Origin of the sequence: Streptomyces sp. NPDC020845 (assembly GCF_044334165.1) — a bacterium.
Taxonomy (GTDB): Bacteria; Actinomycetota; Actinomycetes; order Streptomycetales; family Streptomycetaceae; genus Streptomyces.
Genome location: NZ_JBIRSJ010000007.1, coordinates 168,312 through 398,997 on the forward strand (window position 1 = coordinate 168,312; position 230,686 = coordinate 398,997).

A 230,686-nucleotide genomic window follows, 5' to 3' on the forward strand; every position below is an offset into this window, starting at 1 on the left:
TCGTACAGCCGCAGCGTGTCGGCCCCGTACTCGGCGCAGATCTCGTCCGGGGTGACGGCGTTCTTCAGGGACTTGCCCATCTTGCCCAGCAGACGGGTGACCTTCTCGCCCTGGTAGTAGTACGCGCCGTCCCGCTCCTCGACCTCCGCCGCCGGGACCGCGATACCGCGGCTGTCCCGGTAGACAAAGGCCTGGATCATGCCCTGGTTGTACAGCTTGTGGAACGGCTCGGCCGACGAGATGTGGCCCAGGTCGTACAGCACCTTGGACCAGAAGCGCGCGTACAGCAGATGCAGCACGGCGTGCTCGGCGCCGCCGACGTACAGGTCGACGCCGCCGGTCGGCTGCCCCTCGCGCGGCCCCATCCAGTACTGCTCGATGTCCGGGTCGACCAGCCGCTCGGCGTTGTGCGGGTCCAGGTAGCGCAGCTCGTACCAGCAGGAGCCGGCCCAGTTGGGCATGGTGTTGGTCTCGCGGCGGTACCGCTTGGCACCGGCGCCGTCGCCCAGGTCCAGCTCCACATGGACCCAGTCCTCGTTCCGGGACAGCGGGGTCTCCGGGGAGGTGTCGGCGTCGTCGGGGTCGAAGGTGCGCGGCGAGTAGTCCTCGACCTCCGGCAGCTCCAGCGGCAGCATCGACTCGGGCAGCGGGTGGGCCACGCCGTCCTCGTCGTAGACGATCGGGAAGGGCTCGCCCCAGTAGCGCTGGCGGCTGAACAGCCAGTCGCGCAGCCGGAAGTTGACGGTGCCCTCGCCGATGCCGCGGGCGGTCAGCCACTCGGCCATCCGGGCCTTGGCCTCGACGACGTCCAGGCCGTCCAGGGAGATGTCGTCGTTGGACGAGTTGATGATCTTCGCGTCATATGACCCGAAGGCGTCCACCCACGTCGCGGTGTCGGTGCCCCGGCCGTCGGTCGGCTCGACGATGCAGTGGATCGGCAGCTCGAAGGCGCGCGCGAACTCGAAGTCGCGCTGGTCGCCCGCGGGGACGGCCATGATCGCGCCGGTGCCGTAGCCCATCAGCACATAGTCGGCGATGAAGACCGGCACCCGGTCGCCGTTGACCGGGTTGATCGCGAAGGCGCCCGTGAAGACGCCGGTCTTGTCCTTGACCTCGGCCTGGCGCTCGACGTCGGACTTGGCGGCGGCCTGCTTGCGGTACGCGGCGACGGCCTCGGCCGGGGTGCTGTGGCCGCCGGTCCACACGTCGTGCGTGCCCTCGGGCCAGGCGGCCGGGACGATGGCGTCCACCAGGCCGTGCTCGGGGGCCAGCACCATATAGGTCGCGCCGAACAGGGTGTCCTGGCGGGTGGTGAAGATCGTGATCTTGGCGTCGGGGTGGTCCGCCACCGGGAAGTCCACCCGGGCGCCCTCGCTCCGCCCGATCCAGTTGCGCTGCTGCAGCTTGATGGCCTCGGGCCAGTCCAGCGCCTCCAGGTCATCCAGCAGCCGGTCCGCGTAGGCGGTGATCCGCATGTTCCACTGGCGCAGGTTGGCCTTGAAGACCGGGAAGTTGCCGCGCTCGGAGCGGCCCTCGGCGGTGACCTCCTCGTTGGCCAGCACGGTGCCCAGGCCCGGGCACCAGTTGACGGGCGCGTCGGAGGCGTACGCCAGGCGGTAGCCGCTCAGCACGTCAGCGCGCTCGACGGCGGTCAGCTCCGCCCAGGGGCGCCCGTCCGGGGTCGCCCGCTCACCGGAGACGAACTGCTCGACCAGGGTGGCGATCGGGCGCGCCTTGTCGGCCTCCTGGTCGTACCAGGAGTTGAAGATCTGCAGGAAGATCCACTGGGTCCACTTGTAGTAGTCCGGGTCGATCGTCGCGAAGGAGCGGCGCGGGTCGTGGCCCAGGCCCAGGCGGCGCAGCTGGCGCCGCATGTTCTCGATGTTGGCCTCGGTGCTCACCCGGGGGTGGGTGCCGGTCTGCACGGCGTACTGCTCGGCGGGCAGGCCGAAGGCGTCGAAGCCCAGGGTGTGCAGGACGTTGTGGCCCGTCATGCGGTGGTAGCGGGCGTAGACGTCGGTGGCGATATAGCCCAGGGGGTGGCCGACGTGCAGGCCCGCGCCCGAGGGGTACGGGAACATGTCCATGATGAACTTCTTGGGCCGCGCCACGGCCTCCGGGTCCCCGGCCAGCTCGCCGCTCGGGTTGGCGGCGTCGTACGTGCCCTGCGCGTCCCAGAAGTCCTGCCAGCGGGCCTCGATGTCGGCGGCCAGCGCGGCGGTGTAGCGGTGCGGCGCGGCCGCCTCGGCGGCATTGGTCTCGCTCATGGTCCTCAAAGCTCCATCGGGTCGTCTCTGCCTGCGGTACCGGGCGACTCTCCGTCGCAGTCGCATCCGAGCAGTCGCGTCTGAAACAAAAAGACCCCTCGCACAGGAGGGGACGCCGCGCCGATTCCGACCCGGGTGGATCACCGGTCGGGACTGATCAGCGCGGCCCGCTAAGCAGAAGGCGTACGGCACGCATGGGGTCAGGTTACCGCAGGGCACCAATGGCGCGCACAGAGGTTGCCGCCGGACCGGACTCGTCGCCCACGCCCCGGACCTACGACAATGGGCGGGCCGTCCTCGCCGGACGGCCCGCCCATTCACTCACACTGTGGAGCTAAGGAGAATTGAACTCCTGACCTCCTGCATGCCATGCAGGCGCTCTACCAACTGAGCTATAGCCCCAGGTCCTGCTCCGCCCGGTACCCCCGGCGGCATCGCCTACATTACACGGACCCCACGGCCGTCTGCCAAATCGGTTTCCTTATGCCGTCGCGAACGAGTAGAAGCGCTTCAGGGTGCAGTGCTCGTCGAGGAGCCGTCCGTAGATCGGCTCCCCTTCGAGCTCCCTGTACGTCTCGATCGGGTCGCCCTTGATGATGAGCGCCCGGGCGCACTCCACACACCAGTACTGGTAGTCGGGGTTGAGCGGTTCCATGTCGCGCACGATCGGCGTCCCGCTGCCACACCAGTCGCACTTCCGGCTGTGTGCTCCCAATCTCACTCAGCTCCAGCTGTGGCCGCAGGCCGTACACACGTAGGAAACACCGCCGTTGTCACCAAGACCTTGGGATCCCCCTCCGGCCGCCGATTCTGCCATGGGAGGGCGCCCAGGTCAGCGGAGATACCTCACACGTATCACCAGACCAACAATCGCTCCGCACAGCGCCGCGCCCGCCAGCGCCAGACAGCTCATCCACAGGGCGTCCGCGGAGGCGTCCACGCCCGACCCGTGGCCCAGGAAGACCGCGCCGAAAACGGCGACGCCGCTCAGCAGACCGAGTTGAGCGGATGTCACCAGCACCCCGCTGGCGTCCGCCGCGTCCTGCGGCCGAACGGTCGCCAACGTCCGGGTCAGCACGGGGCTGTAGGCGAAGGCGAGCCCCATCCCGACGCCCACCAGGGCGACGAACAGCCAGGCGCCGCCGTCGGACCCGTCGCGCAGCGCCAGACCGACGCCGACGAACGAGACGGCCGCCAGCACGAATCCGGCCGGTACGGTGACGGGCTGCCAGCGCGACGGAAGACGCTGCCAGTTGAGGCCGACGAGGCCGAACGCCACAGCGGTGGGGGCGAAGGTACAGCCGGCCCGCAGGGCGCTGTAGCCGAGCCCACCCTGCACATGCAGCGTCATCACGAACAGAAAGCCCCCGTTGGCCGCCATTCCCAGCACGATCCGCACGATCGCAAGCGGCATGCCCGGCGCCCCCGCCACCCGCGGCGAGATCAGCGGCGCCCCGCCACGGCCGGCCAGCCGGGCCTCGTACGCCGCGAAGGCCGCCGCCAGGACCGCGCTCAGGCCCAGCATGACCCAGCCCCACAGCGGCCAGCCACGCTCCTGGCCGAGCACCAACGGCACGGTGAACAGCAGCACCGCCGCCGCGAGCAGCAGCAGACCGGTCAGGTCCAGGGCCCCGGACCGCCCCGCCGCGCCACCGCCCGCGCCCGCCGCCGGGCTCTCCTCGGCGCCGCGCAGCCAGCGCGGTCCCAGGACCAGCAGCGCAAGGCCGATCGGCACATTCACCAGGAAGACCGGGCGCCAGCCGGTCCCGAACAGATCCGCCTGCACCAGCGCCCCGCCCAGGACCTGCCCGACGGCCGCGCCGGAGGCCAGCACCGCCGAATAGGCGCCGAGCGCACGGGCCCGCGAAGCGCCCGTGAAGGTGCGCTGGATGAGGCTGAGCACCTGCGGCAGCATCACCGCCGCGCCCGCACCCTGGATGAACCGGAAGGCGATCAGCGCCCCCGTGCCGGGGGCCAGCCCGCAGGCCAGCGAGGCGGCGGTGAAGACCGTGAGCCCGGCGAGGAACGCCTGCCGGTGGCCGATCAGGGCACCCAGCCGCGCGCCGGTGATCAGCAGCACGGCGTACGAGATCGTGTAGCCCGCGACGACCAGTTGCAGCCCGGCGCCCGAGGCGTGCAGATCGGTGCTGAGGGCCGGTGCGGCGACGTTGACGATGAAGACGTCGAGGACCGCCATGAGCTGCCCGACCAGGACGATCGTGAGCAGCCGGCCGGGGCCCGGCGCCCGGCGCCGGGACCGGTTGTCAGTGGCATCGCTTTTACTGGATCCACCGGTGTCGTCGAGCGCGCCGGGCGGCACCGAGGTGGTCGGGGTGGTGTGTGTCATGGATCGAGCCTGGAGGCGGGCCGGTACGGGTAACGAGAGCCCGCCGATGCTGGTACTGGCAGCACCTGGCAGCCACCCGCCACGGCGGGGACCATGGCACGATGACAGTGAACACCCGCCGCCGGCGGCCGGAGCTGGCCGCCTTCCTGCGCATACGCCGCGCCCGGGTGACGCCCGCCGACGTGGGCATGGCCCCGGGTCTGCGCCGCCGCACGCCGGGGCTGCGCCGGGAGGAGGTCGCCCAGCTCTCCGGGGTCGGCGTGACCTGGTACACCTGGCTGGAGCAGGGCCGCCCGATCAACGCCAGTGCGCAGGTGCTGGACGCGGTGGCCCGCACCCTGCGCCTGGACCAGGCCGAGCGCGAGCACCTGTACCACCTCGCCGAGGTGCCGTACGTCCCCGACCTGGCGGACGAGGTGCAGACGGTCCGCCCTGAGGTGCAGGGCATCATCGACGCGATCGACCCGCTCCCGGCGGTGGTCTACAACGCCCGGTACGACCTGCTGGCGCTGAACGACACATACAAGACCCTCTTCCCGTCGCTCGCGATAGCCCCCCGCACCGAGCGGAACGCGCTGTGGCAGCTGTTCTCCCACCCCGGCTGCTGCTCCATGTTCATCAACCGGGCCAATGAACTGCCGCTCATGGTGGCGACGCTGCGCGGCGCATACGGCCGCCATGTGGGCGAGCCCGCCTGGGAGGACTTCATCAACCGCCTGCTGGGCCTCAGCAAGGAATTCGCCCGGATGTGGCACAGCGGGGATGTCGCCCCGCCCGGCTCCCGGATCAAACTCGTACGGCACGCCTCGGTCGGCGATCTGCGGCTGATCTCGACCTCCCTGGTGATCCAGGGGGCTCCGGAGAGCCGCGTCGTGGTCTACACCCCGAGCGATGAGCAGAGCCGGGTATTGCTTGACCGGCTGCGCACGATGGACGACCTGCTCATCGGCTGCCCCCGGCACGCCCGGCACGTCTCCGAGATCCTGGCGGAGCGGGCGGCGGCAGCGGAGATGGAGGCGGAGATGGAGGCAGACGCGGAGGCGGAAACGAAAGATCCCGCCTCCCTGTGAGGGAAGCGGGATCGCCGTGGCCCAACTTCTGTGGAGCTAAGGAGAATTGAACTCCTGACCTCCTGCATGCCATGCAGGCGCTCTACCAACTGAGCTATAGCCCCGCTCTCCGTCGCGCCGGAGCGCTTCGAACGAGATGAAGCTTAGCCGGTGACCTGCCGGAAAAGGAAATCCGCCCAGTCGTCGGAAATCCGCTCAGTCGTCGTCGCCGAGCACCGGCTCCGGCAGCGACCCGGCGTTGTGCTCCAGGAGCCGCCAGCCGCGCGCGCCCTCGCCCAGTACCGACCAGGAGCAGTTGGACAGCCCGCCGAGCGCTTCCCAGGAATTCGGGTCGAGGCCGAGCAGCCGCCCGATGGTGGTGCGGATCGTGCCGCCATGGCTGACCACGACGAGCGTGCCGCCGTCCGGCAGCTTGTCGGCGGCCTCTGCCACGACCGGCGCGGCCCGGTCCGCCACCTCGGTCTCCAGCTCGCCGCCGCCGCGCCGCACCGGCTCGCCGCGCTTCCACGCCGCGTACTGCTCGCCGAACCGCGCGGTGATCTCCTCATGGGTGAGCCCCTGCCACTGCCCGGCGAAGCTCTCCCGCAGCCCCGCGTCGTAGTTGACCTCCAGGCCCGTGACGGTGGCCAGCTCGGCGGCCGTCGCCTTGGCGCGGCTGAGGTCGGAGGCGAGGATGGCGTGCGGCTTCAGGGCGGCCAGCAGGCGGGCCGAGCGGCGCGCCTGTACGACACCCGTCTCGGTCAGCTCGATGTCCGTGGTCCCCTGGAAGCGGCGCTCGAGATTCCAGGCCGTCTGGCCGTGGCGCCACAGGACTATGCGGCGGCCACGGCCGCCCTGCGAGCCGTTCAGCGCAGCTCACCGTCCAGTCCGCCGAGCCCGACGTCGGCGGACTGTGCCTTCGCGTACTCCTCCCCCTTGCCGCGGGTGGCCTTGGCGTCGGCGGGCAGCTCCAGCTGCGGGCAGTCCTTCCACAGCCGCTCCAGGGCGTAGAAGACGCGCTCCTCGCTGTGCTGGACGTGGACCACGATGTCCACATAGTCCAGCAGCACCCAGCGGGCCTCGCGGTCGCCCTCGCGGCGCACCGGCTTGGCGCCCAGCTCCTTGTTCAGCCGCTCCTCGATCTCGTCGACGATCGACTTGACCTGGCGGTCGTTGGGAGCCGAGGCGAGCAGGAAGGCGTCGGTGATCGAGAGCACATCGCTGACGTCGTACGCGATGATGTCGTGCGCGAGCTTGTCGGCGGCCGCCTGGGCGGCGGCGTTGATGAGCTCGATGGAGCGGTCAGTGGCGGTCACAGGCAAGGCTTTCAGTCGGTGGGACGTGATACCCCAAGCGTCTCACGCCCCACCGTCACCCCGTCCGGCCTTCTCGCCCCCGGTCAGCTCTTCGGCTTGTAGTCCGGGCCGAGGAGGACCGTGATGTCCGCGTTCGAGGCGACCTTGCCCTTCTTCGCGGCGGCGGCGGCAAGACCCAGCGTCTTGGCGACCTCCTTGGCCTGGGCGGCCTGCTTCGCGTCCGCGTACAGCACCTGCGAGGCCGCCTGCGGAGTGCCGCCCTGCTCGGTGGCGCCGACGACCGTAAAGCCGCCGTTGACCAGGGTGACCTGCGCCTCGTTGGCCGCGCCCTGCACCGAGCCCGCGTTCTTCACGCTGACCCGCGAGGCCGCCTCCTGGTCGGTGTTCTTGACCGCGCCGCCGAGGATGGTCTTGACCACCTTGTCGGTGGACTCCTCGCTGAGCGTGCCGTCCGGCTGGACCGGCAGCATGGTGGTGTCGTACGAACCGCCCTTGGCCTGCTCGGCCAGCCGGGCCAGCGACGCGCCGAGCGCCTTCTCGCTCAGCGACGGGTCCGGGATCTGGGCCAGCGACTCCACGGTGTTCGTGGCGCCGTCCGTATCGCTGGAGATCTTCTTCAGCGCCGCGTGCATGACCTGTCCGAAGCGCGCGAGCTGCTTGGTCTGCGTCTCGCCCTGTCCGCGGTAGGTGGCGTACGCGACGGCGGCCTCGCCGCCCAGATCGCGCTGTTTGCCCCGCTCGACCAGCGGGTCGTCGCCCTTCGCCGCCCCCGGGACGGTGGCGTCGGCGTCGAGGGTGATGCCGCCGACCAGCTCGACCAGGTTCTCCAGATACGGGGTGTCCAGCCGCCAGGTGCCCTGGATCCGCGAGCCGAGCAGCGTGCTCAGGGACTCACGGGTGGAGTCGGAGCCCTCGTCGACCACCGACTTGCCCAGGGTGGTCGCGCCACCGTCCTCGGTGGACAGGGCGAGCGCGTTCGGCAGCAGGACGGTGGTGCCCCGCTTGGTGGTCTCGTTGTCGACCAGCAGCGCGGTGGAGGTGCGCCCGCCCTTGGTCTCGCGCAGATTGACCACGATCACATCGCGCTTCTGCGGTCCCCCGGCGGCGGCCGTGCCCTGCTCGTCGTCGGACAGGCCCGGCAGCTTGCCCGCGTACCAGAGGTAACCGACCCCGCCCACCGCGGCCAGGACCATGACCACCACCAGCGCCACCACGCGGTTGCGGCCCTTGCGCTTGCGCTCGTCGCGCCGCTCGCTGCGGGTCTCGGCGAACTTGAGCCAGTCGATGACGTCTTCGGAGTCCTCGTCCGGCTCCTCGACGAAGGAGAACTGCTCGGTGCGGTACGCCTCGCCGTCCGACTGCTCGGCCGACTTCCCGCCGGACTGCTGCGCGGACCGCTTGCCGGGTTGCCCATCGGGCTGCCGGTCGGCCGGTCTGCTGGTACGGGCGTCAGCCCGGGAGGGAGCCTGCTCACGCTCGGCGGGGCCGGGCTCCTGGTACGCATCGCCCGGCGCCGGGGCCGGGGCCGGGGCCGCCGGGTCGCGCTGCGGGGGGACGTTCGGGCGCCCGCCGGGGGCGTAGGGCGTCTCGTAGGGGGCCGCGCCGTAGGAGGTGCCCTGCGCGCTGTCGTACGGGGTGTAGTCGTAACCCTGCTGCGGCTGCTGCGGCTGCTGTGGGTCGTGCTGGTGCGGGTACTGCTGCTGCCCGGCGTACAGGTCGTACTGTGGCTGCCCCTGCCCCTGCCCGTAAGGCTGCTGCGTCTGCTGCGCGTACGGGTCGTAGCCGTAACCTTCCTGCGGCGGCTGCTGCTGCGGCTGCCCCTGCGCATACGGGTCGTAGCCCTGCTGCGCGTCCTGCGGCTGGTACACCGGCCGGCCATAGGCGTCGTAGCCGTAGATCTGCGGGTCCTGGGGATAGGAATCCCGCGCGTACGGGTCGTACGGGTCCTGTCGGTCGTTCACCGGTGCCCCTTCAGCAGTCGTGCCGGTACAACTCGCGCTTGTCGATGTAGCGCACCACGCCGTCCGGCACCAGATACCAGACCGGCTCGCCGTGTGCGACCCGCGCGCGGCAGTCCGAGGAGGAGATCGCCAGCGCCGGCACCTCGACCAGCGACACCCCGCCCTCCGGCAGCCCCGGATCGGCCAGTATGTGGCCGGGTCTGGTCACCCCGATGAAGTGCGCGAGCGAGAACAGCTCCTCGGCGTCCCGCCAGGTGAGGATCTGGGCCAGCGCGTCCGCGCCGGTGATGAAGAACAAGTCCGCGTCACTGTTCAACGCGCGCAGATCGCGCAGCGTGTCCGTTGTGTACGTGGCGCCGCCCCGGTCGATGTCGATACGGCTGACCGAGAACTGGGGGTTCGAGGCCGTCGCGATCACCGTCATCAGATAGCGGTCCTCGGCCGGGGACACCTTCTTGTGGCTCTTCTGCCACGGCTCCCCGGTCGGTACGAACACCACTTCGTCGAGGTGGAACTGCGAAGCGACCTCGCTGGCGGCGACCAGGTGGCCGTGGTGGATGGGATCGAACGTCCCACCCATCACCCCGAGCCGCCGCTTGACGTGGCCCATCTGCTCTCCCATGCGAGCAGACCCTACTGGGCCCGGCCCGGCGCCGGGACCCATGGGGACTGTGACCTCGGTCAGCGGTCCCGGTTGAAGCGGGTGGTGACCCACAGCAGCAGGAGGAGGATCACCAGGGCCCCGCCGCCGGTCATGAAGGGGCTGATGCTCGGATGGTTGTCGACGTGCTCGCCCTCGGCGGCGAGGGTCGTCAGGGTGGCGTGCGCGGTGCTGAGAGCGGTCATCGCAGGCAGAACCTATCCGGATCGAGGCGGGCAAGTGCGTCCGCCACATCGTATGCGAGCCCGATCTCAGTCCTGCTTGTACCCGCGCAACAGGAACCAGGCCAGCAGCACGGCGCCCACGATGCCCACCACCAGGACGATGCGCAGCAGCGCGCCGGGCCCGCCGTCGTGCTTGGAGGTGGCGGCGAGCGCTTCTGTGAGACCAGTCATGTCGGGCATGCCTCCACGCTAACCCTCCCCCGGCCGAAGGCCGTCACCAGCCCGGGCAGTGTCGGGCCGGGCGGTGCCCGCCGCGGGCCGCGGCCGAGGGCCTAGGCTGGTTGGGGCACGGACCGAGCAGTCCAGCGAGGGGGCCAGATGAGCGACAGCGACACGCCTGGGGCCGGGCACGGCGCGGGCGGCGGGCAGGAGCGGGTGCCGGGGCGTGACCGGCGGCGGTTCCCGGGCATCTCCTCGCGTGCGTACGAGCATCCGGCGGACCGGTCCGCGCTGGTCGCGCTGCGCAAGCTGACCGGCTTCGACACGATCTTCAGGGCGCTGAGCGGGCTGCTGCCGGAGCGGAGCCTGCGGCTGCTGTATCTGTCCGATTCGGTGCGGGTGAGCGACCGGCAGTTCGCGCACCTGCACGACATGCTCCGGGACGCCTGCTACATCCTGGACCTGGACAAGGTCCCCGCGATGTACGTCACACAGGACCCTCGGCCGAACGCGATGTGCATCGGCATGGACGAGCCGATCATCGTGCTCACCACCGGCCTGGTCGAGCTGCTGGACGAGGAGGAGATGCGGGCGGTCGTCGGCCACGAGGTGGGCCACGCACTGTCCGGGCACTCCGTCTACCGCACGATCCTGCTGTTCCTGACCAATCTGGCGATGAAGGTCGCCTGGATCCCGCTCGGCAATGTCGCGGTGATGGCCGTGGTGACGGCGCTGCGCGAGTGGTTCCGCAAGTCGGAGCTGTCGGCGGACCGGGCCGGGCTGCTGGTGGGGCAGGACCTGAAGGCGTCGATGCGCGGGCTGATGAAGCTCGCGGGCGGCCACCATCTGCACGAGATGAATGTGGACGCCTTCCTGGAGCAGGCGGAGGAGTACGAGGCCGGCGGCGATCTGCGGGACTCCGTCCTCAAGATCCTGAACATGCTGCCGCGCAGCCATCCGTTCACCACCGTGCGCGCCGCCGAACTGAAGAAGTGGGCCGCCGGGCGCGACTACCAGCGGATCATGGACGGTCACTACGCGCGGCGCGACGAGGACAAGAACACCTCGGTCAGCGACTCCTTCAGGGAGTCGGCGAACCACTACGCGGAGTCGGTGCGCGGCAGCAAGGACCCGCTGATGGCGTTCGTACGGGATGTGGCGGGCGGCGCGGGGGACCTCGGCAGCAAGCTGCGCGAGAAGTTCGCCGGGGGCGCCTCGGCCGCCAAGGAGCCGCCCAAGGACGGCCCGGGCGGCTCGGGCGGCTCGGGTGGCTCGGGTGGCTCGGGTGGCTCGGGTGGCTCGGGTGGCGACACCCCGCCCAAGGACGGTCCCGAGCCGGACCTTCCGTAACCGCCAGCAACCGTCAGCAGGCGCCGGGAAGCGTCAGCGTCAGGAAGCGGAACCCGGCAGATGCGGCAGGGCTCCCGGGGACAGGACACCGCACAGGGACGCCGTGGAGCGGCCTGAGCTGTACGGGTCCGTACCGGGCGGTGCGTCGCCCTTGGCGCTCTGCCCGGCCAGCAGCGGCCGCAGATACCCGGCGGCGTTCGCGGCGCATGCCTGCGGGCCCGCCAGCACGGAGCTGACCACCACCTCCAGGTGGTGGTCGCGCAGATCGTCACGGTCGAAGCGGAACCGCGTCTCGCGCCGCACGGTGAACAGCGAGGCGTGGTCGGTGCCGCCCTCATGGGGGCGCTTGACGGCGTAGACGAAGGTGTGGTCGGCGGTGACCTCCAGCGTCGATGCGCTCCGCTCAGCGGCCGTCAGAGTGCCGTGCACCCGTACCGCCGGGGCGGCCAGCGCCGCCTCGGCCGGGTTGAAGCGGTTCAGCCAGCCGGTGGCCGCGTACCGTCCGTCGTCGGCCGGGTGCTCGAGGCTGCGGTCGAACTGGTCGAGCTGGTCCGGGTCGAGCAGCAGCCGTACGGACCGCGCCTCGCCGCCGGCGAGCACGGCCGGGTCGAGAGCCGACTTGACGATGTATTCCTTGGCCGTGGTGAGCGCGCCCATCACCTGGCTCTCGGAGAAGCTGTGGGTGCGTCGCGCACCGGGCAGGGTGACGCCCGCGGCGCCGGTGGCGAACGCGGCGGCCGGGCTGTTCTCGAACAGGGCCGCGGGCTCCCCGCCGGGCACCTGGCCGCGCGGCGCGAGCGGCACCACGGTGCTGCGCAGCGGCTCGACGGCCTGCGGCGGGGGGCTCTGGTAGGGGTGACGCACACCCAGATAGACGGCGGCGGCGAAGGCGAAGGCAATCAGCAGCACCAGAATGACGGCCTGGCGCGAGGCGCCCGCCCGCGCCCAGGCGTGCCGGCTGCGCACCGCCCTGGCGTGTTCACCCATGCGCTCCTGGGCCGAGAATTCCTGGAGCCGGGCAGCGCGAACGAACGACTCGTCGAAAACGACGGAGCGATACTCGTCGTCACCGCCTCCCGGGACGCCCTCGGGTGTCCCCTCAGGAGGGTTTCCACGCCCGGTCATATCTCAAGAGTAGGTCGCGAGGGGCGCCGGTAAACGCGGTGATACTCCACAACTTCCGCTTACGGCGAGCGCGGCACGGTCGTCGCGGCGCCGCTCGGCTCGTCCGTGGCGGCGGCCCCAGCGGACTCATAGGGCGAGGCCGGCTCCGACGGCTCCGAGGGCACGGAGCCCGGGCGGTCGGCGGGTGTGGCGTCGACGCCGCTTGTGGCGGGCGGCGGGGACGGGTCCTGGCGGTTTCCGGAGGCGCCGCGGTAGACGGCCGTGAAGGCCAGCGCGACGACCCCTATGCCCATCAGAATCGCCAGCAGCCAGGCCACCGGGCGGTGCCAGCGGGCGTGGCCGCGGTAGGGGCGCCCGGCGCTGCCGTATCGGCCGTACGGGCCATAGGGTCCGTAGCCATCCCGGCCGTGGCCGAATCCGTCGGCCTGGTCGATGTCGGTGTCGGCGGCCTCGTCGTCGTACAGGCCATATCCGAACTCGGCGTCGCCGTCGGGGCCGTAACCGTCCTCGTAGAGCTCGTCCTCGGGAGAGACGCCGGCCGAGCGGCGGCGGGACGCCTCGGCGTCGGCGCGGGCCTGGGCGGCGGCCAGCATCCGCTCGATGGCGGTGGGTTCGTGAATCGCGGCGGATCGTACGAAGTCCTCGTCGAAGACCACGGTGGCGAACTCGTCGTTCGCTTCCCCGTGGCTGCGGTCTTCGGGCTCGTCACCGTCCGGGAACGGCTTGCCTCCCACATCGTCCGGCACCCATTCAGAGTAGACCGGACGGGTCAATTTGGGCAGGGTGAAATGCTATTCGGGGGAACAGGCACCTGGAGTGGAGCGGCGGAAGTCCACCCGACGGGAGTACCCCCGAGTGCCCGCGGCGTCCCCCGAACGGGGGACGCCACATGGGGGATGCGACGCGGATGCCGCAGCAGGAAATCCCGCTCAGCGGGTGTGGCCGTCGCCGGTGACGATGTACTTGGTCGAGGTCAGCTCGGGCAGGCCCATCGGGCCGCGGGCGTGCAGCTTCTGCGTGGAGATGCCGATCTCGGCGCCGAAGCCGAACTGGCCGCCGTCCGTGAACCGGGTGGAGGCGTTCACCGCGACAGTCGTCGAGTCCACCAACTGGGTGAAGCGGCGGGCGGCCATCTGGGACGTGGTGACGATCGCCTCGGTGTGACCGGAGGACCACAGCCGGATGTGGGCCACCGCGGCGTCCAGGGAGTCCACGACCGCCGCCGCGATGTCGTACGAGAGGTACTCGGTCTCCCAGTCCTCCACCACCGCCGGGACGACCGTGGCCTTGGAACCCTCCAACCGCTCCGCGAGGGCCACCACCCGCTCGTCGCCGTGCACCGTCACCCCGGCCTCGGCCAGGGCGTCCAGCGCGCGCGGCAGGAACTCGGCCGCGATGTCCTGATGGACCAGCAGGGTTTCGGCGGCGTTGCACACACTGGGCCGCTGCGCCTTGGAGTTCACCAGGATCTCGACCGCCATGTCGAGATCGGCCTGCGCGTCCACGTACACATGGCAGTTGCCGGTGCCGGTCTCGATGACCGGGACCGTCGACTGCTCGACGACCGTACGGATCAGCGATGCGCCACCGCGCGGGATCAGCACGTCCACCAGACCGCGGGCGCGCATCAACTCGGCCACCGAATCCCGGCTCTCGCCCGGCACCAACTGCACGGCGTCCGCAGGCAGTCCGGCCCCGCCGACGGCGTCGCGCAGGACCTTCACCAGCGCGGTGTTGGAGTGGTACGCGGACGACGAGCCGCGCAGCAGCACGGCGTTGCCCGACTTCAGGCACAGCGCGGCCGCGTCCACCGTGACGTTGGGCCGGGCCTCGTAGATGATTCCGACGACGCCGAGCGGCACCCGCACCTGGCGCAGATCGATCCCGTTGGGCAGGGTCGAGCCGCGCACCACCTCGCCGACCGGGTCGGGCAGCGCGACCACGTCGCGCACGTCCGAGGCGATGGCCCGCACCCGCTCGGGGGTGAGGGTGAGCCGGTCGATGATCGCCTCGCTCGTGCCCGCCTCGCGCGCCCGCGCCACGTCCACCGCGTTGGCCTCGACGATCTCCTTGGTCCGCACCTCGAGCGCGTCGGCCATCGCGAGCAGCGCGTCGTCCTTGGCCGCGCGCGGCAGCGGGGCGAGGTCGGTGGCCGCGACCCGGGCCCGGTAGGCGGTCTGGAGGACCGGGGACTTCGGCCAGGGGTCGGTGAGGGGCGAGGTGGGTGCGCTGGTCATGGAGTGAAGCCTACTGAGCGCTCGGCCGTATGCCCTCCGCCGTTCCGCCTTTCGAGACGGAATTCTCACGATGGGAACGGCCGAGCCGTATCAGGACACATCGGGCCACATAGGCGCCCTATCGGTCCCGGTCAGCCCCTGTCGGTCCCGGTCAGTACGGGTGCACCCCTACCGGCGCGGCCGGCGGCGGACCGTACCCCTCCGCGATGCGCTGATGGTAGGTCTCGCGGTCGATGACCTCGAGGCCGACGATCTCCCAGGGCGGCAGCTTGGCCGTGGACCGGTGCTCGCCCCACAGCCGCAGGGCGACGGCCGCCGCGTCATGCAGGTCCCGGGCCTCTTCCCAGTAGCGGATCTCGGCGTGATCATTGGCATAGCGGCTGGTCAGCAGGAACGGATGGTCATGCGCCAGCCGCTCGAGCGCCTGCCGGACGTCCCGCAGCGGGGCCTCCGCGCCCGAGAGGCTGAGGGTGACGTGCCACATCCGGGTGGCCTCACTGGGCACGCCCGGCGCGTCCGCCACGCCCATCGCGTCGGGCGCCTCGCCCACCCCCGCGCCCACGGTCCCGACACTGGTCAGGGTGCGCCCCGCCGCTTCTTCGGGCAGCGCCCCCTCTTTGGGCAGCGCCCCCGAGCGCCCTCGTCTCACCGGCGGCCTCCTGTTGCTCGCTGCTCCGCTCACGCGCCGGCCGGAGCCGGTGCTGTGCTGCGGTTACCCACGGTTCGGTGTACGGACCCACTGCCGGTGCGGCCCCGTGCAACAAAGTTGACCAGTCCGCGGGAGGCCGCGTGGCGATTTTCCGGAAGCTCTCCGCTGAATGAACGGACTTGTCGGATTTTCTCTCCTCTGAGTGACGTCCGTCACGCGTGCATCATGTGTGCAGCACGACCAGGTCGTCCCGGTGCACGACCTCGCGCTCGTACGCGGGACCCAGCTCGCGGGCCAGCTCGCGCGTCGACCGCCCGATCAGCCGGGGGATCTCCTTGGCGTCGAAGTTGACCAGCCCACGGGCGACGGCCCGCCCCTCGGTGTCGCGCAGCTCGACCGGGTCACCCGCGGTGAACTCGCCCTCCACGGCGGCGATACCGGCCGGCAGCAGCGAGGTACGGCGCTCCACCACGGCCCGCACCGCCCCGTCGTCCAGGGTGAGCGCCCCGCGCGGGGCGGAGGCGTGCGCCAGCCACAGCAGCCGGTCGGCGGAGCGGCGGCCGGTGCGGTGGAAGAACGTGCCGGTGGGGCGGCCCAGCAGGGCGTCACCGGCCCGGCTGGCGGAGGTCAGCACCACCGGAACACCGGCCGCGGCCGCGATCCGGGCCGCCTCGACCTTGGTGACCATGCCGCCGGTGCCCACCCCGGAGCGGCCCGCGCTGCCGATCGAGACGCCGTCCAGGTCCTTGGGGCCGGTGACCTCGGCGATCCGGGAGGTGCCGGGGGTGCGGGGATCCCCGTCGTAGAGGCCGTCCACATCGGAGAGCAGCACCAGCAGATCGGCCCGCACCAGATGGGCGACCAGGGCCGCGAGCCGGTCGTTGTCGCCGAACCGGATCTCGTCCGTGGCCACTGTGTCGTTCTCGTTGACGATCGGCACGGCCCCCATGGCCAGCAGCTGGTCCAGGGTGCGGGTGGCGTTGCGGTAGTGGGCGCGGCGGCTGGTGTCGTCGGTGGTCAGCAGCACCTGGCCGACCCGGCGCCCGTAGCGCGCGAACGAGGCCGTGTAGCGGGCCACCAGCAGGCCCTGGCCGACGCTGGCGGCGGCCTGCTGGCGGGCCAGGTCGCGCGGGCGCCGCTCGAGCCCCAGCGGCGCCAGGCCCGCGGCGATGGCGCCGGAGGAGACCAGGACTATCTCCTTGCCCTCCGCGTCGCCGGGACCGCCTGGGCCGCCGGGACCGCCTGGGCCGTCCACGAATTTGGCGAGGACGTCCACCAGCGCGTCGACCCGGTCGGCGTCCAGACCTCCCGCCGCAGTGGTGAGGGAGGACGAACCGACCTTGACCACGATCCTGCGGGCCGCGGCCACCTCGTCCCGTACCGCCGCCGACCCGTCCTGCTCGCTCACACCGCTCCCCTGCTCGTCCCCTGGTCGTGCGCGCCCTGAAGAGCGCTTCTTTCTACACACTCATCATGACAAGCGCGCAATGTACGTCAGCCGGGCCGCCGGATGCCCGCGTATTTCAGCCCCTGGACGCGCCGCCCCGACGAACACCCGGCGAACTCCCCGACGGCCGTCCACGGGTCGCCTTCCGGCCGTCTGTGAGTTGCCCGGCGGTCGCCTCGAAGTCGTCCGGTGGTCGCCTGAGCGGCCTCGGGAGGCTCCTTTGGACCCGATTCGAGATGGTTGGCGCGGGCGCGGATTGTCACCGGGCCGGGCGGCGGCATACGGTCAGGGGTCCCCCCATAAAGTTCCCTCGTCCTCCTGCCAGGAGCTCAACCCGTGCCCTCTGCCGGAATCGCCCCCCGCCGGGCCGTACAGCTGGCTGCGCTGCTCGCGATGCTGGTGTTCTTCACCACACAGCTCGTCGGCGCCGTGCTCCCGAACGTGCCCCTTCTGATCGCCGCCTCGGCGGGTGGCCTCGCGCTCGATCTCTATCTGCAGCACAAGCAACCGGGACTGCTGTCGCTGCTGGGCAAGGTCCGCCTCGACGTCACGGTGCGCCAGCTGTTCCGGGACATGCTCATCCTGGTGGGACTGCTGCGCATAGACGGCATCGACCCGCTGCACGAGCAGGCGCCGCTGACGGCCGGGCTGCTGCTGTTCTATGTGACGCACTTCGCCTGCCAGGCCGTGGCCATATTGGTCCGCCGCACCCGCCAGCTGCCGTTCGTCACCCGCAACATCGACGCGTCGGCGCTGCGGCTGAGCGAAGCCCCGCCGCGGCTGTTCGCCCGCCAGCACGCCCGCCGGCTGGTGCGTCTGTCGATCCCGGTCACCGCGGGTCTGCTGGTCACCACGGGCACCAAGAACGCCGTGTGGGGCGGGATCGGCGTGGCCGTCGGCCTGCTGATCGCGCTCGCCGGCACCGTTCACCTGAGCACCTGGCTGCTGCCGCGCAAGCGCGTGGCCGGTGAGGCCAAGGCGCTGGAGTGGCTGGACAAGTGGCTGGCGGAGTACCAGCCGACGGTCGGCATGTACTTCTCCGGCGGCACCACCTCGGCGTACCAGGCGAACATGTGGCTCTCCACGCTCGCCGCGCTCGACGGCAACCCGATCATCGTGCTCCGCGAGCGCTTCATGGTGCAGAAGATCGACGCGACGGACGTGCCGATCGTGTGCCTGCCCAAGGTCGCGCACCTGATGCGGCTCGAGCACTCCACGCTCAAGGTGCTGCTCCACCCGGCGAACTCCGGCAAGACCTCGCAAGTCCTGCGCATCCCGTCGATCAAGCACGCCTTCATCAACCACGGCGAGAGCGACAAGCTCTCCAGCTGCAACCCGTACGCCAAGGCGTACGACGAGGTGTGGGTCGCGGGCCCGGCGGCGCGTGAGCGCTACCAGCTCGCCGACATCGGCGTCGAGGACAAGGACGTGGCCGAGGTCGGCCGCCCGCAGCTGGCCCCGATCCGCCCCTACGCGGCCGCGGCCACCGGCGCGCTCGGCGGCGCCGGCGGGGAGGACTTCACCACCGTGCTGTACGCGCCCACCTGGGAGGGCTGGGACGGCAACCCGGGCAACACCTCGGTCATCCTGGCGGGTGAGAACATCGTCCGCGAGCTGCTGGCCGACCCCAAGGTGCGCCTCCTGTACAAGCCGCACCCGATGACCGGTTCGGTCGACCCCCGCGCGGGCCGCGCCAACGAGCGCATCATGGCGATGATCGCCGAGGCGAACACCAAGCGGAGCGGCGACCGGCCCGGCCCGGAGGCCGCCGCCGAACTGGCCCGTCGCACCGACGAGCTCAACCGCCTCACCAGCACCTCCTTCCGCCCCAGCGCGGACGAGATCGAGCGCATGAAGCTCCAGGGCGCCCCGGACAAGGACCGCGCCGCGGTCGTCACGGCGGCCACCACGGCCTGGGAGAACGCCTACTGGGCGTCGATGCCGGTGTGGGAGCACCAGATCGTCACCGGCCCCCGGCCGGCCATCTTCGCCTGCTTCAACCAGTCGGACCTGCTGATCAGCGACGTCTCGAGCGTGGTCTCGGACTACCTGACGAGCGAGAAGCCGTACGCGGTGGCGAACACCAGCGGGCTGTCCGAGGCCGAGTTCAAGGCGGGCTTCCCGACAGTGCGCGCCGCGACCATCCTCACCCCGAAGGCGAAGGGTGTGACCACGCTCCTCGAATCGGTCCGCGACCCGGCGAAGGACACCAACGTGGCCGCGCGCGCGGAGCTGAAGGTGCATCTGCTGGGCCCGTCCGACCCGCCGTCGCTGGTGCGCTTCAACGCGGCCGCCCAGGCCCTGTGTGCCAAGGCCGACGCCCGCCGGGCCCGGATGGCCACCCGCCTGGCGGACGAGATCCCCGCGCAGCGGGAGGCCAGGGACGCCGCCGAGGAGGCGGAGCTGGAGCCGGGCTCGCCCGAGGCGGAGGAGACGGCGGCGGTCTGACCCCGCCACCGCACGCCGCCGGCCGCGTCGCAAAGGGCCCCGGGAGAACGCTCGGTTCTCCCGGGGCCCTTTGCCGTACGCGCCTTTGCCGTACGCACCGCCGTCCCTACGCGCCGCCGCAGCGGGGCCTGTCGTACGCACCGCCGTGGCGAGGCTTGCCGTACGCACCGCCGTAGCGGGCCCTCAGGCGCCGCTAGAAGGGCTCGAACGCGTCGTACTCGTGCTGGGCCTCGTCCCGCTCCGCATCGCGCTCACGGCGACGCTGGGCGGCCGGGCGCGGGGCCTCGAAGCGGTGGTCCTCGCCGCGGCGGCCGAGCATCTCCGCACCGGCCGTGAGGGTCGGCTCCCAGTCGAAGACGACGGCGTCGTCCGCGGCGCCGATGACGACCTCGTCGCCCGCCCGCGCCCCGGCCTTCACCAGCGCCTCCTCGACACCCAGCCGGGCCAGCCGGTCGGCGAGGTAGCCGACGGCCTCGTCGTTGTTGAAGTCGGTCTGGCGGACCCAGCGCTCGGGCTTGTCGCCCACCACCCGGTAGAAGCCGTCCTCGGCGACGACCTTGAAGCCCGCGTCGTCCACGGCCTTCGGGCGGATGACGATACGGGTCGCCTCCTCCTTGGGCTTGGCGGCCCGCGCATCCCCGACGATCTTCGCCAGGGCGAACGAGAGCTCCTTGAGGCCGTGCCGGGAGACCGCCGACACCTCGAAGACCTGGTAGCCGCGGGCCTCCAGGTCCGGCCGGATGATGTCGGCGAGGTCCTGGCCGTCGGGGACGTCGACCTTGTTGAGGGCGACCAGCCGCGGCCGGTTCTCGAGGCCGCCGTACTCCCTCAGCTCCGCCTCGATGACGTCGAGGTCGGTCAGCGGGTCGCGCTCGGACTCCAGCGCCGCCGTGTCCAGGACGTGGACGAGCACCGAGCAGCGCTCGACATGGCGCAGAAATTCCAGGCCCAGGCCCTTGCCCTGGCTGGCGCCCGGGATCAGGCCCGGCACATCGGCGATGGTGTAGACGGTCGAACCGGCCGTCACCACGCCGAGGTTGGGCACCAGGGTGGTGAAGGGATAGTCGGCGATCTTCGGCTTGGCGGCCGAGAGCACCGAGATCAGCGAGGACTTGCCGGCGCTCGGGTAGCCCACCAGGGCCACGTCCGCGACGGTCTTGAGCTCCAGGACCACATCCCCGGCGTGGCCCGGCTCGCCCAGCAGCGCGAAGCCGGGGGCCTTGCGGCGGGCCGAGGCCAGCGCCGCGTTGCCCAGGCCGCCGCGGCCGCCCTGGGCGGCGACGAAGGTGGTGCCCTGTCCGACCAGGTCGGCCAGCACATTGCCCTGCGTGTCGAGGACCACGGTGCCGTCCGGAACGGGCAGGACCAGGTCCGTACCGTCCTTGCCGGAGCGGTTGCCGCCCTCGCCCGGTTTGCCGTTGGTGGCCTTGCGGTGCGGGCTGTGGTGGTAGTCGAGCAGCGTGGTGACCGACTGGTCGACGACCAGGATCACATCGCCGCCACGGCCGCCGTTGCCGCCGTCCGGGCCGCCGAGCGGCTTGAACTTCTCGCGGTGCACGGAGGCGCAGCCGTGGCCTCCGTTACCCGCGGCGACGTGCAGCTCGACGCGGTCCACGAAGGTGGTCATGACGCTGTGCCTCCAAAGTTGCTACGTACGGTACGTCTTACGTACCGAATGTCTTAGGCGTAACGCACCGAGGGCGGACCCGCTTCCCCATCACGGGAAAGAGCGGTCCGCCCTCGGAAAGGTGTGTGGTGTCGCCCCGGGCTGATTACTCAGCGACCGGAACGATGTTCACGACCTTGCGGCCACGCGCGGTGCCGAACTGAACCGCACCGGCGGCCAGCGCGAACAGCGTGTCGTCGCCGCCACGGCCGACGCCCGTGCCCGGGTGGAAGTGCGTGCCGCGCTGGCGGACCAGGATCTCACCCGCGTTGACGACCTGGCCGCCGAAGCGCTTGACGCCGAGCCGCTGGGCATTGGAGTCGCGACCGTTCCGGGTGGACGATGCGCCCTTCTTGTGTGCCATCTCTCCTCAGTCCCTTACTTCGCAGCCGCGTCGATGCTGGTGATCTTCAGCGCGGTGTGCAGCTGACGGTGGCCGATCCGCTTGCGGTAGCCGGTCTTGTTCTTGTACTTCAGGATGTCGATCTTGGCGCCCTTGTGGTGGTCCACGACCTCGGCCTGAACCTTCACCCCGGCCAGCACCCACGGGTCGCTGGTCACGGCGTCGCCGTCGACAACGAGCAGAGTCGAGAGCTCGACGGTGTCGCCGACCTTGCTGCTGGACAGACGGTCGACCTCAATGACGTCGCCCACGGACACCTTCTGCTGGCGGCCGCCGGTGCGCACGATTGCGTACACGCGGTTCTCACTCTCTCGCTAGTAATCGGGACCTCTGATGCCAGCCGCTCCCCACCGACCCGTATGGTCCGTGGTTCACCGATCGCCTCGTGGCGCCACACAGGAATGCCCAGGCAACGGCGAGCGGCCTCTCCCGACAGAGCGGGAGGGATTTGCTCAGGGGTTTGGCGTACAAACGCCGACGGTCAAGGTTACGGGGCCGGGACCAGGGGGTCAAACCGGGGCCGGGGCGGGGGTGTACACCGTGTGTCGGTGCACACCCCGGGCGCCCCGGCCCCGGTCCGGCGTGCTCAGTCGTCGGTGGAGGCCGTGACCGAGGACGGCGTCTGCTGCTCCGCCGCCGCGGTCTTCTTGGCCGCCGCCTTCTTTGCCGTCGTCTTCTTCGCGGCGGTCTTCTTGGCGGCCGTCTTCTTCGCGGCCGTCTTCTTGGCCGCCGCCTTCTTCGCTGGTGCCTTCTTGGCGGCCTTGCGGGCCGTCTTCTTCGCCGGCGCCGGGGCTGCCGCCTCCTCCGGCTCCACCGCGGCCTCGGAAGCCGCCTCAGGAGCCTCGGACACCGTCTCGGGCTCGGGCTCGACCGCCACCGGCTCCGGTGCCGACTCCGGCGCCGAGTCCTGGGCGGCCGCGCTGACGACCACCACGGCCGCCTCCTCGGAGCCCGACGGCGAGCCCGCGGGAGCGGTCACCTTACGGGTCACCCGGCGGCGCGCACGAGGCGCGGACACCGGCTCCGGCGCCGCGACCGGCTCGGCCTTCGGCTCCTCCGCCGGGGCCGGGGCTTCCTTGGGCTCCTCGGCCGGCAGGACCACCACGGCCGCCTCCGGCCGCTCCGCGGCCTTCGGGGCGCCCGCGGGGGCCGTCACCTTCCGGGTCGCCCGGCGGCGCGTACGGCCACGCGTGGCGGCGGCCTCGGCCTCCGCGGCGCTGCTGTACAGCTCCTCGTCGGCGGCGAAGGTCACCGGCTCCGGCATGGTCTTGTGCTCGGCGGCCTCGTGGGCGGCCTCGGCCACCGTCTCCGGCTCGGCCTCGACCACGGCCGCCACGGCGGCCTCCACGACCTCGGCGGTCTCCGGGGCCTGCTCGGGCTCGGCCAGGTGGCCGGCGGCACCCTTCTTCTTCTTGCGCTTGCCGCCACCGCCGCCGACCGCCGTCGGCTGGTCCATGTGGACGATCAGACCACGGCCGTTGCAGTGCACACAGGGCTCGGAGAAGGACTCCAGCAGGCCCTGGCCGACCCGCTTACGGGTCATCTGGACCAGGCCCAGCGAGGTGACCTCCGCCACCTGGTGCTTCGTACGGTCCCGGCCCAGGCACTCCAGCAGGCGCCGCAGCACCAGGTCCCGGTTGGACTCCAGCACCATGTCGATGAAGTCGATCACGATGATGCCGCCGAGGTCGCGCAGCCGCAGCTGACGCACGATCTCCTCGGCCGCCTCCAGGTTGTTCCTGGTGACCGTCTCCTCCAGGTTGCCGCCCTGGCCGGTGAACTTGCCGGTGTTGACGTCGACCACGACCATCGCCTCGGTCCGGTCGATCACCAGGGAGCCGCCGCTGGGCAGCCAGACCTTGCGGTCCAGCGCCTTCATCAGCTGCTCGTCGATCCGGTAGGTGGCGAACACGTCGACGTCCGACGTCCACTTCTGGAGCCGGTCCGCGAGGTCCGGAGCGACATGCGAGACGTATCCGTGGATCGTGTCCCAGGCGCCGTCACCGCTCACGATGACCTTGGAGAAGTCCTCGTTGAAGATGTCGCGGACGACCCGGACGGTCATGTCCGGCTCGCCGTACAGCAGCGTGGGGGCGCCGCCGTTCTTCGCCTTCTTCTGGATCTCCTCCCACTGCGCCTGGAGCCGCTGGACGTCGCGGGACAGCTCGTCCTCGCTCGCGCCCTCGGCCGCGGTGCGGACGATGACGCCCGCGTCCTCGGGGACGATCTTCTTGAGGATCTGCTTCAGGCGCGCGCGCTCGGTGTCCGGCAGCTTGCGGCTGATGCCGGTCATCGAGCCCTCGGGCACGTACACCAGATAACGGCCGGGGAGGGAGACCTGGCTGGTCAGCCGGGCGCCCTTGTGGCCGATCGGGTCCTTGGTGACCTGCACCAGAACGGACTGGCCGGACTTGAGGGCGGTCTCGATACGGCGCGGGCCGTTGGCCAGCCCCAGCGCCTCGAAGTTGACCTCGCCCGCGTAGAGGACGGCGTTACGGCCCTTGCCGATGTCGACGAAGGCGGCCTCCATCGACGGCAGGACGTTCTGCACCTTGCCCAGGTAGACGTTGCCGACGTAGCTGTTCGACTGTTCCTTGTTGACGAAGTGCTCGACGAGGACGTTGTCCTCCAGCACGCCGATCTGGGTGCGCTCGCCGTTCTGCCGGACGACCATCACCCGCTCGACCGCCTCACGGCGGGCCAGGAACTCGGCCTCCGTGATGATCGGCACCCGGCGGCGGCCCTGCTCACGGCCCTCGCGGCGGCGCTGCTTCTTCGCCTCGAGCCGCGTCGACCCCTTGATCGACTGCACCTCGTCGGCGCCGGACTCGGTCTCCTTCGCGCGCCGCTCCCGCGGCTCGCGGATCTTGACGACCGTACGCTCCGGGTCGTCGCCCGACTCGACCTCGGCGGCGTCCCCGCTGCGCCGGCGGCGGCGCCGACGGCGACGGCTGCTGCTGGAACCCCCGGCGCCGACCGTCTCGTCGCCCTCGTCTGCCTCCTCGGCCTCGCCGGCGGCCTGCTCGTCCGCGCCCTCGCCCGGGTGCTCGTCCTCGTAGCGCTCGCCGGTCTCGCCCTCGGCGCTCTCGACGTCCGCGGCCTCGCCCCGGCGGCGCCGCCGACCGCCACGGCGACGGCGGCGGGACGGGCGCTCGCCCGACTCCTCGTCGCCGTGCTCGCCCTCCGCGAGCTCGGCCTCCTCGGCGGTCTCGGCCGTCTCCTCGGCCTCGGCCTGCGCGGCCTGGGCGGCCTGCGCGGCCTGGTCGTCAAACGCCTCGCCGCGGCGACGGCGACGGCGGCGCGCACCGCTGGTGGGCGCCGGCGGCTCGGCGATCCCGAACGCCCCCGCGTCCTCGGTCTCGCCCGTCTCATCCTCCTCGTCCGCCTCTTCGGCGGCCGCGGCGGCGGCCAGGGCCGCGCTCTCCGGCGTCTGGAACACCGGCTCGGTGAACACCGGCGCCTGGAACACGGCCGTCGGCGGCCGTACGGCCCGGCGCCGCCCCCTGGCCGGAGCCTCCGGCTCGGCCTCTTCGGCGGCCTGCGGAGCCTCGGCCTGCGGGGCTTCGGCCTGCTCGGCGGCGGTGGCAGCGGCCGCCGCGCGGGTCGCCCGGCGGCGGGTACGGGCGCGCGGCGCGGCCTCGGCGGGCTGCTCCGCGGCGGCGTCACCGGCGGCGCTCTGGTCGGTGGCGGTCTGGTCGGTGGCGGTCTGGTCGGTGGCGGTCTCGTCGGCCGGTGTGGCGGAGGTCTCGGCCACGGCGGTCACCTCCGGGGCCTCGGACTCGGGCGAGCCCGCAGCGGCGGTCGCCTTACGCGTCGCACGCCGGCGGGTACGCCGCGCGGGCGCGGCCTCTTCCGCCGCCTCGGCGGCGACGTCAGCGGTCTCGGGGATCTCGGTGGGCTGGGCGGCGGTCTCTTCCGCCGGGGCGGACGCCTTACGCGTCACCCGACGACGCCGACCGACCGGCGCCACAGCCTCGTCGGCCACGTCGGCCTCGGCGGCTTCAGCGCTCTCGTCGGCGGCCTCGGCGGCGACAACGGGCTCGGCCACCTCCGGCGCACCCGCCGGAGCGGACGCCTGGCGGGTCGCACGACGGCGCTTGCGTACCGGTGCCGCGGCCTCGGCGGTCTCATCAGACTCGGCAGGCTGCTCAACAGCCGCCTCGTCCGCCTCGTCCGACACGTCAGCGGCCTCGGCGGCGACAGCGGTCTCAGCGGCCTCCGGCGCACCCGCCGGAGCGGACGCCTGGCGGGTCGCACGGCGACGCTTGCGCGCCGGCGCGGCGGCCTCCTCCGCGACCTCGGCGTCAGCCACCTCGGCGTCCGCGGCGCCGTCCTCAGCAGCCTCCGCCGAGCCCGCCGGGGCGGTCGCCTTGCTCGTCGCACGACGGCGCGTACGCGGCGCGGGCACCGGCTCCTCGGCCGGTGTGGCGTCCTCGGCGGCGGAAGCCGACTCCGCGGCCGAAACCACCGTCTCGGCCGTCTCCGGCGAACCCGCCGGAGCAGTCGCCTTACGGGTCGCACGACGGCGCGTACGCGGCGCGGGCACCGGCTCCTCCGCCGAGGCCGACGCCGACGCGGCCTCGGCCGACACGCTCTCGAGGTCGGCGGACTGGGCGGCCGGTATGGCCGGAGTGGCGGTCTGGGCCGCCTCGTCGCTCAGCGTCCCCGCGGGCGGGCCGGCCGGCCGGGAGGCCGCGCGGCGGCGGCGCGGCGGCAGAGTGTCGCTGGGCGTGTTGTTCTCCGTGGTGTCCCTGGGCGCGACGGCACGCTGAGCGGGCTGTCCCAGAGGCTGGATAGGTTCGATCGGCTCAATAGGCTCGAGCATGCGGGCGTTTCTCCCGTCACGCTCCCGGGCGCCGCGTCTGCGTCCGGCCGCAATCCGCGCTGTGCGCGATTGCCGCCGCCCGCGGCGCGGGCGCCGCACGGGAGCTGTCGTCTCACTCGCCGGGACCGGAAATGCCGGGTCCGGCGAAAGTCTCCTGGTCAGTGCGCCTGCCGGACCCGGGTGGCTCCCTGGTGCATCGGCGGCGCGTCGACGGCGGTCCTACGCGGAACCTTCCGGCGCCATCGCGGCGGTCAGCCCGGCGGCCGTGGGTGGGGCGGCCAAGGCTGCCTCGCGATCGGGCGCGAGCGGGTCGGTCACCGTGCCGGACTCCTCATCGAGCAGCCCCTGCGCCAGCCTGGTCACCGCTGCGGGGACCGGCGGCGCCAGGTCGGCCGTAGCGCGGAGACCGGACAGGACGTCGTCGGGTCGCACGGCAGGTGTCAGATGCCGTACCACCAGCCGCAGTATCGCACAGGCAGGGTCCCCCGGCCTATCGACCGGGGCCGTAAGGGCCTCGAGCCGGGCCACCGCGCCACGCGCGTCGAAGGACCGCAACCCATTTTTCGTCATGCGCTCGACCTGGACCGTTTCGGCCACGAGGAAGGCGGCGACGGCGCGCTCGGCCTCATCCGGGTCGACTCCCTCGAGCCGGATCTCCCAGACGGAGGCCTGCAGCCGCTCGGCCAGATTCGACGTATGGGCCTCGACGGCGTCGATGACGTCGAGCCCGGGGGGCAGCGACTCATCGAGGAGCCCGCGCAGCCTTTCGGGGTCGCGCGCCTCGGTGAGCTGGATCTCCAGGTACTCGGCCTCACTGCCCGTGCCGGTGGGTGCGGCATTGGCGTACGACACCTTGGGGTGCGGGGTGAACCCCGCCGAGTACGCCATGGGCACCTCGGCGCGGCGCAGCGCCCGCTCGAAGGCGCGCTGGAAGTCGCGGTGGCTGGTGAACCGGAGGCGGCCGCGCTTGGTGTAGCACAAACGGATGCGCTGCACCGCGGGTGCGGGCGGCGGGCCTTCGGGCTGTCGCTTGCCCAGGGGTCCTTCTCCTTGCTGTCTGACGGCTGTGATGCGCCGGTGGGCGGGCCGCTCACCCGAGCGGGTGCCACGGCCCGTGCCTCTTCCAGCGTACTTGTCGGACCGTGGGTTACTTGACGACCGACAGCGGCAGCAGCTTCCTGCCGGTCGGTCCGATCTGGATCTGGGTGTCCATCTGCGGGCAGACGCCGCAGTCGAAGCACGGGGTCCAGCGGCAGTCGTCGACCTCGGTCTCGTCGAGCGCGTCCTGCCAGTCCTCCCAGAGCCAGTCCTTGTCGAGACCGGAGTCCAGGTGATCCCAGGGCAGGACCTCTTCATAGCCGCGCTCGCGGGTGGTGTACCAGTCGACGTCCACGCCGAACTCGGGCAGCGTCCGCTCGGCGCACTCCATCCAGCGGTCGTAGCTGAAGTGCTCGCGCCAGCCGTCGAAGCGGCCGCCGTCCTCGTAGACGGCGCGGATGACCGCGCCGATCCGGCGGTCGCCGCGGGAGAGCAGGCCCTCGACGATGCCCGGCTTGCCGTCGTGGTAGCGGAAGCCGATGGAGCGGCCGTACTTCTTGTCGCCGCGGATCTTCTCCCGCAGCTTCTCCAGGCGCGCGTCCGTCTCCTCGGCGCTGAGCTGCGGCGCCCACTGGAAGGGGGTGTGCGGCTTGGGGACGAAGCCGCCGATCGAGACGGTGCAGCGGATGTCGTTCTTACCGGAGACCTCGCGGCCCTTGGCGATGACCTTCGTCGCCATGTCGGCGATCTGCAGCACGTCCTCGTCGGTCTCGGTCGGCAGACCGCACATGAAGTAGAGCTTCACCTGCCGCCAGCCGTTGCCGTACGCGGTGGCGACGGTCCTGATCAGGTCGTCTTCGGAGACCATCTTGTTGATGACCTTGCGGATGCGCTCACTGCCGCCCTCGGGGGCGAAGGTGAGGCCGGAGCGGCGGCCGTTGCGGGTGAGCTCGTTGGCGAGGTCGATGTTGAAGGCGTCCACCCGGGTCGACGGGAGCGACAGGCCGATCTTGTCTTCCTGGTAGCGGTCGGCCAGGCCCTTGGCGATGTCGCCGATCTCGGTGTGGTCCGCCGAGGACAGGGACAGCAGGCCGACCTCCTCGAAGCCGGTGGCCTTGAGGCCGCGGTCCACCATCTCGCCGATGCCGGTGATGGACCGCTCGCGCACCGGGCGGGTGATCATGCCCGCCTGGCAGAAGCGGCAGCCGCGCGTGCAGCCGCGGAAGATCTCGACGGACATCCGCTCATGGACCGTCTCGGCGAGCGGCACCAGCGGCTGCTTGGGGTACGGCCACTCGTCCAGGTCCATCACGGTGTGCTTGGACACCCGCCACGGCACACCGGAGCGGTTCGGCACGACGCGGGAGATCCGGCCGTCGGGCAGGTACTCCACGTCGTAGAACCTGGGCACATAGACCCCGCCGGTACGGGCGAGGCGGAACAGCACCTCGTCCCGGCCACCGGGGCGGCCCTCGGCCTTCCAGGCGCGGACGATCTCGGTCATCTCCAGGACGGCCTGCTCGCCGTCGCCGATCACCGCGCAGTCGATGAAGTCCGCGATCGGCTCGGGGTTGAACGCGGCATGGCCACCCGCGACCACGATGGGGTGGTCGTCGCCGCGGTCCGCGGCGACGAGCGGGATCCCGGCCAGGTCGAGCGCGGTGAGCATGTTGGTGTAGCCGAGCTCGGTGGAGAAGGAGAGCCCGAAGAGGTCGAACGCCGCGACCGGGCGGTGCGAGTCGACGGTGAACTGCGGCACCTTCTGCTCGCGCATCAGCGCTTCCAGGTCCGGCCAGACGCTGTACGTGCGCTCCGCGAGCACGCCCTCGCGCTCATTCAGCACCTCGTAAAGGATCATGACGCCCTGGTTGGGCAGACCGACCTCGTACGCGTCCGGGTACATGAGCGCCCAGCGGACGTCGCAGCTGTCCCAGTCCTTGACGGTGGAGTTCAGCTCCCCGCCTACGTACTGGATCGGCTTCTGCACATGCGGGAGCAGGGCCTCGAGCTGCGGAAAGACCGACTCGACAGACATCCGGGAGACCTTCGTGAGCTGGCAAGGGTGACCCTCAAGCCTAACCCGCCCGGCGGACACCCTTAACGCCGCTCACAGCGGCCCCTTTCCGGCCCTTCCGGCCCTTCCGGCCCATTTCCGAGCCTTCCGGCCATACCCGCGTATCACGGCCGCAGCGCCGCCCGGTGCTCCTTGCGCGAGACCTCGGCCCACAGCGCGGGCAGCTCCGCCTCCCGCCGGGCGGCCAGCGCCTCCTCCCGCCCGTACATGACGCCGAAGGTGAAGTCCCGCTCCCCGGCGGCGTGCGCCTGCTCGGCCAGTTCGCGCAGGGCGTCGCGCGCGACGCAGCTGTCCTGGTGGTCGCCGAGCAGATCCTGGAGGTCGGTCATGAGGCCCGCGAACGCCTTCGCGGGCTTGCCGAGCGCGGGGCGGGCTGCCTCGGCGGCGTAGCGGGCGCGCTTGGCCTTCTTACGGGCGTCGTGCATGGTGATGTCCCGGTCGTGCCCGGGGGGAGCGGCGAGGGCGGTGGCGACGAGGGCGGCGAGCCGTTCGTAGTCGCGCAGCACGGCCGCGAGGATCACGTCCTCGGCCGGGCGGGCCGCAGCGGGCCGCAGCGGCGGGGTGGCGGACAGCGTGTCCAGGGTGGTGAGCAGGGCGAGGTGGCGCTCGCCGTCGAGCACGCCGATCAGCCGCTCGCGCGAGCCGCGGCGGCTCGTCTGCGACCAGGTGCTCAGCCGCTCGGACACCGGGCCGGTGCGCAGCTCGTCCGGGAGCTCGGCCAGCCGCTCCTCGAGCCGGGCGGTGAGCACTTCCCGGTCGCGGTCGATGCCGAGCTCGCAGGCCAGCCACTTCAGCTCGTCGCCGACAGGGTCCGTGACGGCCCGGTCCAGCACCTTGCGGTACGAGCGGAAGCAGCTGCGCAGCCGGCGGGTGGCGACGCGCATACGGTGCACGGAGTCGGGCACGTCAAGGCGTACGGCGGGGTCGAGCGAGACGATGGCGGCGATCTGGGCGCGGACGTAGTCGAGGATCACATCGCCCGCCGTGGGCTCGGCCACCTTCTTCCCCTTCTTACCCTTCTTACCCTCCTCACCCGCCTTGCCCGCCTTGCTGGCCACGCCCGTCTCGGCCAGCGCCCTGGCCAGCTTGGACGGGGCAGCCGACCGGCGCAGCCCCGCCTCCGTCAGATGCGACTCGAGCGCGTCGAGGAACGCCGGGTCGCCGCCCGGGGCGAGCTCCGTCTCGACCTCCGTCCACTCCACCGGATCGCCCGGCTCCGGGGTCAGCCGGCGCGCCGTGACGTGGTCGGCGGACAGCTCGGCGAGCAGGGCGCCATCGGCGTCCACGAGGTGTCTGACGTTCCGTTCGGACACCAGGCGGACCAGCGGTACGAGCGCCTGGTCGCGGACGCGGGAGCGGACGAGGGCCGCGAGCTCGGCGGGCAGCGTGTCCGACAGCGGGGCGCGGATCTCGTCGCGGGTGTCCGGTCCGGCCGGCAACTTGAGGTGCCACCCGGCGTCGCTGCCGCCGGTGCGGCGGCGCAGCGTGATGCCGTCCGCCGCGAGCCGCTGGTCGACGGTGTCGTAGTACGTGGCGTCCAAAGTGGCCACGCCCTTGTCCACGACCTCCGCGACGCCGACGGCCCCGGTCACATCGGGGAGCCGGCCGTCGTCGGGAGCCTCGTACTTACGCTCGATCTCACGCACCGTGTCCGCCATGACGTGAATGTACTGCCCTGTGGCGTTTGAGGGCAGCCCCCTGTGGCGGGCGAACCGTACGGCAGGCCGGCGACGGGGCGTCAGGCCGATACGGGGCGCTGCACCCGGATCGACTGCAGCAGACCGACCGCTATCCACACGGCGAACATCGACGACCCGCCGTACGAGACGAACGGCAGCGGCAGACCGGCCACCGGCATGATGCCCAGCGTCATGCCGATGTTCTCGAACGCCTGGAAGGCGAACCAGGCGATGATCCCGGCGGCGACGACCGTGCCGTACAGCTCGGAGGTGTCCCGCGCGATCCGGCAGGCGCGCCACAACACGACGCCCAGCAGCACGATGATCAGGCCCGCGCCGAGGAAGCCCAGCTCCTCCCCCGCGACCGTGAAGACGAAGTCGGTCTGCTGCTCGGGCACGAACTGGCCGGTGGTCTGGGTGCCGTGGAACAGGCCCTTGCCGGTGAGGCCGCCCGAGCCGATCGCGATCCGCGCCTGGTTGGTGTTGTAGCCGACGCCCGCCGGGTCGAGGGCCGGGTTGGCGAAGGCGGCGAAGCGGTCGATCTGGTACTGGTCGAGCACGCCGAGCTGCCAGATGAGGACCGCGCCGATGACGGCCGCGCCGATCAGCCCCACCACCCAGCGGTTGGAGGCGCCCGAGGAGAGCAGCACGGCGAGCACGATGACCGCCATCACCATCACCGAGCCGAGGTCCGGCATCAGCAGCACGATCGCGATGGGCAGCGCGGCGAGCCCGAGGGCCTGGACGACGGTGCGGTGGTCCGGGTGGACCCGGTCCCCCGCGTCCACGCGCGCGGCCAGCAGCATCGCCATCCCCAGAATGATGGTGATCTTGGCGAACTCGGACGGCTGGAGGGAGAAGCCGCCGCCGATCACGATCCAGGCGTGCGCGCCGTTGATCGTCGAGCCGAGCGGGGTGAGGACGGCGAGGACGAGCACCACGGACAGCGCGTACAGCACGGGCACGGCCCCGCGCAGCGTGCGGTGGCCGAGCCAGATCGTGGCGATCGCGAGGACCAGCCCGATGCCGGTGTTCATGGCGTGCCGGATCAGAAAGTAGTACGGGTCGCCCTGGTTGAGCTCGGTGCGGTTGCGGGTGGCGGAGTAGACGAGGACGGTGCCGATGGCGGACAGGGCGAGCGCGGCGAACAGCAGTACCCAGTCCAGCCGGCGCACGATCGAGTCGCGCGCCATGAGCTTGCCCCAAGTGCCGCGCTCAGGCGTGAACCGCCGCGTGGTGTACGTATGCGTGGACGCACTCATGACAGCTGCTCCCGCCTTCCGACCACCGCGATCGGCTTGCCCAGCGGCTGGGCCTGGATGGTGCCATCGGAGTCGATCTTGGGCAGGGTCGCCTGGGGGTGGGGCAGCAGCGCCTTCTTGTTGTCGATGCCGCCCTTGGCGTCGACCCCGTAGAGCGCGTTGTAGATGTTGCGCACGGCGGGGCCGGAGGCGCCGGAGCCGGTACCACCCTGGGAGATCGTCATGACGATCGAGTAGTCCTTGGTGTACGTCGCGAACCACGAGGTCGTCTGCTTGCCGTAGACCTCGGCCGTACCCGTCTTGGCGTGCATCGGGATCTTGTCCTGCGGCCAGCCGCCGAATCGCCAGGCGGCGGTGCCGCGGGTCGCGACTCCCGCGAGGGCCTTGTCTATCTTGTCGCGCGTGCCCTGGGTCATCGGCAGCTTGCCGTGCGACTTGGGCTTGATCTGCTGGACCTTCTTGCCGTCGGCGCTGACGATCGCCTTGCCGATGGTCGGGTCGTAGAGCGTGCCGCCGTTGCTGATCGCGGCGTAGATGGTGGCCATCTGGATCGGGGTGACGAGCGTGTCGCCCTGGCCGATGGAGTAGTTCACGGAGTCACCGGCGCGCATCTTCATGCCTTCGAGGCAGTTCTCGTAGGCGATCCGCTGGCCGTAGTTCCCGCTCTTCTTGCCGTACTTGCACCAGGCGTTCTTGTTGGCCTTCCAGTAGTCCTTCTTCCACTGGCGGTCCGGGATCCGGCCAGTGACCTCGTTGGGGAGGTCGATGCCGGTCTCCTTGCCGAGGCCGAACTGGTGGGCGGTCTTGTAGAACCAGTCCGCCGGGTGCTTCTTGGGCTTGTTGCCGCCGTCCTTCTGCCACTGCTTGTACGAGAGGTCGTAGAACACGGTGTCGCAGGACACCTCGAGCGCCCGGCCGAGGCTGATCGGCCCGTAGCCCTTCGACTCGAAGTTCTTGAAGACCTGGCCGCCGATGTTGAAGGAGCTGCTGCAGTTGTAGTTGCCGTCGAAGGGGTAGCCGGCGTTGACCGCCGCCGTGGTCGGGACCACCTTGAAGATCGAGCCGGGGGCCGACTGGCCCTGGATCGCCCGGTTCAGCAGCGGATAGTTGGAGCTCTTGCCGGTGAGCTTCTTGTAGTCCTTGCCGGAGATGCCGCCGACCCAGGCGTTGGGGTCGTACGTCGGGTTGGAGGCCATCGCGACCACCCGGCCCGTCTTCGCCTCCATGACCACGACCGCGCCCGCGTCCGCCTCGTACCTGCGGCCGGTGTTCCGGTCCATCTCCTTGCGGGCGTCCTTCATCGCCTGGGCCAGCTCCTTCTCGGCCACGGCCTGCACCCGGGCGTCGATGCTGGTGACGACGTTGGCGCCGGGCTGGGCCTTCTGGCTCTCGGCCTGGCCGATGACCCGGCCGAGGTTGTCGACCTCGTAGCGGGTCACCCCGGCCTTGCCGCGCAGCTCGTCGTCGTACTCGCGCTCCAGGCCGTTACGGCCGATCTGGTCGGAGCGGAGCAGCGGCGAATGGCTGTCCTCAGCCTTCTTGATCTCCTCGTCGGTGACCGGGGAGAGATAGCCGAGCACCTGGGCGGCGTTGGCGTCGCCGGGAGCGGCGTAGCGGCGCACGGCGGTGGGCTCCGCGCTTATCCCGGGGAAGTCCTCTTCGCGCTCGCGGATCTGCAGGGCCTGCTTGGGGCTGGCCTCGTCGGTGATGGGGATGGGCTGGTAGGGCGAACCGTTCCAGCAGGGCTGGGGCGTCTTGGCGTCGCACAGCCGGACCTTGTCCATCACGTCCTTGGGCTTCATGTCCAGGACACCCGCCAGGCGGGTGAGGACGGCCTTCCCGTCGTCCTTCATCTTCATCAGCTCGGTGCGGCTGGCGGAGACGACCAGACGGGTCTCGTTGTCGGCGAGCGGCACCCCGCGGGCGTCCAGTATCGAGCCGCGCACGGCGGGGTGGACGACCTGCTGGACGTGGTTGTTGGCGGCTTCGGCGGTGTATTCGTCGCCGTTGCGGATCTGGAGGTACCAGAGGCGGCCGCCGAGCGTGAGCAGCAGCGAGAAGACGAGGATCTGGATGGCGACGAGCCGGATGGTGACGCGCGGCGTCCGCCCGGTCTCGGGGATGTTACTCACAGCGGCCCCCACTGGTTGTTCGGCCGGGGGTACGGGGGTTGCCCCCGGAAGAACGCAGCCTCACAGCGGCCCCCACTGGTTGTTCAGCCGGGAGTACGGCCCGCGGCGCAGCCGCTGTCGGGCGCAGTGTCCCCCGGAAGAACGCAGCCTCACAGCGGCCCCCACTGGTTGTTCGGCCGGGGGTACGGGGGTTGCCCCCGGAAGAACGCAGCCTCACAGCGGCCCCCACTGGTTGTTCGGCCGAGGGTACGGCCCGCGGCGCAGCCGCTGTCGGGCGCAGTGTCCCCCGGAAGAACGCAGCCTCACAGCGGCCCCCCACGCAATGTCAGAACGCGGCCTCACAGGCGCTTGACCCCCTTGAGGCGTCCCGTCCCCCGGTTGGCGGCCTTCATCAGGAGGCCGCCGCGCTGGCTGCCGATGCGGGAGCCGCCGGAGTTGTCGGCCATCGGGTCGTTCTCGCTCTTTCTGGCCATCCCCATGATCAGTGGCACCGTGAACGGCGCCAGCAGCAGGTCGTACAGCGCCGCGGTGAACAGCAGCTTGCTCAGGCCCGCATGGCGGGCGGCGTCGTCGCTGACGAGCTGGCCGACGCCCGCGTACAGCAGCGTGCTGCCGATGGCCGCCGCGACGACCACCAGCATCGGCCCGGTGGCCGACCTCAGCTGGCCGGTCTCGGGCTTGGCGAGGCCCGCCAGATAGCCGATGACGCACAGCACCAGGGCGTAGCGCCCGGCCGCGTGGTCGGCGGGCGGGGCGAGGTCGGCGAGCAGGCCGGCGCCGAAGCCGATGAGCGCGCCGCCGGTGTGGCCGTAGACGAGCGCGAGGCCGAGGACGACGAGCAGCAGCAGATCGGGGACCGCGCCGGGCAGCTGGAGCCGGGCGAGTACGCAGACCTGGACGACGAGGGCGATGACCACGAGAAGGGTCGACAGCAGGACCCGGTTCAGACGCAGCATCGGTCAGCTCCTGTTGGCGGAGGCGCTCGGCGACGAGGACGGTTTGACCGTGACGGTGACCGTGGGCGCCGGCTTGGGCTTGGCGGGCTTGGGCGGCAGCACGGTGTCCCGCGGGTTCTCGCGCGGCGGTTCGACGACGACGCCCACGATGTCGAGCTTGGTGAAGCCCACGTACGGGCGCACCAGCAGGGTGCGGGTCAGATCGCCGCCCGAGGGGTCGACGCGGACCACCTCGCCGACCGGTACGCCGGGCACGAACGGCTTGTTGGCGCGGGAGCCGAAGGTGACGAGCCGGTCGCCCTTCTTGATCTTGGCCTTGCCGTTGAGGAGCTGGACGCGCAGCGAGCGGTCGCCCTGGCCGTTGGCGAAGCCGAGCTCGCCGGACTTCTCCATGCGGGTGCCGACGGTGAAGTCCGGGTCGATGGCCAGCACCACGGTGGCGGTCGACGGGCCGACGGTGGTGACCCGGCCGACCAGGCCGTCGCCGTTGATGACGGTCATATCGCGGCGGATGCCGTCCTTGCTGCCCACGTCGATGGTGACGGTCCAGGAGAAGCCCTGGGCCGCTCCTATGGCGATGACCTGGGCGCCCTTGACGCCGTACTGGCCGGCGCCCGCGGTCTTGCGCAGCTTGTCCAGCTCGACGACGCGGGCGCGGTTGCGGGCGTCGCTGCCGAGCCGCTGCTTGAGCTCGGCGTTCTCCCGCTCCAGTGCGCTGATCCGGTCGTGCCGCTCGTCGGAGTCCCGTACGGCCGACACGGCGTTGCCGATCGGGTCGACCGCGGAGGCGACCCCTTCCTCGACCGGCCCGAAGACGGACGCGGCGGCCTGGCGGGCGCCGTCGAGGGGCGAATCCTCGCCGCCGCGGATATCCACCGTGATCAGTGCGAACGCGATGGCGACCAGCAGCACCAGGAGCAGCCGGCTCTCTCGTGTGTCCCTCACGTGCGGCGACGTGCCTTCCTCGTCGGAGTCGGACCGGCTACGGCTTTGTTGTGTTTTCTCAACGGCTGCCGGTCATGGGGAGCCATATGCCTGTATATCAGTGAACCGCCGCTCCGCCGTACGGGAAGTCGGCCCCCCGTACGGCGGATTCACCGGATCGTCATCTGCGGGGCTGGGCGTCCAGCACCTGCTGCAGCGCCTCGAACTCCTCGACGCATTTGCCGGAGCCGAGCGCGACCGAGTCCAGCGGGTCCTCGGCGATGTGGATCGGCATACCGGTCTCCTGGCGCAGCCGCTGGTCGAGGCCGCGCAGCAGGGCGCCGCCGCCGGTGAGCACGATGCCGCGGTCCATGACGTCGCCCGACAGCTCGGGCGGGCACTTGTCGAGCGTGGTCTTGACCGCGTCGACGATCGCGTTGACCGGCTCCTCCATGGCCTTGCGGACCTCGGCGGCGGAGATCACAACGGTCTTGGGGAGGCCGCTGACCAGGTCACGGCCGCGGATCTCGGTGTGCTCCTCCTCCTTGCCCTCGAAGGCGGAGCCGATCGTGATCTTGATGTTCTCGGCGGTGCGTTCGCCGAGCAGAAGGCTGTACTCCTTCTTGATGTGCTGGATGATCGCGTTGTCCAGCTCGTCGCCCGCCACCCGGATGGACTGTGCGGTGACGATTCCGCCGAGCGAGATGACCGCGACCTCGGTGGTGCCGCCGCCGATGTCCACGACCATGTTGCCGGTGGCCTCGTGGACGGGGAGGCCGGAGCCGATGGCGGCGGCCATGGGCTCCTCGATGATGTGCACCTGGCGGGCGCCCGCCTGGGTGGATGCCTCGATGACGGCGCGGCGCTCGACGCCGGTGATACCGGAGGGCACGCAGACGACGACCCGGGGACGGGCGAGATAGCGGCGCTTGTGGATCTTCAGGATGAAGTAGCGCAGCATCCGCTCGGTGATCTCGAAGTCGGCGATCACGCCGTCCTTGAGCGGGCGCACGGCCACGATGTTGCCAGGGGTGCGGCCGATCATCTTCTTCGCCTCGGCGCCCACCGCGAGGATTCCGCCGGTGTTGGTGTTGATGGCGACGACGGACGGCTCGTTGAGGACGATCCCGCGGCCCCTGACGTACACCAGCGTGTTGGCGGTCCCGAGGTCGACAGCCATGTCACGGCCGATGAACGACATGTTGTTCCCCATGAGGATGCGTCAGGCCTTCCCACTTGAAGCGTTTGCTTTTTGAGGTCGGCAGGATGTGGTGCGCTGCGAGGCGCGGAAGCTCTCATCGTAGTCACGCCCGCTCGAACACGCTGCGGGGGTCCTCCGCCATTGTCAGCAGAACACGGGCCCGCCCCCTGCTAATGGTGACGTCGTGTCGCGGGGATGCGTTCCCCCGATCGGCCCGCATATGCCAAAGGGCGGCCGAACAATATCGGCCGCCCCAGGCCAGGAGGGGTGACGATGTGATGAACGGTCAGCGATGAAGGTCAGGCGAGCCCGGGGAAGAAAATCTTGATCTCCCGCAGGGCCGACTCTTCGGAGTCGGAGGCGTGGATCAGGTTCTCCCGCACGATCGTGCCGAAGTCGCCGCGGATGGAGCCCGGCGCCGCGGCGATCGGGTCGGTCGGCCCCGCCAGCGCCCGTACGCCCTCGATGACGCGCTCGCCCTCGACGACCAGCGCGACGACCGGGCCGGAGGCCATGAACTCCACCAGCGGCTCGTAGAACGGCTTGCCCACGTGCTCGGCGTAGTGCTGCTCCAGAACGTCGCGGCCGAGCTCACGCAGCTCCAGCGCGCTGATCGTCCAGCCCGCCTTCTTCTCGATGCGGCTCAGGACCTCGCCGATCAGTCCGCGTCGTACGGCGTCGGGCTTCAGAAGGACGAGCGTGCGCTGGGTCACTACGAGAACTCCTTTGGAACGTGGCATGCGGGTGATGCTGTGCCGCCGAGGCTACATGGGTGAACGACGGCCACGTTACGCAGTGTCAGCAGGGGCGGCGGCGAAGCGCGCCTTGGCCTCGTCGACCTTGCGGCCGAAGTGGACCGAGGCCCACCACAGCGCGGCGAAGGCCGCGCCCAGGATGTACATGGTGGTGACGATCGTGCCGCTCAGCACCAGGCCGATCTGCAGGGCCCAGCCGATGTGCACCGCGCCGGGGCGGCCGAGCATCCCGCACAGCAGGACGCACAGCGCCATGGCGATACCGCTGACCGTCCACACCGTGGTCGCGGACAGACCGGAGGTCTTCATGGCCACCAGCCCGGCGAAGCCGATCACAAAGAATTCACCGATCAAGGTGGACGCGCAGAGCGTTCGCATTTCAGCCCTTTCCCAGGAGCAGCCGGGCCTCGCCGACCGTGATCACCGACCCGGCCACCAGCACGCCCGCGCCGGAGTACTCGCCTTCTTCCTCGGCGAGCGTGATCGCCGCCTCCAGGGCGTCGTCCAGCCGCGGCTCGACCTGCACCCGGTCCACGCCGAAGACCTCCACGGCGATGGCGGCCAGCTCGTCCGCGTCCATCGCGCGCTGGGTGGAGTTGCGAGTGATCACCACCTCGGCGAAGATCGGCTCAAAGGCCTCCAGGAGGCCGCGGACATCCTTGTCGCCGCTCGCGCCGACCACACCGATCAGCCTGCTGAAGCCGAACGCCTCGGTGACCGCCTCGGCCGCCGCCCGCGCGCCGGCCGGGTTGTGCGCGGCGTCCAGGACCACGGTCGGGCTGCGGCGCACGACCTCGAGGCGGCCCGGGGAGGTGACGGAGGCGAAGGCGGTCCGGACGGTCTCGAGGTCGAGCGTGCGGGCGTGCTCCGAGCCGACGCCGAAGAACGCCTCCACGGCGGCCAGCGCCACCGCCGCGTTATGCGCCTGGTGGGCCCCGTACAGCGGGAGGAAGACCTCCGGATACTCACCGCCGAGGCCGCGCAGGGTCAGCAGCTGACCGCCGACCGCCACCTCGCGGGAGAGCACGCCGAACTCCATGCCCTCGCGGGCGACCGTGGCATCCACCTCGACCGCGCGCTTGAGGACCACCGACGCGGCCTCCAGCGGCTGCTGCGCCAGCACCACCGTGGAGTCCTGCTTGACTATCCCGGACTTCTCGGTGGCGATCTGCTCCGGTGTGGTGCCCAGCCGGTCGGTGTGGTCCAGCGAGATCGGCATGATCACCGCGACCCCGGCGTCGATCACATTGGTGGCGTCCCAGACTCCGCCCATGCCGACCTCGACCACCGCGATATCGACCGGCGCATCGGCGAACGCCGCGTACGCCATGGCGGTGAGCACCTCGAAGAACGAGAGCCGGTGCTCCTGCGAGGCGTCGACCATGTCGATGTACGGCTTGATGTCCCGGTACGTCTCGATGAACCGCTCGGCGGAGATCGGCGCCCCGTCCAGGCTGATCCGCTCGGTGATCGACTGGACGTGCGGGCTGGTGTAGCGGCCGGTGCGCAGCTCGAAGGCGCCCAGCAGCGACTCGATCATGCGGGCGGTGCTGGTCTTGCCGTTCGTCCCGGTGATGTGGATCGAGGGGTACGCGCGCTGCGGGGAGCCGAGGATGTCCATCAGCGCCTCGACGCGCACCAGCGAGGGGTCCAGCTTGGTCTCGGGCCAGCGCCCCGCGAGCTCCGTCTCCACCTCCCGCAGCGCCCGGTCCAGCTCCGGGTCGGCCGGGCGGGCGGGCACGCCGTCCCCCTGCGGCGGCCCCGACTGGGTCCGCAGCGTCCGGCTGCCGGCCTCGATCACGGCGAGATCGGGGTCGCGGTCGGTCTCGGCTCCGACGATCTCGTCGAATTCGTCCGGTTCGTTCTGGGGGCTCTCGCTCACGGTGACAGTCTACGAGGGGCCCCTGACAATCCCCGCGGCCCCGGCGGCCCAGGCCTCAGCCCAGCGCCGCCTTCATCACCGACTTGGCGATCGGCCCGGCCAGGCCGCCGCCGGAGATGTCGGCGCGGGCCGCGCCGCTGTCCTCGACCACCACCGCGACCGCGATCTGATGGCCTTGCCCGTCAGCCGCGTAACTCACGAACCACGCGTACGGGTTGGCGCTGTTGTGCTCGCCGTGCTGTGCGGTGCCGGTCTTGCCGCCGACCGTCACCCCTGGTATGCGCGCGCTGGTGCCGGTGCCCCGCTCCACCACCGTCTGCATCGCGGACCGCAGCTGCTCGGCCGTGGCGGGCGACATGGCCCGGCTGTACGCGGCGGGCTCGGTCTTGTCCAGGGTGCCCCCGCTTCCGTCGGTGGTGCGGTCGACCAGATACGGCTTCATCAGCGTGCCGCCGTCGGAGATGGCAGCGGAGACCATGGCCATCTGCAGCGGGGTCGCGGTGACGTCGAACTGGCCCATGCCGCTCAGGGCGGTCTGCGAGGCGTCCATGCCGCTGGGGTAGACGCTCTTGGCGGCGCGCACCGGGATGTCGAGCCCGGAGTCGTCGAACCCCAGCTTCTTCGCCTGGGCCGCCACCTTGGACTGCCCCAGGTCGACCGCCATCTTCGCGAACACCGTGTTGCACGAGTACTGCAGCGCGGTGCGTATCGTCGCGTTCTCACAAGGAGCCGACGCGCTCTCGTTGGTCATATCGGTGACCGTGCCGGGCAGCCGGTACGGATCGGGGCTCTTGGTCGGCTCGTCGACGGAGCCGTAGAGCCCGTCCTCCAGCGCCGCCGCGGCGACGACCAGCTTGAAGGCCGAGCCCGGCGGATAGGTCTGGCGCAGCGCGCGGTTGAGCATCGGCTGCTTGTCGTCCTTCTGCAGCGCGTCCCACGCCTTCTGGTCGGCGGCGGAGGAGCCCGCGAAGGTGCCGGGGTCATAGGAGGGGGTGCTGGCCAGGGCGAGGACCTTCCCCGTCTTCGGATCGAGGGCCACGACGGCGCCGGTCTTGCTGCCGAGCCCTTCGTACGCGGCCTTCTGCGCGGCGGGGTCGATGGTGGTGAGCACATCGCCCGCCGTGGCCCGCTGCCGGGTCAGCAGTTGGTCCGGGCCGGCCAGCCGGGAGTCCGAACCGTCAAGCACGCCCCGGTCCAGCGCCTCCAGCTGGGTGGTGCCGTACGTCTGCGAGGCGTAGCCGGTGACCGGCGCGTACAGCTCGCCGTCGGTGTAGGTCCGCTTGTACTTCAGGTCGCCGCTGGTGGCGGTGGAGCCGGTGACCGGCTTGCCGCCGACCAGGATGTCGCCGAGAGGCCTGGAGTACTCCTTGATGGCCGAGCGCACGTTGTGGGCGTTGTCGTCGAGGCTGCGCGCCCGGGCCACCTGGATCCAGGTGGCCCAGATGAGCAGGGCCAGCACGAGCAGCAGGCTGAACACGGAGGCGCGTCGCAGCGGCTTGTTCATGGTGACGGTGCTCCTTCCGGGACGTACGAGCGGATAACTCCCGGATCGGCGCTTTTGGTTCCCGGCTGTGACCCCGCACACGCGAAGCGCCCCCGCCGCCCTCGGCCTCTTCGGCTGAGGGGGGCGGGGGCGCTTGGCCGGTCGGCTGAGCGGTCAGCCCTGGGGCAGGGCCGCCAACTGGGCGGTGATCCGGGCGATATCGGCATCGGCCGTGGTCTGCCGCTGCCGGATCTTCTCCACGACGTGGTCGGGCGCCTTGGCCAGGAAGGCCTCGTTGTTCAGCTTGGCCGTGGTCTGCGCCTTGTCCTTCTCGGCCGCCGCGAGGTCCTTGGCCAGCCGCTTGCGCTCGGCCTCGACATCGATCGCGCCGGACAGGTCCAGGGCCACGGTCGCGCCCGCGACCGGCAGCGAGGCGGTGGCGGCGAAGCCCTCACCGGCAGGCTGAAGCCGCAGCAGCGAGCGCATGGCGTCCTCGTGGGCCGCCAGCGGGGTGCCGGACAGGTCGAGGCGCGCCGGGACCTTCTGGCCGGGCTGCAGGCCCTGGTCGGCCCGGAACCTGCGGACCTCGGTGACCACCTGCTGGAGCGTGGTGATCTCCTGCTCGGCGGCGGCGTCGCGGAAGCCGCTGTCGCGCGGCCAGTCGGCGATGACGACGGACTCCCGGCCGGTGAGCGCGGTCCACAGCTTCTCGGTGACGAACGGGACGACCGGGTGCAGCAGCCGCAGCATCACGTCCAGAACCTCGCCGAGCACCCGCCGGGACGCGTCGGCCGCCTCGCCGCCCTGGGCGAAGGTGGTCTTCGACAGCTCGACGTACCAGTCGAAGACCTCGTCCCACGCGAAGTGGTAGAGGACGTCCGACAACTTGGCGAACTGATAGTCCTCGTAGTACGCGTCGACCTCGGCGACCACCGTGTTCAGCCGGGACAGGATCCAGCGGTCGGCCGCCGACAGCCGCTCGGCGGCAGGCAGTTCGCCCTCGACCGTCGCGCCGTTCATCAGCGCGAAGCGCGTCGCGTTCCAGATCTTGTTGGCGAAGTTGCGGGACGCCTGGACCCAGTCCTCGCCGATCGGCACGTCCACACCGGGGTTGGCGCCCCGGGCGAGGGTGAAGCGGACCGCGTCCGAGCCGTACTGGTCCATCCAGTCCAGCGGGTTGACCGCGTTACCGAAGGATTTGGACATCTTCTTGCCGAACTGGTCGCGCACCATGCCGTGCAGGGCGATGGTGTGGAACGGCGGGGTGCCGTCCATCGCGTACAGGCCGAACATCATCATCCGGGCGACCCAGAAGAACAGGATGTCGTAGCCGGTGACCAGGACCGAGTTCGGATAGAACTTCCGCAGGCTGCCGGTGTCCTCCGGCCAGCCGAGCGTGGAGAACGGCCACAGGCCCGAGGAGAACCAGGTGTCCAGGACGTCGCTGTCCTGGTGCCAGCCCTCGCCGGACGGCGGCTGCTCGTCCGGTCCGACGCACACGACCTCGCCGTTCGGCCCGTACCAGACCGGGATCCGGTGGCCCCACCACAGCTGGCGGGAGATGCACCAGTCGTGGAGGTTGTCGACCCAGTCGAAGTAGCGCTTGGCCATGTCCTCCGGGTGGATCTTCACCCGGCCGTCGCGGACCGCGTCGCCCGCGGCCTTGGCCAGCGGGCCGACCTTGACCCACCACTGCATGGACAGCCGCGGCTCGATGGTCGTCTTGCAGCGCGAGCAGTGGCCGACGGAGTGGACGTACGGCCGCTTCTCGGCGACGATCCGGCCGTCGGCGCGCAGCGCGCCGACGATGGCGCTGCGGGCCTCCAGCCGGTCCAGGCCCTGGAAGGGGCCGTGGGCCGTGATGACCGCGTGCTCGTCCATGACGGTCAGGCTCGGCAGGCCGTGGCGCTGGCCGATCTCGAAGTCGTTCGGGTCGTGGGCCGGGGTGACCTTGACCGCGCCGGTGCCGAACTCCGGGTCGACGTGCTCATCGGCGACGACCGGGATGCGGCGGCCGGTGAGCGGCAGCTCGATCTCGGTGCCGATCAGGTGGCGGTAGCGCTCGTCGTCGGGGTGGACTGCGACCGCGGTGTCGCCGAGCATCGTCTCGGCGCGGGTCGTGGCCACGACGATCGACGCGTCGCCCTCCCCGTACCGGATCGAGACCAGCTCACCGTCGTCGTCCTGGTACTCCACCTCGATGTCGGAGATGGCCGTCAGACAGCGCGGGCACCAGTTGATGATCCGCTCGGCGCGGTAGATCAGCTCGTCGTCGTAGAGCTTCTTGAAGATGGTCTGGACGGCCTTGGACAGCCCCTCGTCCATCGTGAAGCGCTCGCGGTTCCAGGCGACACCGTCGCCCAGGCGCCTCATCTGGCCGGAGATCTGCCCGCCCGAGCTGGCCTTCCACTGCCACACCCGCTCGACGAACGCCTCGCGGCCCAGGTCGTGGCGGGAGACACCCTCCTTGGCGAGCTCGCGCTCCACGACGTTCTGCGTGGCGATACCGGCGTGGTCCATACCGGGCTGCCAGAGCGTCTCATAGCCCTGCATGCGCTTGCGTCGAGTGAGCGCATCGATGATGGTGTGCTCGAAGGCATGCCCGAGGTGCAGGGAGCCGGTGACGTTGGGCGGGGGGATGACGATGGTGTAGGGCTCTTTGCCGCTGTTCTCGTCCGCCTCGAAGTAACCGCGCTCTACCCAGCGCTCGTACAGCTGCCCCTCTACATCGGCCGGCGCGTACTGGGTCGGCAGTTCGGGGTGGCTGTTGGGCCCGCTGTCGGGGCGCTGCTGAGAGTTCTCGGTCACGAGCGCAGTCTAAAGGGCCGCGGCACTCCGTTACGAACAAGTTGTGGCCCCGCCGCAAAGGGAGGGCTTCCCGTCAGGAAGGATGTTGCGCACCTGTCATGCGCATCGAAGAGAGGGCACGATGAGCTACCACCAGCCGCCGCCGCAGCCCGGCCCCTACGGGGCGCAGCCGGGTCCGTACGGCGCCGGCCAGTCGCCCGTGCCCAATAATCCCTACACCCAGCAGCCCGGCTACGGCTATCCGCCCCAGGGCGGCCGGCCGGGCGGACAGCCCGGCGGGCAGTCGGGCGGCTACGGCGGCTCCGGTACGTACGGGGGCTACGGCCAGCCGAGCCCTTATGGCCAGCCGAATCCGTACGCCCAGCCACCACAGCAGCACATACCGCCGCAGCAGCAGATACCGGGCACCGGCTACGGCTATCCGCCGCCGCAGCCCCAGCCGCCCGTGCCGGGCCGCCGCCGGGGCAGAGCCGTGGGCATCGCGGTGGGCGTGGTGGTGGCCCTGGGGGCCGTGGCCGGCGGGGTCTACTACTTCGCGCTGGGCGGGGGCGATGACGGCCCGTTCAAGCTGACCACCCCGAAGACGGTCGCCGGCGACTACCAGCGCCAGGGGGCCGGCACGGACGAGAACGACCTGTCCGAGTCCGGCAAGAAGGACCTCCAGCAGGTGCCGGTCGTCAAGGATCCGCATCTGGTGGCGGCCGACTACCAGTCCTCCGGGAAGAACATGATGAAGTTCACCGGGGTCTGGGGCGATGTGACCGATCCGAAGCGGGGCGCGGACCTGTCCTTGGCGGTCATCGTCAAGGCGCTGCAGGACAACGGCACGGCGCAGGCCCAGGGCAGCGCCCAGGAGTTCTCCCCCGACGGCTTCGACGGGGACGTCCTGAAGTGCCAGACGTTGAAGTTCACCTCGGATCAGGGATCCGTCGAGGCACCCGCGTGCGTCTGGGGCGACAAGGACACCTTGGGCGTCACCGTGATGGTGGACCCGGCGGCCGCGGTCCTGGGCGGCGGGGGCATGTCACTGCGGGATGCCGCGGAGCTCACCGTCAAGGTACGCAAGGACGCGCGCGTGGAGATCGACGGCTAGATCAACAGCTAGCAACAACCGGCAACAAAGCGAAGGACAGACATGAGCTACAACCAGCCGGGCCCGTACGGCCAGCAGCCCCAGCAGCCGGGTCCCTACGGGCAGGGCGGCGCGGCCGGACAGCCCGGCTACGGCTACCCGCAGCAGCCACCGCAGCAGGCCGGCGGCTACGGTCAGCCGAACCCCTACGGCCAGCCCCAGCAGCCGCAGCAGCCCGGGTACGGCCAGCCGCCGCAGGCCCAGCCCGGGTACGGCTACCCGCAGCAGCCGGCCGACCCGTACGGCCAGCAGCAGTACGGGCAGCCGGGCATGCCCGGGCCCTACCAGCCGACGCCCCCGCCCGGCGGCGGCAACAAGAAGGGCCTGGCGATAGGCATCGGCGCGGTGGTCGTGGTGGCCGCGGTGGTCGGCGGGTTCCTGGTGTTCAACAACAAGGACGACGACAAGGGCGGCAGCGGCGGCAACGGAGGCGGTGGCGGCAAGAACGTCGTCGCCGACGACGGCAAGCGCTACAAGCTGATCACGCCCGCGACGGTCGCCGGCGAGTACACCAAGGACGCTTCCAAGGGCGGCGACTCGCTGACCTCGAGCGACAAGGCCGACTTCGAGAAGCTCGGCGTCTCCAACCCGCAGTCCACCGGCGCCAGCTACAAGGCCGGCGAGGGCATGAGCCAGAAGGTCCTGAGTTTCAACGGGCTGTGGGGCAAGATCGACAACCCCCAGGCCGTGGTGGACGGCGCCTTCGCGAAGATCTCCCAGGAGGCCGAGAAGGACTCCAGCGTCGGCGGGGGCGGCACCGCCAAGCTCGAGGGCAGCCCGCAGGCGGTCACCCCGGCCGGCCTCGACGACGCCGTGATGAAGTGCCAGAACGTGAAGTTCACCGGCGCCACCGCGGCCACCAAGAGCTTCACCATCCCGATCTGCATGTGGGGCGACAAGAGCACCATCGGCTATGTGGTGGTCTCCGACGTCTCGGCCGCGCTCTCCGGCGGGGGCACGTCGATCGACACCGCCGCCGAGATCACCGCGAAGGTCCGCAAGGACGTCCGCGTGGAGATCAAGTAGCCGCCCGCTCAGCGAAGTTCACAGGCCGCAGCCCGGAGGGGATACCCCACACGATGAGCTACAACCAGCCGCCGCCGCAGCCCGGCCCCTACGGCGGAGGCCAGCCGGGCCCCAACCCGTACGGGGGCGGTCAGCCCAATCCGTACGGCGGGGCGCAGCAACCGCCCTCGGAGCCCAATCCGTACGCGCAGCAGCAGCCGGGCTACGGCTACCCCCAACAGCCGTCACAGCAACAGGGCTACGGCTATCCCCAGCAGCCGAACCCCTACGGCCAGCAGCCCCAGCCCCCCTTCCCCGGGCCCGCCGCGCCCACCGGGGGCCGGAACAAGACCAAGATCATCGCGATCACGACGGCCGGGCTTGTGGTGGTCGGCGCGATCGTCACCGGCGCCGTGGTCCTCAACAAGGGCGACGACAAGCCCAAGGCGATGAAGCTGGTCACCCCCAAGACGCTGGACGACGGCACGTACACGCTGGACAAGGGCACCAAGGACCTGGAGAACGAGGGCACCAGCGTCCAGGACCGCATGCCCGAGGGTGCCACCTCGGTCCTGGCCCAGTACACCCGCGCCGAGGACTCCAACTCGGGGCTGGCCTTCTCCGGCGTGTACGGGGAGTTCAGCGACCCCGACAAGGTCCGCGACGAGATGTTCAAGAGCTTCACGGGCGGCGACGCCTCCCCGACCGTCGAGGAGAAGCGCAAGAAGTTCCAGCCCGAGGGCGCCGACGGGCCGAGCATCGAGTGCGAGGTCGTGAAGATGTACGACCGCATCTACGCTCCGGCCTGCGCCTGGGCGGAGAAGACGGACGCGGCGATGGTGCTGGATGTCAACGCGGAGAACACGACCGCGGACGACGCCGACATGGAGGCGTTCGCGAAGGTGACCGCGGGCATCTACAAGGCCACCCGCAAACCCGCCTGAGAGGCGCGCTGACGCCACAAGACGCGAGGAGGGCCCCGGGAGATCCCCCAGGGCCCTCCTCGCGTCTTGTGGCTGCCGCCATGCCGCGGGCCGAGGCGGCGGCGCTCGGACCTGTGCCCCCTGACCCCGCCCAACTTCCCTCTCCGGGGCTTCAGCAGGCAGTCCGCCCATGCGAGCGTGCTGTGCTGCGCGTCTACATGGACCCGCTGAAATACGGGGCAGCTCGCCGACTGATCGCTGCCGCTGCCGCCGGCAAACTCGGCTTCGCGATCTTCCCGCTGGCCACCGTGCTGCTCGGCCACGACTCCTCCGGGTCCTTCCTGGACGCCGGGGCCGTCGCCGGGGCGTGGAGCATGGGCGGCACCGTAACGGGTCCGCTGCGCGGACACCTGGTCGACCGCTACGGCCAGCGCGTGCCGCTGGCCGCATTGGCCCTGCTCACCGCCGTTGCCGCCACCGGCCTGGCCACTACCTCGGAGACCACGCAGCTGATCTGCTTCGGCGCGCTCGCCGGCGCCGCCGCCCCACCCATCGTGGCCGGCATCCGGCCCTTACGGACCCAGACGGTATCGCGGGACCGGGTGCACAGCGGCTACGCCCTGGACGCCGTCCTGACCGAAGTGACCAAGATCTGCGGACCGCTCCTCGCGGCTGCGGCGGCCGCATACTCCCCACAGCTGGGTGTGGTCACCGCCGGGGCCCTCCTGGTAGCCGGCACCTGCCTGGTGGTCCTCCACCCGCCCACCGATCGCCCTTCCGTCGCATCAGGTACCGGCCGCGGCGTCCTGGCCTCCCCCACGCTGCGGCTTCTGTGTGCCGCCAATGTCTGCGCGGGCCTGTGCCTCGGAGCACTGACGGTCGCCCTCCCCGCCCGGGCCGCCGAACACGGTTCAGCCGCGGACGCCGGGTGGATGTTCGTTCGCGCCCATGACGATCTGCCTGTTCGAGCTGCTGGACGCCCATGCCCCGCGACGCACGGCCGTCGCAGCCATGATGTGGCTGATCGCGGCGGAAGAGCTCGGAATCGCCGCCGGGACGGTGACCGCAGGGGCAACGGCTCAGCACGCTGGCGCCTGGTTGGCCCCCTTCACCGCGGCGGTCGGCGGTGGACTCGGTGCCCTTGTCGTCGTTACGTACAGGGCACGCCTGCAGCGAGAGAGGCGCGGCGGTTTGTGGTGAGTTTGAGACGGCGACACGCCGTCGCGCCGGTGTGTCGCCGTCTCAAACTCACCACAAAGTCAGGCTGCGATCCCGAAGGCGCCAGGGCCGCAGGTGTGCAGCACGCGTCCGGGTGCTCGGGCTCGGCCTCGGGCTGCGACCGCTGGACGGCATGGTCCGGTTGCCGAGAGCAGGTATCGTCTCGCGCCTTCGGCGCAAAGCGGCCAGCAGTGGGAAGGGGAGGGGGCGCCGGAGGCATCGTCGCCGTCCATCCCAACGGGCCCTCACCGGCCGCCGGACGGCGGAACGGCGGATGGTCACCCAGAGCGGTAGACGCCGGTCCGGTTGGGGCCTCCCTCCCACCCCTCTTAAAAAAGTACTTGCTCTACATCAAGTACTGCATCAAGCGATTATTTAAGAGGGGGTGGGAGGAGAGCCGACTGACCGGCTTGGCCACCGCGCGGCAGCAGCTGCGGCGGCGCGCAGCGGAGCCAGTCGTGAGCCCAGCCGCCCACCAGGCCAAAGAACCGGGACACCGGGCAAGCCGCCCCCCTTCCCTCCTCCTGCTGGCGCTTTGGACCCGGAGGGTCCGAGACGAAAGCCGCGCCTGCGTGAGCCGAATGCCGCGAGACGGCGCACAGGCACAAGCGCAGCTAACGCGCAGCGGAGCACTCAAGCCGCGATGTCGAACGCGTCCTGGTGTGGGGTGAGTTCGAACCACAGGAGCTTTCCGCTGGTGCCGGAATGGTGGTCGGTGAGCGGGTAGCCGCCCCAGTTGTCCGCGCACAGGCGGACGAGGAGGAGGCCGCGTCCGTGGGTGGCGTCGGCGGCGTCGGCCGCCTCGGTGAGTGCGCTGTGGTGGGTGAGCGGGCCGGGTGGGGTGTGGAAGGGGCTGGGGATGCGTGGATTGGAGTCCCAGACGCTGACCCGGAGGCGGTCCTCTTCCATGCTGCGGAGGCGGAGCTGTGCCGGGCCGTCGGAGTAGTGGAGGGCGTTAGTGACCATTTCGCTGGTCAGCAGCTCGGCGGTGTCGGCGAGTCCGGTCATGCCGTGGCTGTGGAGTACGACGCGGAGGGTGGCCCTGGCGACGCGGGCGGCCCGGGCGTCGTGGGGCAGGCGGAGCGAGTAGGTCCACGGTTGGCTGGATGGCTCCAGGCAGCGGGTCTGCGGCGATACGGTGGGCATGGAAGTCTCCTGGCGGGAGGTGGAATTGGCTGGCGCCGCGCGGTGTCGTTGCCGCCCTCTCGCTGCAGTCGGGCAGGCCGGTGCGCTTCCGCGTTGTGCGGCGGGCCAGTTGAGTGGCTTGCCTCACACCGTAGAGTGGCCGCATGAGTTATTAGCTACTCTCGCGCAAAGTCGTTAGAAACACGCTCGTGTGGGTGACAGGCGGGCGCCGTGGATGGACGAGGAGTACGGGACGATGACCGCCAGACCGGCGCCGACCGCGCGTCGGCTGCGCCTCGGGGCCGAACTGCGAAGACTTCGCGAGCACGCGGAAATGAGCTCAACCGACTCCGGACGCCTGCTCGGTACGAACCAGACTCAGATCAGCAACATCGAGTCGGCCCGGTTCGGCGTGAGCGCGGAACGCGTACGGGTAATGGCGCGCAACTACGACTGCTCGGACCACGAGCTGGTCGACGCCCTGGCGAAGATGGCAGGTGAACGGCACCGGGGCTGGTGGGAGGAGTACCGGGGCACATTGCCGTCCGGCCTGCTCGACCTCGCTGAACTGGAGCATCACGCGGTGCGGCTGCGCACGGCGTACACGGCCCACATCCCCGGCCTGTTGCAGACGACAGAGCATGCCCGCGAGGTCTTTACGCACGGGGTGACCAAGCTGTCGCCGCCGGAGATCGAGCACCGGGTGTCGTTCCGGGCGAAGCGGCAGGCAGTGCTCTACCGGGATGCCCCGGTGCCGTACCACGCGATCGTCCACGAGGCGGCGCTGCGCATGAAGTTCGGCGGCCCCAAGGTGGCTCGTCGGCAGCTCGAGTATTTGCTGGAGATGGGTGAGCGGGAGCATGTCACCGTTCTGGTGATCCCGTTCGACGCCGGAGCCTATCCAGGCTCCGGGCAGTCGATCTGCTACGCGGACGGGCCCGTCGCCCGGCTCGACACCGTGCAGTTGGACCAGTCCCATGGGCCGGTGATGGTGGATACCGAGGAGGAGCTGACCAAGTACCGGGGGCTCTTCGAACGGCTGGACGCCGTCGCTCTGAAGGAGCAGGATTCGCGGGACTTCATCTTCGGCATCGTGCAGAGCCTCTAGGGGAATGGAACATGCCTCAGCCTGACTGGCAGCGATCTTCGTTCTGCAGCGAGGGCAACGCCTGCGTCTACGTCGCCGCCGCGGGCAACGGCGCGGTCCTGCTCCGCGAGAGCGACGAGCCCGACGTCGTCCTGGTGACGACACGACGCACGCTGCGCGCGTTCATATCGAGGGTCAAGGCAGGCGCGCTCGACGACATGTCGTGACCCCCCTCGTGACCTCCCGGGCCTCAGCGCCGTCTGAGAGGCGCTGAGGCCCATAGGACGCGAGGAGGGTCCCAAGGTTTCCCCGGGACCCTCCTCGCGTCCTACAGCGCCTTGCGGCAGCCTTACGCGCTCTTCTCGTGGCGCTCGCCCGGCTCGCTGCCGCGGCTGCGCGGCACGAGGGTCGGGTTGACGTTGGAGTGGACGACGTCCTCGGTGATGACGACGCGGGCGACGTCCTTGCGGGACGGCACCTCGTACATCGCCGACATCAGGACCTCTTCGATGATGGCGCGCAGGCCGCGCGCGCCGGTGCCGCGCAGGATCGCCTGGTCGGCGATGGCCTCCAGGGCGGGGCGGTCGAAGTGGAGTTCCACGCCGTCGAGTTCGAAGAGCCGCTGGTACTGCTTGACCAGCGCGTTCCGCGGTTCGACGAGGATCTGCAGCAGTGCTTCGCGGTCCAGGTTGTGGACGGAGGTGATGACGGGGAGGCGGCCGATGAACTCCGGGATCATCCCGAACTTCACCAAGTCCTCCGGCATGACCTCCTGGAACTGGTCACTCGCCTCGATCTCGCGCTTGGAGCGGATCGTGGCGCCGAAGCCGATGCCCTTGGCGCCGGCCCGCGACTCGATGATCTTTTCCAGACCGGCGAAGGCACCGCCCACGATGAACAGCACATTCGTCGTGTCGATCTGGATGAACTCCTGGTGCGGGTGTTTGCGGCCGCCCTGCGGCGGCACCGAGGCGGTGGTGCCTTCCAGGATCTTCAGCAGCGCCTGCTGAACGCCCTCGCCGGAGACATCACGGGTGATCGAGGGGTTCTCGCTCTTGCGCGCCACCTTGTCGATCTCGTCGATGTAGATGATGCCCGTCTCGGCCTTCTTGACGTCGTAGTCGGAGGCCTGGATCAGCTTCAGGAGAATGTTCTCCACGTCCTCGCCGACATAGCCCGCCTCGGTGAGGGCGGTGGCGTCGGCGATGGCGAAGGGGACGTTCAGCATCCGGGCGAGGGTCTGCGCCAGCAGGGTCTTACCGGAGCCGGTCGGGCCGAGAAGCAGGATGTTGGACTTCGCCAACTCGATGCCGTCGTCCCGGTTGTGGGCGCTGTTCTCGCCCGCCTGAACCCGCTTGTAGTGGTTGTAGACGGCGACGGAAAGCGCCTTTTTCGCGGCCTCCTGGCCGACGACATAGCCCTCGAGGAACTCGTAGATCTCACGCGGCTTGGGAAGTTCCTCCCAGCGCACCTCGGAGGTCTCGGCGAGCTCTTCCTCGATGATCTCGTTGCAGAGATCGATGCACTCATCGCAGATGTACACACCCGGGCCCGCGATGAGCTTCTTCACCTGCTTCTGGCTCTTCCCGCAGAACGAGCACTTGAGCAGGTCGCCGCCGTCACCGATGCGTGCCACGAGGTGATTCCCCTTCGCCTTGGATCCGCTCAGTTTCGCGAATCCGGGTGCTTGCGCTGCGCTTTCTGCTTCTGTTACCGGGGGCCGACCCCAGCCCCCTATGACGGTACCTTGCCCAGGGCCCGGTTCGGGCCCCCCTTGGCCCTACTCGGTACAAGGGGGGCACCGATACCGGAGTTCAGCCCAGGCCCACCGAGGTCTTGCGGGTCGAGACGATCTGGTCGATCAGACCGTACGACAGCGATTCCTCGGCCGTGAGGATCTTGTCCCGCTCGATGTCGTCGCGGATCTTCTCGATCGGCGTCGTGGAGTGCTTGGCCAGCATTTCCTCGAGCTGCGAACGCATCCGCAGAATCTCGTTGGCCGCGATCTCCAGGTCGGAGACCTGACCGCGGCCGGTCTCGCTGTACGGCTGGTGGATCAGCACACGGGCGTTCGGCAGCGCCATCCGCTTGCCGGGCGTGCCGGCGGCGAGCAGCACGGCCGCGGCGGAGGCCGCCTGGCCCATGCAGACCGTCTGGATGTCGGGCTTCACGAACTGCATCGTGTCGTAAATGGCGGTCAGTGCGGTGAACGAGCCGCCGGGCGAGTTGATGTAGATCGAGATGTCACGGTCGGGGTCCATCGACTCCAGGCACAGCAGCTGCGCCATGACGTCGTTGGCGGAGGCGTCGTCGATCTGCACGCCGAGGAAGATCACGCGCTCTTCGAAGAGCTTCGCGTACGGGTCGTACTCCCGGATGCCCTGGGAGGTCCGCTCGACGAAGCGCGGGACGACATAGCGGGCCTCGGCCTGCGGGCCGGCGTAACGGGCGTACAGACCGCTGCCGGGGAAGTTCTGGGTGTTCACATGCACCGTCCTGGTGATGAGCAGTGGGCTGGGTCGGCTGGGAGCGGGCGGCTCAGGCCCCGGTGCCGCCGCCGCCCGGGATGTGTGCGGCGGAGGCGATGACCTCGTCGACCAGGCCGTACGCCTTGGCCTCCTCGGCCGAGAACCAGCGGTCGCGGTCCGAGTCGCGAGTGATCTGCTCAACGGTCTGGCCGGTGTGGAACGCGGTCAGGTCGGCCATCTTCCTCTTCGTGCGCAGCAGCTGCTCGGCGTGGATCTTGATGTCCGACGCGGAGCCCGCCAGGCCCGCGGACGGCTGGTGGATCAGGATCTCGGCGTTCGGCAGCGCGAAGCGCTTACCGGGGGTGCCCGCGCTCAGCAGGAACTGGCCCATCGAGGCGGCGAGGCCCATGGCGATGGTGATCACGTCGTTCTTGATGTACTGCATGGTGTCGTAGATCGCCATGCCGGCCGTGATCGAGCCGCCCGGAGAGTTGATGTAAAGGTTGATGTCCTTGTCCGGCTCCGCCGCGAGGAGCAGCAGCTGCGCGGTGATCTTGTTGGCGATGTCGTCGTCGACCGGCTGGCCGAGGAAGATGATCCGCTCACCGAGCAGCCGGTTGTAGACCTGGTCGCCGAGGCCTCCGAAGGTCGGCTCGCCGGCGGCGGAAGGCATCGTATTCGTCACGTATCCACCTGCTCGTCTCTGACGGCGACTGGCCGTCTCAGCGTCTTCTTCTGGGACGCGGGGGCGTAACCGCCGGTACGCTCCGGCGGGCTCGTGGGACTCCCCTGCCCTCGTATCTACGGACCCTAACGCGCTGGTCGGCGGCGGCCATCCCGCATCAGGAACTGTTCGCTCTGAGCGCAGGTTCCGGCCGGTGGCGGGGGTGCGCGGGGGCCGGGCGCGGGCTTACGAGGCGGGGGCCGCCAACGGGGCGCGGGGACCGGCCAGGGCGCCTCACAGGGGCCGCCAGGGGGCCCGTGGAACCACGAACGGGCCCGGACGCGCTCAGACGTTCGGACCCGTTCGTATGCGGGCTGCGGAGGGCGGCCGGGCGATCAGCCCTCGGCCTTGTCCCCACCCTTGTCGGCCGCCTCGGCGACCTCGGCGGCCTGCTCGGCCTCGTTGTCGGACTCCTCGGCGGCCGGCTCCTCGGAGGTGGCCTCGACGGTCTCGCCGGTCTCGGCGGCCTCGGCAGCCTCGTCGTCCTCGTCCAGGTCGACCGTCTCGCCCTTGTCGTCGACCACCTTGGCGGCCTCGACCACGACCGCGAGGGCCTTGCCCCGGGCGACCTCGCCCACGAGCATCGGCACCTGGCCGCCCTCGACGACGGCCTGGGCGAACTGGTCCGGGCTCATACCGGAGGACTGCGCACGGCGCATCAGGTGCTCGGTGAGCTCCTCCTGGCCGACGGACAGCTTCTCCTTGTTGACCAGCTCGTCGAGCACGAACTGGGTCTTGATGCCCTTCTCGGCCTGCTCCTTGAGCTCAGCCTCGAACTCCTCGGCGGTCTTCTCCTGCATCTCCAGGTAGGCGTCGAGGGTCAGACCCATCTGGCCGAGCTGGTGGTGCTCCAGGTTGTGCTTACGGGTCTGGATCTCGTCCTCGAGAAGCTTCTCGGGGATCGGGACCTCGACCAGCTCCAGCAGGGCGTCCAGCACCTTCTCCTGGGCCTGGGTGGCCTGGTCGAACTTCTTCGACCGCTCCAGGCGCGTACGGGTGTCGCCGCGCAGCTCCTCGAGGGTGTCGAACTCGCTGGCCAGCTGGGCGAAGTCGTCGTCCAGCTCGGGCAGCTCGCGGGCCTTGACCTCGGACACCTTGACCGAGACCTCGGCCTCCTTGCCCTTGGCGGAGCCGCCCTTGAGCTCGGAGGTGAAGGTGGCGGAGCCGCCGGCCTCCAGGCCGGTGACCGCCTCGTCGATGCCCTCGAGCAGCTCACCGGAGCCGATCGTGTAGTTGACGCCGTTGGCCACGCCGTCCTCGAGGACCTCGCCCTCGACCTTGGCCTCGAGGTCGACGACCACGATGTCGCCCTCGGCGGCGGCGCGCTCGACCGCGCTGGTGGTGGCGAAGCGGTCGCGCAGCTGCTCGACGGCCTTGTCGATGTCCTCGTCCGAGACCTCGACGGAGTCGACGGTGACCTCGATGCCGGAGTAGTCCGGGATCTCGACCGTCGGGCGTACGTCCACCTCGGCGGTGAAGGCCAGCAGCTCGTTGTCCTTGAGCTCGGTGATGTCGACCTCGGGCTGGCCGAGCGGGTTCAGCTCACCCTCGTTGACCGCCTCGGTGTAGAACTTCGGGAGCGCGTCGTTGACGGCCTCCTCCAGCACGGCGCCGCGGCCGAACCGCTGGTCGATGACACGGGCCGGGATCTTGCCCTTGCGGAAGCCGGGCACCGTGACCTGCTGGTTGATCTTCTTGTACGCCGCGTCGAGGCTGGGCTTGAGCTCCTCGAAGGGCACCTCGACAGTGAGCCGAACCCGGGTCGGGTTCAGGGTCTCCACGGCGCTCTTCACGGTTCGGTCTCCTTGGGGCTGACTTCTTGGTGTTCTGCTGCGTTGCTGTCGTGCGTTTCAGCGGATCGCGCCCGGCAGAGAAAGTCACAGACGCGCAGCTTGCATAGTAACCGCACGCATGACGCGGCCCACAATGCGATCTTGCGCTCATGGCAAACGTGGTGGTGGTCGGGGTGGCCGGATTCGAACCGACGACCTTCCGCTCCCAAAGCGGACGCGCTACCAAGCTGCGCCACACCCCGCCGGTGCGACACGTAGGGTACATGCCCGCGCGGGCCCCGGCTGCCGCTTTTTCGACTGGTGGGCAAGGGTGTGCGGGATGTGGTGCGGACCCGCTACGATGCTTCCCGTGCCGCGGGTCGAGCGATCACGCTCGGCGGCCGCGCCCGGGACTCCGGCGAGGCGGCGGCGCAGGCGGGCGTAGCTCAATGGTAGAGCCCCAGTCTTCCAAACTGGCTACGCGGGTTCGATTCCCGTCGCCCGCTCCATGCCTCATGGCCCGGTTGCTCGGGGTTTCTCCCGGCGCCGGGCCGTATGTGTTTCCCAGGGCCTGACCTTATGCGGGGTCCGGGACCCGTCTTACGAGCCCCGGGGGTTCTTCGGGTCAGATGTCGATTTCGCTGATCGAGTGCGTCACCGAGTCGAGGAAGTCCTGGATGTTCGGCGCCAGGTCGGACGATGCGAGCAAGAAGCCGAAGAGCGCCGCCACGAGAGCCGGCCCCCAGGTGATCTTGCCGTTGCGCACCATCAGCACAAGGATGATGCCCACCAGCACCACCAAAGACACAGATATGACCACGCCTGATCACACACCCTCGGTCGCTACGCATCTCACCGGCCCGGAAGCACGCGACCTCGCACACCCCCGCAACACCATCGTGCCATCAACTCCCGCCGCGCTGGAGCCGCGTGGCGGGAACCGCAGGCCCGTCGCCCCGCAGCTCATCTACCCACTGAGGGGCCCGTCGATGCGGCCCCGGACGAGCCCGGCACTCGTGACGCCGCCCACAATTCGAGGACCTGCCCGACGATCAGAATTGGACTTGATCACATAGTCCGGCGGGAAATTCCAAATGCGCGGCGAGTCCGTTTCCACGACCCGGCGCGTAACGACAAAGCGCCAATGAACCAGACATTCCGCCAGAGCCTCTTGCGGGTCATATGTCGCCATTTAAGCGGGATGAAACCCGACAGATCGGGCACCTTGGAGGTGCCATGCGGTCCGTTCGGATCGCTTTGTCGACTTAGCCTCCACAGATGTATGCGTCTGCCATGTATGTGATAGGCAACAAAGAACTGAACGAGGTTTTACGCAATAGAGGTTTCGGGGCTATCGTGCCTCAGATGTTCCACACTGCCATCACTCCCCGGCGCGCAGTGTGGTCCCGGGTTCTCTCCCCCAGTTCCTGGTGGGAGGGCCTGTGACCAACTCCCTGCGCCCGCACGGTTATCAGCGGGCCCCGCTCCCCCCGGCCCGGGAGGCGGAGCCCTCTCCCCCCACACCGCACCGCGACACAGCAGGGCATCAGACGGGTCCGCCGACCGCCCCGACCGGGTCCAAGCCCAAACAGCGGGACGCGTTCTTCGACAACGCCAAGTACCTCGCGATCGTCCTGGTCGCCATGGGCCATGCGTGGGAGCCGCTGACGGACTACAGCCGGACCGCCGAAGCGCTCTACATGACGCTCTACACGTTCCACATGCCGGCGTTCATCCTCATCTCCGGCTACTTCTCGCGCAGCTTCGACATGCGGCCCGACCGGCTCAAGCGGCTCATCACCGGTATCGCGGTGCCGTATCTGGTCTTCGAGATCGCGTACACCTTCTTCAAGCGCTGGGCGGACGACGACCCCACGTACGACTTCAGCCTGCTGGACCCGTGGTACCTCACCTGGTTCCTGATCGCGCTGTTCGTCTGGCGGATGACCACCCCGATCTGGAAGATCATCCGCTGGCCCGTCCCGCTCTCGCTGGCCATCGCGACGCTCGCCTCGGTCTCCCCCGACATCGGTGACGACCTCGATCTGCAGCGGGTGCTGCAGTTCCTGCCGTTCTTCGTGGTCGGGCTGCAGATGAAGCCGGAGCACTTCCAGAAGCTGCGCGGGCAGCGGATGCGGATCCTGGCCCTGCCGGTGTTCGCCTGCGCGTTCGTGTTCGCCTACTGGGCGGGCCCCCGGATGAACTCGGCGTGGTTCTACCGCCGCGACAGCGTTCAGGAGCTGGCCGCGGCGCCGTGGACCGGGCCGGTGATGACCCTCGCGCTCTTCGGCTGCTCGATGGTGCTGGTCGCCTGCTTCTTCGCCTGGGTGCCGCGGCGCCGGATGTGGTTCACCGCCCTGGGCGCCGGAACCCTGTACGGGTATCTGCTGCACGGCTTCCTCGCCAAGGGCTCCCGCTTCTGGGGCTGGTACGACGAGAACCCGTGGACGCATGAGCCGCTGGGCGAGATCGTCGTCACCATCATCGCCGCGACCGTGATCACGCTGCTGTGCACCCCACCCGTACAGCGCCTCTTCCGCTTCGCGATGGAGCCGAAGATGCCCTGGGCCTTCCGGAAGGACCCGGCCGAACAGGCCCGTAAGCGCACCACCACGGCGGCCTGACCGCCTCGTACCCGAGCGGCAACCGCCCGCCCGAACGGCACAAGGCCGCGCCAGGACCGTCGTACACGGCCCCGGCGCGGCCTTCGCCGTCTCCGGCCTTCGCCGTCTCCCATCTCAGCCGGCCCGGCCGCGGCGGAGCACCGCCCGGGCGGGCAGCCCCGTCGCGAGCAGGCCCAGCGCCACCGCGGCGCCCGCGAACCCGCCGTACGTCAGCGGCGGCAGATACGGGTCCTCGCCGGTCAGGCCGCGCACCATCGGGACGAGCGTCGCCAGCGCGATGGCCGTGCCGAGCACGACCCCCGCGACCACCACCAGCAGCGCCTCCCAGCGCACCATCCCCAGGACCTGCCGCCGCGTCGACCCGATCAGCCGCAGCATGCCCAGCTCCCGGCGGCGGTCCAGGACGGTCATCACCAGCGTGTTGGCGGCGGCGACGGCCGCGAAGCCGCCGAGGACCGCGGCCATGACGGTGTTGGCCCAGACGTTGAGCTCGTCCTCCTTGTCCCGGGCCGCCGCATAGCCGCCGGGTCCGGTGACCTCGCCGAGGGGGCGGAGCGCTGCCGCGACGGCCGCCGGGTCGGCGCCCTTGTCGTCCCGTACCAGCACATGGCTGTCGAAGGCCGAGGTCACATGGGCGGCCAGCGCCGCGCGGGGCAGTGTGACCGCCGCCAGGCCCAGCCCCCGCCCGTACGTCGCGACGACCTTCGGCGCGACGGCCGTGCCGTCCGGCAGGTGCAGCCGGAGCCGGTCGCCGACCTTCACATGCGCCGCGGACGCGAGGCTCGCGTCCACGGCCACCGTGCCGCGGCCCAGCCCGTCCAGGCTGCCCGTACGGACGTCGAGGTCCTGGACCGCCGCCAGGTCGCGGCCGGTTCCGGAGACGCCCTGCGCCGACGTGTTCTCCAGCCACGCACCGTCGCCCGAGCCCCTGGGCACCAGGACGCCGGTGCGCAGCACCCCGACCGCCGACGCCACTCCCCGGACGGAGCCGGCGCGGGCCACTGCGTCGGCGGGCAGGCCGCCGGGCGCGGAGAGGACGTGGTCGGCGACGACGCCCACGCGCCGCTGCCCGTCCGTCGCATGGGCCTCGCTGGTGTGCATGAACACCAGCGTCGAGGCGAAGGCCATGGCGAGCACGAGCGGGGTGATCGCCGAGGCCAGGCGGCGGGCGTTGGCCCAGGCGTTGGCGGCGGCCAGGGCGGCCGGGGCCCGGCCCGCCCGCAGCGGCAGGCCGACCAGCCAGGCGCAGCCGCGGGCGACGAACGGGCCGAGCAGCCCGACGGCCAGCATGAACAGCATCACCACGCCCAGCGCGGCGTTGGCCGCGTCGTCCCCCGACGCCGCGGCCGCCACGCCCGTCAGCACACCGCCGCCGGCCAGGGCCGCGACGCCCAGCAGCGTGCGGATCACCCCCGGGCGGAACGGCTCGGCCGCCGCCTCGCCGAGCGCCTGGCCCGGCTTGATCCGCGCCGGTCTGCGGGCGGCCGCCAAGCCCGCGAGCAGCGCGGCGAGCAGCCCCGCGCCGACCGCGCTGACCAGCGGGATCCAGGAGACCGCGAGCTCCACCCCGGCCGGGATCGCGCCCCGGTCCCGGAGTTCTCCGAACCACCAGTGCGCGAGCGCCATACCGGGCAGCGTGCCGAGCGCGCCCGCGAGCGGGGCGACCAGCAGCGCCTCGGTGGCGATGGACCGGCGGATCTGGCGCGGGGTGGCGCCGACGGCACGCAGCAGCGCGATCTCGCGGCCGCGCTGGCCGATGGAGAGCGCGGTGGTACCGGCGGTGGTGAAGATCGCGACCATGGTGGCGATCCCGCCGAAGGAGCCCCCGATCCCCTCCAGCAGTTCCTTGGCCCCGTCGAGACCGGGCTCCCGGGCGGCGCCGCGCCCGTCGCCGGTATGCACGCGGGCGGCGGGCACCGCCTTGAGGGCGCGTTCGAGGTCGGCCGCCAGGGCGCCGGGGGCGGTGCCGGGTCCGGGGCGGACGAGAACGGCATCGACGGTGGCGGGGTGGCCGGACAGAGCCCCCGCCTGGGGGTCGGTGAACCAGACGGCGGGACCGGAGTCCTGGGCGTCGCCCGTACGGGTGATGCCGGCGACCCGGAAGCGGTGGTCCCCGTCGGCCGCGGTCAGCGTGACGCTGCCGCCCACGCGTACGTGCGCCGCGCGGGCGGCGGCCGGGTCCAGTACGGCCTCGCCCTTCCGTGGGGCCGCGCCGGAGGCGAGCGCGACCCCGGTGAAGGGGGCCGAGCCCCAGCCATGGGCGGTCCAGGAGGCGCCGCCGCCCTGGACCGGGAAGCTCCAGTCGGGCGCGGCGGCGGCGACGCCCTGCGTGCGGGCGGCCGTGGCGACGAGCGAGGCGTCGAGCCGGACCCGGTCGGGGGCGGGTTCCGACTCCTCCCGGTCCCCCACGCGCTGCTCCGCGGCGACCACGACCGGGGCGCTCGCATAGCGCCCGGGCGGCACCGTGGCCCGCAGCCCGGACTCCAGCAGGATCCCGCAGGCCGACACGATCGCGGCGGCCAGCATCAGGGCGATGAACGTGCCCGCGAAGGCGGCGGGCTTGAAGCGGACGGCGGCACGGGCAAGACCGTTGCCCAGCAGCCTCATGGGACGATCTCCCCGTGCGAGGGCGCACCGGCCGGCACGCTCGCCCTGCGGATCGGCATACCAGGTGCGCCGACGGCCGTACGGGCCGTGAGCCGGGCCATCCGGGCGGCGACCTCCTGGGCGGGGGCGCGCGTCATGCTGTCGGCGAGGGAGCCGTCGGCGAGGAAGAGCACGCGGTCGGCGTAGCTCGCGGCCACCGGGTCGTGCGTGACCATGACGACGGTCGCGCCGAGCGCGTCCACGGCCTGCCGCAGCAGTCCGAGCACTTCGGCGGCGGTGCCGGTGTCGAGGGCGCCGGTCGGCTCGTCGGCGAAGACGACGTCGGGGCTGGTGACGAGCGCGCGGGCGATCGCCACCCGCTGCTGCTGCCCGCCGGAGAGCCGGCCCGGGAGGCGCCTGGCGTGCTCGTGCAGCCCCACCTGGGCGAGCACGGCCCGGGCCCGGGCGCGGTCGGGGCGCGCGCCCGCGAGCCGCATCGGCAGCACCACGTTCTGCTCGACGGTGAGCGAGGGCAGCAGGTTGAAGGACTGGAAGACGAAGCCGAGGCGGCTGCGGCGCAGCGCGGTGAGCTTGTTCTCGCTCATGCCGGTGATCTCCGTACCGCCGAGCCGGACCGAACCAGCGGTCGGCCGGTCGAGGCCGGCGGCGCACTGCAGGAACGTGGACTTGCCGGAGCCCGAGGGGCCCATCACGGCGGTGAAGCTCCCCCGGGGGAGGGCGAGGTCGATACCGCGCAGGGCGTGCACGGCGCGCGAGCCGCGCCCGTACTGGCGCCGCACACCACGCAGTTCGACGGCGGCGCCCTGCGCACCGCCGATCGCCTCCCGCCCCTCCTCCCGGCGCTCCGCGCGCCGTTCTTCGCGCCGCTTCCGCAGCCGCATGGTCTCCGCCCTTCCGAGGTCGTTGTCGATGCCTCGAACGTACGGATCAGCGGGGTGCCGGAGCCATGACGGCTGCCGCCGTTTCCGGGGTAGGGCTAGCCCCCGCCCATCCCCCGCCCCGGCGCCGCAGGGCAGGCCGGGAAAGGGCCCGTCGCGGCCCTGGGACGGCCCTGAGAGCCCCTGGCAGGGGCGGAAGGCACACCGGGCCCCGGAAGAGGTGGAAGCGCCGCGCTACTGGCGGCAGATCAGCAGCAGCGCCCGGTCGTCGTTGACGTCCTTGGCGACGGTCTCGATCAGATGCCATGCCGCGCCGTGGAAGTTGGACGCCACATAGCGGTCGGCCTCGCCGGTCAGGCGGTCTATGCCTTCGCTGATGTCGCGGTCGGCGGTCTCCACGAGGCCGTCGGTGAAGAGCATCAGAACGTCGCCGGGGCGCAGCGTGCCCTTCGTGGGGTCGAACTGGGCGCCGTCGTAGACGCCGAGCAGAGGGCCGTCAGCGGTCTTCTCCTCCCATTTGCCGGTGCCCGCGCTCAGCTGGAGCGCGGGCAGATGTCCGGCGGAAAAGAGCTCGAAATCGCCGCTGTCGAGGTCGAGTACGAGGTGGATGGACGTCGCGAAGCCCTCGTCCCAGTCCTGGCGCAGCAAATAGCCGTTGGCGGCCGGGAGGAAGCCATGGGGCGGCAGGGAGCCGAGGAGGCCGCCGAAGGCGCCGGACAGCAGAAGGGCGCGGGAGGCCGCGTCCATGCCCTTGCCGGAGACATCGGTGAGGACGACTTCGAGGGTGCGGCCGCCGTTCGTACGGGCCGCGACGACGAAGTCGCCCGAGAAGGACTGCCCGCCGGCCGGGCGCAGCGCCATCTCGCGGTGCCAGCCGCCGGGCAGACCGGGCAGCTTGCTCTGTACGCGGATGCGTTCGCGCAGGTCGAACAGCATGGTGCCGCCGCGCCGCCAGGGCACCCCGACACGGCTGCGGAACTGGGCGATGAGCAGGCCGAAGAAGCCGACGGCCGCGACGACCAGGATGGTGCCCGGGGTGACCCGGTCGGAGGTGTCCTGTTCGGTGTAGGGGCCGAGGATGGCGGATTCGATGATGAGGGCGGTGGCCGCCGCCCCGTAGAGCGCGAGGAGGCTGGCCGGGCGCAGCACCAGGCCGCCCGCGACGATGGGCAGCACGAGGGCGGCGGGGGCGCACCAGTCGGGCTGGGCGATGGTGCCGAAGGCGATGGTCGGGACGGAGAGCAACAGCATGGTGAGGGCGAGCCGATCCGAGCCGCCCCCGCGGAAGTAGTCGACTCCGGCTTTGCGCACGCCAGTGCGAGCCCGGTGCAGCGCCTTGCGCAGCCGGGCCGTTGGAGTGTCTACGCCGCCAGTCATTGCATCGGGACCCTACCCACCCGTTCGGACGCGCGTCGATTCGTGGCGCGTCGAACCACCCACCGGAGTGGGCAATCGTAAGCGAAATTCGTTCGCCTGTGCCGGAATCCGCTGCTAGGGATGGGAATATGACGATGGAGCTGCATGTGCTCGACCCGGCCCACTGGGACGATTGGTACAGGACGCTGATGCTCGCCTTCGGCGGGGTCCAGGAGTCGCCGGAGGAGCGCGTCCTGGACCGCGACTTGACCGAATGTGAGCGTTCGGTCGGGGCGTGGGACGGCGAGGAGATCGTCGGGACGGCGGGGCTGTTCAGCTTCCGGCTGTCGGTGCCGGGCGGCGCCGTGGTGCCGGCGGCCGGGGTCACGATGGTCGGCGTGCAGCCCACGCACCGCAGGCGCGGGGTGCTGCGCGCCATGATGCGCCGCCTGCTGGACGACGTACGCGCCGCGGGCGAGCCGCTGGCGGTGCTGACCGCGTCGGAGCCGCAGATCTACGGCCGGTTCGGCTTCGGCGAGGCCACCCGGGCCGCGCTCGCCGAGATCGACACCGCGCGGGTGGGCCTGACCGTCCCGGAGGGGGCCGACGAGGTGGCCCTGCGCGCCGTGGCGCCCGAGGCCGCGCTGGAGGCGTGTGAGGCGGTCTACGCCCGCCTGGTGACCGCCCGGCCGGGGATGCTGGAGCGGCGCCCGGGCTGGGAGCGCAAGCCGCTGCTCGACCCGCCGAGCGAGCGCGCGGGCGCCTCGCCGCTGCGGTGCGTACTGGCCGAGCGGGACGGTGAGGTCACCGGTTATGTGCGCTTCGCGGTCAACCCGGATTGGGACCTGGCCGTGCCGAAGGGCGTGGTGATCGTGCGCGATCTGGAGGCCCTGGACCCGGCGTCCCGCGGCGCACTGTGGCGCTTTCTCTTCGATATCGACCTGACCAGCAAGATTCGCATCGGTCGCCGACCGGTCGACGACCCCTGGCAGCACATGGTCTCCGATATCCGGCGCTGCCAGATCCTGCTGCGCGACGACCTGTATGTGCGTCCGGTGGACGTCGGCGCGGCCCTCGAGGCGCGGACGTACGCCCTGCCGGTGGATGTGGTCCTGGAGGTCACCGACGCCTTCTGCCCATGGAACGAGGGGCGATGGCGGCTGACCGGGGACGCCAAGGGCGCGAGCTGCGAGCGGACGTCGGATGAGCCGGGGCTGCGGCTGGACGTACGGGAGTTGGGCGCGGTGTACCTCGGCGGGACCTCGCTGTCCGCTCTGGCGGGCGCCGGCCGCGTCCAGGAGCTGCGCCAGGGCGCGCTGGCGGAGGCGTCGGCCGCCTTCCGCAGCGATGTCGCGCCCTGGCTCCCGCACAACTTCTGACCGCGCCCGCGGGGCTGACCGCGCCCGCGGGCCTGCGGGGCCCGCGGGGCCTAATGGCGCTGACAGTTCGGGCACCAGAACAGATTGCGGTTGGCGAGGTCCGCGATGCGCACCTCGCCGCCGCAGATATGGCAGGGCTGTCGGTCCCGGCGGTAGACGTAGACCTCGCCGCCGTGGTCGTCGACGCGCGGCGGGCGGCCCATCGCCTCGGGGGTGTGCTCGGGGCGGACCGTGTCGATGCGGTTGTTCCGTACGCCCTCGCGCATCAGCGTCACCAGATCCGCCCAGATCGCGTCCCATTCGGCGCGGCTCAGGTCGCGGCCCGCGCGGTACGGGTCGATGCCGTGCCGGAACAGGACCTCGGCGCGGTAGACGTTGCCGACCCCCGCGACCACCTTCTGGTCGAGCAGCAGCGCGGCCACGCTGGTGCGGCTGCGGGAGACCCGGGCCCAGGCGCGGTCCCCGTCGTCCGAGGGGCGCAGCGGGTCCGGGCCGAGCCGGTCGTGCACCGCCCGCTTCTCGTCGTCGGTGATCAGCGCGCAGGCGGTCGGGCCCCGCAGGTCCGCGTACGCCTCCTTGGTGGCCAGCCGCAGCCGCACGGTGTCGGTCGGCGGCGGGGCGGGGGCCGGGCCGAGGCCCACCTTGCCGAACAGGCCGAGGTGGACATGGACCCAGCCGCTCGCCGGGAAGCCCAGGAAGAGGTGCTTGCCGTGGGCCTCGGCGTGCTCCAGCACCTGCCCGTCGATCAGCGCCGCGCCGTCGGCGAACTTGCCCTGCGGACTGCTGGCGCGTACGGGCCGGCCGCCGAACAGCTCACTGTGGTCGGCGGCCAGCCGGTGGATGGTGTGCCCTTCGGGCATCAGGCCATCAGCCCTGCTGCGGGTGGTGGGCGGGGATCGGCGGCAGTTCGCCGGTGGCCTCGTAGGCCGAGAGCATCTCGATGCGCCGGGTGTGACGCTCCTCACCCGAGTACGGCGTGTTCAGGAAAATCTCGACAAACTTGGTCGCCTCGTCCTGGGTGTGCATCCGGGCGCCGACGCTGATCACATTGGCGTTGTTGTGCTCACGGCCGAGCTCGGCGGTCTGCTCGCTCCAGGCCAGCGCTGCGCGCACGCCCTTGACCTTGTTGGCGGCGATCTGCTCGCCGTTCCCGGAGCCGCCGATCACGATGCCAAGGCTGTCCGGGTCGGCCGCGGTCCGCTCGGCGGCCCGCAGACAGAACGGCGGGTAGTCGTCCTGGGCGTCGTAGATGTGGGGCCCGCAGTCGACGGGCTCATGGCCGGCCGCCCGAAGCCAGTCAACTAGGTGGTTCTTGAGTTCGAAACCGGCATGGTCGGAGCCGAGGTACACGCGCATGCCCCGAGTGTGACACGGCCGTGTGGTCGCCACCGCCCGGGGTACGAGTTGCGGAAGCCCTCAGTAGCACCAACGAAACCCAGAGAAACCTCGGGTAACAATCTGGAATCAAAGGTTCAGTTGATCGTGTCCCTGAGTTTCACTGGCGTCGCTCGTCACCCGAGAGCAAAGGACCGAGCATGAGCGCACAACCTGCGACCAATACGGCCAAGGCGACGGCCGGATCGTCCGACCCAGGTGCCCCGAACGACGGCCTCAAGGCCGGTCTCAAGAACCGCCATCTGTCGATGATCGCGATCGGCGGGGTGATCGGCGCCGGGCTGTTCGTCGGCTCCGGCGCCGGTATCGCCAAGGCCGGGCCCGGCATCCTCATCTCCTACGCGCTGGTCGGCCTGATGGTCGTCCTGGTGATGCGGATGCTCGGCGAGATGGCCGCCGCCAACCCCTCCTCGGGTTCCTTCTCCGCCTACGCCGACCGGGCGCTCGGCCGCTGGGCGGGATTCTCCATCGGCTGGCTCTATTGGTTCTTCTGGGTGGTGGTGCTGGCGGTCGAGGCGACCGCGGGCGCCGAGATCCTCGAGGGCTGGATGCCGGATGTGCCGCAGTGGGGCTGGGCGCTGATCGTGATGGTGGTGCTGACCGCGGCCAACCTGGTCTCGGTCTCCTCCTACGGCGAGTTCGAGTTCTGGTTCGCCGGGATCAAGGTCGTCGCGATCGCCGCGTTCATCGTGGTGGGCGGGCTGGCCGTGTTCGGAGTGCTGCCCGGCTCGGACAACGAGGGGGCGGGCTTCGCGCACCTCACCGACCACGGCGGGTTCCTGCCGCACGGCCCGGGGGCGATTCTCACCGGTGTGCTGCTGGTCGTCTTCTCCTTCATGGGCAGCGAGATCGTCACCCTCGCCGCCGGTGAGTCCGCCGACCCGCAGCGGGCGGTGACCAAGGCGACCAACAGCGTGATCTGGCGTGTCGCCGTCTTCTACCTGGGCTCCATCTTCGTCGTGGTGACCCTGCTGCCGTGGAACGACCCGGGGATCGCGGACAAGTCGAAGGGCAGCTATGTCGCCGCGCTCGACTCGATCGGCATCCCGCACGCGGGCCAGGTCATGAATGTGATCGTGCTGACCGCCGTGCTGTCCTGTCTGAACTCCGGCCTCTACACCGCCTCCCGGATGGCCTTCTCGCTCGGACAGCGCGGGGACGCGCCGGCCGCCTTCGCGAAGACCACCTCGCGCGGGGTGCCGCAGACCGCGATCCTCGGATCGGTCGTCTTCGGCTTCGTCGCGGTCTGGTTCAACTACCAGTGGCCGGACACGGTCTTCCAGTTCCTGCTGAACTCCTCGGGCGCGGTCGCGCTGTTCGTCTGGCTGGTGATCTGCTTCACCCAGCTGAGGATGCGCGGGATCATCCTGCGCGAGAACCCGGACAAGCTGATCGTCCGGATGTGGCTCTTCCCGTATCTGACCTGGGCGACGATCGCGATGATCTCGTTCGTGCTGGTCTACATGCTCACTGACAAGGACGGACGCGAGCAGGTGCTGCTGTCCGCGGCGGTGGCCGTGGTGGTCGTGGCCTTCTCGCTGATCCGCGACCGGCTCCCCGGGGCCCGGAGCGAAGGCGCCGACAGCAAGCCGAAGGAATCGGTGCTGCCGTAGGGGGACACCCATGACTCAGGCGCCGGACGAACCATCTCGTCCGGCGCCTGAGTGCGTACCTACGCCATCGAGCCGGGGGTGCCTCCCAGCGGTAGCTGGGGGCGAGCCGAAGGGGCGCGGCCGCCCGCGCCGGAGGCGCTGATGTCGCTGTGAAAGGGAGAGCGCGCGGAGGATCCGAGGACTGCGATCGATATGCGGCTCCGCCGCGCGGGGGGCCGAGGACTGCGATCGCCACGCGGCGGAGCCGCAGGTCGATCGCAGCCTCCGGCTACCGCCGCGTGGCCGTCGACAGGGGCCGTAGCGCCCCCCGGGGGCACCTCCCAGCGGTAGCTGGGGGAGAACCGAGCCCTAGAAAGAGGGGCCGCGGCGGCCGATCAGCTTCCAGACGGTGGGCAGCGCGCCCATGGCCAGTGCGGCCTTCAGGGCGTCGCCGATCAGGAACGGCGTGAGGCCCGCGGCGACCGCCTGGCTGAGGGAGATGTCCGCGGCCAGCGCGAGGTAGGGGACGCCGACGGCGTAGATGATCGCCGAGCCGACCGCCATGGTGCCCGCCGTGCGCAGCACCCCGCGGTCCCCGCCGCGCCGCGCCAGCGCGCCCACCGCGGCCGAGGCGAGCAGCATGCCCAGCACATAGCCGAAGGACGGCATCGCGGCGCCCGAGCTGCCCTCCGCGAACCACGGCAGGCCCGCCATGCCGAGGAGGGTGTACAGCGCGAGGGAGAGGAAGCCGCGCCGGGCACCGAGCGAGGTGCCGACCAGCAGCGCGGCGAAGGTCTGGCCGGTCACCGGGACCGGGGAGCCGGGGACGGGCACGGACAGCTGCGCGGCGAGGCCGGTGAGCGCGGCGCCGCCGACGACCAGGGCCGCGTCCCGGGCCAGGACCTGCCGGGAGGAAGGGGCGGACGAGGCGGCCGGCCGGGCCCGGCGGGCCGGGAAGATCACGTCCGCGAGGACCGTACCCGGGTGGACGGTGGCGGCAGAAGCGGTGCTCATCGACGGTTCTCCGAGGTGAGAGGCGGTGTGGGACACGGTGACGGTACCCGGGGGCAGGTCCGCGATCACGGTCGGCGGGCGACAAAGCCGCACCGGCCCGCTTGGAGACTTCCGGCAGCCGGCCACCGGGCGATGGAGTGGGTACGCAGCGTCACGCGAGGGTCCGATATTCAGACATCTTGGGGCCGAATGTTGTCCTGAGCGGACACCGCCCTCACACTGAGGGCGTTTTGCCCCCAGCAGCACCTCCCGTACCCGCACCCCTCATGTAATGGACACCACAGACCCATGAACCGGACACCCGCGTCCTCCGCGCAGGAGCGCGACGCCGAGGCGGTCGGCACCGGCCGGGCCGGCGGCGCGCCGCTGTCCCACGGCCTCAAGCAGCGCCATCTGTCGATGATCGCCCTCGGGGGCGTGATCGGCGCGGGCCTGTTCGTCAGCTCCGGCACCGGCATCGCGGCCGCCGGGCCGTCGATCGTGATCGCGTATGCGCTGTCCGGCCTGCTCGTGATGCTCGTGATGCGCATGCTCGGCGAGATGTCCGCGGCCAACCCGGCCTCCGGCTCCTTCTCCGTACACGCCGAGCGGGCGATCGGGCCGTGGGCCGGGTTCACCGTGGGGTGGACGTTCTGGGTGCTGTTGTGCGTGGGCATCGCGGCCGAGGCGATCGGCGCGGCGGGGATCATGGTGAAGTGGTTCCCCGGCACCGAGTCCTGGATGTGGGTCGCCCTGTTCATGGTGATCTTCTGCGGGACGAACCTCGCGGCCGTCGGCAACTTCGGCGAGTTCGAGTTCTGGTTCGCCGCGCTGAAGATCACCGCGATCTCGCTCTTCCTGGTCCTGGGCGTGCTGGCCATCCTCGGCGTACTCCCGGGCACCGACGCCCCGGGCGCCGCCAACCTCACCGGGACCCATGGCTTCCTGCCCAACGGCCTCGACGGCCTCGTCCTGGGCCTGCCGGCCACCGTGTTCGCCTACGGCGGTCTTGAGACGGTCACCATCGCGGCGGCCGAGTCCGAGCATCCGGTCCAGGGGGTCGCGAGCGCGGTGCGCACCGCGATGTGGCGGATCGCGGTGTTCTACGTGGGCTCGATGCTGGTCGTGGTCACCCTGATCCCGTGGAACGACCCGTCGGTCGTCACCGACGGCCCGTACGTGGCCGTGCTCAAGCACCTCGACATCCCGGCGGCCGGCCAGCTGATGAACGTCATCGTGCTGGTGGCCCTGCTCTCCGCGATGAACGCCAACATCTACGGCGCCTCCCGCATGGCGTACTCGCTCGCGGCGCGCGGCGAGGGGCCGTCCGTCCTCGGCGGGGTCAGCGGCGGGGTGCCCCGGGCGACCGTGGTCGCCTCCTCCACCTTCGGCTTCTTCGCGGTGCTGCTGAGCTACTGGTGGCCGGACACCATCTTCAAGTGGCTGCTCAACATGGTCGGCGCGGCCGTGCTGATCGTGTGGGGCTTCATCGCGGTCTCGCAGCTGAGGATGCGCAGGCGGCTGGAGCGCGAAACGCCCGACAAGCTCGTGGTGAAGATGTGGCTGTTCCCGTATCTGACGTGGGTGGCGCTGGCCGGGACGGTCGTCGTGCTGGCGCTGATGACCCGCGAGTCCGACACCCGCACCCAGCTGTACTTCTCGGCCGGGCTGACGGCGGCGCTCGCGGTGGTCGGATACGTACGGCAGCGGTTGGCGGCGGCGCGGAGCTGACCGCCCCGGCGTGACCCGAAGGCCCCCGCGCGACCGTGTCGCGCGGGGGCCTTCGCCTGTCCGCCGTATGCGCCAGGTGTGCCTCAGATGTGCCTCAGTCGAAGATCGGGCCCACCGTGCGGGTGCGCTTGATCTCGTAGAAGCCGGGGATCGAGGCGACCATCAGCGTGCCGTCCCACAGCTGGGCGGCGGCCTCGCCCTTGGGCGCGGGGGTCACGACCGGGCCGAAGAAGGCGATCTGCTCGCCGTCCGGGCCGGGGACCGCGATGACCGGGGTGCCCACGTCCTGGCCGACCAGGTCGATGCCCTCCTTGTGGGAGGCGCGCAGCTCGGTGTCGTATTCGTCGGAGTCGGCGGCGTCCGCGAGCTCGGCGGGCAGGCCGGCTTCCTCGAGGGCGGCGACGATCGTCTCGCGGCTCTTCTCCAGGCCCTGGTTGTGGAAGCGGGTGCCGAGGGCGGTGTAGAGCGGGCCGAGGACGTCGCTGCCGTGCTTCTGCTCGGCGGCGATGCAGACCCGGACCGGACCCCAGGCGGTCTTCATCAGCTCGCGGTACTCCTCGGGCAGTTCGTCGACCCGGGGCTCGTTGAGCACGGCCAGACTCATCACATGCCAGCGCACCTCGACCGGGCGGACCTTCTCCACCTCCAGCATCCAGCGGGAGGTCATCCAGGCCCACGGGCACAGCGGGTCGAACCAGAAGTCGGCAGGAGTCTTGGCGGTTTCGGTCACGATCTCTCCTCGAACGGACAGCTATGGAAAAGCGACAGGTGTTCCAGGAAACACGGCCGGGCGTGGCGGCCATTCCCCAATTCCCGTTGTCAGTGCCGCGTGACATGATTTCGCGTGTTCGAGTGTCCGATATTCGAGACGATGACGAGGGAGCCGCGTCTTGCCCGGCGAGAACCTGACCCGTGACGAAGCCCGAGAGCGCGCGCAGCTGCTGACCGTGGACGCGTACGACGTGGCGCTCGACCTGCGGTCCGCGGTCGGGGAGCGCGCGGGTAAGGGGCCGCGCACCTTCCGCTCGACGACCACGCTGCGCTTCCGCTGCGCCGAGCCGGGGGCGGCGTCGTTCGCCGATCTGATCGCGCCGCGGGTCACCGCCGTGCGGCTGAACGGACGGGAGCTCGACCCGAAGGCCGTCTTCGACGGCGCGCGGATCGCCCTCGACTCCCTCGCCGCGGAGAACGAGCTGGTGGTGGAGGCGCAGTGCGCCTACAGCAGGACCGGCGAGGGGCTGCACCGCTTTGTGGACCCCGAGGACGGCCAGGTCTATCTGTACACGCAGTACGAGCCGGCCGACTCCCGCCGCGTCTTCGCGAACTTCGAGCAGCCCGACCTCAAGGCCCGCTTCACCTTCTCGGTGACCGCCCCGCAGGACTGGACGGTGCTCAGCAACGGCGCGGTGGCGGCGCTCGAGCCGTGGGGAGCGGGTGACGGGTTCGCCACCACCCACTTCGCGCCGACCGAGCCGATCTCGACGTACATCACGGCGGTCGTGGCCGGCCCGTACCACTATGTACGGGACCATTACAGCCGCGCCCTGCCGGACGGCTCCGCCCTGGAGATCCCGCTGGGCGCGCTGTGCCGCGCCTCGCTCGCCAAGCACTTCGACGCGGACGACATCTTCACCGTCACCAAGCAGGGCCTGGACTTCTTCCACGACCACTTCGACTACCCGTACCCGTTCGGGAAGTACGACCAGGCGTTCGTGCCCGAGTACAACCTCGGCGCGATGGAGAACCCGGGCTGTGTGACCTTCCGTGAGGAGTTCGTCTTCCGCGGCAAGGTCACCCAGGCCTCGTACGAGCACCGGGCCAATGTGATCCTCCACGAGATGGCCCATATGTGGTTCGGCGACCTGGTCACCATGGAGTGGTGGGACGACCTGTGGCTCAAGGAGTCCTTCGCGGACTTCATGGGCGCCTTCTCACTCGTCGAGTCGACCCGCTTCACCGACGGCTGGATCACCTTCGCCAACCGCCGCAAGGCCTGGGCGTACCGCGCCGACCAGCTGCCGTCCACCCACCCGGTCACGGCCGATATCCGCGACCTGGAGGACGCCAAGCTCAACTTCGACGGGATCACCTACGCCAAGGGCGCCTCCGTCCTCAAGCAGCTGGTGGCCTACGCCGGGCGGGACGCCTTTCTGGAGGGCGCGCGCCGCTACTTCAAGCGCCATGCGTACGGCAATACGCGCCTGACCGATCTGCTGTCGGTGCTGACCGAGACCTCCGGCCGGGACATGGCCGCCTGGTCCCGGGCCTGGCTGGAGACGGCCGGGGTCAATGTGCTCACCCCGCAGGCCACCTATGACGCGGCCGGCCATATCACCGAGCTGTCGATCGTCCAGGAGGCCGCCTCCGCCGAGCACCCGACGCTGCGCCCGCACCGGGTCGCCGTCGGCCTCTACCGGTGGGCCGGCGCGGCGGCGGACGGGACCGGCGCGCTGGTGCGCTACGCGCGGGCCGAGGTCGACGTGGACGGCCCCCGTACGGTGGTGGCCGAGCTGACCGGGGCCGAGCGGCCCGAGCTGATCCTGGTCAACGACGACGACCTCACCTACTGCAAGGTCCGCTTCGACGAGGTCTCGCTGGACACCCTGCGCGCCCACCTGGGCGAGCTGACCGATCCCCTCGCGCGGGCGCTGTGCTGGTCCGCCCTGTGGAATCTGACGCGCGACGCGCTGATGCCCGCCCGCGACTTCCTGGACCTGGTGGAGCGCTTCGGCGGGGCGGAGACCGATATCGGCGTGCTCCAGATGGTCCAGGCGTGGGCCCAGTCCGCGCTCCAGCACTACGCGGCGCCCGACTGGCGCGAGGAGGGCGGCCTGCGGGTCGCCGAGGGCGCGCTGCGCGAGCTGCGGCTGGCCACACCGGGCAGCGGCCACCAGCTGGCCTGGGCGCGGTTCTTCGCCCAGACCGCCGCCACCGACCTGGACCAGCGTGTGCTGCTCGGGCTGCTGGACGGCACGGCCCGGATCGACGGGCTGGATGTCGACCAGGAGCTGCGCTGGACGTTCCTGGCCTCGCTGGCCGCCCAGGGCGCGGCCGACGAGTCGCTGATCGCGGCGGAGCTGGGCCGCGACGACACCGCCTCCGGCAAGCGCCACCAGGTGCGCTGCCTGGCCGCCCGGCCGTCGGCCGCGGTCAAGGCGGAGGCATGGGCAGCGGTCGTGGAGTCCGACGCGCTGTCCAACGCTCTGGTGGAGGCCACCATCGCGGGCTTCGCGCAGCCCTCCCAGGCGGACCTGCTCGCGCCGTACCAGGACCGGTACTTCGCCGTGATCGAGCGGGTGTGGCGGGAGCGGTCGATCGAGATCGCCATGTCGATCGTCCGCGGCCTGTTCCCCGCGCAGGGCGACGCCACAACCCTGGAGGCGGCCGACGCCTGGCTGACCCGCCATCCGAACGCGGCGCCGGCGCTGCGCCGACTGGTCCTGGAGGCGCGCGACGATCTCGCGCGGGCGCTGCGCGGACAGGAGTGCGACGCCCGCTCGGCCGTTTGACGGGTCTTTGTCGGCAGATCAGCTGTTTTCGGCAATCGAACGTCCGTACTTTAGGACGGGGTTGTCCGTATTTGTCGACGAGCGTGTAACAGCGGTTAGCGGGCCGGGCGGGCCCGGGAATGGCGGGGTCATGAACTCCGACACCCCGCTCTCGCCCCGCCCGCTGCACCACCTCCCGGACGGCGGCCGCAGCGTTTTGACGAGTCGTCAACTCCGTGAGCACGGCGTGACGGCGGCCGAGGCCACCGAGCGCTGCCGCCCCGGCGGACCCTGGCAGCGGATCCTGCCGGGCGTCCATCTGCTCCACCCCGGCCCCGCCACCGGCGAGGAGCGGCTGCACGCGGCGCTCCTGTACACCGCGAGCCGGGAGCGCCCGGGCCACCCGGAAGGCACCGTTCCGGCACCCGGGACGGGCGGCGGCCCGTACGGCGAGGCGATGATCACCGGACTGGCGGCGCTGGCCCTGCACCGCTTCTCCGCCGTCCCCTCGCTGCGCGCCCTGGACCGCGTCGATGTGCTCGTACCTCGTGCGCGGCGGCTGCGCGGGGCCGGCTATGTGCGCTTCGTCCGCGCCGCCGCCCTGCCCTGTCCCCGGGAGATCACCGGTCTGCCGACCGCCCCCGCCGCCCGCGCGCTGGCCGACGCGGTGGCCCAGCTGTCCGACGCCTCGGCCGTCCGCCGGCTGCTCATCGAGGCCGTGCGCCAGGGGCACTGCGAGGCGTCGTCCGTCGTACGGGAGCTGAGCCGGGCCCGGCTGCTGTCCCGGCCGCATGTCGTCGACGCCGTCGACGCGCTGCTGGCCGAGGGGCGGGCCATGGCCGAGGCCCAGCTCTACGACATGGTGCGCGGATACTCCCTGCCCGAGCCGCTGTGGAACGTCGAGCTGCGGCTGCCCGGCGGCCCCCTGCTGTCCGGGGTGGACGCGTACTGGCCGCTGCAGGCCGTGGCGCTGGAGATCGACGCGCGCGCCCCCCGCCAGGGCGGCGGGCACGATCCGCTGGGCCGCTTCACGCCCGCAGGCGAGCATATGGAGCGGCTGGGCATCACGGTCGTGCGCGTCACGCCCAAGAAGCTCCGCGAGAGCCTGGAGACGCAGGCCGCGGTCGTCCGCACCGCGCTGATCGCGTCGATCGACCGCGAGCCCACGCCCTACCTCGTGATCCGGCCCAGGTGAGCGGTCAGGTGAGCGGCGACCCCCGGGGGGCGCGAGCCGCCCGGCGTCACCGCTTGCGCAGCAGCAGCTCGGTGTTGCGGTCGTCCGCGTCGCCCGCCAGGGCCTGGCTGCGCCCCGGAGCGTTGTAGGACAGCTCGCGGTAGAGCGCGGCCAGGCCGGTCTGGGACAGATCGGCGTAGTCCGTGCGGTGCGGCGCGGCCGATTCGACGAGGGTGGTGAACAGCGACAGCGTGCCGTCGTGGTTGTCCACGACCTCGATCACCCGGGCCAGCTGGGGGAAGTCCACATGCGAGGCGGTGGTGATCTCCCAGAAGGTGGAGCGCGGGGTGATCTCGTTCTTGTGGCTGTGGCCGTTGATCCACGCCAGCACCTGGGGGTGGCGCTGGAAGAGCGCCACGACCTCGTCGCCGCCGTGCCGGGCCTCGCGCGGGCGGGCCGGGTCGCGGTTCAGGTTGTCCATGCTGCGGCTGTAGTGGTGGCTGAAGACCAGGATCCGGTCGTCCTTGTGGGCCTTCAGGGTCCGCTCCAGCCAGCGCAGCTGGGCGGTGCCCAGCGACCCGGTGTAGTGGCCGCCCGGGTCGGTGGTGTCCAGGCTGATGCCGAGGAGGCCGTCGGATATCCGGAACGAGTAGTAGCAGGTGCCCTCGTCGAGGTTGGCCTTGGTGTAGCCGTGGCCGACCGGGCCGGGCCCGGTGTGGGCCGGGTCGAGGTGCGCTGCGACGAAGTCCCGCTGGGAGAAGGGCGCGCGGCGCTCGTCGGGGGTGACGGTGCGCATGTCCTTCGCGTGCGCGCGCAGCAGCTCCTTCATGACCTTGCCCGTGGGGTCGCCGCCCTTGCGCTCGTCCTTGAAGCGCTCCTCGGCCTCGGCGGCCGGGATGATCTGGAGCTTGCGGCTGCCGGTGGCGAGGTCAGCGAAGTAGGAGCCGCCGAAGGAGTACACACCGCCGGACAGGTCGTCGTGGTTGCCGATGGTCGAGTACCACGGCAGCCGCAGCCCGGGGCTGTTGACGGTGCGCAGCGCGGCCGTAAGGAAGCCGTCGATACGCGGGAAACCGACCTGCTTGTCGGTGTCGCGCACCGCGCTCTCCGGGTGCCAGAACGCCTTGAGCCCGCTGTTCTGCACGCCCTCGTAGCGGCGCGGGTCGCCCGTGTTGGGGGTGATCCGGCCGCCGTTCATCACGCCCAGGAACCAGTCCAGCTCGATCCGCGCGTTGTTGTCGGTGTTGTCGCCGGTGGTCATGACGAAGGAGAGCGGGGAGCCGGTGGCCGGCCCGCCGCGCAGCCCGTTGACCCGCTCGATGAGGGACGCGGCGCCGACCACGGTCAGCGCCTCGTGGGGCCGCCAGGCGCCCGGGCGCCCGGCACGCAGGAACTCGTACCGCAGCGGGTGCTGCACATCGGTGAGGTGCATGTCCGTGAGCTGCACGAAGGAGGCGAGCGTGGTACGCCGGTCCTCCCGGCCGCCCTTGGCCCCGGCGAGTTCGGTGCGTACGGAACGGGCCCAGGCCGGTCCGTCGCCGAGCCTGCGGTAGGTGCCGCCGCCGCGCGGGGCGGAGAAGGTCTCCAGCGTCGTACCGGCCTTCGAGGGGAGCGCGGGGGCGCTGACGACTCTGCGGGCGGCGGCGCGCACCTGGGCCGGCTGCGAGGCGGTCGCCGAACCGCTGCCGGGCCCGAAGGCGAGCCCGAGGCCCGTTGCGGCACCTGCGGAGGCGGTGGCGACAAGGAGGGTGCGGCGGTCGAGGGCGGCGTGGGCGGCGGACCGTATGCGGGACATGCGGGATCTCCCCGAGTGGATGCGCGGCAGCGGTCGGGCAGCGGGCTGCCCTGTCACTCCGGATCGTTGGCAGCGGGGATGGCCTGCGAGTTAACGATGCGGCAACGCCCGCCGCCGAAATACGCACGTGGATCTTGGCGATAGCAAACGGTCATCCCGCACTCCGCAGCCGGAATCCCGCCGCTCACCCGGAGTTCACCGGACCTGGGAACGCCGACAGCACTCCGAAACGGGTTGCGCGCGGCGTACGCCCGGCGCGGGACCGGCGCATGCGTGTCCCGGGGACCGGACAATGGATTGGACAAGGTCGCCGGGGCCACCCGCATGATGGGAGGCACGCCAGGCACCCAGTAACAGGCACAGAACGTGGCCAGGCGCCCAGCAGCAGGCACAGATCGTGAAGGAGCGCGTCGTGAGGATCGGAATCGTCGGAGCCACCGGCCAGGTCGGCGGGGTCATGCGGAAGATCCTCGCGGAGCGGGACTTCCCGGTCGAGGAGCTGCGCCTGTTCGCCTCGGCCCGCTCCGCCGGGCGCACGCTCCCCTGGCGGGACACCGAGATCGCCGTCGAGGACGCGGCCACCGCCGACTACTCCCGGCTGGACATCGCGCTGTTCTCCGCGGGCGGGGCCACCTCCCGGGCGCTGGCGTCCAAGGTCGCCTCGGCCGGCGCCGTGGTGATCGACAACTCCTCCGCCTGGCGGATGGACCCCGAGGTGCCGCTGGTGGTCTCCGAGGTCAACCCGGACGCCGCGGCCCACCGCCCCAAGGGCATCATCGCCAACCCGAACTGCACCACCATGGCCGCCATGCCGGTGCTGCGCCCGCTGCACGCGGAGGCGGGCCTGACCGCCCTGGTCGCCACCACCTACCAGGCCGTGTCCGGCTCCGGTCTGTCCGGGGTGGAGGAGCTGGACGGCCAGGTCCGCAAGGCCATCGACGGCGCGACCGCGCTGACCCACGACGGGGCCGCCGTGGAGTTCCCCGAGCCCGCCGTCTACAAGCGCCCCATCGCCTTCAATGTGCTTCCCTTCGCGGGCAATCTCGTCGACGACGGCCGGTTTGAAACCGACGAGGAGCAGAAGCTCCGCAACGAGTCCCGCAAGATCCTCGGGATCCCCGAGCTCAAGGTCTCCGGCACCTGCGTCCGCGTCCCCGTCTTCACCGGCCACTCGCTGCAGCTCAACGCCCGCTTCGCCAATCCGCTGAGCGTGGAGCGCGCCTACGAGCTGCTGGGCAAGGCCCCCGGCGTCGAGGTCTCGGAGATCCCCACCCCGCTGCAGGCCGCGGGCAACGACCCCAGCTATGTGGGCCGTATCCGCGTGGACGAGACGGTCGACAACGGGCTGGCGCTCTTCGTGTCCAACGACAACCTCCGCAAGGGCGCGGCGCTCAACGCCGTCCAGATCGCGGAGCTGGTGGCGGCCGAGCTCAGCTGAGCTCTCAGCTGAGCTCTCAGCTGAGCCGAGGCTCCGGGCAGCCTCGTTCCCGGCACCTGACAGGCGCCCCGCGGCGCCGGGCGATTACCGCGGGCGGCGGACCGGCCTTGCGTGGAAGGATGGCCGAAACGTCGTATTCGAAGGAGATGCCCAGGTGCCTGGAACGAACCTGACCCGCGAAGAGGCGCAGCGGCGGGCGCGGCTGCTCAGCGTCGACTCGTACGAGATCGAGCTCGATCTCTCCGGCGCCCAGGAAGGCGGCACCTTCCGGTCGGTCACCTCGGTGCGCTTCGACGCGGCCGAGGCGGGCGACTCCTTCATCGACCTGGTCGCGCCCACCGTGCACCAGGTGGTGCTCAACGGATACGAACTGGACCCGGCCGACGTCTTCGCGGACTCCCGGATCGCGCTGGGCGGCCTCCAGCAGGGGCGCAACGAGCTGCGGGTCGTCGCGGACTGCGCGTACACCAACACCGGCGAGGGCCTGCACCGCTTTGTGGACCCGGTCGACCAGCAGGCCTACCTCTATACGCAGTTCGAGGTGCCGGACGCGCGCCGGGTGTTCGCGAGCTTCGAGCAGCCGGACCTGAAGGCCACGTTCCAGTTCACCGTGACGGCGCCCGAGGGCTGGACGGTGATCTCCAACTCGCCGACGCCCGAGCCCAAGGACAACGTCTGGCGCTTCGAGCCGACGCCGCGCATCTCGACGTACATCACCGCGCTGATCGTCGGGCCGTACCACAGCGTGCACAGCAGCTGGGAGGGCGAGGGACGGTCGGTGCCGCTGGGCATCTACTGCCGTCCCTCGCTCGCCGAGTTCCTGGACTCGGACGCGATCTTCGAGGTGACCCGGCAGGGCTTCGACTGGTTCGAGGAGAAGTTCGACTACGCCTACCCCTTCGCCAAGTACGACCAGCTGTTCGTACCGGAGTTCAACGCGGGCGCGATGGAGAACGCGGGCGCGGTCACCATCCGCGACCAGTACGTCTTCCGCTCCAAGGTCACGGACGCGGCCTATGAGACGCGGGCGGAGACCATCCTCCACGAGCTGGCCCACATGTGGTTCGGCGACCTGGTCACCATGGAGTGGTGGAACGACCTGTGGCTGAACGAGTCGTTCGCCACCTTCACCTCCATCGCCTGCCAGGCGTCCGCGCCCGGCAGCAGGTGGCCGCATGCCTGGACCACCTTCGCCAACTCGATGAAGACCTGGGCCTACCGGCAGGACCAGCTGCCGTCCACCCACCCGATCATGGCCGAGATCCGCGACCTCGACGACGTCATGGTCAACTTCGACGGCATCACCTACGCGAAGGGCGCCTCCGTCCTCAAGCAGCTGGTCGCCTACGTCGGCGAGGAAGAGTTCTTCAAGGGCGTACAGGCTTATTTCAAGCGCCACGCCTACAAGAACACCCGGCTGTCCGACCTGCTCGGCGCGCTCGAGGAGACCAGCGGCCGGGACCTGAAGACCTGGTCCAAGGCGTGGCTGGAGACCGCGGGGATCAACATCCTGCGCCCGGAGATCGAAACCGACGCCTCCGGCACCATCACCTCCTTCGCCGTCCGGCAGGAAGCCCCGGCCCTGCCGCCCGGCGCCAAGGGCGAGCCTTTGCTGCGCCCGCACCGCATCGCGATCGGCCTGTACGACATCGACGCCACCGGCAAGCTGGTGCGCGGCGAGCGGATCGAGGTCGATGTGGACGGCGAGCTGACCCCCGTGGCCGCCCTGGCCGGCCTCAAGCGCCCGGCCGTGATCCTGCTCAACGACGACGACCTGTCGTACGCCAAGGTGCGCCTGGACCCCGACTCGCTGGCCGTGGTCACCGAGCACCTGGGCGACTTCGAGGCATCCCTGCCGCGCGCCCTGTGCTGGGCCTCCGCCTGGGACATGACCCGCGACGGCGAACTGGCCACCCGCGACTACCTCTCCCTGGTGCTGTCCGGTATCGCCAAGGAGTCGGACATCGGCGTCGTCCAGTCGCTGCAGCGCCAGGTCAAGCTGGCCCTCGACCTGTACGCGGCCCCCGACTGGCGCCCGACGGGCCTGGCGCGGTGGACCGAGGCCACCGTGGACCACCTGCGGGCCGCCGCCCCCGGCAGCGACCACCAGCTGGCCTGGGCGCGGGCCTTCGCCGACACCGCCCGCACCGACGCACAGCTCGACCTGCTGGCCGGGCTGCTGGCGGGCACCGAGACCATCGAGGGCCTGGCCGTCGACACCGAGCTGCGCTGGGCGTTCCTGGAGCGGCTGGCCGCGACCGGCCGGTCCGACGGGGCCTCGGTCGACGCCGAGCTGGAGCGGGACCGCACCTCGGCGGGCGAGCGCCACGCGGCCACCGCGCGCGCCGCCCGGCCGACGCCGGAGGCGAAGGCCGAGGCGTGGGCGTCGATCGTGGAGTCCGACAAGCTGCCGAACGCGGTGCAGGAGTCGGTGATCCGCGGCTTCGTCCAGACCGACCAGCGCGAGCTGCTGGCCCCGTACGCCGAGAAGTACTTCGCAGCGGTCAAGGGCGTCTGGGACAGCCGCAGCCACGAGATGGCACAGCAGATCGCGATCGGCCTCTACCCGACCGTACAGATCTCGCAGGCCACGCTGGACGCGACCGACGCCTGGCTGGCCTCCGCCGAGCCCAGCGCGGCGCTGCGCCGCCTGGTCACCGAGTGCCGCGCGGGCGTCGAGCGGGCGCTCAGGGCCCAGGCCGCGGACGCGGCGGCAGCGGCGGGCTGACGGACGGTACGTATGCACGGATGAGGGCGTCCCGGACCGGGTTGGTCCGGGACGCCCTCGTGTCCGGTGCCTCGCGTCCGGTCTGGTGCCTCAGACCTGCGCGGCGATGCGGGCCGCGCGGCGGGCCAGCATCGCCTCGCGCCGCTCGTCGAACTTGGTGGCCTGAGCGTCCAGACCGCCCATGTAAAGACCCAGCTCCTCCTGCGCCTTCAGCCCCTCGCCCGAGAGCCCGGAGATCTCCAGGACCTTGAGGAAGCGCAGCACGGGCTGGAGGACGTCGTCGTGGTGGATGCGCAGGTTGTAGATGCCGCCGATGGCCATCTGCGCGGCGGCCCGCTCGAACCCGGGCATGCCGTGCCCCGGCATGCGGAAGCCGACCACCACATCGCGTACGGCGCACATGGTCTGGTCGGGCGCCAGTTCAAACGCCTTCGCCAGCAGATTCCGGTAGAAGACCATGTGCAGGTTCTCGTCGGTGGCGATACGGGCCAGCATCCGGTCGCAGACCGGGTCGCCGGAGTGGTGGCCGGTGTTGCGGTGCGATATACGGGTGGCGAGCTCCTGGAAGGCCACGTACGCGATGGAGTGCAGCATGCTGTGGCCGTTGTCGGATTCGAACCCCTCGGACATGTGGGCCATCCGGAACCGCTCCAGCTCGACCGGGTCGACCGCGCGGCTGGTGAGCAGGTAGTCACGCATGACGATGCCGTGCCGGCCCTCCTCCGCCGTCCACCGGTGCACCCAGGTGCCCCACGCGCCGTCGCGGCCGAAGCGCGTGGCGATCTCGTGGTGGTAGCTGGGCAGGTTGTCCTCGGTGAGCAGATTGACCACGAGCGCGATCCGGCCCACGTCGGTGACCTTGGACTGCTCGGGCGCCCACGCCTCGCCGCCCATCACGCCGTCGAAGTTGCGGCCGTCGCTCCACGGCACGTACTCGTGCGGCATCCACTCCTTGGCGGCCTTCAGATGCCGGTTGAGCTCCACCTCGACGACCTCTTCGAGCGCGAACAGCAGGCGGCTGTCGCTCCATACGGCCTGACCGTGACGGCTGGTTGGGGCGAGGGTCACAGTGGGCTCCTGGGGATGTCGTGCGGGGGCAAACCTACGGCGCCGTAGGTTTGACTTACGGCTCCGTAGGTTACGACACCGTAGGTTAAAGCGGAAATAAATGGCCGGGTGCGCACCGGGAAATCCCGTGCGAGCGGCGGCGGAGCGCGGAGAGAGCACCGCGGAAACGCGACGGCGTCAGGGAGACGCGACGGCGTCAGGGAAACGCGACGAGGGCGCCCACCGGCATCCAGCCGGGGGCGCCCTCGTGACGGCGTCCTCTGTGACAGCTTGTGTCAGTGCGTGTCAGTGCGTGTCAGTGCGTGTCAGTCACTGCGCTTGCGCGTCTTGTCGCCGAGCATCACCAGACCGGCGATCACGACGAAGAGCACGATGGGAGTGACGACATAGAGGCCCAGCGTCTCCGCGACGCTCAGGCCCGGACCCGGGTCGTCACCATCGTCGCGGAGCGCGAACGCGGGGGACGACACCATCAGCATCGCCGTCGTCGCGGCGATGACGGCACCGGCGCGAACGGCGTTCTTTTTGACCTTGTTGCTCACGGACTCACGGTATCGGACGCCCTCGCGCCCCGCGTGCGCGGGGTGGGCTTGCCCCGGGCACCGGCCGCGCCCCCGCCCCGCGCCATCCGCGCCACCTCGCCCATCAGGGCGTGCAGCCGTGGCGAGGCCACCAGATCCTCCAGCGATACCGGGCGGCCGCTCGCGTCCGCGATGGGCAGCCGCCAGTTCGGATACTGGTCCCAGGTCCCGGGGAGGTTCTGCGGGCGCCGGTCCCCCACCGTGTCCGGCAGCCACACGCCGACCAGTTTCGCCGGGGTGCGCAGCAGAAAGCGGTGGACGGCCTTCACGGCCGCCTCCTCGTCGCCCGGCCCCTCCGGCAGCATCCCCAGCCGCCCCAGCAGCCCCAGCCACTCCGCGAGCTCCACCGCCTCCTCGGCCCGCTCGCGCGCGAACGGGCGGGTGAGCAGGCCGAGCCGGTGCCGCAGCTCGACATGGCCGCCGGTGAGGCGGGCGGCGGTGCTCGGCAGATCGTGGGTGGTGACGGTGGCCAGACAGTCGGCGCGCCACTCCTCGGGCCTCAGCGGACGCGCACGGGCTGGCGCGGTGTCCCGGAGCTGCGCACTCGCGTCACCTCCGCTCGCCCCGTTGACCTCGCTGGTCTTGCCGGTCTCGCTGGTCTTGCCGGTCTCGCTGTCCCCGCCCTCCTCGCCGGTCGCGCTGGCGCCGCCGGTCCCGCTGTTCCCGCCGTCCTCGCCGCGCCCGCCACCCTCGCCGTTGTAGTTCCGCTCGAACCACAGCACCGACGTGCCCAGCACCCCCCGCCCCGCCAGCGCCTCCCGCACCCCCGGCTCCACCGTGCCCAGGTCCTCGCCGATGACCACCGCCCCCGCGCGATGCGCCTCCAGCGCGAGCACGCCGAGCATGGCCTCCGCGTCGTAGCGGACGTAACAGCCCTCGGTCGGCTCCCGCCCCTCCGGCACCCACCACAGCCGGAACAGGCCCATCACATGGTCGATGCGCAGCGCACCCGCGTGCCGCAGCAGCCCGCGCAGCAGATCGCGGTAGGCGGCGTAGCCCGTGGCGGCCAGGGCGTCCGGGCGCCACGGCGGCAGCCCCCAGTCCTGGCCGCGGGAGTTGAACGCGTCCGGCGGCGCGCCGATCGACATCCCGGACGCGAAGACGTCCCGCAGGGCCCAGGCGTCGGCGCCCGACGGATGCACCCCGACCGCCAGGTCGTGCACCAGGCCGATGGCCATCCCGGCGTCGAGCGCGGCGCGCTGGGCGGCGGCCAGCTGCCCGTCCGTCAGCCAGGCGAGCCAGCAGTGGAAGTCGGCCCGGTCCAGGTGCTCGCCCCGGGCACGGGCGACCGCGGCGGACCGGGGGTCGGCCAGGCCGTCCGGCCAGGCGCGCCAGGCGGGGCCGTGGAGCTCGGCGAGCGCGCTCCAGATCGCGTGATCTTCGAGGGCCTGGCCGCGCTCGGCCAGGAAGTCGCAGTAGGCGGCCCGGCGGCCGGGGCTGAGCGGTACGGTCCGCACCAGCTCCAGGGCCTCCCGCTTGAGCGCCCACACCGCGTCCCGGTCGATCAGCGCGCCCTCGTGGAGCACGTCCGTGCGCAGCACGGCGGCCCGCTCCAGCAACTGGTCGACGCGGTCGCGCGCGGGGCCGCGCAGCTGGGCGTACTCGGGCACGTCCTCGACCCGTAAGTGGACCGGGTCGGGGAAGCGGCGCGAGGAGGGCCGGTACGGCGAGGGGTCGGTGGGCTCGGCCGGTGTGCCGGGCACGGCCGCGTGCAGCGGGTTGAGCTGGACGAACCCGGCGCCCAGCGCCCGGCCCGACCAGGCGGCGAGGTCGGCCAGATCGCCGAGGTCGCCCATTCCCCAGGAGCGTGCGGACAGCAGCGAGTACAGCTGGACGAGGAAGCCGTGGCTGCGCGCCGGGGGCGCCGGCATCCGGTCGGGGGCGACGATCAGGGTGGCGGTGGCCGAGCGGCCGTCGGGGGCGTGGGCGTGCACGGTGTGGCGGCCCAGGGGGAGCGCGGAGGACGCCGGGCCGTCGACCTCCGGCCGCCAGTCGAGCGCCGCACCGTGCGCGCCGACCGCGCCGTCCTCGGGCGTCACCCGCAGCACGGTGCCCTCGGGCAGCCGCAGCCGCGGCGGCCGGCCGGGGCGCACCACCACGCAGGGCGGCAGCAGCCGGGCGCGCTCCTCGCGCTCGTGCCGCTCCAGGGCGGCCTGTACGGAGTGAGGGGTCGAGGCGTCCACGCCGAGCGCGGCGAGCACGGCGACGACGGTGTCGTCGGGCACCCGCACGGTACGGCCGGGGGCGGGCTCGTAGGAGGTGGCGACGCCGTGCAACTCGGCGAGGAGCGCTCTGCCCATCAGGACTCCATTCAGAACTCCATGGGCTCCATGCCCGCCCCGGCGCCGAACGCGGCAGTGGTCGGCTCGCTCGTCAGCGGCAGTTCGGCGGCGAGCGGAGGCTCGCTGGTCAGGGGGGCGATATCGGCGGGCGCGGGCTCACTGGTGAGCGGCGTCTCCGCATGCAGACCGGACCCGGACCCCTCCAGGCCGCACAGGCCGCAGTCGGGGTGGGTGACCCCGGCGAAGGGGTCGGGCTCCCCCGGTCCGGATGCGATGCCGGTCGCAGGTTCGGGCACAGGTTTGGAGAGAGCAGAGAGCAGAAGCTGAGCTGACGCGGCCACACGGGCCTCCGTGAGGGTGTCGGCAGTGGGACAGGGCAGCCCTACCCACTCGAGGCGGTCGCAGACGTAACCGGCCCCCTGACGTGCCTCAGCTCACATCCCCTGAAGCAGACGATTTGACGGCCGTAAGGGGTCCGGGGCACATAGCTTACTGACCAACCCGACATTCCGGCGTGAGACTTTCGGTGTCAAGGCGCACGCCCCGGCCACTACCGACCCGCCCCCGCCACAAGGCGCCCAGCGCCTTTGCCGCAGTGCTCATCTCGTCACACCACACACCATGGCATTACCGGCACTTCGGTCACCGCCGTTGACACCCTCACACGCGCGATGGTGGGCTCGCGCCTACCAGGGCTACACCTAGGCGAACCACCAGTCCGTATCGAGGAGAAGCCCGTGCAGTTGCGGGGAAACCGAGGACGAACATCGAGGGCGGCCGGAGCCACGGCCATGGCCGCCGCCGTCATCGGCGGACTGCTGGGCGGCGCGCCGGGGGCGGCCGCCGCACCCGGGGATCGCGGCGCCCCCGGCACCTCGACGACGGACCGCGAGAGCGACGGCGCCGTGCCGCCCGTATGGCCGCGCCCGCAGTCGCTGCGCGCCCAGGGATCCGGCGTGAGCGTGAGCAAGGAGGTCACGCTCATAGCCGACGCCGACTCCGACCCGTACGCACTGGACGCGCTGCGCGCCCTGCTGCACGACGCCGGGGCGCGCATCGTCAACGAGGCCACCGAGCCCATACCCAAGGGAATGCCGCTGGCGGACGGTCTTGTGGTGCGCGTCGGCGGGCGGGGCGCGCAGAGCGCGCTGCGCGCCCTGGGCGCGCCCGAGCGCGGCGATCTGCCCTCCGGCGGCTACCGGCTCGCGACCGGCCGGGCGGCCGGGGTGCCGACGGTCGCGCTGTCCGGCGTCGGCCCGGACGGCCTCTTCCACGCCGTCCAGACGCTGCGCCAGCTCCTGGTCCGGCCCGCACACGGCGCGGGTTCCTTCCCCGGGGTGACCGTGCGCGACTGGCCCGCCGCCACGGTGCGCGGCACCACCGAGGGCTTCTACGGCCAGCCCTGGTCCCACCAGGACCGGCTCGCCCAGCTCGACTTCATGGGCCGTACCAAGCAGAACCGCTACCTCTACGCGCCCGGCGACGACCCCTACCGCCAGGCCCGCTGGCGCGACCCGTACCCCGCCGAGCGGCGCGAGGAGTTCCGGGAGCTGGCCGACCAGGCCCGCCGCAACCACGTCACCCTCGGCTGGGCGGTCTCCCCCGGCCAGGAGCTGTGCTTCTCCTCCGCCGAGGACCGCAGGGCGCTGCTGCGCAAGGTGGACGCCATGTGGGCACTCGGGGTGCGCGCCTTCCAACTCCAGTTCCAGGACGTCAGCTACAGCGAGTGGCACTGCGGGGCGGACGCCGACACCTACGGCTCGGGCCCCGAAGCGGCGGCCAAGGCGCAGGCCGAGGTCGCCGGCGCGGTCGCCGCGCACCTGGCCGCGCGCCACCCCGACGCCGCCCCGCTCTCCTTGATGCCGACCGAGTACTACCAGGACGGCGCCACCGAATTCCGGCGCGCGCTGGCCGCCCAGGTCGACCCCGGTGTGGAGATCGCCTGGACCGGCGTCGGGGTGGTGCCCAAGACCATCACCGGCAGCGAACTGGCCGGCGCCCGGGCCGCGTTCGGCCATCCACTGCTCACCATGGACAACTACCCGGTCAACGACTACGCCCAGGACCGGGTCTTCCTCGGCCCGTACACCGGGCGCGACCCGGCTGTCGCCACTCAGTCCGCGGGGCTGCTCGCCAACGCCATGGAGCAGCCCACCGCCTCCCGTATCGCGCTGTTCACCGCCGCGGACTTCGCCTGGAACCCGCGCGGCTACCGCGCCCAGGAGTCCTGGCGAGCCGCCGTCGACGACCTCGCCGGGCCCGACCCCCGCGCCCGCGCGGCCCTGCGCGCGCTCGCCGGAAACGACGCGTCCTCGGTCCTCGGCGGTGAGGAGTCCGCGTATCTGCGCCCGCTGATCGAGGCATTCTGGAGGGCGCTCGCCGGAGGCGAGGGGCAGCGGCTCGACCAGGCGGCGGACCGGCTGCGCTCGGCCTTCACCACGATGCGGGACGCCCCCGACCGGCTCGATACGACCCTGGGCGGCGAACTGGGCCCCTGGCTCGACCAATTGGGGCGCTACGGCGACGCCGGAGCGCAGGCCGTGGACATGCTCACCGCCCAGGCGCGCGGCGACGGGGCGGCGAGCTGGTCGGCCCGGGCCGCGGTGCAGGAACTGAACGAGAAGATCACGAAGAGCCGGGTGACCGTGGGCAAGGGCGTCCTGGGCCCCTTCCTGAAGGAAGCCCTCACCCGCGCCGACGCCTGGACGGGCCTGGACGCCGCGGACCAGAAGTCGCTGCACACCTCCAAGGCCCAGCGCGCCGCCGCCGACGGCGACGCGGCGACCTCACTGGCCCCCACCGGCCCGGTCACCGTGCGCTTCGACCGCGCCCGCCCGCTCACCGCCGTCTCCGCGCTCACCGGGCGCGCGGCCGCCTCGCCCGGCACCGTCTGGGCCCATGTCCCCGACGAGGGCTGGCGGAAGCTCGGCGCGGTCTCCGGCAGCGGCTGGACCCAGCTCGCGGGCCGTGGCGTACGAGCCGACGCGGTACGGCTGGTCTGGGAGGCGGGCACGACACCGCCCGACGTACACGAGATCACCCCGTGGTTCGCCGACACCCCGGCCGCCGAGCTGCGGCTGTCCCGGGACGCGGTCGACGCCGAGACCGGCGGCCGCGCCGTCGTCGTCGAGGCCCACATCACCCCGCGCCGCCCCGAGGACATCCACGGCGAGCTGACCGTCCACGCGCCGCGCGGCGTCCGCGTCACGGCCGACAAGGCGGTGACCGCCCGGCGCGGATCCACCGCGACCGCCCGGATCGAGGTTTCGATCCCGGACGGAACCAAAGCGGGGACTTTCACCGTCCCGGTGCGCTTCGGCTCACAGGAGGCCTCGCTGACCGTACGGGCCTTCCCGCCCACCGGCGGCCCCGACCTGGCCCGCGCGGACGGCACGAAAGCGACGTCGTCGGCCGATGAGACCGCCGACTTCCCGGCCTCCGCCGCGGTCGACGGCGACCCCGCCACCCGCTGGTCCTCCCCCGCCGACGACGGCGCCTGGCTCCAGCTGGAGCTCGCCCGCCCGGCCCGGGTCGGCCGGCTCGATCTGCACTGGCAGGACGCCTACGCCAGCCGCTACCGCGTCCAGGTCTCGGCCGACGGCCGCACCTGGCGCACCGCGGCCACCGTCTCCGACGGCCGGGGCGGGCACGAAACCGTCCGGATGGACGCCCCCGGCACCCGCTTCATCCGCATCCAGGGCGCCGAGCGCGCCACCCGCTTCGGCTACTCCCTGTGGTCGGTGGCGGCGTACGCGGTGACGGCGGACTGACGAGCCCCCGCGGGCCGCGGGTCCGTACAGCGCGTGGCCCCCGCTCCGCCGCGGGGGCCACAGTCCACGGACTCGCTGCGCATACACCGCGCAGGCGCGCAGACATGACGATGGCCCGGTCTCAGGCAGATTTGCCGTCGATCCGGGCCATGGCGTCTTCCGCGCCGTACGGCTGCAGGTATGGCAGCCAGCGCGGGTCCCTATGCCCTGTGCCGATGATCCGCCAGGCGAGGCCCGACGGCGGCGCCGGCTGATGGCGCAGCCGCCAGCCGATCTCCGCGACATGGCGGTCGGCTTTGACATGATTGCAGCGACGACACGCGGCCACCACGTTCTCCCACGTGTGCTGGCCGCCGCGGCTGCGGGGGATCACATGGTCGACGCTGGTCGCCACGCCACCGCAGTACGCACATCGCCCGCCGTCGCGGGCGAACAGGGCACGGCGGGTGAGTGGCACGGGGCCCCGGTAGGGCATCCGGACGAATCGCTTCAAGCGGACCACGCTGGGTGCGGGTATGACACGGGTCGCGCTGTGCATCAGGGCGCCTGAGTCCTCAAGGCTGACGGCCTTGTCGTTGAGGACGAGTACGAGCGCGCGGCGGAGCGGTACGACGCCGAGCGGCTCGTACGACGCGTTGAGGACCAGGACATGCGGCACGGGTGCCTCCTTGTACGCCGGCGGCGCGTGGCTCGCGCCGGGACGATCTCCCCCAGTTTCCCCTGAACCCCGGCCGGAACGCCACCATCACCGGGTTAACGGTTGAGAGGCATTTCCGCGTACCGCCCGCATACCGCCGGAAGAGCGGAATTCGGCGGCCGTCCGGGCCCGCGAACACCCATCAGAGTGGCGAGAATCACGGGCTGCCCGGGGCCGCGGCGGAAATCGCCCGACTGACGCCCTCACCCCGCTCTTGTACGCCCCCTCGGCGCCCTCACGCGCTCTCGAACACAGGAACGGCACATTCCCGGGCCCGGCTACTGTGTGAGGGGTTGCCCGCCGGTCCTCCGTCCGGGCATGTCGCACATGAAGGGTCTCGCTGTGTTCTGGTCCGCTGCTCCGGCCGCAGACGCCACGCCTACTCCCACCAATCCCAGCACCCCCACCACGCTGAAGGACGCGCAGGAGAGCGCCACCAACGCCGCGGGCTGGGTGGAGGAGAACTGGTCCACCTGGCTCAGCATCGGGCTGCGCATCGCCCTGATCCTGGTGATCGCGTTCGTGCTGCGGACCGTGGTGCGGCGCGCGATCACCAAGCTGATAGAGCGCATGAACCGCACCGCCCAGGCCGTGGACGGCACGGCCCTGGCCGGTCTGCTGGTCAACGCGGAGCGGCGGCGCCAGCGGTCCGCGGCGATCGGCTCGGTGCTGCGCTCCGTCGCCTCGTTCCTGATCATGGGCACCGCGGCGCTGATGATCCTGTCGACGCTGCAGATCAATCTGGCACCGCTGCTGGCCAGCGCCGGTGTCGCGGGTGTGGCCATCGGTTTCGGCGCCCGCAACCTGGTCACCGACTTTCTGTCCGGCGTGTTCATGATCCTGGAGGACCAGTACGGGGTCGGCGACTCGATCGACGCCGGGGTGGCCTCCGGCGAGGTGATCGAGGTCGGGCTGCGCGTCACCAAGCTGCGCGGTGACAACGGCGAGATCTGGTACGTGCGCAACGGCGAGGTCAAGCGGATCGGCAACCTCAGCCAGGGCTGGGCCACGGCCGGCGTGGACGTCCAGATCCGCGCGGACGAGGACCTGGAGCAGGTCCGCGCGCTGATCACGCAGGTCGGCGTGGACATGGCCAAGGAAGAGCCCTGGAACGAGCGGCTGTGGGAGCCGATCGAGGTGCTCGGGCTGGACGCGGTCTACCTGGACTCCATGGTCGTGAAGGTGACGGCGCGCACCATGCCGGGCAAGGCGCTCGGCGTCGAGCGCGAGCTGCGCTGGCGGATCAAGAAGGCGCTGGACGAGGCGGGGATCCGCATCGTCGGCCGCCCCCTGGACCCGGATCTGCAGCCCGAGGACGCCGCCAACCCGGCCACGACGACGACCGTCGCGGCGCCGTCGGCCCTGTCCAACCCGGACTCCCCGCAGTCCCTGGCCACCACCCCGATCCCGCCGCCGGCCACGCCGCCCATCCAGAAGTAGCCGCGCCGTAGCCGAGGAGCAGGGCCGAGAAGCAGCGCCGAGAAGCAGGACCGGGAAACAGCCGTACGCACAGCCGCGGTGGTCGCGCGGCTGTGCGTACGGGGTCTCGCTGCGCTGGGTCTCAGGCCGTGACGGTCAGCGTGTTGCTCCAGACCAGACGGCCGTTCTCATAGCGCTCGTCGTGGGCGCTGAAGTGGACCTGCTCGCCCGGATACGCCCCGTAGAGATAGACGATCGGGTTGGGGCAGACCAGCAGCGGCGGCAGCGTGGCCTTGGGGTCCACCGGGACGGAGATGTTCCCGGAGGGGTCGGAGGTGGTCTGCAGCAGCGTGGGGCTGGTGCGGAGGTCGGAGAGGGTGACGGTGCCGCAGGTCGGCACCGAACCCGAGACGGCGGTCCTGACCCACACCCGGTGGCTGGGCAGAAAACCGCTGCCGGTGAGGGTCTTGGACTGGATGTCGTAGCTGATCAGCGTGGGCCCGGCGGCCACCCGCGCGACGGCCGCGGGCGCCGCCGCGGCCTGGGTGGCGGGGACGAGGAGGGTGGTGGAGACCGCCAGGGCCGTGCCCACCGCGAGCGCGGCGCGGACGGCGAGCGTCTTCAGGGTCCTGGGAGCGCGCATGATGGTTCCTCAATTCCGGTGTGGACGGCGTCGTGCCAGCCGTGGGTCAGCTGTCGGCGACCCGGTAGAAGAAGTCCCTGAACTCGGTGTTGATGTAGGGGCTCTGGAGCCAGCCGCTGGGCTGGTGGATGCTCGTCACGCCGTTGACGTGGCCGAGGGTGGTGTCGGGGTCGACGTCCATCAGCCAGCGGCCGCCCCGGGAGAGCCCGCCGTCCGACGGGGCGCAGGGCAGCTCGATGCCCCCGAAGGAGGCGGGGCGGGTGTAGCCGCCGCACCCGGAGGGGATCTGCCCGTTGACGGAGTATCCGTTGGCGCTCACGAACTCTTCCTTGGGCTGATTCCAGGCGAAGCCGTCGCCGCCGACCCTGTCGACGAGCCGTTGGCCGGACTCGTTGGGGTGGGTGGTCGCCAGCCCGAAGTCGTAGTTCATATTGCCGTCGTCGATCCACGCGTTGAACGTGTATCCCCAGTCGCCGACGAACTTGCCGTAGGGCGCGTTCCCCCTGAAGTAGCCGGGAATGAACACCCAGTTGTTCATCCAGGCGTGCGCGGCCCGGCTGTACACACAGCTCCCGGAGGTGACCACCAGTCGGCGCGAGCCGCTGTTCAGCGCGTTGCCGTCGCAGGCCTTGTCCTTGCCGTCGAACGGATCGACGTACAGGATCCGCCCGACGCGGATCGGGATCTCGTCGGCCGCGGTGGGCGCCCCCGGGATGCTCGCCGCCGCCGGGGGTACGGAGCCGGGCTCGTCGGCGGGGTTGGCTGGGTCCGCGAGCTGCCGCTGGGCGTGTTCGATGGCGCCCCGGGACGGACCGCTGCCCTGATACGCGGCGTGCCGCATCCGCTCCGGCGTCCAGTAGGCCCGGACCGCCTCGGCGGCCTCGGCCCGGGCGGCGTCCCGGCCGCCCCCGGCCTGTGTCAGCGCCGCCGAGGCCGCGCCCGCGCCGCTCGCCCCGCCCGCGCCATGCACCCCGGCCGGGCCGCTCGATCCGCCCTGGCCGTCCGACCCGCCCTGCCCGGCCGACCCGACTGGGCTGCCCTGGCCGCCCGACCCGTGCGGGCCGTCCGACGCGGCGCGCGCGCCGCCGGCCCCGGCGGCGACCGCGAGCAGCACTGCGATGAGCACCGCGAGCGGCCCTCGTGAGGTTGTTTTCATGCGCTCCCCGTTCCATCGATTGCCCGCGACCGTGGCAGGCACCGCTGGACCGCCGCTGGAGGAACCCTCGCCTCCGGCCCCGGCCCGCCCGGCCCACACCGCTCCCGCCGCCCCGGCCCGCACCGGCCGACGGCCATGCCCCCACTCACCCGGCCGCACCCATTGACGCCTCACCGCCCCGCGCCTTACCTTGCTGTTCATCAATAGGAAAGTTTCTTAACAGAGAACTCGAGCGATACGGGGGCACCCACCATGGCCGCATCAGGCACTCCGGGAACGCCGCGCGTGCTGCGCGCCATGAACGACCGGGCCGCGCTCGAACTGCTGGTCGCGCACGGGCCGCTGACCAGGACCCGGCTCGGCGAGCTGACCGGGCTCTCCAAGCCCACCGCCTCCCAGCTGCTGACCCGGCTGGAAGCCGCGGGACTGGTCCGGACGACCGGGAACGTCACCGGCCGCCCCGGGCCCAACGCCCAGCTGTACGAGATCAACCCGGCCGCCGCCCATGTCGCGGCGCTCGCCGTCGACCAGGAGGGCATCACCGCCGCCGTCGCCGACATCACCGGCCAGGTCCTCGGCGAGCACCGGGTGAACGCCGAGGCGACCGCCGAGTCGGTGCGCAACCGCACCGGCGAGCTCGTCGCCGAGGCTGTGGACGGCGCGCTGGCCGCCGCCGGGCTCGCCCGGGACGATCTGCGGCAGACGGTGATCGGCACCCCCGGCGCGCTCGACCCGCACACCGGGGTGCTGCGCTACGCACCCCACCTGCCGGGCTGGCAGTCCCGCACCATGCGGGACGAGCTGGCCGAGGTGCTGGGCACGCCCCTGGTGATCGAGAACGACGTCAATCTCGCGGCCGTCGCCGAGCAGCACCACGGCACCGCACAGGACTTCGACGACTTCGCGCTGGTCTGGGCCGACGAGGGCGTCGGCGCGGCCATCGTGCTCGGCGGCACCCTGTTGCGCGGGGCGACCGGCGGCGCCGGGGAGATCGGCTATATGCCGCTGCCGGGTGCCCCGCTCGCGCGTGGCGGGGACGACAGCGCCGCGCGGCCGGACGGGGGCGGGGGCTTCCAGAAGCTGGTCGGATCCCCCGCCGTGGTCGAACTGGCCCGGGAGCACGGTATCCAGGCGCCCACCGCCACCAAGGCACTCGCCTCCGCGCTGCGCACACCCGGCGCGGGCGACGCCGTCCTCACCGAGCTGGCCCGCCGCCTGGCCACCGGGCTCGCCTCGGTCGTCGCCGTGGTCGACCCGGAGTTGGTGGTGCTCTCCGGGCAGGTCGCCCAGGCCGGCGGGGAGCGGCTGCGGGAGCTGGTCGAGGCCGAGATGACCGGGCTCGCGCTGCCCCGGCCGCAGCTGCGGATCAGCGCCGTCGAGGGGGATCCGATTCTCATCGGCGCGCTGCAGACGGCGCTCGCCGATGCCCGTCACACCGTCTTCGACACCGCCTGACCCCGTCCCGCCCCATCCCTCTCCTACCGGTACACCGCCCAGGCCTTCCCGGTTCCGCCCGTCCCCGACAACACCTGGTCCCCAATCGCCGTACCCAACCCCCCCGCCCGGCGCCCCGCACCGCCGCTTCCCCTGCCGTTTCCCCCGTGCACAAGGAAGTCCGTCCATGCCACGACGATCATTGGCCCATCTCGGGTCAGCGCTCTGCGCCGCCGCCCTGCTGCTGGCGGGCTGCGCCAACCCGAGCACCGGCAGCGCCGAAGACGATCCGACCAAACCGGTCACGCTCAGGTTCTGGCACGGCTGGTCGGAGCAGAACGAAGTCAAGGCGATCAACGCGAGCATCGCCCGCTTCGAAAAGCTCCACCCCAATATCAAGGTGAAGTCCGTCGGCAATGTCACTGACGAGACCATCAACCAGGCGCTACGGGCCGGTGGCGGCGACGCCCCCGACGTCGTCACGTCCTTCACCACCAACAACGTGGGCCAGTACTGCTCGTCCGGTATGTGGGCCGATCTCGACCCGTTCATGAAGAAGACCGGCCTCGACAAGGAAAAGGTCTTCCCCAAGACGCTGCTGGACTACACCAGTTACGAGGGCAAGCAGTGCGCGCTGCCGCTGCTCGCCGACGCGTACGGCATGTATTACAACAAGGACGCCTTCAAGGAGGCGGGCATCGCGCGCCCCCCGCGCACCATGTCGGAGCTCAAGCGGGACGCCGCCAAGCTGACCAGGCGCACCAAGGGCGGCGGCTACGAGCGGGTCGGCTTCATGCCGAACTTCCGGCTCTATCAGAACAGTCCGGACCGGCTCTTCGCCCAGTGGGGTCCGACGTACTTCGACAAGGACGGAAAGTCGCGGCTGACGAAGGAAGGAAAGATCAAGGAGTTCTACGCCACCGTCCGGGACCTGATCCAAGAGCAGGGCGGATACGGCCCGCTGGAGACCTTCCGTACCTCCTTCGGCGATGAATTCTCCTCCCAGAACGCCTTTCTGACCGGCAAGCTGGCCATGCATCTGGACGGCGAATGGCGCGGCCTCTTCCTCAAGGACGCGAAGTTCAAATGGGGCACCGCCCCGCTGCCCGTGCCCGACGACCAGGCCGACACCTATGGCCGGGGCTATCTCACGGGCACCGTCACGGGCATCGCGCACAGCAGCAAGCACCAGAACGCCGCCTGGGAACTGGTGCGCTTTCTGACCGCCGACACCGATCAGGTGGTCACCTTCGCCAACGCCATTCACAATGTGCCGTCCACCAAGGCGGCGCTCGCCTCCCCCAAGCTGGACTCGGATCCGACCTTCCGCGCCTTCCTCGATATCGCGCAGAACAAGTACAGCAACGCCCTTCCGCCCTCGATCAACGGCGGCCAGTACGTGACCTCGCTGCAGGACTTCTCGTACAACGTGGAGGCGGGGAAGGTCCATGACCTGGACAAGGGGCTCAGGGAACTGGACGACCAGATAGACGCCGATATTCTCCAGGCGCAGGACTGACGGAGGGCGACATGGCCACGATGACAACAAACGCCCCCGCCCTGCGCCGTAAGCATCTGCGCAAGCGGCTCCGCACCCTCGGTTTTCTCTCTCCCTGGCTGGTCGGCTTCACCGTCTTCTTCGGCTATCCGCTGATCGCCACCATCTACTTCTCCTTTATGCACTACAACCAGATCAAGGCGCCGACCTTCGTGGGCCTGCGCAACTGGCGGTATGTGCTGGAGCAGATGCCGCTGTTCGGCCCGGCGCTGTGGAACACACTGTGGCTGGTCGTGGTGATGGTCGCGCTGCGCGTTGTGTTCGGTCTGGGTATCGGGCTGCTGGTGACCAAGATAAAGTCGGGCGTCGGTTTCTTCCGCACCGCCTTCTATCTCCCCTATCTCGCCCCTCCGGTGGCCGCGACCGTCGCGTTCGTCTTTCTTCTCAACCCCGGCACCGGCCCGGTGAACGACATTCTCGGCAAGATCGGGATTGACGCGCCGAACTGGTTCAACGACCCGGCCTGGGCCAAGCCCTCGCTGGTGCTGCTGTCCCTGTGGGGCATCGGCGATCTGATGGTCATCTTCATGGCCGCGCTGCTGGATGTGCCGAAGGAGCAGTACGAGGCGGCGGAGTTGGACGGCGCCGGGGCGTTCACCAGGTTCCGCTATGTCACCTGGCCGTCGATCACGCCTATCGTGATGTTCGCGGTGGTGACGGGTGTGGTGCAGACCATGCAGTACTACACCCAGGCCCTGGTCGCCGGGAAGCTGGCCTCGGGGGTCAGTATCGGCCCTGGCTCGGTCATCCAGCCCGGCTACCCCGACCACTCCACGCTCACGGTGCCACAGCTCGTGTATTCGCTCGGCTTCCAGAACTTCAACACCGGGGCCGCCTGTGTGCTCTCGCTCGTGCTCTTCGCGATCGCGATGGCCGTCACCACCCTGCTGATGCGCCGGCGAGCCGGCCTGCTGTCGGCGGACGACTGAGAAGGCTTGAGAGGACCAACCGATATGACCACCACGACCCTCTCGGCACCGTCCGCGCCGGTACGGCCCGCCGACCGCCCCTCCTCTGCCCCGGCCGCCCGCCGCAAGGCCGTACTGCACTGGATCGCCGTGCACGCGGTCGCCATCGCCGCCGCGCTGTTCTTCGTGCTGCCGTTCGTCTTCGTCTTTCTGACCTCGGTGATGAGTGACAGCCAGGCGATGAGCGGCGATCTGTGGCCCAACGCATGGCACTGGTCCAATTACACCGAGGTCTTCAACACCCCCGGTTTTCTGGACTGGTGGCGCAATTCCCTGATATACGCCGGACTCGGCACGGCGTTCACGCTGATCTCCTCGGTGCCGGTCGCCTACGCGCTCGCCAAATTCCGCTTCCGTGGCCGTCGCACCGCCATGATCCTGGTCATCTCCACGATGATGCTGCCGCCGCAGGTCGTGGTGGTGCCGATGTATCTGGTGTGGGCCCAGCAGTTCCATCTGTCGGGGTCGCTGTGGCCGCTGATCATTCCGATGGCGTTCGGTGACGCGTACTCCATCTTTCTGCTCCGGCAGTTCCTGCTGACGATCCCCGGGGAATACCTGGAATCCGCGAAGGTGGACGGCTGCGGGGAGCTGCGGACGCTGCTGCGGATCATCGTGCCCATGGCCAAGCCGGGCATCGCGGCCGTGGCGCTGTTCCAGTTCTTCTACTGCTGGAACGACTACTTCGGCCCGCAGATCTACGCCGCGCAGAATCCGGGCGCCTGGACGCTGTCGTACGGCCTGGAGAGTTTCAAGAGCGCGCACAGCGTCAACTGGAATCTGACGATGGCCGCGACACTGCTCGTCATGGCCCCCGTCATCATCGTCTTCTTCTTCGCTCAGAAAGCCTTCGTCGAAGGCGTCACACTGACAGGAGTCAAGGGTTGAAGCTCGCAGTGGTGGGTGGCGGATCCACCTACACCCCCGAACTCGTCGACGGATTCGCCCGCTTGCGGGATGTGCTGCCGATGGAGGAGCTGGTCCTGGTCGACCCGGCCGCCGACCGCCTCGAGCTGGTCGGCGGGCTGGCGCGGAGGATCTTCGCCAGGCAGGGCCACCCCGGCCGGATCTCCTGGACGGACGACCTGGACGCGGGCGTGGACGGCGCGGACGCGGTTCTGCTGCAGCTGCGCGTCGGCGGGCAGGCCGCCCGCGACCAGGACGAGACCTGGCCGCTGGAGTGCGGCTGCGTCGGGCAGGAGACCACCGGCGCGGGCGGGCTCGCCAAGGCGCTGCGCACGGTTCCGGTGGTGCTGGACATCGCCGAGCGGGTGCGCCGCCGCAATCCCGACGCGTGGATCGTGGACTTCACCAACCCGGTCGGCATCGTGACCCGCGCGCTGCTGACGGCGGGGCACCGGGCGGTCGGGCTGTGCAATGTCGCGATCGGCTTCCAGCGGAAGTTCGCGAAGCTGCTGGGCGTGGCCCCGGACGAGGTGTCGCTCGACCATGTGGGCCTCAACCACCTCACCTGGGAGCGCGCGGTGCGGCTGGGCGGCCCGGGCGGCGAGGATGTGCTGCCCAAGCTGCTGGCCGAGCACGGCGACGCGATCGCCGACGATCTGCGGATGCCGCGTGCGCTGATCGACCGTCTCGGCGTCGTCCCCTCGTACTATTTGCGCTACTTCTACCAGCACGACGCAGTCGTACGGGAGCTCAGGACGAAGCCGTCGCGGGCGGCCGAGGTCGCGGCGATCGAGCGGCGGCTGCTGGAGATGTACGCCGACCCGACGCTGGACGAGAAGCCCGAGCTGCTGGGCAAGCGCGGCGGCGCCTTCTACTCGGAGGCGGCGGTCGATCTGACCTCGTCCCTGCTGCGGGACACTGGCGAGGTGCGTATCGTCAACACCTTCAACCGGGGCACGCTGCCCTTCCTCCCGGACGACGCGGTGATCGAGGTCCCCGCGGCCGTGGACGCGCGCGGCGCGAGCCCGCTGCCCGTCAGCCCTCTGGAACCCCTTTACGCGGGGCTGGTCGCCCATGTCACCGCGTATGAGGACCTGGCGCTGGAGGCGGCGTTGAAGGGCGGTCGGGAGCGGGTCTTCGACGCCTTGCTGGCCCATCCTCTGATCGGCCAGATCGAGTACGCCGAGAAGCTGACCGACACTCTCATCGCACACAACCGGGAGCACTTGGCGTGGGCCTGAAGCAGTCCCAGAATGTGACCGCCCACCCGCCGCGCGCGTCCGTCCTGGCGGTCGACGCGGGCAACAGCAAGACCGATGTGGCGCTGGTCGGCCCGGACGGGGCGGTCCTCGGCACCGCGCGCGGCGGCGGCTTCCAGCCGCCCGTGGTGGGCGCCGAGGCCGCGGTGGCCTCGCTCGCCCCGCTGGTGGCGCGGGCGGCGCGGGCCGCCGGGTTCGACGGGCCGCCGTCCACCGAGCATGTCTCGGCCTGCCTGGCCAATGTGGATCTCCCGGCCGAGGAGGAGCAGGTGACGCCGCTGTTGGCGGCTCAGGGCTGGGGGTCGAGCGTCGCGGTCGCCAATGACACCTTCGCGCTGCTGCGGGCCGGGGTCGCGGACGACGGCGAGCCGACCGGCGTCGCCGTCGTGTGCGGCGCGGGCATCAACTGCGCGGGGCTTGGCCATGGCGGCCGCACCGCGCGGTTCCCCGCGATCGGCCGGATCTCCGGCGACTGGGGCGGCGGCAGTGATCTGTCGCTGGAGGCGATGTGGTGGGCGGCGCGCGCGGAGGACGGCCGCGGCGCGCCGACGGCCCTGGCCCGGGCCCTGCCCGAGCACTTCGGCCTGGCCACCATGTATGAGCTGATCGAGGCGCTTCATCTGGGGCGGATCGCCCCGGCGCGGCGCCATGAGCTGACGCCGGTGCTCTTCGCGGTGGCCGGGTCGGGCGACGAGATCGCGCGCGCGATCGTCGCCCGGCAGGCGGAGGAGGTGGTCACCATGGCCACGGTCGCCTTGGCCCGGCTCGAACTGCTCGGTGAGCAGACGCCGGTGGTGCTCGGCGGCGGGGTGCTCGCGGCGCGCCATCCGCTCCTGGACGGCCGGGTCCGCGAGTTGCTTGCCGAGCGCGCCCCGAAGGCGGAGCCGAGGGTGGTCACCGCGCCGCCGGTGCTCGGGGCCGCTCTGCTCGGTCTGGATCGCATGGGCGCGCCCGCGGCGGCGTACGCCGCGCTGCGCGCGCACTACGCCCGGGGCTGGTGATCCCTGCGCCCGGGGCCGAAGCCCCTTGAGCCCGGGGCTGAGGACCTCGATTTTCCAGGTCGGGGCGGGTAATTGGGAACCGATGCGCGCCGAGAAGCGTATGAGAAGTTGGGAGAAGGAGGACGACGCGGACACCCCCGGGGCCGGTGGCCCAGAGGCGAAGATCGCGATCGGGCCAAGATCCGGGCACGACCGGTGTGCTCGTCGGCGGCTGGCGTCCATACTGCTGCCCGGATACCTGTCCCCCGCCGCATCGGGCGACGGGCCGCCGACAGTGACTGAGGGGTCAGGACCGAGGGGGAGGTCAAGTGGCATACCCGCCGACCACCGGCGCGGCCGGAGCTGCCGCCGCGGGCGCGTTGTCGGGGCGGCGGCGGGCCGCGTGGCGGGAGGGCGTTGAGCGGGCCCGGGCCGCGGCGACGACGGAGCCGGGGCGGCTGCGGGTCATCGGGGCCGTGCTCGCGGCGCTGGTGGTGGCGTTCGGGGCGGTGACGGCCTGGCAGGTCTCCGACCGGCAGACCGCGGCGGACGCGGTGGTGGAGCACAGCCAGCCGCTGAGCGCCGACGCGGCGAGCATCTACCGCTCCTTGGCCGACGCGGACACGACCGCGGCGAGCGCCTTCCTGGCCGGCGGGCAGGAGCCGACGGAGGTGCGCAGGCGGTACGAGGCGGATGTCGACCGGGCCGCCAAGCTGCTGGTGCAGGCCGCGGCCAATACGGAGGGCTCGGCGACCGCTCGCGAGGAGATACGCCGGATCGGCGAGCTCCTGCCGGTCTATTCGGGCCTGGTCGAGTCCGCGCGGGCCAACAACCGCCAGGGGCTGCCGCTGGGCGGCGCCTATCTGCGGTATGCCAACGACATCATGCGGCAGCGGCTGCTGCCCGCCGCGGGTCGGCTGTACCAGGCCGAGACCGCGCGGCTGGGCGAGGACTACGAGGAGGCGACGTCCTGGCCGTGGGCGGCGATCGGCCTCGGCGTCGCCGCGCTGGCCGCCCTGGGCTTGGCCCAGCGGCGTGACTTTCTGCGCACCAACCGGGTGTTCAACCGCGGGCTGCTCGCTTCTGCCGCCGCCTCGGCGGTGGTGCTGGTGTGGCTGGCGGTCGGCCATGGCCTCGCCCGCTCCGCGCTGAACGACTCCAATGACCACGGGGCGAAGTCCCTGCATGTGCTCAACGAGGCCCGGATCGACTCGCTGCGCGCCCGCGGCGACGAGAACCTGACGCTGGTGGCGCGCGGCGCGGTCGTCGTCGAGGAGGGCAAGGACAAGGGCAAGGACGCCTACGAGGTGGGTTATGCCGAGCAGATGTCCGGCCTCATAGGCGACGACGGCACCGACGCCGGAAGCGTCGCGGGCGGCGACAAGGCCGGGGCCGCCCCCGGCAGCCTGCTGGCCCGGGCGCGCGGCCTCGCGGACGACGACGAGGGCCGCGCCCCGGTGGACGAGGCCACCACGCGCGTACGGGAGTGGCAGGTGCGCCACAAGGCCGCCCGTGCCGACGACGACGCGGGCAACTACAAGGACGCGCGGGAGAAGGTCATCGGCGGTGAGGGCAGCACGGGCGAGTCGTTCGACAAGGTCGACGAGTTGCTGGCCAAGGCCCTGGACCATGAGCAGCGGGAGTTCAAGCGGGCGGCGGACGACGGGCGGGGCGCGCTGACCGGGCTGGCGCTCGGCGCCGGGGTGCTGGCCGCGCTGGGCGCGGCGGCCGCGCTGCTGGGCATAGGCCGCCGGCTGTCGGAGTACCGGTGAGGGCGATGGGGGGCGTGAGGATGCGAGCGGGGCGAGCGGTGCGAGCGGGCGCCGCGGCGGCCGTCTGTGCCCTGGGCGTGGCTACGGCGATCTTCGTGCCCGCGGCGCTGGACGACCAGGGCGACGGGGGCGGGAGCGGGCGGGGCGAGGGAGGCGGGGTGCATCCGCGGGCCGCGCGGACCACGGCGGCGACCACTGCGGAGAAGTGTGTGCGGCCGGAGGCCAGTCTGCGGCCGTCGAGCGCGAGCGGCCCGGCCATACAGCGCATCAAGAACCGGAAGGTCGACGGCCACAGGCTGGGCAAGCTGATCGCCGGGGTGGACCAGAACAGCTACCGCTGGGGCTATCGTGACCCGGCCACCGGCGATCTCACGGGTTTCGACATCGAGCTGGTGCGCGCCATCGCCAAGGACATCTTCGGCGACCCTGACGCGGTCATCTACCGCGCCATCCCCACCAGTCAGCGGGTCAAGGCGCTGCAGCAGGGCAAGGTGGACATCGTCGTCCGTACCATGACCATCAACTGCGACCGTCTCAAGGACGTCGCTTTCTCCACCGCCTATTTCAAGGCCGGGCAGCAGGTGCTGGTCCCCAAGGGCTCCTCGGTGACCGGGTACAACACCTCGCTGCGCGGCAAGAGGGTCTGCACGGCGCAGGGTTCCACGGCCGAGGCCGAGCTGGACAAGGAGAAGGACGGCGCCGAGGACCTGGGCGCGATCAAGGTCGACCCGGTGCCCAATCAGCTGGACTGCCTGGTCAGATTGCAGCTCGGCCAGGTGGACGCCGTGATCACGGACAACGCGCTGGCGGCCGGGCAGGCGGCCCAGGACCCGTCCGTCAAGCTCGTCGGCAAGCCGTTCACCGAGGAGTTCTACGGCGTGGCGATGAACAAGAGCGATGTGGACCTGGTACGCCGGGTCAACAAGGTGCTGGAGGCGTACCGCTCCGGCGGTGACAACAGCCCCTGGATGCGGGCCTACCGTAAGTGGCTCGCCGAGGATCTCGGCAGAACGGAGGAGAATCCGGCGGCACCGGCTCCCGCGTACAAGGACTAGCAGCCGCCGAGGATTAGCGCGCGGCGAGCGCGCGTAGGGATGCACGCAGTAAGTGCACGCAGTAGGGATGTAGCGAATACGGATCCAGTAGGTCACAGGGCACGGACACAGAGAGGTGATCGATGGGGGGCACGGGACCCTTCCCCAGTTCCGCGGGGGAACCCGACAAGCCGGTCATGGGCCGCGAGGAGGTGGACCGCGTGCTGGCGAAGCTCGGAGCCGAACACGAGGCGATCGAGTCCTCGCTGCTCGCCCTCCAGGACCACGCGGGCCGCAGACTCCTGGAGGGCGCCGAGCTGACCGGCATCACCAAGGACCGGTGGGCCACCACCGAGCAGGCCATCTCCCTGCTGTGGACGTATTTCGACGCCTATACGGACGCGCTGCACTCCGCCCGTGAGGTGCGCTCCCGCCACCGCTGGTCCACGCCCGGCGAGTTGGCCGAGCTCACCGGACTGCTGCGCGGCCCGGGCATCACGCTGCCCAGCAGCGCCTCGCTCACCGGCTCGCCGCTGCTCAGCGAGCAGCTGACGCTGGACGCGCTGGTCGTCCGGATGAACCGGTGGTACGCCGAGGCCCTTGATGTCATCGTCACGGCCGACGCCGTCTGGTCCGCGCTGCCCGCTCGTATCGACATGCTCTCCGCCGAGTTGCGCCGCACCCGTTCTCTCGCCCATTCGGTCGGGGTGCGCCCGGGCGAGCACCCCTCGGGCGACGACCTGGAGCGGATCACGGCGGAGTTGACGTCGCTGCGCGCCGAGGTCGTCTCCGATCCGCTCGCCTTCTGGTCCGGCGCCTCGCCGAGCTCCGCGCCCGGCGGCGGCCGCCCCGACACCGCCCGCTACGACGCCGCGGCCCGCGCCCTGGAGGACGTACGGCGCGAGATCGAGGCGGTTCTCGATGTGCGGCAGGACGCGGAGCGGCGGCTTATGCGGCTGCGCGACGTCCTCTCCCGCGCGGACCGCACGCTCTCGGAGGCGCGGCAGGCGCGTGGTGAGGTGCTGGCCAAGATCGCGGCGTCCGAGGTGCCGGCGGTCAGCGGCCCGCCGACGGTGCTGCAGGAGCAGCTGGTGACGGCGGCCGAGTACCGCAGGCGCGCCCAGTGGCACCGGCTCTCCCCGCTGCTGGAGTCCTTGGAGGAGCGCGCCGACGACGAGTTGCTGCGGGCCCGGGAGTCGCTGACCGCGGTGACCGCGCCGCTGGCGGTGCGCGCCGAGCTGCGCGGCCGGCTGGACGCGTACAAGGCGAAGGTCACGCGTCATGGCATGGCCGAGGACCCGCTGCTGATCGAGCGGTACGACACGGCGCGCCGGATGCTGTGGAGCGCGCCCTGCGATCTGCGCGCCGCCGAAGCGGCGGTGCTGCGCTACCAGCATGCCGCGGCCGAGGCCCTGGTCCCGCGCCAGAAGGGGCTGCAGGACCGCAGAACGGGGGAGGCACTGTGAGCGTCGCACGCGCGGCCGCCGGGCCGCACACGACCGCGCTGGCCGCGCCTCTGCGCCGCGCGGGCGGCAGTGACATGAGCCGCTGCCGCGGCGGGGCGAACGGAGAAACGCCGTGAGCGTCGCAGGTATGGGCAGGTGTCAGCGGCGTGGGTGCGGTGGATCGTACGAGGATGTGGGCGGCGGTCAGCTGTACTGCGACACGTGCGGTATGGCCCCGGTCGTCTCGCGGGACGGAATGGTCGGTTCGTCGCCCACCGGTATCACCGGCGTGGGGCGCGGCGACCGGGGTAGCGGCTCGTCGGGCACCGGCTCCCGTTCCTCCTCGCGCCCGTCGTCGCGGTCCGCCTCGTCCCGGCGTTCGGTGTCCGGGCGGCTGTCCCGTTCGCTGGGGTCGGGGCGGTCGTCCTCGCGTTCGGTGTCGGTGCGCAGTTCCCGCTCCTCCGCCGTGGCCCGCTCCGGGCGCAGCCGCCTGGGCGCGGGCCTGGTCAGCGTGGACGAGGTACCGCGCACCGACCCGCGTATGGCGGTGCTGGCCAATCCGGAGGTGCCGGAGCGCAAGCGGTTCTGCAGCCGGAGCGACTGCGGGGCGCCGGTGGGGCGCGCCCGCGGCGATCGGCCGGGCCGCACCGAGGGGTTCTGCACCAAGTGCGGTCATCCGTATTCCTTCGTGCCCAAGCTGAGCCCTGGCGATATCGTGCACGGCCAGTACGAGGTGGCGGGCTGTCTGGCCCACGGCGGTCTCGGCTGGATCTATCTGGCCATCGACCGGGCGGTGTCCGACCGCTGGGTGGTCCTCAAGGGCCTGCTGGACACGGGGGACGAGGAGGCGCTGTCGGTCGCGGTGTCGGAGCGCCGGTTCCTCGCCGAGATCGAGCATTCCAACATCGTCCGCATCTACAACTTCGTCGAGCATCTCGATCAGCGCACCGGCAGCCTCGACGGCTACATCGTGATGGAGTACGTCGGCGGCAAGTCGCTGAAGGACATCGCCAACTCCCGCCGCGCGCCGGACGGCAGGCGCGATCCGCTGCCGGTCGAGCAGGCGTGTGCGTACGGTATCGAGGCCCTGGAGGCCCTGGGCCATCTGCACAGCCGCAATCTGCTCTACTGCGACTTCAAGGTCGACAACGCCATCCAGCAGCAGGACCAGCTGAAGCTCATCGACATGGGCGCGGTGCGGCGGATGGACGACGAGGACAGCCCGATCTACGGCACGGTCGGCTATCAGGCCCCCGAGGTTTCGGAGCTGGGCCCGACGGTCGCCTCGGATCTGTATACGGTGGCGCGCACGCTGGCCGTGCTGACCTTCGACTTCCAGGGTTATACGAATGTCTTCGCGGACAGCCTGCCCGACCCGGGGAACATCGAGGTCTTCCAGCGTTACGAGTCGTTCTACCGGCTGCTGGTGCGGGCCACCGACCCCGATCCGAACCGCCGGTTCGGTTCGGCGCAGGAGATGGCCGATCAGCTGACGGGTGTGTTGCGGGAGGTCGTGGCGCTGCAGACGGGGCGGCCCCGGCCGGCGCTGTCGACGCTGTTCGGGCCCGAGCCGCGGGTGGTGGACACCCAGTTGTTCGCCGAGCAGGGGCAGGACGCGTCGGCGCTCGGGGCCCGCGCCGGCCGGGGCCGGGCGGCCGCCGCTCCGCCCCGCCCTCAGGGCGTGCTCGCCCTGCCGCTGCCCGCGATCGCGCCGCTGGACGCCCGCGCCACCGCCCTGGCGCTGCCGGTGCCGCTGGTGGATCCGGACGACGCCAACGCCGGGTTTCTCGCCGGGCTGCTGGCCTCCGCCCCGACCGAGCTGCACGCGGCGCTGCGGGCGGCCCCCGCCGATTCGCTGGAGCTGCGGCTGCGCCGTATCCGCGCGCAGTTGGAGCTGGGCCACGCACGGGAGGCGGGGATCGCGCTGGACGGTCTGGAGGCCGGCCATCCCGACGACTGGCGGATCGTCTGGTACCGGGGCCTGCACGCGCTGGCGACCGGGGACAACGAGACCGCGGCCCTGTCCTTCGACGCCGTCTACGACGCGTTTCCCGGCGAGCCCGCGCCGAAGCTGGCGCTGGGTGTGTGCGCCGAAGTGCTCGGCCAGTTGGACAATGCGGCGGAGTACTACCGGCTGGTGTGGACGACCGATCCGAACCATGTGAGCGCCGCCTTCGGGCTCGCCCGGGTGCTGTTGTACGCCGGGGACCGTGCGGGGGCGGTGGCCGCTCTCGAGTCCGTACCGGAGTCGTCCATTCACTACACGGCGGCCCGGGTCGCGGCGGTGCGGGCCCGGCTGCGGCAGCGCGCCGCGCATGAGCCGCTGCTGGCCGATCTGACGGCCTCGGCCCAACAGGTCGAGCGGCTGGGCCACTTGGGCCTGGACGCGGTGCGGTACGAGCGGCTGTGCACGGAAGTACTGGGCAGCGCCCTGGATTGGGTACTGTCCGGCAGCAGCGGCGCGCCGCCGGGCGGCGCCCGGCCGTCCCTGCTCAGCAGCAGTCTGGACGAGCGGGGACTGCGCTTCGGCTTGGAACGCTCGTACCGGGTGCTCGCCAGGCTTGCGCAGCGCGGCGAGGAAAGGATCGAACTGGTGGAGCGGGCCAACCGTTTCCGCCCCAGGACGTGGGTGTGATCGATGTCGCAGATGCCGCGGCTGCCTGGAGTGGCAGCCTGCCCGACCTGTGAAGAGCCGCTGGAGTCGGGTGACAACTTCTGCGGCGTGTGCGGGGCCGATCTGGCGTCGGCCGCGCCGGATGCCGCCGTGGCCGCGGACCGCCCGGCGCCTCCGGTGAACGGAGCGGCGCGGGCCAGGCGGCAGGAGCCGGAGGACTATCCGCTCCCGGCCCCCGCCCCGGTGCCTCCGGCTGCCGCAGCGGCCCCGGCGGGCCCGGATGTCCCGGCGGCCTCGGATGTCCCGGTCGCCTGGGACGTACCGGCCGCGCCGGACGGGCCGACGGCCGACCCCAGGGCCACGGCTCCTGGGGAGCAACCAACCCCCGATACGCCTGCTGCACCGGGTACGCCGGGCACGCCGGGCATCGGAACGAACACTGACGCGAACAGCGGTCGCCGCCTGTGCGCCGCGTGCCGGGAGGGCACCATCGACCAGGACGGATACTGCGACTCCTGCGGCCACGCCCAGCCGCGGGAACGCGACCACATGGAGCGGGAGTTGGCGGGCGTCGCGGCGGCCAGCGACCGCGGCCTGCGCCACCATCGCAACGAGGACGCGTTCGCCGTGTCCTCCGCCGCGCTGCCCGACGGTTCACCGGCCGTGCTCGCGGTCGTCTGCGACGGGGTCTCCTCGGCGACCCGCCCCGACGACGCGTCCGCGGCCGCCGCCCGCGCCGCGGGCCAGTCGCTGCTCGCCGCGCTCCCCCGTGGCGCCCATCCCCAGACGGCCATGAACGAGGCGATCGTCGCCGCCTCCGAGGCCGTGAACTCCCTCGCGGCGGAGGCGGGCGGGGCGGGTGCGCACGACGAACCCCACCAGCGCCAGCAGAACGCGCCGGCCTGCACCATCGTCAGCGCGGTGGTCACCTCCGGCATTCTGACCGTCGGCTGGATCGGCGACAGCCGCGCCTACTGGGTGCCCGACGACCGTTCGGCGTCGCCCGCCCGGCTCACCGAGGACGACTCGTGGGCGGCCCAGATGGTGGCGGCCGGTCTGATGTCCGAGGCGGAGGCGTACGCGGACGAGCGGGCCCATGCCATCACCGGCTGGCTCGGCGCGGACGCCTATGAGCTGGAGCCGCACACCGCTTCCTACAAGCCGGACCAGCCGGGTGTGGTGGTGGTGTGCACCGACGGCCTGTGGAACTACGCGGAATCGGCGCAGGACATGGCCCGTGCGCTGCCGCAGGACGCCCGCGCCCGGCCGATGCACAGCGCGCGCGTTCTGGTCGGCCACGCCCTGGAGGGCGGGGGCCACGACAACGTAACAGTGGCCGTACTGCCGTTCCCCGCGGAGCCGGGCGGGGCAGGATCCGGCTGATCTCCGGACGGCCTGAGGAGCGGTCTGAGCCCAGGAGCGGTTGAAGCCCAAGGAGCGGATCTGATGGCCAACTTCGCCAAGTCCACCGTGCCGCGGTTCTCGGCCGAGGTCTACCAGAACGAGTACCTTCCCGAGGGCGGCCGCGAGGTGAACGCGATCGTCACGGTCACCTCCACCGGCGGCGGCACCACCGGGGGGATGCCCATCCCGGCGATCCCGGCGCCCGCCGAGCCCCGGGACCTGGGCGGCGCCCAGCCCCGGGACCAGAGCGGCGGCGCGGCCGTGGTCATCATGGTCGACTGCTCCGGCTCCATGGACTATCCGCCGGAGAAGATGCGCAACGCGCGGGACGCGACCGCCGCCGCGATCGACGCCATCCGCGACGGCGTCGCCTTCGCGGTGGTCGCCGGCACCCACAAAGCGGAGGAGATCTTCCCGGGCGGGGGCCGGCTGGCGACCGCCGACCCGGCCACCCGGGCCCGGGCGAAGGACGCGCTGCGCGGGCTGAGCGCCGACGGCGGCACGGCGATCGGCACCTGGCTGCGCCTCGCCGACCGGCTGCTGGCGTCGGCCGATGCGCCGATCCGGCACGGCATCCTGCTGACCGACGGCCGCAACGAGCACGAGGAGCCGGGGGAGCTGCGGGCCGCGCTGGATGCGTGCGCGGGCCGCTTCACCTGCGATGCGCGCGGGGTGGGCACGGACTGGGAGGTCAAGGAGGTCACGGGCATCGCCTCCGCGCTGCTCGGCACGGCCGATATCGTGGCAGACCCCTCCCATCTGGCCGCGGACTTCACGCGCATGATGGACGCCGCGATGGGCAAGGAGATCGCGGACGTGAGCCTGCGGGTGTGGACCCCGGTGGGCGCCGAGGTGGCGTTCGTCAAGCAGGTGGCGCCCGCGGTCGAGGACCTGACCGACCGGCGTACCGAGGCCGGAGCGCGGGCCGGCGACTATCCGACGGGCTCCTGGGGCGACGAGTCCCGCGACTACCACCTGTGTGTGCGGGTGCCCGCGGCCGACGTCGGGCAGGAGATGCTGGCCGCCCGCGTCTCCCTCGTACTGCCGCAACACGATCCGCGGCGCGATCCGCAGCACGCCGGGCTCCCGGCCACGCTCGCCCAGGGGTTGGTGCGGGCCGTGTGGACGGAGGACATGGCCGCCTCCACCGCAATAAATCCGCAGGTCGCGCACTATACGGGCCAGGCAGAACTGGCACAGGCCATCCAACAGGGCCTGGATGCCCGCAAAGCGGGCGATACGGACGGAGCAACGGCCAAGCTGGGGCGTGCCGTCCAGCTGGCGAACGCCTCGGGGAACGAGGACACGGCGAAACTGCTTGCGAAGGTGGTGGACGTCGTCGATGTGGCGACAGGTACTGTGCGACTGAAAGCGAAGGTCGCGGAGGCGGATGAGATGACTCTCGAAACGCGCTCCACCAAGACAGTTCGCGTCAAAAGGTAACAAGAAGTAACGCGACAAGCACGCAAAACGGCAGTAAGCGCCGAGAACGGCACAAGAGGGGGAACACCGACATGCCGACCTGCCCTAACGGCCACCAATCAGCGGCCGACGACTGGTGCGAGGTGTGTGGCCACCGGATGTCGGGGACACCCGTGCCCACGGGCGCCGTCCCCCCGCCTCCGCCACCGCCGATGCCCGGCCCGCCCGGGTTCCCGGGAAGCGCTCCGGGCCCCGCGGGCCCGGGAGGTCCCGGTGCCCCGGACGGCATGGGCTTCCCCGGCGGGTCGCCACCGCCGGGCGCCCCGGGGCCCCAGGGGCCGCCCGGGGGCTACGGCTATCCGGCGCCCGCCCCGCAGCCGCCGGACGCCCAGGGATTCCAGGGTCCGCCCGGGGGCTACGGCTACCCGGCGCCCGCCCCGCAGCCGCCGGACCCCACCTTCCAGGCGGAGCTGTGCCCTCAGTGCCGTACGCCCCGTGAGGCGCAGGCACCGTTCTGCGAGGAGTGCCGCTACAACTTCCTGACCCAGTCGCCCACCTCGTACGCCCCGCCGCCCCCGCCCGGGTCCGGCGGCTTCCAGCCGCCGCATCCTCCGCAGCCGCAGCCGTTCCCGCCGCAGGGGCCCCACGGGGGTCCGGGCCAGGGCGGCTACCCGGCGGGCCCGCCGCAGCCGGGCCACCCGGGCCCTGGCGAGCCGCTGCTGCCCTCGCCGCCGATGCAGCAGCCCCCGGGCCCGTCCTTCAGCGACGACGACTGGACGCTGCAGCCGCCGAACGCCGCGGGGCCCGCCGCGCCGCCGAACGCTCCCGCACCCCCGTCGCCGTACGGGCAGCCGCAACCGCCCCAGGCCCCGGCCCCGCCCGGGCCCGCCTTCGGCGGCGGCGACTACCCGGGCGCCCCGGCGCCCGGACCGCACCAGGGGCCACCCGCCCACTTCACCCAGGGCAGCCCTCCAGGTCCTCCCGGGCCCGCGGCCCCCGCGGGGTGGGTCGCGTTCGTCGGCCCGGACCGTGAGTACTTCATGGCGATGATGCACCGCAGCGGCCCGGAGGCGGCCGGTCTGAACCTCCCGGCCTACTCTCCCGAGCAGCAGCTCCCGCTCACCGGGCCGCAGATCACCATCGGCCGCCGCCGCCACAGCACCGGCGAGTCGCCCGATATCGACCTGGCGCGCCCGCCGGAGGACCCCGGGGTCTCCCACCAGCACGCGGTCCTCGTCCAGCAGCCGGACGGCGGCTGGGCGGTCGTCGACCAGGACTCGACGAACGGCACCACGATCAACGGCGGAGAGGACCCGATCCAGCCGTACGTCCCGATCCCCCTCCAGGACGGTGACCGCGTCCACGTCGGGGCCTGGACGACGATCACCGTACGCCGGGGATAGGCCCGACTGACGCGACACAGCCCGGTGGCGGGCGACCGGCCGACTTCTTCGGCCGACAGCCCGCCACCGGAGGCGCACCCTGCATAGATTCGGGGCGGAACATCCGCTCACATCTGCTGTCGGTCAATCTGGCGTTCCCGGCGGGCCCGGACGGCCGCTGGCTCACTGGCCAGGGCCTCCGGGCCTCGGGCGGCCTCAGCCAAGACCCCCATAGCCTTCGGCATGGGAGGTGCCCCCTGGGGTTGCTCGGAGCTTGTCCGGAATCCGGTGAGCAGAGGCCCGCGGTTCAGCGGGCTGCCGCAGGTGTTGTACCGGCGAGCCGGTGGTCAGCACCTCACGCGGTTGACTCACGCAGGCCGTCTTCTCGGCCATCGCCGACCGTACTAGCTCGCCGGGTCGGCGAATTGCGGAACACCTGGGAGCTCTTCAGCCGACCCGTTCAACAGGCCCGTTCAGTGAATCCGTTCGGCGTGGGCGGGCCCCAGCGGCCAGGCGTACGCGCCCTCCGGGTCGTCCAGCCACGCCCACTGCCGCTGCTCGCGCACCGTCACGCCGTAGCGCTCCCGCCCCGGCCGGCCCTCGTGCTCCCACAGTGCGAGGGCCTCCAGCGGGTCGAGCCACGCCGTGACCACGTTCAGCAGAAAGCGGAAGGAGTCTTCCAGCAGTGGCTCGGTCGGCAGTCCCTTCGTACGGACCGGGGGCCGGGGCTCGCTCCCGCGCAGCGGGACGAAGTACGCGGGGGTGGTCAGGAAGCGCCCCTCGCCGTGCTCGGCGTCGGCGACCCACAGCGCGATCAGCCCGGTGGCGAGCGGCGCCAGGATCAGCGCGCCGCACCGGCACTGGTCCAGCCAGGCGGGCGGCAGGGCGGTCACGGCGCAGGTGGCGATGATCCGGTCGAAGGGGGCGCGCGAGGGGCAGCCGAGCGCTCCGTCCCCGGTGACGACCGTCGGCTGGTATCCGGCCGCGGCCAGGTGGTCGCGGGCGGTGTCGGTGATGTCCGGGTCGATGTCGACGGTCGTGACCCGGTCCTCGCCGAGCCGGTGCGCGAGCAGCGCCGCGTTGTAGCCGGTGCCGGTGCCGATCTCCAGCACACTGTCCCCGTCCCGCACCGCCAGGGCCTCCAGCATCCGCGCCATCAGCGACGGCTGGCTGCTGGAGGAGACGAGCTCGCCGTCGCGCACCCGCGTCGCCAGGGGCGCGTCGGAGTACACCCCGGCCAGCCAGCGCGCCCGCCGCGCTGGGTCGGCGTCGTGCCGCCCCAGCCGCTCGTAGAGCGCCGTCCCGCCGGATGTGCTCGGCTCGCCCGCCTCGTAGTAACGGGGGACGAACACATGGCGCGGCACCTCCTCGAACGCCTCCCGCCACGCCGGGTCGGTCAGCCCACCGCCCTCGGCGATCTCCCGGACCAGGGCGGCACGCAGCGTCGCGGCCGTCGCGGCGTACGGATCGGACTTCCGGTCCGCGCCATCCGCGCCGCGCCTGCCCGTGCGCGTGCTGCCCATGACTCCACTGTCCTGCGCCCGCGCTCCCATCGCGACCTACGTCCGGAGTCCTCATTCCGACTGTCTGAGAGCATGGTGGGGTGACAGAGATTCCGCGCGGCACGCTTCAGGAACAGACGTTCTACGAACAGGTCGGCGGCGAGGAGACCTTCCGGCGCCTGGTGCACCGTTTCTACCAGGGCGTAGCCGAGGATCCGCTGCTGCGGCCCATGTACCCCGAGGAGGACCTGGGCCCGGCCGAGGAGCGGCTGCGGCTCTTCCTCATGCAGTACTGGGGCGGCCCGCGCACCTACAGCGAGAACCGCGGCCACCCGCGGCTGCGCATGCGCCATGCGCCCTTCACCGTGAACCGCGAGGCTCACGACGCCTGGCTGCGTCATATGCGCGACGCCGTGGACGAGCTGGAACTGGCACCCGAGCTCGAGCGGCAGCTGTGGGACTACCTCACCTACGCGGCCGCGTCCATGGTCAACACCGCAGGCTGACCCCGCCGCCCTCCCACAGCCGCCCCGCTCGGGCGGCTCGGACGGGGCCGGGCGGCGGTCAGGCGGGGCTCACCGACAGGCCCGAGAGCCCCGGCAGCCCCGTCTTGCGCACCGCTATCGAGCCGTACGGCGTGCGCAGCCGCAGCCAGCCGCCCGCGGCGAGCAGCGCAAGCTGCTCGGGCTCGGGGGTGAGCGCCGTCGCGCCGCCGCCCGGCGGGCCGGGCGCCACGGCCGCGGCGATCGGCTCCGGGGTGCGGGCCTGGCGCAGAAAACCCAGTGATTGCGCGGCGTGTACGGCGCGCAGTGGGAGGCCGGTCTCGCCGAGCGTCCGGGACCAGATCTCGCGGCCGATGCGGTCCCGCTCGGCGCGGGTGCGCCGCTCCTCGGGCAGCGCCGCGTCCCGGGCGCGGAACTCGGCGACGGCCGAGGCGACCGCCCCGCGCACCTCGGCCACGCCCGGCAGACCGGCCACCCGGCGCCAGCCGCCGCGCGGCGGCAGCAGCCCGGCCCATGGCGGGCCGGTGACCGGGTCGGGTACGGCCACGTCCAGGCCGGCCGGGCCGTCGGGCGCCGCGCCGGCGCCGTCCGCCTTACGCCGTGCCGCCGCGTCCAGCGCGTCCGCGAACTGCCCGGCCGAGACCGTCGTGTCCAGCACGGTGTCGGCCGCGAGCCGGGCGGTACGGATGGCGAGCACTTCGAAGGACGGCGGGCGGCCGAAGACGGCGAGCACTCCGCCGCCCGCCTGCAGCCGCACCGCCGCGGCCCGGTCGTAGTGGATCAGCCGGGCCAGGAAGGCGGCGAGGTCCGCCGCCTCCCCCGGGTCGGCGAAGCGCAGCTCCTCCCCCTGCACCGTCATACGGTCACGGCCCCCTCGGGCTGCTCGTCCCGCCCGGTCGCCACAGCGGCCTCGGGAGCCGCCTCGGCGGCGTCGTCCGCGCCGTCTTCCCGGTATTTCACCAGGAAGCCCTCCTCCTCGGAGGTGAGACGGCGCGGACGGCCGCGCTCCAGGTCATAGGGGACGATCATGGTCGAGGCCCGCGCGTACACGGTCTCCTCGTCCTTGACCTCGTACCCGAGCGTGATGAACGCGGCGCCGATCTCCTTCACCCACAGCTCGACGGTCACCGGGGCGTGCCGGTGGAAGAGCGGCCGGAGGTAACTGATCTCGTGCCGGGCGACCACCACGCCGCCGGTGAACGCGCCGCTGCCGTCCCCCGGCGCCAGCCGCCAGATGAAGTCGACGCGCGCCTCCTCCAGATAGCGGAGGTAGACCACGTTGTTGACGTGGCCGAACGCGTCCATGTCGGACCAGCGCAGGGGGCAGGAGTAGATATGGCGGGCCACACTCAGCCCCGGGTCAGCTTCTTGTAGGTGGCGCGGTGCGGACGGGCCGCGTCCGCACCGAGGCGGTCGACCTTGTTCTTCTCGTACGCCTCGAAGTTGCCCTCGAACCAGAACCACTTGGAATCGCCCTCGTACGCGAGGATGTGCGTCGCGACGCGGTCGAGGAACCAGCGGTCGTGGGAGACGACCACGGCGCAGCCGGGGAACTCCAGCAGCGCGTTCTCCAGCGAGGAGAGGGTCTCCACGTCGAGGTCGTTGGTCGGCTCGTCGAGGAGCAGCAGGTTGCCGCCCTGCTTGAGGGTCAGCGCGAGGTTCAGGCGGTTGCGCTCACCGCCGGAGAGCACCCCGGCCGGCTTCTGCTGGTCCGGGCCCTTGAAGCCGAACGCGGACACGTAGGCGCGGGAGGGCATCTCGACCTGGCCGACGTTGATGTAGTCCAGCTCATCCGAGACGACGGCCCACAGCGTCTTCTTGGGGTCGATGTTGGCGCGGGTCTGGTCGACGTAGGAGATCTTGACCGTCTCACCGACCTTGATGGTGCCCGCGTCCGGGATCTCGATGCCCTGGAGCATCTTGAACAGCGTGGTCTTGCCCGCGCCGTTGGGGCCGATGACACCGACGATGCCGTTGCGCGGCAAGGTGAAGGACAGGTCGTCGATCAGAACCTTCTCGCCGAACGCCTTGGAAAGGTTCTCCACCTCGACCACGACATTGCCCAGGCGCGGGCCCGGCGGGATCTGGATCTCCTCGAAGTCCAGCTTCCGGGTCTTCTCGGCCTCGGCGGCCATCTCCTCGTAACGGGCCAGTCGCGCCTTGGACTTGGCCTGGCGGCCCTTGGCGTTGGAGCGGACCCACTCCAGCTCTTCCTTCAGGCGCTTCTGCCGCTTGGCGTCCTTCTGGCCCTCGACCTTCAGCCGGGTCTGCTTGGTCTCCAGGTAGGTGGAGTAGTTGCCCTGGTAGCCGATGGCGCGGCCGCGGTCGAGCTCCAGGATCCACTCGGCGACGTTGTCCAGGAAGTACCGGTCGTGGGTGATGGCGACGACGGTGCCGGCGTACTGGGCGAGGTGCTGCTCCAGCCACTGCACGGACTCGGCGTCCAGGTGGTTGGTGGGCTCGTCGAGCAGCAGCAGGTCGGGCGCCTCGAGCAGCAGCTTGCACAGGGCGACGCGGCGCTTCTCACCACCGGAGAGGTTGGTGACCGGCCAGTCACCGGGCGGGCAGCCGAGGGCGTCCATCGCCTGCTCCAGCTGGGCGTCCAGGTCCCAGGCGTTGGCGTGGTCCAGCTCCTCCTGGAGCTTGCCCATCTCCTCCAGCAGCGCGTCGGAGTAGTCGGTCGCCATCTGCTCGGCGATCTCGTTGAAGCGGTCGAGCTTGCCCTTGATGACCGCCACGCCGTCCTGGACGTTCTCCAGCACGGTCTTGGTCTCGTCCAGCGGGGGCTCCTGGAGCAGGATGCCGACGCTGTACCCGGGCGAGAGGAAGGCGTCCCCGTTGGACGGCTGCTCCAGGCCGGCCATGATCTTCAGCACCGTCGACTTACCGGCGCCGTTGGGACCCACGACACCGATCTTGGCGCCGGGCAGGAAGCTCAGCGTGACATCGTCGAGGATCACCTTGTCGCCGTGAGCCTTGCGCGTCTTGCGCATGGTGTAGATGTACTCAGCCAAGAGAAACCGTCCGGCAATCGTAGGTATCGAAGTGCGGTCTTACCACGAGGTTCGCCGCCCGTGGATCGGCATGCGGCTGCGCCGCGTCGTCAGATACACCCCATCTTGCCGTACGCCAAGCTCGCGACGGAAACCCATTCCCCACCGCTTACGAGTCGCCCATCACAGTTCCCCATCCCAGTCGCCCAACCCATACGGAAGGGCCGGAGCCTCATCCGAGGCCCCGGCCCTTTCAGCGATTACTTCGGGTCAGCGATCACTCACCCGCCGGAGCCGCCTTCTTCTTGCGGACGAAGAAGACCGCGCCGCCACCGATCACGACGAGCGCCACGGCGACACCCGCGATGATCGGGGTGTTGCTGCTGCTGCCGGTCTCGGCGAGGTCGCCGCCGCTGCTGTCCGCGCTGCTGCCGCCGGCCGACGCCGGGCTCGGCTGCGAGGACGGGGTCTCGTCACCGCTGCCGCCGCCGGTGCTCGCGGTCTTGCAGTCCAGCACGCCGGAGAAGGTCTTCTCGAAGCCGTTCGGACCGGTGATCGTGAACTTGTAGGCCTGGTCCTCCTTCACCGGGGCGGTGACGGTCTCGGACTTGCCGGCCTCGATGGTGTGCTTCTCGCCGAGGAGCTCGAAGGTGAACGCCTCGTCGCCCTTGTTCGTCGCGGTGATGTCCACGCCGCCCTTGGCGCAGTTCTTCTCGGCGGACAGCGCCGGGATCGGGCCCTTCTTCGCCCAGTCCGCGGTGGCGGTGGCGGAGACGGTGGACTCGCTGGAGCCGGCCAGGATCTGGGTCTGGCTCTTGGTGGCGCTGGCGAACGCGCGGCCGACCGGGACCTTGGTGGCGGCCTGGGCGGTCAGCGTGGCGCTGCCGTCGGCGGCACCGGCCGGCACGTCGAAGTAGAGCTCGCTGCCGTCGGCGGCGCTGGTGACCGTCTTGCCGTCCTTGTCGACGACCTTGACACCAGAGGCGGCGGTGTCACCCGGGGTGACCGTGACGCTGTCCCCGTTGGTGTGGACCTTGATCGGGCCCAGGCGCTCACCGGACTTGCCGGAGACCGCGGGCGGGTCCAGGGTCAGCGACGCCTTGGGCTCCTCGAGGCTCTGCGCGCTCTTCTCGAGGTAGTCGGCCAGCTTCTCGGCCGCGGGGTCGACCGCGTCGACGTCAGCGCCGTCCGAGAAGCGCCAGATGGCGACCTGGGTGCCGGCGGCCGCGGTCTTCTCCGTCAGGGGGCCGGAGTCCGCCTTGGCAGCGAGCGCGGAGAGGTCATTGACCTGCGGGTAGGAGTTCTGCAGGATCCAGTTGATCTTGCCCGCGTTGGTGTTGTGCGCCAGCGATGTGGCGCTCCAGGACTTCTCCTCGTACTTCGCCTTGCTCTGCGTCGGGTTGTGGAGGTCGATGCAGTAGGTCTGGATGGTGCCGCCGTTGTCGACCGCCATCTCGAACAGGCCGGCGCCGACCTTCTGGTCCTTGCCCTTGTCGTGGATGACGGCCTGGTCAAAGGTCTTGAGACCGCTGAGCGTGGCGGTGGCGCCGCCCTGGCTCGGAGGCGCATCGTCCGCTGCGGCGGTGCCGGCCGTGACTATCGCACCCGCCGCGACCAGGCCCGAGGCCAGGACAGCGGCGGCAAGGCGAGCAACGCCCCGCCTCTTTACAGAAATCATGGTTTCCCCTTCGGGCGAGCGCCAGTCTGTGGGTGCGCCTCGCCAGCGAACTCAAAACTCAGAAGCCCCCGTTGGCACCAGGGATCCTAGGGAGAACCCTCGTCCCGTTCCCCAGGAATACCAAGGCCCAACCGATCCGAATCGAAATCGTTATCTCATCACACCATCGCCTCTGACCTGGCTTTATCGATAAATCCCCGAGAGTCACGGGGATGTTGTCCCGGTCGGTACGTTTAAAAGGGGTTTAGCCCGCGAGACCCGGCGAAACGCGGATGTACCCCGCACCAGATCGTGTCCGACCGCCACCGCGTCGATATCCGCGGTGATCCACCGCCTGGCCCCGCCGCCGTCCTCCCGCTGCCACTCCCCTGGTTGGTCCCTGGGCCGATCCCGCAGCTGATCCCCAGGTCGCTCCGCCCCCTGCCGATCAGCCCCCGGCTGCCCCGTCCCCGGTCGCTCCGCCCCGGGGCGCTCCGTCGGCCGCTCGCCCGGCCACCCGCCGCGCGGCTCTCCCCGCCGATCCCCCGGCCGGCCCCCCGGCCGATCCCCCTGCCGCTCTTCCGTCCGCTCCCGCACCCGTAACGTGCCGTGCACGACCAGCGGTTCGCCGAGCGAGACCGACGCCGCCACATTGACCGCGAGCCCCCGCCAGGCCCAGACCGTGTAGAAGCTCGTGTACGCGTCCATCCACGCTTCCCGCGCCCGGTCCCAGCGCCGCGCCGTCACCGCCAGCCGGAACCGGGCCACCGCGACACCGGCCGCCGTCTCCCAATAGTCCGGCCGCGTCGCGGTATTGCCCATCACCGTCAGCCAGGTCTCGTTCAACCGAGCCGCCTCCCCCGTCACTTCTCCACGCTCGCGTCCCCTTCCGCCTTCATGCTGCACGCGATCGCGCAAGCCCGCCGGGGCCTGTGGGCTACTCCCTGGTTGTGGACAACTCGGCCCCCCGGCCGGGTGAACCGAGCCCGCCCGCCACGGCCCCGCCCGCCGCGATCACGTACTGCTTCCGCACCTCCCGGTAGCGCGCCAGCTCCGCCGTCACCGGCTCCAGCACCTGCGTCCGCCCGCACTCGGCGGCCACCTCTCGAAGCCGCTGCTCCGCCGCCAGCCCGTAGCGCCGTGCGGGCCCCCGGGCCGCCAGCCCGCACCCCCAGGCCAGCGCCGGACCGCCGACCCCGGCCGCCGCGGCCGGCAGCGCCGGCAGCCACCACGCCACACCGCCGAACACCCCGGACACCACCGCCAGCAGACCCGCCACCCCCACCAACAACACCGCCGCCAGCGAGACTTGCGCCGCGGCCACCACCGACCACCACACGGGCCGGGACAGCCGACGCTCCGCCGTCGCGGCCACCGCCTCGTCCACCGCGTCCGGCAGCCCCTTGCCGCCCCATGCCGCCGCCTCCCGTACGGCCTGCGCCCAGGGCGCGGGCAGCCCCGCCGTCGCCTCGTCCGCCAAGGCCCGTACCGCCTCCTCCACCGCGGGCCGGGCGGTGACCGCGGCCACCGCCGCCGCCTTCGCCCTCGCCCCCGGGATCTCCAGCGCCGTCCCGGCCCGTCCCCCGGCCGCGCCACCGCTCTCCCCGCCCACACCTGTGCTCCCCCCGCCCACACCTCTGCTCCCCCCGCCCACACCTCTGTTCCCCCCGCCCACACCTCTGTTCCCCCCGCCCACCCCGTCTCGCTCCCACGACCACACGGCCCCCGCCCGCCTCCGCTGCCCCAGCCGCCCCCAGGGCGTTCCGCACGCCCACCGCGCGTCGCGCAGCCAGGCGCGCTCCGCCGCCTGACCGGCCGCCACCGCGCCCGCCGCGTCCGCCAGCCGCTCCTCGAACTCCGCCCGGGCCCGCGCGGAGAAGCCGACCGGCGCCCCGTCCGCCACGTACTGCGGGCGCAGCCGCTCCATCGCGCCGTCCACGTCCGCCGCCAGCCGCCGCTCCGCCGCCCCGCATTCGGCGGTGAGCCGGCCCAGGGCCTCCCGCAGCTCCCCGATGCCGGCGCCGGTCACCGCGGACAGCGCGAGGACGGTCGCCCCCGGCTCCCCGTGCTCGCCCAGCGCGAGCCCGTCCTCGTCCAGCAGTCGCCGCAGATCGTCCAGCACCTGGTCGGCGGCCTCGCCGGGCAGCCGGTCCACCTGGTTGAGCACGACGAAGGTCACCTCGGCGTATCCGGCCAGCGGGCGCAGATAGCGCTCGTGCAGCACCGCGTCCGCGTACTTCTCCGGATCCACCACCCACACCACCGCGTCGACCAGCCCGAGCAGCCGCTCCACCCGTTCGCGGTGCCCCGGGGCCGCCGAGTCGTGGTCGGGCAGATCGATCAGGACGAGCCCGCGCAGCGTCGGGTCGTACGGATAGGCGGGGCGGCGGCGGTCCCGGTGCGGGATGTCCAGCCGGTCGAGCAGGCCGTCGGCGTGGTCGGTCCAGGCGCAGGCGAGGGGGGTGGCGGTGGTGGGGCGGCGGATACCGGCCTCGGACACATACGCCCCGGCCAGGGCGTTGAAGAGGGTGGACTTGCCGCTTCCGGTGGCCCCGGCGAGGGCCACGACGGTATGTCCGAGCGGATGCCGCCCCCGCGCGACGGCCTCGTCGAGCACCCGCCCTGCCTCGCCGAGGGTGCGCCCGTCCAGCCGGGTGCGGGACAGCCCGACCAGCTCGCGCAGCGCGTCGAGGCGCGGCCGCAGGGCGCCGGTGACAAAGCCGCGGCCGCCGTGCTCGTACGCCGGCGTGTACGGCTCGCGCGCCGTGCCGCCGTGCGCCCCGGCGTACCCGCCGTCGCGCGCGCCGTCCCCCTCGCCATACCTCTCGCGGTACGAGTCGCCGTACGCCTGGCCGCCCCCTTCGCCGTACGCCCCGCCATACCCTCCGCCGTTCGTCCCTTCGCGCCCCTGGCCGTACCCCTCGCCGCGGTTCGTCTCCCCCGCCGGCCCACTCCCCCGCCCCTCCGCCACGACGGGCGGTCCGGGCCGCCGGCCCACCACCCGGCGCGCGATCAGGCCGTCGTCCCATGTCTGCCGGGACGGTGCGGGCTTGCGGGCGACGCTCTCCTGAGGGGGCGCGCTTTCCGGCTCGGACGTCGCAGTGGCCGTCACGACCGTCACCTCTCCTTCTGCAGTACGGACAGCGCGGCGATGAGCCGGACCTGGTGGTCCGGGGTGACGTCGAGGGCGTCGAGCGGGGCCAGCCGCCGGTCGCGCTCCGCCGCCAGGACCCGTCCGACGCAGTCGTCGAGCAGCCGCCGACCGCGGTCGCCCAGGCGCAGCGCCCCGTGCGCGCCCAGCGTCTCGGCCAGCCGCTCACCCGCCGTACGGGTGCGGCGCCCGCCGATCAGGGATGCCACCAGCAGCGCGGCGGCCTCGTCGGGGGCACAGCCGGCGCCGCCCTCGGCGGCCCGGGCGGCCACCTCCTCCTCGGCAAGCTCCTCGACACAGCGCCGCCAGCGCCTTACGGCCACGCCGATCCGCTCCCCGGCGCCACGCGCGTCGCACGGCGCGAGCCCGGCGCGCGCGGCGGGGTCGCGCCGCCCCGCCTCCGCGACCCGTTCGTCGGCGGCGGCGGTGACGCTGCGCAGCAGGGTGGCGAGGGAGTCGGCGAGGGCGGTGAGGAGTTCTTCGGGCGTGCTGTCGTACGGCCTGCCGTGCCAATGGGTGAGCGCGCCCCCCGCGAGCGCCGCCCCGCCGGCCAGTTCGCGCCGCATCCGCTCGGCCGCCTCCTCGTATGCGCCCGCCACGTGCTGCACCAGCCGCACCGCCGCCGCGTGCTGGGCGGCCGCCGCTCCGGCAAGGGCGGGCATCCGGGCGCGCAGCGAGGCGATCACCCCGGCGGCGGTCCGCTCGGCGGCGGCGTGGCGGGCGACCGGGTCCTGGGCGTGCCGGGTGAGCCAGTCGCGCAGTGCCGCGACGGCCGTGCCGGGCAGCAGCCCGCTGCCGCCGCCCGCGGACTCGGGGAGCTCGGGGATGGTGAACCGGGGCACGTCCCCCAGCCCGGCGGCCGTGAGCAGCGCCGCGTACTGGCGGGAGACCTCGGCGGCGACCTGGTGGGGCACCCGGTCCAGGACGGTGACGAGGGTGACGTCGTACTCCTTGGCGGTGCGCAGCAGATGCCAGGGCACGGCGTCGGCGTAGCGGGTGGCGGTGGTCACCAGCACCCAGATGTCGGCGGCGCAGATCAGCTCGGCGGCGAGGTCGCGATTGCGGGCGACGAGGGAGTCGATGTCCGGCGCGTCGAGGAGCGCGAGCCCGCGCGCGAGCCCGGGGTCGGTCTCGACGCGCAGCGCCCCGGCCGCCGACCGCGCCCCCTTGTCCGGCTCATCGCGCGCCGCGCCCGCGTATGCCGCACCGTCGTGCGCCCCCTGCTCGTACGCCCCCTGTTCGTATGCCGCCCCCTCGTACGCCGCCCCCTCGTACGCCTCGTCGTCGTACCCGCCCTCGGCCCGCTCGCCCTGCGCGGGCACCCACACCCGGGTCAGCTGCGGCAGCACCCGCTGTCCGGTGAACCACTGGCGGTCCTCCGGATGGCAGACGAGCACCGGCGTGCGCGTGGTCGGGCGCAGCACCCCGGCCTCGGTGACGCGGCGGCCGACGAGCGAGTTGACGAGCGTGGATTTCCCGGCGCCGGTGGATCCGCCGATGACCGCCAGCAAGGGCGCTTGGGGGGCACGCAGCCGGGGCACGAGGTAGTCATCCAGTTGGGCGAGCAGTTCGGCGCGGCCACGGCGAGCGCGGTCGGCGCCGGGAAGGGGGAGCGGAAACCGTGCGGCATCGACGCGATCGCGCAGTGCGGTCAGAGCGTCGAGCAGTCGGGGCCGTACGTCCAAGATCGCCACGGGTGAAGAATGCCCGCTTTTGAGGTCTTTTTGAAGCGTATGCCCGCTCGCGCGCGTCAAACAGACCCACCCGGATTACCCCAGATTGACCAAGGGGCGGGCGTGGCGACTGGGGCGCGGGCATAACGAGTAGACAACACCCGCCCTCTGAGGCGTGAAAAACGATGCGGGATTCGCACCTGCCTGCGATTATCAAACCGCTTCACCGAACCTCCACAACGTGCCACGGAGGTGAAGCAACCGGGGCGAGGCGCACGGAGCCCTATCCTTGTCCCCGGCAAGGTCACGGATCCGCCGAGCCCGGCCACCGGCACCACGGCCCCGCACCGTCGGAACCGCAGGCACCCGGGGGCTCAGCAGTTGCGTGATCCACCGTCCGGCCCCCGTAGCTCAGTGGATAGAGCAGGTGCCTTCTAAGCACTTGGCCGCAGGTTCGAGTCCTGCCGGGGGCGCTCTCCACCTCTCCCTCTACGCCCGTAGAGGCTCGGACGCCGGTGAAGTCGGCGGCCGTGGCGCCCGGCGCTCAGTCCGCCGAGCCGGAGGCCTCACGCTCGTAGGTCTCGATCGTCTGGACGAACACGGCACGCTGCTCGGGAGTGAGCGGGTCGAAGGCCGCGCGCCAGGCGTTCGCGCCATTGGCGAGCCAGGTGTCGATGGCCGAGCGGGTCTCCTCGTCCTCCGTGATGGCGACGATGGTGCGCCTGCGGTCGGCCGGGTCGGTGTGGCGCTCCAGGACGCCCTGGCGGCTGAGGTCGCTGACCATCAGGCTGACCGTCGTGGGGGCGACCTCCAGGCGGGCGGCGAGCTCGTTGACCGGCATCGGGCCGTCGAACAGCAGATAGGACAGCAGCGACAGATGCCTGGGGGCCAGGTTGAAGGAGCTCAGCCGCTCCGGGATCTTGGTGCGCTTGAGCCGGGCGGCGACGCGCGGCATCAGCAGCAGCATGGCCCGGATCGCCTGGTCCGAGCTCAGCGCGGACTCCGGACCGGACCGCGGCTCACGCTCCGCCGACATGCCTCGTACCCCCTCATAGCTTGCGCCGTCACCTTCCCGGCAAAGCTATCCCGGGGCGCGGGCCGCCGCTCACGGCAGGGTCGTTACGACGGGAGGGGCACCTCCAGGGCGGGCAGCAGATGCTGCTCCTCGTAGGCGAAGTGCTCCTCCAGGCCGGAGACCAACCGGTCCAGCTCGGCGCGGATCTTCTTCACATCGGCGGGGTCGGCGGGCAGTCCCCCGTGCAGCAGGGCCTCGAACTCCTTCAGGGCCCGCTCCACCACTTCGTGCTCCTGGCGCAGCCGCGTGAGGGCCGGGAGCAGGTGCGGGAACTGCTGCTCGAAGGCGGTGAACGTGCCGTTCTCCCGGATGTGGTGGGTCTGCAGGGCGTAGCAGAACATCAGGCAGTGGCGGCGCAGTTGGCCCACGAGGTCGGCCCCTGAACCGGCGTCGGCCCCCGAGCCGCCGTCGGCCTCCGCGGACTCCCCCGCCGGCGCCCGGTCGAACTCGGCGCGGACGCGGTGGAGCTCGGAGCGCAGATCGTTGTGGTGCTGGATCAGCTGTCGGCCGATCATCTGATTGCGCTCTTGATTGTTCGCGCCGAGGTCCAGGAGGTGGAGGGCAATGACCGGCATGGTCCGCTCGGTCTGCTCCGCGTACGTACGGAAGGCCGGTGAGCATGAGCACTGCAGCTCCCAGTAGCGATCGCGCTCCTCGCCCTCCAGCACCACCGCGCGCGCCGCGAACGGCTTGACGGCCCCCTCCTGGGTGCCGAGTTCCACCGTGAGATGTGGGTTGGCCAGCAGGTTGTGGTACCAGTGCGGGTGCTTGGGGCCGGGCCTCCCCGCCCGCCGGCCGACCGGGGCGTTGGAGCCGAAGACCAGATAGCGGTGCCCGTCGCGCAGATACACGGCGGGGGTCGTATGCGGCTTGCCGGTCCTGGCGCCGGCCGTGGTCAGCAGGATCAGCTGGGCGCCTTCGAACATGCCGCCCACTTGTCCGTTGTTCGCCCGGAATTCTTCGATGACGTTCTTATTGAGGTCCATAGGAGCCCTCCATCCTCAGCACCGCGACCCCCTGCACCCGGTCGGCCGCCAGGTCGTCCAGCGCGGCGTCCGCCCGCTCGAACGGATACGCCGTCACGGTGACCCGGAGCCGGTGGGCGGCCGCCGCGTTCAGGAACTCCCGGCCGTCCTCCCGGGTGTTGGCCGTGACGCTGCGCAGGGTGCGTTCGTGAAAGAGATGCCGCTCGTAGTCGAGGGGCGGGATGTCCGAGAGGTAGATCCCGGCGACGCTCAGGGTGCCGCCGCCGTCCAGCGCCTCCAGGGCCACCGGCACCAGGTCCCCCACCGGCGCGAAGAGGATCGCCGCGTCCAGCGGCTCCGGCGGCCGGTCGTACGCGTCGCGCGCGGAGGCCGCGCCGAGCTCCAGCGCGAGCGCGCGCGCCGCCGCCGAGCGGGTCAGGACGTGGACCACCGCGCCCCGGCCGATCGCGACCTGGGCGGTGAGATGCGCCGATCCGCCGAAGCCGTAGATGCCGAGCCGGCCGCCCGGCGGCAGCTCGGCGCGGCGCAGCGCGCGATAGCCGATGATTCCGGCGCACAGCAGCGGGGCGAGTTCCTCGTCGGCGTAGCCGCCGGGCAGTTCGTACGCATAGGCGGCGGGGACCGTGGCGTACTCGGCGTAGCCGCCGTCCGCGTCCCAGCCGGTGTACTCCGAGGACGGGCACAGGTTCTCCTGGCCCCTCAGGCAGTAGCGGCAGCGGCCGCAGGTCCGGCGCAGCCAGGGGATCCCCACCCGGGTGCCGACCGGTGGCCCCTCCGCCCCCGGGCCCGCCGCGACCACCTCCCCCACCGCCTCGTGGCCGGGGACGACGGGGGTCTTGTGCGGCGGCAGGTCGCCGTCGCGTACGTGCAGATCGGTACGGCACACCCCGCAGGCCCGGACCCGCACCAGCAGCTCGTCCGCCGCGGGCCGCGGAACCGGCAGCTCCACTTGGTCGATCCGGCCCGGGCGACCTGGGCTGCCCGGGGTTCGCACCACCCATGCCCGCATTTTCCCTGGGATATCTGGATTCGCCTGCGCCACCGGGGCAACGTACTGCCGCGGCGGTACGGGGATGCGGAGGCGCGCGTTCCGGGCGCGTCAGCGGGCTCCGGGGCAGCGCCCGTAGGCTAAGGCCCATGGGCAGCTCACGGTCTCCGCTGGCGGAGCAGGCCACCGACCCCGGCGCCACCGCGCCCGCCCACCGCGGCGCCTGGCGCGGACAGGGTCCGGTGGTCTGCGCGGTGGCGGTCGGCGGAGCGGCGGGGGCGGTCGCGCGATACGGGGCGGCGCTGCTGTGGCCGACCGCGGCGGGCACCTTCCCCTGGACGACGTTCGCGGTCAACGCCGTCGGCTGTGCGCTCATCGGCGTTCTCCTGGCGCTGATCACCGAGGTGTGGGCCGCGCACCGGCTGGTGCGGCCATTCTTCGGGACGGGCGTGCTGGGCGGATTCACCACCTTCTCGACGTACGCCGTGGACATCCAGCGCCTGGTCGACGGGGGCAGCCCGGCCACCGGGCTGATCTATCTGGCGGCCACCCCGCTGGCGGCGCTGACGGCGGTGTGGACCGCGGTGGCGGTGACGCGGCGCGCCATGGGGGTGTCCGGGGCGGGCCGCGCGAGCGGTGCGAGCAGTAGGGGCGGCGCGGATGGCGCGACCGGCGGGGGCGCGCGATGAGCAGCCTGCGGCTGACCGTCTTCGTCAGCGAGAACGACACCTGGCACCGCCGGCCCCTGTTCGCGGAGATCGTCCACCGCGCCCACCGCGCGGGGCTCGCGGGCGCGAGCGTCTTCCGCGGGGTCGAGGGGTTCGGCTCGACGTCGGTCGTCCACACCTCGCGGCTGTTGTCGCTGAGCGAGGATTTGCCCGTCGCGATTGTGATCGTGGATACGGAGGAGCGGGTACGGGCGTTCCTGCCCGAGCTGGAGGAGATCGTCGGCGAGGGCCTGGCCGTCCTCGATCCGGTCGAGGTGATCCGCTTCCCGAACCGCGACGACAAGGACTTGGGCAAGGGCGAGGAGGCCCGATGAACTGGCTGCTGGTGGTGGTCGGCGCCATGGTGGGCGCGCCGCTGCGCTATCTGACCGACCGGGCCGTGCAGACCAGGCACGATTCGGTGTTTCCCTGGGGCACCTTCACCGTCAATGTCGTGGGCTGTCTGGTGCTGGGCCTGACCGGCGCGGCCACCGCCGGGGCCGCCTCCTCGCAGCTCCAGCTGCTGCTGGGCACCGGTCTTTGCGGGGCGCTGACGACGTACTCGACGTTCTCGTACGAGACGCTGCGGCTGGCCGAGGACGGCGCCCGAATATTCGCGGTCGCGAATGTGGTGGTAAGTGTGGCGGCCGGCCTCGGCGCCGCCTTCGCCGGTGCGGCACTGGCCCGGGCCATCTGGGGCTGAGCGCTACCGGAGACCCACCGCTCACCCAGAACCAGGCCGCGACCCACCGCCCACCCAGAACCAGGCCTGAGACCCACCGCTCACCCAGAGCCAGAGTCGGGAACCGGCGGCAGCAGCCTCGTACCCGGCGTCAGTTCCTCCCCCGCCCTCGCCGACCGCAGATGTTCCCGCAGCACCCGGCTCAGCTCCCGCGCCGCCCGCGGCGGCGCGACGTCCTTGCGGTGCGCGAGGGAGATGGTGCGCTGCATGCCGTGGCCCGCGAAGGGCGTGGCCCGCAGCCCGGATCTGGCGGCCACCATCCCCGGGATCACGGCGATCCCGAGCCCCGCCCGTACGAAGCCGAGCACCGCGTCCATCTCCCCGCCCTCGACCGAGTACGAGGGCTCGAAGCCGGCCGCCCGGCAGGCCGAGGTGGTGAACTCCCGCAGGTCATAGCCGCGCCGGAACATGACAAGCGGCTGGTCCCGCAGATCTTCGACGCGGATGTGGCGGCGCCTGACGGGCGGCGGTGACGCGGGAGAGGAGGCCACGACCAGTTCCTCGCGCAGCAGCTCGGTGGTGGCCAGCGCCGGGGCCTGCCCGGCCAGTGGGGTGATGATCAGCGCGAGGTCCAGCTCGCCCGCGGCCAGGGTGCGCACCAGGTCCTGCGAGCCGCCCTCGTCCACGATCAGCTCGATACCGGGGAACTCGTCGTGGAAGCGGCGCAGCACATCCGGGACGAGGCTGGCGCACAGGCTCGGCGGGGCGCCGAGCCGCACCCGGCCGCGCCGTAGCTGGGCGACCTCCTGCACCTCGCGGCGCGCGGTCTCGGTGTCGGCGAGGATCTGCCGGGCCAGCGGGAGCAGGACCTCCCCCGCATCCGTGAGGGCGATGTTGCCGCGGGCGCGGTGGAACAGCTCGGCGCCCAGCTCCCGTTCCAGGGTGCGGATCTGCTGGGACAGCGACGGCTGGGCGACATGCAGGATCTCCGCCGCGCGCGTGAAATGGCGAGTATCGGCCACGGTGGCGAAATAGCGCAGCTGCTGCAGTCTCACCCAGGCATGATAGCTACCGTCTATGGAATCGAGCCATTCCATGTCTTGGACGAATTGCAAGGCGTTCCCTAGCGTTTTGTCACATGGCACTGGCGACGCGGACGGACCCTGAGGGGCCCGCCCAGAAGGGGCCGCGACAGCGGCCGGAACCGCCGCGGGAGCCCGCGCGGAGCCCGTCCCTCATCGGCTCCGTGTGGCGCTCGACCGTCGGCAAGAAAGCGGTGATGGCCGTCACCGGGCTGATCATGCTGGCCTATCTGGCGGTCCATATGCTCGGCAACCTCAAGATCTTCTTCGGGCCGGGGGACTTCAACGGCTATGCGCACTGGCTGCGCACCCTCGGCGAGCCCGCGCTGCACTACGAGTGGTTCCTGTGGCTGGTCCGGGTGGCGCTGGTGGCCTCGGTGGTGCTGCATGCCGTGGCCGCGTACCAGCTCAGCCGCCGCGATCTGGCCGCGCGGCCGCAGAAGTACGCGCACGGCAACGCGCGCCGCAGGCGGAAGGCGAGCTACGCCACCCGGACCATGCGCTGGGGCGGGGTGATCCTCGGCCTGTTCATCGTCTGGCACATCCTGGACCTGACCACGCTCACCGTGAACGAGCACGCCGAGCCCGGCCATCCGTACCAGAACGTGGTGGCGACCTTCTCCACCTGGTACGGCAACACCATCTACATCGTGGCGATGCTGGCCCTCGGCGCACACATCCGGCACGGCCTGTGGAGCGCCGCCCAGACCCTCGGCACGGGCCGCCCGCACCGCGACCGCGCCCTCAAGATCGTCTCGACGGCCGTGGCGGCCGTTCTGGCCGGCGGGTTCATCGCCGTGCCCATCGGGGTCATGACCGGAGTAGTGAGCTGATATGAGCACCTATGCGGAGTACACGACCGGCGAGCCGATCACCGACGCCAAGGCCCCGGACGGCCCCATCGAGGAGCGCTGGAACCGCCGCCGCTTCGAGGCGAAGCTGGTCAACCCCGCCAACCGCCGCAAGCACACCGTGATCGTGGTCGGCACCGGCCTCGCGGGCGGCGCGGCCGGGGCGACGCTGGCCGAACAGGGCTACCACGTGGTGCAGTTCTGCTACCAGGACTCCCCCCGCCGGGCCCATTCGATCGCGGCCCAGGGCGGCATCAACGCGGCCAAGAACTACCGCAACGACGGCGACTCCATCCGCCGGCTGTTCTACGACACCGTCAAGGGCGGCGACTTCCGCGCCCGCGAGTCCAATGTGCACCGCCTCGCCGAGGTCTCGGTGGAGATCATCGACCAGTGCGTGGCCCAGGGCGTGCCGTTCGCCCGCGAGTACGGCGGTCTGCTGGACACCCGCTCCTTCGGCGGCGTCCAGGTCTCCCGCACCTTCTACGCCCGCGGCCAGACCGGCCAGCAGCTGCTGCTCGGCGCGTACCAGGCGCTGACCCGGCAGATCGCCGCGGGCAACGTCGAGATGCATCCCCGTACCGAAATGCTCGACCTGATCGTCATCGACGGCCGGGCCCGTGGCATCGTGGCCCGCGATCTGATCAGCGGCGAGGTCTCCACATACTTCGCGGACGCCGTCGTCCTGGCCTCCGGCGGCTACGGCAACGTCTTCTATCTGTCGACGAACGCCAAGAACAGCAACGCCACGGCCATCTGGCGGGCGCACCGGCGCGGCGCGTACTTCGCCAACCCCTGCTTCACCCAGATCCACCCCACCTGCATCCCGCGCTCGGGCGACCACCAGTCCAAGCTGACCCTGATGAGCGAGTCGCTGCGCAACGACGGCCGTATCTGGGTGCCCAAGGCCAAGGGCGACACCCGCCCGCCCGCCGAGATACCCGAGGACGAGCGGGACTACTACCTGGAGCGGATCTACCCGTCGTTCGGCAATCTGGTGCCCCGGGACATCGCCTCCCGCGCCGCGAAGAACGTATGCGACGAGGGGCGCGGGGTGGGCCCGGGCGGCCAGGGCGTCTATCTGGACTTCGCCGACGCGATCGCTCGGATGGGCCGCAAGGCGGTGTCCGAGAAGTACGGCAACCTCTTCGAGATGTACGAGCGGATCACCGCCGAGGACCCGTACCAGGTGCCGATGCGCATCTACCCCGCCATCCACTACACGATGGGCGGCCTGTGGGTCGACTACGACCTGCAGACCACCGTGCCCGGCCTGTTCGCGATCGGCGAGGCCAACTTCTCCGACCACGGCGCCAACCGGCTCGGCGCCTCCGCACTGATGCAGGGCCTGGCCGACGGCTACTTCGTCCTCCCCTCCACCATCAACGACTACCTGGCCCGGCATCCGCACGGCGAGGTCGACCCCGGTCACCCGGCGGTCACCGAGGCGGTCTCCGAGGTGACGGACCGCCTGGCGCGGCTGCTGGCGAACGACGGCGACCGCACCCCCGACTCCTTCCACCGCGAGCTCGGCGAACTGCTGTGGGACGAATGCGGTATGGCGCGCACCGACAGCGGGCTGCGCAAGGCGCTCGACCGCATCCCGGCGCTCCGCGAGGAGTTCTGGCGGCGGATCAAGGTGCCGGGCACCGGCGAAGAGCTCAACCAGTCGCTGGAGAAGGCCAACCGCATCGTCGACTACCTGGAGCTCGCCGAGCTGATGTGCCTGGACGCGCTGCACCGCGCCGAGTCGTGCGGCGGCCACTTCCGCGAGGAGAGCCAGACGCCCGACGGCGAGGCGGCCCGCGACGACGAGTCCTTCTCGTACGCCGCGGCCTGGGAGTTCGCCGGCACCGGCAGCGCGCCCGTCCTGCACCGCGAAGACCTGGTCTTCGAGTACGTCCACCCCACGCAGCGGAGTTACGCATGAGGCTCACCCTGCGGATCTGGCGCCAGCACGGCCCGAAGGAGCCGGGCGCCATGACCGCGTACGAAGTCGACGGCATCTCGCCCGAGATGTCCTTCCTGGAGATGCTGGACACCCTCAACGAGGAGCTGATCCTGCGCGGCGAGGAGCCCGTGGCCTTCGACCACGACTGCCGCGAGGGCATCTGCGGGGCGTGCGGCATGGTCATCAACGGCCAGGCGCACGGCCCCGAGCGCACCACCACCTGCCAGCTGCATATGCGGCACTTCTCCGACGGTGACACGATCGACGTCGAGCCGTGGCGCGCCGCCGCCTTCCCCGTGGTCAAGGACCTGGTCGTGGACCGCTCGGCCTTCGACCGGATCATCGGCTCCGGCGGCTATATCTCCGCGCCGACCGGCAGCGCCCCGGACGCGCACGCCACGCCCGTGCCCAAGCCGGTCGCCGACACGGCCTTCGAGCACGCGGAATGCATCGGCTGCGGGGCCTGCGTGGCGGCCTGCCCCAACGGCTCGGCGATGCTCTTCACCTCGGCCAAGGTCGTCCATCTGAACGTGCTGCCGCAGGGTCAGCCCGAGCGCGAGTCGCGGGTGCTTGACATGGTCGGCGCCATGGACGAGGAGGGCTTCGGCGGCTGCACCAACACCGGGGAGTGCGCGGTGGCCTGCCCCAAGGGGATCCCGCTGCAGAGCATTTCCATGATGAACCGGGAATTCCTGCGGGCGAGCGTCAAGGGCGGCGGCAAGGGCGGCCGCAGCTGACGGGCCGCAGCTGACGGTACGAGAGGTCTCGTAAGACCGCTCGTACCGTCAGCGGGGCACGGTGGCGGCGGTTGCGGCGGTGCTCAGACCGCCGCCGTCACCGGGGTCTCGCGTCGCGCCTCGCGCCGACGCAGGGCGGCCGCCAGGCCGAGCGTGGCCAGCGCGACGAGCATCATCAGCGCGCTGGTCCACACCGGCGAGCGGAAGCCGAGGCCCGCGTCGATGGCGAGCCCGCCGAACCACGGGCCCGCCGTGTTGCCGACGTTGAACGCCGCCGTGGTGAACCCGCCCGCGAGGGTGGGCGCGCCGTCGGCCAGATAGAAGGTGCGCGAGGTCAGGACCGGCGCGATGCCGAACGCGAGCAGGCCCTGGACGAAGACCAGCACGAACACGGCCACCGCGACCCCGGCGCTCAGGGCCAGCACCGCCCAGCCGAGCGTCAGCGCGCTCATGCCGGTCAGCAGGATCAGATACGGCCGGGCGTCGGCGATCCGGCCCCCGACGGTGATGCCGACGAACGCGCCCACGCCGAACAGCACCAGCATCGCGGGCACCCACCCGGCGCCGTAGCCGCTGACCTCGGTCAGCAGCGGGGCGAGATAGGTGAAGGTGCAGAAGGTCGCGCCCTGGACCAGGGCGTTCATGGCGTAGGCGGTCAGCAGCTGTGCGCCGACCAGCGAGCGCAGCTCGGCGCGCAGCCCGGCCGCGGGCGCGTCGGGGCGACCGGCCGGGATCGAGGCCAGGACGGCGGCGACGCCGGCGACGGACAGCACGGCCACCGCCCAGAACGCCGACCGCCAGCCCCACAGCTGGCCCAGCATCGCCCCGCCGGGCACACCCGCCACACAGGCCAGCGTGACCCCGCCCATGACCACGGACATCGCGCGGGCCTTTTTGTCCGGTTCGACCATGCTGACCGCGGCCCCGGCGGCCACCGCCCAGAAACCGGCGTTGGCGAGCGCGCCGACGATCCGGGTCGCCAGCAGTACGGCGTAGTCGACCGTGACCGCCCCGACGACATGGGCGGCGGCGAACGCCACCAGGAACGCCACCAGCGCGGTCCGCCGTGGCCAGCGCAGCGTGAGCATCGCGAGCAGCGGCCCGCCGACGACCATTCCGATGGCGAACGCCGAGGTCAGAAAGCCGGCCTGGGGGATGGAGACCCCGAGGTCGGCGGCGATGTCCGGCACCAGACCGGACAGCATGAACTCGGAAGTGGCCTGGGCGAATACGGCCAGCCCGAGCATGTAGACGGCAAAGGGCATACGGGAACTCCCCGAGTGGAAGTGACGGAATCTGCGAACGGGCAGCGTTCGCCAACGGGAGAGTTCGCCGAGGTGCGCTCGCCAGGACGCGTCACCGCACGCGAAGAAGGCGTGCGTGACTGGCGGGAGCGCGAGGGAGATGAGTGGGAATCGACGTCCGGTCGGAGTCGTCCGCTGCCCGTGATGCGGAGATCCGGCCGCCGGGGCGGCGCCAAGGCTGCCGCACGGCCTCAAGAGGGCCGGTGTGCGCGGCTCATCGGCGGTTCTGCCACCGGACGCGGCCGGTGGCTAGGGTCTGTCGGACTCCGGGCTGCTCATGATTCCGCACCGTAGCAGCCCCGTCGATACCTGTGCCACGGATTTGCCGGTGTACGGGGGTGCTGGTGGGGGTGCTGGTGGGGCCGCCGCCGGGGAGGCCCCACCGGTCACCAAGTCTCCTTCGAGGATGCCCCAGGCTTCAGCCTGGGGAGGAATCGAATCCCTGCGGAGCAGGGCAAGAACGGTCTTTCACCGCAAGGGCGAAAGACCGCCCACATCGTCGGGTAGGCTGTGCCCCGTGCGTTGCGAGAACCAAGCGCGCACACCGTGTCGGTCGAGAACCAAGACGGCACAGCCGAGCTTTGCTCAACAGACCGGGCAGGTTCCGTCCCGGCTGGTGTTGAGGGAGTAAGACCTTTCAGGCCGCTGGTCTGCGGGGCTTCCTGAGCCAGGAATCCCACTGCTTCAGCTGGGGGAGGGTTCAATTCACAAGGAACTCGTCGAGGATCCCCGGAGCCGCCGCATCCGCGAATCCCGCCACCTCCCCGGCCGCCATGTCGGGGATGCGGTAGCCGTCCTCGCCCGCCGCGACGGCCGCCGTCACGGTCGTGACCCCGGCCCGGCGCGACATCGGGCTGTCGGTGAACGTCCAGGCCAGTACGGCCCGGCGGTCCAGGGCGACCGTGTCGCGGCTGAAGGTGCCGGAGCGGATGAGCAGATAGCCGTCGTGACCACCCGCCAGGCCGTGGCCGAGCGCGCGATACGCGTCGCGCGCCAGGGCGTACACAACGGGGGTCGCGAGGAGGAGGAACCCCCCGGCGCAGTACAGCAGTACGGGCGTCAGCAGCGCCCCGAGCACGGCGAGGGCGGCCGTCACCGGCGCCACGACCCACACCATGCCGCGCATGACCCGACGGCGGAGCGCGGCGCGCGGATGCCGGGTCAAATCGGGCCGGTCGAAGAGCGCTTCACCGATGGGCGCGGGGGCAGACCGGGTGGGCGAGGCAGATCGGGCGTGCCTGCCGCGTGGCGCGCCGGGGCGCGCGAGCATACCGGTCAGCACCCGCAGGGCCTCCGCGCGCGGGGCGGGCGGGAGCACCGCGCTGCGCGTACGGTTCTCCTCACGGTTGCCCAGGCCGCTCGCCACAACCCGTACGGCCGCGCCCCCGGCCGCGCGCAGCAGCATCGGTTCGCGCAGCACCGCGCCGCGCAGCCGGGTGCGTTCGATGGAGACCGAGCGGGTGGTGAGCAGCCCGCGCCGCACCTGGAGGGTGCCCGCGTCGGCCCACTCCAGGCGGTACCGCCACCAGTTCTCGGCGTAGACGGCGACCGCGCCGACGCCGCCCACGGCGGCCACGGCCAGCAGGGCGAGCGGGATGGTCACCCACAGCACGCTGTTGCCGAAGTCCTCGAAGGCGTGGCGGACCGGGCCGATGCGCCACGGCTCCACGCCAACGCCGTCCAGTACCCGCCACACCGCGCCCACGCCCGCGAACACCCCTCCGAAGACCCAGAACGTGAACGGGGCGTAGCGCAGCCAGCGCGGGTCCCCGGTGGACAGGACCGGCTCGGCGGCGGTGTCGCCGGTGCCCGCGCGGGCCAGCAGTTCGGCGCGCAGCCGCTCGGCGGCGGGGCGGGTGAGGGCTTCCAGGGTGAGCCCGTCGCGGCTGCCGTTCGCGCCGGTGGTGCCCGCGCGCAGCACGACGAGGCCGAAGAGCCGCTGTACGGGGTTGGCAGTCAGGTCGACGTTGCGCACGCGGTGCAGCGGGATGGCGCGCTGCCGGCGGGTGAACAGGCCGCTGCGCAGCTCGAAGGAGTCGGCGGTGACGCGGTAGCGGGTGCGGGACCAGCCGATCAGCCCGGCGATGGTGATGACGGCGAAGGAGGCCGCGACGACGGCGAGGGTGATCCAGGCCCGGTTGCCCAGGCGGCCTCCGGTGGCCAGCGCGGTGAGCGCGAGCGAGCCGAGCGGGGCCGCCATCCAGCTGCAGTGGACGGCGATGGTGCGGGGGTCGAGCGAACGCCACCCGGCCCCCGGCGAGTCGGCGGCCGGGTGGCCGGCGCCCATGAGGTGAGCGGTCACGCGGCATCACCCGGCACCAGCTGCGCCGCGTCGCCGATGCGCCGCGCCAGCTCCTCCGCGTCGGCGTCGGAGAGCCCGGCGATACGGACGTCGCCCGCCGTGGAGGCGGTGGTGACGGTGACGGTGGCCAGCCCGAAGGCCTGCTGGAGCGGGCCGCGCGCGGTGTCGACGGTCTGCACCCGCGACAGCGGGGCGATCCGCCGCTTGCGCCAGAGCCAGCCGCTCGCCGCGTAGACCGCGCGCTCCCCCAGCTCCCAGGCGTGTGTGCGGTACCGCCACCGCGGCATGGCCCAGACGTATCCGAGGGCGGGCAGCACCAGCGTGACCAGCAGCAGCGGGCCGAGCCAGGGCAGCGCGCCGGAGAAGAAGAGCAGCGAGAGGACGAGCAGGGTGACGGCGGTCAGCAGCATGGGCCCGCTGACGACGAGCAGCGCCTGCACGGTCCACCAGCGGCGGGCGCGCGGGTCGACGCCATGGAGCGGTGCCCTGAGCTGGGGCCTGAGTTGGGGCCTGGGGACGGGCATGGACATGGGAGATTCCCCCCGAGGGTTTTTCAAGTCAACTGTATTGGCACGCGTCCGCCACGGTATAGCAATACGATTGACTTGCAAAAGTGGGAAGGGAGAACGGCATGCCCAAACGGGTGGACCACGAGGAACGGCGCAGACAGATCGCCCAGGCGCTGTGGCGGATCGCCGCCGCGCGCGGCCTCGACGGCGCGAGCCTGCGCGATGTCGCCGCGGAGGCGGGTATCTCGCTCGGGCAGCTCCAGCACTACTTCACCAGCAAGGACGACATGATCGTCTTCGCGCTCGGCCATATCGAGCAGCTGGCCCAGCAGCGCATCCGGGCCCGCATCGAGGCGCTGCCGGGCGCCCCCACGCCCCGGGTCGTCCTCCGCGAGACGCTCGCCGAGATGCTGCCGCTGGACGAGGCGAGCCGCACCGGCTATCTGGTGCAGGTCTCCTACTTCATACGCGCCGTCAACGACGAGCGGCTGCGCACCCACGCCCAGGAGGGCATCGCGGCCCTACGGGCCTTCTTCGCCGACCAGTTGAAGACGGCCATCGCCCAGGGGGAGGTGTCCGCGGACCGGGATCCCGACCGCGAGGCGGCGCTGCTGATCGCGCTGACGGACGGGCTCTCCGCCGCCGTCCTGATGGAGTACGACACCGCACAGGGGGCCCTGGCCCTGGTCGATCTGCATCTCGCGCGCCTCTTCAGCGGCCCCGGAAGCGCCTGAGGCCGCGCCCGCCCTCCCCCCGCGCCGTCCTACGTGTGGCCACCCCGTCCGGGCTTGACCGCGAGCGCCTGCGGCAGGTCGTCCAGCGCCTCCACCAGCAGTTCGGCGCCGCGCACCGCCACCCCCGGCCGCTCCGCCTCCTCGTCCTGCCAGCGCTCCAGGGCCTCGTGCACCGGGCCCCAGTCGGGCGCCCGGCGCTCCCGTACGGCCGCCACCGCCCCCGGCAGTGCCCCCTGGAGCGCCGCCGCGAACTCCTCGGCCCCCTTGGACGGGGGCGCGTCCTGGGCGGGCAGATGCGCCTCGAGCAGCATGGTGACCCGTCCCATGGTGGACAGCGCCGTCTGCGCGGCGCGGGCCGCGCCGCGGGACAGCCCGCGGTGGCGCACCGGCTCATGGTGGGCCCGCGCCTCGCTCTGCTCCCAGGCCGACCGCGCGGCCCGCGCGTCCAGCAGCGCCTCCCGCACCTGGCGGGGGCGGCGGTCGGCCGGGCGGGCGTGCACATCGAAGACGGCGACGGCGTAACGGCCGTTGGTCTCCAGCCAGTCGGCCAGCCGGTCCCGTAGCAGCGGCGTCTCCCAGGCGGGGAAGACGACATACGCGGCCATCGCCAGCACCCCGCCCAGCAGGGTCAGCGCCACCCGCGCCGCCACCGTCTGCGACCAGCCCTCGCCCACGATGCCCAGCAGGAAGACGACATACCCGGTCACACAGGCGGAGGCGACGATGAAACCGGTGCGCATCAGGAGGTAGAGCGCGGCGGCGCAGACCACGGCCAGCGCCGCGCTCACATACGGACCGGGGTGGGCCAGCGCCATCACCGCACCGCCGAGCACCACGCCGCCCAGGGTGCCCATGAAGCGCGCGACGCCGCGCGAGAAGGTCTGGCCGAAGTCCGGCCGCATCACCATCACCGAGGTGAGCGGCGCCCAGTAGCCATGGCCCCACGGCAGCATGCTCCCCAGCAGATAGCCGCAGGAGGCGACCGCGGACACCCGCACCGCATGCCGCAGCACGGGCGAGGACCACCGGGCTTCGCGCCGCAGGGCGCGCAGGGCCACCGGCACCATGCCGGGGACGGTGGGCCGGGGCAGATACCGGCGGTCCTTGGCCCCTTCGGCCGTCACGGCCTCCACCGGTTCGTCCGAGGACTCCACCACATCGGCCACCAGTGCCATCAGCCGCAGCGCGGCCCGGCGGGCCGCGCCGCTGAGCATCGGCCCGGTCGGGGGCACCTCGAGCACCGCCATGGCGTCCGGCGGCAGCCGCACCGGTTTGCCCCAGCGGATCGCATGCGCCACGGCGTCCAGCACGGTGGCCGTCGCGCCCAGCAGATCGCGCACCCGGTCGCGCTCGGGGCCCTCGGGCGCGGCGCCGACCACCGGGTCGGCGAGCGAGGCCAGCACCGGCCGGATCCGCTCGGCGAGCAGCCGGTAGCCGCGCAGCTGGCGGGGGCGCCGCCGGGCCTGGCGGGGGGTCAGGGCGGCGGCGCTCCTGGCCTCCATCAGCGGCTGCGGGTCGAACGGCGCCACCGGGTCGTGGCGCAGCCGGCGCGCGTAGTCGGCCACCGCGGCGAGCGCGTCCGCGAGGGCGTCGCGCTGCACCCCCCACGGCCGGACCGGGAACAGCACGATGAGCGCGGCCTGCACCACCCCGCCGAGCCCGATCAGGGCGGTGTGCTGGAGCGCGCCCAGCACCGAGGTCGGGAGGGTGACGGTGACCAGCATGACCGCGACCATCTGGGTGGAGACCAGCCCGGACACCGGGCCGACCGCCCACGCCATCCCGGTCAGCAGCGTCCAGACGGCGACCATGACCACGAAGGTCGCGGTGTGGGCGGCGGCCAGATAGCCGAGGAACGTGGACACCGCGAGCCCGCCCGCCGCGGCCAGCGCCAGCGCGGGGCGCGGCCGCCAGCTGCGCTGGAAGGTCGCGATCCCCGAGGAGAAGGCTCCGAACGCGGAGGAGACGGCGAGCGCCGGCGAGCCGAGCCACATGGTCACGCCGATGACCAGCGCGACCCCGCACGCGCCGCGCAGCGCGACCAGCGGTTCCATCCTGGTGCGCTCGATCGCAAGCCCGGCGCGTGCGGTCGCCTTCAAGGCGTGTGACCAGGTCATACGGTGAGACTACGGCGCTGATCCAGGGAAACTGAACCGGCCGTTCCGCACTGGTTCATCACACCCGCGCGGTGTTTCAGCCGTCGGTGCCGCAGTAGACGTCGAGCAGCTTCATCGGCTTGCTGCCGTCGAGGTCCACATACGCGGTGAAGGACGCGGTCTGCGGCGAGCCGTCCCATGTGGTGGTGATCGTCGCCCAGCCCACCCCCGCCGACTGGGCCGTGGTGACCTCCCCGACCTCGATGTCGCGCGGCGTGTTCTGCGCGCACAGCAGCACATCGAAGTCGGGGTTCTCGGCGGCCTTCTCCTTGAGCTGGTCCGAGACCAGGTGCTCCCGCTCCCAGGGGCGCGGCCCGTGGTTGCCGTAGAAGCCCTCCAGGAAGTGGTGGATTTCCTCCGCGGTGTAGCGGCCGTTGGGGTCGGTCTGTACGGAGGTCTGCGCGGCAGCGGTCGCGGGCGAGCCGACGGCGAGGACGAGGCCGAGGCCGAGCGCGGCCACGCAGCCACCGGCAAGGGCCGTCGAGCGGCGAAGAGAACGAAGCATCGAAAATCCCCCTGTGCAGTGCTGTATAGGTCTGTGTGCGGTCTTGTGACCATTGATCGGTCGAGCATCAAGAGAGACCCGCGCGCGGATCGGATGGTTGCCCCCTCGCTCGGCAACAGGCATGTAACGGCGATTAGCCTGTAGCGGTCATCGACCTGGAACCACCACAGGGGACTCGTAAACATGCGCCACCACATATCCGGATCCGGGCGAGCGGTTGTATCCGCAGTCGCACTCGCTGTCGTACTCACCGCCTGCTCCGGATCCGACGGTGGAGCGGACTCTTCCAACAAGAGCGGCAAAGACAGCAAGACCGCCACGGACACATCGTCTTCGCCGACCGGTGTCATCTCCCTCAAGGCGGCGCAGGACGTCCTGCTCAACTACGCGAAGATCAACAACGAGGCCAACGCCGCACAGGATCCGAAGAAGATAGCCGAGGTCGAAGACGGCGCGCTGCGGCAGCAGAGTCAGGCGACGTTCACCCAGTTCAAGACTCTGCCGAAGAAGGAACAGGATTCCTACACAGTTCCCTTCTACTACCCGGTCAAGGGCGCCCACTTCTATATCCCCCGCAAGGGCTCCGAGAGCGTCTTCTTCGTCGACACCCGGATCACCGGCAAGAACATCGACGAGGGCCGCCGCCGGCTGATCGCCTTCAAACAGACGAAGGGCAACGAGGGCGCTGCCTGGAAGGCAGTGGGCGTCGGCGACCTCAACAGCAAGACCAAACTGCCGAAGATCCAGCTGGACGGCGACGGATTCGCCTCGGTGCTCAAGGATTCGGACCAGGTGGGCAGCACGAAGCTTGCCGAGCTGCACGGGCTGTCCCAGGACTTCTATCTGACCGGCGGCAAGAGCGCGGACCGCACGTTCGCTCAGAACGCGTTCGTGAAGAGCTGGAAGAAGGACTACGCGGACCGCGCCGACTTCCCCGACGGCTGCGTCAACGGCAAATACAAGGCCGCCCCCACCGCGGACGACACCGTGTACGGACTCAAGACCACCGACGGTGGCGCCGTGACCCTGTACGGCTTCGGCATCGACTACCTGAACTGGCCGAAGTCCGACGGCATGAACTGCACCACCGTCATGCAGATCGGCAACATGCCCACGGTCACGGATGTCTACCTGGACGGCAGGGACACCTCCACCTTCCTGACCCGCACCGATTCATCGCTCACCATGGCCGTCGTACCGCCCTCCGGCAAGCGCGTCCGCGTCACCGGATACAGCTTCCAACTCATCGACGCCAAGGGCTGATCAGTCGCTGCCCCACGCCCGCCGCGCCCGCCCTGCCCGTCGAGAACCGCGTCCGTGGTTCAGCCGTCCTTCGGGCAGGCGAACTCGCCGTTCGGCCCCCAGCGTTCGACCCGGCCCGTGTTCTGCGCGAACGCGCCGCAGAACAGGACCGGTTCGGAGCCCTTGGCCGTGTGGTGCAGGATCACCAGCGGCTTGTCGCGTGAGACCCTGGCGCCCCGCCCGAAGTCCAGATAGCCGCTGGCACCTTCCTTGCTGATGCCGTTGTCGAGGCTGATCTGCACATTGGACCGCTCCACGTCACCGGTGCTCGCAAACGCCTCGTTGGCCGCGGCGGCCATCAGCTGCATCGCGTCATGGGCCAGCGCCGCCCGGCCGTCGTTGCGCCACAGGTCCTTGGCGCCGAACGCCGCGGCGTATTCGGCGTTGAACTCCTTGGTGATGTCGCTGCCGCGCGGATGACCGGCGGGCAGCACATGGGCCGTGTGGTAGAGCCGCAGCCAGGGACGGTCCTCGTATTCGCCGGAGAGGGCGGCGGTGGTCAGCTCATTGCCGCCCAGGACCGTCAGCTTCCGCCCCTCGCAGGAGGTGTCGTCCCCGAAGACATCGAGGAACGCGGTGAACTCACGCGCCCGGGACGCCCAGTACAGCACCGTACGAGGCTGCTCCTTGATCCGCTCGCAGACCGCGTCCGCCACGTCCTCGATACTGTCCTGCCGCGTGACGCGGCCCCCGCCCGGCTCCGGGGCGCCGCCGGACCGGCCGCCGGGTGAGTACTCCAGCTTGGACCAGTCCCCGCCGAACTGCTCGGCGAAGAGATCTCCGATCTCGTTGCTGTACAGATCCTGGGGGTCCTGGACCACCACCGCGGCCTCGGCCGGGGAACACCCGCCCGAGCCGCTGTCCGTGATGTTTCCCCGGTGGGCGAAGTCGGCCTCGATCCGCGCCTCGCGGCTGTTGGTCGGCGCCACCCGGCGGTAGTAGCGGCTCCCGTCCATCGCATCGGCCGTGGCCGTAGTGCCGACCACGGGAATCTTCGCCCGGCCCAGCTCGCGGATGGCTCCCTGGGTCTGCTTCAGGCTCTTCGAGAAGCCCACCACGCCGATGATGCCGGAGCCCTTCCGCCCCGCCTCCACGACCACCTGCCGCGCACGGCTCTCGGCGTCCTTGAACTCCTCGCCCGCGTTGAGCATCCGCACGCGCAGCCATACTTTCCGCTCGTCGTTGCGCGCTTCGTCGTTGAGGGCGCGCTGGGCCAGTGCGATACCGCGCAGCTCAGGTACGGCGCCGTTGTACCGCTGGCCCTCCTGGTCCTTGGCGACCTCCGCCCCAATGTGCACGACCGTACGGGCCTCGACTCCGCGCCGCCGCACCGCCTCGTCGACCCGCCCGTTCTCCTCCTCGATCATGCGCGCCGCGGCCTCGTACTGCTGACGGGGCGGTGCCGCGCTCAGCTCCGCCCGGCCCGAGAGCGGGCCGCCGGCCGGGCCGCCGAGACAGGTGTCGTCCGCACCGCCCGGCAGCTTGGGAACCAGCCACGCCGCCAACACGCCCAACACGGCCACCAGGGCCACCCCCTCCAGCGCCACCTCGGCGACCGGGCCCATCCGGAAGTCCGGCGGCGAGACCGGGCCAGAACGGGGCCCGGAGCGCGGCCGGGCGCCCGGCGGCAGCGGCGCCAACGGCGCGAGCAGGGGCTCGAGGTCGCCCTCGGGCGCCCCGGCGGCGTGGTCCAGCGCCGCGGCGGCGTCCGACAGCCTGGCGCAGCGCTCCCCCGGGACCGCCGCCCCGGCCGGGCCCGCGGCCACCACGACCACGGCCGCGCACGACAGCTCTTCGGCCGCGGGTCCGTACTCCCGCAGAAAGCGCGCCGCCGGATCGCCGCTTCCGCCGTCCGCCAGCTCCAGCAGCACGGTGAAGCGGGTGGCCCTCCGGCGCCGCCATGGCGAGATCCGCCCGGGACCGGCCGCGGCCTTCAGATCCGCCAGCAGGGCGCGCATCAGCAACTGCTCCAGCTCGTCCGGCGCCTCGTCCCCCGCCCCATTCCCTGTCCCGTCCCCCGTCCCATCCCCTGCCCCATCCGCTGTCTCGTCCTGCGGCGCGGCCGAGGCCGAGGCCGAGTCGACCAGCCGCGCGACGCTGTCGAAGAACTCCTCGGCGCGCCGCCCATGGCCGATGTCCCGCCAGTCGGCGAACCAGCCGGTCGAGCGCGACCACAGCAGCCGACGGGTGCAGCGGCGCGCCCACCACCAGCGCGGAAGGACCTGCAGCACCGGGCGGGCGACGGCGCCCAGCACCAGCCCGATCCAGCCGGGGCTCTGCGCCGCGCTCTGCGCGGTCGGCGGATCACCCCCGCCCAGCCGCCATAACGTCCGCAGCACCGGGCCTCGTCCGCGACGCCCCTCGTAACAGCGGTCGCGCAGCTGCTCGCCGGTGAGCGGCGGAGCCTCGGGCCCCTGCTCCAGGGCGCACTCGACGACGTCACGCATCAGCTCGAAGTCCCGCAGGCGCAGCCGCCCGGTCCTGGGCGGAACGTCCTCGCACAGCCGCTGCCCGACGGCCAGCGTCAATGGGCGGCGACCCCGCGCGGCACGGGCCGCCTCGGCCGCCCCCAGCGCGGCGTACGGCACCAGCTTGCCGCCCCGCTCGCGGCGCAGACACCGCTCCAGACCGCGCACAGCCCCGTGCGCCCGCCCGTCCGGGCCCTCGCCCCCGTCCTCACCCCCACCGTCGCCTTCGCCGCCCTCGGCGAGCAGCACCACAGGCGGCAGCACATCGCGCGCCGCGGCCCGCCGATCGTCCGGCACCACGGCCCGCTTGAACGCCGCCATGAACTCGTCGGCGCCGTCCCCCTCCAGAAACCTCGCGCCCTCCTGACGCCCTCTCCTCGCCACCGCCATCGCCCCCAAGTCCCTCCACGCGCCCGTCCCCCGTGCGCGATGTCCGTTTGCAATCCCCACCTCTCATACACACGAAACCTCCCGCCGGATCCGTACCGGCGGGAGGCTTCACTCGAACGAACGAACTATCCAACGAGCTGTCGATCAGAAACTGACGGCCCCTCAGTGGTTCTTCGGGAACCCGAGGTTGATGCCGACCTCCTCCGACGGCGCCGGCCAGCGGGTGGTGATGACCTTGCCGCGGGTGTAGAACTGCACGCCGTCGTTGCCGTAGATGTGCTGGTCGCCGAAGAGCGAGTCCTTCCAGCCGCCGAAGGAGTGGTAGCCGACGGGGACCGGGATCGGCACGTTGATGCCGACCATGCCCGCCTCCACCTCCAGCTGGAAGCGGCGGGCGGCGCCGCCGTCGCGGGTGAAGATGGCCGTGCCGTTGCCCCACTTCGAGCTGTTGATCAGCTCGATGGCCTCGTCGTACGTCTCGGCGCGGACCACGCACAGCACCGGGCCGAAGATCTCGTCGCGGTAGGCGTCGGCGGTGGTGGGGACCTTGTCCAGCAGCGAGACGCCGATGAAGAAGCCATTTTCATGGCCCTCGACCGAGTATCCCGTCCCGTCGACCACGACCTCGGCGCCCTGAGCCGCGGCGCCGTGCACATACGAGGCGACCTTGTCGCGGTGCTCCTTGGTGATGAGCGGGCCCATCTCGGAGGCCGGGTCGTCGCCGGGGCCGATGCGGAGCCTGGCGGCGCGGTCGGCGATCTTCTTGACCAGTTCGTCGCCGGTGTCGCCCACCGCGACCACGACCGACACGGCCATGCAGCGCTCGCCGGCCGAGCCGTACGCCGCGTTGATGGCGTTGTCCGCGGCGAAGTCCAGGTCGGCGTCGGGCAGTACCAGCATGTGGTTCTTGGCCCCGCCGAGCGCCTGCACCCGCTTGCCGTGCTCGATGGCCTTGGCCTGGATGTACCGGGCGATCGGGGTGGAGCCGACGAAGCTGACGGCGGCGATGTCCGGGTGCTCCAGGAGCCGGTCGACGGCCACCTTGTTGCCGTTGACGACGTTGAGCACGCCGTCCGGCAGGCCCGCGTCGGCGGCCAGTTCGGCCAGCCGCCGGGAGGCCGAGGGGTCCTTCTCGCTGGGCTTGAGCACGAAGGTGTTGCCGCAGGCGATGGCAACGGGGAACATCCACATCGGCACCATGGCCGGGAAGTTGAACGGTGTGATGCCGGCGACGACGCCGAGCGGCTGGCGGATCGAGGCGACGTCGACCCCGGTGGAGACCTGGGTGGACAGCTCGCCCTTCAGCTTCTCCGCGATGGAGCACGCGAGCTCGACGATCTCCAGGCCGCGGGCCACCTCGCCGAGTGCGTCGGAGTGCACCTTGCCGTGCTCGGCGGTGATCAACTGGGCGATCTCGTCGCGGTGGGCGTCCAGCAGCTCGCGGTACTTGTAGAGGATCGCGGTGCGCTTGGCCAGCGAGACGGTGCCCCAGGTGGCGAATGCCTCCTTGGCGGCGGCGACGGCCGCGTCCACCTCGGCCACGGAGGCGAACGCCACCCGGGTGTCCTGAGCGCCGGTCGCCGGGTTGTAGACCGGGCCGTACTCGCCCGACGCGCCCTCGACGGGCTTGCCACCGATCCAGTGGTTGACGGTCTTCATGGGTGCGGAGCCTTTCTCTTCGTAAACCGGACGATGACCGATCAGGAAGGCGATCAGAGGTGGCGGCGGCGGGCCGCGGCCTGCCGGTCGTAGGTTTCGCGGGCCTTGACGGCCGCGGGGCGGGTCGCGGTCTGGGCGACGGGCACATCCCACCACGCCTGGGCGGCGGGCGCGCCGGGCACCGGGCCGGCCGTTTCGGTCTCCACATAGACGCAGGTGGGCCGGTCCGAGGCGCGCGCGGCGGCCAGCGCCGCGCGCAGCTCGGCCACGCTCCCGGCGCGGATCACCTCCATACCGAGCGAGGCGGCGTTGGTCGCCAGGTCGACCGGGAGCGGGTCGCCGGTGTACGTGCCGTCGGCGGCGCGGAAGCGGTAGGCGGTGCCGAAGCGCTCACCACCAGTCTCCTCCGACAGGCCGCCGATGGAGGCGTAGCCGTGGTTCTGGATCAGCACGATGTTGATGTTGATGCCTTCCTGGACCGCGGTGACGATCTCGGTCGGCATCATCAGATACGTACCGTCCCCGACCAGCGCCCACACCGGGCGGTCGGGCGCCGCGAGCCGGACGCCGATGGCGGCCGGGATCTCGTAGCCCATGCAGGAGTAGCCGTATTCGAGGTGGTACTGGCGTGGCGAGCGGGCCCGCCACAGCTTGTGCAGATCGCCGGGGAGCGAACCGGCGGCGTTGATGACGACGTCGTCGTCGCCGACGGTCTGGTCCAGGGCGCCCAGGACCTGGGTCTGGGAGGGCCGGGCGGACTCGTCGCCCGCGGCGTACGCGGCGTCGACCTGCTGCTCCCAGCGCGCCTTCCCGGCGGCGTACTCGGCCTCGTACCCCTCTTCGACGCGGTGCCCGGCCAGCGCCTGGGTCAGCGCCTCAAGACCGGCGCGGGCGTCGGCGACCAGGGTCGTCGCGCTCAGCTTGTGGGCGTCGAACGGCGCGATGTTGAGGTTCAGGAAGCGGACGCCGGGGTCGGCGAAGAGGGTCGCGGAGGCGGTGGTGAAGTCGCTGTAGCGGGTGCCCACGCCGATGACCAGGTCGGCGGTGCGGGCCAGGTCGTCCGCGACGGAGGTGCCGGTGTGCCCGATGCCGCCGATGTCGGCGGGGTGGTCATGGCGCAGCGAGCCCTTGCCCGCCTGGGTGGAGGCGACGGGGATGCCGGTGGCGTCGACCAGTGCGCGCAGGCTCTCCTCGGCCTCGCTGTGGTGGATGCCGCCGCCCGCGACGATCAGCGGCCGCCGGGCGGCGCGCACGGCCTGCGCTGCCGCGGTGAGCTCGGCCGGCTCGGGCGCGGGGCGGCGTACGTGCCAGACGCGGTCGGCGAAGAACTCCTCGGGCCAGTCGTACGCCTCGGCCTGGACGTCCTGCGGGAAGGCGAGGGTGACGGCGCCGGTGTCGGCCGGGTCGGCGAGCACCCGCATGGCCTGGAGCGCGGCCGGGATCAGCGACTCGGGGCGGACGATCCGGTCGAAGTAGCGGGAGACCGGCCGCAGACAGTCGTTGACCGACACATCGCCCGCGAAGGGAACCTCCAGTTGCTGCAGCACCGGGTCGGCGGGGCGGGTCGCGAAGATGTCGCCGGGGAGCAGCAGCACGGGCAGCCGGTTGACGGTGGCCAGGGCGGCGCCGGTGACCAGGTTGGTGGCCCCGGGGCCGATGGAGGTGGTGACGGCCTGGGCGGCGAGCCGGTTGGACTGGCGGGCGTAGCCGACGGCCGCGTGCACCATGGCCTGCTCGTTACGGCCCTGGAGGTACGGCATGGTGTCCTGGCCGGTCTCCAGCAGCGCCTGGCCGAGGCCCGCCACATTGCCGTGGCCGAAGATGCCCCAGCAGGCGTTGATGAGGCGCCGGCGCGTCCCGTCGCGCTCGGTGTACTGGTGGGCCAGGAACTCCACCAGGGCCTGGGCCGTGGTGAGCCTGCGGGTGGCTCCACTCATCGTGTTTCTCCCGTGGGGGCGTCGGGGGCGGCAGGTGCGTCGGGGGCGTCATAGAGGGGCAGGCGGGGGTCGACGGGCCGGTCCGGCCAGGTGGCGCGGATCCAGGCGTGGTCGGGGTGGTCGCAGATCAGCCAGTCGCGCTCCTGGCCGGGGCCCGCCATGACGTTCAGGTAGTACATGTCGTGGCCGGGGGCGGCGATGGACGGGCCATGCCAGCCGTCGGGGATCAGGACCACATCGCCGGAGCGGACCTCGGCGAGCACGTCCGTACCGCGGCCGCGGCCGGAGGGCGAGACCCGCTGGTAGCCGACGCCCTCGCTGCCGTGCGCCTCGGCGATCTCGAAGTAGTAGATCTCCTCCAGCTCGGACTCCTCGCCCGGACGGCACTCGTCGTGCTTGTGCGGCGGGTAGGAGGACCAGTTGCCGCCGGGGGTCAGCACCTCGACCGCGATCAGCTTGTCACACTCGAAGACCCCGGCAGCGCCGAAGTTGTTGACCTGGCGGGAGCAGTTGCCGGTGCCGCGCAGCTCGACGGGGACGGCGGAGGCCGGTCCGTAGCGGGCGGGCAGCCGGCGCTCGCAGCGGGCGCCGGTCAGCGCGAACCGCCCGCCGGCCGCGCTGCCGATCCGCGCGTGCGCGTCGCGCGGCAGATACGCGAAGTCGGTGATGCCGCTGAACACGCTGTCCCGGCCGTGCAGTTCGAAGGTCCGGCCCTCGGTCTCCACGGTGCAGCCGCCGCTCAGCGGCAGCACGATCCACTCGCTGTCGCCAGTGGCCAGCTGATGCGAGCCGCCGGCCGGCAGGTCGAGGACGCGCAGCGAGGAGTGGCCCCATCCGGCCCGCGCGGGGTCGATGTCCACGGCGTACGGTCCGCCGGCCGCCTTGCCGGCCCGCAGATGGAAGCCGGTGGAACCGGTGTGAGGATCGCTAGTGATCATGTCGTCAGTCTCCGCCTTGTTCCCTGGTCCTGGCGCCGCCACAGCCGTCACAGCAGTCCGACGGCCGTGTCGACGGCCTGCTCGACGCTGCCCTCCGCCGGGTAGAGCAGCGCGCGGCCGACCACCAGGCCCTGGACGGTGGGCAGGCTCAGCGCCTTGCGCCACTTCTCGTACGCGCCCTCCTGGTCCCGCGGACTCTTGCCGACGTCCCCGCCGAGCAGCACCGCGGGCAGCATGGAGGTCTCCATGACGGCGGCCATGTCGTCGGCGTCCTCGGTGACCGGCACCTTCAGCCAGGTGTACGCGGAGGTCCCGGCGAGCCCGGAGGTGATGGCGATGGACTTGGTGACGGCCTCGGCGCTCAGGTCGTTGGTGACCTTGCCGTCGATCCGGCGGGAGATGAAGGGCTCGACGAAGATGGGCAGCCGCCGCTCGGCCATCTCGTCGATGGCTCTGGCCGTGGACACCATGGTGGTCAGCGAGCCCTCGTCGGAGTAGTCGATGCGCAGCAGCAGCTTGCCGGCGTCGAAGCCGAGCCGGGCGATGTCCTGGGGGCGGTGGCCGGTGAAGCGGTCGTCGAGTTCGAAGGAGGCGCCGGCCAGGCCGCCGCGGTTCATCGAGCCCATGACGACCTTGTTGTCGAGCGCACCGAGCAGCAGCAGGTCCTCGAGGATGTCGGCGGTGGCGAGCACGCCGTCGACGCCGGGGCGGGACAGCGCCGCGCACAGCCGCTCCAGCAGTTCGGTGCGGTTGGCCATGGCCAGCTTGTGGCCTCCGACGGCGAGGGCGCCGCGCGCGGGGTGGTCGGCGGCCACGATCATCAGACGGCCGCTGTCGCCGACGAGGGGGCGCCGGACGCGGCGGGCGGCCGCCTCGGCGATCGCCTCCGGGTGCCGGGTCCGCACCTTGACCAGGTCGGAGATACTGATGCTCAAGACGGGCTCCTCGCAGTCGCGTTCATGAGATCACGTCCTCCCCTCGATCCCCGCAGCCTGGCGGCGGCCGGGGGCGAGGGGCGGGTGATCAAGAGAAGGGATGGCTGGTCACCTGCGGTCAGTCCCCGGCGAGCAGGGCCTCGACCTCGGCTTCGGTGGGCATCGCGGAGGAGCAGGCGAGGCGGGACGCCACGATGGCGCCCGCGGCGTTGGCGTACCGCATGATGCGCTCCAAGCCCCAGCCGGACAGCAGGCCGTGGCACAGGGATCCGCCGAACGAGTCGCCCGCGCCCAGGCCGTTGACGACCTCGACGGGGACCGGCGGCACCTCGGCCGTGGTGCCGTCGCGGTGTACGGCGAGTACGCCCTTGGGGCCCTGTTTGACGACGGCCAGCTCCACCCCGGCCTCCAGCAGGCGCTCGGCGCAGGCCGCGGGCTCCCGCACCCCGGTGGCGACCTCGCATTCGTCGAGGTTGCCGACGGCGACGGTGGCGTGGCGCAGCGCCTGGGCGTAGTACGGGCGGGCCTCGGCCGGGTCCGGCCAGAACATCGGCCGCCAGTCCAGGTCGAAGACGGTCGGGCCGGCCTTGGCGCGCGCCTCCAGGGCGGCCAGGGTGGCGGCGCGGCTGGGCTCTTCGCTGAGGCCGGTGCCGGTCATCCAGAAGATCCGGGCGGCGCGTACGGCGTCGAGGTCCAGCTCACCGGGGTGGATCTCCAGGTCGGGGGCTTTGGGCCGACGGTAGAAGTACAGCGGGAAGTCGTCGGGCGGGAAGATCTCGCAGAAGGTGACGGGGGTGGGGTAGGCGTCGACGGGGGTGACCCAGCGGTCGTCCACGCCGAACTCGCGCAGCGCCTGGTGGATGTACTCGCCGAAGGGGTCGGCCCCGGTGCGGCTGATCACCGCCGTGCGGCGGCCGAGCCGGGCGGCGGCCACCGCGACATTGGTCGCGGAGCCGCCGAGGAATTTGCCGAACGTCTCGACCTGCGGCAGGGGGACACCGATCTGCAGGGGATAGATGTCCACCCCGATCCGGCCCATCGTGATCAGGTCGTACGGCTCACTCATGCGTACCCCTTCAGGAAAGACGCAGCTCAGGCGGCAGCTCAGGCTCACGGTCCGCGCAATGTGCGGGCGGCTGTGGCCCTTCAGGTCTAAGGGTGTCCCCCACCCCCTGTCAAGAATTTGTCCTTACATTCGGACCTATCAAGGGCGCCGATGGGCGACGTTATCGCCTCGTTACGTCCAGATGAAATGTTGTCATGACAAACCCTTGACAGCCGGCGGCCCCGGGGAGTTGGCTCCCCTTCGCAACGGCCGTGTCAACAACGGTCCCGGCTTGAGAGGTGCTGGAACAGATGGACCTCAGAATCAACCGAACCCGCAGAGCTTCGGCCCTGGCTGCCCTGGTCACGGCTGGCGTCCTCATCGCCACCGGCTGCAGCAGCAGCAGTGGCGGCAAGAAGGCCCAGGAAGCCTCGGACGACATCTCCGCCGGCAAGGCGAACACCCCCCGGCTGAAGATCGCGATGATCACCCACGCGGCACCGGGCGACACCTTCTGGGACACCATCCGCAAGGGCGCCAAGGCGGCGGCGGCCAAGGACAACGTGGACCTGGTGTACTCCAGCAACCCCAACGCGGCCGACCAGGCGAACCTCATCCAGAACGCCATCGACCAGCACGTCGACGGCATCGCGGTCACCCTCGCCAAGCCCGACGCCATGAAGGGCGTCATAGCGAAGGCCGAGAAGGCCGGCATCCCTGTCGTCGGCTTCAACGCCGGACTCGACAACTGGAAGGACATGGGCCTGCTGGAGTACTTCGGCCAGGACGAGAACATCGCCGGCCAGGCCTTCGGCAAGCGGCTGAACGAGATCGGCGCCAAGCACAACATCTGTGTGATCCAGGAACAGGGCCATGTCGCCCTCGAGGCCCGCTGCGCCGGTGTGAAGAAGACCTTCAAGGGCAAGACGGAGAACCTTTACGTCAACGGCACCGATATGCCGTCGGTCAAGTCGACGATCACCGCGAAGCTCAGGCAGGACTCCAGCATCGACTACGTCGTCACCCTCGGCGCCCCCTTCGCCCTGACCGCCGTCCAGTCCGCCGACGAGGCCGGGGGCAAGGCCAAGGTCGCCACCTTCGACCTCAACAAGGACCTCGTCAACGCGGTCAAGAGCGGCGATGTGCAGTTCGCCGTCGACCAGCAGCCGTATCTCCAGGGCTATCTGTCGATCGACTCGCTGTGGCTCTACAAGGTCAACGGCAACTTCAGCGGCGGCGGCGAGAAGCCCGTCCTGACCGGGCCCGCCTTCGTCTCCAAGGACAACGTGGAGACCATCGCCAAGTTCGCCGCGAAGGGCACCCGGTGATCGCCCGATGACCCAGACCACGACGCCGGCGGCGGCGACGCCGCCGGCCTCCCCCACCGTCCACAAGGCCCGCACCACCGAGCGCTCGCTGATCCGCCGGACGCTGGCCCGCCCCGAGATCGGTGCGCTGGCCGCGGCCATCGGCGTCTACATCTTCTTCTTCGCCGCCGCCCCGACCTTCCGCCAGGCCGACTCCTTCGCCACGGTCCTCTATCAGGGGTCCACCATCGGCATCATGGCCCTGGCCGTCTCCCTGCTGATGATCGGCGGCGAGTTCGACCTGTCGGCCGGTGTCGCCGTCACCTCCTCGGCACTGACCGCGAGCATGCTCAGCTTCCAGCTCACCACCAACGTGTGGGTGGGAGTCGTGGTCGCCCTGGGCGTCTCGCTCCTCGTGGGCCTGATCAACGGCATACTGCTGATCAAGACCGGACTGCCCAGCTTCCTGGTCACCCTCGCCAGCTTCCTGATGCTCCAGGGCGCCAACCTGGCCGTCACCAAGCTGCTGACCGACAATGTCGCCACCGACACGATCAATGACATGGACGGCTTCGACCAGGCCAAGTCGGTCTTCGCCTCCGAGATCTCGATCGGCGGCATGGATGTGAAGATCACCGTGCTGTGGTGGCTGTTCTTCGCGGCCATCGCCACCTGGGTGCTGCTGCGCACCAAGTTCGGCAACTGGATCTTCGCGGTGGGCGGCTCCAAGGAGAGCGCCCGAGCCGTGGGTGTCCCGGTGACCTTCACCAAGATCGCGCTGTTTATGACCGTGGGCTTCGCGGCCTGGTTCGTCGGTATGCACCTGCTGTTCGAGTACAACACCGTGCAGGCCGGCGAGGGCGTGGGCAACGAGTTCTACTACATCATCGCGGCGGTGATCGGCGGCTGTCTGCTCACCGGCGGCTATGGCTCGGCGATCGGCGCGGTCCTGGGCGCCTTCATCTTCGGCATGGTCAACCAGGGCATCGTCTACGCCAACTGGAACCCCGACTGGTTCAAGTTCTTCGTCGGCGTGATGCTGCTGCTCGCGACGCTGGTCAATCTGTGGGTGCGCCGCCAGGCGACCAGGAGGTGATGGCAATGGCCACGAACGTGACCAAGGAAGCCGCCGCGGGCCGGAGCCCGGAGCCGGTGGTCCGGCTCAACGGAGTCGGCAAGCTCTACGGCAACGTCCGCGCGCTGCGCGGAATCGACCTGGCCGTACGGCCGGGCCAGGTGACCTGCGTACTGGGCGACAACGGCGCCGGCAAGTCCACCCTCATCAAGATCGTGTCCGGGCTGCACCAGCACGACGAGGGGGAATTCCTCGTCGACGGCAATCCGGTGCGCCTGTCCAACCCGCGCGACGCCCTCAACCTCGGCATCGCCACCGTGTACCAGGACCTGGCCACCGTGCCGCTGATGCCGGTGTGGCGGAACTTCTTCCTCGGCTCCGAGCTGACCCGCGGCCCCTGGCCCGTGCGCCGCCTGGACATCGAGCGGATGAAGCGGATCACCGACGAGGAGCTGTCCGCCATGGGCATCCACCTCGACGACCTGGACCAGCCCATCGGCACCCTCTCCGGCGGCCAGCGCCAGTCGGTGGCCATCGCCCGGGCCGTGTACTTCGGCGCCCGGGTGCTGATCCTGGACGAGCCGACGGCGGCGCTCGGCGTCAAGCAGTCCGGGGTGGTGCTCAAGTACATCGCCGCCGCGCGCGAGCGCGGGCTCGGCGTCATCTTCATCACCCACAACCCCCACCACGCCTATATGGTGGGCGACCATTTCTCGGTGCTCAGGCTCGGTGCGCTGGAGCTGAACGCCGCCCGCGCGGACGTCACCCTGGAAGAGCTCACCAACCACATGGCGGGCGGGGCCGAACTGGCCGCGCTCAAGCATGAGCTCGCGCAGGTCCGCGGGGTCGATGTGGAGGAGCTGCCGGAAACGGTGCAGACCCCCTCCGTCTGACCCCCGCCCCGCCGACTCGTCCCGCCGGCTCGCCCCATCTCCTGGCATCCTGACCTTACGTCCGAATGTCCTGACGAAGCCTTGACGGATGGCCACCCGGCCCATGAAGCTGCCCAAAACAGCATCACCCGGGCACCACAGCCCCACCCGCACCACAGCCCCACCCGCACCGCACGCCCCCCTTCCCCGGTCGCCGACGACCGGTGAGAGGAGTTCCCCTTCATGACTGCCGCCTCCCCCGTACCCGCCCCAGGCCGCATCCGGGTCGGTTCGGCCCCCGACTCCTGGGGCGTGTGGTTCCCCGACGACCCACAGCAGGTCCCCTGGCAGCGCTTTCTCGACGAGGTCGCCGAGGCGGGCTACGAGTGGATCGAGCTGGGCCCGTACGGCTATCTGCCGAGCGACCCGGCGCGGCTCACCGAGGAGGTCGGCCGGCGGAATCTGAAGGTCTCGGCGGGCACGGTCTTCACCGCCCTGCACCGCGGCCCCGGCGTCTGGGACGCCACCTGGGAGCATGTCTCCCAGGTGGCCGGGCTCACCCAGGCCATGGGCGCCCGCCATCTGGTCGTCATCCCGTCCTTCTGGCGGGACGACAAGACCGCCGAGCTGATCGAGCCCCCGCAGCTGACCGCCGAGCAGTGGCGCCATCTGTCCACCGGTATGGAGCGGCTGGGCCGCCAGGTGCGAGAGCGCTTCGGGCTCGACATCGTGGTCCACCCGCACGCCGACACCCACATCGACGGCGAGGAGAACGTCGCCCGCTTCCTCGACTCCACCGACTCCGACGTGGTCAACCTCTGTCTGGACACCGGGCACTACGCCTACTGCGGCGGCGACAGCGTCAAACTCATCGAGACATACGGCGAGCGCATCGGCTATCTCCACCTCAAGCAGGTCGACCCGGAGATCCTGGCCGACGTCGTCAAGAACGAGGTGCCCTTCGGGCCCGCCGTCCAGCGCGGGGTCATGTGCGAACCGCCGAACGGCGTCCCCGCCCTCGAACCCGTGCTGACCACGGCCCAGCAGCTGAACGTGGATCTGTTCGCCATCGTCGAGCAGGACATGTACCCCTGCCCGCCCGACAAGCCGTTCCCGATCGCCCAGCGCACCCGCCGCTTCCTGCGCTCCTGCGGCGCCTGACGCTTTCACCCGCCACACCGGAACAGGGAGAGAAGACACACCATGACGCAGCAGGGGACGCTCGGGGTCGCCGTCATCGGGACCGGCATGATGGGCGCCGATCATGTCCGTCGGATCAACGACGTGATCAGCGGGGCGCGGGTGGCCGCCGTCGTCGACATCGACGAGGCGCGCGCCAAGCATGTCGCCGACGGTGTCGAGGGCGCCGCGGCCTACACCGACCCGGCCGCCGCCATGGCCGCGCCGGACGTGGACGCCGTACTGATCGCCTCGCCGGGACCGGCCCACGAGGCCGCGCTGCTGACCGCCTTCGAGCACGATCTGCCGGTGCTGTGCGAGAAGCCGCTCACCCCGGACCCGGAGTCCGCGCTGCGGGTGCTGGAGGCCGAGCAGCGGCTGGGCCACCGCCGGGTGCAGGTCGGCTTCATGCGGCGCTACGACAGCGAGTTCATGAAGCTCAAGTCGCTGCTCGCGGGCGGCGAGCTCGGGCGCCCCCTGCTGCTGCACTGCCGCCACCGCAACGCCTCCGTGCACTCCTACTTCACCAGCGACATGCTCATCACCGACTCGGTGGTGCATGAGATGGACCAGTCCCGCTGGCTGCTGGAGCAGGAGATCACCGCGGTGACCGTGCTGCGCCCGACCCCCAGCGCACACGCCCCGGAAGGGCTCAGCGACCCGCAGTTGGTGATTTTCGAGACCGACGGCGGCTCGCTCGTCAACGTCGAGATCTTCGCGACCTGCGGCTTCGGCTACCAGGTGCAGGCCGAGGCGGTCTGCGAGCGCGGCACCGCGCGCGTCGGCGACGCCCACGGCATGCTGATCAACCGCACGGGCGGCTGGGGCGGCGAGATCGCCCCGGACTTCGTGGCCCGCTTCGAGGAGGCGTACGACCGCGAGGTACAGGCCTGGGTGAACGCCACCCGGCGCGGCGAGGTGGAGGGCCCCAGCACCTGGGACGGCTATGCCGCGGCCGCCGTCAGCGCGGCGGGGGTCCGGGCCCAGACCACGGGTGAGCGCACGGCCGTCGAGATGATCGAGCGCCCCGCGTTCTACGCCTGAGCCGTTCTACTGCCTGAGCTGTTCTACTGCCTGAGCCGTTCTACGGCTGAGTCACCTCGCACAGTGCGGCAGGGTGACCCGGTGTTCTCACGCTGGGTCACCCTGCGTTGTCCCACTGGGTCACTCGGCTGTCACGGCCGTCACATCTCCGCGATCCTTCCGTCACAGACGTTCAACAACGCCTATCCGGGCGTCACTCACCGTCGTTGACCGGGCACAGGCTGAGTGATCACAAGCGGTCGCGCCGCAGCTCCCCCCAACGGCCCTTGGTGGACCGTTGACTGCGGCGCCCGCAGGAAGGCGCGAGAGATGACCGACCGGAGGCTTTGGTCGTACAAGGAGATCGCCGCGCACATCGGTGTGCGGACGGACACCGTACGGTCATATCGCAAGCACGGCCTGCTGCCGCCCCCCGATCACGTGGAGGGCGGCAAGCCGTACTGGTACGCGGACACCATCCGGACCTGGGTGACCCTCAGACCCGGCAACCGCTCCCGGCGTGAGCCGAGAGACTAGGCTCCCGGGCGGACGCCGTCAGGCGGAGCGGTGGAACACCGCCGCGACCTCGGGGATGCGGTCGATGTAGCCATCCAGCAGCTTCCGGCCGACCGTGACCGAGTCGACCAGCGGGTGCAGCGAGAACGCCTTGACCGCGTCCGCCCGGGACCCCGTCAGCGCGGCGCTGATGGTCAGCCGCTCCACCGCCTTGACCTGCTGCATCAGCCCCGCCTGGGACAGGTCGGGCGGTGTCGTGGCCAGCGGGTGGACGCCGTTCGCGTCGACCGTCACGGGCACCTCGACCACCGCGTCGGCGGGCAGCGCGGCGATCGTGGTGCCGTTGCGCACGTTGAGGATCATCGTGGCGCGCTCATTGCGGCTGATCGCCGCCATGACGGAGAGCGCCACCCCCGCGTACCCCTGGTGGGCGGGGTCGGGGCTGAACGCCTCATCGGGCTCTGTCTCGCCCTGCACCGTGCCCTTGGCCTCGGCCATGTAGTTGGCGCTGCGGTTGGCGACCGTCTCGCGCCACAGCTCCACCGGCGACGCGCCCGCCGCCTGCGCCACCCGCTCGTAGAACTCGCCCTGCTGACGGGACAGGAACTCCCCGCGAGTGCGCGGGGCGTCGAGGATGCCCCGCACCGCGTCCCGGTTGAAGTAGTAGTAGTACAGATACTCGTTGGGGATCAGCCCGAGGTCGCGCAGCCATTCGCGGCCGAAGACCACGCCCTCCTCGAAGTCGCCGAGCAGGTCGTCGTCGGCGAGCAGCCGGGGCAGTACGTCCTCGCCGTCCACCAGCACCCGGCGCATCCAGCCCAGGTGGTTGAGGCCGACGTAGTCGAACTGGGCCCGGGAGGCGTCGAGTCCGAGCGCGGTGGAGACCCTGCGGCCCAGGCCGGACGGCGTATCGCAGATGCCGAGCACCCGGTCGCCGAGCACGCTCTGCATCGCCTCGGTGATCATCCCCGCGGGGTTGGTGAAGTTGATGACGTACGCCTGGGGCGCCAACTCCCGCACCCGCCGGGCGATGTCCATCATCACCGGGATGGTCCGCAGCCCGTAGGCGAGGCCGCCGGGCCCGGTGGTCTCCTGGCCGAGTACGTTCAGGTCGAGCGCCACCCGCTCGTCGCACACCCGGCCCGCGAGACCGCCCACCCGGATCGCGGCGAAGACGAAGTCGCTGCCCTCCAGGGCGGAGTCGAGCGAGGTGGTCGCGGTGACCTTCGGGGCGTCGGGGTGGCCGTCGGCGAACCGGGCGAGCACGTCGGTCATGGCCTTCAGCCGTTCGGCGTCGGTGTCGTACAGCCAGACGTCGTCGATACGCGGCGAGCCCTGGTCACGCAGCAGGGCCTGGTAGACGTACGGCACCCGGAAGCCGCCACCGCCGAGGATGGACAGTTTCATGCGGAGATCACCTTTCCGCCCGCCTCGCGGCAGAGCTGGACGGTCTGAGGATCGGCGCCCTGCGTGGTGATCAGGACGTCGATGTCGGAGAGGGAGCACAGGCGCAAGGAGCCCGAACCGGGGAACTTCGCCTCGGAGGCGAGCAGCACCACCTGGTCGGCGGCCTCGATCAGGGCCTGCTTGATCGGCGCTTCGACCGCCATGTTGTCCACCACATGGCCGTTGGCGCGCACCCCTGTGCAGCTGAGGAACACCAGGTCGGCGCTGACCTGGCGCATCGCGGTCTCGGTGAGCGAGCCGACGAACGAACGGAAGTTGCGCCGCAGTACACCGCCCAGCAGCACCAGCCGCACGGTGTCGTCGTCGCGCAGCTCGTCCAGCACCGCCAGGCTGCTGGTGATGACGGTGACCGGACGGCCGCGCAGCCGGCGGGCGACCAGCGGGGTGGTGGTGCCGATGTCGAGCACCACCACGCTGTCGTCCGGGACCAGCGCGGCGGCGTGCTCCGCGATGCGCTGCTTCATCGCCTGGTCGTGCGACGCCGAGACGTCGAACGGCGGCTCCTCCTGGGACTGACGCGCGGTCAAGGCCGCGCCGCCGTAGGTGCGTACCAGCTCTCCGTCCTGATCCAGCTGCTTGAGATCACGCCGGATGGTGGACTCGCTCACCTGGAGGCTCTCGGCCAGGTCGCGCACCGACGCGACGCCGGTCGCCCGCAGCGACTCCACGATTCTCGCATGCCGATTTCTCGAAGTCACGCATTGACGGTAGCACCGATGACTGACTTCGGTCATCGTGGCAAGAAACAATCACTTTACTGACCGAATCTTGTCATCAGCGGATCTCATTGCTCATAGTTGAGCACCCACCGGACACAGCCGCCGTGACGGCGACGCATGGACGGCGGATGGACGGCGGATGGACGGCGCATGGAAAGGTGCTCCCTTGCTTGATGCTCTCTTCGCGGGCGGGGTCTTCTGCGACCTCGTCTTCGGCGGTGTCCCACACCTCCCCTCGCCCGGCAGCGAGGTCTACGCCGACCGGTTCGCGGTGGCCGCCGGCGGGACCGCCACCCGCTGCGTCGCGGCCGCCCGACAGGGCCTTGAGACCGGGCTGTTCGGCGTGATCGGCACCGATCTGTTCGGCGACCACCTCGCCGCCGTCCTCGGTACCCAGCCGGGCCTGGACCTGCGCTGGCTGCGGCGTAACCCCTCCGTGCACACCCCGATCACGGTGGCCGTCGCCAACGAACACGACCGCGCCTTCATCACCTACGAGGAGGACGCCGCCCACCGCCCGGACACCTGGGACGGCGAGCTGCCCCGCGTACGCGTCCTGCACCTGGGCATCGCCGAACCACTGCCCGGCTGGGCCACGGAGCTGCGCGCCCGCGGCACGCTCGTGGTCGGCGGCGTCGGCTGGGACCCCACCGGGACGTGGTCCCCGGACCTGCTCACCCGGCTCGGCGACGTCGATGTGTTCGTCCCCAACGCCACCGAGGCGATGAACTACACCCGCACCGACTCCGTCGAGAAGGCCGTCAAGGTACTCGCCGACCACGTCCCGCTGGTCGTCGTCACCGACGGCCCCCGCGGCGCGGTCAGCCTCGACCCGGCCACCGGCGGCCTGGTCCGTGTTCCCTCCCCACGGGTCACCGCCGCCGACCCCACCGGAGCCGGCGACGTCTTCACCGCCTCCTTGATGACCGCCCTGCTCCAGGACGGCTGGCCGCTCACCAGCCGGCTCAGATACGCGGCGATCTGCGCCTCGATGTCCGTACGGACGCTCGGCGGAGCCGCCGGCGCCCCCACGCCAGCCGCCATCCGCGCCTTCCTCGACCGGATGCCCGGCAGTGACCTTCCCGACCAGGACCGCGCCCTCTTCCAGGCCGCCCTTCAGGACCAGGAGAACCGCTGATGAACGACAGAACTCCGTCCTCACGCCGCCATGGCACCCGCCGCCGCCGATACGCCGCCGTGGCGCTCGCCGCCGCCTGTCTCACCGCGGCCGCGGCCTGCGCCCCCGGTTCCAGTAGCGGTTCGGGCAGCGGCGCGGACAAGAGCGCCGGTCCGGTCTCCACTGATCCGGCCAAGGCCGGCAAGGTCACCCTCACGGTGTGGGACCAGAACACCGACCCCGGCACCGACGACTCGACCAAGGCGCTCAACAAGGCGTTCATGGAGAAGTACCCGAACGTCACCGTCAAGCGCGTCTCCCGGTCCTTCGCCGACCTGAAGACCACCCTGAAACTGGCCCTGTCCTCCGCCAACCCGCCCGACGTCGTCCAGGCCAACCAGGGCTACCCCGACATGGGCACCTTCGTGAAGGCCCAGCTGCTCCAGCCGGTCGACCGCTACGCCAAGACGTACCACTGGGACACCGCCTACCCGGCCCAGCTGCTGGACCTCAACAGGTTCTCCAGCGACGGCAAGACGTGGAAGACCGGCAGCCTCTACGGCGTCTCCCAGACCGGTGAGATCGTCGGCGTCTACTACAACAAGGCCAAGCTCAAGTCGCTGGGCCTCAAGCCCCCGCAGACCCTGGCGGACTTCCAGACCGCCCTCGCCAAGGCCAAGGCGTCCGGGCTGCTGCCCCTGTCCTACGGCAACGCCGACAAAAGTCCGGGCATCCATCTGCTCGGAGTCGTGCAGGCCCTGACCGCGGGCAAGTCCGAGGTCCGCAAGCTGGTGTTCTCCGAGGGCGCCAAGTGGACCGGCTCGGGCACCGTCAAGGCCGCCACCGTCCTGCGGGACTGGGCGAAGAAGGGCTATCTGACCAAGGGCTTCAACGGCCAGAGCAAGGACCAGGCCGCCGCCGCGTTCGCCGAGGGCAAGTCCCTCTTCCTGGTCGACGGCACCTGGCAGGCCGCCGGCCTGGCCACCAAGATGGGCGCCGAGAAGCTCGGCTTCACCGCCCTGTCCCCGAAGGCCGGGGACACCCCGGTGACCCAGGGCGGCGAGGGCCTGGCCTGGGCGGTCACCTCCAAGTCCAAGCACCCGGACGTTGCCGCCGCCTACATAAACTTCCTGGTCGACGAGAACGGCATGAAGCTCAGCGCGGACTACGGCAACCTCCCCGCGCTGCCGCCCGCCTCCTACTCCCCGCGGTCCGGCACCGTCCACGCCGATGTGCTCGCGGCCTGGAGGTCGGTCAGCGAGAAGGACGGACTGCTGCCCTACCTCGACTACACCACGCCGACCTTCTACGACACCCTGACCGCCGCCGTGCAGGAGCTGATGGCCGGGCAGATCAGCCCGGAGAAGTTCGGTCAGACGCTCCAGACCGACCACGACTCCTTCCTCAAGAGCCGATAGGTCCCGCCCGACCATGTCGATCACCGTTTCCCGTACCACCGCGCGCAAGCAGCGCCCGGCCGACGCCCGCCCCGGGCGCCCGGCCGGGCGCCGCGGCCACCGGTCCTGGAAGGGCTATCTGTACGCCCTGCCCGCCCTCACCGTCCTGACCCTGTTCATCCTGATCCCGCTGGGCCAGGTGGTGCAGATCTCCCTGTATCACTGGGACGGTCTGTCCGCCTCGACCTGGGCCGGCGCGGCCAACTACGCCGAGATCGTCGGCGATCCGCTGCTGCGCGACGGCTTTGTCCACTCCCTGGTCCTCCTCCTCTTCTACGCGGCCATCCCCGTCGCCCTCGCGCTGGTACTCGCGGCGGCCACCACCCGCGCTGCCCGGATGCGCGGCGTCTCGGTGTTCCGCGCGCTGCTCTTCCTGCCGCAGGTGATCGCCCAAGTGGTCACCGCGACCGCGTGGACGGCCATCTACGCGCCCGACGGCGTGCTCAACCAGGTGCTCGAGGCCGTGGGCCTGAAGTCGGTCACCCGCGCCTGGCTCGGCGACTTCTCCACCGCCCTGCCCGCGGTCGGCCTGATCGGGACCTGGCTCGAGGTCGGCCTGTGCCTGGTGCTGTTCACCGCGGGGATCGGTCAGATACCCCGCGAGCTGTACGAGGCCGCGAAGGTCGACGGCGCCGGGGCCGTCCGGGAGTTCTTCGCCGTCACCCTTCCCGGCCTGCGCGGCCAGATCACGGTGGCCCTCACCCTCACCGTGATCGCCGCACTGCGCACCTTCGACCTGGTGTACGTCTCCACCCACGGCGGCCCCGGCAACTCCACCAGCCTGCCCGCCTATCAGATCTACAACCGGGCCTTCAACACCGGCCAGGTCGGTTCCGCCTGCGCCATCGCGGTCGCGCTGACCCTGCTGATCCTGGTCCTCACCTTCCTGATCACCAGGCTCCAGCCCGACGAGTCCGAAGAGGGGTCCTGAGCCGATGATCACCCGGCGTGAACGCGCGCTGAACTACGCCATCCTGACGGTCTTCGCCGGCCTCGCGCTGCTGCCGCTGGTCGGGGTGGTGTCCTCCGCCCTCACCCCGGCCGAGGAGTCCTCGTCCTCCTTCACCTGGCCGTCCAGCCTGGACTGGGGGAACTTCGCCGCCGCCTGGTCCCAGGGCCACTTCGGCACATATCTGGGCTCCAGCGTGCTGGTCGCGGTCAGCGTGGTGCTGCTGACGAGCGTGCTGGCGATCCTCGCGGGCTACTCCTTCGCCCATTTCCAGTACCGGGGCCGGTCCGCGCTGTTCTACCTCACCCTGGTCGGGCTGATGGTCCCGCCCGAGGCGTTCGTCATCCCGCTCTACTTCGACCTGCGCGATGCGGGGCTGAGCGACACCTACTGGTCGCTGATCCTGCCGCAGACCGCCCAGTCGCTCGCCTTCGGCGTCTTCTGGATGCGGAACTTCTTCCGCTCGGTGCCGCGCAGCGTGATCGAGGCGGCCCGGCTCGACGGCGCCTCGGACTGGCGGGTGCTCTGGGGGATCCTGGTGCCTGCCGGCCGACCGGCCCTGCTGACCATGGCGATGCTGGTGTTCATGTGGACCTGGAACGAGTTTCTGCTTCCGCTGGTCATGATCACCGACGAGGCCAAGCGGACCGTGCCGCTGGGGCTGGCCTTCTTCCAGGGCCAGCACACCACCCAGTTCTCGCTGCTGGCCGCCGCCTCGGTGATCGTCGCCCTGCCCGTGGTGCTCCTGTACGTCTTTCTGCAGCGTCACTTCATCTCCGGGATGCTCTCGGGCGCGGTCAAGGGATAGTGACCCGCTCGGCGCGGGGCTCGGCGCCGACGACCTCCTCGACGGGGGCGGCGCCGGTCGCCGGGCCGGCCGATTCCCCCTCGCTGAGGCCGATACGGGCGTGCAGCCGGCGCAGCGGACCCGGGGCCCACCAGGTCGCCCGCCCGGTCAGCCGCATCACCGCGGGCACCAGCAGGCTGCGCACCACCATGGCGTCCATCAGGACGGCCAGGGCGATACCGAGGCCGAGCATCTTGGTGTTGGTGACCCGCGAGGTGCCGATGGCGACCATGACGACGGCGAGGATCACCGCGGCGGCGGTGATCAGCCCGCCCGTGCGCCGCACGCCGAACTCGACGGCCGCGCGGTGGTCGCCCGTGCGGTCGTACTCCTCCTTGATCCGGGAGAGCAGAAAGACGCCGTAGTCCATGGAAAGACCGAAGGCCACACAGAACATCAGCACCGGCAGCGTGGTCTCGATGTCCCCGGTGCTGGTGAAGGACAGCGGGCCGGAGAGGTGCCCTTCCTGGAAGACCCAGACCACCGCCCCGAACATCGCGGTGAGGCTGAGGGCGTTGAGCAGCACCGCCTGGAGGGGGATCAGCACGCTTCCGGTGAGCAGGAAGACCAGCAGCAGGGTGACGACCACGATGATGGCCAGGGCCCAGGGCAGCCGGTCGGCTATGGAGTCCTTGCTGTCCACCAGCACCGCGGCGACCCCGGTGACCGAGGCGGTGAACGGCGGGTGCTGGGCGCGGATGTCGCGCACCAACTGCTGGCTCGTCTGGTCCACGATCTCGCCCTTGGACAGCACGGTGACATACGCCGCCCCGCGGGCTGCGCGCGCCGCCTCCACCGGGCCGGGCTCCGCCACCCGCCGGCCGCCCGCGAACTGGCCGGCCGGGCTGTCCACGCGCGCCACTCCGGGCAGGGCCGAGATCTTGCCGCTGTAGTCGGCGAGGGCCGCCGGGTCGGGTCGGGAGCCGGGCCGGGAGTCGATCAGGATGTCGATCGACCCGCCGGGGCTGCCGGGGAAGTTCTCCCTGATGTGCTGCTGGACCACGTGGGACTCGGCGCTCGCGGGCAGCTGGCGGTCGTCGGCGGTGCCGAACTCCACCCGTAGGAAGGGCAGTCCGAGGACCACCAGACCGCCGGCGGTGGCCAGCGCGAACAGCGGAGCCCGGCGCATCACCAGCCGGGCCACCCGGCCCCAGCCCGCTCCCGGCTCGCCCCGCTCCGAGCGGCGGCGGAACACCCGGGTCAGGTCCAGCGCGTTCACCCGCTCGCCGAGCAGGGCGAGCGCGGCGGGCAGCACCACCAGCGCGGCCGCCGCGGCGATCACCACCACCGCGATGCCCGCATAGGCGAACGAACGCAGGAAGTACTGCGGGAAGACCAGCATGGCGGCGAGCGAGACGGCGACGGTCATCGCGGAGAACAGCACCGTGCGCCCCGCGGTGCGCAGCGTGGTGGCGATGGCGGGCAGCGTTTCCGCGCCCTGGCCCAGCTCCTCCCGGAAGCGCCGCACGATGAACAGGGCGTAGTCGATGGCGAGCCCGAGGCCGAGCGCGGTGGTCAGGTTCTGCGCGAACACCGAGACATCGGTGAACTCGGTGAGGCCGCGCAGCACGGCGTCGGTCCCCAGGATCGCGATGATGCCGACGCCCAGCGGGAGCAGGGCCGCGACCGCGCTGCCGAAGACCATGACGAGCAGCAGCAGGGTGATGGGCAGGGCGATCATCTCGGCCCGCAGCAGATCCTCCTGGATGGTGGTCTGCAGCTCATGGCGCACCGCGACCGGGCCGCCGATCGTGACCTTCACCGGCCCGTGGTCGCCCCGGTAGGCGGGGGCTATGCGGTCCAGCACCTTCGCGGCGGCGCTCTCGTCGCCCACGATCCGCGCGGCGATCAGCGCCTCGCGCCCGTCCCTGTCGCGCAGGGCGGCGGCCCCGTCCCAGTAGGAGGTGACGCCGGTGACCGACTCCTCGCCCGCGAGCTTCTTGGCGAGGGCCCGGCCCTCGGCGGCGACCGCCGGGGCGTCGACCGTCGCCTTGCCGCTGTCGACCATCAGCAGCAGATTCGGCTGGGAGGCGGGGAAGTGCTTCTCGAGCGCCTTGGTGGCGTACGCCGACTCGGCGGCAGGGTCCTGCCAACCGCCGCTGCCCAGCCGGTCGGCCACCCCGCTTCCGGCCACGACGGCCAGCGCCGTGAACAGCAGGACGAGCAGCAGGGTCAGCCGCGGGCGGGCGGTCACCACTCCCGTCCAGCCTCGCGTCCGGCCCCTGTGCGGCCGGTTGACAACGGTCATAGCGCGGTGTCCCCTTCACCTGTGTCCATGCGGGCCTCACCGGTGCGGCGGCAGGCAGGCAGCATGGGTCGACGATTGCCCAAGGAGTGGCAAACACGAGCGACCGCTCGCATTTCTCAAGAATGCGAGCGGGTACTCGTGTTTGTCAATGAACCACCGAGAGCTGGGGATAACCGCGTGACCGAGACCAAGGCAGGACAGCCCGCCGGCGAGGCGAAGCCGCGCCGCAGGCAGGCGCGCGGCGAGCGCCGCATCCAGCAGCTGCTCGACGCCGCGGCCAACGTGTTCCGCAGGACGGGCTACGCCTCGGCGAGCACCAACGCCATCGCCCGCGAGGCCGGCGTCTCCCCCGGCACGCTGTACCAGTTCTTCCCGAACAAGGAGGCCATCGCCGTAGAGCTCGGCGAGCGCCTGACCCACCGGATGCGCGAGGCCCACGGCGTGCTCTTCACCCCTGAGTACGCCTCGCTCCCCCTCGGCGACATGCTGGACGCGGTCGTCGACCCTCTGGTCGAGTTCAACTGCCAGAACCCCGTCTTCCTGACGCTCATCCATTCGGGCGACATCCCCGGCGTCATGACCGAGGACCATGACGCGCTGCATGTGGCCCTACAGGCCCGCCTCGAGGAGCTGATCGGGTTCATCCAGCCCGAGCTGTCCGCCGAGCGCAGAACCCGCACCGCGACGATGGTGTTCTCCCTGTTCAAGGCCGGTCTCGAGCTGGTACTCAGCCATGAGGGCGAGGAGCAGGCCGCCTACATCGAGGAGCTGAAGGCATCCCTCCACGGCTATCTGGCCCCGATCATCGGCACCGAGACCCCGTCCCGCATTCCCTGACCGCCGCCCGTTGGCCGGAGCCCGCTGACCGGAGTCCGTTGAATCACACCGGTGGGCGACACCCCTCCCTTCATACCCCCTAGGGGTATTATGCTGTCATTGTCAGGGGACACAGGAGGATCCCGCGTCCCCTGGACACCGATGAACACAGCCGCAGTCCACCCGCTCACCGCACAGGAGAAGACATGAGCTCCGAGGCCACCACCGCGTCCGGCATCACCACCGTCTACCAGGTGACCGGCATGACCTGCGGACACTGCGAGGGCGCCGTCTCCGAGGAGATCTCCGCCATCGTCGGCGTCAGCTCCGTCAAGGCCGTCGCCGCCACCGGCCAGGTCACCGTCGTCTCCGCCGCCCCGCTCGACGACGAGGCCGTGCGCGCCGCCGTCGACGAGGCCGGTTACGAACTCACCGGCCGGGCCTGACGACCTGGGGGGCGATAGGGATCGGGAGAAGGAGCGGCGTCCGGTGCGGTCGATCGCAAGGCGCTGGAATGTCCTTGTAGCGGAGCTACTAGGGCGTTTCGGCAACGCCGCGAGCGGCCGTGCCGGGCGTCGCGACGCCGATCCCTATCGGTCCCCAGGTCGTAAACCCGAGGACACCCCTATCGGGCCGCGCGGCGGCGCCCCGCACGGCCCGGCCCTCCTCCCAGGAGACCCAGAATGACCAGCACGGCCCCCGAAGCCGCGACGGAGCGGACACCGACGGCGGAGCAGGCCCCGTCGGCAGCGGCCGCGACCTCCCGGGTGGAGCTCGCCATCGGTGGCATGACCTGCGCCTCCTGCGCGGCGCGGGTCGAGAAGAAGCTCAACCGCATGGACGGCGTCACCGCCACGGTCAACTACGCCACCGAAAAGGCCAGGGTGACCTACGGCGGCGAGATCGAGATCGCCGATCTGATCGCCACCGTCGTCAAAACCGGCTACACCGCCGAGCCGCCGAAGCCCGCAGAACCCGAGCGCGAACCTGAGCCGGAGCCCGAGCCCGAAGCCGCGCCCGACCGTGCCACGGCGGAAGCCGGAGCGGCCACACAGGGCGAAGCAGCCGCTTCCGCCGTGGCGGAGACCAGCGCGCGCACCGAAGCAAAGACCGACGCGAAGACCAATGCGCCGCGCCACCGCCTCCTGGTCTCGCTCACCCTCTCCGCGCCCGTCGTCCTCCTGGCGATGGTGCCGTCGCTGCAGTTCACGTACTGGCAGTGGCTGTCCCTCGCCCTCGCCACGCCCGTCGTGGTCTGGGGCGGTCTGCCCTTCCACAAGGCCGCCTGGACGAACGCCCGGCACGGCGCGGCCACCATGGACACCCTGGTCTCCCTCGGCACCCTCGCCGCCTTCGGCTGGTCGCTGTGGGCCCTGTTCTTCGGCGATGCGGGCATGCCCGGCATGCGCCACGGCTTCGACCTCACCGTCGCGCGTACGGACGGGTCGTCCTCGATCTACCTGGAAGCCGCCGCGGGGGTGACCGTCTTCATCCTCCTCGGCCGCTATCTGGAGGCGAAGGCCAGGCGCCGGGCGGGCGCGGCGCTGCGTGCGCTGATGGAGCTGGGCGCCAAGGACGTGACCGTGCTGCGCGAGGGTCGGGAGGTCCGTATCCCGGTCTCCCGGCTGGCCGTCGGCGACCGCTTCGTGGTGCGCCCCGGCGAGAAGATCGCCACGGACGGCACGGTGGTCGAGGGCGCCTCGGCCGTGGACGCCTCCATGCTGACCGGCGAGTCGGTGCCGGTGGACGTCGCGGTGGGCGGCAGCGTGGCGGGCGCGACCGTGAACGCCGCGGGCCGCCTGGTCGTCGAGGCCACCCGCGTCGGCGCCGACACCCAGCTGTCCCGGATGGCCGCGCTGGTCGAGGACGCACAGAACGGCAAGGCTGAGGTGCAGCGCCTCGCGGACCGCGTCTCCGGGGTCTTTGTGCCGATCGTCGTCCTCATCGCCGTCGGCACCCTGCTGGTCTGGCTGCTGCTGACCGGCGACGCGACCGCAGCGTTCACCGCCGCCGTGGCCGTACTGATCATCGCCTGCCCGTGCGCCCTGGGCCTGGCCACTCCGACCGCCCTCATGGTCGGCACCGGGCGCGGCGCCCAGCTGGGCATCCTGATCAAGGGTCCCGAGGTCCTGGAGTCGACCCGCCGCGTGGACACCGTCGTCCTCGACAAGACCGGCACGGTGACGACGGGCCGGATGCGGCTCTACGGCGTGCACACCGCCCCCGGCGTGACCGAGGACGAGCTCCTGCGGCTCGCCGGGGCCCTGGAGCACTCCTCGGAGCACCCCGTGGCCCGCGCCATCGCCGAGGGGGCCACCGCCCGCACCGGCGCCCTGCCGGCCGCCTACGGCTTCGAGAACATCCCGGGGCTCGGCGTCCAGGGCGTCGTGGACGGACACACCGTCCTCGTCGGCCGGGAGAAGCTGCTCGCGGCCCATGGGACCGAGCTGACCGAGGAACTGGCGGCCGCAAAGGCCGCGGCCGAGTCGGAGGGGCGCACGGCCGCCGCCGTGGCCTGGGACGGCCGGGCACGGGGCGTGCTGGTGGTCGCCGACGCCATCAAGGAGACCAGCGCCGAGGCCGTGGCCCGGCTGCGCGGGCTCGGCCTGACCCCGGTGCTCCTGACCGGCGACAACCGGCTGGTGGCCGAGTCGGTGGCCCGGGAAGTGGGCATCGAGCAGGTCATCGCCGAGGTGCTGCCGCAGGACAAGGTGGACGTGGTCCGGCGGCTGCGCGAGGAGGGCCGTACGGTCGCGATGGTCGGCGACGGCGTCAACGACGCGGCCGCCCTGGCCACCGCCGACCTGGGCCTGGCGATGGGCACGGGGACGGACGCGGCCATCGAGGCCGGGGATCTGACGCTGGTACGGGGCGATCTGCGGGTCGCCGCGGACGCGATCCGGCTGGCGCGCCGGACCCTGGCCGTCATCAAGGGCAATCTCTTCTGGGCCTTCGGCTACAACGTCGCCGCGCTGCCGCTCGCCGCGGCGGGGATGCTCAACCCGATGATCGCGGGCGCCGCGATGGCGTTCTCCTCGGTTTTCGTGGTCACCAACAGCCTGCGACTGCGGACCTTCACCGAATCTCCATAGATTCACCAAGTCCCCATAAGCCGCACAACACCCATACACCGGAGCCTTGATCTTCAGAACGAGGCTCTTGCCCTTTTACGCCCCCATATGGCAAGAGACGCAGATCACACGCGACCGAACGTAACCATCACGGGGGGTGGGGAGTCTAATGGGGCGGTGAGGGTTCGTCTTGGGGGACGGATCCCACTACGCGTGGCCGGGGCGACGTACCCGGGGAGCTTTGAGCGGCCCTCCCGTAACGTACGCGTCCCGGCAGCTCGCGTTGTGCGTGACGACAGTGTGGGCTTCTGTGGGCTTTACGCGGCCAACAGACCCCCGGCCGGATCCCGTGGGGGGAATCCGTAACCGGGAATGGAAGCGCCCCGCTCCGACCCGTGGGGGGATCGGCAGCGGGGCGCTTTCTGCAGCCTTTCAGGGCTCGGTTCGCCTCCGGGGCGCTACAGCCCCTGTCGACGGTCGACCGTGCTCGGCCCTTCGTACCTCAGGGCCTCCGCGCGCTCTCCACTTTCGACAGCGGCCGCGCCCCTCCGGTTCGCCCCCAGCTACCGCTGGGAGGTGCCCCCGGCCCGGGACCTGGCACCCGGTGTCAGCGCTGCTCCACCGGGACGAAGTCGCGCTCGACGACGCCCGTGTAGATCTGGCGCGGACGGCCGATGCGGGAGCCCGGCTCCTTGATCATCTCGTGCCACTGGGCGATCCAGCCCGGCAGCCGGCCGAGCGCGAACAGGACCGTGAACATCTCGGTCGGGAAGCCCATCGCCCGGTAGATCAGACCGGTGTAGAAGTCCACGTTCGGGTAGAGCTTGCGCGAGACGAAGTAGTCGTCGGCGAGGGCGTGCTCTTCGAGCTTGAGCGCGATGTCGAGCAGCTCGTCGGACTTGCCGAGGGCCGAGAGGACATCGTGCGCCGCCGACTTGATGATCTTCGCCCGGGGGTCGAAGTTCTTGTAGACGCGGTGCCCGAAGCCCATGAGCTTCACGCCGTCTTCCTTGTTCTTCACCTTGCGGATGAAGGTGTCGACGTCACCGCCGGATGCCTGGATGCCCTCCAGCATCTCCAGCACGGACTGGTTGGCGCCGCCGTGCAGCGGACCCCACAGCGCGTTGATGCCCGCCGAGATGGAGGCGAACATGTTGGCCTGCGAGGAGCCGACGAGGCGGACCGTGGAGGTCGAACAGTTCTGCTCGTGGTCGGCGTGCAGAATCAGCAGCTTGTCCAGGGCGCTGACCACGATCGGGTCGAGCTCGTACTCCTGCGCCGGGACCGAGAAGGTCATCCGCAGGAAGTTCTCGACGTAGCCCAGGTCGTTACGCGGGTAGACGAACGGGTGGCCGACGGACTTCTTGTACGCGTACGCCGCGATCGTGGGCAGCTTGGCCAGCAGCCGGATCGTGGAGAGGTAGCGCTGCTTCTCGTCGTGCGGGTTGTGGCTGTCCTGGTAGAACGTCGACAGCGCGCTGACCACGGAGGACAGCATCGCCATCGGGTGGGCGTCACGCGGGAAGCCGTCGTAGAACCGCTTGACGTCCTCGTGCAGCAGCGTGTGTGTGGTGATCTGGTCGCGGAATTCGGCCAGCTCGTCGACGGTCGGCAGCTCCCCGTTGATCAGCAGGAAGGCCGTCTCGAGGAACGTGGCGCGCTCCGCCAGCTGCTCAATGGGGTAGCCGCGGTAGCGCAGGATCCCCTGCTCACCGTCGAGATAGGTGATCGCGGATTTGTAGGCGGCGGTATTGCCGTAACCGGAGTCCAGGGTCACCAGACCGGTCTGGGCGCGAAGCTTGCCGATGTCGAAGCCCTTGTCGCCGACAGTGCTGTCGACCACCGGGTAGGTGTATTCGCCGTCCCCGTACCGCAGTACTACAGAGTTGTCACTCACGTCATCCCTCACCGACGTCTGGTTCTCTTCTTCGAGGTGCCCTGACTCCCCCCACCTTCCCCCATTCGGACGATGAACGTGCACTCGGGGTCGGCCGAAGGGCCTTTTGGCGGCACTGAGTGCCGCGTCCACGGCCATCCTGCCCCGTTCGTGACGGTCCGGAAACCCTCCCGACACGTTCGCTCCGAACCTCACGCACGAACTTCATGACCGAATCCACCGAATCCACCGCAGCTCACCGAACCTCAGGTGCCGAACGCGCCGAGCCGGTGGTCCAGTGCGGTGCACCTCCTGCCCGCCGACACCGTGCGCACCGCCTGCCCCAGGGCGCGGCGCGAGCCGACGAGCACCACCAGGCGCTTGGCGCGGGTCACCGCCGTATACAGCAGATTGCGCTGCAGCATCATCCAGGCGCCGGTGGTCACCGGGATGACCACGGCCGGGTACTCGCTGCCCTGTGAGCGGTGGATGGTCACCGCATAGGCGTGTGCCAGCTCGTCCAGCTCGTCGAAGTCGTACGCCACCTCCTCGTCCTCGTCGGTCAGCACGGTCAGGCGCTGCTCATCGCTGTCGAGGGAGGTGACGACGCCCACCGTGCCGTTGAAGACCCCATTGGCCCCTTTCTCATAATTGTTGCGGATCTGGGTCACCTTGTCGCCGACGCGGAAGATCCGGCCGCCGAAGCGCCGCTCGGGCAGATCCGGCCGGGCGGGGGTGATGGACTGCTGGAGGAGGCCGTTGAGCGTCCCGGCTCCCGCCGGACCGCGGTGCATCGGGGCCAGGACCTGCACGTCTCGGCGCGGGTCGAGGCCGAACTTGGCGGGGATCCGACGGGCCGCCACATCCACCGTGAGCTTCCCTGCGGCCTCGGTGTCCTCCTCGGCGAACAGGAAGAAGTCGGGCATGCCGTGGGTGATCGGCGGCGCGCCGGAGTTGATCCGGTGGGCGTTGGTGACCACGCCGGACTGCTGGGCCTGGCGGAAGATCCTGGTCAGCCGCACCGCCGGGACGGGGCTGCCGTCGGCCAGCAGATCGCGCAGCACCTCGCCCGCGCCGACGCTCGGCAGCTGGTCCACATCCCCGACGAAGAGCAGATGGGCGCCCGGCGGGACCGCCTTGACCAGCTTGTTGGCCAGCAGCAGATCGAGCATGGACGCCTCGTCCACCACCACCAGGTCGGCGTCCAGCGGCCGGTCCCGGTCGTACGCCGCGTCCCCGCCGGGCTTGAGCTCCAGCAGCCGGTGGACCGTGGACGCCTCGGCGCCGGTCAGCTCGGCCAGCCGCTTGGCGGCCCGGCCGGTGGGCGCCGCGAGCACCACCTTGGCCTTCTTGGCGCGCGCCAGCTCCACCACGGACCGCACGGTGAAGGACTTGCCGCAGCCCGGCCCGCCGGTCAGCACCGCGACCTTCTCGGTCAGCGCGAGCCGCACGGCCTGGCTCTGCTCGGGGGCCAGATCAGCCCCGGTGCGCTGAGCCAGCCAGGCGAGCGCCTTGCCCCAGTCCACGTCCTGGAAGCCGGGCATACGGTCCTCCCCGCCGCGCAGCAGCCGCAGCACCTGGCCGGCGAGGGAGATCTCGGCGCGGTGGAACGGCACCAGATACACGGCCGTGACCGGCTCGCCGCCGTCCGGGCCGGGCACGCTCTCGCGCACCACGCCCTCCTCGTCGGCCAGCTCGGCCAGGCACTCGATGACCAGGCCGGTGTCGACCTGGAGCAACTTGACCGAGTCCGCGATCAGCTGCTCCTCGGGGAGGAAGCAGTGGCCGTTGTCCGTCGACTGGGACAGCGCGTACTGCAATCCGGCTTTGACCCGCTCGGGGCTGTCGTGCGGGATGCCGACAGACTGGGCGATCTTGTCGGCGGTCAGAAAGCCGATGCCCCAGACATCGGCGGCCAGCCGGTACGGCTCGTTCTTCACGACCGAGATCGAGGCGTCGCCGTACTTCTTGTAGATCCGCACGGCGATGGACGTGGACACCTCCACCGTCTGGAGGAAGAGCATGACCTCCTTGATCGCCTTCTGCTCCTCCCAGGCATCGGCGATCTTCTTCGTGCGCTTCGGGCCGAGGCCGGGGACCTCGATCAGCCGCTTCGGCTCCTCCTCGATGATCTGCAGGGTGTCCAGGCCGAAGTGCTCGGTGATGCGGTCGGCGAAGACGGGCCCGATGCCCTTGATCAGGCCGGAGCCCAGATAGCGCCGGATGCCCTGGACGGTGGCGGGCAGCACGGTGGTGTAGTTCTCGACGGTGAACTGCTTGCCGTACTGCGGGTGGGAGCCCCAGCGGCCCTCCATCCGCAGCGACTCGCCGGGCTGCGCGCCCAGCAGCGAGCCGACGACGGTGAGCAGATCGCCGGAGCCGCGGCCGGTGTCGACCCGGGCGACCGTATAGCCGTTCTCCTCATTGGCGTAGGTGATCCGCTCCAGGACCCCTTCGACCACCGCGAGTTTGAGCATGCCCCGACGGTACCGCCGGACGCCGACACGCCCCCGGGCCCTGTGCACAACCCTGTGCACAACCCCCATGGGCGCCCAGTGACCAGAATATTACGATCCGGTTTCAGCCGCTCCAGGGCTCTTGTCCAGCCTCGTGTAATCGATTCCAATCCTCCTTGTAATCGATTCCACGAGGAGGTGGGATGGCGAGCATCAAGGACGTGGCGCACCACGCCGGAGTGTCCGTGGCAACGGTCTCCCGCGTGCTCAACGACCATCCGTCCGTCCGCGCGGACACCCGTGACCGGGTACTCACCGCCGTCGCCGAGCTCGGCTACCGCCCCAACGCCGTGGCCCGCTCGCTGCGCACCGACCAGACCCGGACCCTCGGGCTGGTGATCAGCGACGTACTCAACCCGTTCTTCACCGAGCTCGCCCGCTCGGTCGAGGACGAGGCCCGCGCGCTGAGCTACAGCGTGGTCATCGGGAATGCCGACGAGCGACCCGAGCTCCAGGACCACCATGTGCGCACCCTCATGGACCGCCGCATCGACGGCCTGCTGGTCAGCCCCACCGACGGCGGCTCCCCGCTGATGCTCGACGCCGCCCGTTCGGGCACCCCGATGGTCTTCGTCGACCGCTGGATCAAGGGCGTGGACGTGCCCGTGGTCCGCACCGACGGCCAGGGCGCCATCCGGGACCTGGTGGCCCATCTGCACGCGCTCGGCCACCGTCGGCTCGCCATCATCGCCGGACCGGCCGCCACCACCACCGGACGCGAGCGCGTGGAGGCCTTCCGGTCCGCGCTGCGCGAGTTCGGCCTTGCCCTGCCGGTCGACTTCATAGGACAGGGCGACTTCCAGGCGGACAGCGGACGGCGGGTGACCGCCCGCTTCCTCGATCTGCCCGAACCCCCGGACGTCATCTTCGCCGCGGACAACCTCATGGCGCTCGGCGCGATGGACGAGATCCGCGCACGCGGCCTGCGGGTGCCCGACGACGTGGCGCTCGCCGCGTTCGACGACATCCCGTGGTTCGTCCACACCGATCCCCCGATCACCGCCATCGCCCAGCCGACGGGCGAACTCGGCCGCGCCGCCGTACGCGCGCTGATCGACCGCGTCGAGGGGCGGGCCACCGACTCGGTGATCCTGTCCGCCCGCCTGGTCACCCGCCGCTCGTGCGGCGAGCCCGAAGGGAGCAAGCCATGAGCACGCCGAGCGCCAGAGGGCCGCAGCGCGTGAAGAGCGCCGACGCGGCCGAGCTGCTGCGTATGGAGGGCGTCCGCAAGACCTTCCCCGGCGTGATCGCGCTCGACGGCGTCGACTTCGACCTGCGCCGCGGCGAAGTGCACGTCCTGCTGGGCGAGAACGGCGCGGGCAAGAGCACGCTGATCAAGATGCTCTCCGGCGCCCACCGCCCCGACGGCGGCCGCATCCTCGTCGACGGCTCCCCGGTGCGCATCCACGGCGCCCAGGACGCCGAACGGCTCGGGATCGCCACCATCTACCAGGAGTTCAACCTCGTCCCCGACCTCAGCGTCGCCGAGAACATCTTCCTGGGCCGCCAGCCGCGCCGCCTGGGGCTGATCGACCGCAGGACCATGCACCAGCGGGCCGCCGAGCTGCTGGCCCGCGTCGGGGTCGACGTCTCCCCCACCGACCGCGTACGCGACCTGGGCATCGCCCGGCTCCAGATGGTCGAGATCGCCAAGGCGCTGTCCCTGGACGCCCGCGTCCTGATCATGGACGAGCCGACCGCGGTGCTCACCACCGAAGAGGTCGACAAGCTCTTCCGGATCGTCCGCAGCCTGCGCGCGGACGGCGTCGGCGTCGTGTTCATCACCCACCACCTGGAGGAGATAGCGGCCGTCGGCGACCGCGTCACCGTCCTGCGCGACGGCCGCAGCGTCACCCAGGTCCCGGCCACCACTGCGCAGGACGAGCTGGTCCGGCTGATGGTGGGGCGTTCCATCGAGCAGCAGTACCCGCGCGAGCGCACAGGCCCGGCGGCCGGCTCCCCGGCATCGGCGCCGCTGCTGAAGGTCGAAGGGCTCACCCGCCACGGCAGTTTCCGGGACGTCAGCTTCGAGGTGCGGGCCGGTGAGGTCGTCGGCCTGGCCGGGCTGGTCGGCGCCGGCCGCACCGAAGTCGTACGCTCGGTCTTCGGTGCCGACCCCTACGACTCCGGGACCGTGCGGGTGCTCGGCAAGCGGCTGCCCGGCCATGACGTCAATGCGGCGCTGGACGCCGGAATCGGCCTCGTGCCGGAGGACCGCAAGGGCCAAGGCCTGGTGCTCGACGCCTCGGTGCACGAGAACCTGGGCCTGGTGACGCTGCGGCGCGCCACCCGCGCAGGGCTTGTCGACCGGGCCGGGCAGCGCCGCGCGGCGGCCCGGATCTCCGAGCAGCTCGCGGTCCGCATGGCTGGTCTCGACCAGCGGGTACGCACCCTCTCGGGCGGCAACCAGCAGAAAGTCGTCATCGGCAAGTGGCTGCTCGCCGACAGCAAGGTGCTCATCCTCGACGAGCCCACCCGCGGTATCGACGTGGGTGCCAAGGTCGAGATCTACCAGCTCATCAATGAACTCACAGCGTCCGGACACGCGGTGCTCATGATCTCCAGCGACCTTCCCGAGGTGCTGGGCATGAGCGACCGGATCCTGGTCATGGCCCAGGGCCGGATCGCGGGCGAACTCAACCGCCAGGAAGCGACCCAGGACGCCGTGATGGCCCTGGCCGTACAGGACATCAAGGGCGTCGCGGAAGGCGTCAAGGAAATGGAGGGCTCCCGTGGCCACTGACACGCTCAAGACCGGCAAGCCCCACAAGGGGCCCCAGACGGGCTCCAAGGCCCCTGGCGGATCCGCGGTGCTGCGCCGCGTACTGCTCGACAACGGCGCGCTCAGCGCCCTGGTGGTGCTGGTCGCGGCGATGTCGCTGATGTCCGGCGACTTCCTCGTCACCCAGAACCTGCTCAACGTCGGCGTCCAGGCGGCAGTCACCGCGATCCTTGCCTTCGGCGTCACCTTCGTGATCGTCTCCGCCGGGATCGACCTGTCGGTCGGTTCGGTGGCCGCCCTGTCGGCCACCGTGCTGGCCTGGTCGGCGACCTCGCAGGGCCTTCCCACATGGCTGGCCGTCGTCCTCGCCATCGGCACCGGCATCCTGTGCGGGCTGGTCAGCGGGGCGTTGGTCTCCTTCGGCAAGCTGCCTCCGTTCATCGCCACGCTGGCGATGCTGTCGATCGGCCGCGGCCTGGCCCTCGTCATCTCCCAGGGCAGCCCCATCGAGATCCCCGATTCCGTGGCCCGGCTCGGCGACACCCTCGGCGGGTGGCTGCCGGTTCCGGTGATCGTGATGATCGCCATGGGCCTGATCACCGGCGCCGTGCTGGCCCGCACGTACGCGGGCCGGGCCATGTACGCGATCGGCGGCAACGAGGAGGCCGCCCGGCTCTCCGGGATCCGTGTCAAGCGTCAGAAGCTCGTCATCTATGCGCTCTCCGGCGGCTTCGCGGCCATCGCGGGCATCGTGCTCGCCTCCCGCCTGGCCTCCGCTCAGCCCCAGGCCGCCGTCGGCTACGAGTTGGACGCCATCGCCGCGGTTGTCATCGGCGGCGCGAGCCTGTCCGGCGGCGTCGGCAAGGCGTCCGGCACGCTGATCGGCGCCCTGATCCTCGCCGTGCTGCGCAACGGGCTCAACCTGCTGTCGGTGTCCGCCTTCTGGCAGCAGGTGGTCATCGGCGTCGTCATCGCGTTGGCGGTCCTCCTGGACAGCCTCCGCCGCCGCGCGTGAACCGCACCACCGCGCGTGGTCCCCGACCTCTCCGTCCCCGTCCTCCGCGCCCAGTCCTCCTTCCGCGGACTCCCTCATCCTCCCTCCCCCTCCCCAGGTACTCCTGAGTCACCCCTTCGTCACCACCGGCGCCCCGTCCCTCGGGCAACCTCAAGGAAACCAACATGATCACCAAGAAGTTCGTCGCCTCCGCGGCCGTCGTCGCGTCCCTCGCACTGACCGCCACTGCCTGCAACTCCAGCTCCTCCGGCTCCTCCGACCTCAAGGTGGGCCTGTCCGTGTCCACCCTGAACAACCCCTTCTTCGTCCAGCTGAAGGCGGGCGCCCAGGCCGAGGCCAAGGCCGCCGGCGTCGACCTGACCGTCACCGACGCCCAGAACGACGCCTCCCAGCAGGCCAACCAGATCCAGAACTTCATCAGCCAGAACGTGAAGTCGATCATCATCAACCCGGTGGACTCGGACGCCGCGAGCCCGTCGGTCAAGGCCGCGAACAAGGCCGACATCCCGGTTGTCGCCGCCGACCGCGGTGTCAGCAGAGGGGAGGTCGCCACCACCGTCGCCTCGGACAACGTGGCAGGCGGCAAGCTCGCCGCCAAGACCCTGGCCGAGCAACTGGGCGGCAAGGGCTCCATCCTGGTGCTCCAGGGCACGGCGGGTACCTCCGCCTCCCGTGAGCGCGGCCAGGGCTTCACCGAGGGCCTGAAGGCGTACCCGGGCATCAAGGTCGTCGCCAAGCAGCCCGCGGACTTCGACCGCACCAAGGGCCTGGACGTGACCACCAACCTGCTGCAGGCCCACTCCGGCATCACCGGCATATTCGCCGAGAACGACGAGATGGCGCTCGGCGCGATCAAGGCCCTGGGCTCGAAGGCGGGCAAGTCCGTCAAGGTCATCGGCTTCGACGGCACACCGGACGGCCTCAAGGCGGTCAAGGCGGGCACCCTCGCCGCGACCGTCGCCCAGCAGCCGAAGGAGCTGGGCAAGCTGGCCGTGCGGAACGCGGTGGCCCTGGCCAAGGGCAAGAAGGTCGACCTGACGGTCAAGGTGCCGGTGAAGGTCGTCACCGGGAAGTGACCGCCGCGGGCGGGGTCGTCTCCCCCTCCCCGCCCCTTCCCACACCTGGGGCGAGCCCCGGGCCACCGGCCCGGGTCCGGCCCCTGACGCCAGCCACCTGAAGGGACCTACACGCATGCACGACTACGACCTGCTGGTCGTAGGGTCGGCCAACGCCGACCTGGTGATCGGAGTCGAACGCCGCCCGGCGGCCGGGGAGACCGTCCTCGGTTCCGACCTCGCCGTCCACCCGGGCGGCAAGGGCGCCAACCAGGCCGTCGCCGCCGCCCGGCTGGGCGCCCGTACGGCCCTGCTGGCGCGCGTCGGCGACGACGGACACGGCCGTCTGCTGCTGGAGTCGCAGCGGGAGGCGGGCGTGGACACCGCGGGCGTCCTGGTCGGCGGCGCGCCCACCGGCGTGGCGCTGATCACCGTGGACCCGTCCGGCGACAACAGCATCGTGGTCTCCCCCGGCGCCAACGCCCGGCTGAGCCCAGAGGACGTACGGGCCGCGGCCGATCTGCTGGCCTCGGCTGGTGTGGTCTCGCTGCAGCTGGAGATACCGCTGGAGACGGTCGCGACGGTCGTGGAGGTGGTCCGTACCGGTGCCGGCGCCGGTACGGGCGAGGACGGTACGGGCGAGGGCGGCCCGCGTATCGTCCTCAACCCCTCGCCCCCCGCCCCGCTCCCCGCCGAGGTGCTGGCCGCCTGCGATCCACTCGTGGTCAACGAGCACGAGGCGCGCTTCCTGCTGGGCGACGACCCGGCGGGCCGGGAGGAGGCCCCCGAAGCCTGGGCGGCCGCCCTGCTGGCGCGCGGCCCGCGCTCGGTGGTGATCACCCTGGGCGCCGCGGGCGCGCTCGTCGCCGACCGCGACCGTACGGTCCTGGTCCCCAGCCTCCCGGTCAAGGCGGTGGACACCACCGGCGCCGGGGACGCCTTCACCGGCGCGCTGGCCTGGCGCCTGGGCGTCGGCGACGACCTCGAGACGGCGGTCCGGTTCGCCGTACGGGTCGGCGCTGCCGCCGTGACCCGCGCCGGCGCGCAGGAGTCCTTCCCCACGGCCGAGGAGGTCGCAGCGCGATGAAACGATCCGGGATCTTCAACCGCCAGCTGAGCGGGGCGATAGCCGGGTTGGGCCACACCGACATGGTGATGGTCTGCGACGCCGGACTCCCCATCCCCGCCGGCCCGGGCGGCCCGGCCGTGGTCGACCTCGCCCTCGTGGCGGGGGTGCCGTCCTTCGAGCAGGTGCTGACGGTGCTGCTCGACGAGCTGGTGATCGAGGGGGCCACGGCGGCCCTGGAGGTACGGGAGCACAACCCGTCGGCGACCGCGCTGCTGGACGGCCTCTTCCCCGGGCCGGCGCTGGAGCTGGTGCCGCACGAGGACCTGAAGGCACGGACGGCGACGGCGCGGCTGGTGGTACGGACGGGGGAGGCGCGGCCGTACGCGAATGTGCTGCTGAGGTGCGGCGTTCCGTTCTGATCGGCGGCCTGCTCGACGAACGGGCGGGCGCGCGGGAGGAACGGGCTCCCAGGGGGAAGGGACAGACATATTTCGAGGGGCCCGGTCCATGGACCGGGCCCCTCGCTTCCCCCTCCGCAAGGCTTCCTCTTAATCCCGGTATCTCCCCGGATTCCCCCCCCCGGATTCCCCCCGGAATCCTCCCCCAGGAAGCCTGACGCCACATACGACCCGCGTGAAGCCGGAAGGGTTGCACGATTTTCTGGAGTTATCAATCCGTGACGTCTCGTCAATCACGCGATCCGCGGCCGGGGTCCGCACACTGACCGGAACGACCCCCTCCGGTGACCGGAAACCGTCCATGACCTGGCCCGCAGGACAACGTGCCGCGGATATTTCACCAGGTGGGGATTTCTTGCTCCGGGCCGCGAACCGGGCCAGGCGTGGCGCGAGCTGTCCGCCGACGGGGCCCGCCCGCTGGTCGTACGGTCCTCCTCGCCGCAGGAGGACACCCATGAGTCCTCCATGGCCGGGCAGTTCGCGTCCGTCCTCGACGTACGCGACTGGGACGCCTTCCGCGCGGCCGTACGGACCGTCCTGGACTCGGCGCGCCATACCCGGTCCCGCCCCGCGGCGCCCATGGCGGTGCTCGTCCAGCCCATGCTCACGGTCCGCGCCGACGGTGTGCTCTTCACCGCGGACCCCCTGACGGCGCGGCTGGACCGGATGCTGGTCAGCGCGGTGGACGGCGGACCAGACACGCTGGTCAGCGGTGCGCGGTCCGGCACCGACTACCACCTCACGCGGCGCGGCAGGCTGCTGCGTACGGAACCGCCGGGCGGCGCGCGGCCGCTCACCAGGGCCGAGTTGCACCGGCTGGCGCGCCTGGCGCACCGCGTGGAGCAGGCGATCGGCGGCCCGCAGGACATCGAGTTCGGCTTCGACGAGGACGGCGGGCCGTGGCTGTTCCAGAGCCGCCCCATCACCGCGCCGGCCGGCCGCCCGGCGCGCGGCGCCCGCCTGCTCGGGCCCGGCCCGGTCGGCGAAGCCACGGCTGCCGCGGGCGGGCGGCAGGCCGAGGTGCTGGCCCGGGTGCGGCAGTCCGGCGAGTACGGCCGGCCGCCGTTCGGTTCCCCGTACGGCCCCGCGTACGGCTCCACGTACGGCCCCGCGTCCGGCGGCAGCCGCCCGCGCTTCCCTGGCTGGACGAACCAGGAGACCCGCGCACCAACCACACCCACGTCTTCGTCCCCGTCCTCATGGTCACCGGCGTCGTGCTGTCCGGCCTCGCGTGGGTGGTGCAGCGGATCGCCGAGGCCACGGTCCGCCCCGGCGCCGAGCGGCGGCTGGCCGGCCGGCTGGTCTTGCTCACCGCCCCGCCCCTCACCACCGGGACCGGCGCGCCGCTCCCCGATCTGGAGGACGTGGTGATCGAGCGCAGCCACTTCACTGGTCGAGATTGCGATGATCGCCCCCGGAAGGTGATCACCACACGCGACGATTGGGAAGGCGGGAGCGGCGGCATGCGCGTGATGACGTGGAACGTGTGGTGGCGGTTCGGCCCGTGGGAGCGGCGCCGCGAAGCCATCCTCGCCGTCCTGCGCTCGGTGCGGCCGGATGTGCTCGGCCTGCAGGAGGTGTGGGCGGACGGCGACGAAAACCTCGCGGGCCGGCTCGCGCAGCGGCTCGGCATGCACTGGACCTGGGCCGCCTCCGACTCCCCCCAGAAGTGGCAGCGCCGCATCGGGGACCCGACCATCGACTTCGGCAACGCGGTGCTCTCCCGCTGGCCCATCGCCGAACGGGACGTGGCGCGGCTGCCCGCCGCGGGCGGCCCGGACGACGGGCGGCTGGCCCTGTACGCCCTGGTGGACGCGCCCGGCCACCCCGTGCCGTTCTTCACCACCCACCTCAACGCCGACCTGCACGAGTCCGCGGTCCGCTGCGCCCAGGTCACCGCCCTGGCCCGCTTCATCGCCGAGCGCCGCGGCGCCGGTCCCTTCCCGCCGGTGGTCACCGGGGACTACAACGCCTGGCCGGACTCCGACGAGATGCGGCTGCTCGGCGGATACCGTACGGCCCCGGCCGTCCCCGGCCAGGTCCTCCTGGACGTCTGGGAGTACGCCGACCCGGCGGCGCCGTGGGCCACCTGGGACGCCGCCAACCCGTACGTCGCCCGGACCTTCGAGCCGAGCGCGCGTATCGACTACATCCACGTCGGCCCGCCGGGACCCGACGGGCTCGGCCACGTCCGCTCCGTACGCCGCGCGGGCGACGGACCCGTCGACGGGGTCGGCGTCTGGCCCTCCGACCACGCGGCGGTCGTGGCCGAGCTGGCGACGGGCAACTGGTAGCCCACCCGCCGCCTCCGGCCACACGGCCTACTGCTCCGCCACCGGCTTGCCACCCTCGAGGAGCGTCTTCAGGGACGAGAGGATCATCACCCAGCCGCCGCTCACGCCCTCCAGCATCTTGCTGTCCGGGCTGTCGAACCCGTCGTGCGTGATGGTCAGCTTCACACCCATCCCCGGCTCCTCCGCCGGTTCGATATCGAAGGCGACCCTGGACTTCTCCTTGCGGGCCTCCTCGTATTCCTCGTCCGAGCCGAACAGCTCCCGGTGCATCGGGAAGATCCGGTGCCAGCTGTACGCGAGCCGCTTGCCCGGCTCCGCCTCCAGCACCTGCTGGTCCAGGTCCTCGTAATCCCCGTCGGGGCCCATTTTCCACAGCACCGACGACCCGACCTTCCAGTCGGACTTGGGCCCCCAGCCGCCGAAATACCGCTGGGCGAACTCGGCGTCGGTCAGCGCCTCGTACAGCCGCTCCGGCGTGGTCTGGATGTAAATCACGTAGACGAATTCGGGCTTGCTCACGGTTGTTCCTTCCAGGGTCCGCTTGAGATGGCCGAGGGCGCTCAGCCGCCCGCGCTCGTATTTGCCGATCCATCGATCCGATATCTCCTGGATGGGCACCGGATTCAGATAGTGCAGCTTCTCCCGCCCCCGCCGGACGGCCGTGACCAGGCCGGCCTCCTCCAGCACCGCCAGGTGCTTGCTCACGGCCTGCCGACTCATTTCCAGGCCCTCGCACAGCTCCCGCAGGGTCTGCCCGTTCCGCGTATGCAGCCGGTCAAGCAGACGCCTGCGACTGGCGTCGGCGAGCGCCCGGAATGCGTCGTCCATGTGGTCATCCCTCCGTCGACCCAGAATGGCAACCATCCGGTTGCCTGTCAACCCGCGGCGGATCCGTCCGGGACGTCCAGGACGACCGCCGCGCACCTCTCTGACCAGGCAGGACGGTGCCGGACAGGGGCCGGACGGCAGCGGACTGTCCGGGACACCGTCCATCCGTTGTTCCGCCCGGTCCGCATTGGTAGGCATTGATTGCCGGCATTCACGCGGCATCACGGTCTGCTCGATCTCGACGAGCTGGAAAACGGGGAGAAGAGAGTTGACGGCCATCAAGACAGCCATGAAAAGCGAGGGGGAAACGGCGGCCCTCTCGACCATCGACCGGGACCCACGGGCGGCGGAATCGCTCATGCTCTTCAGAGTTCTCGGCCCCATGAAAGTCCTCGGCGGAGACGAACCGTCCTCGCCACTCCGGCGAGCCATTCTCACCGCCCTTCTGCTCCGCGCCGGACAGGCCATCACCGTCGCCGAGTTCACCGAATTGCTGTGGGATGAGCCGCCCGCCTCCGCCGCGGCCAACATCCGCAGCCATCTCACGGCTCTGCGCCGCGACCTCGACGACATCGAACCGGGCCTGAGCCGACGGGTGCGGACCTGCCGCGGCAGCCTCAGCGGCTACGCGCTGGACGTCGCCCCCGAGGAGTTCGACGTACCGATGTTCATGGTGTCCGCCCGGCACGGCCGCAACCTGCTGCTGCGCGGCGACGCGGACCGGGCGGTGGCCGCGCTGGAGAAGACGGTGGCGCTGTGGCGCGGCCCGTTCGGTCCGAGTCTGCCGCCGACCCGCTGGTTCGGCGCGCATGTCGCCGGGCTCAACAGCGCGCGCTTCGACGCGTACCAGGACCTGTTCACCGCCGCCGTCCTGGCCGACCGTACCGAAACGCTCTCCTATCGGATCGAGAGCGCCATCGCCGAGGCGCCTTATCGGCAGCGCTTCTGGGAGCTGCTGTCCGCGGTGCACTGCATCAACGGCGATGCCGTCGGCGCCCTGGACGTCATCGGGCGGTGTCAACGCCTGTTCGCCGACGACCTGGGGCTGGACCTGCCGCCGAACGTCGCGGCGATGCGGACCGCGGCCCTGAACTGGGACCGCGCGGAGGCCCAGCGCCTCGTGGCGGCTCTGGCACCGGCCGCCTGACGCCTCACACCTCACGCCGGCACCCGACGCCTGTGCGGGCCGTATGCACGGCCTGTGCGCAAACCCCGCTCTTCGCGATGCGGCCAATCAACAACGGCCTCGCAGAATTAATTCACGGGCCGCCGGAGCAGCGGGGCAACCGGGGCTCGCATTTCAACCCGATCAAGGAGACAAGATGAACTCAGAATTCGAGGGGGACATCTCCCTCATGGAAGAGCTCGCGGAGCAGGACCTCCACGACCCCACAAACGGGGGCACGCTCACCGTGGCCCACCGCATCAGCCAGTACTTCGGAGGTGGAGGGTACGGATTCTTCTGCACCCTGACCAAGGAATGCCAGCCCAACTGCAACTGACCACCAGCCAGAGAAGGGAATCGCCATGCAGAAGGACACGGACATCCTCGGCGCTTGGGACGAGGCCGAGCTCGTCGAATTGAGCGAGGCGGACGTCCATGGGGGCACCGGACCCGTCTGCGCCGCCATCGGCGTCGTCACCGCCGTCACCGGGGTCGCCGTCGGGGTCTCCGCGGCGGTCTGCCCCACCACCAAGTGCACCAGCAGGTGCTGAGCGCCGGGCGTCCGGTTCGGTGAGCGCATAGCGCATCGCGGTGGAACGGGGGCCCGCGGACGGGCCCCCGGTTCCGCCCCGTCCGCCGAATTCCGGTGCATCCACATGGATATGGAGTATTACGAGTCGTGAAAACCTCAGCCCCGTACTATCCGGAACTGAGCGAAGCTCAGGTCACGGATAACATCGCGCCGCTGGCGCAATTCGACGCGCAGACCCTCGAAGTGTTCCGAGGCACCGAAAGTCCCCGGGCCGCCATATCCCCGGTCGCCACTCCGCGCGGCGCCGTGGCACCGTGGTGCGCGGCCCCCGAGCGTTATCCGTTCCAGAGGATCGTCAAAAACGCCGCCGCCTCACTCGCGGACCCCGATCCCGTCACCCCGTTCGCGCCGCTGTTCGCCGATCCCCCGGACGTACTGCGGCAGTTGCTGGAACGCGCCGAGGCCCGGCTGCGCGAGGTGTACACCAGGCCGTTGGTCGCCGCCATCAACAACGCACGCCGCCATGGTCGACTCATGGGCGCGGACCCGGCTCTGCGGTACCGGTATTTCGTCGACCAGTCGATCCGCGGTTCCTTCGAGGAACTGAGCGGACTGTCGTTCCCCGTACTGCGGGATGTCACGCGCGTCGTGCTGGCCTACGAGGCCCACAACTTCCGGGAGCTGTGCCTGAGGCTCACGGCCGACCGGGACGCCATCGCCGCCACCTTCGGCATCGATCCGGCGGACCAGATCGTCTCCCGCGGGTTCGCCGACGGCGACGCGCACCACCAGGGCCGCAGCGTGTCCGTCCTGGAGTTCCGTTCCGGCAGGAAGCTGGCCTACAAGCCGCGGGACGTGTCCTGCGAGGCCGCCTACGCCGTCATCGCCCGCGAGGCCAACGACTGGCTGGGCACCTCCCTGGTCGCCGCCAAGGTCCTGGAGCGGGCAGGCTACGGATATGTGGAGTACGTGGCCGCGGAGGACGTCGCGGACATCTCCGCACGGTTCATGGAGGCCAGCGGCGAGCTCGCCGCCGTGATGTACCTGCTCAACGCGCAGGACATGCATGTCGAGAATGTCGTGGCCACCCGCCGCGGCCCCGTGCCGATCGACTTGGAGACGATCCTCCAGCCCGTTCGGCTCCACCTCGGTACGCCCGAGGAGACACCGGACAACGCCCATCACAGGATCGCGCAGTCGGTCTACGGCATCGGGATCCTGCCCCTGCTCCTCGCCGGCCGGGACGAGGACTCCGGCTATGTCGACCTCGGCTTTCTCGGCGAACAGGGAGGCGGCCAGTCGCCGTTCAAGTCCATCGAGTTCGAGGCTCCGTTCACCGACCAGGTCCGGCTGACGCTGCGCAGGCAGGCGGCGGAGGAACGGCAGACGGTCGTAGGGGGGACGCTGAGCCAGGACGAGGTCCACGCGCTGGGCGAGCGGATGGCGGCCGGATTCGTCCGGGTGTGCGGCGCGGTGATGTCGGACAAGGGACGCTGGACGGCGCTGGTGCGGAAGGCCGCCGCCGGCGTGCGCGTGCGCTACCTCCACAATCCGACGATGGTGTACGCGCAGACGCTGGGCGCGGCCTCGAGCGCCCGGGCCATGAGTGACCGTGCGTTCTATCTGGCGGCGCTGAAGCGGGTCGCCATTGCCAGCCAGTCCTCCGCGCGCGCGATCGTCCGCTCCGAGCTGCGGCAGCTCGCGGGGCGCGACATCCCCTACTTCACGGTCGCCGCGGCGGACGTGGCCCTCATGGACGGAGAGGGAACAGAGGTCGGGGCAGTGCTGGCCGGCTCCCCGATCGACGTCGCCACGGCGAAGGTCACCGCCCTGACCGAGTTCGAGGTGGGCGAGCAGCTCAGACTCATCCACTCCGCCTTCTCCTGCCGCTTCCCGGACGACCATCTGACCTCGGCCGACGGCTTCGGCGCCCCGCTGCCCGGCGCCACGGCGGACGGGATGCCGACGGGGGAGCCGGGCGACACGCTCGCCGGGGTCGCGACCCGGCTGTGCGACATCATGGTCGCCTCATCCCTGCCCGACCGGTACGTCCATCTGCCCCGCACCTGGATCGGTCCGCTCGCCTCCGCGCAGTCCAATCGGCCATGGCCGCCCGCGGTGCTCGGCTACGACCTGTACACGGGGAGGGTCGGCCCCGCGCTGGCCCTGGCGGCAGCCGGCCGCGTCCTGGACAACCCCGCCTACCGCGACCTCGCCACACAGATCTTCTCGGCCATCGCGGAGGGCCTGTCCGATCCACCGTCCGATCCACCGTCCGAGACATCGGACATGCGGCAGACGGCGCCCTTCGCGGCCTACGCCGGATCGGCCGGCACGCTGGTCGCACTGTCGGCGGCGGGCAGGCTGCTCGGTCGGCCCGGCTGGGTCCGCGCCGCGCAACAGGCGGTGCCCGAGGTGCTCGACCTCGTGGGCGCTCACCCTGCCGCCGACCGGCCCCTGGACGTGATCAGCGGGCTGGCGGGCGTCCTGTCCTGCGTGACGGCGATCGGTGGACCGCACGGGGACGAGTCGGCCGCCGCGCTGACGGCCATGCTCACGGACGCCCTGCGGCCGGATGTGCGCCACCCCGTACTCGACCAGTCCGGCTTCGGACACGGGGTCAGCGGTGTCATCCACGCATTGAGCCGGGCCTACCCGCGCCTGCCCGAGTACCGGCGAGGAGCCGTCGAAGCCACGCTGTCCCGCCTGATCGCCCGCCTGCGGGACTTCTACGCCCCTCGTGCGGGCGACTGGTACTCCAACATGGCCACCCCCTGGTCCTTCCCGACCGGCTGGTGCCACGGGTCGGCCGGCATCGCGCTCGCCCTGAACGCGTACGGGGAGGTGTCCGGCGACGCGTCGGTGGAGCGCCTGCGGAAGGTGGCCGTGAGGAACCTGCTCGGCCATGGCTTCGGCCGCAATCTGACCTGGTGCCACGGGGATCTCGGCAACCACGACATCCTCTCCGCCGTGGCGAACACCGAGGATTCGCTGCGCGCCGAGGTCGCCGACGTCGAGCGGACGTGGCTGCGCCCCGAGGTGTTCGCCCGCAAGGCTGGTGACACGCGGAGCCGGTACGCGCACACCAACAGCCTCCTCGTCGGGACCGCCGGGATGGTGATCCACCTCGTCAACCGCCTCGATCCGTCCGTTCGTCTGTCCCCCGTCGAGCTGAGCGTCGATCTGAGCACGGAGGGCCGATGACATGACATGGAACCTCATCGGCCGCCGGTCCACCACTACCCGGCGCGTCCCGACGATCATGCAGGTGGCCCAGACCGAATGCGGCTTGTGCTGCTGTGTCGCGGTCCTGCGCCACCACGGGCGCGCGGAGGAGATCTCCAGCGCGCGGCAGGTCATGGAGGCCGGCCGGGACGGCCTCAGCGCCACCCAACTGGCCCGGTTCCTGCGGGAGCGCGGGATGGACGCGAAGCTCTTCCGCGTCAAGGACGCCTCAGCCCTCGCGAAGTTCACCTCGCCGGTGATCCTCTACTGGGAGGACTACCACTTCGTGGTCCTCGAACGGTTCGACGGCCACAGCGCGATCATCATGGATCCGGCGATCGGGCGGCGAAACCTCAGCAGGAAAGAGCTGGAGTCCTCCTTCAGCGGCATCGCGGTGTCCGCCGAGCCCGGCCCCGACTTCGAACCGACGCCGCGGAAGTTCATGGCGGAGTGGCGCGGCGTCCCGCTCTTCGCGGCGGGTTCGCGCAGGCGCATCGCGCTGGTGGGCCTGCTGTCACTCGGTGGATACGGGGGGACCCTCGGTATACCGATGCTGACGGAATGGGCGGTCGACCGGTACGTCCGCTGGGGAGGTCTGGAAGACCTCGCCATGGTGCTGTCGGTCATTGTCGCCGTCGCGGTCGGGTACTTCGCGCTGTACCTGCTGCGAGTCGTCGTGCTCTCGTCCGTGGTGGCGATGATGGGCGAGCATCTGATGGTCCAGACGTTCTCCAAACTGCTCTCCCTGCCGTACAAGTTCTTCACGACGCGACAACCCGGCGAGCTTCTGTTCCGGCTCAACAGCGTGACCGCGATCCGGGATCTGCTGTCCTCACGCGTGGCCCAAGGCGTGCTGGACGTCGGGACGCTGGTGTGCGTCAGCGGTTATCTGCTGATCTCCGAATGGCGGCTCGGCCTGATAGCGGCGGGGCTGTCCCTGGCCAATGCCCTGTATCTGGTGAAAACCCGGGTCCGGGTGATGGAGACCCTGGACGCGGAGATCAGTGAGCTGAGCAAGAGCCAGTCGGCCCAGCTGGACGCGATCGTCTCGGTGCCCACCATCAAAATGGGCGGCTATGCTGCCGAGTTCCTGGCCGGCTGGAGCAAGGTGTATTCCTCCTCCCTCCAGGCGATGAAGGACCGCATGCGCCTGCAACAGGGCCGGATCTCGGGCCTGAGCGCCACGACCCAGATGTTCGGCCCGCTGATCCTGCTGCTGTCGAGCCTGTACCTCGTCAGCCACGGCCAGATTTCCCTGGGCCAGGCCATCGCGGTACAGACGGTGTCCGGCACCTACTTCGCGCTGTCGACCTCGGTGTTCCAGACCTGCACCGAATTCGCCGAGGCGTCCCGCTACATGGCGCGGCTCAACGACATCGCTGAGACGCCCTCGGAGGATCGCGGCGGTGACCTCAAGCGGCTGCCCACGACCTCCATCCGTCTGACCGACATCGGCTTCCAGTACACGCGCCACAGCGACCCGGTCCTGAGCGATGTCTCGATCGACATTCCGGCCGGGGCCAAGGTCGCCCTCGTCGGCCCCTCGGGATCCGGTAAGAGCACCCTGGGGCGGATCATCTGCGGGCTCTATGAACCGACGCGGGGCACCATCGAGTTCGGCGGGCGGGACATGAGCGAATACGACAAGGATTCGCTGCGCCGCTCCATCGGATACATCCCCCAGGAAGTACATCTGCACAATCGCACGGTCCTGGAGAACCTGACGATGGGGCAGGACATCCCCGAGGAACAAGTGCGCGAATTCTGCGAGAGCGTCGGAATCCTCGACTTTCTCCAGGACCTTCCCATGGGGCTCAACACGCTGATCTCGGAGATGGGCGCGAACTTCTCCGGCGGTCAGCGGCAGCGGCTCGCCATCGTACGGACCCTGCTCCAGCGGCCCGCGATCCTGGTCCTTGACGAGGCGACGGCCTCGCTGGACACCATCAACGAGCGACGCGTCACGGACATCATCCAGGACATAGGCGCGACGCAGATCATCATCGCCCACCGGCTGGCGACCATCAAAGCGGCCGACCGCATTTACGTACTCGACCGCGGACGCGTCATCGAACAGGGCACACACGAGGAATTGCTGAACGGAGGACCGGTCTATATGAATCTCTACGCGGAAAGTGACCCCGATGTCCAGGTATCGGGGCGGGAGGTATCGGGACCGGAAAGCATGACCGGCCCGGAGGGACCGATCCCCGACCCGGACGTCTCGATCCCCGCTTTTCTCCCGTTCTATCAGCACCTCGTGCCCAGGAGCTCCGTGGTCGCGGCGCTGCGCGAGGTCATGACCCCGGTCACCCGCCCCGAACGGCGCGAGGCGGTGGTGGACACCATCTGGGGCGAGCTGCTGACGGCTGTCGAGGGCCACTCCTTCCGTACGCTGATCGGCGAGTTCCACACCTTCCGCGAGGGCCTTGGGCTGCCCATGACGGCCGACGTCGACGAGGCACTGCAGCGGTTCCGCAGGCATCTCGGCGCGCCCGGCACCTGCCGGCGCATCGCCGACACCTACCCGGTGCTGCGGCAGCGGCTGGCGACCCTGGCGGACAACTCGCTCGACGCGTACACCGATATGTTCGCCGCGTACACGGCGGACCAGGAGACGCTGCGGGCCGAGGGCCTGACGCCCCGCCCGGCGGCGGCCGGGGAGCTGATCGAGGACATCTTCCTCACCGGGTCCGATCCGCACAACGACAACCGCCAGGTCATCGGGGTGCGGCTGACCAGCGGCACACGGCTGATCTTCAAGCCGCGCGCCCTGGCGACGGACAGCTTCGTACGGGACCTGTACGCCGCGGCCGACCCCTACCTCATCTTCTCGCTGCGCGACTGCCTGCCCATGTCGGTGACGTCGGGCTCGCACGGCTGGCAGCAGTTCATCCCCTCGGAGCCGATGACCTCGCCCGATCAACCCGCCCGGTACTTCTACCGGTTCGGCGCGCTGTGCGCGATCCTCTCCGCCATCGGGGCGTCCGATCTGCACGACGAGAATCTGCTGGCCCACGGCGAGAACCCGTGCGTGATCGACACCGAGACCATCCTGCGGCCGGACGCGGGCGTCGAGAACGACACGCTTCCGCATCTGCTGATCAATCACGTGAAGCTGTCGGTCGTCTCCACCATGCTCGTCCCCTCGATGAGCCCGGCCTCCCCCGTCGACGTCCTCATGGCCGGGGTGGGCGTGGCCGGTGACCAGCCCTCCAAGATGACCAAGACGGTGATCCGCGACATCGGCACCGACGGCATGTCCGTCGCGCGTGACCCCATCACCTACCGCCAGGACGCCAACCTGCCACGGCTGGGGGACGCGCCGCTGTCCGCGACGGACTACTTCTCCGATGTGCTGGCCGGCTACTCCGACGCCCTCGAGTTCGTACGCGGCGGTGCGATCCCGGCGCTCCTCGACGCCCATCGGGACATGCCCGTCCGGTATGTGCTGCGGGCGACGCTGGTCTACGCCCGGTTCATGGACGCCTCGACGCACCCCTCCTATCTCGCCCGGCCCGAGGAGGCCGAGCGGCTGTTCGGGCTGCTCCGGAACTCCGGCCAGTTCACGGACGAGTTGGCCAGTCGCGTCGGCGACGAGGAGCGCGCCGGTATGCACACGGGGAACGTGCCCTATTTCAGCTCACGGGCGGACTCCACCGACCTGGCGACGTCGCGGGTGCGTTTCCCCGAGGTGTTCAAGACCTCGTCGGTGGACCACGCCCGGCGTGGCGTCACCCTCAACGCCGCCCGGCCGGACGGCTATCACCACTATCTGCTCGAGGAGTGCTTCGGCGAGGTGTTCGGCGAGGACAGCCCGGCCGGGCTGTCCCGGCACAGCGTGTTCGCGGCGCCCCTGCGGCACGCCCGCCCGGGCACCTGGTGGCCGGAGATCGCGCGTCGGATCGCCGACCTCGGCGTAACCCTCCACACCCCGGACGGCCCGCGGACCGGCTGGCTGGGTGGCATCGGCCCCGGGCGGGCCGCGCCCACCATCACTCCGGGCAACTTCGTCTCGTTCCACGACATGGGCGGCATCATCGCCTTCCTGAACCGGGCGACCACCCTGGACGACGGCTTCCGGACCATTCACCACCGCGCCGACCAGGGACTCGACGAACTGCTCACGGAGTACGGCGAGACGCTTAACCAGATGCCGGAATCCGTGTTCAGCGGCGCCTCCTCCCTGCTGCTCACCCGGCCGCAGACGGCGCCGGCCGACTGGCTCGGATCCCTTCTCGACAAGATCGACGCACGGTCCGCGTCGAACGACCTGGAGACCGACCTCAGCAACGGCCCGGCCGGTCTGCTGATGGTCCTGCTGTCCCGCCTGGAGGCCGGCGACGACCCCGCCGCCCTGTGCGGCGAGGACCGGCTCGCGCGCCTGCGCGATATGGTCCTCGGCCACCTCCAGGCCCCCAGGACCGCGCCGTGGTTCGACCTGGCACATGGCGAGCTGGGGCTCCAGTGGGCCCGCGCCCGTATCGGAAGGGTCCTCGGCGACGAGGCGCCGGCCCGGGAGTCCGCGGACTGGCTGACCGCACGGACCGGGTCCGGTACGGGAACGTCGCTCGCGGGGTGGTGCAACGGCGCGGCCGGTCTGCTGCTGGCCTCCGCCGAGATCCTGTTCTCCGCCGGCCGGGCGGACGAACTGTCCGGCCGGCGGCTGACGACCCTGGTCGACGCGGCGACACGGCTGCCCGCCCGTCGCCCGGTCGACCTGTCCGTCTGCCACGGCAGCAGCGGCGTCGTCCAGTCGCTGATCGCCACGGGGCGCGTGCTCGGCGACGACTCGCTGCTGACCCGAGCACGCGAATACCAGGAGCTCGTCCTGACCAGGGCCCGCGAAAACGGGTTCTACACGGGGTCGCCCGGCCGGACCTCGCTGCTCGGCTACATGCTCGGCTGGGCCGGCATCGGCGACACCGACGCCCTGCTGCATGCCGCGGAGCAGAACCACGACGACGGCTTCTTCCGCGTCCCGGTGGCGATGACCTCGGAATTCGCGCGGCCGGGCCAGCCGGTGGGGTGAGCACGGGACCGGTGAGTACAGGACAGCGACACGCCGTCGTCACGGCGTGTCGCTGTCCCACATCAACCGCGGAGCTATTTGCCCTTGCGCATCAGTAGACGCCCGTGGCCGAACCGCTCCCCTTCGCACGGCTCACGCAGCATCCGGGCGGCCTCGACGAACCCGGCCTCGCCGGCCAGCCCCGCGAGCTCGTCGATCGGCCACCGGTAGGCCGTCGTCACTCTGTGGTCGAACTCCGTAAGCGGGTCACCCTCCGACTCGAAGAACGCGAGCAGGAGGTGGCCTTCAGGCGCGAGCACCCGCTGGAACTCCGCGAAGAACGAGGGCACGTTCTCCGGCGGGGTGTGAATGACCGAATACCAGGACACGACGCCGCTCAGTTCTCCGTCGGCCAGGTCCAGGGCGTCCATGGAGCCGACCTCGAACCGCAGGTCCGGGTATGCCTCGCGGGCGAGATCGATCATCACGGGCGACAGATCGACACCGAAGACATCCAGCCCCAGGTCCCGCAGATGCGCGGTGATATGTCCGGGGCCGCATCCCAGCTCCGCTACGGGCCCGGCAGCGGCGGTGGTCCGCGCGAGCTCGGCGAACGCGGCGAGCATCGCGCGATCCAGCGGACGAGTGTCGAGCTGGTTGCGGGCGAGTTCGTCGTAGAGGACGGCCACGGCGTCGTAGGCATCCGCTGTCGTACTGAGGTGGGAGGAAAGGTCGGTCACAAGCGAGGACCCTAGGGCCTCCCCTGGCGCGCTGACGAGTGGCAGAAATCAGCTTTGATCACGTTCCTGGCGAGTTCGTCGTCGTTCCAGTTGTCGTTGGTGTTCAGCGACAGCACATGGCTGCCGTCCTCCGTCGAAACGGCGTAGGTGACCGATCCCAGGATGTCCCCGTCGTGCCCCCACACCGTCACGCCGCACGTCAGGGGGTAGCTCCGCACACCGAGCCCGTACTCGTATCCGCGCCCGGTGTCGACGCCGGTCAGCAACTCGCCCTGCTGACGCGGGGGAAGGACGCGCCCGCCGAGGAGCGCGCCGAAGAAGCGGTTCAGATCGTGGGTGGTGGAGATGATGTCCCCGGCCGCCCAGGCCATGGAGGAGTTGAACTCGGTGACGTCGTAGACCTTCGCCTCCGGCGAGTCGTCGAACAGACGGGAGTACGCCCGCGCATGGGGCTCCGGCAGGGTCGGGGAGAACCCCGGTACGACGGTCTCGTCGAGACGCAGCGGGCGGAGCAGCCGGCTCTCCACCACGTCGGCGTAGCTCTGTCCGGTGGCGGCCTCGATGACCATCCCCGCGAGGAGATAGTCGGTGTTGGAGTAACGCCACTCGTCCCCCGGCTCGAACACGGGCGGGTGGGAGGTGGCGATCTTGACGAGTTGGTCCGGCGTCCAGCTGTCGTAGCGGTGCTCCAGGAACGCCGCGCCGGTGTAGCGGGAGACGAAGTCCTGGTCCTTGAGTATGTCGAAGACACCGCTGGTGTGGTTGAGGAGTTGGCGAAGGGTGATGCTTCGACCGTCGTAGTCGCCGTGGACGAACACTCCGGGAAGCCACTTCTCGACGCTGTCGTCCAGACTCAGGCTCCCCTCCGCCTCGAGCTTCAATAACGTGACCGCGGTGAAGGTCTTGGTGATGCTGCCGATACGGAAGTGGTCCGCCGGCGTCCGTGGCCGGGGTCGCTCCAGATCCGCGACCCCGGCCGTGCCGTGCCAGGAGCCCCGGCCCAAGTCGACTCCGGCGACGACGCCGGGGGTGCCGCTTGCGACCAGGTCCTCCAGCGCGGCCTGGGTGGCCGGACGGTCCGGGCCGGTGGGCTGCGGCGGCCGGTGCTGCTGGGCGCCTGCGGTGGACATCGGCGCGAGGGCCAACGCGACGAGAGCTGCTGCGACAAGACCGGTGAGCGTGCGGGGCCGGCGTAGATGATGGCGATTCATGCTCGCGAAATTACGGGCGATTTACGGCGCCGCCATCAGGGATCACCCCGGCTCTGCCCTTGGCCTACCCCGAGATCGGCGGGGCTGGGCGGTTGACCTTGACACTGATGTGAGACTTTAGCCTTTCCTTCGCCGGGATCTCCGACGACGAAGGAGCGATGATGCCGGGAGCAGTGATCATCGGAGCGGGGCCGGGGATCGGCCAGTCGGTCGCCCGCCGCCTCGCGCGCGAGGGTCTGCCGATCACCCTCGTGGCACGGTCCGAGAAAACACTGACGGCGGCGGCGGAAGCCCTTTCCGCCACCGGGGTACCGATACGCCCCCTGGTCGCCGACAGCACCGACGAACGCGCCCTGCGCACCGCCCTGGACACCGCGATCGAGGAATTCGGCCTGCCCGACGTCGTGGTGTACAACGCGGCGATCATCCAGGCGGACTCGCTCGGCGAGCTGTCCGTATCCGCGCACCTGGACGCCTGGGCCGTCAACGTGGTCGGAGCCATCAACGCCGCCGCGCGCGTCGTCCCGGCGATGGCGGAACGTGGCAGCGGCACGTTTCTCATCACCGGCGGGATGCCCGAACCGAAGCCGCAGTACCTCAGCCTCTCCCTCGGCAAGGCCGGTGTGCGGTCGTTGGTGGCGCTTCTCGACCAGCAGTACGGCGCCTCCGGTGTGCATGTGGCCACGGTGACCGTTGGCGGCCCGGTCGCCCCCGGCACGGATTTCGACCCGGATGTCATCGCCGAACACTACTGGCGGCTGCACACCCAACCGCAGCACGAGTGGGAGCGGGAGGTCCTGCACAGCGGACGCACCGACGGAACAAAGATGTCGGAATCTCGGATCTCTCCCTCGCGGATGTGCGGAAGCTCTACTCGGGCGACATCACCAACTGGAAGCAGCTCCCCGGCGGACCCGACCTGCCGGTCAGACTGGTGAGCCGGGACGGGAAATCAGGGACCCGCGGTGTGTTCGAGAAGCGCGTGCTGGGCAGTACGGCCGAGCCCGCGCGCACCTCCGACGACTGCAAGACGCCGAAGTTCGGGAATGCGCACGTCATCCGCTGCGAATTCGACAAAACGGAAGAGGTGTTGAAGACCGTGGCCCGGATCCCGGGCGCGATCGGCTACACCGAGTTGAAAGCGGCCAAGGACCGCGCCGACCAGCAGAAGGACATTCGTCTGCTGCGTCTGGACGGGAAGAAACCGTCCATCGACGACGTCAGGAAGGAGGCGTATCCGTTCTGGGAGCCCGAGTACGCCTACACCTACGGGGCCCCGCCGACCAACTCCCTCACATCAAAGTTCCTGGACTTCCTGGCCAGTGACACCGGACGGAATCTCATCGAGCGCCACGGTCATCTACCGTGCTCCGCCCCGGAGAACCAGCAGGCGTGCCGGCGGGCGCTCGGCGGCTGATCCCGATGATTCAGCCCTCCGCCGCCCCGGCCCCCGAGGCCGTGTCGATCACCTCGTCCAGGACGGAGCGCGAGCGCTGGAGGTCCTGGATCATCCGGTCGATACGGTCCCGCTCCGCCGTGAGGTCCGTGACCAGGTGTGCGTCGGCGATCTCGGACGGACCGCCGTCGGCGTCCCGCATACAGGGCAGCAGCTGCCCGATCTTCGTGCTGGACAGCCCCGCGGCATACAGCTCCTGGATGCGCAGCACACGGTCGACGGCGGCGTCCGCGTAGTCGCGATGGCCGCCGGGGGTGCGCTGCGCCGTCAGCAGCCCCTGCTGCTCGTAGTAGCGCAGGGACCGCTCGCTCACCCCCGTACGCCGGGCCAGCTCACCGATCCGCATGACGCACCTCACACCGTACGAGCTTGAATCTGACATCAATGGCAAGTTCTACGGTACCCGCATGACGAACACCGAGACCACTTCCCGCCTCTTCACCGCCACCCGCCTCGGCCCCCTGGACCTGGCCAACCGCCTGGTCATGGCGCCCATGACACGTAACCGCGCCGACGCCGACGGCAGCCCGACGCCGCTCATGGCCGACTACTACGCCCAGCGCGCCTCCGCAGGGCTGATCATCGCCGAAGCGGCCACCCCCAACGCGGTCGGCCAGACCTACCCCAACATCACCGCCATCCACACCGACGCCCATGTGTCCGGCTGGCGACAGGTCACCAAGGCCGTGGACACCGTGGGCGGCACCCCGATGTTTCTGCAGATCCAGCACGGCGGCCGGGTCGGTCACCCCGACAACAGCGGGCTGACCCCCATCGCCCCCTCCCCGATCCCGCTCCCGGAGCCGATCCACACCCCCACCGGCCGCCAGGACGCGGTCACCCCCCGCGAAATGACACTCGAGGACATCCGGGCCACCGTGAACGACTTCGCCACCGCGGCCCGCCGCGCGCTCGACGCCGGGTTCGCCGGTGTCGAGGTGCACGCCGCCAACGGCTATCTCCTCCACCAGTTCCTCGCCCCCAACACCAACCGGCGCGACGACGCCTACGGCGGCACCGTGGAGAACCGCATCCGGTTCGTGGCCGAGGTCGTCGACGCCGTCGCCGAGGCGATCGGCCCCGAGCGGGTCGGCCTGCGCATCTCGCCCGGCATCGCCGTCAACGGCATCGCAGACGCCGACGCCGACATCCTGTACCCGGCGCTCCTCGCCCGCATGGCCGACAAGAACCTGGCCTACCTCCACGTCGTCTTCGCCGACCCCGATCAGCCCCTCTTCCAGCGCATCCGCGCCGACTGGCCCGGCACACTGATCGCCAACCCGGTCCTCGGCCAGGGCCCCATCCCCGCCGACGGCGGACGGCAGGCGGCCGAACGGCTCCTGGCCGCGGGAGCCGACCTCATCTCCCTCGGCCGGCCCTTCCTCGCCAACCCCGATCTCGTGGAACGGCTGCGTACCGGGGCGCCCATGAACCAGATCCGCGACAAGTACCTGATGTACGTGGGCGGCCCGACCGGCTACACCGACTACCCCACCCTCGACGCCGTACGCTGATGGCCTCGACGTGCGGTTGCCCGGAGGGATGCGACGCGATGTCGGCCAGATACGAAGGCGGGACCACCGAAGACCCGGGCGCCGCGGCGGCCCGCCTCACCGGCCGCCCGGTGACCGGCCTCCGCCCCCTGTCGGGAACGCTCGCCCAAGTCGTGCTCGACGGCGGGCAGGTGGTGATGGTCAAGCGCGGCTCCGACCCCGGAGCCGCCCTGGCCGAGGCCGCGGGGCTGGCCTGGCTGGCCGAGGCCGGTACGGTCCGCGTCCCGGCGGTGCACGGCCACGACCCGCACTGGCTGGTGACCGAACACATCCCGACCGGCCCACCCAGCACCCGCGCCGCGACCCGGCTCGGCCACGACCTGGCCGCCCTCCACACCGCCGGCGCCCCCGCGTACGGCGCCCCGCCGCCCGGCGGACCCGAGGAGGCGTACATCGGGCTCGCCCCGATGCGCAACGTCCCCGGCCCCGACTGGCCCCTCTGGTACGCCGAACACCGCGTACTGCCCTATCTGCGCCGCGCGGTCGACGACGGCACGATGCGCTCCGCCGAAGCGGCCGTGATCGAGCGCGTCTGCGAACGGCTACCCGAACTGGCAGGCCCCGCCGAGCCCCCCGCCCGGCTGCACGGCGACCTGTGGAACAGCAACGTCCTCTGGGGCGCCGACGGACAAGCCTGGCTGATCGACCCGGCCGCGCACGGCGGCCACCGCGAGACCGACCTGGCGATGCTCCACCTCTTCGGCTGCCCGCACCTGGACCACGTACTCGACGGCTACCAGCAAGCGGCCCCACTAGCCGACGGCTGGACCGACCGCATCGCCCTGCACCAGCTCTTCCCGCTCCTGGTCCACGCGGTCCTCTTCGGCCGCGGCTACGCCGAACAGGCCCTCACGGCGGCCCGAGCGGCCCTGACGGCCTGACCCGCGCTCAGCTCCGTACAGCCGACTGCCGTGCCGGCCGCCTCCACCGTCTGCGCCAGGAGCACGGCGATGGTCATGGGACCGACCCCGCCCGGGACCGGGGTGATCAGGCTCGCCCGCTCCCTCGCGGTCTCGAAGTCGACGTCCCCGACATTGCCCGGGTCGTACCCGACATCGATCATCACAGCGCCCGGCTTCGGGCAGGCCGAAGGCCATGGCCCGCACCGAGGCCGGGTCTTCCCCGCCCAGCACAGGGAGGAACGCCGCTCGGCGGCGGACGGTGACGGCCCCCGGGGCGGCTAGCATCACCCGCACCGGATCCGACGAACGGAGTTCATCCGTGCGTAACCCGCGCGTTGGCGTCGCCATCTTGACCATGGGCACTCGGCCCGCCGAACTGACCGCCCTGCTGGCTTCAGTGGCCAAGCAGGACACCCCCGCGGCGCGGGTGGTGGTCGTCGGCAACGGCTCGCCGCTGCCGCTTCTCCCCGACGGGGTGACCGGTGTCGAACTGCCGGAGAACCTGGGCATCTCCGGCGGCCGGAACGCCGCCCTGGCCCGGCTGAAGGAGTTCGGGGATGTCGACGTGGTGGTGGACCTGGACGACGACGGGCTGCTGATCAGCACGGACGTCTTCACCCGGCTGGTGGAACTGTACGAGTCCGACCCGCGGTTGGGCATCGTGAGCTTCCGCATCGCCGACGAGCGTGGCCGCACCCAGCGCCGCCACGTCCCCCGTCTGCGTAGCTCGGATCCGATGCGCGGCGGGTTGGTGACGACGTTCCTCGGCGGCGGCCACGGCCTGTCGATGCGGATGCTGGAGGAAATCGGCGGCTGGCCCGAGCCGTTCTTCTACGCCCACGAGGAGACCGACCTGTCCTGGCGGGCCCTGGACGCGGGTTGGAAGGTGCTCTACGAGCCGGACTTGGTGCTCCAGCATCCGTGGACATCGCCGACCCGCCACGCGGTCTTCTACCGTATGGTCGCCCGCAACCGGGTCTGGCTCGCCAAACGGCACCTTCCCGCCCTCCTCGTCCCCGTCTACCTGGGAACCTGGACCGCGCTGACCATGGCCCGCACCAGGTCGGCGGCCGGATTGCGGGCATGGTTCGGCGGCTTCGTCGAGGGCCTGCGCACCCCGTGCCCACCGCGTCGGCCGATGCGGTGGGCCACCGTATGGCGGATGACGCGGCTGGGCCGACCGCCGGTCATCTGATCAAGCGGTCGCTAAAGCACCAGCGTCCGGTAGCGGTCGGCCACCTCCGCCAGAACCTCCGCGCCGTCCCGCGCCCATAGGGCCGGGTTGAAGATCTCCACCTCGATCGGCCCGTCGAAGCCCGTCGCGTCGACGCGCTCGCGGAACCAGCGGAAGTCGACCGCGCCGTCGCCGAGTTGGCCGCGGCCCAGGAGGACGCCTTCCGGGAGGGGGGTGATCCAGTCGGCGAGCTGGAAGGAGGCGAGGCGGCCGCCGGCGCCCGCGCGGGCGATTTGGCCGGCCACCGAGTCGTCCCACCACAGGTGGTACGTGTCGACGACGACGCCCACCTGGTCCGCCGGAAAGCGCTCGGCCAGGTCGAGGGCCTGGGCGAGGGTGGAGACGACGCAGCGGTCGGAGGCGTACATGGGGTGCAGGGGTTCGATGGCCAGGCGGACGCCGTGGTCGGCGGCGTAGGGGGCGAGTTCGGCGAGGGCGTCGGCGATGCGCTCGCGGGCTGCGAAGAGGTCGCGGCTGCCGGATGGGAGGCCGCCGGAGACCAGGATGAGGGTGTCGGTGCCGAGGGTGGCGGCCTCGTCGATGGCGGCGCGGTTGTCGGCGAGGGCGGCGGCGCGCTCGTCCGGGTCGATGGCGGTGAAGAAGCCGCCCCGGCACAGGGAGGTGACGGCCAGGCCCGCGTCGCGGATCAGTCTCGCGGCCGCCTCCACGCCGTACTCCTGCACCGGCGCGCGCCACAGGCCGACGCCCGGGACGCCCGCCTTGACGCAGCCCTCCGCCAGTTCGGGCAGCGACCACTGCTTGATCGTTTCCTGGTTGAGGCTCAGACGGGTCAGGTCGCCGCTCACACCGGTCATTGCGTCACTCCGTACACCGTCAGCAGGGCCTTCATCCTCGACTCCGCGAGCCCCGGGTCCGGGAACAGGCCGAGACCGTCCGCCAGTTCGTACGCCCGCGCCAGGTGCGGCAGCGAACGGGACGACTGCTGGCCGCCGACCATCGTGAAGTGCGACTGGTGGCCGGCCAGCCACGCCAGGAAGACGACGCCCGTCTTGTAGAAGCGGGTCGGGGCCTGGAAGAGGTGGCGGGACAGCTCGACCGTGGGGTCGAGCAGGCCGCGGAAGGCCGCCGTATCGCCGGTGTCCAGCCGGCGCACCGCCTCGGCGGCCAGCGGGCCCAGCGGGTCGAAGATGCCGAGCAGGGCGTGGCTGAAGCCGTGGTCGTCGCCCGCGATCAGTTCGGGGTAGTTGAAGTCGTCGCCCGTGTAGCAGCGGACGCCGTCCGGGAGGAGGCGGCGCAGCTCGATTTCGCGCTGCGCATCCAACAAAGAGACCTTGATGCCGTCGACCTTGTCGGGGTGGGCGGCGATGACGTCGAGGAAGGTGCGGGTGGCGGCGTCCAGGTCGGTGGCGCCCCAGTAGCCTTCGAGCGCCGGGTCGAACATGGGGCCGAGCCAGTGCAGGACGACCGGTTCGGCGGCCTGACGCAGCAGGTGGCCGTAGACCTCGAGGTAGTCGTCGGGGCCTTTGGCCACGGCGGTCAGGGCGCGGGAGGCCATGAGGATGGCCTGGGCGCCCGCCGTTTCGACGACCTCCAGCTGCTCCTCGTACGCGGCCCTGACCTCGTCGAGGCCGTACGGGTAGCCGATCTCGGTGACCGGCAGCTGGTCGGTGCCGACGCCGCAGGCGATGCGGCCGCCGACCGCCTTGGCCTCTGCCGCCGAGCGGCGGATCAGCTCGGCGGCGCCGGCCCAGTCGAGGCCCATGCCGCGCTGGGCGGTGTCCATGGCCTCGGCGACGCCGAGACCGTGGGACCACAGGTGGCGGCGGAAGGCGAGGGTGGCGTCCCAGTCGACGGCGGCGGGGCTGTCGGGGGTGATATCGGCGTACGGGTCGGCGACGACGTGGGCGGCGGAGAAGACCGTACGGGAGGCGAGCGGCGCACCGCCGGGGGCGAAGGCCGCGGGTTCGGTGCGGGGTTCGTACGGGCGGGTGGCGCCGCCCTCCGCGGGGAGGTGGATGGTCACAGGCTCAGCTCCGGTACGGGCGGGTGGTGCCACCCTCGGCGGGGGTGGATGGTCACAGGCTCAGCTCCGGTACGTCCAGGCGGCGGCCCTCCGCCGACGACTTGAGGCCCAGCTCGGCGAGTTGCACGCCGCGCGCGCCGGCCAGCAGGTCCCAGTGCCAGGGGTCGTCGAGGGCGACATGGCGCAGGAACAGCTCCCACTGTGCCTTGAAGCCGTTGTCGAACTCCTCGTTGTCCGGGACCTCCTGCCACTGGTCGCGGAAGCTCTCGGTGAGCGGGATGTCGGGGTTCCAGACCGGCTTGGGGGTGGCGGAGCGGTGCTGGGCGCGGCAGCGGCGCAGCCCCGCGACGGCCGAGCCCTCGGTGCCGTCGACCTGGAACTCGACGAGTTCGTCGCGGTTGACGCGGACCGCCCAGGAGGAGTTGATCTGCGCGACGGCGCCGCCTTCGAGCTGGAAGATGCCGTAGGCCGCGTCGTCGGCGGTGGCGTCGTACGGCTTGCCCTGCTCGTCCCAGCGGGTGGGGATGTGGGTGGTGACATGTGCCTGGACGGTCCGTACGGCGCCGAAGAGCTCGTGCAGCACGTACTCCCAGTGCGGGAACATGTCGACGACGATGCCGCCGCCGTCCTCGGCGCGGTAGTTCCAGGAGGGCCGCTGGGCGCTCTGCCAGTCGCCCTCGAAGACCCAGTAGCCGAACTCGCCGCGCACCGACAGGATCTTGCCGAAGAAGCCGCCGTCGATGAGGCGCTTCAGCTTGAGCAGGCCGGGGAGGAAGATCTTGTCCTGGACCACGCCGTGCTTGACGCCGGCCGCGTCGGCGAGCCGGGCCAGTTCCAGGGCTCCTGCCAGGCCGGTGGCGGTGGGCTTCTCGGTGTAGATGTGCTTGCCGGCCGCGATGGCCTTCTTGATGGCCTCTTCGCGGGCGGCGGTGACCTGGGCGTCGAAGTAGATGTCGATCGAGTCGTCGGCGAGGACGGCGTCGACGTCGGTGGACCAGTGGTCCAGGCCGTGGCGCTCGGCCAGGGCCTTGAGGGCGTGGTCCCGGCGGCCGACGAGGACCGGCTCGGGCCACAGCACGGTGCCGTCGCCGAGGTCGAGGCCGCCTTGTTCGCGGATGGCGAGGAGGGAGCGGATGAGGTGCTGGCGGTAGCCCATGCGGCCCGTCACGCCGTTCATGGCGATCCGCACTGTCTTGCGTGTCACGGTTTTCTTCTCCTCACCGATGTCCTCTTCAGACGTCGCCAGAGTCATAGCAAGCGCTTTCTTTATCCCATACGCTAGCCGCCCCGGTCCATCTCTGTATAGAGAGCGGGCACGAGGCGGCTGCACACCCCCCGGGCGGATCAGCGCAGTGTCAGGCGGTAGCTGAGCGGCGCGCGCCCCGTGATCAGCACGCGGATACCGGAGACATTGAGGCTGCCGGCCATCCAGCTGTAGCGCTCCCCCACGTCCACGGTGGCCGGCTGACGCGGGCCGCTGCCGTTGCCCGGCCCGAAGGTGATCACGTCATCGCCCACCGTGTACGTCCCGTACCCCTTCACCAGCTGGTACGTATCCGCCTGGCCGGCGACCGGCTCCACGCCGCCGAGCGTGCCGCCGGGACGGAAGCACAGCTCCAGGGCGAGCGGGACCTCGGAGGGGCCGACCGAGAAGTCCAGGTCCCAGCCGCCGCCGGACTCCCTCAGCCGCACCTCCGTACGCAGGGTGCGCCACTGCTTGGGCCGGTGCGGGAAGTCCATCGCGGACCAGAACCGGCCGTCGTCGGTCAGCGGGTACAGCCCGTCGGCGCGCCGGTGCTGCGGCGGCAGCGGCAGGTGGAACGCGGCCCGGACCTCCGCCGACAGCCGCCAGCCGTCGGACGTGCGCACCAGGTCCTCGGCCCGGAAGTGGCCGGTGGAGAAGAACTGCGGGGACAGCCGCAGCGAGTCCAGGATCGCCCCGCCCTTGCGCCACTTGAGGAAGGTCGGGTTGGTGGACAGACCGGAGGAGATGGCGTGTACGTCGGGGAAGTCGGTCCCGCCGAAGATCGAGGTGCGGGCGGTGCCCCGCCCGATCCTGACCAGGCCGCACTCCTTGTCGTGGAAGGTGAACTTGCCCGGGGCCTCGTCGGCCTTGGGCAGCGGTGCGGCCAGCTCCGGGTGGTCGAGCACCTCGGCGAGGAAGTCCCCGAGCGGGGTCTCGTCGAAGGTCTGGTCCGCCCCGCGCCGCTGGATGGTCTCCGCGACGGCCGCGAACCGCCCGTCCTTGTCCCGGAGCGCCAGGGCCCGGTACTGGAGCCAGTACTCGGACACATGCTTCGTCGTCTTCTGGTCCTGGCGGCGCGAATGCACCGTCTCCACCTCGCCGTTCGGCTCGATGAGGGAAAGCGTCGCCTCCAGGTTGCGGCGTACGCATGCGTACAGCTCGGGCCGGTCGGTCAGCCGCGCGAGCGTCAGCAGGGAGGGGTTGGTGACGATCGGCGCGTAGGTGGCGCTGCGCTCGCTGTACTGGCCGGCCGGGTACTGGTCGATGCCCTCGGCGAGCCAGGCGTCGATGCGCCGGGTGTAGCTCTCGTCCGGCCAGAAGGAGTTGACGCGGGCGAGCGCGGCGCAGATCTTCCAGCGGTGGTTGGGGGTGTGCACCCCGCCGTCGGCCAGGCCCTTGCCCGCCTTGATCAGGATCTTCTTGAGGGTGGCCCGGATGGACCGCGTGGAGGTGTCGTCGTCCTCCTCCAGCAGCCCGTACGTCAGCCCCAGGTCGACGATGGAGAAGCCGGTGTCCGGCGGGGAGTGCACCGCGCCCTGGTCGTAGAGGCCGTCGTCGAACTGCGCGGCGGCCAGCGCGTCGGCCAGTTCGGTCATCGGGGCGATGAGCGCGGCGTCGCGGTGGTGGGTGGCGTCGGCCCATACGTACACCGAGGCCAGCAGGCGCAGGCTGCGGGCGGCCCAGCGGGCCTTGCCCTGGTTGGTCAGCTCGGCGATGGCGGCGGCGCGGCCGTCCAGGACCTCGGCCACCCGGCCGTCGGCCGCCTTGGTGAGGACGGCCAGGAACTCCTCGTCGACATCCGTGGCCCGGCCCGGTGCTGCCGCGGCGGACTCGGGCGCGGCGGCGAGCAGCCCGCCGACGGCGGCGGTCCCGGCGAGGAAGTGGCGGCGGTGCAGGGTCATCTGTGGCGCTCCGTGGTGGTTCGGGAATGCTCAGGGGTGGCCGTGCCGGCCGCGGAGTGCTCGACGGCCCGGGCGGCGAGCGCGAGGGGGCCGGGCACGAGGAGGACCAGCGGCGGGTAGGCCCAGGCGCAGACGGCGGCAGTGGCCACGGCCAGCAGCAGGACGGCGCTGCCGCGCGGCGCGCGCACCGTCTCGTACGCCGCCGTACGCGCCGCCTCCCGCCAGCTGGTGGCCGACTCCGGGCGGGCGCAGGCGCGCAGCAGGACCACGGCCAGCAGGGCGCCCGCGGCCAGCAGGGCGGGGCGGAAGACCGCCGCGCCCGGCAGCCCGGCCCCGGCCAGCAGCGCGTTGAACAGCAGCAGCGCGCCGCCGGCCACGACGGCCACCCCGGCCAGCAGATCGCCGGTGCGCAGCCGGGCCCGCAGGGCCCGGACGTAGCCCGGGACGGTGATTGTCTCGTCGTGGCGGACCCGCCGGTCGAGGGCGGCGCAGGCGGTGGACATGGCGGCGGGCGCGGTGAGCACCGGCAGAGCGGCGACGGTGGTCACCAGGCCCAGCAGCAGTACGTCGGAGAAGAGGGCGAAGCGGGGGCCGACCAGCTCCCCCGGTTCGCGGGTGGTGGCGTGGGGCATGGCGGCTCAGCCCTTCAGTCCGGAGTTGGCCATGCCCTCCACCAGGAAGCGCTGGAAGGCGAGGAAGAACAGCACGATCGGCAGCAGCGCGAAGACCGACATGGCGAACATCGGGCCGAAGGCCGACTGGCTGGAGGCGTCCACGAAGGACCGCAGGGCCAGGGTGAGGGTGAACTTCTCCGGCTCGAAGAGGTAGATGAGCTGGGTGAAGAAGTCGTTCCAGGTCCAGATGAAGGTGAAGATCGCGGTGGTGATCAGGGCGGGCCTGGTCAGCGGCAGGATGACGCTGAAGAACGAGCGGAACGGCCCACAGCCGTCGATCCGCGCCGCCTCCTCCAGCTCACGCGGCAGCGAGCGCATGAACTGCACGATGAGGAAGACGAAGAAGGCGTCGGTGGCCAGGAATTTCGGCAGGATCATCGGCCAGTACGTGTTCACCAGGCCGAGCTGGCTGAAGACGATGTACTGCGGGATCAGCACCGCGTGGTGCGGCAGCATGATCGTCGCGATCATGAAGGCGAACAGCGGGCCGCGCATCTTGAACCGCAGCCGCGCGAAGGCATACGCGGCGAGCGAGCAGCTGATGACGTTGCCGAGCACCGCGCCGCCCGCGATGAGCAGCGAGTTCCACAGCAGCCGGCCGACGCTGACCTCGTTCACACCGTCCAGCGCGGTGGAGTAGTTGCTCCACTCCAGATGGCTGGGGAGCAGCTTGAGGCTGGCGATCACCTCGTTGGCCGGTTTGAAGGAGGTCGCGACCAGCCAGGCCAGCGGGTAGAGCATCACCAGCAGTACGCCGATCAGCACGACGTGCAGGGCGATCCGGGCGGGGCGCGGGCGGCGGCGGGCTGTGGCGCCCGTCGTCACCGCGTGGGTGGTGTCCACGGTGGTCATCGGGCCTCCTCGTTGTCGTCGTTGGCGTAGAAGACCCAGGAGCGGGAGGTGCGGAACAGCACCGCGGTGACGATGCCGATGGCCGCCAGCAGCACCCAGGCCATGGCCGAGGCGTAGCCCATATGGGAGGCGGTGAAGCCGCGGTCGTAGAGGTAGAGCGTGTAGAAGAGCGTGGAGTCCGCGGGTCCGCCCTTGCCGCCGCTGACCGCGAAGGCCGGGGTGAAGACCTGGAACGCCTGGATGGTCTGCAGCACCAGATTGAAGAAGAGCACCGGGGACAGCATCGGCAGGGTGATGGAGCGGAACTGCCGCCACCATCCGGCCCCGTCCATGGCCGCCGCCTCGTAGAGCTCGCCGGGTATCTGCTGCAGACCGGCCAGGAAGATCACCATGGGGGCGCCGAACTGCCACACGGTCAGCAGCGCGACGGCCAGCAGCGCCCAGCCCGGTTTGTTGATCCAGCCGCCGATGTCCAGGCCGAACCAGGACAGCATGTTGTCCACGGTGCCGCCGTCGTTGAAGATCGCCCGCCAGACCAGGGCGATGCTCATGGAGGCGCCGAGCAGCGAGGGGGCGTAGAAGGCGGAGCGGTAGAAGCCCTTGCCGCGCTTGACCGACTTGAGCGCCAGCGCGACCGCGAGGGCCAGCGCCAGCTGCAGCGGCACCGCGATCACGACATAGGTGAGGGTCGAGGTCACCGACCGCCAGTAGCGGGGGTCCTCGGTGAACATCTGGACGTAGTTGCGGAAGCCGACCCAGCTGGGGTCGTTGAACATGTCGTAGTTGGTGAACGACAGATACAGCGAGACGGCCATGGGCAGCAGCGTCAGCACACAGGCGCCGAGCACCCACGGGGACAGGAACACCCAGGCGGCGCCCTGGCGCTCGCGCTTCGGGGGGCGCTTGCCGGACCGGCCGGCGCTCGCCGGGGTCGGCTGGGGGCGGGTCGCGGTCGCGGTCATTGCCTCAGCTCCGCCTTCGCCTCGGTGACAAAGTCCTCCGCCGCCTCACGCGGCGACATCTGCTCGAACGACACCTGGTCGTAGTCGCGGCTGAAGGTGGTCTGCAGCGATGCGTCGCCCTTGGGCGGCGCGGGCGGCGGATCCTTGAGCTTGCCCTCGAACTGCTTCTGGTACGACGAGACCACCACGTCGAACCCCTCCAGCTTGGGCGCCACGACCTTGCGGATGGAGTCGTTGGCCGGGATGCCGCGGGAGTTGCCGAGGATGGCGCCCGCATCGGGGTCGTTCAGCAGGAAGTCGATGAACCGGGCGGCCTCCTTGGGGTGGCCGGTTTTCGCGGACGCCCCGAAGAACATCGACGGCTTGAAGTACTGGCCGGGCGTGCCGTTCTCGCCCGACGGCATCGGCGCGAGTTTCACGCTCTCCCCGACGATCGCCAGATAGCCGCTGGCGGGGGCGTCCCAGTTGAAGTCCGAGACGGCCTTGAGCCGGCCGAAGGGGGTGTTCTCCACCGAGCCGTCCATCTGGGTGGTCTGCTCGGCGGAGCTGACCGCGCCCTGCTTGCGCAGCTTGCTGCACCACTCCCAGTAGCGCGCCAGATCGTCCGCCGTGAAGCCGAGCTTGTAGTCGTCGGTGTAGAGGACCTTGCCCTGGCCGCGCAGCCAGATCTCGAAGACGTCCTCGCTCTGGCCCGGGTCGGTGCTGCCCGCCCGTCCGCCGGTGGCCTTGGATCGAGACAGCTTGAGCATGGCGTCCGCCCAGTCGTCCCAGGTCCAGCCGACCTTGGGCTCGGGCACCCCGGCCTTGCGCCACAGGGCCGAGTCGTACACCACGGTCTCCGAGCCGCGCGCCACCGGGATCGCATACTGCTTGTCGTTCACGACGCCGGTGGCCAGCAGCCCCTTGTCCATCTCGGCGGTACGCAACTCCTTGTGTTCGCCCAGGTCGAGCAGGACACCGCCGTCCGCGTACTGGTTGATCATGCGGTAGTCCAGCTGCATCACATCGGGCGCGTCGCCGCCCGCCGCCTGGGTGGCGAGCTTCTGCTTGTACGCGTCGAAGCCCGCGAAGTTGGTGCTGATGCGGATGCCCGGGTTCTTCTTCTCGAAGAGCTTGATGGCCTCTTCCGTGCGGGCCGCCCGGTCCGGGTTGCCCCACCAGGTGAAGCGCAGGGTGACCTTGCCGCCCGAGCCGCCGCCTTCACCTCCGCCGCAACCGGTGAGGGTCGCGCAGAGGGTGAAGGTGAGGGCCAGGGCGCAGGACACCTTTGTCCTGATTCGAAGCATGCTGTGGCCAGCCTCCCTTCTGATCTTTCCGAAACGTGGTGGCCAGCGATCAGCGCTGGGACAGGGGTCAGGTCACTCGCCGTAGTACGGCAGCGTGACGCCGGGGAGTTCGTACTCGTCGCGGCGGCCGCACATGCCGTAGCCGCCCTGCCGGGTGGGCCCGGACGCGCGGACACGGGCGCGGGCCAGATGGGCCGGGTCGCCCGCCGCGAGGGCGGCCAGCTGGTCGCCGGTGCGCTGCGCGGCGGCGAGCGCGCCGTCGCGCCAACGGGGCTCCCAGGCCGCCACCTTGGGCCCGACGAGCCGCACCGCGGCCTGGTGGAAGGCGCGCAGCGGGCCGTCGTCGCCCTTCTCCAGGGCCTCGCGCAGCCCCAGATAGCCGGTGACCGCCAGATCGCGGCGGCGCCGGGCCGCGGCGTCGGCCTCGGGCCCCTCCTTGGCGGGCAGCGTGGCGGCCGCGGTGTACGCCTCGGCGTCGGCCAGGACCTCGGAGGGGAAGGTGAACACGGCGTCGCCCGCCTCGGGCAGCCCGCTGTTCTGCATCAGCACGGTCACCTTCAGCCCGCCGCCCTGCACCATGCGGTGCACCGTGCCGGGCGAGAACCACACCACCGCGCCCGGCTCCAGCGGCGTCTCGACGTAACCGTCCTCGACGGTCAGTGTCTGGACGGCGCCGCGCCCGCCGGTGACCACATACGCCTCGGTGCACGCCAGATGGAGGTGCGGGCTGCCACCGCACACCCCGTCGGCGGCCTCCCACTCGTATGCGCTGATGTGGGAAAGACCCACCCCGCCCGGCAGCGGATCGGTGATCCCGGTCATCTTCCGCTCACCACCCGTGGGACTTGAGGTAGGTCTCTGCGCGGTCCCGGTCCCAGGCGCCGTCCGCGATCACCACGCGGTAGCGGTACGCGAAGCTCTCTCCCGGGGGCAGCGCGAACTCCTCGAAGAACGCCCAGGAGAAGGCGACCGAGGGGATGGGCTCGGAGCGTACGAACCAGTGGGAGGCGTGAATGGCTCCCCCATCCTGTGACAGGTTCTGAGGCGCGTGGGAGAACAGCAGGGTGGAGTGGCCGTCCACATCGTCGTGCTCGGCGGTGATGGCGATCCAGGGCGCCTCGGCGGCCGGGGTGCCCATCAGATCGGACGCACCCTGCTCGCCCTCGCCGCCGCGCCCGCCGGGGCCGAACACATCGCCGCCGGTGAAGTCGCGGGGTCCGCGCCAGTTCAGCCCGGTGTAGCCGGCCATCTCACGGCCCGCGGTGGTCGGGGAGCCGAAGCGCAGCTCCTCGCCGCGGACGTTGGTGAGCCGGATCGACCAGTCGATGGCCCAGGTGCCCTCGGCGGGCTCCACGGAGTGCACCTCGACGGTGCGCAGCTCCTTCGCCCACTCCTGGCCCCCGCTGTGTTGTTCAGAAGGATGGGCCACCCATGTCAGGTTCTCGGCGAAGCGCAGCCGGTCGTCGGTGACGGTGAACTCCTCGAAGCCGTCATGGCGCATCGAGCCGACACGCTCCTCGACCCGCTGGTAGCCCTGCTCCGGGCCGAGGTAGCTGTTGCCGCCCCAGAAGTTCTGCTCCGACAGATGGCTCGCGGTCATCTGCAGGCCCTTGTGCCAGCGGTGGTCGTTGGGCCGGTAGCCGGAGACCACATTGCCGGCCAGGGTGCGCAGCGGGTGGGTGTAGGGCTTCAGCGATTCGAACGGGTCGGCGTCCGGCTTGTAGACGTAGGCCAGCAGCTCGACGCCCCCGGACGCGACCGTGACGCTCTCGCCGTGGGTGTGCGTGACGGTGATCGGCTCGGTCATGCTCAGTTCTCCTTGGCGGGTGCCCAGTCGGGGTGGTTGCCGTGCATGGCGTCGTAGTACGGGTCGCCGGGGGCGATCTCGCCGGCGTGAACGGGCCGTCCGGTGAAGGCCGACTTGTAGAGCGCGGCCAGGAACTCCATGGTGCGGCGGGCGTCCGGGCCGCTGCCCGGGGGCCGTACCCCGTCCCGCATCGCGTCGAGCACCACGGCCAGCTGGGCGGTGTGCGAGCTGGGCAGATCGGCGGCGGGGGTGCGCCAGTGGGCGATGCGGTCGGCGGCGTCGCGGGTGTGCGGGGCGGGGGTGTAGACCCAGTCGTCGTTGGTGTGCCCGTACAGGTGGGTGAGTTCGACGGTGGCGTCGGCACAGTCGATGCGGATCCGGCTGACCTCGTCGGGCGACACCACGCTGTTGACGACGGTGGCCACGGCGCCGTTCGCGAAGCGGACCAGCGCGGTCGAGACGTCCTCGCTCTCCACGTCGTGGACCAGCCGCCCGGCCATGGCCCGTATCTCGGTCCAGTCGCCGAGGAGGTAGAGCAGCAGGTCCATCTGGTGGATGCCGTGGCCCATGGAGGGGCCGCCGCCCTCGCTGTCCCAGCGGCCGCGCCAGGGCACCGCGTAGTACTCGGTGTTGCGGTACCAGGTGGTCTGACAGTGGGCGACCAGCGGCTTGCCAAGCTCGCCGCTGGTCAGCAGCTCGCGGGCGTGGACGGCGCCCGAGCCGTAGCGGTGCTGGAAGACCACGGACGCGTACGGGCCGCCGTCGGGCTTCTCGGCGGCCTCGGCCGCCGCGATCTCGTCGTACTCGGCGAGCGTGAGGCACAGCGGCTTCTCGCACAGCACCCAGGCCCCGGCGCGCAGGGCCGCCACGGTCTGCTCGCGGTGGAGGGAGGGCGGGGTGCCGATGAGAACCAGGTCGGGGCGCTCGGCCTCCAGCATGGCGGCCAGGTCGGTGTAGCCGGTCACGGTGAATCCGGGGCCCGTCTCGCCGGGCTCGGCGGCCTGGGCGCGGAATGCCTCCAGGCGGCTCTCGTCCACGTCGACCCCCGCGACGAGGTCGACGCGGTCGGCCTGCGCGCGGAGCGCGGGCAGATGGCTGCCGGAGACAATGCCTCCGGTGCCGACGACTGCGGCACGGATACGGGTGGTGGCTGCGGCCATGAACAGGGCTCCTCGCCGAGGGAAAGCGCTTGCTGGGGAGGACCCTAGACATGGTCCGGATGACCGGACAAGACCTTGGAGAGCACAATCGGGCCCCTGTTGAAACTTTCGAACGGGAGGGGAACGGCGGGTGCGCGGGGGGTGCCTCTCCATGGGCGATGCGCCCGGACATCCCTCTCCGGCACCCGCCCTGACCAGTGAGAGCATGGGCGTGCGCGAAGGGGCGCACGCGGCGCACCACCAGGTGACCATCCAACGGAGGAATCATGGCAGTGACCCTGGCCGATGTGGCCGCACGGGCGCGGGTCTCGGCGGCCACCGTGTCGCGCGTCCTGAGCGGCAACTACCCGGTCGCCGAGTCGACCCGGGCCCGGGTGCTGCGCGCGGTGGACGAGCTTGAGTACGTGGTCAACGGCCCGGCGAGCGCGCTTGCCGCCGCCACCTCGGATCTGGTGGGCGTGCTCGTCAACGACATCGCGGACCCCTTCTTCGGGATCATCGCCGGCGCCGTGCAGTCCGAGATGGGGTCGGCCATGGGCGCGGAGTCCGGCCGCCACGGTGAAAAACTCGCCGTGATCTGCAATACCGGCGGCTCCCCGGAGCGCGAACTCAACTACCTGACCCTGCTCCAGCGGCAGCGCGCCGCCGCCGTCGTGCTCACCGGTGGCGCCGTCGAGCACCCCGACCACATGGCCGCGGTCGCCGCCAAGGCATCCCGCCTGGCCTCCTCCGGCACCCGCGTGGTGCTGTGCGGCCGCCCCCCGATCGAGGACGCGGTCACCCTCACCTTCGACAACCGCGGCGGCGCCCGGCGGCTCACCGAGCATCTGCTGGCCCTCGGCCACCGCCGGATCGGCTATGTGGCCGGCCCCGCCGAGCGCACCACGACCCGCGACCGCCTCGAGGGACATCGCGCGGCCATGTCGGCGGCGGGCCTCGGCAGCCTGGGCGAGGCGGGGGCGGAGCGGCTGACCGTCCACGGGCTGTACGACCGCTCCTCCGGCTATGACGCCACGCTCGAACTGCTGCGCCGCGACGAGGCGTTGACGGCCATCGTGGCCGCCAACGACACCATCGCGCTCGGCGTCTGCGCGGCGCTGCGCGACCAGGGGCTGCGGATCCCCGACGACGTGTCGGTGGCCGGCTTCGACGACCTGCCCTTCAGCGCGGACGCGGTCCCGGCCCTCACCACGGTCCGGCTGCCCCTCCACGAAGCGGGTGCCCGCGCCGGGCGCCTGGCGCTGGGGCGCGAGCCGCAGCCGCCGGGTGGGGTGGCGATGGTGCGCTCCGAGCTGATGGCTCGGGCTTCTACGGCTCCGCCGCGGGCCGCTCGGTAGCCCGCCCGAAGCTGGTCTGAGCTCAGCCCCGCGCGGTCTCGCACCGCTCGACGGCATGGCCGGATGCCGGGTGCGCCTGTCGTCTCGCGCCTTCGGCGCAAAGCGGCTGGCTACGGATGAGGAGGGGGACGGCTCGGGTGCGTTGCCGGGCGGCGGGTCGGCTGCCCTGAGCCGGGGCGATCCAGCGCCCGGGACACCGGTGGTGTTTTAAATATGCTTGATCTGGAGCAAGTATTGGGTCAAGCGAATTTTTTTGGGGGACCCATGTCCGACGACCTCGACACCGCCATCGACGAGGTGCGTTCCTTCAACCGGTTGTACACCCGAGTCATCGGCGTCCTCGACTATCCGGGCCGGCTGCACACCCCGTACACCCTCAGCGAGGCCCGCATCCTGTACGAGCTCGCCCAGCGCGAGCGCGCCCATGTGTCGGCGCTCCGTGGTGACCTGGGGCTGACCGCCGCCCATATCAGCCGGACGCTCGGCCGCTTCGAGGAGCAGGGCCTGATCACCCGCGAGCGCAACGTCCGCGACGCCCGCCACCAGCAGGTCTCGCTCACCGCCGAGGGCCGGGCCGCCGCGGCCGAACTGGACCGCAAGTCACGGGAGTCGGTCGCGCGGCTGCTGGACCGGCTGGACCGGCCGCAGCTGCGTCGGCTGCGCGAGGCGCTGGCGACCGCGCGCGGTGTGTTCTCCGGCGCGCCCGAGCGGGTGCGGCTGCGTGCTCCGGGCCCCGGCGATCTCGGCTGGATCGTGCAGCGGCACGGCGCGCTGTACGCCAAGGAGTACGGGTGGAATGGTGAGTTCGAGGCTCTGGTGGCTCGGATCGTTGGAGAGTTCGGCACAGATCCGGGGTACGAGCGCGCTTGGATCGCCGAGCTCGGCGGGCGTCCGGTCGGGTCGGTGCTGTGCGTACGGGACGAGGCGCCCGAGACGGCCCGGCTGCGGCTGCTGCTCGTCGAGCCGGACGCCCGGGGGTTCGGGATCGGTGACCGGCTGGTGGGGGCGTGCGTGAAATTCGCCCGCGAGGCGGGCTACCGCGAACTGGTGCTGTGGACCAACGACGTCCTGACCGCCGCCCGCCGGATCTACCAGCGGGCGGGGTTCGAGCTGATCGCCGAGCGGCGGCACCACAGTTACGGGGCCGATCTCGTCGGCCAGGACTGGCGGCTCACCCTCCGGGGAAGATGACGTCGCTGCACGAGTAGAACGACTGGTCCAGGTGGCTGGCCTGCCAGATCATGAAGACGACATGGCGGCCGGTGCGCCCGGGGGCGTTGACCGGGATCGAGACGGTGACCCCGTTGAGGGAGGGGTCGGTGGAGGGCTCGCCGACTCCGGGAGCGATCTTGCCCGTCTGGGCGACCAGTTCGAGGTCGCTCCAGCGCAGCGGCTGGGTGGTGGCGTCGTAGCCCTGCTTGGTGACGTAGATGCGGTAGTAGTCGGCGCCGTGCTTGGCCTGGTCGTGGTTCTTGAAGGTAAAGCTGTTGCTGACGGCTGTGGCCTCCCACTTGCCGGGCACGTCCATCGCGTTGTAGCGGCCCGAGGAGGTGTGCCCGCCGCTGCAGAGCTGGCCGTCGGGGAGGGCGGCCTGGTGGTTGCCCGCGACGCCTTCCCGGTAGAGGCCGTTCCAGTTCCACATGGCGTTGACATCGGCCTGCCAGGCCTGCCAGCACATGGGGTCCTTGGTCTTCATCTCCGGGTTCTGGAAGTCGCCGCCCCAGCGTTTCCAGCAGCCGTAGTTGCGCGAGGCCGGGCCGATGGCCGAGCCGTGGGCGGCGGCGGTGTCCGCCAGCGGGATCGCGATCATCAGGACGGCGGCGGACGCGGCGGCCGACGCCCGCGCCACCCACCGTCTCCGGTTGTGCTCATGACAAATCATGGTGGCTCCAGATGTCCCTTGTTCTCCTCTGATACGGGGTGCGCACGATGTACGGGAGCGCTCCCATCGTAGAACCGGGCTCTGAGGGCGGCCAGGTATCTGAAGGGGCGTCATCCGGCCGAAAATCACTCGCGCCAAGGAGGCTTCGCGGGATAAGGAGTGAGCAGTCGGAACTGAATCAGAGCATGAGGTAAACCCGCTGAGTACGCATCAGGTCATCGAATGGACCGAAGCCGGGCGGGCCCGCGACGCCCGATGGCGCTCCGAGAACGGGGCGCCCCCGCCCCGCCGGGTGGCGACCGCCGACGACCATATGACGGCCGACACCGCCTACCGTCTGGCCTGCGAGGGCACCGCGCTGCTGTGGTGCGGCGACTACCAGGGCGCCCGACAGTTGCTGAGCGCCATGGCCCGCCGCGCCGATCGCGGCCCGCGCCGCCCGCGCCGGCGGCGCGCCCCCGCGGCCTCCCCCGCCGAGGCCTTCCACCAGCACCGGCAGGCCCAGTCCCGGCGGGCCCGGGTGCTGGGCATGCTGCTCGTCCCGCTGGACGGCGACTACGGTGTGCCGCTGCGCCGCGCGCCCGACGTACGGCAGGCGTGCGCGGAGGCGTACGGACCGGCCGAGGGGCCCTCGGTGACCTCCCTGAGGGAGCTGCTGGGCCTCATCGGCGCGCATGAGTGGCGCACGAAGGGCGTCGCGGTGCCGGCCCTGGGCGGCGACCGGATCCATCCGCACTACGGCGTCTTCTCGCCGGTGCGCGGCGAGTACGTGGACCTGGTGGCCGAGGCGCCGCTGCCCGGCGATTCGTCCCTGGCGTACGACATCGGCACGGGGACGGGCGTCCTGGCCGCCGTGCTCGCCCGCCGGGGCGTGGGGCGCGTCGTGGCCACGGACCAGGACCCGCGCGCGCTGGCGTGCGCGGGGGAGAACATCGCACGGCTTGGTTTGGCCGGGCGGGTGGACGTGGTGCGGGAGGACCTTTTCCCGGGCGGCCGGGCCCCGCTCGTCGTCTGCAACCCGCCCTGGGTGCCCGCCCGCCCCACCTCGCCGGTCGAGTACGCGGTCTACGACCCGGACAGCCGGATGCTGCACGGCTTCCTCGACGGCCTGGCCGGCCATCTCGCCCCGGGCGGCGAGGGCTGGCTGATCCTCTCCGACCTCGCCGAACACCTGGGCCTGCGCCCGCGCGAAGAGTTGCAGGCCGCGTTCGACGCGGCGGGCCTGAAGGTCGTGGACCGGCTGGACACCCGTCCCGGCCACCGCCGCGCCACCGATCCGGACGATCCGCTGCACGAGGCCCGCGCGGCGGAGGTGACCTCGCTGTGGCGCCTTGCCGCCGGGTAGGTGGCACAGTGGAGACCTGATCCATTCGAAGAACCGGAGCCCGTATGCAGCTCGCCTTCTCGACCCTCGGCATCCCCGGCCTGCCGATCAAGGACGTGGTGCGGCTCGCCGCCGACACCGGCTACCACGGCGTCGAGCTGCGGGCGCACCCCGAGGAGCCGGTGCACCCGGGGATCGGGGCCGCCGAGCGGGCGCGGGTGGTGGCGGAGTTCAAGGCCGCCGGGGTGGCGGTGCTGACGGTCGCGGGGTACGTACGGTCCGCCGCGGCGGGGCCGGACGAACCGGCGCTGGAGGAGCTGCGGGAGCTTCTGCGGCTCGCCCATGACCTGGGCGCGGCCCATGTCCGGGTCTTCCCCGGCGGCGGTGACCTCGACGCCGCCGAGGCCGATGCGAACGCCGCCAGGCGGCTGACGGCCGCCGCGCCGTACGCCGCCGACCTGGGCGTACAACTGCTGCTCGAGACGCATGACTCGCACCGCACCGGGGCCGATGTGGCCCGCGTCCTCGGCCGGGTCGGCCGGCCGGACGTGGGCGCGATCTGGGATGTGATGCACCCCTGGCTGGGCGGCGAGGATCCGTCCGCCACCCATGCGGCGCTCGCCCCGTACCTGGGCTATGTGCAGGTCAAGGACATCGCCTCGGCCGACGACACCACCCCGCTGCCACTGGGCGCGGGCGTGCTGCCGCTGGCCGAGTGTGTGGAGCTGCTCAGCCGCGCGGGCTGGGACGGCTGGCTGTGCTGGGAGTACGAGAAGCGCTGGTACCCGCAAGCGGCGGAGCTTCCGGGGCTGCTTCCCGCGGCCCGGGACCATCTGCTGCGGCTGCTCGCCGAGGCGGCCTGAGCGACAGCGAGGTCAGGGCCACGCCGCCGACCAGCAGCGCGGCCGCCAGCCAGCGCAGCGGGCTGATGCCCTCGCCCAGTACGAGCGCGGCCGAGGACATCCCGAAGACCGGCACCAGCAGGGTGAAGGGCGCGACCACCGAGGCGTCGTAGGTCCGCAGCAGGAAGTTCCAGGCGCCGAAGCCGGCGAGGGTCACGATCCAGGCGACGTAGACGATCACGCCCACCCCGGTCCAGTCGAGCGAGCGCAGCGCCTCCAGGTCGGGGTCCGCGCCCTCGAACATCAGCGACAGCGCGAGCAGCGGCACCACGGGCACCAGGCTCACCCAGACCATGAAGCTGAGCGGTTCCGGCGGCGCGGCCTTGCGGGTCAGGACGTTCGACACCCCCCAGAACACGGCGGCGGCGATCACCAGCACAAAGGCGAGCAGCGGCCCGGACGTGCCCTCGTCGACGGCGGCCACCGCGATGCCGGCGAGCGCCACGGCCATGCCGGCCAGCCGGGTCCGGTTCGGCCGCTCGCCGAGCACCACGGCCGCGAACAGCGCCGTGAACACCGCCTGGACCTGCAGCACCAGCGAGGAAAGACCGGCGGGCATCCCCTCGTGCATGCCGATGAACAGCAGCCCGAACTTCGCCACGCCCAGCGCGAGACCGACACCGAGGACCCACTTCCACGCGACCTTCGGCCGGCCGACCAGGAAGACGGCGGGCAGCGCCGCGACGAGGAAGCGCAGCGCGCAGAACAGCAGCGGCGGGAAGTGGTCGAGCCCGATGTCGATGACGACGAAGTTGACGCCCCATACGGCGGTGACGAGGACGGCCAAGAGAATGTGTGCTGGTCGCATGGGTCGAGGATCACCGCTGCCGACCTTGTAGCACCAGCGCGGATTCCTTCATGGTTGGATTCAGCATTGCTGAAAGCCCACGGGAGAAGAACCGCGGAAAGGGAGGGGCATCATGCTGGATCTGGCCCGGCTGCGGGCGCTGCACGCGGTCTCCGTACACGGCTCGGTCAGCGCGGCGGCCACCGCGCTCGGCTACACCCCGTCCGCCGTCTCCCAGCAGATCGCCAAACTGGAGCGGGAGACCCGTACCACGTTGCTGGAGCGCCAGGGCCGCGGTATCGCGCTGACCGACGAGGCCCGGCACCTGGCCGCCACCGCCCAGCAGTTGCTGACGATCGTGGAGCGGGCCGAGACCACCCTGGAGGAGCGGCGCGGGCTGCCCAGCGGGCGGCTGATGATCGGCGCCTTCGCCACGGCGGCGCGCGGGCTGCTGCCCTCGGTGCTCGCCGAACTCGCCGCGCGGCACGAGTCCCTGGACGCCCGGCTGGTCGAGGTCGACCCGCATCTGTCCGTCGACCTGGTGGCGCAGGGTGTCCTCGACGTCGCGGTCGCGCACGACTGGGACATCGCGCCACTGCCCGCCCCCGAGGGCCTGGAGCGGGCGGTCATCGGCGACGACCTGTGCGACGTCCTCGTACCGGCCGGGCATCCGCTGGCCGGGCGCGGTCCGCTGCGCCGCGAGGACCTGCCGGGGCAGCGGTGGATCTGCCAGCCGCCGGGGACGGTGTGCCACGACTGGCTGGTACGGACGCTGCGCGCCTCGGGCCACGAGCCGGACCTGGCGTATCAGGCGGCGGAGAACCACACCCAGATCGCCCTGGTCGCGGCGGGCCTCGGCATCGCCCTGATGCCCCGCCTGGGCCGCGGCCCGCTGCCCGACGGCGTGCTGGCCCTCCCCCTCGAACCGGTGCCGGTGCGCCGCCTGTACGCCCTGTGGCGCACGGGCGCGGCCCGCCGCCCGGCCATCACGGAGACCGTACGGCTGCTGCGCGCCCACTGGCCGCAGCGCGCAGTCGCTCGACCGGGCGGCGTCAGCCCGGCCGGGCGTGGCGGCGCAGGGCGGTCTCGGCCGCGTGGGGCGGCAATTCCTGGCTGACCTGCGCACCACCCATCCGGTGCACCGGCGGCGCACCCACTCGGCGCACCCCACGGCGTGCCCGCCCCGGAGCCGCGGCGACCGCTGCCACCATGGCCGTATGCGTCCCGCCCCGCACCCTCTGTGTCCGGCCACGGCTGCGGCCTCGCTCGGTTCGCCTCCGGGGCGCCTCAGCCCCTGTCGACGGTCGACCGTGCTCGGACGCTCGCGCGGCGGTAGCCGCAAATCGATCGCAGCCCTCGCGGCCTCCGCGCGCTCTTCCTTTCACAGCGACATCAGCGCCTCCGGCGCGGGCGGCCGCGCCCCTTCGGCTCACTCGCCCGCGGAACCGGGCCGCGGCGCGGGCCGTCCAAGCCGTGTGCTGCTGGTGAGTCTCCGCAGAGCGGTATCGGCCGCGCTGCTGGCTGCGTCGCTGACCACCCTCTCCGCCGCCTGCGGCCAGCAGCATGCCGCCGTCAGTGCGCCCCCCAACCACCGCGCTGACGGCGGCACCCCGAGCTCCCCGCCCGGCACGCCGTACCGCCAGGGCCGCGTCGACTCCGGGCTCGCCTACTTCACGAGCGCGCCCGGCCCGGTCCGGCAGGTGCGGGCGGTGCTGCGCGGGCCGGACGAGCTGAAGGCCTTCGCCCGGCTGTTCCGGGGGCGGGAGCAGGAGATCATCGATCGGGCCGGGGCCACCGACTTCAGCCGCACCACCCTGGTCGGCTGGTCCGCGACGACGGGCTGCGCCCAGTGGCCGTCGGCGACCCTCCACCGCGCCGGTGACACCCTGAAGCCCATCGCGGGCCCGCATCCCGAGCCGCCGCCGGAGTGTTACGCGCCCTTCCATGTGATCGCCGTCTTCGAGGTGCCGAGGGACCGGCTGCCCGTGCGGCCGCGCTTCGCCGACTGACCGTCGCGCGTCACCCAGTCACTCCCGGACATCGTTCGGGCATCGCGCGACCGGTGTCATATGCCGATTGAACGAGACAGTACCGAGGCTGTTCCCCTTGGCGACTTCGATCAACTCAGATTGACGCAGCCTCACTTCCCCCATATTTTCCGGATGTTCGTGCCATACGGACCACAGCCACCCCCTCCTCGAACCGACGGAAGGAGTGCGGGTGCACGACCCGGCATTCCCCAAGGCGGCCTCCCGCCGCACCCTGCTGACCGCCGCCCTCGCGGCCGCGGCCGCCGCCTGTTCCCCACAGCGGACCTCCGCCACCCGGGAGGCCTCGCCGACCCACCGCGCCGCCGGCCCGGCCGGCGGCGCCGAACGCCGGGACCGGGAACGCGACCGCGAGCGGGCCGAGGCGCTGCTGGGCCGGATGACGCTCGACGAGAAGATCGGCCAGCTCTTCGTGGTGCGGGTCTACGGCCATTCGGCCACCTCCCCCACCCCCGCCGACGCCGCGCAGAACCGCAGGGAGACCGGTGTCGCCACCGCCGCCGAGCTGATCGCGAAGTACCACGCCGGCGGCGTCATGTACGCGGGCTGGGCGCACAACATCCGCGGCCCCCACCAGCTCGCCGCCCTCTCCAACGGCATCCAGAAGGCCGCGCTCGCGGGCCACACCCCCGTCCCCGCGCTGCTGTCCATCGACCAGGAGCACGGCATCGTCGCCCGCATCGGCGCGCCCGCCACCCTCCTCCCGGGTGCGATGGCGCTCGGCGCCGGGGGCAGCGCCGCAGACGCCCGCACCGCCGCCCGGATAGCCGGGGCCGAACTCGCGGCGCTCGGCATCCGGCAGGACTACGCGCCCGTCGCGGACGTCAACGTCGACCCGGCCAACCCCGTCATCGGCGTACGCTCCTTCGGCGCCGATCCGAAGGCCGTGGCCCGGCTGGTCGCGGCCCAGATCGAGGGCTATCAGAGCGCCGGGGTCGCTGCCACCGCAAAGCACTTCCCCGGGCACGGCGACACGTCCGTGGACAGCCATCTCGACCTCCCGCTCATCACCCACTCCCGCGCGCAGTGGGAGCGGCTGGACGCGCCGCCGTTCCGGGCCGCCATCGCGGCGGGCGTAGACGTGATCATGACGGCGCATCTGCGGTTCCCCGCGCTCGACCCCCATGACGGCCCCGCCACGCTGTCCAAGCCCATCCTCACCGGTCTGCTGCGCGGCGAACTCGGCTTCGGCGGCGTGGTGGTGACGGACTCGCTCGGCATGGCCGGGGTGCGGAAGAAGTACGGCGACGACCGGGTGCCCGTGCTGGCCCTGAAGGCGGGCGCGGACCAGCTGCTGAACCCGCCGGACCTGCCGGCCGCCTGGGCGGGCGTCCGCCGGGCCGTACGGGGCGGCGAGCTCAGCGAGGCCCGCATCGAGGAATCCGTGCTGCGCATCCTGGAACTCAAGGCGCGCCGGGGCCTGTTGGACCATCCGTACACCGGCGACGGCCAGGTCGCCCGTACGGTCGGCAGCCGCGCGCACCGCGCCGCCGCCGACCGGATCGCCGAGCGCACCACCACCCTGCTCGTCAACGACGGCCATCTGCTGCCGCTGTCCCCCCGCCGCCACCGCAGGCTGCTGGTCGTGGGCCCGGACCCGGCCGCGCCCTCCGGCACCGGCGGCCCGCCGACGGCGGTCCTCGCCCGCGCCCTGACCGCCCTCGGCTTCACCGCCGAGGCCCTGTCCATTTCCATTGGGTCTATTGGCTCTGGCGGCGGGCCCGACCCGACGACGGAGCGGATCAAGGCGGCGGTCGCGGCGGCGCGGGGACGGGACGCGGTGATCGTAGCGACGTACAACGTCGGCAAGGACTCCCGGCAGCGCACCCTCGTCTCCAGGCTCGCCGCCACGGGCGTTCCGCTGGTCCATGTGGCCCTCCGGAACCCCTATGACATCGCGTACATCGCGCGGCTGACCGGCGCCCGGGGCAGGGCCCCCGCGGCCTCCCTGGCCACCTACTCCTGGACGGATGTCGAACTGCGCGCCGCCGCCCGGGTCATCGCCGGCCGGACCGACCCGCACGGCAGGCTGCCCGTCCCCGTACGGCGCGCGGACGCCCCGCACCGGGTGCTGTACCCGGTGGGCCACGGGCTGTCGTACTGAGCCCGGTCCGAGCGACAGGTGAAGGTCAGGACAGCAGCAAGGGCATGTCCCAGCCGGACGGGGTGGCTCCCGCCGCGTAGGAATCGAGGGCCAGGGCGACGCCCGCGGCACCGTCCAGGTAGCCCGGGATATCGGAGCCGTAGGGCACCGCTGTCATGGTGAAGCGGTGCCCGAACGGCAGGTCCGGGTCGAAGGCCCTGGTCAGCTCGGAGGCCAGCTGGTCCCGGAGGACGTCGATCCGCGGGTCGCCGAGGTGTTCGTTGAGCCGGCCGAGTTGGTGCAGGGCGCCTGCCCAGCCGTGGCACAGGGCGTGATCGTGGATGCCCCAGTCGTGCACGGGCAGGGTCAGCAGCCGCTCCACCGACGCTCGCGACAGGGCTGTCCAGTCCGGCCGGCCCAGTGCCAGTCCGGCCAGTTGCAGGGCGCGCGAGACACCGGGTGCGCCGTAGCACCACGACGGCCATCCGGCGGGTTCGCCGTACTCCTCCGGGCCGGCCAGCCACTGGGCGAGGCTGAGGTGAGGGGGCCAGAAGGAGCCGTGCCTGTCTTTGACCGCCCACCGCGTCAGGAGGTCAGCCGTGGACTCGATGGCCTCTCGCTGATCCGGGCGCCTGACGCCCTGCTGCCAGGCGAGGGACATCAGCGCGAGAGGGCCCGCGACGCCGTGTGAGATGCCGAGGTTGAGGTGGCCGCCGGGAAACGCGGCCTCAGAGCCGATACGTGGCGCGTCCAGAGCCCACCACCGGGGCACCTGGTGCCCGCGGTGTCCGACTGTCCCGCGCGACAGGCGGATCAAGTAGTCGAGGACGCTTTCGAGCGCCTGGCCGCAGCTCTCGACGCGGGCGAGAAGGTAGCGGCCGACTCCGGTCAGACCGCGGACCACCTCGTAGTGGCCGATGCTGGGAAGTGGGGCATCGTCCCAGGCCGCGGGCAGTACTGTGCCCACCAGATCGCGCTGATACGCGTCGAGACGCTGGAGCGCGGAGACATAGCCGCCGGTGCTGCGATGGGCGAGCAGCACCGCGAAGGCCAGTGCTCCCGGCCCCTTGAAGATGCCGCTCGGGGCGACGGTCCCGGAGGCCACGGCCCGTGTCGCCACTCCCAGGTAGGCATGCGCCCGGGGCGCCTGTTCGGCCGCGCGGTGGCTCACTCCGCTGAACGCGATGGACAGGCCGGGGCTTCCGCTGCCGAGGGTCAGCTCGGCCCAGACGCTTTCGGGGACGCCGTCGTCCGCCGCCTCGGCAGGGATGCGGGTGGCGGCCATGGTGGCGGCGGGGTCGGCCAGCCGGTCGAGGATCTGGGCGGAGACGGCCAGCGCACGGTCATGTACGGCGGCACGGTCACGTACGGGGAGCATGAGCCCTCCTGCCGATGTGGGCGCGGGCCACGCCGCGCAGTACGGCGTATCCGCGGGCCTCCGCCGCCGGACCGACGCCGAACAGGCGGTTGTGCCGCATGTGGAGGAGGGAGAGCACCGCCTCGTCACGGTCGGCGGGCGAAGCGGCCAGGATCAGGCGGCCGTAGGCGCGCGGCTCCGGTGTCCCGGTCCATAGTCGCGCGAGCTCCGGGGACGCCAGTTCCTGGGCGGCCAGGCGGGCGGTCTCGCCGGTCTCGCCGGGGCGGATCAGGCGGTGGGCCGACGACCGATGCCTTTGGTAAGCGTCGTGTTCCGGTCCTTTGGTGAACATACGGTCCACCCAGGCGCACCAGTCCCAGTCCCCCAGGGAGTCCAGCAGGACGGCGTGCCCCAGAGCGGCCAGCACGTCGTCGGGCATGGCCGACGCGCCCGCCCCGCGCGCACGCAGCTGCAGCAGCGCGGAGAGGCTGTCGGTCTGGAACAGCCGCTCGGCCGCCTCCTGGGAGGAGTCGCCGCCGTAACGGTCGGTCTCGGGTCGGTACACGTCCAGGGCCATGGTGCGCAGGGCACCGGAACCGATCGCAGCGCGGATGTGGCGGCTGAGAACGGGCAGGACACGACCGTTCAACACATCCGGATCCCCATGGAAACGCAGCCGCAGATGCGGCTCGGGGTCCCGGTAGCGCAGGAAGAACCACCGGTCGATGTCCTTCTCGACGTCCGAGAGCCACTGCGGCAGGTGGCCGGTCAACAGGGCGTCGTGAGCCACCGGTTCGGCGTACAGCTTGACGAACAGCCAGTCCTCGCCGGGCAGGTGGACCCGGGTCGGGGCACGCCGGACCGGCGTGGGGGCGGACGGTGCGGAGGAACGGCGGGTCTCGGAGGTGCGCACCAAAGGCACCACGATCTCGGTGTTGTGTCCCGCGTTCCAGCCGAGGTGCGCACCGTCGGCGGTGATGTCCTCGTACAGGACGAAGCGGGGCCGCTCCGCGGTCAGTTCGGAGCGCAGCAGGTCCTGGTCCCATGGGTCGCGCAGGTCGATCGGGTACATCTGATCGTTTCTGGCGATCTGCACACGGTCGGGCACCACAAGGCGCCGCCGCCACTCGCGCAGCCCCTCCTGCCACGCGGATCCGCCCTGCGCGCGGGCGGCGTCGCGCAGCCGTCGACCCGGCAGCCAGCGGCGGGGGGCCGCCAGGACCCGGCCGTAGCGAACCCGGGGCAGATAGGGAAGGACGTACAGGCCGGCCCAGTCCCAGCCGGACCATACGCGGGGACGGGCCGCGGCCAGATCCGCCAGGAATCGGGCCACCGGGGGCGCCTGGGCGTCGAGCGCCAGCATGTGCGGAAACACCGGTTCGACCTGGCGGCCGGTGGGTTCGTGCAGCAGTCTCAGCCCGTCCGCGCCGGCCGCCACCAGCAAGGTGCGCCAGTCCAGGCAGTGGGGGTCACCGCGGTCGTCGGCGACACCGATGGGGATGCGGTACGCGAGCAGGCGCGGCACCTGGACGATGTTGAGCGAACGAGGGTCGGTGGGCGCCACGTCCACCTGCGCCCGCAGGCTGTCGGAGCCGGCGGAGTACGAGACGAGGTGGGCCAGTTCCTCGGTGAGGCCGGTGGTGGCGGCGAACCGGCCCGCGGTGGCGCCGGCCGTCCAGGAGCCGATGTGCGGGCTGCCGAGGAGCTGGAAGTCTCCCCGGTCCAGGGCGTCCAGGCTGTCCGCGAGAATCTGGAAGCACAGTTCGAGGGTGCGCGGCGGCCTGGTGTCGGGGTCGTGTCCCACGGCAGTGGCCAGACGTTCCACGTCGTCGTCGGTGAGTTCGATGTCGGTTCCGGCGAGGACGGCCTGCTGGACGAGCTCCGCGATCACACCACGGCGCGGGCCGTCGGCCTCCTCACCCGGTCCGGTACGCGGATGGACGGGCGGCTCCGCGTACTCGGGCGGCAGCCCAAGACCGCGGTGCGGGTCGACGAGATCGGCGAGGGGCACGGCCGACGCGGTTCCGTACCGCTCGATGAAACGGTCCCGGTAGTCCCGCATGTACTCGAGCGTCGTCCACTCGGGCGTCATCGCCCAGATCGCGGCGGCGTAGCGGCGCACCTCCTCACCGACCGGGTGCGGGACGACGAAGTCGGCGGGCATCCGCAGATCGACGTGGACCGGTGGCCGCTGGTGCCCGTCACCGCTCTCCCCGGATGCGTCGAGGCGGCGGACCCGGTCGAGAAGCGCCTGCCAGGAGGCGAGTCCCGCGCCGGGAGGGTCCTGTTCATGAACGGCGGCCGCCGAGCGGACCGAGCGCAGTCCCGCGGCCGCGTCGGGAAGAGTGTCCTGGAGCGCGGCCTCGATCCGGTCGAGGAGTTCGTCGTCGATGCGGTGCGGGGTCAGCGAGGTGAACAGGAGGCCGTGCTGGACGAGACCGCCGAGTTGGGCGTCCAGGCGCTCCGGGCCGAGTGTGGGGAAGCGGCGGGACAGCTCGTCGGACAGGGCGGCGTAGGGGACGGGACTGGCGGTGAGTTCGCGCACCGCGGCGACCAGCGCGTTGTCGCGGACCGAGGTCTGCCGCTCGCCGGTGCGCAGCGTCAGCCGGCCGTCCCGGAGGACACACAGGTCGTTGAGGACGACATCCACCCGACGGCACACCCGGGGGTCGGCCAGCCAGGCCATCACGCGGCGGTGCAGCCAGGCGCCGTCAAGACGGACCGACACCTCGCCAGGGCCCGCGGGCCCCGCCTTGGCAGCGGGGCCGAAGCGGGCCCTGCCCACTCCCGCGAAGAGCCCGAAGGGGGTGGGGCGTCCACCGGACCGCCGCGCGTACCGGGTGAGGGTCCGGGCGGCGCTCAGGGTGCGCTTGCGGCCGTAGGCCGCCGCCTCCTCGTCGTCGCCGAGGTGCCGGAGGCTGAGGGCCAGGCTGCCGCTGGCGACGTGGACGGCCTGCTGGAGCAGGGGGTCGGCGGCCAGGCTGCGGATGCCGGGCACGGGGTCATCGGCGTTGATCACGACCTCGGCGCGGGCTGCCATGTGGCGGGGTCGGCTCGCGATCCGCACCAGCACCGGTTCACGTACCTCGAAGAGTTCGAACTCCGGTCGCACGATTCTGTTTCCTCGCCTCGCCTGGGATACAGAAAGCGGGGCAGGCCCTGCCTGCCCCGCCCGGTGGTCCGGCCCCTGCTAGCAGCAGATGGGACAGCGAGTGCCGATCGCGTAGCTGCTCGGCGAGGTGTAGGTACCCTGCCCGAACTGCTCCGTCCCCTCCGGAAGGTCGGAGACGCGCAGGTCGAGGTCGAGGTCGAGGTCAAGGTCGTCGTTCTGAAGAACAATCTCAGTGCGCATGCTTCTCCCTGGTCGGTCAAAGTGCACGGACTGGAACTCGCCGAAGCGCTTGTTCTCCTCGGCAGGCACTACTTTCACCCTCGGGTCGCCCATCAGGGAGTCGATTTTCAGCCATGATCTGCAGGGCTGACTCGGCTGCCACTAAGGCCGCAGGGCCGGTTCGCGCTCCATGTCCCGGCGATCGAGCCGCGCGTCGTACGAGGCCAGCGGCTTCGCCGCGGGCTCGACTCCGGCCCAGCGCTGCACCGCGGCCGTGGCCTTGGCCTTCTCGTCGGCCGCGAGCTGGCCGATGTTCGAGCCGTGGTTGCCGCCCGCGACGGTGTAGACGTAGGAGTCCCGGGAGCCCTTGCCGAGCCGGAACCGCTCCGCGCCCCACGGGTCGTTCTGCCCGTACACGAACAGCATCCGCCGCGCGTCGTGCCGCACCCAGCTGTCGATGTCCCGCATCGCGTTCGGCCGGAACCGCATCGGGATCTCCCGGGGGACGTAGCTGCGCGGGGTGTAGATGCCCGGGTAGCGCAGCAGCCCGTCCAGGTGCGGGGTGTCGAAGGTGGGCGAGCCCAGTTCGGTGCCCGCCTGGTAGTAGTACGGCGTGTAGGTCTCCAGACCCTGGTCGGTGTAGGCGGCGAAGCCGGAGATGTCGTCGATGAAGGCGTACAGCTCATCGGTCGAGGCGGTCGGCGCGGGCACGTCGGCGCACTCGCTCACCAGGTGGTACTGCCAGAAGGCCCACACCAGGTCGAGGACGACGTTCTCGTACGCCTTGTCCGCGCTGCCGACGACCGTGAAGGTCTGGCCCTCGTCGTCCGCCCACTTCTGGTAGCGGGCGACGATCTCGTCGCGCCGCACCAGGGCCTCGCGCTGCACCGCGTTCAGCTTGGTGCGGCACTCGGGCGTGCCGACGGAGGCGAAGAAGCGGTCGTAGGCCGAATCCTCCTTGTTCACCACGTCGTTGGGCGCGACGTAGGCGACGGTGGCGTCCATGTCGCCCGGGTAGAAGCGGCGGTAGTACGTCGCCGTCATACCGCCCTTGCTGCCGCCCGTGGCCAGCCACCGCTTGCCGTAGACCGGCTTCAGGGCCCGGTAGAGGCGGTGCTGGTCGCTGGCCGCCTGCCAGATGTCGAGCTTGGACCAGTCGGCGGGCTGGGGCCGGGACGGGGTGAAGAAGCGGTACTCCAGCGACACCTGGTTGCCGTCGACGATCTGGGTCGGCTCGCTGCGCCGCGGGCTGGTGTTGACGTTGTAGCCGGAGGTGAAGAACACCGTGGGCCGGTCGGTGGACTTGTGCAGCAGGGTGAACCGCTGCTTGAAGGTGCCCTTGGACGGGTGCCGGTGGTCGATCGGCTGGGTGTAGGTCAGCACGAGGAAGCGATAGCCGTCATAGGGCTTCTCCTCGACGAAGCTCATCCCCGGTATCGCGAGTATTCGGTCCTTGATGTCCGGCTCCGCGGTGGCCGGTTTCGCGGTGGTCGGCGCCGTGCTGGTCGGTGCAGCGGTCGCGCTGCCGACGCCCGCGCCGACCGCCCCGACGAGCATCACGAGCGCCAGCAGCCATCTGAGTGCCTTGGCCATTCGCCCTCCCCTTCGGTTCGTACAGATTCAGTTCGCGCGGAATCAGTTCGTACAAATTCCGTTCGCGCAGATCGCCGAGAACCTATCGGGGCACAGGTGAGGCCACCAGACCGGCCAACTGGGGCCCGAATACGGAGAGTTATGGGCTCCGCCCTCTTTCGTAGCGGGCTGTGATGGCTCATCCTGCCTACATGGACCGAGACGAACGGCACGACCGGAGCGAACGGGCCGAGCGGCTGACGCAGTATCTGACCGAATTGCAGGAACGAATCGATCCGCGCTCGCTGGAGTTGCTGATGCGGCTGCTGCGCGAGCTGAGCACCTCACCGGCCGTCCGCGGGGGGACGTACGAACTCGGCATGGGGCCGGAGGAAAAGGAGCTGTTCACCCCCGCTCTGCAGGCGGAACTGCTGGTGCTGTTCGGCCTGCTCACCTCCCAGGACGAACGGGTGGTCGTGGACCTCGGCGACAGCCCGCACGCCAAGGGCATGAAGGTCCTGGTCCCCCAGGACCGGGCGGACGACCCCGACTTCCTGCAGCGCCACAAAAAGCGGGTCGCCGCCGAGGCGGAGCAGCGGGAACGGGACAGGCGCGAGGTGGAGGGGATAGCCAGGGCAAGCGGCATGGAACCGTGATGTAACGATGGGTAACATCAGTTGAGTGCCGAGAGTCACCACGGGGGTCACGGGCGCAGGCACAAGGCCCGGCCGGACCGGTGCGCAGCACGGCACACCCTCCCGGCCGGACGACGCATCCGGCGCCCGCCCGCCGTCAGCCGACGGCCGTCGGCGCCGTCTCCCCCGTGTAGGCGTGCCCCGTGAAGGTGCGCCACAGCTCGGCGTACCGCCCCTCGCGGGCCACCAACTCCTCATGCGTACCGTCCTCGACGACCCGCCCGTGGTCCAGGACCACCACCCGGTCCGCACGGGCCGCGGTCGTCAGCCGGTGCGCGACGACCAGCGTGGTGCGCCTGCCCGCCAGGCGGTCCGTGGCCTGGTTCACCAGGGCCTCGGTGGCCAGGTCGAGCGCGGCCGTGGCCTCGTCGAGCAGCAGGATGTCCGGGCCGACCAGTTCGGCACGGGCCAGCGCGATGAGCTGTCGCTGCCCGGCGGACAGATTACGTCCGCGTTCGGTGACCTCGTGCAGATAGCCGCCGTCGAGGGAGGCCACCATGGCGTGGGCGCCGACCGCCCGGGCCGCCGCCTCCACCTCGGCGTCGCTCGCGTCCGGGCGCCCGTACGCGATGGCGTCGCGCACCGTCCCGGGGAACAGATACGGCTCCTGCGGCACCACGCCCAGGCGGTTGCGGTACGCGGTGAGGTCGAGCTCGCGCAGATCGGTGCCGTCCACCCGCACGGCCCCCGAAGAGGGGTCGTAGAACCGCGCGACCAGCTTGACGAGCGTGGACTTGCCCGCGCCCGTCTCGCCCACGAAGGCGACGGTCTGTCCGGCGGGGATCGTCAGGTCGACGCCCGCCAGCGCCTCCACAGCGTCCGCGCCGTTCGCGCCGTCCACACCGTGTCCCCCGTATCCGAAGCGCACCCCGTCGAAGGCCACCTCCCCGCGCAGCGCCCGCACCTCGCGCGGCGCCTCGGCGAGCGGGGTCTTCGTCGGCTCGCGCAGCAGCTCCTGGATGCGGCGCAGCGAGACGGTCGCCTGCTGATAGCCGTCGAAGACCTGGGAGAGCTGCTGGACGGGGGCGAAGAACAGGTCGATGTACAGGAGGTAGGCGACCAGCGCGCCCGCCGTCAGCGTGTTCTCGCCGACCCGCCCGGCGCCGACGATCAACACCAGCGCGGCCGCGACGGAGGACAGCAGCTGGACGAAGGGGAAGTACACCGAGATCAGCCACTGGCCGCGCACCCGCGCCTGACGGTACGAGTCGCTGCGCCCCGCGAACCGCTCCCGGCCCGCCCGCTCGCGCCGGAATGCCTGCACGATACGCAGCCCGGCCACGCTCTCCTGCAGATCGGCGTTGACCACGCTGACCCGCTCACGCGCCAGCTCGTACGCCTTGACGCTCTGGCGCCGGAAGAAGAACGTCCCGATGATCAGCAGCGGCAGCGAGGCGAACACCACCAGCGCCAGCTGGACGTCGATGATCAGCAGCGCGACCAGGATGCCGAAGAAGGTCAGCACGCTGACGACGGCGGTGACCAGACCGGTCTGGAGGAAGGTCGACAGCGCGTCCACGTCCGTGGTCATCCGGGTCATGATCTTGCCGGTCAGCTCGCGCTCGTAGTAGTCGAGCCCGAGCCGCTGCAGCTGAGCGAAGATCTTCACGCGCAGCGCGTACAGCACGCGCTCACCGGTCCGCCCGGTCATCCGCGTCTCGCCGATCTGCGCCGCCCACTGCGCGAGGACGATCACGAGCGCCAGCGCGGAGGCGGCCCACACCGCGCCCAGCGCCATCCGCTGGACGCCCTGGTCGATGCCGTGCCGGATGAGCACCGGCAGCAGCAGCCCGGCCAGCGCGTCGACCGTCACCAGCGCAAGGCTGACCGCGAGCGGCGCCCCGAACCCGCGCAGCAGTTGCCGCAGCCCGTACGCCCGCTCGGGGCGCGCGGCCCGCTCCTCGTCGACGTCGGGGGTGTCGGTGGCGGGCGGCAGGGCGGCGACCTTGGCCAGCAGATCGGGGGTGGCGGGCATCCCGGCGAGCGCCCCGGCCATGCCCGGGCCGGGGGCGGCGGGGGCTCCGCCGCTGACCCGGTCGCGGTCCGCGCCGTTGTCGTCTGTCGTGTCGCGCCGCACCCACAGCTCGGGGGTCACGCCGTCGACGACGCGCGGGGGCTTCGCGTCGTGCGGCCGGGCCTCCCCGTCGGGCGTGCCGCCGTCCGCGGCGCGGGCGACGGCGGACGCCGGATGCGGTCCCTCCGGCTCGGCCGCGGAGCTGTGCTCCGCGCCGGGCCGGCCGTCCCTCCGCGCCAGGCTGCTGCTGATGACCGCGCGGGCCACAGCGCGGTCCGCTCCGGCGGCCCAGCTGTCGGCCTCGGCCGCTCGGTCGCCGTCGCGGAGCGATGTGTCGGGCGCGCCGTCCAGCCCCGGCACGGCGAGCCCGGAGGCTGAAGCCTCCCCGCCGAAGGCCCCGGCGAGCGCGCCCGCGCCGACGAGGCCGCCCGCGGGGCCACCCACCGCGTCCTCCGCATCCGCCGCGGAGCGGCCCGTGCCG

At 71.3% G+C, this 230,686-nt stretch carries 179 protein-coding genes, 5 tRNA genes and 4 pseudogenes (2 of these 188 only partly in view); 82 read left to right on the top strand and 106 right to left on the bottom strand.

Features of this window, described 5'->3' with window-relative positions:
• The 4 genes from leuS to ACH4U7_RS19360 form a co-directional block, all read right to left on the bottom strand.
• Positions 1–2,267, bottom strand: the 5' portion of a protein-coding gene (gene leuS / locus ACH4U7_RS19345) for a leucine--tRNA ligase (protein WP_398529100.1). It extends 607 nt beyond the left edge of the window; the window shows 2,267 of its 2,874 coding nt (coding positions 1–2,267); it begins with the start codon at positions 2,265–2,267; the stop codon falls past the left edge of the window.
• 329 nt (positions 2,268–2,596) lie between these two features.
• A tRNA-Ala gene (locus ACH4U7_RS19350) sits at positions 2,597–2,669 on the bottom strand.
• Positions 2,670–2,748: 79 nt separating this feature from the next.
• A complete protein-coding gene (locus ACH4U7_RS19355; RefSeq protein WP_065959277.1) occupies positions 2,749–2,982 on the bottom strand; it encodes a hypothetical protein in 234 nt (77 codons plus the stop codon).
• 117 nt (positions 2,983–3,099) lie between these two features.
• Positions 3,100–4,614: an MFS transporter gene (locus tag ACH4U7_RS19360; RefSeq protein WP_398529101.1), complete on the bottom strand. Its 1,515-nt coding sequence runs from the start codon at positions 4,612–4,614 to the stop codon at positions 3,100–3,102.
• Between the two features lie 101 nt (positions 4,615–4,715).
• Between ACH4U7_RS19360 and ACH4U7_RS19365 the strand changes: the two genes are divergently transcribed.
• Positions 4,716–5,684, top strand: coding sequence for a helix-turn-helix transcriptional regulator (locus ACH4U7_RS19365; protein ID WP_398529102.1), 969 nt, complete (start codon positions 4,716–4,718; stop codon positions 5,682–5,684).
• 31 nt (positions 5,685–5,715) lie between these two features.
• Here ACH4U7_RS19365 and ACH4U7_RS19370 read toward each other — a convergent pair.
• The 7 genes from ACH4U7_RS19370 to ACH4U7_RS19400 form a co-directional block, all read right to left on the bottom strand.
• Positions 5,716–5,788: transfer RNA gene (locus ACH4U7_RS19370), tRNA-Ala, on the bottom strand.
• A 91-nt stretch (positions 5,789–5,879) separates the two neighbouring features.
• Positions 5,880–6,533 (bottom strand): histidine phosphatase family protein, encoded by a 654-nt coding sequence (locus ACH4U7_RS19375; RefSeq protein WP_385611464.1) that lies wholly within the window; start codon positions 6,531–6,533, stop codon positions 5,880–5,882.
• The gene (rsfS, locus tag ACH4U7_RS19380) at positions 6,530–6,979 is read right to left on the bottom strand and encodes a ribosome silencing factor (RefSeq protein WP_398529103.1); all 450 of its coding nucleotides are present in this window, start codon (positions 6,977–6,979) and stop codon (positions 6,530–6,532) included. The genes ACH4U7_RS19375 and rsfS overlap by 4 nt, the downstream gene beginning before the upstream one ends.
• A gap of 83 nt (positions 6,980–7,062) precedes the next feature.
• Entirely contained in the window at positions 7,063–8,940 is a 1,878-nt protein-coding gene (locus ACH4U7_RS19385) for an LCP family protein (RefSeq protein WP_398529104.1), read from the bottom strand.
• 10 nt (positions 8,941–8,950) lie between these two features.
• On the bottom strand, positions 8,951–9,604 hold the full coding sequence (gene nadD / locus ACH4U7_RS19390) for a nicotinate-nucleotide adenylyltransferase (protein ID WP_398529105.1): 654 nt from the start codon (positions 9,602–9,604) through the stop codon (positions 8,951–8,953).
• A 17-nt stretch (positions 9,605–9,621) separates the two neighbouring features.
• Complete coding sequence (locus tag ACH4U7_RS19395; protein ID WP_014179706.1) at positions 9,622–9,786, bottom strand: hypothetical protein; 165 nt, start codon at positions 9,784–9,786, stop codon at positions 9,622–9,624.
• Positions 9,787–9,852: 66 nt separating this feature from the next.
• Complete coding sequence (locus ACH4U7_RS19400; RefSeq protein ID WP_179285038.1) at positions 9,853–10,005, bottom strand: hypothetical protein; 153 nt, start codon at positions 10,003–10,005, stop codon at positions 9,853–9,855.
• Between the two features lie 138 nt (positions 10,006–10,143).
• Here ACH4U7_RS19400 and ACH4U7_RS19405 point away from each other — a divergent pair, with 138 nt between their 5' ends.
• Positions 10,144–11,334 (top strand): M48 family metallopeptidase, encoded by a 1,191-nt coding sequence (locus ACH4U7_RS19405; RefSeq protein WP_398529106.1) that lies wholly within the window; start codon positions 10,144–10,146, stop codon positions 11,332–11,334.
• Between the two features lie 39 nt (positions 11,335–11,373).
• On the opposite strand, the gene ACH4U7_RS19410 is transcribed toward ACH4U7_RS19405, so the two are convergent.
• From ACH4U7_RS19410 to proB, 5 genes are all read right to left on the bottom strand, one after another.
• Positions 11,374–12,459: a hypothetical protein gene (locus tag ACH4U7_RS19410; RefSeq protein WP_398529107.1), complete on the bottom strand. Its 1,086-nt coding sequence runs from the start codon at positions 12,457–12,459 to the stop codon at positions 11,374–11,376.
• 59 nt (positions 12,460–12,518) lie between these two features.
• Complete coding sequence (locus ACH4U7_RS19415) at positions 12,519–13,205, bottom strand: hypothetical protein (RefSeq protein WP_398529108.1); 687 nt, start codon at positions 13,203–13,205, stop codon at positions 12,519–12,521.
• A 183-nt stretch (positions 13,206–13,388) separates the two neighbouring features.
• Positions 13,389–14,696: a glutamate-5-semialdehyde dehydrogenase gene (locus ACH4U7_RS19420; protein WP_398529109.1), complete on the bottom strand. Its 1,308-nt coding sequence runs from the start codon at positions 14,694–14,696 to the stop codon at positions 13,389–13,391.
• Positions 14,697–14,847: 151 nt separating this feature from the next.
• The gene (locus tag ACH4U7_RS19425) at positions 14,848–15,345 is read right to left on the bottom strand and encodes a hypothetical protein (protein WP_398529110.1); all 498 of its coding nucleotides are present in this window, start codon (positions 15,343–15,345) and stop codon (positions 14,848–14,850) included.
• Positions 15,346–15,568: 223 nt separating this feature from the next.
• Entirely contained in the window at positions 15,569–16,753 is a 1,185-nt protein-coding gene (gene proB, locus ACH4U7_RS19430; protein WP_398529111.1) for a glutamate 5-kinase, read from the bottom strand.
• A gap of 375 nt (positions 16,754–17,128) precedes the next feature.
• On the opposite strand from proB, the gene ACH4U7_RS19435 reads away from it, so the two are divergent.
• Positions 17,129–19,240, top strand: a complete 2,112-nt coding sequence (locus ACH4U7_RS19435) for a hypothetical protein (protein ID WP_398529112.1) — start codon at positions 17,129–17,131, stop codon at positions 19,238–19,240.
• Between the two features lie 193 nt (positions 19,241–19,433).
• Here the strand turns inward: ACH4U7_RS19435 and obgE are convergent, their stop codons facing one another.
• The 17 genes from obgE to ACH4U7_RS19520 form a co-directional block, all read right to left on the bottom strand.
• A complete protein-coding gene (gene obgE / locus ACH4U7_RS19440) occupies positions 19,434–20,867 on the bottom strand; it encodes a GTPase ObgE (protein ID WP_398529113.1) in 1,434 nt (477 codons plus the stop codon).
• Between the two features lie 145 nt (positions 20,868–21,012).
• On the bottom strand, positions 21,013–21,270 hold the full coding sequence (rpmA, locus tag ACH4U7_RS19445) for a 50S ribosomal protein L27 (RefSeq protein WP_014179696.1): 258 nt from the start codon (positions 21,268–21,270) through the stop codon (positions 21,013–21,015).
• 14 nt (positions 21,271–21,284) lie between these two features.
• Positions 21,285–21,605, bottom strand: coding sequence for a 50S ribosomal protein L21 (rplU, locus tag ACH4U7_RS19450; protein ID WP_014179695.1), 321 nt, complete (start codon positions 21,603–21,605; stop codon positions 21,285–21,287).
• A gap of 290 nt (positions 21,606–21,895) precedes the next feature.
• Positions 21,896–26,134, bottom strand: coding sequence for an Rne/Rng family ribonuclease (locus tag ACH4U7_RS19455; RefSeq protein WP_398529114.1), 4,239 nt, complete (start codon positions 26,132–26,134; stop codon positions 21,896–21,898).
• A 219-nt stretch (positions 26,135–26,353) separates the two neighbouring features.
• A complete protein-coding gene (locus ACH4U7_RS19460) occupies positions 26,354–27,130 on the bottom strand; it encodes a TIGR03936 family radical SAM-associated protein (RefSeq protein WP_398529115.1) in 777 nt (258 codons plus the stop codon).
• A gap of 151 nt (positions 27,131–27,281) precedes the next feature.
• Positions 27,282–29,207 carry a TIGR03960 family B12-binding radical SAM protein gene (locus tag ACH4U7_RS19465; protein WP_398529116.1) on the bottom strand — a complete coding sequence of 642 codons (1,926 nt, stop codon included), beginning with the start codon at positions 29,205–29,207 and terminating at the stop codon, positions 27,282–27,284.
• A 143-nt stretch (positions 29,208–29,350) separates the two neighbouring features.
• Positions 29,351–30,904 carry a CHAD domain-containing protein gene (locus ACH4U7_RS19470; protein WP_398529117.1) on the bottom strand — a complete coding sequence of 518 codons (1,554 nt, stop codon included), beginning with the start codon at positions 30,902–30,904 and terminating at the stop codon, positions 29,351–29,353.
• An 80-nt stretch (positions 30,905–30,984) separates the two neighbouring features.
• Positions 30,985–32,187 carry a rod shape-determining protein RodA gene (gene rodA, locus ACH4U7_RS19475; RefSeq protein ID WP_398529118.1) on the bottom strand — a complete coding sequence of 401 codons (1,203 nt, stop codon included), beginning with the start codon at positions 32,185–32,187 and terminating at the stop codon, positions 30,985–30,987.
• The gene (gene mrdA, locus ACH4U7_RS19480) at positions 32,184–34,319 is read right to left on the bottom strand and encodes a penicillin-binding protein 2 (protein ID WP_398529119.1); all 2,136 of its coding nucleotides are present in this window, start codon (positions 34,317–34,319) and stop codon (positions 32,184–32,186) included. The genes rodA and mrdA overlap by 4 nt, the downstream gene beginning before the upstream one ends.
• A gap of 338 nt (positions 34,320–34,657) precedes the next feature.
• Positions 34,658–35,272: a rod shape-determining protein MreD gene (gene mreD, locus ACH4U7_RS19485; protein WP_398529414.1), complete on the bottom strand. Its 615-nt coding sequence runs from the start codon at positions 35,270–35,272 to the stop codon at positions 34,658–34,660.
• Between the two features lie 6 nt (positions 35,273–35,278).
• Positions 35,279–36,220 carry a rod shape-determining protein MreC gene (mreC, locus tag ACH4U7_RS19490; protein ID WP_014179687.1) on the bottom strand — a complete coding sequence of 314 codons (942 nt, stop codon included), beginning with the start codon at positions 36,218–36,220 and terminating at the stop codon, positions 35,279–35,281.
• A 160-nt stretch (positions 36,221–36,380) separates the two neighbouring features.
• A complete protein-coding gene (locus tag ACH4U7_RS19495) occupies positions 36,381–37,400 on the bottom strand; it encodes a rod shape-determining protein (protein WP_043491595.1) in 1,020 nt (339 codons plus the stop codon).
• 299 nt (positions 37,401–37,699) lie between these two features.
• Positions 37,700–38,113 carry a nucleoside-diphosphate kinase gene (gene ndk / locus ACH4U7_RS19500; protein ID WP_398529120.1) on the bottom strand — a complete coding sequence of 138 codons (414 nt, stop codon included), beginning with the start codon at positions 38,111–38,113 and terminating at the stop codon, positions 37,700–37,702.
• A 75-nt stretch (positions 38,114–38,188) separates the two neighbouring features.
• The gene (locus ACH4U7_RS19505) at positions 38,189–38,533 is read right to left on the bottom strand and encodes a DUF4233 domain-containing protein (RefSeq protein ID WP_014179684.1); all 345 of its coding nucleotides are present in this window, start codon (positions 38,531–38,533) and stop codon (positions 38,189–38,191) included.
• A 1-nt stretch (position 38,534) separates the two neighbouring features.
• Positions 38,535–40,037: a bifunctional folylpolyglutamate synthase/dihydrofolate synthase gene (locus tag ACH4U7_RS19510; protein ID WP_398529121.1), complete on the bottom strand. Its 1,503-nt coding sequence runs from the start codon at positions 40,035–40,037 to the stop codon at positions 38,535–38,537.
• Between the two features lie 55 nt (positions 40,038–40,092).
• Positions 40,093–41,541 (bottom strand): peptidoglycan D,D-transpeptidase FtsI family protein, encoded by a 1,449-nt coding sequence (locus ACH4U7_RS19515; RefSeq protein WP_398529122.1) that lies wholly within the window; start codon positions 41,539–41,541, stop codon positions 40,093–40,095.
• Between the two features lie 153 nt (positions 41,542–41,694).
• Positions 41,695–44,328 (bottom strand): valine--tRNA ligase, encoded by a 2,634-nt coding sequence (locus tag ACH4U7_RS19520; RefSeq protein ID WP_398529123.1) that lies wholly within the window; start codon positions 44,326–44,328, stop codon positions 41,695–41,697.
• Positions 44,329–44,449: 121 nt separating this feature from the next.
• Here ACH4U7_RS19520 and ACH4U7_RS19525 point away from each other — a divergent pair, with 121 nt between their 5' ends.
• From ACH4U7_RS19525 to ACH4U7_RS19545, 5 genes and pseudogenes are all read left to right on the top strand, one after another.
• Positions 44,450–45,421 carry a hypothetical protein gene (locus ACH4U7_RS19525; protein ID WP_398529124.1) on the top strand — a complete coding sequence of 324 codons (972 nt, stop codon included), beginning with the start codon at positions 44,450–44,452 and terminating at the stop codon, positions 45,419–45,421.
• A 42-nt stretch (positions 45,422–45,463) separates the two neighbouring features.
• Positions 45,464–46,486 (top strand): hypothetical protein, encoded by a 1,023-nt coding sequence (locus ACH4U7_RS19530; RefSeq protein WP_398529125.1) that lies wholly within the window; start codon positions 45,464–45,466, stop codon positions 46,484–46,486.
• A gap of 53 nt (positions 46,487–46,539) precedes the next feature.
• On the top strand, positions 46,540–47,409 hold the full coding sequence (locus ACH4U7_RS19535; RefSeq protein ID WP_398529126.1) for a hypothetical protein: 870 nt from the start codon (positions 46,540–46,542) through the stop codon (positions 47,407–47,409).
• A 197-nt stretch (positions 47,410–47,606) separates the two neighbouring features.
• Positions 47,607–48,311, top strand: a pseudogene (locus ACH4U7_RS19540) (MFS transporter); the annotation flags it as partial.
• Positions 48,312–48,336: 25 nt separating this feature from the next.
• Positions 48,337–48,588, top strand: coding sequence for a hypothetical protein (locus tag ACH4U7_RS19545; protein WP_398529431.1), 252 nt, complete (start codon positions 48,337–48,339; stop codon positions 48,586–48,588).
• 651 nt (positions 48,589–49,239) lie between these two features.
• On the opposite strand, the gene ACH4U7_RS19550 is transcribed toward ACH4U7_RS19545, so the two are convergent.
• On the bottom strand, positions 49,240–49,752 hold the full coding sequence (locus ACH4U7_RS19550; protein WP_398529127.1) for an ATP-binding protein: 513 nt from the start codon (positions 49,750–49,752) through the stop codon (positions 49,240–49,242).
• A 235-nt stretch (positions 49,753–49,987) separates the two neighbouring features.
• On the opposite strand from ACH4U7_RS19550, the gene ACH4U7_RS19555 reads away from it, so the two are divergent.
• Both ACH4U7_RS19555 and ACH4U7_RS19560 read left to right on the top strand, forming a co-directional pair.
• The gene (locus ACH4U7_RS19555) at positions 49,988–50,839 is read left to right on the top strand and encodes a helix-turn-helix domain-containing protein (RefSeq protein ID WP_398529128.1); all 852 of its coding nucleotides are present in this window, start codon (positions 49,988–49,990) and stop codon (positions 50,837–50,839) included.
• A gap of 11 nt (positions 50,840–50,850) precedes the next feature.
• On the top strand, positions 50,851–51,045 hold the full coding sequence (locus ACH4U7_RS19560) for a DUF397 domain-containing protein (RefSeq protein WP_398529129.1): 195 nt from the start codon (positions 50,851–50,853) through the stop codon (positions 51,043–51,045).
• A gap of 122 nt (positions 51,046–51,167) precedes the next feature.
• Here ACH4U7_RS19560 and clpX read toward each other — a convergent pair whose 3' ends face one another.
• The 5 genes from clpX to ACH4U7_RS19585 all read right to left on the bottom strand — a co-directional run bounded on the left by clpX (position 51,168) and on the right by ACH4U7_RS19585 (position 56,045).
• Positions 51,168–52,454, bottom strand: coding sequence for an ATP-dependent Clp protease ATP-binding subunit ClpX (gene clpX / locus ACH4U7_RS19565; RefSeq protein ID WP_014179676.1), 1,287 nt, complete (start codon positions 52,452–52,454; stop codon positions 51,168–51,170).
• 178 nt (positions 52,455–52,632) lie between these two features.
• Positions 52,633–53,304, bottom strand: coding sequence for an ATP-dependent Clp protease proteolytic subunit (locus ACH4U7_RS19570; protein ID WP_346174374.1), 672 nt, complete (start codon positions 53,302–53,304; stop codon positions 52,633–52,635).
• 52 nt (positions 53,305–53,356) lie between these two features.
• Entirely contained in the window at positions 53,357–53,971 is a 615-nt protein-coding gene (locus ACH4U7_RS19575) for an ATP-dependent Clp protease proteolytic subunit (RefSeq protein WP_043487611.1), read from the bottom strand.
• Between the two features lie 374 nt (positions 53,972–54,345).
• Positions 54,346–55,803 carry a trigger factor gene (gene tig, locus ACH4U7_RS19580; RefSeq protein ID WP_398529130.1) on the bottom strand — a complete coding sequence of 486 codons (1,458 nt, stop codon included), beginning with the start codon at positions 55,801–55,803 and terminating at the stop codon, positions 54,346–54,348.
• Between the two features lie 165 nt (positions 55,804–55,968).
• Positions 55,969–56,045: transfer RNA gene (locus ACH4U7_RS19585), tRNA-Pro, on the bottom strand.
• Between the two features lie 172 nt (positions 56,046–56,217).
• Here ACH4U7_RS19585 and ACH4U7_RS19590 point away from each other — a divergent pair.
• Positions 56,218–56,291 (top strand) — tRNA-Gly (locus tag ACH4U7_RS19590).
• Positions 56,292–56,407: 116 nt separating this feature from the next.
• Here the strand turns inward: ACH4U7_RS19590 and ACH4U7_RS19595 are convergent.
• A complete protein-coding gene (locus tag ACH4U7_RS19595; protein ID WP_385610751.1) occupies positions 56,408–56,602 on the bottom strand; it encodes a hypothetical protein in 195 nt (64 codons plus the stop codon).
• A 622-nt stretch (positions 56,603–57,224) separates the two neighbouring features.
• Here ACH4U7_RS19595 and ACH4U7_RS19600 point away from each other — a divergent pair.
• The gene (locus ACH4U7_RS19600; RefSeq protein ID WP_398529131.1) at positions 57,225–58,406 is read left to right on the top strand and encodes an acyltransferase family protein; all 1,182 of its coding nucleotides are present in this window, start codon (positions 57,225–57,227) and stop codon (positions 58,404–58,406) included.
• Between the two features lie 114 nt (positions 58,407–58,520).
• On the opposite strand, the gene ACH4U7_RS19605 is transcribed toward ACH4U7_RS19600, so the two are convergent.
• The 3 genes from ACH4U7_RS19605 to ACH4U7_RS19615 form a co-directional block, all read right to left on the bottom strand.
• On the bottom strand, positions 58,521–61,013 hold the full coding sequence (locus tag ACH4U7_RS19605; protein WP_398529132.1) for an ABC transporter permease: 2,493 nt from the start codon (positions 61,011–61,013) through the stop codon (positions 58,521–58,523).
• Positions 61,010–61,894 (bottom strand): ABC transporter ATP-binding protein, encoded by an 885-nt coding sequence (locus tag ACH4U7_RS19610; protein ID WP_398529133.1) that lies wholly within the window; start codon positions 61,892–61,894, stop codon positions 61,010–61,012. The genes ACH4U7_RS19605 and ACH4U7_RS19610 overlap by 4 nt, the downstream gene beginning before the upstream one ends.
• A 231-nt stretch (positions 61,895–62,125) precedes the next feature.
• Positions 62,126–63,268, bottom strand: a complete 1,143-nt coding sequence (locus ACH4U7_RS19615) for a PP2C family protein-serine/threonine phosphatase (RefSeq protein ID WP_398529134.1) — start codon at positions 63,266–63,268, stop codon at positions 62,126–62,128.
• A 128-nt stretch (positions 63,269–63,396) separates the two neighbouring features.
• Between ACH4U7_RS19615 and ACH4U7_RS19620 the strand changes: the two genes are divergently transcribed.
• The gene (locus tag ACH4U7_RS19620; RefSeq protein WP_398529135.1) at positions 63,397–64,626 is read left to right on the top strand and encodes a GNAT family N-acetyltransferase; all 1,230 of its coding nucleotides are present in this window, start codon (positions 63,397–63,399) and stop codon (positions 64,624–64,626) included.
• A 50-nt stretch (positions 64,627–64,676) separates the two neighbouring features.
• Here the strand turns inward: ACH4U7_RS19620 and ACH4U7_RS19625 are convergent, their stop codons facing one another.
• A complete protein-coding gene (locus ACH4U7_RS19625) occupies positions 64,677–65,486 on the bottom strand; it encodes an Fpg/Nei family DNA glycosylase (protein WP_398529136.1) in 810 nt (269 codons plus the stop codon).
• 7 nt (positions 65,487–65,493) lie between these two features.
• Positions 65,494–65,982 carry a ribose-5-phosphate isomerase gene (locus tag ACH4U7_RS19630; RefSeq protein ID WP_014179664.1) on the bottom strand — a complete coding sequence of 163 codons (489 nt, stop codon included), beginning with the start codon at positions 65,980–65,982 and terminating at the stop codon, positions 65,494–65,496.
• 179 nt (positions 65,983–66,161) lie between these two features.
• Here ACH4U7_RS19630 and ACH4U7_RS19635 point away from each other — a divergent pair, with 179 nt between their 5' ends.
• Positions 66,162–67,634, top strand: coding sequence for an amino acid permease (locus ACH4U7_RS19635; protein WP_398529137.1), 1,473 nt, complete (start codon positions 66,162–66,164; stop codon positions 67,632–67,634).
• Between the two features lie 348 nt (positions 67,635–67,982).
• Here ACH4U7_RS19635 and ACH4U7_RS19640 read toward each other — a convergent pair whose 3' ends face one another.
• Positions 67,983–68,627 (bottom strand): biotin transporter BioY, encoded by a 645-nt coding sequence (locus tag ACH4U7_RS19640; protein WP_398529138.1) that lies wholly within the window; start codon positions 68,625–68,627, stop codon positions 67,983–67,985.
• A gap of 288 nt (positions 68,628–68,915) precedes the next feature.
• On the opposite strand from ACH4U7_RS19640, the gene ACH4U7_RS19645 reads away from it, so the two are divergent.
• On the top strand, positions 68,916–70,337 hold the full coding sequence (locus tag ACH4U7_RS19645; protein WP_398529139.1) for an amino acid permease: 1,422 nt from the start codon (positions 68,916–68,918) through the stop codon (positions 70,335–70,337).
• 94 nt (positions 70,338–70,431) lie between these two features.
• On the opposite strand, the gene ACH4U7_RS19650 is transcribed toward ACH4U7_RS19645, so the two are convergent.
• Positions 70,432–71,067 carry a DsbA family protein gene (locus ACH4U7_RS19650; protein ID WP_398529140.1) on the bottom strand — a complete coding sequence of 212 codons (636 nt, stop codon included), beginning with the start codon at positions 71,065–71,067 and terminating at the stop codon, positions 70,432–70,434.
• 160 nt (positions 71,068–71,227) lie between these two features.
• Here ACH4U7_RS19650 and pepN (ACH4U7_RS19655) point away from each other — a divergent pair, with 160 nt between their 5' ends.
• Both pepN (ACH4U7_RS19655) and ACH4U7_RS19660 read left to right on the top strand, forming a co-directional pair.
• Positions 71,228–73,846, top strand: a complete 2,619-nt coding sequence (gene pepN / locus ACH4U7_RS19655; RefSeq protein WP_398529141.1) for an aminopeptidase N — start codon at positions 71,228–71,230, stop codon at positions 73,844–73,846.
• Positions 73,847–73,976: 130 nt separating this feature from the next.
• Positions 73,977–75,020 (top strand): hypothetical protein, encoded by a 1,044-nt coding sequence (locus ACH4U7_RS19660; protein WP_398529142.1) that lies wholly within the window; start codon positions 73,977–73,979, stop codon positions 75,018–75,020.
• A 46-nt stretch (positions 75,021–75,066) separates the two neighbouring features.
• On the opposite strand, the gene ACH4U7_RS19665 is transcribed toward ACH4U7_RS19660, so the two are convergent.
• Complete coding sequence (locus ACH4U7_RS19665; RefSeq protein ID WP_398529143.1) at positions 75,067–76,794, bottom strand: TIGR03767 family metallophosphoesterase; 1,728 nt, start codon at positions 76,792–76,794, stop codon at positions 75,067–75,069.
• 412 nt (positions 76,795–77,206) lie between these two features.
• On the opposite strand from ACH4U7_RS19665, the gene ACH4U7_RS19670 reads away from it, so the two are divergent.
• Both ACH4U7_RS19670 and pepN (ACH4U7_RS19675) read left to right on the top strand, forming a co-directional pair.
• Positions 77,207–78,232 carry an aspartate-semialdehyde dehydrogenase gene (locus ACH4U7_RS19670; RefSeq protein ID WP_385610785.1) on the top strand — a complete coding sequence of 342 codons (1,026 nt, stop codon included), beginning with the start codon at positions 77,207–77,209 and terminating at the stop codon, positions 78,230–78,232.
• 154 nt (positions 78,233–78,386) lie between these two features.
• Positions 78,387–80,960 carry an aminopeptidase N gene (gene pepN / locus ACH4U7_RS19675; RefSeq protein WP_398529144.1) on the top strand — a complete coding sequence of 858 codons (2,574 nt, stop codon included), beginning with the start codon at positions 78,387–78,389 and terminating at the stop codon, positions 80,958–80,960.
• 90 nt (positions 80,961–81,050) lie between these two features.
• Here pepN (ACH4U7_RS19675) and ACH4U7_RS19680 read toward each other — a convergent pair whose 3' ends face one another.
• The 4 genes from ACH4U7_RS19680 to ACH4U7_RS19695 all read right to left on the bottom strand — a co-directional run bounded on the left by ACH4U7_RS19680 (position 81,051) and on the right by ACH4U7_RS19695 (position 85,232).
• Positions 81,051–82,028, bottom strand: coding sequence for an acyl-ACP desaturase (locus tag ACH4U7_RS19680; protein WP_398529145.1), 978 nt, complete (start codon positions 82,026–82,028; stop codon positions 81,051–81,053).
• 305 nt (positions 82,029–82,333) lie between these two features.
• Positions 82,334–82,570, bottom strand: coding sequence for a hypothetical protein (locus ACH4U7_RS19685; RefSeq protein ID WP_089506818.1), 237 nt, complete (start codon positions 82,568–82,570; stop codon positions 82,334–82,336).
• Positions 82,567–84,909, bottom strand: a complete 2,343-nt coding sequence (malQ, locus tag ACH4U7_RS19690) for a 4-alpha-glucanotransferase (protein WP_398529146.1) — start codon at positions 84,907–84,909, stop codon at positions 82,567–82,569. The genes ACH4U7_RS19685 and malQ overlap by 4 nt, the downstream gene beginning before the upstream one ends.
• 11 nt (positions 84,910–84,920) lie before the next feature.
• Positions 84,921–85,232 carry a hypothetical protein gene (locus ACH4U7_RS19695; protein ID WP_398529147.1) on the bottom strand — a complete coding sequence of 104 codons (312 nt, stop codon included), beginning with the start codon at positions 85,230–85,232 and terminating at the stop codon, positions 84,921–84,923.
• A 450-nt stretch (positions 85,233–85,682) separates the two neighbouring features.
• Between ACH4U7_RS19695 and ACH4U7_RS19700 the strand changes: the two genes are divergently transcribed.
• The gene (locus ACH4U7_RS19700) at positions 85,683–88,661 is read left to right on the top strand and encodes a beta-N-acetylglucosaminidase domain-containing protein (protein WP_398529148.1); all 2,979 of its coding nucleotides are present in this window, start codon (positions 85,683–85,685) and stop codon (positions 88,659–88,661) included.
• A gap of 121 nt (positions 88,662–88,782) precedes the next feature.
• On the opposite strand, the gene ACH4U7_RS19705 is transcribed toward ACH4U7_RS19700, so the two are convergent.
• A complete protein-coding gene (locus tag ACH4U7_RS19705; RefSeq protein WP_014179649.1) occupies positions 88,783–89,319 on the bottom strand; it encodes an HNH endonuclease in 537 nt (178 codons plus the stop codon).
• A 366-nt stretch (positions 89,320–89,685) separates the two neighbouring features.
• On the opposite strand from ACH4U7_RS19705, the gene ACH4U7_RS19710 reads away from it, so the two are divergent.
• A complete protein-coding gene (locus ACH4U7_RS19710; protein ID WP_398529149.1) occupies positions 89,686–90,798 on the top strand; it encodes a mechanosensitive ion channel family protein in 1,113 nt (370 codons plus the stop codon).
• Positions 90,799–90,919: 121 nt separating this feature from the next.
• Here the strand turns inward: ACH4U7_RS19710 and ACH4U7_RS19715 are convergent, their stop codons facing one another.
• Entirely contained in the window at positions 90,920–91,420 is a 501-nt protein-coding gene (locus ACH4U7_RS19715; RefSeq protein ID WP_398529150.1) for a hypothetical protein, read from the bottom strand.
• Positions 91,421–91,466: 46 nt separating this feature from the next.
• A complete protein-coding gene (locus tag ACH4U7_RS19720) occupies positions 91,467–92,576 on the bottom strand; it encodes a trypsin-like serine peptidase (protein WP_398529151.1) in 1,110 nt (369 codons plus the stop codon).
• Between the two features lie 252 nt (positions 92,577–92,828).
• On the opposite strand from ACH4U7_RS19720, the gene ACH4U7_RS19725 reads away from it, so the two are divergent.
• From ACH4U7_RS19725 to ACH4U7_RS19785, 13 genes are all read left to right on the top strand, one after another.
• Positions 92,829–94,031 (top strand): ROK family transcriptional regulator, encoded by a 1,203-nt coding sequence (locus ACH4U7_RS19725; protein WP_089506823.1) that lies wholly within the window; start codon positions 92,829–92,831, stop codon positions 94,029–94,031.
• Between the two features lie 166 nt (positions 94,032–94,197).
• Positions 94,198–95,529, top strand: a complete 1,332-nt coding sequence (locus ACH4U7_RS19730) for an ABC transporter substrate-binding protein (protein ID WP_398529152.1) — start codon at positions 94,198–94,200, stop codon at positions 95,527–95,529.
• A gap of 11 nt (positions 95,530–95,540) precedes the next feature.
• Positions 95,541–96,497 carry a carbohydrate ABC transporter permease gene (locus ACH4U7_RS19735; protein ID WP_385610819.1) on the top strand — a complete coding sequence of 319 codons (957 nt, stop codon included), beginning with the start codon at positions 95,541–95,543 and terminating at the stop codon, positions 96,495–96,497.
• A 24-nt stretch (positions 96,498–96,521) separates the two neighbouring features.
• Complete coding sequence (locus tag ACH4U7_RS19740; RefSeq protein ID WP_398529153.1) at positions 96,522–97,424, top strand: carbohydrate ABC transporter permease; 903 nt, start codon at positions 96,522–96,524, stop codon at positions 97,422–97,424.
• Positions 97,421–98,683 (top strand): 6-phospho-beta-glucosidase, encoded by a 1,263-nt coding sequence (locus tag ACH4U7_RS19745; protein ID WP_398529154.1) that lies wholly within the window; start codon positions 97,421–97,423, stop codon positions 98,681–98,683. The genes ACH4U7_RS19740 and ACH4U7_RS19745 overlap by 4 nt, the downstream gene beginning before the upstream one ends.
• Positions 98,674–99,702 (top strand): N-acetylglucosamine kinase, encoded by a 1,029-nt coding sequence (locus ACH4U7_RS19750; RefSeq protein WP_398529155.1) that lies wholly within the window; start codon positions 98,674–98,676, stop codon positions 99,700–99,702. Before ACH4U7_RS19745 ends, ACH4U7_RS19750 begins: the two co-directional genes overlap by 10 nt.
• Before the next feature lie 308 nt (positions 99,703–100,010).
• Entirely contained in the window at positions 100,011–101,453 is a 1,443-nt protein-coding gene (locus ACH4U7_RS19755; protein ID WP_398529156.1) for a hypothetical protein, read from the top strand.
• Positions 101,454–101,458: 5 nt separating this feature from the next.
• The gene (locus ACH4U7_RS19760; protein ID WP_398529157.1) at positions 101,459–102,508 is read left to right on the top strand and encodes a glutamate ABC transporter substrate-binding protein; all 1,050 of its coding nucleotides are present in this window, start codon (positions 101,459–101,461) and stop codon (positions 102,506–102,508) included.
• Between the two features lie 122 nt (positions 102,509–102,630).
• Positions 102,631–103,953, top strand: a complete 1,323-nt coding sequence (locus ACH4U7_RS19765; protein ID WP_398529158.1) for a hypothetical protein — start codon at positions 102,631–102,633, stop codon at positions 103,951–103,953.
• A 127-nt stretch (positions 103,954–104,080) separates the two neighbouring features.
• Positions 104,081–106,567 carry a tetratricopeptide repeat protein gene (locus tag ACH4U7_RS19770; RefSeq protein ID WP_398529415.1) on the top strand — a complete coding sequence of 829 codons (2,487 nt, stop codon included), beginning with the start codon at positions 104,081–104,083 and terminating at the stop codon, positions 106,565–106,567.
• Positions 106,568–106,570: 3 nt separating this feature from the next.
• Positions 106,571–107,929, top strand: coding sequence for a PP2C family serine/threonine-protein phosphatase (locus ACH4U7_RS19775; protein WP_398529159.1), 1,359 nt, complete (start codon positions 106,571–106,573; stop codon positions 107,927–107,929).
• A gap of 63 nt (positions 107,930–107,992) precedes the next feature.
• Positions 107,993–109,393 (top strand): VWA domain-containing protein, encoded by a 1,401-nt coding sequence (locus tag ACH4U7_RS19780; RefSeq protein ID WP_398529160.1) that lies wholly within the window; start codon positions 107,993–107,995, stop codon positions 109,391–109,393.
• A gap of 71 nt (positions 109,394–109,464) precedes the next feature.
• Positions 109,465–110,775, top strand: a complete 1,311-nt coding sequence (locus ACH4U7_RS19785; protein ID WP_398529161.1) for an FHA domain-containing protein — start codon at positions 109,465–109,467, stop codon at positions 110,773–110,775.
• A 452-nt stretch (positions 110,776–111,227) separates the two neighbouring features.
• Here ACH4U7_RS19785 and ACH4U7_RS19790 read toward each other — a convergent pair whose 3' ends face one another.
• Positions 111,228–112,277, bottom strand: coding sequence for a methyltransferase domain-containing protein (locus tag ACH4U7_RS19790; protein WP_398529162.1), 1,050 nt, complete (start codon positions 112,275–112,277; stop codon positions 111,228–111,230).
• A gap of 80 nt (positions 112,278–112,357) precedes the next feature.
• On the opposite strand from ACH4U7_RS19790, the gene ACH4U7_RS19795 reads away from it, so the two are divergent.
• A complete protein-coding gene (locus ACH4U7_RS19795; RefSeq protein ID WP_398529163.1) occupies positions 112,358–112,762 on the top strand; it encodes a globin in 405 nt (134 codons plus the stop codon).
• Between the two features lie 58 nt (positions 112,763–112,820).
• On the opposite strand, the gene ACH4U7_RS19800 is transcribed toward ACH4U7_RS19795, so the two are convergent.
• The 7 genes from ACH4U7_RS19800 to ACH4U7_RS19830 form a co-directional block, all read right to left on the bottom strand.
• Positions 112,821–113,618 (bottom strand): hypothetical protein, encoded by a 798-nt coding sequence (locus ACH4U7_RS19800; protein WP_398529164.1) that lies wholly within the window; start codon positions 113,616–113,618, stop codon positions 112,821–112,823.
• The gene (locus tag ACH4U7_RS19805) at positions 113,615–114,106 is read right to left on the bottom strand and encodes an acyl-CoA thioesterase (protein WP_398529165.1); all 492 of its coding nucleotides are present in this window, start codon (positions 114,104–114,106) and stop codon (positions 113,615–113,617) included. The genes ACH4U7_RS19800 and ACH4U7_RS19805 overlap by 4 nt, the downstream gene beginning before the upstream one ends.
• A gap of 2 nt (positions 114,107–114,108) precedes the next feature.
• A complete protein-coding gene (gene ettA, locus ACH4U7_RS19810) occupies positions 114,109–115,773 on the bottom strand; it encodes an energy-dependent translational throttle protein EttA (RefSeq protein ID WP_385610859.1) in 1,665 nt (554 codons plus the stop codon).
• Positions 115,774–116,029: 256 nt separating this feature from the next.
• Positions 116,030–117,430 carry a Cys-Gln thioester bond-forming surface protein gene (locus tag ACH4U7_RS19815; RefSeq protein WP_398529166.1) on the bottom strand — a complete coding sequence of 467 codons (1,401 nt, stop codon included), beginning with the start codon at positions 117,428–117,430 and terminating at the stop codon, positions 116,030–116,032.
• 204 nt (positions 117,431–117,634) lie between these two features.
• The gene (locus ACH4U7_RS19820; protein WP_398529416.1) at positions 117,635–118,231 is read right to left on the bottom strand and encodes a single-stranded DNA-binding protein; all 597 of its coding nucleotides are present in this window, start codon (positions 118,229–118,231) and stop codon (positions 117,635–117,637) included.
• 115 nt (positions 118,232–118,346) lie between these two features.
• A complete protein-coding gene (locus ACH4U7_RS19825; RefSeq protein ID WP_398529167.1) occupies positions 118,347–120,530 on the bottom strand; it encodes a GTPase in 2,184 nt (727 codons plus the stop codon).
• On the bottom strand, positions 120,527–122,245 hold the full coding sequence (locus ACH4U7_RS19830) for a dynamin family protein (protein WP_398529417.1): 1,719 nt from the start codon (positions 122,243–122,245) through the stop codon (positions 120,527–120,529). The genes ACH4U7_RS19825 and ACH4U7_RS19830 overlap by 4 nt, the downstream gene beginning before the upstream one ends.
• A 388-nt stretch (positions 122,246–122,633) precedes the next feature.
• On the opposite strand from ACH4U7_RS19830, the gene ACH4U7_RS19835 reads away from it, so the two are divergent.
• A tRNA-Arg gene (locus ACH4U7_RS19835) sits at positions 122,634–122,706 on the top strand.
• Between the two features lie 71 nt (positions 122,707–122,777).
• Here ACH4U7_RS19835 and ACH4U7_RS19840 read toward each other — a convergent pair.
• From ACH4U7_RS19840 to ACH4U7_RS19850, 3 genes are all read right to left on the bottom strand, one after another.
• On the bottom strand, positions 122,778–123,269 hold the full coding sequence (locus ACH4U7_RS19840) for a MarR family winged helix-turn-helix transcriptional regulator (protein WP_398529168.1): 492 nt from the start codon (positions 123,267–123,269) through the stop codon (positions 122,778–122,780).
• A gap of 83 nt (positions 123,270–123,352) precedes the next feature.
• Positions 123,353–124,294 (bottom strand): nitroreductase/quinone reductase family protein, encoded by a 942-nt coding sequence (locus tag ACH4U7_RS19845; RefSeq protein ID WP_398529169.1) that lies wholly within the window; start codon positions 124,292–124,294, stop codon positions 123,353–123,355.
• Complete coding sequence (locus ACH4U7_RS19850; protein WP_398529170.1) at positions 124,281–125,303, bottom strand: zinc-binding alcohol dehydrogenase family protein; 1,023 nt, start codon at positions 125,301–125,303, stop codon at positions 124,281–124,283. The genes ACH4U7_RS19845 and ACH4U7_RS19850 overlap by 14 nt, the downstream gene beginning before the upstream one ends.
• A gap of 128 nt (positions 125,304–125,431) precedes the next feature.
• Here ACH4U7_RS19850 and ACH4U7_RS19855 point away from each other — a divergent pair, with 128 nt between their 5' ends.
• The 3 genes from ACH4U7_RS19855 to crcB are packed head-to-tail and all read left to right on the top strand — an operon-like array spanning position 125,432 to position 126,692.
• The gene (locus ACH4U7_RS19855) at positions 125,432–125,971 is read left to right on the top strand and encodes a fluoride efflux transporter FluC (protein ID WP_398529171.1); all 540 of its coding nucleotides are present in this window, start codon (positions 125,432–125,434) and stop codon (positions 125,969–125,971) included.
• Positions 125,968–126,324: a DUF190 domain-containing protein gene (locus ACH4U7_RS19860; RefSeq protein WP_398529172.1), complete on the top strand. Its 357-nt coding sequence runs from the start codon at positions 125,968–125,970 to the stop codon at positions 126,322–126,324. Before ACH4U7_RS19855 ends, ACH4U7_RS19860 begins: the two co-directional genes overlap by 4 nt.
• Positions 126,321–126,692, top strand: coding sequence for a fluoride efflux transporter CrcB (crcB, locus tag ACH4U7_RS19865; protein ID WP_398529173.1), 372 nt, complete (start codon positions 126,321–126,323; stop codon positions 126,690–126,692). The genes ACH4U7_RS19860 and crcB overlap by 4 nt, the downstream gene beginning before the upstream one ends.
• A gap of 80 nt (positions 126,693–126,772) precedes the next feature.
• On the opposite strand, the gene ACH4U7_RS19870 is transcribed toward crcB, so the two are convergent.
• On the bottom strand, positions 126,773–127,726 hold the full coding sequence (locus tag ACH4U7_RS19870) for a LysR family transcriptional regulator (RefSeq protein WP_398529174.1): 954 nt from the start codon (positions 127,724–127,726) through the stop codon (positions 126,773–126,775).
• An 83-nt stretch (positions 127,727–127,809) separates the two neighbouring features.
• Between ACH4U7_RS19870 and ACH4U7_RS19875 the strand changes: the two genes are divergently transcribed.
• The 3 genes from ACH4U7_RS19875 to ACH4U7_RS19885 are packed head-to-tail and all read left to right on the top strand — an operon-like array spanning position 127,810 to position 131,292.
• Entirely contained in the window at positions 127,810–128,586 is a 777-nt protein-coding gene (locus ACH4U7_RS19875) for a succinate dehydrogenase (protein WP_398529175.1), read from the top strand.
• Position 128,587: 1 nt separating this feature from the next.
• Positions 128,588–130,534, top strand: a complete 1,947-nt coding sequence (locus ACH4U7_RS19880; protein ID WP_398529176.1) for a fumarate reductase/succinate dehydrogenase flavoprotein subunit — start codon at positions 128,588–128,590, stop codon at positions 130,532–130,534.
• Positions 130,531–131,292 carry a succinate dehydrogenase/fumarate reductase iron-sulfur subunit gene (locus ACH4U7_RS19885; protein WP_398529177.1) on the top strand — a complete coding sequence of 254 codons (762 nt, stop codon included), beginning with the start codon at positions 130,531–130,533 and terminating at the stop codon, positions 131,290–131,292. The genes ACH4U7_RS19880 and ACH4U7_RS19885 overlap by 4 nt, the downstream gene beginning before the upstream one ends.
• A gap of 83 nt (positions 131,293–131,375) precedes the next feature.
• On the opposite strand, the gene ACH4U7_RS19890 is transcribed toward ACH4U7_RS19885, so the two are convergent.
• The 3 genes from ACH4U7_RS19890 to ACH4U7_RS19900 form a co-directional block, all read right to left on the bottom strand.
• Positions 131,376–132,557 (bottom strand): Cmx/CmrA family chloramphenicol efflux MFS transporter, encoded by a 1,182-nt coding sequence (locus ACH4U7_RS19890; protein ID WP_398529178.1) that lies wholly within the window; start codon positions 132,555–132,557, stop codon positions 131,376–131,378.
• Between the two features lie 739 nt (positions 132,558–133,296).
• Positions 133,297–134,883 (bottom strand): PH domain-containing protein, encoded by a 1,587-nt coding sequence (locus ACH4U7_RS19895; RefSeq protein WP_398529418.1) that lies wholly within the window; start codon positions 134,881–134,883, stop codon positions 133,297–133,299.
• Between the two features lie 11 nt (positions 134,884–134,894).
• Positions 134,895–135,428 carry a PH domain-containing protein gene (locus ACH4U7_RS19900; RefSeq protein WP_398529179.1) on the bottom strand — a complete coding sequence of 178 codons (534 nt, stop codon included), beginning with the start codon at positions 135,426–135,428 and terminating at the stop codon, positions 134,895–134,897.
• 101 nt (positions 135,429–135,529) lie between these two features.
• Between ACH4U7_RS19900 and ACH4U7_RS19905 the strand changes: the two genes are divergently transcribed.
• Positions 135,530–136,141: a TetR/AcrR family transcriptional regulator gene (locus ACH4U7_RS19905; protein ID WP_398529180.1), complete on the top strand. Its 612-nt coding sequence runs from the start codon at positions 135,530–135,532 to the stop codon at positions 136,139–136,141.
• Positions 136,142–136,170: 29 nt separating this feature from the next.
• Here the strand turns inward: ACH4U7_RS19905 and ACH4U7_RS19910 are convergent, their stop codons facing one another.
• Positions 136,171–138,258, bottom strand: a complete 2,088-nt coding sequence (locus ACH4U7_RS19910) for an FUSC family protein (protein ID WP_398529181.1) — start codon at positions 138,256–138,258, stop codon at positions 136,171–136,173.
• A gap of 76 nt (positions 138,259–138,334) precedes the next feature.
• Positions 138,335–138,802 (bottom strand): hypothetical protein, encoded by a 468-nt coding sequence (locus tag ACH4U7_RS19915; protein WP_398529182.1) that lies wholly within the window; start codon positions 138,800–138,802, stop codon positions 138,335–138,337.
• Between the two features lie 183 nt (positions 138,803–138,985).
• Here ACH4U7_RS19915 and ACH4U7_RS19920 point away from each other — a divergent pair, with 183 nt between their 5' ends.
• Complete coding sequence (locus tag ACH4U7_RS19920) at positions 138,986–140,065, top strand: hypothetical protein (RefSeq protein WP_398529183.1); 1,080 nt, start codon at positions 138,986–138,988, stop codon at positions 140,063–140,065.
• Positions 140,066–140,124: 59 nt separating this feature from the next.
• On the opposite strand, the gene ACH4U7_RS19925 is transcribed toward ACH4U7_RS19920, so the two are convergent.
• From ACH4U7_RS19925 to iolC, 6 genes are all read right to left on the bottom strand, one after another.
• Positions 140,125–142,962 carry a hypothetical protein gene (locus tag ACH4U7_RS19925; RefSeq protein ID WP_398529184.1) on the bottom strand — a complete coding sequence of 946 codons (2,838 nt, stop codon included), beginning with the start codon at positions 142,960–142,962 and terminating at the stop codon, positions 140,125–140,127.
• Positions 142,963–143,124: 162 nt separating this feature from the next.
• A complete protein-coding gene (locus ACH4U7_RS19930) occupies positions 143,125–144,621 on the bottom strand; it encodes a CoA-acylating methylmalonate-semialdehyde dehydrogenase (RefSeq protein WP_398529185.1) in 1,497 nt (498 codons plus the stop codon).
• Between the two features lie 53 nt (positions 144,622–144,674).
• Positions 144,675–146,558, bottom strand: coding sequence for a 3D-(3,5/4)-trihydroxycyclohexane-1,2-dione acylhydrolase (decyclizing) (gene iolD / locus ACH4U7_RS19935; RefSeq protein ID WP_398529186.1), 1,884 nt, complete (start codon positions 146,556–146,558; stop codon positions 144,675–144,677).
• A complete protein-coding gene (gene iolB, locus ACH4U7_RS19940) occupies positions 146,555–147,496 on the bottom strand; it encodes a 5-deoxy-glucuronate isomerase (protein ID WP_398529187.1) in 942 nt (313 codons plus the stop codon). Before iolB ends, iolD begins: the two co-directional genes overlap by 4 nt.
• 47 nt (positions 147,497–147,543) lie before the next feature.
• A complete protein-coding gene (locus ACH4U7_RS19945; protein ID WP_398529188.1) occupies positions 147,544–148,431 on the bottom strand; it encodes a deoxyribose-phosphate aldolase in 888 nt (295 codons plus the stop codon).
• Positions 148,432–148,549: 118 nt separating this feature from the next.
• Positions 148,550–149,497: a 5-dehydro-2-deoxygluconokinase gene (gene iolC, locus ACH4U7_RS19950; protein WP_398529189.1), complete on the bottom strand. Its 948-nt coding sequence runs from the start codon at positions 149,495–149,497 to the stop codon at positions 148,550–148,552.
• A gap of 290 nt (positions 149,498–149,787) precedes the next feature.
• On the opposite strand from iolC, the gene ACH4U7_RS19955 reads away from it, so the two are divergent.
• The 6 genes from ACH4U7_RS19955 to ACH4U7_RS19980 all read left to right on the top strand — a co-directional run bounded on the left by ACH4U7_RS19955 (position 149,788) and on the right by ACH4U7_RS19980 (position 155,469).
• Positions 149,788–150,804 carry a sugar ABC transporter substrate-binding protein gene (locus ACH4U7_RS19955; RefSeq protein ID WP_089507045.1) on the top strand — a complete coding sequence of 339 codons (1,017 nt, stop codon included), beginning with the start codon at positions 149,788–149,790 and terminating at the stop codon, positions 150,802–150,804.
• Positions 150,805–150,811: 7 nt separating this feature from the next.
• Positions 150,812–151,879, top strand: a complete 1,068-nt coding sequence (locus ACH4U7_RS19960; protein WP_398529190.1) for an ABC transporter permease — start codon at positions 150,812–150,814, stop codon at positions 151,877–151,879.
• A gap of 5 nt (positions 151,880–151,884) precedes the next feature.
• Positions 151,885–152,751: an ATP-binding cassette domain-containing protein gene (locus ACH4U7_RS19965; protein ID WP_398529191.1), complete on the top strand. Its 867-nt coding sequence runs from the start codon at positions 151,885–151,887 to the stop codon at positions 152,749–152,751.
• 222 nt (positions 152,752–152,973) lie between these two features.
• Positions 152,974–153,891, top strand: coding sequence for a sugar phosphate isomerase/epimerase family protein (locus ACH4U7_RS19970; protein WP_398529192.1), 918 nt, complete (start codon positions 152,974–152,976; stop codon positions 153,889–153,891).
• A 42-nt stretch (positions 153,892–153,933) separates the two neighbouring features.
• Positions 153,934–154,953 carry a Gfo/Idh/MocA family protein gene (locus tag ACH4U7_RS19975; protein WP_398529193.1) on the top strand — a complete coding sequence of 340 codons (1,020 nt, stop codon included), beginning with the start codon at positions 153,934–153,936 and terminating at the stop codon, positions 154,951–154,953.
• A gap of 309 nt (positions 154,954–155,262) precedes the next feature.
• Positions 155,263–155,469, top strand: coding sequence for an AlpA family transcriptional regulator (locus ACH4U7_RS19980; protein ID WP_089506867.1), 207 nt, complete (start codon positions 155,263–155,265; stop codon positions 155,467–155,469).
• An 18-nt stretch (positions 155,470–155,487) separates the two neighbouring features.
• Here ACH4U7_RS19980 and ACH4U7_RS19985 read toward each other — a convergent pair whose 3' ends face one another.
• Together ACH4U7_RS19985 and ACH4U7_RS19990 are read right to left on the bottom strand one after the other, a co-directional pair.
• Positions 155,488–156,855, bottom strand: coding sequence for a 6-phospho-beta-glucosidase (locus ACH4U7_RS19985; protein WP_398529194.1), 1,368 nt, complete (start codon positions 156,853–156,855; stop codon positions 155,488–155,490).
• On the bottom strand, positions 156,852–157,613 hold the full coding sequence (locus ACH4U7_RS19990; protein ID WP_398529195.1) for a DeoR/GlpR family DNA-binding transcription regulator: 762 nt from the start codon (positions 157,611–157,613) through the stop codon (positions 156,852–156,854). The genes ACH4U7_RS19985 and ACH4U7_RS19990 overlap by 4 nt, the downstream gene beginning before the upstream one ends.
• 187 nt (positions 157,614–157,800) lie before the next feature.
• Here ACH4U7_RS19990 and ACH4U7_RS19995 point away from each other — a divergent pair, with 187 nt between their 5' ends.
• From ACH4U7_RS19995 to ACH4U7_RS20010, 4 genes are read left to right on the top strand one after another with little or no spacing between them, the layout of a single operon-like run.
• The gene (locus ACH4U7_RS19995; protein WP_398529196.1) at positions 157,801–158,772 is read left to right on the top strand and encodes a carbohydrate kinase family protein; all 972 of its coding nucleotides are present in this window, start codon (positions 157,801–157,803) and stop codon (positions 158,770–158,772) included.
• Positions 158,772–160,169, top strand: coding sequence for an extracellular solute-binding protein (locus ACH4U7_RS20000; protein WP_398529197.1), 1,398 nt, complete (start codon positions 158,772–158,774; stop codon positions 160,167–160,169). Before ACH4U7_RS19995 ends, ACH4U7_RS20000 begins: the two co-directional genes overlap by 1 nt.
• A gap of 13 nt (positions 160,170–160,182) precedes the next feature.
• The gene (locus ACH4U7_RS20005) at positions 160,183–161,139 is read left to right on the top strand and encodes a carbohydrate ABC transporter permease (protein WP_398529198.1); all 957 of its coding nucleotides are present in this window, start codon (positions 160,183–160,185) and stop codon (positions 161,137–161,139) included.
• Between the two features lie 4 nt (positions 161,140–161,143).
• On the top strand, positions 161,144–161,965 hold the full coding sequence (locus ACH4U7_RS20010; protein WP_398529199.1) for a carbohydrate ABC transporter permease: 822 nt from the start codon (positions 161,144–161,146) through the stop codon (positions 161,963–161,965).
• On the opposite strand, the gene ACH4U7_RS20015 is transcribed toward ACH4U7_RS20010, so the two are convergent.
• Positions 161,955–164,252 (bottom strand): MMPL family transporter, encoded by a 2,298-nt coding sequence (locus ACH4U7_RS20015; RefSeq protein ID WP_398529200.1) that lies wholly within the window; start codon positions 164,250–164,252, stop codon positions 161,955–161,957. The genes ACH4U7_RS20010 and ACH4U7_RS20015 overlap by 11 nt on opposite strands.
• Before the next feature lie 177 nt (positions 164,253–164,429).
• Between ACH4U7_RS20015 and ACH4U7_RS20020 the strand changes: the two genes are divergently transcribed.
• The 3 genes from ACH4U7_RS20020 (at position 164,430) to ACH4U7_RS20030 (ending at position 168,160) form a co-directional block, all read left to right on the top strand.
• The gene (locus ACH4U7_RS20020) at positions 164,430–165,089 is read left to right on the top strand and encodes a TetR/AcrR family transcriptional regulator (RefSeq protein ID WP_398529201.1); all 660 of its coding nucleotides are present in this window, start codon (positions 164,430–164,432) and stop codon (positions 165,087–165,089) included.
• Between the two features lie 185 nt (positions 165,090–165,274).
• The gene (locus ACH4U7_RS20025; RefSeq protein WP_398529202.1) at positions 165,275–165,514 is read left to right on the top strand and encodes a heavy-metal-associated domain-containing protein; all 240 of its coding nucleotides are present in this window, start codon (positions 165,275–165,277) and stop codon (positions 165,512–165,514) included.
• A 237-nt stretch (positions 165,515–165,751) separates the two neighbouring features.
• The gene (locus tag ACH4U7_RS20030; protein ID WP_398529203.1) at positions 165,752–168,160 is read left to right on the top strand and encodes a heavy metal translocating P-type ATPase; all 2,409 of its coding nucleotides are present in this window, start codon (positions 165,752–165,754) and stop codon (positions 168,158–168,160) included.
• Between the two features lie 586 nt (positions 168,161–168,746).
• Here the strand turns inward: ACH4U7_RS20030 and ACH4U7_RS20035 are convergent.
• Together ACH4U7_RS20035 and ACH4U7_RS20040 are read right to left on the bottom strand one after the other, a co-directional pair.
• Positions 168,747–170,036: a citrate synthase gene (locus ACH4U7_RS20035; protein ID WP_089506875.1), complete on the bottom strand. Its 1,290-nt coding sequence runs from the start codon at positions 170,034–170,036 to the stop codon at positions 168,747–168,749.
• A 245-nt stretch (positions 170,037–170,281) separates the two neighbouring features.
• Complete coding sequence (locus ACH4U7_RS20040) at positions 170,282–172,492, bottom strand: ATP-dependent RecD-like DNA helicase (protein WP_398529204.1); 2,211 nt, start codon at positions 172,490–172,492, stop codon at positions 170,282–170,284.
• Positions 172,493–172,674: 182 nt separating this feature from the next.
• Here ACH4U7_RS20040 and ACH4U7_RS20045 point away from each other — a divergent pair, with 182 nt between their 5' ends.
• The 7 genes and pseudogenes from ACH4U7_RS20045 (at position 172,675) to ACH4U7_RS20075 (ending at position 181,144) form a co-directional block, all read left to right on the top strand.
• On the top strand, positions 172,675–173,682 hold the full coding sequence (locus ACH4U7_RS20045) for a LacI family DNA-binding transcriptional regulator (RefSeq protein ID WP_398529205.1): 1,008 nt from the start codon (positions 172,675–172,677) through the stop codon (positions 173,680–173,682).
• The gene (locus ACH4U7_RS20050; RefSeq protein ID WP_398529206.1) at positions 173,679–175,274 is read left to right on the top strand and encodes a sugar ABC transporter ATP-binding protein; all 1,596 of its coding nucleotides are present in this window, start codon (positions 173,679–173,681) and stop codon (positions 175,272–175,274) included. Before ACH4U7_RS20045 ends, ACH4U7_RS20050 begins: the two co-directional genes overlap by 4 nt.
• Positions 175,264–177,344 (top strand): annotated as a pseudogene (locus tag ACH4U7_RS20055) (substrate-binding domain-containing protein). Before ACH4U7_RS20050 ends, ACH4U7_RS20055 begins: the two are co-directional and overlap by 11 nt.
• A gap of 115 nt (positions 177,345–177,459) precedes the next feature.
• Positions 177,460–178,410, top strand: a complete 951-nt coding sequence (gene rbsK / locus ACH4U7_RS20060; RefSeq protein WP_398529207.1) for a ribokinase — start codon at positions 177,460–177,462, stop codon at positions 178,408–178,410.
• Positions 178,407–178,811, top strand: a complete 405-nt coding sequence (rbsD, locus tag ACH4U7_RS20065; RefSeq protein WP_398529208.1) for a D-ribose pyranase — start codon at positions 178,407–178,409, stop codon at positions 178,809–178,811. Before rbsK ends, rbsD begins: the two co-directional genes overlap by 4 nt.
• A gap of 456 nt (positions 178,812–179,267) precedes the next feature.
• Positions 179,268–180,221 (top strand): PEP/pyruvate-binding domain-containing protein, encoded by a 954-nt coding sequence (locus ACH4U7_RS20070; RefSeq protein ID WP_398529419.1) that lies wholly within the window; start codon positions 179,268–179,270, stop codon positions 180,219–180,221.
• A gap of 92 nt (positions 180,222–180,313) precedes the next feature.
• Positions 180,314–181,144, top strand: coding sequence for an endonuclease/exonuclease/phosphatase family protein (locus tag ACH4U7_RS20075; RefSeq protein WP_398529420.1), 831 nt, complete (start codon positions 180,314–180,316; stop codon positions 181,142–181,144).
• A gap of 27 nt (positions 181,145–181,171) precedes the next feature.
• Here the strand turns inward: ACH4U7_RS20075 and ACH4U7_RS20080 are convergent, their stop codons facing one another.
• On the bottom strand, positions 181,172–181,972 hold the full coding sequence (locus ACH4U7_RS20080) for an ArsR/SmtB family transcription factor (RefSeq protein WP_398529209.1): 801 nt from the start codon (positions 181,970–181,972) through the stop codon (positions 181,172–181,174).
• Positions 181,973–182,261: 289 nt separating this feature from the next.
• Here ACH4U7_RS20080 and ACH4U7_RS20085 point away from each other — a divergent pair, with 289 nt between their 5' ends.
• The 5 genes from ACH4U7_RS20085 to lanM all read left to right on the top strand — a co-directional run bounded on the left by ACH4U7_RS20085 (position 182,262) and on the right by lanM (position 191,926).
• The gene (locus ACH4U7_RS20085; protein WP_398529210.1) at positions 182,262–183,119 is read left to right on the top strand and encodes a BTAD domain-containing putative transcriptional regulator; all 858 of its coding nucleotides are present in this window, start codon (positions 182,262–182,264) and stop codon (positions 183,117–183,119) included.
• Between the two features lie 175 nt (positions 183,120–183,294).
• Positions 183,295–183,474 (top strand): plantaricin C family lantibiotic, encoded by a 180-nt coding sequence (locus ACH4U7_RS20090; protein ID WP_398529211.1) that lies wholly within the window; start codon positions 183,295–183,297, stop codon positions 183,472–183,474.
• A gap of 25 nt (positions 183,475–183,499) precedes the next feature.
• Positions 183,500–183,688 carry a class II lanthipeptide, LchA2/BrtA2 family gene (locus ACH4U7_RS20095; RefSeq protein WP_398529212.1) on the top strand — a complete coding sequence of 63 codons (189 nt, stop codon included), beginning with the start codon at positions 183,500–183,502 and terminating at the stop codon, positions 183,686–183,688.
• Between the two features lie 128 nt (positions 183,689–183,816).
• A complete protein-coding gene (locus tag ACH4U7_RS20100; protein ID WP_398529213.1) occupies positions 183,817–186,873 on the top strand; it encodes a type 2 lanthipeptide synthetase LanM family protein in 3,057 nt (1,018 codons plus the stop codon).
• 1 nt (position 186,874) lies between these two features.
• Positions 186,875–191,926, top strand: coding sequence for a type 2 lanthipeptide synthetase LanM (lanM, locus tag ACH4U7_RS20105; RefSeq protein ID WP_398529214.1), 5,052 nt, complete (start codon positions 186,875–186,877; stop codon positions 191,924–191,926).
• A gap of 74 nt (positions 191,927–192,000) precedes the next feature.
• On the opposite strand, the gene ACH4U7_RS20110 is transcribed toward lanM, so the two are convergent.
• Together ACH4U7_RS20110 and ACH4U7_RS20115 are read right to left on the bottom strand one after the other, a co-directional pair.
• Positions 192,001–192,645 (bottom strand): class I SAM-dependent DNA methyltransferase, encoded by a 645-nt coding sequence (locus ACH4U7_RS20110; protein ID WP_398529215.1) that lies wholly within the window; start codon positions 192,643–192,645, stop codon positions 192,001–192,003.
• An 11-nt stretch (positions 192,646–192,656) separates the two neighbouring features.
• The gene (locus tag ACH4U7_RS20115) at positions 192,657–193,856 is read right to left on the bottom strand and encodes a serine hydrolase domain-containing protein (protein WP_398529216.1); all 1,200 of its coding nucleotides are present in this window, start codon (positions 193,854–193,856) and stop codon (positions 192,657–192,659) included.
• 158 nt (positions 193,857–194,014) lie between these two features.
• Here ACH4U7_RS20115 and ACH4U7_RS20120 point away from each other — a divergent pair, with 158 nt between their 5' ends.
• Together ACH4U7_RS20120 and ACH4U7_RS20125 are read left to right on the top strand one after the other, a co-directional pair.
• Complete coding sequence (locus ACH4U7_RS20120) at positions 194,015–194,794, top strand: SDR family NAD(P)-dependent oxidoreductase (protein WP_398529217.1); 780 nt, start codon at positions 194,015–194,017, stop codon at positions 194,792–194,794.
• The gene (locus ACH4U7_RS20125; RefSeq protein ID WP_398529218.1) at positions 194,716–195,273 is read left to right on the top strand and encodes a substrate-binding domain-containing protein; all 558 of its coding nucleotides are present in this window, start codon (positions 194,716–194,718) and stop codon (positions 195,271–195,273) included. The genes ACH4U7_RS20120 and ACH4U7_RS20125 overlap by 79 nt, the downstream gene beginning before the upstream one ends.
• Before the next feature lie 10 nt (positions 195,274–195,283).
• On the opposite strand, the gene ACH4U7_RS20130 is transcribed toward ACH4U7_RS20125, so the two are convergent.
• Positions 195,284–195,658 carry a MerR family transcriptional regulator gene (locus ACH4U7_RS20130; protein ID WP_398529219.1) on the bottom strand — a complete coding sequence of 125 codons (375 nt, stop codon included), beginning with the start codon at positions 195,656–195,658 and terminating at the stop codon, positions 195,284–195,286.
• A 61-nt stretch (positions 195,659–195,719) separates the two neighbouring features.
• Here ACH4U7_RS20130 and ACH4U7_RS20135 point away from each other — a divergent pair, with 61 nt between their 5' ends.
• Together ACH4U7_RS20135 and ACH4U7_RS20140 are read left to right on the top strand one after the other, a co-directional pair.
• Positions 195,720–196,826: an alkene reductase gene (locus tag ACH4U7_RS20135; protein WP_398529220.1), complete on the top strand. Its 1,107-nt coding sequence runs from the start codon at positions 195,720–195,722 to the stop codon at positions 196,824–196,826.
• A gap of 38 nt (positions 196,827–196,864) precedes the next feature.
• Positions 196,865–197,746 (top strand): fructosamine kinase family protein, encoded by an 882-nt coding sequence (locus ACH4U7_RS20140; protein ID WP_398529221.1) that lies wholly within the window; start codon positions 196,865–196,867, stop codon positions 197,744–197,746.
• On the opposite strand, the pseudogene ACH4U7_RS20145 reads toward ACH4U7_RS20140, so the two are convergent.
• A pseudogene (locus ACH4U7_RS20145) lies at positions 197,698–198,024 on the bottom strand (hypothetical protein); the annotation flags it as partial. The gene ACH4U7_RS20140 and the pseudogene ACH4U7_RS20145 overlap by 49 nt on opposite strands.
• A 62-nt stretch (positions 198,025–198,086) precedes the next feature.
• On the opposite strand from ACH4U7_RS20145, the gene ACH4U7_RS20150 reads away from it, so the two are divergent.
• Positions 198,087–198,962: a glycosyltransferase family 2 protein gene (locus ACH4U7_RS20150; protein ID WP_398529222.1), complete on the top strand. Its 876-nt coding sequence runs from the start codon at positions 198,087–198,089 to the stop codon at positions 198,960–198,962.
• 11 nt (positions 198,963–198,973) lie between these two features.
• Here the strand turns inward: ACH4U7_RS20150 and ACH4U7_RS20155 are convergent, their stop codons facing one another.
• From ACH4U7_RS20155 to ACH4U7_RS20205, 11 genes are all read right to left on the bottom strand, one after another.
• On the bottom strand, positions 198,974–199,816 hold the full coding sequence (locus ACH4U7_RS20155; RefSeq protein ID WP_398529223.1) for a sugar phosphate isomerase/epimerase family protein: 843 nt from the start codon (positions 199,814–199,816) through the stop codon (positions 198,974–198,976).
• Positions 199,813–200,985, bottom strand: a complete 1,173-nt coding sequence (locus tag ACH4U7_RS20160) for a dihydrodipicolinate synthase family protein (protein WP_398529224.1) — start codon at positions 200,983–200,985, stop codon at positions 199,813–199,815. The genes ACH4U7_RS20155 and ACH4U7_RS20160 overlap by 4 nt, the downstream gene beginning before the upstream one ends.
• Positions 200,986–201,037: 52 nt before the next feature.
• Positions 201,038–202,189 (bottom strand): Gfo/Idh/MocA family protein, encoded by a 1,152-nt coding sequence (locus ACH4U7_RS20165; protein ID WP_398529225.1) that lies wholly within the window; start codon positions 202,187–202,189, stop codon positions 201,038–201,040.
• A 140-nt stretch (positions 202,190–202,329) separates the two neighbouring features.
• Entirely contained in the window at positions 202,330–204,132 is a 1,803-nt protein-coding gene (locus tag ACH4U7_RS20170; protein ID WP_398529226.1) for a hypothetical protein, read from the bottom strand.
• Positions 204,129–204,764, bottom strand: a complete 636-nt coding sequence (locus ACH4U7_RS20175; protein WP_398529227.1) for a hypothetical protein — start codon at positions 204,762–204,764, stop codon at positions 204,129–204,131. Before ACH4U7_RS20175 ends, ACH4U7_RS20170 begins: the two co-directional genes overlap by 4 nt.
• Positions 204,765–204,770: 6 nt before the next feature.
• Positions 204,771–205,658, bottom strand: coding sequence for a carbohydrate ABC transporter permease (locus ACH4U7_RS20180; RefSeq protein WP_398529228.1), 888 nt, complete (start codon positions 205,656–205,658; stop codon positions 204,771–204,773).
• Positions 205,655–206,620, bottom strand: coding sequence for a carbohydrate ABC transporter permease (locus ACH4U7_RS20185; protein WP_398529229.1), 966 nt, complete (start codon positions 206,618–206,620; stop codon positions 205,655–205,657). The genes ACH4U7_RS20180 and ACH4U7_RS20185 overlap by 4 nt, the downstream gene beginning before the upstream one ends.
• Positions 206,617–207,906, bottom strand: coding sequence for an ABC transporter substrate-binding protein (locus ACH4U7_RS20190; RefSeq protein WP_398529230.1), 1,290 nt, complete (start codon positions 207,904–207,906; stop codon positions 206,617–206,619). The genes ACH4U7_RS20185 and ACH4U7_RS20190 overlap by 4 nt, the downstream gene beginning before the upstream one ends.
• 72 nt (positions 207,907–207,978) lie before the next feature.
• Complete coding sequence (locus tag ACH4U7_RS20195; RefSeq protein ID WP_398529231.1) at positions 207,979–208,728, bottom strand: cupin; 750 nt, start codon at positions 208,726–208,728, stop codon at positions 207,979–207,981.
• A gap of 7 nt (positions 208,729–208,735) precedes the next feature.
• Positions 208,736–209,713 carry a PmoA family protein gene (locus ACH4U7_RS20200; RefSeq protein WP_398529232.1) on the bottom strand — a complete coding sequence of 326 codons (978 nt, stop codon included), beginning with the start codon at positions 209,711–209,713 and terminating at the stop codon, positions 208,736–208,738.
• A gap of 2 nt (positions 209,714–209,715) precedes the next feature.
• Positions 209,716–210,873, bottom strand: a complete 1,158-nt coding sequence (locus ACH4U7_RS20205) for a Gfo/Idh/MocA family protein (RefSeq protein ID WP_398529233.1) — start codon at positions 210,871–210,873, stop codon at positions 209,716–209,718.
• A 266-nt stretch (positions 210,874–211,139) separates the two neighbouring features.
• On the opposite strand from ACH4U7_RS20205, the gene ACH4U7_RS20210 reads away from it, so the two are divergent.
• Positions 211,140–212,210, top strand: a complete 1,071-nt coding sequence (locus tag ACH4U7_RS20210) for a LacI family DNA-binding transcriptional regulator (RefSeq protein WP_398529234.1) — start codon at positions 211,140–211,142, stop codon at positions 212,208–212,210.
• A gap of 264 nt (positions 212,211–212,474) precedes the next feature.
• On the top strand, positions 212,475–213,401 hold the full coding sequence (locus ACH4U7_RS20215) for a GNAT family N-acetyltransferase (RefSeq protein ID WP_398529235.1): 927 nt from the start codon (positions 212,475–212,477) through the stop codon (positions 213,399–213,401).
• Here ACH4U7_RS20215 and ACH4U7_RS20220 read toward each other — a convergent pair.
• On the bottom strand, positions 213,382–214,092 hold the full coding sequence (locus tag ACH4U7_RS20220; RefSeq protein ID WP_398529236.1) for a lytic polysaccharide monooxygenase: 711 nt from the start codon (positions 214,090–214,092) through the stop codon (positions 213,382–213,384). The two genes, ACH4U7_RS20215 and ACH4U7_RS20220, sit on opposite strands and share 20 nt — an antisense overlap.
• A 199-nt stretch (positions 214,093–214,291) precedes the next feature.
• Between ACH4U7_RS20220 and ACH4U7_RS20225 the strand changes: the two genes are divergently transcribed.
• Positions 214,292–215,437, top strand: coding sequence for a methyltransferase (locus tag ACH4U7_RS20225; RefSeq protein WP_398529421.1), 1,146 nt, complete (start codon positions 214,292–214,294; stop codon positions 215,435–215,437).
• A 44-nt stretch (positions 215,438–215,481) separates the two neighbouring features.
• Complete coding sequence (locus ACH4U7_RS20230; RefSeq protein WP_398529237.1) at positions 215,482–216,279, top strand: sugar phosphate isomerase/epimerase family protein; 798 nt, start codon at positions 215,482–215,484, stop codon at positions 216,277–216,279.
• A gap of 19 nt (positions 216,280–216,298) precedes the next feature.
• Here ACH4U7_RS20230 and ACH4U7_RS20235 read toward each other — a convergent pair.
• A pseudogene (locus ACH4U7_RS20235) lies at positions 216,299–217,126 on the bottom strand (EamA family transporter); the annotation flags it as partial.
• A gap of 112 nt (positions 217,127–217,238) precedes the next feature.
• Between ACH4U7_RS20235 and ACH4U7_RS20240 the strand changes: the two are divergent.
• The 3 genes from ACH4U7_RS20240 to ACH4U7_RS20250 all read left to right on the top strand — a co-directional run bounded on the left by ACH4U7_RS20240 (position 217,239) and on the right by ACH4U7_RS20250 (position 221,257).
• The gene (locus tag ACH4U7_RS20240; protein WP_398529238.1) at positions 217,239–218,222 is read left to right on the top strand and encodes a LysR family transcriptional regulator; all 984 of its coding nucleotides are present in this window, start codon (positions 217,239–217,241) and stop codon (positions 218,220–218,222) included.
• Positions 218,223–218,589: 367 nt separating this feature from the next.
• Positions 218,590–219,114, top strand: a complete 525-nt coding sequence (locus tag ACH4U7_RS20245) for a hypothetical protein (protein WP_398529239.1) — start codon at positions 218,590–218,592, stop codon at positions 219,112–219,114.
• Positions 219,115–219,325: 211 nt separating this feature from the next.
• Positions 219,326–221,257, top strand: coding sequence for a glycoside hydrolase family 3 protein (locus ACH4U7_RS20250; RefSeq protein ID WP_398529240.1), 1,932 nt, complete (start codon positions 219,326–219,328; stop codon positions 221,255–221,257).
• A 25-nt stretch (positions 221,258–221,282) separates the two neighbouring features.
• Here ACH4U7_RS20250 and ACH4U7_RS20255 read toward each other — a convergent pair whose 3' ends face one another.
• The 4 genes from ACH4U7_RS20255 to ACH4U7_RS20270 all read right to left on the bottom strand — a co-directional run bounded on the left by ACH4U7_RS20255 (position 221,283) and on the right by ACH4U7_RS20270 (position 227,517).
• Positions 221,283–222,614, bottom strand: coding sequence for a lanthionine synthetase C family protein (locus ACH4U7_RS20255; protein ID WP_398529241.1), 1,332 nt, complete (start codon positions 222,612–222,614; stop codon positions 221,283–221,285).
• Positions 222,598–225,633 carry a lantibiotic dehydratase gene (locus ACH4U7_RS20260; protein WP_398529422.1) on the bottom strand — a complete coding sequence of 1,012 codons (3,036 nt, stop codon included), beginning with the start codon at positions 225,631–225,633 and terminating at the stop codon, positions 222,598–222,600. The genes ACH4U7_RS20255 and ACH4U7_RS20260 overlap by 17 nt, the downstream gene beginning before the upstream one ends.
• 150 nt (positions 225,634–225,783) lie before the next feature.
• Complete coding sequence (gene lanA / locus ACH4U7_RS20265) at positions 225,784–225,945, bottom strand: SCO0268 family class II lanthipeptide (protein ID WP_385611074.1); 162 nt, start codon at positions 225,943–225,945, stop codon at positions 225,784–225,786.
• A gap of 141 nt (positions 225,946–226,086) precedes the next feature.
• On the bottom strand, positions 226,087–227,517 hold the full coding sequence (locus tag ACH4U7_RS20270) for a S28 family serine protease (protein ID WP_398529242.1): 1,431 nt from the start codon (positions 227,515–227,517) through the stop codon (positions 226,087–226,089).
• Positions 227,518–227,708: 191 nt separating this feature from the next.
• On the opposite strand from ACH4U7_RS20270, the gene ACH4U7_RS20275 reads away from it, so the two are divergent.
• Positions 227,709–228,152 (top strand): hypothetical protein, encoded by a 444-nt coding sequence (locus tag ACH4U7_RS20275; protein ID WP_385611078.1) that lies wholly within the window; start codon positions 227,709–227,711, stop codon positions 228,150–228,152.
• A gap of 136 nt (positions 228,153–228,288) precedes the next feature.
• Here ACH4U7_RS20275 and ACH4U7_RS20280 read toward each other — a convergent pair whose 3' ends face one another.
• A protein-coding gene (locus ACH4U7_RS20280; protein WP_398529423.1) for an ABC transporter ATP-binding protein crosses the window boundary here: on the bottom strand, positions 228,289–230,686 show its 3' portion. 1,817 nt of this gene lie beyond the right edge of the window; only the last 2,398 of its 4,215 coding nucleotides appear in the window; the start codon falls outside the window, past its right edge — the gene reads right to left on this strand; the stop codon is at positions 228,289–228,291.

Excerpts from the sequence above, each read along its gene's own strand:
- ACH4U7_RS19360 (WP_398529101.1), bottom strand. The coding sequence starts at position 4,614 with ATGACACACACCACCCCGACCACCTCGGTGCCGCCCGGCGCGCTCGAC.
- ACH4U7_RS19365 (WP_398529102.1), top strand. The coding sequence starts at position 4,716 with ATGACAGTGAACACCCGCCGCCGGCGGCCGGAGCTGGCCGCCTTCCTG.
- nadD (WP_398529105.1), bottom strand. The coding sequence starts at position 9,604 with ATGGGTCCCGGCGCCGGGCCGGGCCCAGTAGGGTCTGCTCGCATGGGA.
- ACH4U7_RS19395 (WP_014179706.1), bottom strand. The coding sequence starts at position 9,786 with ATGACCGCTCTCAGCACCGCGCACGCCACCCTGACGACCCTCGCCGCC.
- ACH4U7_RS19400 (WP_179285038.1), bottom strand. The coding sequence starts at position 10,005 with ATGCCCGACATGACTGGTCTCACAGAAGCGCTCGCCGCCACCTCCAAG.
- ACH4U7_RS19405 (WP_398529106.1), top strand. The coding sequence starts at position 10,144 with ATGAGCGACAGCGACACGCCTGGGGCCGGGCACGGCGCGGGCGGCGGG.
- ACH4U7_RS19410 (WP_398529107.1), bottom strand. The coding sequence starts at position 12,459 with ATGACCGGGCGTGGAAACCCTCCTGAGGGGACACCCGAGGGCGTCCCG.
- ACH4U7_RS19420 (WP_398529109.1), bottom strand. The coding sequence starts at position 14,696 with ATGACCAGCGCACCCACCTCGCCCCTCACCGACCCCTGGCCGAAGTCC.
- obgE (WP_398529113.1), bottom strand. The coding sequence starts at position 20,867 with ATGACCACCTTCGTGGACCGCGTCGAGCTGCACGTCGCCGCGGGTAAC.
- rpmA (WP_014179696.1), bottom strand. The coding sequence starts at position 21,270 with ATGGCACACAAGAAGGGCGCATCGTCCACCCGGAACGGTCGCGACTCC.
- ACH4U7_RS19455 (WP_398529114.1), bottom strand. The coding sequence starts at position 26,134 with ATGCTCGAGCCTATTGAGCCGATCGAACCTATCCAGCCTCTGGGACAG.
- ACH4U7_RS19465 (WP_398529116.1), bottom strand. The coding sequence starts at position 29,207 with ATGTCTGTCGAGTCGGTCTTTCCGCAGCTCGAGGCCCTGCTCCCGCAT.
- ACH4U7_RS19470 (WP_398529117.1), bottom strand. The coding sequence starts at position 30,904 with ATGGCGGACACGGTGCGTGAGATCGAGCGTAAGTACGAGGCTCCCGAC.
- rodA (WP_398529118.1), bottom strand. The coding sequence starts at position 32,187 with ATGAGTGCGTCCACGCATACGTACACCACGCGGCGGTTCACGCCTGAG.
- ACH4U7_RS19495 (WP_043491595.1), bottom strand. The coding sequence starts at position 37,400 with ATGTCGTTCATCGGCCGTGACATGGCTGTCGACCTCGGGACCGCCAAC.
- ACH4U7_RS19505 (WP_014179684.1), bottom strand. The coding sequence starts at position 38,533 with ATGCGAACGCTCTGCGCGTCCACCTTGATCGGTGAATTCTTTGTGATC.
- ACH4U7_RS19515 (WP_398529122.1), bottom strand. The coding sequence starts at position 41,541 with ATGAACAAGCCGCTGCGACGCGCCTCCGTGTTCAGCCTGCTGCTCGTG.
- ACH4U7_RS19525 (WP_398529124.1), top strand. The coding sequence starts at position 44,450 with ATGAGCTACCACCAGCCGCCGCCGCAGCCCGGCCCCTACGGGGCGCAG.
- ACH4U7_RS19530 (WP_398529125.1), top strand. The coding sequence starts at position 45,464 with ATGAGCTACAACCAGCCGGGCCCGTACGGCCAGCAGCCCCAGCAGCCG.
- ACH4U7_RS19535 (WP_398529126.1), top strand. The coding sequence starts at position 46,540 with ATGAGCTACAACCAGCCGCCGCCGCAGCCCGGCCCCTACGGCGGAGGC.
- ACH4U7_RS19545 (WP_398529431.1), top strand. The coding sequence starts at position 48,337 with ATGACGATCTGCCTGTTCGAGCTGCTGGACGCCCATGCCCCGCGACGC.
- ACH4U7_RS19550 (WP_398529127.1), bottom strand. The coding sequence starts at position 49,752 with ATGCCCACCGTATCGCCGCAGACCCGCTGCCTGGAGCCATCCAGCCAA.
- ACH4U7_RS19555 (WP_398529128.1), top strand. The coding sequence starts at position 49,988 with ATGACCGCCAGACCGGCGCCGACCGCGCGTCGGCTGCGCCTCGGGGCC.
- ACH4U7_RS19560 (WP_398529129.1), top strand. The coding sequence starts at position 50,851 with ATGCCTCAGCCTGACTGGCAGCGATCTTCGTTCTGCAGCGAGGGCAAC.
- ACH4U7_RS19605 (WP_398529132.1), bottom strand. The coding sequence starts at position 61,013 with ATGAGGCTGCTGGGCAACGGTCTTGCCCGTGCCGCCGTCCGCTTCAAG.
- ACH4U7_RS19610 (WP_398529133.1), bottom strand. The coding sequence starts at position 61,894 with ATGCGGCTGCGGAAGCGGCGCGAAGAACGGCGCGCGGAGCGCCGGGAG.
- ACH4U7_RS19615 (WP_398529134.1), bottom strand. The coding sequence starts at position 63,268 with ATGACTGGCGGCGTAGACACTCCAACGGCCCGGCTGCGCAAGGCGCTG.
- ACH4U7_RS19620 (WP_398529135.1), top strand. The coding sequence starts at position 63,397 with ATGACGATGGAGCTGCATGTGCTCGACCCGGCCCACTGGGACGATTGG.
- ACH4U7_RS19625 (WP_398529136.1), bottom strand. The coding sequence starts at position 65,486 with ATGCCCGAAGGGCACACCATCCACCGGCTGGCCGCCGACCACAGTGAG.
- ACH4U7_RS19630 (WP_014179664.1), bottom strand. The coding sequence starts at position 65,982 with ATGCGCGTGTACCTCGGCTCCGACCATGCCGGTTTCGAACTCAAGAAC.
- ACH4U7_RS19635 (WP_398529137.1), top strand. The coding sequence starts at position 66,162 with ATGAGCGCACAACCTGCGACCAATACGGCCAAGGCGACGGCCGGATCG.
- ACH4U7_RS19640 (WP_398529138.1), bottom strand. The coding sequence starts at position 68,627 with ATGAGCACCGCTTCTGCCGCCACCGTCCACCCGGGTACGGTCCTCGCG.
- ACH4U7_RS19645 (WP_398529139.1), top strand. The coding sequence starts at position 68,916 with ATGAACCGGACACCCGCGTCCTCCGCGCAGGAGCGCGACGCCGAGGCG.
- ACH4U7_RS19660 (WP_398529142.1), top strand. The coding sequence starts at position 73,977 with ATGAACTCCGACACCCCGCTCTCGCCCCGCCCGCTGCACCACCTCCCG.
- ACH4U7_RS19665 (WP_398529143.1), bottom strand. The coding sequence starts at position 76,794 with ATGTCCCGCATACGGTCCGCCGCCCACGCCGCCCTCGACCGCCGCACC.
- malQ (WP_398529146.1), bottom strand. The coding sequence starts at position 84,909 with ATGGGCAGAGCGCTCCTCGCCGAGTTGCACGGCGTCGCCACCTCCTAC.
- ACH4U7_RS19700 (WP_398529148.1), top strand. The coding sequence starts at position 85,683 with ATGGCCGCCGCCGTCATCGGCGGACTGCTGGGCGGCGCGCCGGGGGCG.
- ACH4U7_RS19710 (WP_398529149.1), top strand. The coding sequence starts at position 89,686 with ATGAAGGGTCTCGCTGTGTTCTGGTCCGCTGCTCCGGCCGCAGACGCC.
- ACH4U7_RS19715 (WP_398529150.1), bottom strand. The coding sequence starts at position 91,420 with ATGCGCGCTCCCAGGACCCTGAAGACGCTCGCCGTCCGCGCCGCGCTC.
- ACH4U7_RS19720 (WP_398529151.1), bottom strand. The coding sequence starts at position 92,576 with ATGAAAACAACCTCACGAGGGCCGCTCGCGGTGCTCATCGCAGTGCTG.
- ACH4U7_RS19725 (WP_089506823.1), top strand. The coding sequence starts at position 92,829 with ATGGCCGCATCAGGCACTCCGGGAACGCCGCGCGTGCTGCGCGCCATG.
- ACH4U7_RS19730 (WP_398529152.1), top strand. The coding sequence starts at position 94,198 with ATGCCACGACGATCATTGGCCCATCTCGGGTCAGCGCTCTGCGCCGCC.
- ACH4U7_RS19735 (WP_385610819.1), top strand. The coding sequence starts at position 95,541 with ATGGCCACGATGACAACAAACGCCCCCGCCCTGCGCCGTAAGCATCTG.
- ACH4U7_RS19740 (WP_398529153.1), top strand. The coding sequence starts at position 96,522 with ATGACCACCACGACCCTCTCGGCACCGTCCGCGCCGGTACGGCCCGCC.
- ACH4U7_RS19760 (WP_398529157.1), top strand. The coding sequence starts at position 101,459 with ATGGGGGGCGTGAGGATGCGAGCGGGGCGAGCGGTGCGAGCGGGCGCC.
- ACH4U7_RS19765 (WP_398529158.1), top strand. The coding sequence starts at position 102,631 with ATGGGGGGCACGGGACCCTTCCCCAGTTCCGCGGGGGAACCCGACAAG.
- ACH4U7_RS19770 (WP_398529415.1), top strand. The coding sequence starts at position 104,081 with ATGGGCAGGTGTCAGCGGCGTGGGTGCGGTGGATCGTACGAGGATGTG.
- ACH4U7_RS19775 (WP_398529159.1), top strand. The coding sequence starts at position 106,571 with ATGTCGCAGATGCCGCGGCTGCCTGGAGTGGCAGCCTGCCCGACCTGT.
- ACH4U7_RS19780 (WP_398529160.1), top strand. The coding sequence starts at position 107,993 with ATGGCCAACTTCGCCAAGTCCACCGTGCCGCGGTTCTCGGCCGAGGTC.
- ACH4U7_RS19785 (WP_398529161.1), top strand. The coding sequence starts at position 109,465 with ATGCCGACCTGCCCTAACGGCCACCAATCAGCGGCCGACGACTGGTGC.
- ACH4U7_RS19790 (WP_398529162.1), bottom strand. The coding sequence starts at position 112,277 with ATGGGCAGCACGCGCACGGGCAGGCGCGGCGCGGATGGCGCGGACCGG.
- ACH4U7_RS19800 (WP_398529164.1), bottom strand. The coding sequence starts at position 113,618 with ATGACGGTGCAGGGGGAGGAGCTGCGCTTCGCCGACCCGGGGGAGGCG.
- ACH4U7_RS19815 (WP_398529166.1), bottom strand. The coding sequence starts at position 117,430 with ATGATTTCTGTAAAGAGGCGGGGCGTTGCTCGCCTTGCCGCCGCTGTC.
- ACH4U7_RS19820 (WP_398529416.1), bottom strand. The coding sequence starts at position 118,231 with ATGGGCAATACCGCGACGCGGCCGGACTATTGGGAGACGGCGGCCGGT.
- ACH4U7_RS19840 (WP_398529168.1), bottom strand. The coding sequence starts at position 123,269 with ATGTCGGCGGAGCGTGAGCCGCGGTCCGGTCCGGAGTCCGCGCTGAGC.
- ACH4U7_RS19845 (WP_398529169.1), bottom strand. The coding sequence starts at position 124,294 with ATGGACCTCAATAAGAACGTCATCGAAGAATTCCGGGCGAACAACGGA.
- ACH4U7_RS19850 (WP_398529170.1), bottom strand. The coding sequence starts at position 125,303 with ATGCGGGCATGGGTGGTGCGAACCCCGGGCAGCCCAGGTCGCCCGGGC.
- ACH4U7_RS19855 (WP_398529171.1), top strand. The coding sequence starts at position 125,432 with ATGGGCAGCTCACGGTCTCCGCTGGCGGAGCAGGCCACCGACCCCGGC.
- ACH4U7_RS19860 (WP_398529172.1), top strand. The coding sequence starts at position 125,968 with ATGAGCAGCCTGCGGCTGACCGTCTTCGTCAGCGAGAACGACACCTGG.
- crcB (WP_398529173.1), top strand. The coding sequence starts at position 126,321 with ATGAACTGGCTGCTGGTGGTGGTCGGCGCCATGGTGGGCGCGCCGCTG.
- ACH4U7_RS19875 (WP_398529175.1), top strand. The coding sequence starts at position 127,810 with ATGGCACTGGCGACGCGGACGGACCCTGAGGGGCCCGCCCAGAAGGGG.
- ACH4U7_RS19880 (WP_398529176.1), top strand. The coding sequence starts at position 128,588 with ATGAGCACCTATGCGGAGTACACGACCGGCGAGCCGATCACCGACGCC.
- ACH4U7_RS19885 (WP_398529177.1), top strand. The coding sequence starts at position 130,531 with ATGAGGCTCACCCTGCGGATCTGGCGCCAGCACGGCCCGAAGGAGCCG.
- ACH4U7_RS19890 (WP_398529178.1), bottom strand. The coding sequence starts at position 132,557 with ATGCCCTTTGCCGTCTACATGCTCGGGCTGGCCGTATTCGCCCAGGCC.
- ACH4U7_RS19895 (WP_398529418.1), bottom strand. The coding sequence starts at position 134,883 with ATGGGCGCCGGCCACCCGGCCGCCGACTCGCCGGGGGCCGGGTGGCGT.
- ACH4U7_RS19900 (WP_398529179.1), bottom strand. The coding sequence starts at position 135,428 with ATGTCCATGCCCGTCCCCAGGCCCCAACTCAGGCCCCAGCTCAGGGCA.
- ACH4U7_RS19905 (WP_398529180.1), top strand. The coding sequence starts at position 135,530 with ATGCCCAAACGGGTGGACCACGAGGAACGGCGCAGACAGATCGCCCAG.
- ACH4U7_RS19910 (WP_398529181.1), bottom strand. The coding sequence starts at position 138,258 with ATGACCTGGTCACACGCCTTGAAGGCGACCGCACGCGCCGGGCTTGCG.
- ACH4U7_RS19915 (WP_398529182.1), bottom strand. The coding sequence starts at position 138,802 with ATGCTTCGTTCTCTTCGCCGCTCGACGGCCCTTGCCGGTGGCTGCGTG.
- ACH4U7_RS19920 (WP_398529183.1), top strand. The coding sequence starts at position 138,986 with ATGCGCCACCACATATCCGGATCCGGGCGAGCGGTTGTATCCGCAGTC.
- ACH4U7_RS19925 (WP_398529184.1), bottom strand. The coding sequence starts at position 142,962 with ATGGCGGTGGCGAGGAGAGGGCGTCAGGAGGGCGCGAGGTTTCTGGAG.
- ACH4U7_RS19930 (WP_398529185.1), bottom strand. The coding sequence starts at position 144,621 with ATGAAGACCGTCAACCACTGGATCGGTGGCAAGCCCGTCGAGGGCGCG.
- iolD (WP_398529186.1), bottom strand. The coding sequence starts at position 146,558 with ATGAGTGGAGCCACCCGCAGGCTCACCACGGCCCAGGCCCTGGTGGAG.
- iolB (WP_398529187.1), bottom strand. The coding sequence starts at position 147,496 with ATGATCACTAGCGATCCTCACACCGGTTCCACCGGCTTCCATCTGCGG.
- iolC (WP_398529189.1), bottom strand. The coding sequence starts at position 149,497 with ATGAGTGAGCCGTACGACCTGATCACGATGGGCCGGATCGGGGTGGAC.
- ACH4U7_RS19955 (WP_089507045.1), top strand. The coding sequence starts at position 149,788 with ATGGACCTCAGAATCAACCGAACCCGCAGAGCTTCGGCCCTGGCTGCC.
- ACH4U7_RS19960 (WP_398529190.1), top strand. The coding sequence starts at position 150,812 with ATGACCCAGACCACGACGCCGGCGGCGGCGACGCCGCCGGCCTCCCCC.
- ACH4U7_RS19965 (WP_398529191.1), top strand. The coding sequence starts at position 151,885 with ATGGCCACGAACGTGACCAAGGAAGCCGCCGCGGGCCGGAGCCCGGAG.
- ACH4U7_RS19970 (WP_398529192.1), top strand. The coding sequence starts at position 152,974 with ATGACTGCCGCCTCCCCCGTACCCGCCCCAGGCCGCATCCGGGTCGGT.
- ACH4U7_RS19975 (WP_398529193.1), top strand. The coding sequence starts at position 153,934 with ATGACGCAGCAGGGGACGCTCGGGGTCGCCGTCATCGGGACCGGCATG.
- ACH4U7_RS19980 (WP_089506867.1), top strand. The coding sequence starts at position 155,263 with ATGACCGACCGGAGGCTTTGGTCGTACAAGGAGATCGCCGCGCACATC.
- ACH4U7_RS19985 (WP_398529194.1), bottom strand. The coding sequence starts at position 156,855 with ATGAAACTGTCCATCCTCGGCGGTGGCGGCTTCCGGGTGCCGTACGTC.
- ACH4U7_RS20000 (WP_398529197.1), top strand. The coding sequence starts at position 158,772 with ATGAACGACAGAACTCCGTCCTCACGCCGCCATGGCACCCGCCGCCGC.
- ACH4U7_RS20005 (WP_398529198.1), top strand. The coding sequence starts at position 160,183 with ATGTCGATCACCGTTTCCCGTACCACCGCGCGCAAGCAGCGCCCGGCC.
- ACH4U7_RS20010 (WP_398529199.1), top strand. The coding sequence starts at position 161,144 with ATGATCACCCGGCGTGAACGCGCGCTGAACTACGCCATCCTGACGGTC.
- ACH4U7_RS20015 (WP_398529200.1), bottom strand. The coding sequence starts at position 164,252 with ATGACCGTTGTCAACCGGCCGCACAGGGGCCGGACGCGAGGCTGGACG.
- ACH4U7_RS20025 (WP_398529202.1), top strand. The coding sequence starts at position 165,275 with ATGAGCTCCGAGGCCACCACCGCGTCCGGCATCACCACCGTCTACCAG.
- ACH4U7_RS20030 (WP_398529203.1), top strand. The coding sequence starts at position 165,752 with ATGACCAGCACGGCCCCCGAAGCCGCGACGGAGCGGACACCGACGGCG.
- ACH4U7_RS20040 (WP_398529204.1), bottom strand. The coding sequence starts at position 172,492 with ATGCTCAAACTCGCGGTGGTCGAAGGGGTCCTGGAGCGGATCACCTAC.
- ACH4U7_RS20045 (WP_398529205.1), top strand. The coding sequence starts at position 172,675 with ATGGCGAGCATCAAGGACGTGGCGCACCACGCCGGAGTGTCCGTGGCA.
- ACH4U7_RS20050 (WP_398529206.1), top strand. The coding sequence starts at position 173,679 with ATGAGCACGCCGAGCGCCAGAGGGCCGCAGCGCGTGAAGAGCGCCGAC.
- rbsK (WP_398529207.1), top strand. The coding sequence starts at position 177,460 with ATGCACGACTACGACCTGCTGGTCGTAGGGTCGGCCAACGCCGACCTG.
- rbsD (WP_398529208.1), top strand. The coding sequence starts at position 178,407 with ATGAAACGATCCGGGATCTTCAACCGCCAGCTGAGCGGGGCGATAGCC.
- ACH4U7_RS20075 (WP_398529420.1), top strand. The coding sequence starts at position 180,314 with ATGCGCGTGATGACGTGGAACGTGTGGTGGCGGTTCGGCCCGTGGGAG.
- ACH4U7_RS20080 (WP_398529209.1), bottom strand. The coding sequence starts at position 181,972 with ATGGACGACGCATTCCGGGCGCTCGCCGACGCCAGTCGCAGGCGTCTG.
- ACH4U7_RS20085 (WP_398529210.1), top strand. The coding sequence starts at position 182,262 with ATGAAAAGCGAGGGGGAAACGGCGGCCCTCTCGACCATCGACCGGGAC.
- ACH4U7_RS20090 (WP_398529211.1), top strand. The coding sequence starts at position 183,295 with ATGAACTCAGAATTCGAGGGGGACATCTCCCTCATGGAAGAGCTCGCG.
- ACH4U7_RS20095 (WP_398529212.1), top strand. The coding sequence starts at position 183,500 with ATGCAGAAGGACACGGACATCCTCGGCGCTTGGGACGAGGCCGAGCTC.
- lanM (WP_398529214.1), top strand. The coding sequence starts at position 186,875 with ATGACATGGAACCTCATCGGCCGCCGGTCCACCACTACCCGGCGCGTC.
- ACH4U7_RS20115 (WP_398529216.1), bottom strand. The coding sequence starts at position 193,856 with ATGAATCGCCATCATCTACGCCGGCCCCGCACGCTCACCGGTCTTGTC.
- ACH4U7_RS20120 (WP_398529217.1), top strand. The coding sequence starts at position 194,015 with ATGATGCCGGGAGCAGTGATCATCGGAGCGGGGCCGGGGATCGGCCAG.
- ACH4U7_RS20130 (WP_398529219.1), bottom strand. The coding sequence starts at position 195,658 with ATGCGGATCGGTGAGCTGGCCCGGCGTACGGGGGTGAGCGAGCGGTCC.
- ACH4U7_RS20135 (WP_398529220.1), top strand. The coding sequence starts at position 195,720 with ATGACGAACACCGAGACCACTTCCCGCCTCTTCACCGCCACCCGCCTC.
- ACH4U7_RS20140 (WP_398529221.1), top strand. The coding sequence starts at position 196,865 with ATGTCGGCCAGATACGAAGGCGGGACCACCGAAGACCCGGGCGCCGCG.
- ACH4U7_RS20155 (WP_398529223.1), bottom strand. The coding sequence starts at position 199,816 with ATGACCGGTGTGAGCGGCGACCTGACCCGTCTGAGCCTCAACCAGGAA.
- ACH4U7_RS20170 (WP_398529226.1), bottom strand. The coding sequence starts at position 204,132 with ATGACCCTGCACCGCCGCCACTTCCTCGCCGGGACCGCCGCCGTCGGC.
- ACH4U7_RS20175 (WP_398529227.1), bottom strand. The coding sequence starts at position 204,764 with ATGCCCCACGCCACCACCCGCGAACCGGGGGAGCTGGTCGGCCCCCGC.
- ACH4U7_RS20180 (WP_398529228.1), bottom strand. The coding sequence starts at position 205,658 with ATGACCACCGTGGACACCACCCACGCGGTGACGACGGGCGCCACAGCC.
- ACH4U7_RS20185 (WP_398529229.1), bottom strand. The coding sequence starts at position 206,620 with ATGACCGCGACCGCGACCCGCCCCCAGCCGACCCCGGCGAGCGCCGGC.
- ACH4U7_RS20190 (WP_398529230.1), bottom strand. The coding sequence starts at position 207,906 with ATGCTTCGAATCAGGACAAAGGTGTCCTGCGCCCTGGCCCTCACCTTC.
- ACH4U7_RS20195 (WP_398529231.1), bottom strand. The coding sequence starts at position 208,728 with ATGACCGGGATCACCGATCCGCTGCCGGGCGGGGTGGGTCTTTCCCAC.
- ACH4U7_RS20200 (WP_398529232.1), bottom strand. The coding sequence starts at position 209,713 with ATGACCGAGCCGATCACCGTCACGCACACCCACGGCGAGAGCGTCACG.
- ACH4U7_RS20205 (WP_398529233.1), bottom strand. The coding sequence starts at position 210,873 with ATGGCCGCAGCCACCACCCGTATCCGTGCCGCAGTCGTCGGCACCGGA.
- ACH4U7_RS20210 (WP_398529234.1), top strand. The coding sequence starts at position 211,140 with ATGGCAGTGACCCTGGCCGATGTGGCCGCACGGGCGCGGGTCTCGGCG.
- ACH4U7_RS20215 (WP_398529235.1), top strand. The coding sequence starts at position 212,475 with ATGTCCGACGACCTCGACACCGCCATCGACGAGGTGCGTTCCTTCAAC.
- ACH4U7_RS20220 (WP_398529236.1), bottom strand. The coding sequence starts at position 214,092 with ATGATTTGTCATGAGCACAACCGGAGACGGTGGGTGGCGCGGGCGTCG.
- ACH4U7_RS20230 (WP_398529237.1), top strand. The coding sequence starts at position 215,482 with ATGCAGCTCGCCTTCTCGACCCTCGGCATCCCCGGCCTGCCGATCAAG.
- ACH4U7_RS20240 (WP_398529238.1), top strand. The coding sequence starts at position 217,239 with ATGCTGGATCTGGCCCGGCTGCGGGCGCTGCACGCGGTCTCCGTACAC.
- ACH4U7_RS20255 (WP_398529241.1), bottom strand. The coding sequence starts at position 222,614 with ATGCTCCCCGTACGTGACCGTGCCGCCGTACATGACCGTGCGCTGGCC.
- ACH4U7_RS20260 (WP_398529422.1), bottom strand. The coding sequence starts at position 225,633 with ATGGCAGCCCGCGCCGAGGTCGTGATCAACGCCGATGACCCCGTGCCC.
- lanA (WP_385611074.1), bottom strand. The coding sequence starts at position 225,945 with ATGCGCACTGAGATTGTTCTTCAGAACGACGACCTTGACCTCGACCTC.
- ACH4U7_RS20270 (WP_398529242.1), bottom strand. The coding sequence starts at position 227,517 with ATGGCCAAGGCACTCAGATGGCTGCTGGCGCTCGTGATGCTCGTCGGG.
- ACH4U7_RS20275 (WP_385611078.1), top strand. The coding sequence starts at position 227,709 with ATGGACCGAGACGAACGGCACGACCGGAGCGAACGGGCCGAGCGGCTG.